This window comes from Rhizobium sp. A37_96, from assembly GCF_053521765.1.
This window is the reverse complement of record NZ_JBNWDS010000001.1, coordinates 449,708-672,909: the sequence shown is the minus strand read 5'-3', so window position 1 is coordinate 672,909 and position 223,202 is coordinate 449,708. Positions and strand designations below refer to the sequence as shown.

The 223,202-nt window shown below is 60.3% G+C and carries 221 protein-coding genes and 1 tRNA gene (2 of these 222 running past the window's edge); 113 read left to right on the top strand and 109 right to left on the bottom strand.

Annotated features, from left to right (window positions below; all coding sequences use genetic code 11):
- Nucleotides 1-687 carry the 3' portion of a peptide antibiotic transporter SbmA gene (sbmA, locus tag ACQZ6J_RS03250; RefSeq protein ID WP_449081908.1) on the top strand. 579 nt of this gene lie to the left of the window's left edge, so 687 of the gene's 1,266 nt are visible here — the last part of the coding sequence; its start codon lies off the left edge, out of view; its stop codon occupies nt 685-687.
- A gap of 87 nt (nt 688-774) precedes the next feature.
- Here the strand turns inward: sbmA and ACQZ6J_RS03245 are convergent, their stop codons facing one another.
- Nucleotides 775-1,755, bottom strand: a complete 981-nt coding sequence (locus ACQZ6J_RS03245) for a polysaccharide deacetylase (protein ID WP_449082758.1) — start codon at nt 1,753-1,755, stop codon at nt 775-777.
- Between the two features lie 177 nt (nt 1,756-1,932).
- Between ACQZ6J_RS03245 and ACQZ6J_RS03240 the strand changes: the two genes are divergently transcribed.
- The 3 genes from ACQZ6J_RS03240 to der all read left to right on the top strand — a co-directional run bounded on the left by ACQZ6J_RS03240 (nt 1,933) and on the right by der (nt 4,742).
- On the top strand, nt 1,933-2,514 hold the full coding sequence (locus tag ACQZ6J_RS03240; RefSeq protein ID WP_163987972.1) for an NnrU family protein: 582 nt from the start codon (nt 1,933-1,935) through the stop codon (nt 2,512-2,514).
- A gap of 101 nt (nt 2,515-2,615) precedes the next feature.
- Nucleotides 2,616-3,299, top strand: a complete 684-nt coding sequence (locus ACQZ6J_RS03235) for a tetratricopeptide repeat protein (RefSeq protein WP_449081906.1) — start codon at nt 2,616-2,618, stop codon at nt 3,297-3,299.
- Nucleotides 3,300-3,314: 15 nt separating this feature from the next.
- A complete protein-coding gene (gene der, locus ACQZ6J_RS03230) occupies nt 3,315-4,742 on the top strand; it encodes a ribosome biogenesis GTPase Der (RefSeq protein WP_163987970.1) in 1,428 nt (475 codons plus the stop codon).
- A gap of 40 nt (nt 4,743-4,782) precedes the next feature.
- On the opposite strand, the gene ACQZ6J_RS03225 is transcribed toward der, so the two are convergent.
- From ACQZ6J_RS03225 to ACQZ6J_RS03190, 8 genes are all read right to left on the bottom strand, one after another.
- Nucleotides 4,783-5,223, bottom strand: coding sequence for a MarR family winged helix-turn-helix transcriptional regulator (locus ACQZ6J_RS03225; protein ID WP_163987969.1), 441 nt, complete (start codon nt 5,221-5,223; stop codon nt 4,783-4,785).
- A gap of 268 nt (nt 5,224-5,491) precedes the next feature.
- Entirely contained in the window at nt 5,492-6,592 is a 1,101-nt protein-coding gene (locus tag ACQZ6J_RS03220) for a glycosyltransferase family 4 protein (RefSeq protein ID WP_449081903.1), read from the bottom strand.
- Between the two features lie 123 nt (nt 6,593-6,715).
- Nucleotides 6,716-7,633 (bottom strand): sugar kinase, encoded by a 918-nt coding sequence (locus ACQZ6J_RS03215; protein ID WP_449081901.1) that lies wholly within the window; start codon nt 7,631-7,633, stop codon nt 6,716-6,718.
- Nucleotides 7,634-7,725: 92 nt separating this feature from the next.
- A complete protein-coding gene (locus ACQZ6J_RS03210) occupies nt 7,726-8,712 on the bottom strand; it encodes an ABC transporter ATP-binding protein (protein WP_449081899.1) in 987 nt (328 codons plus the stop codon).
- Nucleotides 8,705-9,700, bottom strand: coding sequence for an ABC transporter ATP-binding protein (locus tag ACQZ6J_RS03205; RefSeq protein WP_449081897.1), 996 nt, complete (start codon nt 9,698-9,700; stop codon nt 8,705-8,707). The genes ACQZ6J_RS03210 and ACQZ6J_RS03205 overlap by 8 nt, the downstream gene beginning before the upstream one ends.
- Before the next feature lies 1 nt (nt 9,701).
- Nucleotides 9,702-10,619: an ABC transporter permease gene (locus ACQZ6J_RS03200; protein ID WP_163987964.1), complete on the bottom strand. Its 918-nt coding sequence runs from the start codon at nt 10,617-10,619 to the stop codon at nt 9,702-9,704.
- On the bottom strand, nt 10,616-11,539 hold the full coding sequence (locus ACQZ6J_RS03195) for an ABC transporter permease subunit (protein ID WP_163987963.1): 924 nt from the start codon (nt 11,537-11,539) through the stop codon (nt 10,616-10,618). The genes ACQZ6J_RS03200 and ACQZ6J_RS03195 overlap by 4 nt, the downstream gene beginning before the upstream one ends.
- A 50-nt stretch (nt 11,540-11,589) precedes the next feature.
- On the bottom strand, nt 11,590-13,170 hold the full coding sequence (locus ACQZ6J_RS03190) for a peptide ABC transporter substrate-binding protein (protein WP_163987962.1): 1,581 nt from the start codon (nt 13,168-13,170) through the stop codon (nt 11,590-11,592).
- 296 nt (nt 13,171-13,466) lie between these two features.
- Between ACQZ6J_RS03190 and bglA the strand changes: the two genes are divergently transcribed.
- Nucleotides 13,467-15,113: a beta-galactosidase BglA gene (gene bglA, locus ACQZ6J_RS03185; RefSeq protein ID WP_449081894.1), complete on the top strand. Its 1,647-nt coding sequence runs from the start codon at nt 13,467-13,469 to the stop codon at nt 15,111-15,113.
- Here the strand turns inward: bglA and ade are convergent, their stop codons facing one another.
- From ade to ACQZ6J_RS03145, 8 genes are all read right to left on the bottom strand, one after another.
- Nucleotides 15,114-16,811 (bottom strand): adenine deaminase, encoded by a 1,698-nt coding sequence (gene ade / locus ACQZ6J_RS03180; protein WP_204326639.1) that lies wholly within the window; start codon nt 16,809-16,811, stop codon nt 15,114-15,116.
- Between the two features lie 164 nt (nt 16,812-16,975).
- Entirely contained in the window at nt 16,976-17,380 is a 405-nt protein-coding gene (locus ACQZ6J_RS03175; protein WP_449081891.1) for an endonuclease domain-containing protein, read from the bottom strand.
- 120 nt (nt 17,381-17,500) lie between these two features.
- On the bottom strand, nt 17,501-18,829 hold the full coding sequence (gene aptA / locus ACQZ6J_RS03170; RefSeq protein WP_449081889.1) for an omega-aminotransferase AptA: 1,329 nt from the start codon (nt 18,827-18,829) through the stop codon (nt 17,501-17,503).
- A gap of 364 nt (nt 18,830-19,193) precedes the next feature.
- A complete protein-coding gene (locus tag ACQZ6J_RS03165; protein WP_004116664.1) occupies nt 19,194-19,511 on the bottom strand; it encodes an ArsR/SmtB family transcription factor in 318 nt (105 codons plus the stop codon).
- Between the two features lie 367 nt (nt 19,512-19,878).
- Complete coding sequence (locus tag ACQZ6J_RS03160; RefSeq protein WP_163987959.1) at nt 19,879-20,370, bottom strand: HugZ family pyridoxamine 5'-phosphate oxidase; 492 nt, start codon at nt 20,368-20,370, stop codon at nt 19,879-19,881.
- A 36-nt stretch (nt 20,371-20,406) separates the two neighbouring features.
- The gene (choV, locus tag ACQZ6J_RS03155; protein WP_449081886.1) at nt 20,407-21,456 is read right to left on the bottom strand and encodes a choline ABC transporter ATP-binding protein; all 1,050 of its coding nucleotides are present in this window, start codon (nt 21,454-21,456) and stop codon (nt 20,407-20,409) included.
- Nucleotides 21,453-22,298, bottom strand: coding sequence for a choline ABC transporter permease subunit (choW, locus tag ACQZ6J_RS03150; protein WP_348643482.1), 846 nt, complete (start codon nt 22,296-22,298; stop codon nt 21,453-21,455). The genes choV and choW overlap by 4 nt, the downstream gene beginning before the upstream one ends.
- A 181-nt stretch (nt 22,299-22,479) precedes the next feature.
- Nucleotides 22,480-23,436: a choline ABC transporter substrate-binding protein gene (locus ACQZ6J_RS03145; protein ID WP_163987956.1), complete on the bottom strand. Its 957-nt coding sequence runs from the start codon at nt 23,434-23,436 to the stop codon at nt 22,480-22,482.
- A gap of 235 nt (nt 23,437-23,671) precedes the next feature.
- Here ACQZ6J_RS03145 and ACQZ6J_RS03140 point away from each other — a divergent pair, with 235 nt between their 5' ends.
- From ACQZ6J_RS03140 to ACQZ6J_RS03125, 4 genes are all read left to right on the top strand, one after another.
- Nucleotides 23,672-24,253 carry a thymidine kinase gene (locus ACQZ6J_RS03140; RefSeq protein ID WP_449081883.1) on the top strand — a complete coding sequence of 194 codons (582 nt, stop codon included), beginning with the start codon at nt 23,672-23,674 and terminating at the stop codon, nt 24,251-24,253.
- Between the two features lie 90 nt (nt 24,254-24,343).
- Complete coding sequence (locus tag ACQZ6J_RS03135; protein WP_449081881.1) at nt 24,344-24,730, top strand: c-type cytochrome; 387 nt, start codon at nt 24,344-24,346, stop codon at nt 24,728-24,730.
- 72 nt (nt 24,731-24,802) lie between these two features.
- Entirely contained in the window at nt 24,803-25,825 is a 1,023-nt protein-coding gene (locus tag ACQZ6J_RS03130) for a hypothetical protein (RefSeq protein WP_449081879.1), read from the top strand.
- A 198-nt stretch (nt 25,826-26,023) separates the two neighbouring features.
- Nucleotides 26,024-27,160, top strand: a complete 1,137-nt coding sequence (locus tag ACQZ6J_RS03125) for a DUF2333 family protein (RefSeq protein ID WP_163987952.1) — start codon at nt 26,024-26,026, stop codon at nt 27,158-27,160.
- 94 nt (nt 27,161-27,254) lie between these two features.
- Here the strand turns inward: ACQZ6J_RS03125 and ACQZ6J_RS03120 are convergent, their stop codons facing one another.
- Nucleotides 27,255-27,986, bottom strand: a complete 732-nt coding sequence (locus ACQZ6J_RS03120; RefSeq protein WP_163987951.1) for a helix-turn-helix transcriptional regulator — start codon at nt 27,984-27,986, stop codon at nt 27,255-27,257.
- A 636-nt stretch (nt 27,987-28,622) separates the two neighbouring features.
- Between ACQZ6J_RS03120 and ACQZ6J_RS03115 the strand changes: the two genes are divergently transcribed.
- Nucleotides 28,623-29,516 (top strand): hypothetical protein, encoded by an 894-nt coding sequence (locus ACQZ6J_RS03115; protein WP_449081877.1) that lies wholly within the window; start codon nt 28,623-28,625, stop codon nt 29,514-29,516.
- 16 nt (nt 29,517-29,532) lie between these two features.
- Here the strand turns inward: ACQZ6J_RS03115 and ACQZ6J_RS03110 are convergent, their stop codons facing one another.
- Entirely contained in the window at nt 29,533-30,042 is a 510-nt protein-coding gene (locus ACQZ6J_RS03110; RefSeq protein ID WP_163987949.1) for a TIGR00645 family protein, read from the bottom strand.
- A 167-nt stretch (nt 30,043-30,209) separates the two neighbouring features.
- On the opposite strand from ACQZ6J_RS03110, the gene ACQZ6J_RS03105 reads away from it, so the two are divergent.
- Nucleotides 30,210-31,889 carry a formate--tetrahydrofolate ligase gene (locus ACQZ6J_RS03105; protein WP_449081874.1) on the top strand — a complete coding sequence of 560 codons (1,680 nt, stop codon included), beginning with the start codon at nt 30,210-30,212 and terminating at the stop codon, nt 31,887-31,889.
- 162 nt (nt 31,890-32,051) lie between these two features.
- Here ACQZ6J_RS03105 and ACQZ6J_RS03100 read toward each other — a convergent pair whose 3' ends face one another.
- Nucleotides 32,052-32,870, bottom strand: a complete 819-nt coding sequence (locus ACQZ6J_RS03100) for an extensin family protein (protein ID WP_449081872.1) — start codon at nt 32,868-32,870, stop codon at nt 32,052-32,054.
- A 277-nt stretch (nt 32,871-33,147) separates the two neighbouring features.
- Between ACQZ6J_RS03100 and ACQZ6J_RS03095 the strand changes: the two genes are divergently transcribed.
- Both ACQZ6J_RS03095 and ACQZ6J_RS03090 read left to right on the top strand, forming a co-directional pair.
- A complete protein-coding gene (locus ACQZ6J_RS03095; RefSeq protein WP_449081870.1) occupies nt 33,148-35,373 on the top strand; it encodes a TonB-dependent hemoglobin/transferrin/lactoferrin family receptor in 2,226 nt (741 codons plus the stop codon).
- A gap of 422 nt (nt 35,374-35,795) precedes the next feature.
- Nucleotides 35,796-37,319 carry an ABC-F family ATP-binding cassette domain-containing protein gene (locus tag ACQZ6J_RS03090; RefSeq protein ID WP_449081868.1) on the top strand — a complete coding sequence of 508 codons (1,524 nt, stop codon included), beginning with the start codon at nt 35,796-35,798 and terminating at the stop codon, nt 37,317-37,319.
- A gap of 51 nt (nt 37,320-37,370) precedes the next feature.
- Here the strand turns inward: ACQZ6J_RS03090 and ACQZ6J_RS03085 are convergent, their stop codons facing one another.
- The gene (locus tag ACQZ6J_RS03085) at nt 37,371-38,270 is read right to left on the bottom strand and encodes a LysR family transcriptional regulator (RefSeq protein WP_449081866.1); all 900 of its coding nucleotides are present in this window, start codon (nt 38,268-38,270) and stop codon (nt 37,371-37,373) included.
- Between the two features lie 125 nt (nt 38,271-38,395).
- Here ACQZ6J_RS03085 and ACQZ6J_RS03080 point away from each other — a divergent pair, with 125 nt between their 5' ends.
- The 4 genes from ACQZ6J_RS03080 (at nt 38,396) to ACQZ6J_RS03065 (ending at nt 42,812) form a co-directional block, all read left to right on the top strand.
- On the top strand, nt 38,396-38,761 hold the full coding sequence (locus tag ACQZ6J_RS03080) for an antibiotic biosynthesis monooxygenase (protein WP_449081864.1): 366 nt from the start codon (nt 38,396-38,398) through the stop codon (nt 38,759-38,761).
- A gap of 267 nt (nt 38,762-39,028) precedes the next feature.
- Entirely contained in the window at nt 39,029-41,218 is a 2,190-nt protein-coding gene (locus ACQZ6J_RS03075; protein WP_449081862.1) for an anthranilate synthase, read from the top strand.
- 128 nt (nt 41,219-41,346) lie between these two features.
- Nucleotides 41,347-42,057 (top strand): TIGR02117 family protein, encoded by a 711-nt coding sequence (locus ACQZ6J_RS03070; protein ID WP_449081860.1) that lies wholly within the window; start codon nt 41,347-41,349, stop codon nt 42,055-42,057.
- 119 nt (nt 42,058-42,176) lie between these two features.
- Nucleotides 42,177-42,812, top strand: a complete 636-nt coding sequence (locus tag ACQZ6J_RS03065) for a glyoxalase superfamily protein (RefSeq protein ID WP_449081858.1) — start codon at nt 42,177-42,179, stop codon at nt 42,810-42,812.
- 39 nt (nt 42,813-42,851) lie between these two features.
- Here the strand turns inward: ACQZ6J_RS03065 and bluB are convergent, their stop codons facing one another.
- Both bluB and ACQZ6J_RS03055 read right to left on the bottom strand, forming a co-directional pair.
- Nucleotides 42,852-43,598, bottom strand: a complete 747-nt coding sequence (gene bluB, locus ACQZ6J_RS03060; protein ID WP_449081856.1) for a 5,6-dimethylbenzimidazole synthase — start codon at nt 43,596-43,598, stop codon at nt 42,852-42,854.
- Entirely contained in the window at nt 43,585-43,839 is a 255-nt protein-coding gene (locus tag ACQZ6J_RS03055) for a hypothetical protein (RefSeq protein WP_449081854.1), read from the bottom strand. Before ACQZ6J_RS03055 ends, bluB begins: the two co-directional genes overlap by 14 nt.
- Before the next feature lie 154 nt (nt 43,840-43,993).
- Here ACQZ6J_RS03055 and ACQZ6J_RS03050 point away from each other — a divergent pair, with 154 nt between their 5' ends.
- On the top strand, nt 43,994-44,908 hold the full coding sequence (locus ACQZ6J_RS03050; RefSeq protein ID WP_163987939.1) for a cation diffusion facilitator family transporter: 915 nt from the start codon (nt 43,994-43,996) through the stop codon (nt 44,906-44,908).
- 1 nt (nt 44,909) lies between these two features.
- Nucleotides 44,910-45,374 carry a preQ(1) synthase gene (gene queF / locus ACQZ6J_RS03045; RefSeq protein WP_113502278.1) on the top strand — a complete coding sequence of 155 codons (465 nt, stop codon included), beginning with the start codon at nt 44,910-44,912 and terminating at the stop codon, nt 45,372-45,374.
- Nucleotides 45,375-45,433: 59 nt separating this feature from the next.
- Here queF and ACQZ6J_RS03040 read toward each other — a convergent pair whose 3' ends face one another.
- The gene (locus tag ACQZ6J_RS03040; RefSeq protein WP_163987938.1) at nt 45,434-46,240 is read right to left on the bottom strand and encodes a DUF2076 domain-containing protein; all 807 of its coding nucleotides are present in this window, start codon (nt 46,238-46,240) and stop codon (nt 45,434-45,436) included.
- 231 nt (nt 46,241-46,471) lie between these two features.
- Here ACQZ6J_RS03040 and ACQZ6J_RS03035 point away from each other — a divergent pair, with 231 nt between their 5' ends.
- Nucleotides 46,472-47,059, top strand: a complete 588-nt coding sequence (locus ACQZ6J_RS03035) for an ATP-dependent Clp protease proteolytic subunit (protein WP_163987937.1) — start codon at nt 46,472-46,474, stop codon at nt 47,057-47,059.
- A 283-nt stretch (nt 47,060-47,342) separates the two neighbouring features.
- Here ACQZ6J_RS03035 and ACQZ6J_RS03030 read toward each other — a convergent pair whose 3' ends face one another.
- The 3 genes from ACQZ6J_RS03030 to ACQZ6J_RS03020 are packed head-to-tail and all read right to left on the bottom strand — an operon-like array spanning nt 47,343 to nt 49,681.
- Nucleotides 47,343-47,726 (bottom strand): VOC family protein, encoded by a 384-nt coding sequence (locus ACQZ6J_RS03030; RefSeq protein WP_163987936.1) that lies wholly within the window; start codon nt 47,724-47,726, stop codon nt 47,343-47,345.
- Nucleotides 47,692-48,876 carry an MFS transporter gene (locus ACQZ6J_RS03025; RefSeq protein WP_449081850.1) on the bottom strand — a complete coding sequence of 395 codons (1,185 nt, stop codon included), beginning with the start codon at nt 48,874-48,876 and terminating at the stop codon, nt 47,692-47,694. The genes ACQZ6J_RS03030 and ACQZ6J_RS03025 overlap by 35 nt, the downstream gene beginning before the upstream one ends.
- A 22-nt stretch (nt 48,877-48,898) precedes the next feature.
- Complete coding sequence (locus ACQZ6J_RS03020; protein WP_449081848.1) at nt 48,899-49,681, bottom strand: DeoR/GlpR family DNA-binding transcription regulator; 783 nt, start codon at nt 49,679-49,681, stop codon at nt 48,899-48,901.
- Between the two features lie 191 nt (nt 49,682-49,872).
- Between ACQZ6J_RS03020 and ACQZ6J_RS03015 the strand changes: the two genes are divergently transcribed.
- Both ACQZ6J_RS03015 and leuA read left to right on the top strand, forming a co-directional pair.
- The gene (locus ACQZ6J_RS03015) at nt 49,873-51,057 is read left to right on the top strand and encodes a benzoate/H(+) symporter BenE family transporter (RefSeq protein ID WP_449082756.1); all 1,185 of its coding nucleotides are present in this window, start codon (nt 49,873-49,875) and stop codon (nt 51,055-51,057) included.
- Nucleotides 51,058-51,385: 328 nt separating this feature from the next.
- Complete coding sequence (gene leuA, locus ACQZ6J_RS03010) at nt 51,386-53,092, top strand: 2-isopropylmalate synthase (RefSeq protein ID WP_449081846.1); 1,707 nt, start codon at nt 51,386-51,388, stop codon at nt 53,090-53,092.
- 102 nt (nt 53,093-53,194) lie between these two features.
- Here the strand turns inward: leuA and ACQZ6J_RS03005 are convergent, their stop codons facing one another.
- From ACQZ6J_RS03005 to ACQZ6J_RS02985, 5 genes are all read right to left on the bottom strand, one after another.
- The gene (locus ACQZ6J_RS03005) at nt 53,195-53,656 is read right to left on the bottom strand and encodes an N-acetyltransferase family protein (RefSeq protein WP_449081844.1); all 462 of its coding nucleotides are present in this window, start codon (nt 53,654-53,656) and stop codon (nt 53,195-53,197) included.
- Between the two features lie 74 nt (nt 53,657-53,730).
- The gene (locus ACQZ6J_RS03000; protein ID WP_163987931.1) at nt 53,731-53,931 is read right to left on the bottom strand and encodes a hypothetical protein; all 201 of its coding nucleotides are present in this window, start codon (nt 53,929-53,931) and stop codon (nt 53,731-53,733) included.
- A gap of 100 nt (nt 53,932-54,031) precedes the next feature.
- On the bottom strand, nt 54,032-54,856 hold the full coding sequence (locus ACQZ6J_RS02995) for an anti-sigma factor family protein (RefSeq protein ID WP_449082754.1): 825 nt from the start codon (nt 54,854-54,856) through the stop codon (nt 54,032-54,034).
- Nucleotides 54,857-54,877: 21 nt separating this feature from the next.
- Nucleotides 54,878-55,390, bottom strand: a complete 513-nt coding sequence (locus tag ACQZ6J_RS02990; protein ID WP_163987930.1) for an RNA polymerase sigma factor — start codon at nt 55,388-55,390, stop codon at nt 54,878-54,880.
- Nucleotides 55,391-55,860: 470 nt separating this feature from the next.
- Nucleotides 55,861-56,799, bottom strand: a complete 939-nt coding sequence (locus tag ACQZ6J_RS02985; RefSeq protein WP_163987929.1) for a metallophosphoesterase family protein — start codon at nt 56,797-56,799, stop codon at nt 55,861-55,863.
- 50 nt (nt 56,800-56,849) lie between these two features.
- Between ACQZ6J_RS02985 and ACQZ6J_RS02980 the strand changes: the two genes are divergently transcribed.
- Nucleotides 56,850-57,341: an NUDIX domain-containing protein gene (locus ACQZ6J_RS02980; RefSeq protein ID WP_163987928.1), complete on the top strand. Its 492-nt coding sequence runs from the start codon at nt 56,850-56,852 to the stop codon at nt 57,339-57,341.
- A gap of 15 nt (nt 57,342-57,356) precedes the next feature.
- On the opposite strand, the gene ACQZ6J_RS02975 is transcribed toward ACQZ6J_RS02980, so the two are convergent.
- Nucleotides 57,357-58,346, bottom strand: a complete 990-nt coding sequence (locus tag ACQZ6J_RS02975) for a glutathione S-transferase family protein (protein WP_449081841.1) — start codon at nt 58,344-58,346, stop codon at nt 57,357-57,359.
- Nucleotides 58,347-58,697: 351 nt separating this feature from the next.
- Here ACQZ6J_RS02975 and ACQZ6J_RS02970 point away from each other — a divergent pair, with 351 nt between their 5' ends.
- Nucleotides 58,698-59,264 (top strand): GNAT family N-acetyltransferase, encoded by a 567-nt coding sequence (locus ACQZ6J_RS02970; RefSeq protein WP_449082752.1) that lies wholly within the window; start codon nt 58,698-58,700, stop codon nt 59,262-59,264.
- A 37-nt stretch (nt 59,265-59,301) separates the two neighbouring features.
- Here ACQZ6J_RS02970 and ACQZ6J_RS02965 read toward each other — a convergent pair whose 3' ends face one another.
- From ACQZ6J_RS02965 to ACQZ6J_RS02945, 5 genes are read right to left on the bottom strand one after another with little or no spacing between them, the layout of a single operon-like run.
- Nucleotides 59,302-59,727, bottom strand: a complete 426-nt coding sequence (locus ACQZ6J_RS02965) for a GNAT family N-acetyltransferase (protein WP_449081839.1) — start codon at nt 59,725-59,727, stop codon at nt 59,302-59,304.
- A 2-nt stretch (nt 59,728-59,729) separates the two neighbouring features.
- Nucleotides 59,730-61,802 carry a hypothetical protein gene (locus tag ACQZ6J_RS02960; protein WP_163987925.1) on the bottom strand — a complete coding sequence of 691 codons (2,073 nt, stop codon included), beginning with the start codon at nt 61,800-61,802 and terminating at the stop codon, nt 59,730-59,732.
- Between the two features lies 1 nt (nt 61,803).
- Nucleotides 61,804-64,629: a DUF4159 domain-containing protein gene (locus ACQZ6J_RS02955; protein ID WP_449081837.1), complete on the bottom strand. Its 2,826-nt coding sequence runs from the start codon at nt 64,627-64,629 to the stop codon at nt 61,804-61,806.
- Nucleotides 64,626-65,546 carry a DUF58 domain-containing protein gene (locus tag ACQZ6J_RS02950; RefSeq protein ID WP_449081835.1) on the bottom strand — a complete coding sequence of 307 codons (921 nt, stop codon included), beginning with the start codon at nt 65,544-65,546 and terminating at the stop codon, nt 64,626-64,628. The genes ACQZ6J_RS02955 and ACQZ6J_RS02950 overlap by 4 nt, the downstream gene beginning before the upstream one ends.
- A gap of 26 nt (nt 65,547-65,572) precedes the next feature.
- Entirely contained in the window at nt 65,573-66,586 is a 1,014-nt protein-coding gene (locus ACQZ6J_RS02945; protein ID WP_449081833.1) for an AAA family ATPase, read from the bottom strand.
- 168 nt (nt 66,587-66,754) lie between these two features.
- On the opposite strand from ACQZ6J_RS02945, the gene ACQZ6J_RS02940 reads away from it, so the two are divergent.
- From ACQZ6J_RS02940 to ACQZ6J_RS02930, 3 genes are read left to right on the top strand one after another with little or no spacing between them, the layout of a single operon-like run.
- A complete protein-coding gene (locus ACQZ6J_RS02940; RefSeq protein ID WP_449081831.1) occupies nt 66,755-67,378 on the top strand; it encodes a DUF1285 domain-containing protein in 624 nt (207 codons plus the stop codon).
- A complete protein-coding gene (locus tag ACQZ6J_RS02935) occupies nt 67,375-68,010 on the top strand; it encodes a CoA pyrophosphatase (protein WP_163987920.1) in 636 nt (211 codons plus the stop codon). The genes ACQZ6J_RS02940 and ACQZ6J_RS02935 overlap by 4 nt, the downstream gene beginning before the upstream one ends.
- Complete coding sequence (locus ACQZ6J_RS02930; protein WP_449081828.1) at nt 68,007-69,263, top strand: CCA tRNA nucleotidyltransferase; 1,257 nt, start codon at nt 68,007-68,009, stop codon at nt 69,261-69,263. Before ACQZ6J_RS02935 ends, ACQZ6J_RS02930 begins: the two co-directional genes overlap by 4 nt.
- Before the next feature lie 35 nt (nt 69,264-69,298).
- On the opposite strand, the gene ACQZ6J_RS02925 is transcribed toward ACQZ6J_RS02930, so the two are convergent.
- The 3 genes from ACQZ6J_RS02925 to hemF form a co-directional block, all read right to left on the bottom strand.
- On the bottom strand, nt 69,299-69,484 hold the full coding sequence (locus ACQZ6J_RS02925; RefSeq protein WP_163987918.1) for a DUF1059 domain-containing protein: 186 nt from the start codon (nt 69,482-69,484) through the stop codon (nt 69,299-69,301).
- A 131-nt stretch (nt 69,485-69,615) separates the two neighbouring features.
- A complete protein-coding gene (locus ACQZ6J_RS02920) occupies nt 69,616-69,894 on the bottom strand; it encodes a hypothetical protein (protein WP_163987917.1) in 279 nt (92 codons plus the stop codon).
- Nucleotides 69,895-70,088: 194 nt separating this feature from the next.
- Nucleotides 70,089-71,000 (bottom strand): oxygen-dependent coproporphyrinogen oxidase, encoded by a 912-nt coding sequence (hemF, locus tag ACQZ6J_RS02915; protein WP_449081826.1) that lies wholly within the window; start codon nt 70,998-71,000, stop codon nt 70,089-70,091.
- 169 nt (nt 71,001-71,169) lie between these two features.
- Here hemF and ACQZ6J_RS02910 point away from each other — a divergent pair, with 169 nt between their 5' ends.
- Nucleotides 71,170-71,430 carry a hypothetical protein gene (locus ACQZ6J_RS02910; protein ID WP_348643484.1) on the top strand — a complete coding sequence of 87 codons (261 nt, stop codon included), beginning with the start codon at nt 71,170-71,172 and terminating at the stop codon, nt 71,428-71,430.
- Nucleotides 71,431-71,518: 88 nt separating this feature from the next.
- Here ACQZ6J_RS02910 and ACQZ6J_RS02905 read toward each other — a convergent pair whose 3' ends face one another.
- Together ACQZ6J_RS02905 and ACQZ6J_RS02900 are read right to left on the bottom strand one after the other, a co-directional pair.
- Nucleotides 71,519-72,673: a hypothetical protein gene (locus ACQZ6J_RS02905; protein WP_449081824.1), complete on the bottom strand. Its 1,155-nt coding sequence runs from the start codon at nt 72,671-72,673 to the stop codon at nt 71,519-71,521.
- A 77-nt stretch (nt 72,674-72,750) separates the two neighbouring features.
- Nucleotides 72,751-73,248: a tRNA (cytidine(34)-2'-O)-methyltransferase gene (locus ACQZ6J_RS02900; protein ID WP_449081822.1), complete on the bottom strand. Its 498-nt coding sequence runs from the start codon at nt 73,246-73,248 to the stop codon at nt 72,751-72,753.
- Between the two features lie 394 nt (nt 73,249-73,642).
- Here ACQZ6J_RS02900 and ACQZ6J_RS02895 point away from each other — a divergent pair, with 394 nt between their 5' ends.
- Both ACQZ6J_RS02895 and ACQZ6J_RS02890 read left to right on the top strand, forming a co-directional pair.
- Nucleotides 73,643-75,496, top strand: a complete 1,854-nt coding sequence (locus ACQZ6J_RS02895; RefSeq protein WP_163987913.1) for an ABC transporter ATP-binding protein — start codon at nt 73,643-73,645, stop codon at nt 75,494-75,496.
- Nucleotides 75,497-75,639: 143 nt separating this feature from the next.
- Nucleotides 75,640-77,502 (top strand): ABC transporter ATP-binding protein, encoded by a 1,863-nt coding sequence (locus ACQZ6J_RS02890; RefSeq protein WP_449082750.1) that lies wholly within the window; start codon nt 75,640-75,642, stop codon nt 77,500-77,502.
- A 33-nt stretch (nt 77,503-77,535) separates the two neighbouring features.
- Here ACQZ6J_RS02890 and ACQZ6J_RS02885 read toward each other — a convergent pair whose 3' ends face one another.
- Nucleotides 77,536-78,483, bottom strand: a complete 948-nt coding sequence (locus tag ACQZ6J_RS02885; protein ID WP_163987912.1) for an endonuclease/exonuclease/phosphatase family protein — start codon at nt 78,481-78,483, stop codon at nt 77,536-77,538.
- A gap of 469 nt (nt 78,484-78,952) precedes the next feature.
- Between ACQZ6J_RS02885 and petA the strand changes: the two genes are divergently transcribed.
- The 4 genes from petA (at nt 78,953) to ACQZ6J_RS02865 (ending at nt 82,368) form a co-directional block, all read left to right on the top strand.
- On the top strand, nt 78,953-79,531 hold the full coding sequence (petA, locus tag ACQZ6J_RS02880) for a ubiquinol-cytochrome c reductase iron-sulfur subunit (RefSeq protein WP_163987911.1): 579 nt from the start codon (nt 78,953-78,955) through the stop codon (nt 79,529-79,531).
- 14 nt (nt 79,532-79,545) lie between these two features.
- Nucleotides 79,546-80,820 (top strand): cytochrome b, encoded by a 1,275-nt coding sequence (locus tag ACQZ6J_RS02875; protein WP_163987910.1) that lies wholly within the window; start codon nt 79,546-79,548, stop codon nt 80,818-80,820.
- 22 nt (nt 80,821-80,842) lie between these two features.
- A complete protein-coding gene (locus ACQZ6J_RS02870) occupies nt 80,843-81,709 on the top strand; it encodes a cytochrome c1 (RefSeq protein WP_163987909.1) in 867 nt (288 codons plus the stop codon).
- Between the two features lie 116 nt (nt 81,710-81,825).
- Entirely contained in the window at nt 81,826-82,368 is a 543-nt protein-coding gene (locus tag ACQZ6J_RS02865; protein ID WP_163987908.1) for an adenine phosphoribosyltransferase, read from the top strand.
- Between the two features lie 48 nt (nt 82,369-82,416).
- Here the strand turns inward: ACQZ6J_RS02865 and ACQZ6J_RS02860 are convergent, their stop codons facing one another.
- A complete protein-coding gene (locus tag ACQZ6J_RS02860; protein ID WP_163987907.1) occupies nt 82,417-82,884 on the bottom strand; it encodes a MaoC family dehydratase in 468 nt (155 codons plus the stop codon).
- A complete protein-coding gene (locus ACQZ6J_RS02855) occupies nt 82,881-83,345 on the bottom strand; it encodes a MaoC family dehydratase (protein ID WP_449081818.1) in 465 nt (154 codons plus the stop codon). Before ACQZ6J_RS02855 ends, ACQZ6J_RS02860 begins: the two co-directional genes overlap by 4 nt.
- 183 nt (nt 83,346-83,528) lie before the next feature.
- Here ACQZ6J_RS02855 and ACQZ6J_RS02850 point away from each other — a divergent pair, with 183 nt between their 5' ends.
- The gene (locus tag ACQZ6J_RS02850) at nt 83,529-84,653 is read left to right on the top strand and encodes a hypothetical protein (protein ID WP_449081816.1); all 1,125 of its coding nucleotides are present in this window, start codon (nt 83,529-83,531) and stop codon (nt 84,651-84,653) included.
- 21 nt (nt 84,654-84,674) lie between these two features.
- Here ACQZ6J_RS02850 and ychF read toward each other — a convergent pair whose 3' ends face one another.
- Nucleotides 84,675-85,778 carry a redox-regulated ATPase YchF gene (ychF, locus tag ACQZ6J_RS02845; protein WP_449081814.1) on the bottom strand — a complete coding sequence of 368 codons (1,104 nt, stop codon included), beginning with the start codon at nt 85,776-85,778 and terminating at the stop codon, nt 84,675-84,677.
- 228 nt (nt 85,779-86,006) lie between these two features.
- Between ychF and clpS the strand changes: the two genes are divergently transcribed.
- A complete protein-coding gene (gene clpS, locus ACQZ6J_RS02840; protein ID WP_449081812.1) occupies nt 86,007-86,318 on the top strand; it encodes an ATP-dependent Clp protease adapter ClpS in 312 nt (103 codons plus the stop codon).
- Between the two features lie 16 nt (nt 86,319-86,334).
- Here clpS and ACQZ6J_RS02835 read toward each other — a convergent pair whose 3' ends face one another.
- The 5 genes from ACQZ6J_RS02835 to ACQZ6J_RS02815 all read right to left on the bottom strand — a co-directional run bounded on the left by ACQZ6J_RS02835 (nt 86,335) and on the right by ACQZ6J_RS02815 (nt 91,578).
- Complete coding sequence (locus ACQZ6J_RS02835; protein ID WP_449081810.1) at nt 86,335-86,814, bottom strand: GNAT family N-acetyltransferase; 480 nt, start codon at nt 86,812-86,814, stop codon at nt 86,335-86,337.
- Between the two features lies 1 nt (nt 86,815).
- Complete coding sequence (gene pth / locus ACQZ6J_RS02830) at nt 86,816-87,532, bottom strand: aminoacyl-tRNA hydrolase (protein WP_449081808.1); 717 nt, start codon at nt 87,530-87,532, stop codon at nt 86,816-86,818.
- A gap of 73 nt (nt 87,533-87,605) precedes the next feature.
- Nucleotides 87,606-88,337: a substrate-binding periplasmic protein gene (locus tag ACQZ6J_RS02825; protein ID WP_449081806.1), complete on the bottom strand. Its 732-nt coding sequence runs from the start codon at nt 88,335-88,337 to the stop codon at nt 87,606-87,608.
- Between the two features lie 14 nt (nt 88,338-88,351).
- Nucleotides 88,352-90,718, bottom strand: coding sequence for an EAL domain-containing protein (locus ACQZ6J_RS02820; RefSeq protein WP_163987899.1), 2,367 nt, complete (start codon nt 90,716-90,718; stop codon nt 88,352-88,354).
- Nucleotides 90,719-90,963: 245 nt separating this feature from the next.
- Nucleotides 90,964-91,578 (bottom strand): 50S ribosomal protein L25/general stress protein Ctc, encoded by a 615-nt coding sequence (locus tag ACQZ6J_RS02815; protein ID WP_163987898.1) that lies wholly within the window; start codon nt 91,576-91,578, stop codon nt 90,964-90,966.
- A gap of 301 nt (nt 91,579-91,879) precedes the next feature.
- Between ACQZ6J_RS02815 and ACQZ6J_RS02810 the strand changes: the two genes are divergently transcribed.
- From ACQZ6J_RS02810 to ACQZ6J_RS02800, 3 genes are all read left to right on the top strand, one after another.
- Complete coding sequence (locus ACQZ6J_RS02810) at nt 91,880-93,322, top strand: hypothetical protein (RefSeq protein WP_449081803.1); 1,443 nt, start codon at nt 91,880-91,882, stop codon at nt 93,320-93,322.
- Between the two features lie 110 nt (nt 93,323-93,432).
- A complete protein-coding gene (locus ACQZ6J_RS02805) occupies nt 93,433-94,893 on the top strand; it encodes a hypothetical protein (protein ID WP_449081801.1) in 1,461 nt (486 codons plus the stop codon).
- 25 nt (nt 94,894-94,918) lie between these two features.
- The gene (locus tag ACQZ6J_RS02800; protein WP_449081799.1) at nt 94,919-96,154 is read left to right on the top strand and encodes an MFS transporter; all 1,236 of its coding nucleotides are present in this window, start codon (nt 94,919-94,921) and stop codon (nt 96,152-96,154) included.
- Nucleotides 96,155-96,226: 72 nt separating this feature from the next.
- Here the strand turns inward: ACQZ6J_RS02800 and ACQZ6J_RS02795 are convergent, their stop codons facing one another.
- The 6 genes from ACQZ6J_RS02795 to lgt all read right to left on the bottom strand — a co-directional run bounded on the left by ACQZ6J_RS02795 (nt 96,227) and on the right by lgt (nt 102,325).
- Nucleotides 96,227-97,159, bottom strand: a complete 933-nt coding sequence (locus ACQZ6J_RS02795) for a ribose-phosphate pyrophosphokinase (protein WP_163987894.1) — start codon at nt 97,157-97,159, stop codon at nt 96,227-96,229.
- 105 nt (nt 97,160-97,264) lie between these two features.
- Nucleotides 97,265-98,137, bottom strand: a complete 873-nt coding sequence (locus tag ACQZ6J_RS02790) for a hypothetical protein (RefSeq protein WP_449081796.1) — start codon at nt 98,135-98,137, stop codon at nt 97,265-97,267.
- Nucleotides 98,138-98,192: 55 nt separating this feature from the next.
- Complete coding sequence (locus ACQZ6J_RS02785) at nt 98,193-99,344, bottom strand: M24 family metallopeptidase (RefSeq protein ID WP_449081794.1); 1,152 nt, start codon at nt 99,342-99,344, stop codon at nt 98,193-98,195.
- Nucleotide 99,345: 1 nt separating this feature from the next.
- Entirely contained in the window at nt 99,346-100,128 is a 783-nt protein-coding gene (gene pgeF, locus ACQZ6J_RS02780) for a peptidoglycan editing factor PgeF (RefSeq protein WP_449081791.1), read from the bottom strand.
- 134 nt (nt 100,129-100,262) lie between these two features.
- On the bottom strand, nt 100,263-101,360 hold the full coding sequence (locus ACQZ6J_RS02775) for a class I SAM-dependent methyltransferase (RefSeq protein ID WP_449081789.1): 1,098 nt from the start codon (nt 101,358-101,360) through the stop codon (nt 100,263-100,265).
- A 77-nt stretch (nt 101,361-101,437) separates the two neighbouring features.
- Complete coding sequence (gene lgt / locus ACQZ6J_RS02770; RefSeq protein WP_449081787.1) at nt 101,438-102,325, bottom strand: prolipoprotein diacylglyceryl transferase; 888 nt, start codon at nt 102,323-102,325, stop codon at nt 101,438-101,440.
- 268 nt (nt 102,326-102,593) lie between these two features.
- On the opposite strand from lgt, the gene ACQZ6J_RS02765 reads away from it, so the two are divergent.
- From ACQZ6J_RS02765 to ACQZ6J_RS02750, 4 genes are all read left to right on the top strand, one after another.
- Nucleotides 102,594-102,854, top strand: coding sequence for an accessory factor UbiK family protein (locus tag ACQZ6J_RS02765; RefSeq protein ID WP_449081785.1), 261 nt, complete (start codon nt 102,594-102,596; stop codon nt 102,852-102,854).
- A gap of 388 nt (nt 102,855-103,242) precedes the next feature.
- Nucleotides 103,243-103,743 (top strand): type III secretion system chaperone family protein, encoded by a 501-nt coding sequence (locus ACQZ6J_RS02760; RefSeq protein WP_163987887.1) that lies wholly within the window; start codon nt 103,243-103,245, stop codon nt 103,741-103,743.
- Between the two features lie 2 nt (nt 103,744-103,745).
- Nucleotides 103,746-104,585, top strand: a complete 840-nt coding sequence (gene proC / locus ACQZ6J_RS02755; RefSeq protein WP_163987886.1) for a pyrroline-5-carboxylate reductase — start codon at nt 103,746-103,748, stop codon at nt 104,583-104,585.
- 21 nt (nt 104,586-104,606) lie between these two features.
- Nucleotides 104,607-104,948, top strand: a complete 342-nt coding sequence (locus tag ACQZ6J_RS02750) for a tRNA-binding protein (protein ID WP_449081782.1) — start codon at nt 104,607-104,609, stop codon at nt 104,946-104,948.
- A 428-nt stretch (nt 104,949-105,376) separates the two neighbouring features.
- On the opposite strand, the gene ACQZ6J_RS02745 is transcribed toward ACQZ6J_RS02750, so the two are convergent.
- From ACQZ6J_RS02745 to ACQZ6J_RS02715, 7 genes are all read right to left on the bottom strand, one after another.
- Nucleotides 105,377-105,970 (bottom strand): hypothetical protein, encoded by a 594-nt coding sequence (locus ACQZ6J_RS02745; protein WP_449081780.1) that lies wholly within the window; start codon nt 105,968-105,970, stop codon nt 105,377-105,379.
- A gap of 141 nt (nt 105,971-106,111) precedes the next feature.
- Nucleotides 106,112-106,693: a DUF1349 domain-containing protein gene (locus tag ACQZ6J_RS02740; RefSeq protein ID WP_449081778.1), complete on the bottom strand. Its 582-nt coding sequence runs from the start codon at nt 106,691-106,693 to the stop codon at nt 106,112-106,114.
- Between the two features lie 11 nt (nt 106,694-106,704).
- Nucleotides 106,705-108,087 (bottom strand): ATP-binding protein, encoded by a 1,383-nt coding sequence (locus ACQZ6J_RS02735; protein ID WP_449081776.1) that lies wholly within the window; start codon nt 108,085-108,087, stop codon nt 106,705-106,707.
- A 23-nt stretch (nt 108,088-108,110) separates the two neighbouring features.
- Nucleotides 108,111-108,812: a response regulator gene (locus tag ACQZ6J_RS02730; protein WP_112803826.1), complete on the bottom strand. Its 702-nt coding sequence runs from the start codon at nt 108,810-108,812 to the stop codon at nt 108,111-108,113.
- Nucleotides 108,813-108,887: 75 nt separating this feature from the next.
- Nucleotides 108,888-109,370: a MarR family transcriptional regulator gene (locus tag ACQZ6J_RS02725; RefSeq protein ID WP_163987882.1), complete on the bottom strand. Its 483-nt coding sequence runs from the start codon at nt 109,368-109,370 to the stop codon at nt 108,888-108,890.
- Nucleotides 109,371-109,841: 471 nt separating this feature from the next.
- Nucleotides 109,842-110,105 (bottom strand): hypothetical protein, encoded by a 264-nt coding sequence (locus tag ACQZ6J_RS02720; protein ID WP_163987881.1) that lies wholly within the window; start codon nt 110,103-110,105, stop codon nt 109,842-109,844.
- 245 nt (nt 110,106-110,350) lie between these two features.
- Nucleotides 110,351-110,989: a DUF1236 domain-containing protein gene (locus ACQZ6J_RS02715; RefSeq protein WP_449081773.1), complete on the bottom strand. Its 639-nt coding sequence runs from the start codon at nt 110,987-110,989 to the stop codon at nt 110,351-110,353.
- Nucleotides 110,990-111,238: 249 nt separating this feature from the next.
- Between ACQZ6J_RS02715 and ACQZ6J_RS02710 the strand changes: the two genes are divergently transcribed.
- Nucleotides 111,239-111,883 (top strand): MBL fold metallo-hydrolase, encoded by a 645-nt coding sequence (locus ACQZ6J_RS02710; protein ID WP_449081771.1) that lies wholly within the window; start codon nt 111,239-111,241, stop codon nt 111,881-111,883.
- Between the two features lie 65 nt (nt 111,884-111,948).
- Here the strand turns inward: ACQZ6J_RS02710 and ACQZ6J_RS02705 are convergent, their stop codons facing one another.
- The 4 genes from ACQZ6J_RS02705 to ACQZ6J_RS02690 all read right to left on the bottom strand — a co-directional run bounded on the left by ACQZ6J_RS02705 (nt 111,949) and on the right by ACQZ6J_RS02690 (nt 115,351).
- Nucleotides 111,949-112,386, bottom strand: a complete 438-nt coding sequence (locus ACQZ6J_RS02705; protein ID WP_163987878.1) for a BA14K family protein — start codon at nt 112,384-112,386, stop codon at nt 111,949-111,951.
- Between the two features lie 148 nt (nt 112,387-112,534).
- Nucleotides 112,535-112,750 (bottom strand): cold-shock protein, encoded by a 216-nt coding sequence (locus ACQZ6J_RS02700; protein WP_004116423.1) that lies wholly within the window; start codon nt 112,748-112,750, stop codon nt 112,535-112,537.
- Between the two features lie 499 nt (nt 112,751-113,249).
- The gene (locus ACQZ6J_RS02695; RefSeq protein ID WP_449081769.1) at nt 113,250-114,140 is read right to left on the bottom strand and encodes a DMT family transporter; all 891 of its coding nucleotides are present in this window, start codon (nt 114,138-114,140) and stop codon (nt 113,250-113,252) included.
- A 101-nt stretch (nt 114,141-114,241) separates the two neighbouring features.
- Nucleotides 114,242-115,351, bottom strand: a complete 1,110-nt coding sequence (locus tag ACQZ6J_RS02690; RefSeq protein WP_449082748.1) for a PQQ-dependent sugar dehydrogenase — start codon at nt 115,349-115,351, stop codon at nt 114,242-114,244.
- A 555-nt stretch (nt 115,352-115,906) separates the two neighbouring features.
- Between ACQZ6J_RS02690 and ACQZ6J_RS02685 the strand changes: the two genes are divergently transcribed.
- The gene (locus tag ACQZ6J_RS02685; RefSeq protein WP_163987875.1) at nt 115,907-117,109 is read left to right on the top strand and encodes a pyridoxal phosphate-dependent aminotransferase; all 1,203 of its coding nucleotides are present in this window, start codon (nt 115,907-115,909) and stop codon (nt 117,107-117,109) included.
- A gap of 141 nt (nt 117,110-117,250) precedes the next feature.
- Here ACQZ6J_RS02685 and ACQZ6J_RS02680 read toward each other — a convergent pair whose 3' ends face one another.
- Nucleotides 117,251-118,306, bottom strand: a complete 1,056-nt coding sequence (locus ACQZ6J_RS02680; RefSeq protein WP_449082746.1) for a calcium:proton antiporter — start codon at nt 118,304-118,306, stop codon at nt 117,251-117,253.
- Between the two features lie 274 nt (nt 118,307-118,580).
- Here ACQZ6J_RS02680 and ACQZ6J_RS02675 point away from each other — a divergent pair, with 274 nt between their 5' ends.
- Nucleotides 118,581-118,862, top strand: a complete 282-nt coding sequence (locus ACQZ6J_RS02675) for a DUF2188 domain-containing protein (RefSeq protein WP_163987873.1) — start codon at nt 118,581-118,583, stop codon at nt 118,860-118,862.
- On the opposite strand, the gene ACQZ6J_RS02670 is transcribed toward ACQZ6J_RS02675, so the two are convergent.
- Nucleotides 118,859-119,380, bottom strand: a complete 522-nt coding sequence (locus ACQZ6J_RS02670) for a GrpB family protein (protein ID WP_449081766.1) — start codon at nt 119,378-119,380, stop codon at nt 118,859-118,861. The genes ACQZ6J_RS02675 and ACQZ6J_RS02670 overlap by 4 nt on opposite strands.
- On the bottom strand, nt 119,377-120,291 hold the full coding sequence (locus ACQZ6J_RS02665; RefSeq protein ID WP_449081764.1) for a LysR family transcriptional regulator: 915 nt from the start codon (nt 120,289-120,291) through the stop codon (nt 119,377-119,379). Before ACQZ6J_RS02665 ends, ACQZ6J_RS02670 begins: the two co-directional genes overlap by 4 nt.
- Nucleotides 120,292-120,383: 92 nt before the next feature.
- Between ACQZ6J_RS02665 and ACQZ6J_RS02660 the strand changes: the two genes are divergently transcribed.
- Nucleotides 120,384-121,361 (top strand): SDR family oxidoreductase, encoded by a 978-nt coding sequence (locus ACQZ6J_RS02660; RefSeq protein WP_449081762.1) that lies wholly within the window; start codon nt 120,384-120,386, stop codon nt 121,359-121,361.
- 108 nt (nt 121,362-121,469) lie between these two features.
- Here ACQZ6J_RS02660 and ACQZ6J_RS02655 read toward each other — a convergent pair whose 3' ends face one another.
- The 5 genes from ACQZ6J_RS02655 to trxB all read right to left on the bottom strand — a co-directional run bounded on the left by ACQZ6J_RS02655 (nt 121,470) and on the right by trxB (nt 126,545).
- On the bottom strand, nt 121,470-122,582 hold the full coding sequence (locus ACQZ6J_RS02655; RefSeq protein ID WP_163987869.1) for an alkene reductase: 1,113 nt from the start codon (nt 122,580-122,582) through the stop codon (nt 121,470-121,472).
- Between the two features lie 42 nt (nt 122,583-122,624).
- The gene (locus tag ACQZ6J_RS02650) at nt 122,625-123,791 is read right to left on the bottom strand and encodes an MFS transporter (protein ID WP_449081760.1); all 1,167 of its coding nucleotides are present in this window, start codon (nt 123,789-123,791) and stop codon (nt 122,625-122,627) included.
- A 2-nt stretch (nt 123,792-123,793) separates the two neighbouring features.
- Nucleotides 123,794-124,087, bottom strand: a complete 294-nt coding sequence (locus tag ACQZ6J_RS02645; RefSeq protein ID WP_163988098.1) for an ArsR/SmtB family transcription factor — start codon at nt 124,085-124,087, stop codon at nt 123,794-123,796.
- Nucleotides 124,088-124,650: 563 nt separating this feature from the next.
- A complete protein-coding gene (locus ACQZ6J_RS02640) occupies nt 124,651-125,547 on the bottom strand; it encodes a LysR family transcriptional regulator VtlR (RefSeq protein WP_163987867.1) in 897 nt (298 codons plus the stop codon).
- A gap of 23 nt (nt 125,548-125,570) precedes the next feature.
- Entirely contained in the window at nt 125,571-126,545 is a 975-nt protein-coding gene (trxB, locus tag ACQZ6J_RS02635; RefSeq protein WP_449081757.1) for a thioredoxin-disulfide reductase, read from the bottom strand.
- A 239-nt stretch (nt 126,546-126,784) separates the two neighbouring features.
- Here trxB and ACQZ6J_RS02630 point away from each other — a divergent pair, with 239 nt between their 5' ends.
- The 3 genes from ACQZ6J_RS02630 (at nt 126,785) to ACQZ6J_RS02620 (ending at nt 129,140) form a co-directional block, all read left to right on the top strand.
- The gene (locus ACQZ6J_RS02630; RefSeq protein ID WP_015340578.1) at nt 126,785-127,252 is read left to right on the top strand and encodes an Lrp/AsnC family transcriptional regulator; all 468 of its coding nucleotides are present in this window, start codon (nt 126,785-126,787) and stop codon (nt 127,250-127,252) included.
- A 4-nt stretch (nt 127,253-127,256) separates the two neighbouring features.
- Nucleotides 127,257-128,159 (top strand): glycosyl transferase, encoded by a 903-nt coding sequence (locus ACQZ6J_RS02625; protein WP_449081755.1) that lies wholly within the window; start codon nt 127,257-127,259, stop codon nt 128,157-128,159.
- 66 nt (nt 128,160-128,225) lie between these two features.
- Nucleotides 128,226-129,140: a glycosyltransferase family 92 protein gene (locus ACQZ6J_RS02620; protein WP_449081753.1), complete on the top strand. Its 915-nt coding sequence runs from the start codon at nt 128,226-128,228 to the stop codon at nt 129,138-129,140.
- Between the two features lie 8 nt (nt 129,141-129,148).
- On the opposite strand, the gene ACQZ6J_RS02615 is transcribed toward ACQZ6J_RS02620, so the two are convergent.
- The 6 genes from ACQZ6J_RS02615 to ACQZ6J_RS02590 form a co-directional block, all read right to left on the bottom strand.
- A complete protein-coding gene (locus ACQZ6J_RS02615; protein WP_449081751.1) occupies nt 129,149-130,228 on the bottom strand; it encodes a glycosyltransferase family 4 protein in 1,080 nt (359 codons plus the stop codon).
- A 6-nt stretch (nt 130,229-130,234) separates the two neighbouring features.
- Nucleotides 130,235-130,711 carry a transcription elongation factor GreA gene (greA, locus tag ACQZ6J_RS02610; protein ID WP_163987862.1) on the bottom strand — a complete coding sequence of 159 codons (477 nt, stop codon included), beginning with the start codon at nt 130,709-130,711 and terminating at the stop codon, nt 130,235-130,237.
- A gap of 297 nt (nt 130,712-131,008) precedes the next feature.
- Nucleotides 131,009-134,494, bottom strand: coding sequence for a carbamoyl-phosphate synthase large subunit (gene carB, locus ACQZ6J_RS02605; protein ID WP_449081748.1), 3,486 nt, complete (start codon nt 134,492-134,494; stop codon nt 131,009-131,011).
- A 216-nt stretch (nt 134,495-134,710) separates the two neighbouring features.
- On the bottom strand, nt 134,711-135,883 hold the full coding sequence (locus ACQZ6J_RS02600; RefSeq protein ID WP_449081746.1) for a glutathionylspermidine synthase family protein: 1,173 nt from the start codon (nt 135,881-135,883) through the stop codon (nt 134,711-134,713).
- Nucleotides 135,884-135,894: 11 nt separating this feature from the next.
- A complete protein-coding gene (locus tag ACQZ6J_RS02595) occupies nt 135,895-136,473 on the bottom strand; it encodes a DUF1190 domain-containing protein (RefSeq protein ID WP_449081744.1) in 579 nt (192 codons plus the stop codon).
- A 365-nt stretch (nt 136,474-136,838) separates the two neighbouring features.
- A complete protein-coding gene (locus ACQZ6J_RS02590) occupies nt 136,839-137,663 on the bottom strand; it encodes a LytTR family transcriptional regulator DNA-binding domain-containing protein (protein ID WP_449081742.1) in 825 nt (274 codons plus the stop codon).
- 86 nt (nt 137,664-137,749) lie between these two features.
- On the opposite strand from ACQZ6J_RS02590, the gene ACQZ6J_RS02585 reads away from it, so the two are divergent.
- Nucleotides 137,750-138,241: a DUF2306 domain-containing protein gene (locus ACQZ6J_RS02585; RefSeq protein ID WP_449081740.1), complete on the top strand. Its 492-nt coding sequence runs from the start codon at nt 137,750-137,752 to the stop codon at nt 138,239-138,241.
- Between the two features lie 93 nt (nt 138,242-138,334).
- Nucleotides 138,335-139,255 (top strand): KPN_02809 family neutral zinc metallopeptidase, encoded by a 921-nt coding sequence (gene ypfJ / locus ACQZ6J_RS02580; RefSeq protein WP_163987858.1) that lies wholly within the window; start codon nt 138,335-138,337, stop codon nt 139,253-139,255.
- A 52-nt stretch (nt 139,256-139,307) separates the two neighbouring features.
- Here ypfJ and ACQZ6J_RS02575 read toward each other — a convergent pair whose 3' ends face one another.
- Nucleotides 139,308-140,300, bottom strand: coding sequence for an aldo/keto reductase (locus ACQZ6J_RS02575; protein WP_449081737.1), 993 nt, complete (start codon nt 140,298-140,300; stop codon nt 139,308-139,310).
- A gap of 122 nt (nt 140,301-140,422) precedes the next feature.
- Between ACQZ6J_RS02575 and ACQZ6J_RS02570 the strand changes: the two genes are divergently transcribed.
- From ACQZ6J_RS02570 to ACQZ6J_RS02555, 4 genes are all read left to right on the top strand, one after another.
- Nucleotides 140,423-141,379, top strand: coding sequence for a LysR family transcriptional regulator (locus tag ACQZ6J_RS02570; protein WP_449081735.1), 957 nt, complete (start codon nt 140,423-140,425; stop codon nt 141,377-141,379).
- Nucleotides 141,380-141,493: 114 nt separating this feature from the next.
- On the top strand, nt 141,494-142,750 hold the full coding sequence (locus ACQZ6J_RS02565; protein WP_449081733.1) for a TCR/Tet family MFS transporter: 1,257 nt from the start codon (nt 141,494-141,496) through the stop codon (nt 142,748-142,750).
- A 148-nt stretch (nt 142,751-142,898) separates the two neighbouring features.
- Entirely contained in the window at nt 142,899-144,296 is a 1,398-nt protein-coding gene (locus ACQZ6J_RS02560; protein ID WP_163987854.1) for an MATE family efflux transporter, read from the top strand.
- A 92-nt stretch (nt 144,297-144,388) separates the two neighbouring features.
- Nucleotides 144,389-144,961, top strand: coding sequence for an EVE domain-containing protein (locus tag ACQZ6J_RS02555; protein ID WP_449081730.1), 573 nt, complete (start codon nt 144,389-144,391; stop codon nt 144,959-144,961).
- 117 nt (nt 144,962-145,078) lie between these two features.
- Here the strand turns inward: ACQZ6J_RS02555 and carA are convergent, their stop codons facing one another.
- Nucleotides 145,079-146,287, bottom strand: a complete 1,209-nt coding sequence (gene carA / locus ACQZ6J_RS02550; RefSeq protein ID WP_449081728.1) for a glutamine-hydrolyzing carbamoyl-phosphate synthase small subunit — start codon at nt 146,285-146,287, stop codon at nt 145,079-145,081.
- A gap of 299 nt (nt 146,288-146,586) precedes the next feature.
- On the opposite strand from carA, the gene ACQZ6J_RS02545 reads away from it, so the two are divergent.
- Nucleotides 146,587-147,039 carry a GatB/YqeY domain-containing protein gene (locus ACQZ6J_RS02545; RefSeq protein ID WP_449081725.1) on the top strand — a complete coding sequence of 151 codons (453 nt, stop codon included), beginning with the start codon at nt 146,587-146,589 and terminating at the stop codon, nt 147,037-147,039.
- Here the strand turns inward: ACQZ6J_RS02545 and ACQZ6J_RS02540 are convergent.
- Together ACQZ6J_RS02540 and ACQZ6J_RS02535 are read right to left on the bottom strand one after the other, a co-directional pair.
- Nucleotides 147,014-147,922: a hypothetical protein gene (locus ACQZ6J_RS02540; RefSeq protein ID WP_449081723.1), complete on the bottom strand. Its 909-nt coding sequence runs from the start codon at nt 147,920-147,922 to the stop codon at nt 147,014-147,016. The genes ACQZ6J_RS02545 and ACQZ6J_RS02540 overlap by 26 nt on opposite strands.
- 349 nt (nt 147,923-148,271) lie before the next feature.
- Nucleotides 148,272-148,505, bottom strand: coding sequence for a hypothetical protein (locus tag ACQZ6J_RS02535; RefSeq protein ID WP_163987849.1), 234 nt, complete (start codon nt 148,503-148,505; stop codon nt 148,272-148,274).
- A gap of 570 nt (nt 148,506-149,075) precedes the next feature.
- Here ACQZ6J_RS02535 and dnaG point away from each other — a divergent pair.
- Both dnaG and recQ read left to right on the top strand, forming a co-directional pair.
- A complete protein-coding gene (gene dnaG / locus ACQZ6J_RS02530) occupies nt 149,076-151,064 on the top strand; it encodes a DNA primase (protein WP_449081721.1) in 1,989 nt (662 codons plus the stop codon).
- Nucleotides 151,065-151,071: 7 nt separating this feature from the next.
- The gene (gene recQ / locus ACQZ6J_RS02525) at nt 151,072-152,967 is read left to right on the top strand and encodes a DNA helicase RecQ (RefSeq protein WP_449081719.1); all 1,896 of its coding nucleotides are present in this window, start codon (nt 151,072-151,074) and stop codon (nt 152,965-152,967) included.
- A gap of 39 nt (nt 152,968-153,006) precedes the next feature.
- Here the strand turns inward: recQ and ACQZ6J_RS02520 are convergent, their stop codons facing one another.
- Complete coding sequence (locus ACQZ6J_RS02520; protein WP_449081717.1) at nt 153,007-153,777, bottom strand: SDR family oxidoreductase; 771 nt, start codon at nt 153,775-153,777, stop codon at nt 153,007-153,009.
- 264 nt (nt 153,778-154,041) lie between these two features.
- On the opposite strand from ACQZ6J_RS02520, the gene ACQZ6J_RS02515 reads away from it, so the two are divergent.
- Both ACQZ6J_RS02515 and tdh read left to right on the top strand, forming a co-directional pair.
- Nucleotides 154,042-155,229, top strand: a complete 1,188-nt coding sequence (locus tag ACQZ6J_RS02515) for a glycine C-acetyltransferase (RefSeq protein WP_449081715.1) — start codon at nt 154,042-154,044, stop codon at nt 155,227-155,229.
- Between the two features lie 21 nt (nt 155,230-155,250).
- Complete coding sequence (gene tdh / locus ACQZ6J_RS02510) at nt 155,251-156,288, top strand: L-threonine 3-dehydrogenase (protein ID WP_163987844.1); 1,038 nt, start codon at nt 155,251-155,253, stop codon at nt 156,286-156,288.
- A gap of 95 nt (nt 156,289-156,383) precedes the next feature.
- On the opposite strand, the gene ACQZ6J_RS02505 is transcribed toward tdh, so the two are convergent.
- Nucleotides 156,384-156,695, bottom strand: coding sequence for a hypothetical protein (locus ACQZ6J_RS02505; protein ID WP_163987843.1), 312 nt, complete (start codon nt 156,693-156,695; stop codon nt 156,384-156,386).
- A 42-nt stretch (nt 156,696-156,737) separates the two neighbouring features.
- On the opposite strand from ACQZ6J_RS02505, the gene rpoD reads away from it, so the two are divergent.
- The 6 genes from rpoD to ACQZ6J_RS02475 all read left to right on the top strand — a co-directional run bounded on the left by rpoD (nt 156,738) and on the right by ACQZ6J_RS02475 (nt 164,741).
- Nucleotides 156,738-158,798: an RNA polymerase sigma factor RpoD gene (gene rpoD, locus ACQZ6J_RS02500; protein ID WP_163987842.1), complete on the top strand. Its 2,061-nt coding sequence runs from the start codon at nt 156,738-156,740 to the stop codon at nt 158,796-158,798.
- A gap of 364 nt (nt 158,799-159,162) precedes the next feature.
- On the top strand, nt 159,163-160,575 hold the full coding sequence (locus ACQZ6J_RS02495) for a DUF930 domain-containing protein (protein WP_449081712.1): 1,413 nt from the start codon (nt 159,163-159,165) through the stop codon (nt 160,573-160,575).
- Between the two features lie 135 nt (nt 160,576-160,710).
- Complete coding sequence (locus ACQZ6J_RS02490) at nt 160,711-161,688, top strand: DMT family transporter (RefSeq protein ID WP_163987840.1); 978 nt, start codon at nt 160,711-160,713, stop codon at nt 161,686-161,688.
- A gap of 107 nt (nt 161,689-161,795) precedes the next feature.
- Nucleotides 161,796-162,602, top strand: coding sequence for an AraC family transcriptional regulator (locus ACQZ6J_RS02485; protein WP_449081710.1), 807 nt, complete (start codon nt 161,796-161,798; stop codon nt 162,600-162,602).
- Between the two features lie 81 nt (nt 162,603-162,683).
- Complete coding sequence (locus tag ACQZ6J_RS02480) at nt 162,684-163,415, top strand: B3/B4 domain-containing protein (RefSeq protein ID WP_449081708.1); 732 nt, start codon at nt 162,684-162,686, stop codon at nt 163,413-163,415.
- 96 nt (nt 163,416-163,511) lie between these two features.
- The gene (locus tag ACQZ6J_RS02475; protein ID WP_163987837.1) at nt 163,512-164,741 is read left to right on the top strand and encodes an MFS transporter; all 1,230 of its coding nucleotides are present in this window, start codon (nt 163,512-163,514) and stop codon (nt 164,739-164,741) included.
- A 90-nt stretch (nt 164,742-164,831) separates the two neighbouring features.
- Here ACQZ6J_RS02475 and ACQZ6J_RS02470 read toward each other — a convergent pair whose 3' ends face one another.
- Nucleotides 164,832-165,224 (bottom strand): GNAT family N-acetyltransferase, encoded by a 393-nt coding sequence (locus ACQZ6J_RS02470; RefSeq protein WP_449081705.1) that lies wholly within the window; start codon nt 165,222-165,224, stop codon nt 164,832-164,834.
- A gap of 145 nt (nt 165,225-165,369) precedes the next feature.
- Here ACQZ6J_RS02470 and ACQZ6J_RS02465 point away from each other — a divergent pair, with 145 nt between their 5' ends.
- The 4 genes from ACQZ6J_RS02465 to ACQZ6J_RS02450 all read left to right on the top strand — a co-directional run bounded on the left by ACQZ6J_RS02465 (nt 165,370) and on the right by ACQZ6J_RS02450 (nt 167,303).
- Complete coding sequence (locus ACQZ6J_RS02465; RefSeq protein ID WP_449081703.1) at nt 165,370-165,723, top strand: DUF1428 domain-containing protein; 354 nt, start codon at nt 165,370-165,372, stop codon at nt 165,721-165,723.
- A gap of 82 nt (nt 165,724-165,805) precedes the next feature.
- On the top strand, nt 165,806-166,231 hold the full coding sequence (locus tag ACQZ6J_RS02460) for a secondary thiamine-phosphate synthase enzyme YjbQ (RefSeq protein WP_449081701.1): 426 nt from the start codon (nt 165,806-165,808) through the stop codon (nt 166,229-166,231).
- A 168-nt stretch (nt 166,232-166,399) separates the two neighbouring features.
- Nucleotides 166,400-166,705: a hypothetical protein gene (locus tag ACQZ6J_RS02455; protein ID WP_163987832.1), complete on the top strand. Its 306-nt coding sequence runs from the start codon at nt 166,400-166,402 to the stop codon at nt 166,703-166,705.
- Nucleotides 166,706-166,961: 256 nt separating this feature from the next.
- Nucleotides 166,962-167,303 carry a hypothetical protein gene (locus ACQZ6J_RS02450; RefSeq protein ID WP_163987831.1) on the top strand — a complete coding sequence of 114 codons (342 nt, stop codon included), beginning with the start codon at nt 166,962-166,964 and terminating at the stop codon, nt 167,301-167,303.
- Between the two features lie 121 nt (nt 167,304-167,424).
- On the opposite strand, the gene ACQZ6J_RS02445 is transcribed toward ACQZ6J_RS02450, so the two are convergent.
- On the bottom strand, nt 167,425-168,168 hold the full coding sequence (locus ACQZ6J_RS02445) for an SIMPL domain-containing protein (RefSeq protein WP_449081698.1): 744 nt from the start codon (nt 168,166-168,168) through the stop codon (nt 167,425-167,427).
- A 161-nt stretch (nt 168,169-168,329) separates the two neighbouring features.
- Between ACQZ6J_RS02445 and ACQZ6J_RS02440 the strand changes: the two genes are divergently transcribed.
- A tRNA-Ile gene (locus ACQZ6J_RS02440) sits at nt 168,330-168,405 on the top strand.
- 14 nt (nt 168,406-168,419) lie between these two features.
- Here the strand turns inward: ACQZ6J_RS02440 and ACQZ6J_RS02435 are convergent.
- Nucleotides 168,420-168,896: a GNAT family N-acetyltransferase gene (locus tag ACQZ6J_RS02435; RefSeq protein WP_449082743.1), complete on the bottom strand. Its 477-nt coding sequence runs from the start codon at nt 168,894-168,896 to the stop codon at nt 168,420-168,422.
- A gap of 112 nt (nt 168,897-169,008) precedes the next feature.
- Nucleotides 169,009-170,934, bottom strand: coding sequence for a hypothetical protein (locus ACQZ6J_RS02430; protein WP_449081696.1), 1,926 nt, complete (start codon nt 170,932-170,934; stop codon nt 169,009-169,011).
- 715 nt (nt 170,935-171,649) lie between these two features.
- On the opposite strand from ACQZ6J_RS02430, the gene ACQZ6J_RS02425 reads away from it, so the two are divergent.
- From ACQZ6J_RS02425 to ACQZ6J_RS02415, 3 genes are all read left to right on the top strand, one after another.
- Entirely contained in the window at nt 171,650-171,880 is a 231-nt protein-coding gene (locus tag ACQZ6J_RS02425) for a hypothetical protein (RefSeq protein ID WP_449081694.1), read from the top strand.
- A gap of 96 nt (nt 171,881-171,976) precedes the next feature.
- A complete protein-coding gene (locus ACQZ6J_RS02420) occupies nt 171,977-173,737 on the top strand; it encodes an ABC transporter permease (protein ID WP_449081692.1) in 1,761 nt (586 codons plus the stop codon).
- Nucleotides 173,738-173,758: 21 nt separating this feature from the next.
- Nucleotides 173,759-175,090, top strand: a complete 1,332-nt coding sequence (locus ACQZ6J_RS02415) for an ABC transporter ATP-binding protein (RefSeq protein WP_449081690.1) — start codon at nt 173,759-173,761, stop codon at nt 175,088-175,090.
- A 242-nt stretch (nt 175,091-175,332) separates the two neighbouring features.
- Here ACQZ6J_RS02415 and ACQZ6J_RS02410 read toward each other — a convergent pair whose 3' ends face one another.
- On the bottom strand, nt 175,333-175,665 hold the full coding sequence (locus tag ACQZ6J_RS02410) for a hypothetical protein (protein ID WP_449081688.1): 333 nt from the start codon (nt 175,663-175,665) through the stop codon (nt 175,333-175,335).
- Nucleotides 175,666-175,791: 126 nt separating this feature from the next.
- Between ACQZ6J_RS02410 and ACQZ6J_RS02405 the strand changes: the two genes are divergently transcribed.
- Nucleotides 175,792-176,856 carry a sensor histidine kinase gene (locus tag ACQZ6J_RS02405; RefSeq protein ID WP_449081686.1) on the top strand — a complete coding sequence of 355 codons (1,065 nt, stop codon included), beginning with the start codon at nt 175,792-175,794 and terminating at the stop codon, nt 176,854-176,856.
- Nucleotides 176,857-176,859: 3 nt separating this feature from the next.
- The gene (locus ACQZ6J_RS02400; RefSeq protein WP_449081684.1) at nt 176,860-177,477 is read left to right on the top strand and encodes a response regulator transcription factor; all 618 of its coding nucleotides are present in this window, start codon (nt 176,860-176,862) and stop codon (nt 177,475-177,477) included.
- Nucleotides 177,478-177,574: 97 nt separating this feature from the next.
- On the opposite strand, the gene ACQZ6J_RS02395 is transcribed toward ACQZ6J_RS02400, so the two are convergent.
- The 3 genes from ACQZ6J_RS02395 to ACQZ6J_RS02385 all read right to left on the bottom strand — a co-directional run bounded on the left by ACQZ6J_RS02395 (nt 177,575) and on the right by ACQZ6J_RS02385 (nt 179,548).
- Nucleotides 177,575-177,997 (bottom strand): nuclear transport factor 2 family protein, encoded by a 423-nt coding sequence (locus tag ACQZ6J_RS02395; protein WP_449081682.1) that lies wholly within the window; start codon nt 177,995-177,997, stop codon nt 177,575-177,577.
- A 44-nt stretch (nt 177,998-178,041) separates the two neighbouring features.
- Entirely contained in the window at nt 178,042-178,425 is a 384-nt protein-coding gene (locus ACQZ6J_RS02390) for a hypothetical protein (RefSeq protein ID WP_449081680.1), read from the bottom strand.
- 334 nt (nt 178,426-178,759) lie between these two features.
- Entirely contained in the window at nt 178,760-179,548 is a 789-nt protein-coding gene (locus ACQZ6J_RS02385; RefSeq protein ID WP_163987821.1) for an XRE family transcriptional regulator, read from the bottom strand.
- A gap of 364 nt (nt 179,549-179,912) precedes the next feature.
- On the opposite strand from ACQZ6J_RS02385, the gene ACQZ6J_RS02380 reads away from it, so the two are divergent.
- The 4 genes from ACQZ6J_RS02380 to ACQZ6J_RS02365 all read left to right on the top strand — a co-directional run bounded on the left by ACQZ6J_RS02380 (nt 179,913) and on the right by ACQZ6J_RS02365 (nt 181,596).
- Nucleotides 179,913-180,131, top strand: coding sequence for a hypothetical protein (locus ACQZ6J_RS02380; protein WP_449081678.1), 219 nt, complete (start codon nt 179,913-179,915; stop codon nt 180,129-180,131).
- Between the two features lie 77 nt (nt 180,132-180,208).
- Nucleotides 180,209-180,493, top strand: a complete 285-nt coding sequence (locus ACQZ6J_RS02375; RefSeq protein ID WP_449081676.1) for a hypothetical protein — start codon at nt 180,209-180,211, stop codon at nt 180,491-180,493.
- Nucleotides 180,494-180,539: 46 nt separating this feature from the next.
- Nucleotides 180,540-180,956: a hypothetical protein gene (locus ACQZ6J_RS02370; protein WP_449081674.1), complete on the top strand. Its 417-nt coding sequence runs from the start codon at nt 180,540-180,542 to the stop codon at nt 180,954-180,956.
- Between the two features lie 34 nt (nt 180,957-180,990).
- Nucleotides 180,991-181,596 carry a DUF6362 family protein gene (locus ACQZ6J_RS02365; RefSeq protein ID WP_449081672.1) on the top strand — a complete coding sequence of 202 codons (606 nt, stop codon included), beginning with the start codon at nt 180,991-180,993 and terminating at the stop codon, nt 181,594-181,596.
- Between the two features lie 62 nt (nt 181,597-181,658).
- Here the strand turns inward: ACQZ6J_RS02365 and ACQZ6J_RS02360 are convergent, their stop codons facing one another.
- Together ACQZ6J_RS02360 and ACQZ6J_RS02355 are read right to left on the bottom strand one after the other, a co-directional pair.
- Nucleotides 181,659-182,351: a class I SAM-dependent methyltransferase gene (locus tag ACQZ6J_RS02360; RefSeq protein ID WP_449082741.1), complete on the bottom strand. Its 693-nt coding sequence runs from the start codon at nt 182,349-182,351 to the stop codon at nt 181,659-181,661.
- A 391-nt stretch (nt 182,352-182,742) separates the two neighbouring features.
- Nucleotides 182,743-182,910 carry a hypothetical protein gene (locus tag ACQZ6J_RS02355; protein ID WP_449081670.1) on the bottom strand — a complete coding sequence of 56 codons (168 nt, stop codon included), beginning with the start codon at nt 182,908-182,910 and terminating at the stop codon, nt 182,743-182,745.
- Between the two features lie 14 nt (nt 182,911-182,924).
- On the opposite strand from ACQZ6J_RS02355, the gene ACQZ6J_RS02350 reads away from it, so the two are divergent.
- From ACQZ6J_RS02350 to ACQZ6J_RS02285, 14 genes are all read left to right on the top strand, one after another.
- Nucleotides 182,925-183,272, top strand: coding sequence for a hypothetical protein (locus ACQZ6J_RS02350; protein ID WP_449081668.1), 348 nt, complete (start codon nt 182,925-182,927; stop codon nt 183,270-183,272).
- Nucleotides 183,229-184,713 (top strand): phage terminase large subunit, encoded by a 1,485-nt coding sequence (gene terL, locus ACQZ6J_RS02345; protein ID WP_449081666.1) that lies wholly within the window; start codon nt 183,229-183,231, stop codon nt 184,711-184,713. Before ACQZ6J_RS02350 ends, terL begins: the two co-directional genes overlap by 44 nt.
- A gap of 45 nt (nt 184,714-184,758) precedes the next feature.
- The gene (locus ACQZ6J_RS02340) at nt 184,759-186,120 is read left to right on the top strand and encodes a DUF1073 domain-containing protein (RefSeq protein ID WP_449081665.1); all 1,362 of its coding nucleotides are present in this window, start codon (nt 184,759-184,761) and stop codon (nt 186,118-186,120) included.
- 76 nt (nt 186,121-186,196) lie between these two features.
- Entirely contained in the window at nt 186,197-187,312 is a 1,116-nt protein-coding gene (locus ACQZ6J_RS02335) for a DUF2213 domain-containing protein (protein WP_449081663.1), read from the top strand.
- A gap of 27 nt (nt 187,313-187,339) precedes the next feature.
- Nucleotides 187,340-187,810 carry a structural cement protein Gp24 gene (locus ACQZ6J_RS02330; protein WP_449081661.1) on the top strand — a complete coding sequence of 157 codons (471 nt, stop codon included), beginning with the start codon at nt 187,340-187,342 and terminating at the stop codon, nt 187,808-187,810.
- Between the two features lie 3 nt (nt 187,811-187,813).
- Entirely contained in the window at nt 187,814-188,785 is a 972-nt protein-coding gene (locus ACQZ6J_RS02325; protein WP_449081659.1) for a DUF2184 domain-containing protein, read from the top strand.
- A gap of 70 nt (nt 188,786-188,855) precedes the next feature.
- On the top strand, nt 188,856-189,353 hold the full coding sequence (locus ACQZ6J_RS02320) for a DnaT-like ssDNA-binding protein (protein ID WP_449081657.1): 498 nt from the start codon (nt 188,856-188,858) through the stop codon (nt 189,351-189,353).
- Nucleotides 189,353-189,709: a hypothetical protein gene (locus ACQZ6J_RS02315; RefSeq protein WP_449081655.1), complete on the top strand. Its 357-nt coding sequence runs from the start codon at nt 189,353-189,355 to the stop codon at nt 189,707-189,709. The genes ACQZ6J_RS02320 and ACQZ6J_RS02315 overlap by 1 nt, the downstream gene beginning before the upstream one ends.
- Nucleotides 189,706-189,933 (top strand): hypothetical protein, encoded by a 228-nt coding sequence (locus ACQZ6J_RS02310; RefSeq protein WP_449081654.1) that lies wholly within the window; start codon nt 189,706-189,708, stop codon nt 189,931-189,933. The genes ACQZ6J_RS02315 and ACQZ6J_RS02310 overlap by 4 nt, the downstream gene beginning before the upstream one ends.
- 22 nt (nt 189,934-189,955) lie before the next feature.
- Nucleotides 189,956-190,348, top strand: a complete 393-nt coding sequence (locus ACQZ6J_RS02305) for an HK97 gp10 family phage protein (RefSeq protein ID WP_449081652.1) — start codon at nt 189,956-189,958, stop codon at nt 190,346-190,348.
- A gap of 37 nt (nt 190,349-190,385) precedes the next feature.
- Complete coding sequence (locus tag ACQZ6J_RS02300) at nt 190,386-190,817, top strand: phage tail terminator-like protein (RefSeq protein WP_449081650.1); 432 nt, start codon at nt 190,386-190,388, stop codon at nt 190,815-190,817.
- 3 nt (nt 190,818-190,820) lie between these two features.
- A complete protein-coding gene (locus ACQZ6J_RS02295; protein WP_449081648.1) occupies nt 190,821-191,306 on the top strand; it encodes a hypothetical protein in 486 nt (161 codons plus the stop codon).
- A gap of 83 nt (nt 191,307-191,389) precedes the next feature.
- Complete coding sequence (locus ACQZ6J_RS02290; protein WP_015340441.1) at nt 191,390-191,791, top strand: hypothetical protein; 402 nt, start codon at nt 191,390-191,392, stop codon at nt 191,789-191,791.
- A gap of 95 nt (nt 191,792-191,886) precedes the next feature.
- Nucleotides 191,887-192,120: a phage tail assembly chaperone gene (locus ACQZ6J_RS02285; RefSeq protein WP_449081646.1), complete on the top strand. Its 234-nt coding sequence runs from the start codon at nt 191,887-191,889 to the stop codon at nt 192,118-192,120.
- Between the two features lie 38 nt (nt 192,121-192,158).
- Here the strand turns inward: ACQZ6J_RS02285 and ACQZ6J_RS02280 are convergent, their stop codons facing one another.
- Nucleotides 192,159-192,530 carry a hypothetical protein gene (locus ACQZ6J_RS02280; RefSeq protein WP_174071704.1) on the bottom strand — a complete coding sequence of 124 codons (372 nt, stop codon included), beginning with the start codon at nt 192,528-192,530 and terminating at the stop codon, nt 192,159-192,161.
- Here ACQZ6J_RS02280 and ACQZ6J_RS02275 point away from each other — a divergent pair.
- Nucleotides 192,530-192,775, top strand: coding sequence for a hypothetical protein (locus ACQZ6J_RS02275; RefSeq protein WP_449081643.1), 246 nt, complete (start codon nt 192,530-192,532; stop codon nt 192,773-192,775). The two genes, ACQZ6J_RS02280 and ACQZ6J_RS02275, sit on opposite strands and share 1 nt — an antisense overlap.
- A gap of 63 nt (nt 192,776-192,838) precedes the next feature.
- Here ACQZ6J_RS02275 and ACQZ6J_RS02270 read toward each other — a convergent pair whose 3' ends face one another.
- The 3 genes from ACQZ6J_RS02270 to ACQZ6J_RS02260 form a co-directional block, all read right to left on the bottom strand.
- Nucleotides 192,839-193,441, bottom strand: a complete 603-nt coding sequence (locus ACQZ6J_RS02270) for a hypothetical protein (protein ID WP_449081641.1) — start codon at nt 193,439-193,441, stop codon at nt 192,839-192,841.
- 60 nt (nt 193,442-193,501) lie between these two features.
- Nucleotides 193,502-193,951, bottom strand: coding sequence for a hypothetical protein (locus ACQZ6J_RS02265; protein WP_449081639.1), 450 nt, complete (start codon nt 193,949-193,951; stop codon nt 193,502-193,504).
- A gap of 93 nt (nt 193,952-194,044) precedes the next feature.
- Entirely contained in the window at nt 194,045-194,458 is a 414-nt protein-coding gene (locus tag ACQZ6J_RS02260; RefSeq protein WP_174071701.1) for a hypothetical protein, read from the bottom strand.
- An 83-nt stretch (nt 194,459-194,541) separates the two neighbouring features.
- On the opposite strand from ACQZ6J_RS02260, the gene ACQZ6J_RS02255 reads away from it, so the two are divergent.
- The 13 genes from ACQZ6J_RS02255 to ACQZ6J_RS02195 all read left to right on the top strand — a co-directional run bounded on the left by ACQZ6J_RS02255 (nt 194,542) and on the right by ACQZ6J_RS02195 (nt 210,977).
- Nucleotides 194,542-197,073 carry a phage tail length tape measure family protein gene (locus ACQZ6J_RS02255; protein WP_449081637.1) on the top strand — a complete coding sequence of 844 codons (2,532 nt, stop codon included), beginning with the start codon at nt 194,542-194,544 and terminating at the stop codon, nt 197,071-197,073.
- Nucleotides 197,073-197,717, top strand: a complete 645-nt coding sequence (locus ACQZ6J_RS02250) for a hypothetical protein (protein ID WP_449081635.1) — start codon at nt 197,073-197,075, stop codon at nt 197,715-197,717. Before ACQZ6J_RS02255 ends, ACQZ6J_RS02250 begins: the two co-directional genes overlap by 1 nt.
- Nucleotides 197,718-197,720: 3 nt before the next feature.
- Nucleotides 197,721-198,341 (top strand): hypothetical protein, encoded by a 621-nt coding sequence (locus ACQZ6J_RS02245; RefSeq protein ID WP_449081633.1) that lies wholly within the window; start codon nt 197,721-197,723, stop codon nt 198,339-198,341.
- Nucleotides 198,338-198,766, top strand: coding sequence for a DUF6950 family protein (locus tag ACQZ6J_RS02240; RefSeq protein ID WP_449081631.1), 429 nt, complete (start codon nt 198,338-198,340; stop codon nt 198,764-198,766). Before ACQZ6J_RS02245 ends, ACQZ6J_RS02240 begins: the two co-directional genes overlap by 4 nt.
- Before the next feature lie 103 nt (nt 198,767-198,869).
- Nucleotides 198,870-206,690 carry a phage tail protein gene (locus ACQZ6J_RS02235; RefSeq protein ID WP_449081629.1) on the top strand — a complete coding sequence of 2,607 codons (7,821 nt, stop codon included), beginning with the start codon at nt 198,870-198,872 and terminating at the stop codon, nt 206,688-206,690.
- A 4-nt stretch (nt 206,691-206,694) separates the two neighbouring features.
- Nucleotides 206,695-207,117, top strand: a complete 423-nt coding sequence (locus tag ACQZ6J_RS02230; protein ID WP_449081627.1) for a hypothetical protein — start codon at nt 206,695-206,697, stop codon at nt 207,115-207,117.
- A complete protein-coding gene (locus ACQZ6J_RS02225) occupies nt 207,107-207,517 on the top strand; it encodes a hypothetical protein (protein WP_449081625.1) in 411 nt (136 codons plus the stop codon). Before ACQZ6J_RS02230 ends, ACQZ6J_RS02225 begins: the two co-directional genes overlap by 11 nt.
- Nucleotides 207,518-207,534: 17 nt before the next feature.
- The gene (locus ACQZ6J_RS02220) at nt 207,535-208,203 is read left to right on the top strand and encodes a DUF4376 domain-containing protein (RefSeq protein ID WP_449081623.1); all 669 of its coding nucleotides are present in this window, start codon (nt 207,535-207,537) and stop codon (nt 208,201-208,203) included.
- A 10-nt stretch (nt 208,204-208,213) separates the two neighbouring features.
- Nucleotides 208,214-208,423 (top strand): hypothetical protein, encoded by a 210-nt coding sequence (locus tag ACQZ6J_RS02215; protein ID WP_163987796.1) that lies wholly within the window; start codon nt 208,214-208,216, stop codon nt 208,421-208,423.
- 161 nt (nt 208,424-208,584) lie between these two features.
- Nucleotides 208,585-209,217 (top strand): hypothetical protein, encoded by a 633-nt coding sequence (locus ACQZ6J_RS02210; RefSeq protein ID WP_449081621.1) that lies wholly within the window; start codon nt 208,585-208,587, stop codon nt 209,215-209,217.
- Nucleotides 209,218-209,339: 122 nt separating this feature from the next.
- On the top strand, nt 209,340-209,591 hold the full coding sequence (locus tag ACQZ6J_RS02205) for a hypothetical protein (protein WP_163987794.1): 252 nt from the start codon (nt 209,340-209,342) through the stop codon (nt 209,589-209,591).
- Nucleotides 209,592-209,668: 77 nt separating this feature from the next.
- Nucleotides 209,669-209,998 carry a hypothetical protein gene (locus ACQZ6J_RS02200; RefSeq protein ID WP_163987793.1) on the top strand — a complete coding sequence of 110 codons (330 nt, stop codon included), beginning with the start codon at nt 209,669-209,671 and terminating at the stop codon, nt 209,996-209,998.
- Between the two features lie 133 nt (nt 209,999-210,131).
- Nucleotides 210,132-210,977 carry a sugar phosphate isomerase/epimerase family protein gene (locus ACQZ6J_RS02195; protein WP_449081619.1) on the top strand — a complete coding sequence of 282 codons (846 nt, stop codon included), beginning with the start codon at nt 210,132-210,134 and terminating at the stop codon, nt 210,975-210,977.
- A gap of 100 nt (nt 210,978-211,077) precedes the next feature.
- Here ACQZ6J_RS02195 and ACQZ6J_RS02190 read toward each other — a convergent pair whose 3' ends face one another.
- The 3 genes from ACQZ6J_RS02190 to ACQZ6J_RS02180 all read right to left on the bottom strand — a co-directional run bounded on the left by ACQZ6J_RS02190 (nt 211,078) and on the right by ACQZ6J_RS02180 (nt 212,977).
- On the bottom strand, nt 211,078-211,284 hold the full coding sequence (locus ACQZ6J_RS02190) for a hypothetical protein (protein ID WP_163987791.1): 207 nt from the start codon (nt 211,282-211,284) through the stop codon (nt 211,078-211,080).
- Between the two features lie 301 nt (nt 211,285-211,585).
- Complete coding sequence (locus ACQZ6J_RS02185) at nt 211,586-211,882, bottom strand: hypothetical protein (protein ID WP_163987790.1); 297 nt, start codon at nt 211,880-211,882, stop codon at nt 211,586-211,588.
- Between the two features lie 126 nt (nt 211,883-212,008).
- A complete protein-coding gene (locus tag ACQZ6J_RS02180; RefSeq protein WP_449081617.1) occupies nt 212,009-212,977 on the bottom strand; it encodes a polysaccharide lyase in 969 nt (322 codons plus the stop codon).
- A gap of 348 nt (nt 212,978-213,325) precedes the next feature.
- Between ACQZ6J_RS02180 and ACQZ6J_RS02175 the strand changes: the two genes are divergently transcribed.
- Nucleotides 213,326-214,465, top strand: a complete 1,140-nt coding sequence (locus tag ACQZ6J_RS02175) for a GumK N-terminal domain-containing glycosyltransferase (protein WP_449081616.1) — start codon at nt 213,326-213,328, stop codon at nt 214,463-214,465.
- 5 nt (nt 214,466-214,470) lie between these two features.
- Here ACQZ6J_RS02175 and ACQZ6J_RS02170 read toward each other — a convergent pair whose 3' ends face one another.
- Nucleotides 214,471-215,979, bottom strand: a complete 1,509-nt coding sequence (locus ACQZ6J_RS02170) for an oligosaccharide flippase family protein (protein WP_449081614.1) — start codon at nt 215,977-215,979, stop codon at nt 214,471-214,473.
- 93 nt (nt 215,980-216,072) lie between these two features.
- Between ACQZ6J_RS02170 and ACQZ6J_RS02165 the strand changes: the two genes are divergently transcribed.
- Together ACQZ6J_RS02165 and ACQZ6J_RS02160 are read left to right on the top strand one after the other, a co-directional pair.
- Nucleotides 216,073-217,011: an ATP-grasp fold amidoligase family protein gene (locus ACQZ6J_RS02165; protein WP_449081612.1), complete on the top strand. Its 939-nt coding sequence runs from the start codon at nt 216,073-216,075 to the stop codon at nt 217,009-217,011.
- A gap of 58 nt (nt 217,012-217,069) precedes the next feature.
- Complete coding sequence (locus ACQZ6J_RS02160; RefSeq protein WP_163987786.1) at nt 217,070-217,558, top strand: heme-degrading domain-containing protein; 489 nt, start codon at nt 217,070-217,072, stop codon at nt 217,556-217,558.
- Between the two features lie 57 nt (nt 217,559-217,615).
- On the opposite strand, the gene ACQZ6J_RS02155 is transcribed toward ACQZ6J_RS02160, so the two are convergent.
- Nucleotides 217,616-218,872 (bottom strand): AGE family epimerase/isomerase, encoded by a 1,257-nt coding sequence (locus ACQZ6J_RS02155; RefSeq protein ID WP_449081610.1) that lies wholly within the window; start codon nt 218,870-218,872, stop codon nt 217,616-217,618.
- A gap of 266 nt (nt 218,873-219,138) precedes the next feature.
- On the opposite strand from ACQZ6J_RS02155, the gene metH reads away from it, so the two are divergent.
- On the top strand, nt 219,139-222,915 hold the full coding sequence (metH, locus tag ACQZ6J_RS02150; RefSeq protein ID WP_449081608.1) for a methionine synthase: 3,777 nt from the start codon (nt 219,139-219,141) through the stop codon (nt 222,913-222,915).
- 130 nt (nt 222,916-223,045) lie between these two features.
- Here the strand turns inward: metH and ACQZ6J_RS02145 are convergent, their stop codons facing one another.
- Nucleotides 223,046-223,202, bottom strand: the 3' portion of a protein-coding gene (locus ACQZ6J_RS02145; protein WP_163987783.1) for a GntR family transcriptional regulator. Its footprint extends 608 nt past the window's final position; only the last 157 of its 765 coding nucleotides appear in the window; the start codon falls outside the window, past its right edge; the stop codon is at nt 223,046-223,048.

Here is a 223,202-nt window from a genome sequence, read left to right as displayed (position 1 = left end):
CGTGTCCAGGAGGACACCATGCGCTTTGCGACCAACCTCGAAGGGCTCGGCGTCAGCCTGATCGGCTCCGTCATGACGCTCATCGTCTTCCTGCCGATCCTGCTGGAACTGTCGAAATATGTGACCGATCTGCCGATTATCGGCGCCATCCCGTATTCGCTTGTTTGGCTTGCGCTGATCTGGTCGGTGTTCGGCACCTTCCTGCTTGCGCTCTTCGGGATCAAGCTGCCGGGATTGAACTTCCGCAATCAGCGCGTCGAGGCAGCCTACCGCAAGGAACTTGTCTACGGCGAGGATCGCGAGGATCGCGCACAGCCGCCCACAGTGAAGGAGCTCTTCTCCAACGTTCGGCGCAACTATTTCCGCATGTATTTTCACTACGCGTATTTCAACGTCGCGCGCTATTCATACGGCCAGATCGATGCGATCTTCCTGTATTTCGTGCTGGTGCCGACCTTCGTTGCCCACAAGATCACGCTCGGTATCTGGCAGCAGATCGCCACGGCGTTCGGCCAGGTCAGCAATTCCTTCCAGTATCTCGTCAGCTCCTGGACGACGATCATCGAACTGCTGTCGATCCACAAGCGCCTGAAAGCCTTCGAGGCTGCAATCGACGATGTGCCGCTGCCGAAGATCGACCAGACTTACCTGGAACGAGACACGTCCGTCGTTCACGTAGACGGCTGATGAAACAAGGCCCCGGAAACGGGGCCTTTTTCAATCAATGGACAGGAGGGAGAGGCAGCGCATGGTCGAGCTTGGCCCGACTGCTCCTCACCCCTGCTGGGGCTTGCCTCGGGAGGCTATCAACGGGATGGCTTCGGAATAGCTGACACAGGCGACATCCTGCTTGTGACAAACGTCGCTGACGAAGCGGTCGAGCGCGCGCCAGTAGGCGCCGTCATTCATTTCGACGAAGTGGAAGCCAAGCTGGAGCGGGATGCGCTCGCCGTCATATTGCTTGCTGAAGGCTGCTTCGAAGGCGTCGAAGGTGCGGTCCTCATAGGTCTTGGCGTTTGCCTTGTCCTCGGCGCCCTTGGAATGCCTGACATAGAGATTGTAGTCCATGCCGATGACCAGGCGATGCTCCGGCCCCTCGGGGATCAGCGGCAGGCCGAAGCGATAGATGCCGTCGACCACTTGCGGCAGGGCGGGGCCTTTGGTGACGAGGCTTGCGTCATACTCGAATCCCATCTCCTTTTCCGCCGGTACGAGGCCGTCGCTGGTGGAGAGATAGGGCGCGCGAAAACCCTTGACGTCATGCGTGGCGAAATCTTCCCAGCCCTGCGGCTCCTTGTCGGCCACGCCGACATTCTTCCAGGCATCGCGAAGAGCAAGGCGGGCGTTCATGAATTCCTGCTTCCAGTCGGCCGCACTCCAGCCCTTGCCGTCGAAATGGCCGCAGGCATGGCTGGAGATATCGTGGCCTTCCAGATGGGCGCCCCAGATGTTGGCGATGCGGGTGCGGACATCATCCTCGCTCTTGGCAAAGCCGACATTCGATTTGCCGACGCGCTGTTTCGGTCCCTGGTAGGCCTTGGCTTGCGCCTTGTTCATCAGGAAGGTGCAGGAAAGAAAGTAGGTGAAGTGCGCGCCGTTGCGTGACGCGATCTCGCGGCTCCTGGTCCAGAGCGCGTTGTCATGCGCGCCGTCGAAGGAAATCATGACCAGTTGCTTGGGCTTTCCATCGGCCTGGGCGACTGCGGGCAGGGCAAGGGAAAGCGCAAGGGAGAGGCAGGAGGCGAAACGAAACATGGGCACCGACGTTGCTTGATCGAGCATGGCTTGCCAAAGATCGCCCAGCGATTTTCGACGACATGCTCCGGGTGGCTTCCTTCCTTTCGCGCAAATACGGCAAAGCTGCGGTGATGCTGGCAATTTTTTGTGGCAGCCGATAAGGATGTGACTCCAAGACCATAGAGGATTTCATCCATGGCATTGCTTATTCTGGGTATTGTTCTTTTTCTCGGCCTGCATCTGATCCGCGTCGTCGTTCCGGGCCTGCGCGCCTCATTGATTGCAAGCCTCGGCGAGGCCGGCTGGAAGGTCGCCTATTCGGTCGCGAGCGTCATCGCGCTGATCGTGCTGATTTATGGCTTCGGCGAGGCACGCGACATGACGCCGGTCTGGTCGCCGCCGTTCTGGATGAGCCATATCACCATCCTGCTGATGCTGTTCGCGATGATCTGTCTTGTCGCCTCGCTGCTGCCGGCGGGGCATATCGCGGTGAGGACGAAGCACCCGATGGTGCTGTCGGTGAAAATCTGGGCGCTGGCGCACCTGTTGTCCAATGGCGATGGCGCCGCCATCCTGCTCTTTGCCGCCTTCCTCGCCTGGGGCGTGATCCTGCGCATTTCGCTGAAGCGGCGCGAGCGCGCCGGAGAAATCACCTTGCGTCCGTTCGTCTCGGCGAAATACGATCTCTATGCGATCGTCATCGGCGCTATCGTCTGGGCATTGATCATTTGGAAGCTTCATGCGTGGATTATCGGGGTCTCACCGCTCGTTATGTGACGATTTCTGCCATTCCCCCTTACATCAGCCGCAAAATGGAGTAGAAGGCCCCACTAACCCCTACGCTTTTTGCTACAATTTGGCCTGGGCCGGAGACGAGAATGGCATTCAATGACGATAGCTTCATCCGCGAGGTGAATGAGGAACTGCGTTCGGACCAGCTGCGGTTCGTGTGGCGCCGTTTCGGCAAGCTCATCATCGGCGGAGCCGTGCTCATCGTTCTCGGCACGGCAGCCTATAGCGGCTATCGCTATTGGGCAGGCAATCAGGCCGGCAGCGGCGGCGACCAGTTCGTCGCGGCCCTGACGCTGGCCGATCAGAACAAGACGGATGAGGCGCTCGCCGCATTTGCCGCCATCGAAAAGACCGGCCCCGGTTCCTATCCGTTGCTGGCACGCCTGCGTGCGGCGACGCTGCAGGCCCAGAAGGGCGACAAGGCTGGCGCCATCGCCACGTTCTCGGCGATCGGCAAGCAGACTGATATTCCGGTCGTCGTTCGCGATGCCGCCCGTTTGCGCGCAGCCTATCTGCTCGTCGACACCGGCACCTACGATCAGGTTGCCGCCGAAGCGCAGGAGCTTGCCGTACCGGCCGACGGTTTCCGTCATTCGGCGCGCGACGTTCTTGGCCTTGCCGCCTACAAGGCCGGCGATTTCGCCAAGGCCCGGCAGTGGTTCCAGGCGATCGTCGACGATCCGCAGAGCCCGCGTAACGTCGCCAACCGCGCTCAGATGCTGCTCGATCTCATCACCGCATCCGGCAAGGCTCCGGTCGCAAAAGGCTGAAGGATAAGTCGCTAAATGAGTTTCACGGTCGCGATCGTCGGTCGCCCGAATGTCGGAAAGTCCACCCTTTTCAACCGTCTGGTTGGCAAGAAGCTGGCGCTTGTCGACGATACGCCGGGCGTCACGCGTGACCGCCGCCCTGGCGACGCCAAGCTGATCGATCTCCGGTTTCGTATCGTCGATACCGCGGGCCTCGAGGAAGCCGACGAGGAGACGCTTGAAGGCCGCATGCGCGCGCAGACGGAAGCTGCGATCGATGAGGCCGACCTGACGCTCTTTGTCGTCGATGCCAAGATGGGCCTGACCCATGTCGACAAGACACTGGCGGAAATGCTGCGCAAGCGCGGCCGGCCCGTGGTGCTGGTCGCCAACAAATCCGAAGCGCGCGGCTCCGATAGCGGCTTCTACGACGCCTACACGCTCGGCCTTGGCGAACCTTGCCCGATTTCGGCCGAACACGGCCAGGGCATGATGGACCTGCGCGACGCGATCGTCGAGGCGCTCGGCCCTGAGCGCGCCTTTCCGGAGACGGACGACGAAGCGGAAACGAATGTCAGCATTCCGCGCTCCGCCGTCGGCGAGGATGGCGAGGAGATTGACGAAGAACCGGCCTATGACGAAACCAAGCCGTTGCGCGTTGCCATCGTCGGCCGCCCGAATGCGGGCAAATCGACGCTCATCAACCGCTTTCTCGGTGAAGATCGTCTGCTGACCGGTCCGGAAGCCGGCATCACCCGTGATTCCATCTCCGTCGACTGGAGCTGGCGCGGACGCACGGTGAAGATGTTCGATACCGCCGGCATGCGCCGCAAGGCGAGGGTCACGGAAAAGCTCGAGAAGCTTTCCGTCGCCGATGCGTTGCGCGCCATCCGCTTTGCCGAGACCGTTGTCATCGTCTTCGACGCGACCATTCCTTTCGAGAAGCAGGATCTGCAGATCGTCGATCTCGTCATCCGCGAAGGACGGGCCGCCGTGCTCGCCTTCAACAAGTGGGACATGATCGAGGATCGTCAGGCCGTGCTTGCCGACCTGCGCGAAAAGACCGACCGGCTGTTGCCGCAGGCGCGCGGTATTCGCGCCATACCGATTGCCGGCCAGACCGGCGAGGGGCTCGACCGCCTGATGCAGGCGATCGTCGATACCGACAAGGTCTGGAACAAGCGCATAGCCACCGCCAAGCTCAATCGCTGGCTGGAGACGCAGCAGGTTCAGCATCCGCCACCGGCTGTTTCCGGGCGTCGTATCAAGCTGAAGTACATGACGCAGGTCAAGGCTCGTCCGCCGGCCTTCATGATTTCCTGCACGCGCTCCGATGCGCTGCCGGAATCCTATGTGCGCTATCTGATCAACGGCTTGCGCGCGGATTTCGCCATGCCCGGCGTGCCGATCCGCATCCATTTCCGTACGTCGGAAAACCCTTACGAAAACAAGAAGAAGCGATAGTCCGACTGAGCGCCCCGCCGTCGGGCGAGGGCGCTTCGGATCAGGCCGCGTTCTTGCTGAGCGCCTCGCGCAGCGTGGTGATTTCCGCCTTCAGCCTCGTGAGCTCTTCGGCTGTTTGCTCCGTAGCATCCAGAATGCATGGGGGAACGTTTGCCGCCTTCTTTTTCAGCGCCTTGCCTTCGCTGGTCAAATGGATCAGCACCTGACGTTCGTCTTCCTTGCTGCGGATGCGATGAATGAAGCCGGCCGCTTCCAGCCGCTTCAGAAGCGGCGTCAGCGTGCTCGATTCGAGGAACAGCTTCTCGCCGATGCCGCCGACAGTCTGGCCGTCCTGCTCCCATAGCGTCACCATGACGAGATATTGCGGATAGGTGAGGTTAAGTGCGTCCAGCATGGGCTTGTAGAGCCGGTTCATTGCGTGGTTCGCCGAATAGAGGGCGAAGCAGATGAAGGTGTCCAGCTTTAACGGGTCGTCGGTCATCTCAAGTCCTCCCTGAGAGGTCTCATGTAAATCGTGCGATAAATAATTGTACACCCAAATTTACGGCGGTGCTACGGGTTTCTTCCGTTTTCGGAAAGCCCGCTCGTGTCGCGCCGTTCCCGGGCATGCCGCAGCGGCGAGCGCCGTTGATGTCGGGTGCAATGACGCGCTTCAGCCCGGACGATCGCGCTGACGGCCACGCACGGGCGCTATCAGCTATCTGGCGCAGGGTGTCAAGGAAATCAATATGAGTGAGCTCATCGAAAGCTCAATGCTGGTGAACGCGGCCCCGGCGGTTGGCAATCCGGACATTGCCGATGAACTGGGCCGTGGCGGCTTCCCAGGAATAGTTGAGCGCCAGCGAGCGGGCCGCCTCGCGCGAGCAGGAAAGAGCGGCCAGGCACGCGGTTGCCAGATCCGCGTCCACCACGCCGGCGGCTCTATCGCCGCTCAGGATGTCCGCCGGGCCGGTCACGGGATAGGCGGCAACCGGGACGCCGCTGGCGAGCGCTTCCAGGATGGCATTGCCGAAGGTGTCGGTCTTGGATGGGAAGACGAAGACGTCGGCCTGTGAATAAACATGCGCCAGCTCTTCGCCGAACTTGGCTCCCAGAAAATGCACATCCGGATAGAGCTTCTGCAGTTCGGCCCGTGCCGGGCCATCGCCCACCACCACTTTCGATCCCGGCAGGTCGAGATCGAGGAAAGCGGGCAGGTTCTTTTCAAGCGCCACGCGGCCAACGGTCATGAAGATCGGGCGAGGCAGGCCGAAGGGAGCGTCTTCCTGTGGCTGCGGCCGAAAGAGGGAGGAGTCGATGCCCCGGCTCCAGGGCAGCAGGTTGTGGATGCCGCGCTGCTTGAGTTCGCTCGCGAGGCTTGGCGTCGCCACCATGCAGCCGTAGCCGGCATTGTGGAACCATCTGACGAAGGCGTAGAGCCAGCTTTGCGGTATCGGCAGGCGGGCGGCGACATATTCGGGAAAGCGCGTGTGGTAGCTCGTGGAAAAGGGCATGCCGTTTCGCAGGCACCAGCGCCGCGTCGTCAATCCCAGCGGCCCTTCCGTGGCGATGTGAACATAGGTCGGCCGGAGCGCTTCTATTCTTGCGGCGACCTTGCGGTAGCTGGCGATCGACAGCCGGATTTCCGGATAGGTCGGGCAGGGGATGTTGCGAAAGCCGTCGGGCGTGATCATCGACACTTCGACGCCCATGCGTACCAGTTCGCGGTTGGTGTTCTCTATCGAACGGACGACGCCGTTGACCTGCGGATGCCAGGCATCGCTGACGATGAGCAGCCGCTCGGGTACCGCGACGGGTGTCGCCGCCTGCGTCCAGGTGGTGTGGTCGATGTCTGACAAGCGTTGCAACATGCCCAAAACAGTCCATCCGCACCGCATCCTCATGATGACGGTGCCAGCGATTGCGGTGCTTCAAACATGATTCCCGCGCCCACTCTATTGTGGGGGGTGTCCATGATGGAAATATTACAGCGCTTACCGGATGGCTTTCAGCTTCTCGGGAGAGACGAGCGCGCCATACTCCTGAATGACCTTTGCCGCGATTTTGGCGGCAAACGCGGCGGCTGCAACCGCGTCCCGGTGCTGGAGATAATGAGCCAGGAACGCGCCGTTGAAGCTGTCGCCGGCGCTGGTGGTATCGATGATCTTGCTGACCTTGACCGCCGGAACGAGCGTCTCATCGGTGCCGTTGCCGATGGTGGCGCCGTCGGCGCCGTTCTTGACGACGATCATGCTGGCTCCGTATTGCCGGTAGCGGCGGATGGTGGCGGCAATCGAATCGTCACCGAAATGCATGGCCTCGTCATCGAAGCTCGGCATGACGAGCGTTGAGGCGCGTCCGCCCTCCGCGATCATGGTATGCATGGCGTCCAGGCTCGACCAGAGGCGAGGGCGCAGATTGGGGTCGAAGGCGACCAGCTTGCCAATAGCCTTGGCGCGGCGCAGCTCGGCCAGGAGGGTGAAGGCGTCCTCGCGGGGCAGAATCGCCAGCGTAATGCCTGAAAAATAGAGTACATCGGATGCTTCTATGGCCGCACGCAGGGCATCGCCATCGGCCGCGAGCTGGCGGGCGGCGGAGCTGTCGCGCCAATAGCTGAAGGAGCGTTCGCCGTCCTTCAGATTGATCATGTAGAGGCCGGGCGTCTTGCCGCGAAGACGGCGGATGCTGGCCGTGCCGATGCCGGCGGCGCCGATGAAGGCGCTCATTTCGTCGGACATGGCGTCATCGCCGAGTGCGGTGAAATAGTCGATCGACCAGTCTGCGGGCAGGCAGGCGCGGGCATACCAGGCGGTGTTGAAGGTGTCGCCGGCAAAGCCCTTGCGCAGATGTCCGTCATCGGCCTGCGACAGTTCCACCATGCATTCGCCGATCGATAAGAAACGCCCGCCCAAGACTTCCTCCCGCATTTTGCCCTGGTGCTGCATACGCGCAAGCGGCGGCTTGGGCAAGGAGGACGGCGGCGACCGCCGTCCACCTTGCGGCCTCAGGGTCGGTCCATATGATAGCAGGCCGCCGTCTGGCCCGGGCGTACGTGCTCGGTCGGCGGCATCTTCGTGCGGCAGACATCCGTCGCCTTCCAGCAGCGGGGTGAGAAGACGCAGCCCGGCGGCGGGTTGAGCGGCGAGGGCGGGTCTCCCTGCAGGCGGATGCGCTCGCGGCCACGCGCCAGCTTCGGGTCGGGGATCGGGGCGGCGGAGAACAGTGCCTGCGTGTAGGGGTGGGCCGGATGGTCGAAGACCGTTGCGGCTTCGCCCGCCTCCACCACCTTGCCGAGATAGAGTACCAGCACGTCGTCCGAGATCAGGCGCACGACCGAGAGGTCGTGGCTGATGAAGATCAGGGTCAGCCCGAACTCCTTGCGCAGGCGGCGCAGGAGCGTGATGACCTGTCCCTGGATCGAGACGTCGAGGGCCGAGACCGGCTCGTCGCAGATGATCAGCTTCGGCCGGGTGATGACGGCGCGGGCAATGCCGATGCGCTGTGCCTGACCGCCCGAAAATTCGTGCGGATAGCGGTTGATCATTTCGGGGACGAGGCCGACCGCCGCCATGATCTCGCGGACGCGATCCTGGCGCTGTGCGCGGCTCAGCTTCGGCTCGAAGACGGTCAGCGGCTCGGCGATGATGTCGCCGACGGTCATGCGCGGATCGAGCGAGGCGATCGGGTCCTGGAAGATGATCTGCATGTCGCGGCGGGCGGCGCGCATCTCCTCTTCGCTGAGGTCGAGCAGGTTGCTGCCCTGCCAGAGGATGCGGCCCTTCTGCGCCTTGATCAGCCGCAGGATCGAGCGGCCGAGCGTGGACTTGCCGCAGCCCGACTCGCCGACGATGCCGAGCGTGCGGCCGGTCTTCAGCTCGAAGCTGACGTCGTTGACCGCCGTCAGTACCAGCGGCGGCTTGAAGAGGGATTTCGACGGCAGTTCGAATTCCGTGGTCAGGTGCTCGACCTTCAGAAGCGTTTGTTCAGCCATGGACGAGGCTCCGTTCCTGATCAGCCGAGAGGGGATGGAAGCAGGCAGCGCAGCGAAGCGGCGCGAGCTGGGCGAGCGGCGGCGCCGCATCCAGACAGTCGTCCTGCACATGGGCGCAACGCGGCGAGAAGGCACAGCCGCGCGGCAGGTGCATCAGGTTCGGCGGACGACCGGGGATGACCGCGAGATCGTCGACATCCTGGTCGGGCCGCGGGATCGAGGCGTGAAGTGCTGCCGTATAAGGGTGAGCCGGATTTTCGTATAGCTCCTCGACCGGCGCCTCCTCGACGATACGGCCCGCATACATGACGGCGACACGGTCGGCGAGGCCGGCGACGACGCCGAGGTCATGGGTAATCATCACAAGCGCCGTATGCATTTCCGCCGTCAACTCGTTGAAAAGATCGAGAATCTGCGCCTGGATCGTCACGTCGAGCGCTGTCGTCGGCTCGTCGGCAATCAGCAGCTTCGGCTTTGTGAGCAGCGCCATGGCGATGACGATGCGCTGGCGCATGCCGCCCGAAAGCTCGTGCGGATAGAGATTGAAGCGTCGGGTCGGGTCGGGGATTCCGACCCGCTTCAGCATGTCGAGCGCCGCAGCCGAGGCCGCGCGTGCCGTCAGGCCGCCGTGGACCTCCAGCTGCTCCGTCAACTGCCGCGAGATGCGCAGCGACGGATTGAGCGCGGTCATCGGGTCCTGGAAGACCATGGCCATGTCCTTGCCGCGCACATGGTCGAGTTCGCGCGGCTTCAGCGTCAGCAGGTCCTTGCCGTCGAGCAGCGCCTGGCCGCTGGTGCGGCCGTTCTTGGCGAGCAGGCCCATCAGGCCGAGGAAGGTCTGGCTCTTGCCGGAGCCGGATTCGCCGACGATGGCGACCCGTTCGCCACGGCCGATCTTGAGGTTCATCCTGGAGACGGCAGCCACCTCGCCTTCCGGCGTGCGGAAGGTGATGGAGTAGTCCTTGAGTTCGAGAAGCGTGTCTGTCATGTCAGCGATCCTTCGGATCGAAAGCGTCGCGCAGGCCGTCGCCGATGAAGAGCAGGCTCATCAGCAGCGCGATCAGGAATCCGGCCGGGAAGAACAGCAGCCAGGGCGTCGTCTCCATGCCGGCCGAGCCTTCGGCAATCAGCGTGCCGAGCGACGTCAGCGGCTCCTGGACGCCGAAGCCGAGATAGGAGAGGAAGCTTTCGGTCGCGATGATTTCCGGAATGGTGAGCGTCGCATAGATGACGACCGGACCGACGAGGTTCGGCACGATATGCTTGAGGATGATCTTGAACGACCGCTGCCCGGAGGCGCGGGCGGCTTCGATGAATTCCCGCTGCTTGATCGACAGGGTCTGGCCGCGGACGATGCGGGCCATGGTCAGCCATTCGAGCGCACCGATCGCCGCAAACAGCAGATAGACGTTGCGGCCGAAGATCACCATCAGCAGGATGACGAAGAGCACGTAGGGCAGGGCGTACATGATATCGACGAAGCGCATCATGATCGCATCGACGCGACCGCCGAAATAGCCGGAAACGGCGCCGTAGAGCACGCCGATGACGACCGAGACGAGGGTGGCGACGAGGGCGACGGTCAGCGAAACGCGCGTGCCGTAAAGCGTGCGCGCCAGCAGGTCGCGGCCATTGCCATCAGTGCCGAAATAGTGGCCTGCGGCGAAGTCCGGAGCGCCTCGGAAGGAGTTCCAGTCCGGATCTTCGTAGTTGAAGGGAAGGAAGCTCGGGCCGAAAATGGCGATGAGCACCAGCGCCGCCAGCACGATCAGCGAAAGCGCCGCCGCCTTGTTGCGCAGCAGGCGACGCATCGCATCGCCGGTGAGGGAGCGCCCCTTAGGTGCGAGCCCTTCAGCCGAAAGCAGTTCCGCTTCCAGCAATTCTCTCTTGGCGGAATTGAGGATCATCGCATTCTCACTTTCGGGTCGAGCCAGGCATAGGCGATGTCGACCAGGAGATTGAGGACAACGATCAGCACCATGTAGAAAATGACGGTGCCGAGGACCATGCCGTAATCGCGATTAAGCGCCGCTCCGACGAAGTAACGGCCGACGCCGGGCAGGCCGAAGATGCTTTCCACGACGAGCGAACCGGTGAGGAGGTAGCTGGCCGCCGGTCCCAGATAGGAGACGACGGGCATCATGGCCGGCTTCAATGCGTGCCGCATCACGGTCAGCCGCGGGCCGATGCCCTTGGCCTTGGCGGTGCGGATGAAGTTCTGGCTCATCACCTCGATCATCGAGCCGCGCATGAGGCGGGAGATGCGTGCCGCATGCGGCAACGTCAGGACGATGATAGGCAGGATCAGGAACCGGATCGAGCCGTCGCCCCAGCCGCCGACCGGCAGCCAGCCGAGCGTGTTGCCGAAGACGAGCTGAAGGATCGGGGCGATCAGGAAGCTCGGCATGACCAGGCCGACGAGGAGGCCGCCGCCCAGCCAGTAATCGGCCGCGCGGTTCTGATAGAGTGCGCCAAGACAGCCTATGAAGACGCCGACGACGGTTGCGAGCACGAAGGCCGCGCCGCCGATGGTCAGCGTGTAGGGAAAGCCGGACATGATCTGCTGGGTGACGGTGAAATCCTGATTGGCGAAGGACGGGCCAAGGTCGCCCTTCATGACGTCGCCGACATAGATCAGGTATTGCTCAACCAGGGGCTTGTCCAGATTGTAGTGGGCCGCAAGGTTGGCTTTGACTTCCGGCGGCAATGGCCTTTCGCCATCGAAGGGGCCGCCGGGAGCGAGGCGCAAAATGAAAAAACACACTGTCACGGCAATCCAAAGCACGGGGATTGTCGACAGCAGACGGCGGAGAGCATAGCCAAACATGTTTTTAAACGGCCCCCTCCCGGTTTATGCGGGAGAGGGCCTGTTCCCAATTATTCTTTGATCGACAGCCAGCGAGTGCGGTGGATGTCCTGAATATTATCCACGAAGCCCTCGACCTTCGGGGCGACGATGTTCTGGGAAACGTAGTAGTAGATCGGGATCGCGGCGCTGTCGTCGAGAGCCAGCTGCTCGGCCTTCTTGTATATCTCGGCGCGCTTCTTCAGGTCGGTTTCTTCGTTGCCCTGCTTGATCAGCGCGTCGTAATCCGGGTTGCTCCAGCGGCCGTAGTTCATTTCGACGCCGGTGGACAGCAGGTTGAGGAAGTTGATCGGGTCGTTGTAGTCGGCAAGCCAGCCGGCGCGGCCGATCTGCACCTCGCCACGCTGCATTTCATCGTAATGCACCTTGGTTTCGGTGTTGTAGAGCTCGATATCGACGCCGAGCGGCTTCCACATGGCGGCGATCGCGACGGCGATGCGCTTGTGGTTGTCGTTGGTGTTGTAGCGCAGCTGTGCCTTCAGCGGATGATCGGGTCCGAAGCCTGCGTCCTTCAGGAGCTTCTTGGCCTCTTCTACCTTCTGCTTGTAAGGCTCGTCCTTCCAGCTGACATAGGCAGGCTCGCCATAATTGGCCGTGCCCGGCGGAACCCAGGAATACATCGGCAGTTCGCCGGTGCCGAGGATCTTCGGGCCGATGACTTCGCGGTTGACGGCCATGGAGAGAGCCTGTCGGACGCGCTTGTCGTTGAAGGGCGGCTTGGTGGCGTTCACAACATAGTAATAGGTGCCGAGGAACGGCACCACATGCGCCTGGCCAGGAAGGTTCTTCTGGATCCACTCGTACTGATCGGCGGGGAACGAGGTGAGGATATCGAACTCGCCGGCGCGATAGCGCTTCAGAGCGGCGGCCTGATCCTCGAGGGTGTAGAAGTTCACCTTGTCGATCTTCACGTCCTTGGCGTCATAATACTGATCGTTCTTGACGTTGGAGACGTGCGAACCGGGCACCCATTCGACCGGCTTGTAGGGACCGTTGGTGACGATGTTCTCGATCTTGACCCATGCATCGCCCTTGGCTTCGACGACATGCTTCGGCAGCGGATAGGCCGTGTAGTGCATCAAGGCGTTGAGGAAGTAGGGCGTCGGGTTCTCGAGCGTGATTTCCAGCGTCTTGTCGTCGATCGCCTTGACGCCGAGCTGGGTCAGATCCTTGATCTCGCCCTTGTTGATCTTTTCCGCGTTCTTGATCGTGTATTGCAGATAGGCGTACTGGGCGGCGGTCTTCGGATCCATCAGGCGCTGGAAGGCGAAGACGAAGTCCTGAGCCGTTACCGGCTGGCCGTCGGACCACTTGATGCCGTCGCGCAGCTTGAAGGTATAGACCTTCTGGTCGGGCGAAACCGTCCAGCTTGCAGCCTGGCCGGGGATGGGATTGTCCTTGGGGTCCTCAGTCACCAGCCCTTCGAAAATATCGCCGTCGATGCGGTTTTCCCAATCGCCGGAAATTTTTTGCGGGTCGAGCGACGTGGGGTCGCCGCCGTTGTGGATATTGAGGGTCGCGGCGTGCGCGGAGAAGCTCAATACCGTGCTGACGAGAGCCGTCGCTAGAAATTTTCTGGTGAAATGAGTCATGCCTTTTCCCACCTTTCTGGAGTTATTGTCCCTGATTTTACAGGGGTATTTTTATTTCCACAGGTGACCTGTACGTGCAGGTCAATGCCGGAACCTATCCAAAGCGACGTCGCTTTCAAGCCCAAAAGAGTCGGAGGTGCTCAGCGCGTGGATTTCCATGTTGATAATTCTCTAAAATTGATACTGCGAATTTACGCGTCCTGATAGTAGCGATCTTTCCTTCTACCCTTTGGCGGCTTGCCGCCCGCGCGCGAGTGTGCAAACTGGGCAGCCTTGTGCGATATCGAGGCGGGTTGATGAAATCGACGAATAAGGCGGCGGGAGCCGATTGGTGGCGCGGGGCGGTGATCTATCAGGTCTACCCGCGGTCGTTTCAGGATACGGATGCCAACGGGCTCGGCGACATCAAGGGTATTACCCGACGTCTGCCTCACATTGCGGCACTCGGGGTCGATGCGATCTGGCTGGCGCCGTTCTTCACCTCGCCGATGGCCGATATGGGCTACGACGTCGCCGATTATTGCGATGTCGATCCGATTTTCGGCACGCTGGCCGATTTCGACGAGATGATGGCGGCGGCGCACGAGCTGGGGCTCAAGGTCATCATAGACCAGGTGATCTCGCACACCTCGGACCGGCACCCATGGTTCGTGGAAAGCCGGACAAGCCGCGACAATCCCAAGGCGGACTGGTATGTCTGGGCCGATCCGAAGCCGGATGGCACGGCACCGAACAACTGGCTGTCGATCTTCGGCGGCCCCGGCTGGGAATGGGACGGCGTGCGCCGGCAATATTACCAGCACAACTTCCTGACCTCGCAGCCGGACCTGAACTTCCACAATCCGAAGGTTCAGGACGCGGTGCTGGCGGCGGTAAAATTCTGGCTCGACCGCGGCGTGGACGGCTTCCGCCTGGATACGGTCAACTACTATTTCTGCGACAAGGAATTGCGCGACAATCCGCCGGCACTCGTTGCAACGGGCGGTCTCGATGCGCCCGAGAGCAACCCCTACGGGATGCAGAACCATCTCTATGACAAGACGCAACCGGAGAATATCGGCTTCCTGAAGCGGTTCCGGGCGTTGCTCGACCAGTATGAGGATCGCACGACCGTCGGTGAGGTGGGCGACGGCGCGCGCTCGCTGCAGACGGTCGCGGCCTATACCAGCGGCGGCGACAAACTGCATATGTGCTACACCTTCGATCTGCTAGGCCCTGATTTCACGCCGGCGCATTTCCGCCGCTGTGTCGGCGATTTCCAGGATAACGTCGTCGACGGCTGGGTCTGCTGGGCTTTCTCCAACCATGACGTCCAGCGCCATGTCAGCCGTTTTGCCGAGACGGAGGAAGAGCAGCCCCGCGTCGCGAAGCTGGCGATTTCGCTGCTGTCCACCCTGCGCGGCTCGATCTGCCTGTATCAGGGCGAAGAGCTCGGCCTGCCCGAGGCGGAGCTTGCCTTCGAGGATCTGCGCGATCCCTACGGCATTCGTTTCTGGCCGGCGTTCAAGGGACGTGACGGATGCCGCACGCCGATGCCCTGGGAGGCGAGCCGCGCCCATGCGGGTTTCACGACCGCGGACAAGTCATGGCTGCCGGTTCCCTACCAGCATGCGGCGCTCGCCGTCGACAAGCAGGAGGCGGACGGAGATTCGGTGCTGCACCACTATCGGCAGACACTGGCCTTCCGCGGGGAGCATGCGGCCTTGCGCGATGGCGACATGACCTTCTTAGATACCAAGGAGGATGTTCTCGCCTTCACGCGCTCCAAGGGCGGCGAAACATTGCTGTTCGTCTTCAATCTCTCCCGCAAGCCGGTAAAGGTTGCCCTGCCGAAGGGGATCAAGCTGGCCAAGACGATCGCCATGCCGGGTTTTGGAACGGCAGACGCCGGCGCGGCGGTGGTGCTTGCCGCGCTCGACGTCTATTGCGGCAAGCTCGCCTGATCAGCCGATCAGCATGAACTTGTCGACATCGACAAGGCCTCTGTCCGATATCTTCAGATGCGGAATGACGGGCAGGGGCAGGAAGGCGAGCTGCAGGAAAGGCTCTTCCAGCGTCGCGCCGAGCGCATAGGCCGCCTGGCGCAGATCGTGCAGCGTGTCGCGCACGCTTTCGTATGGTTCCAGGCTCATCAGGCCGGCGACGGGCAGGGCGATTTCGCCTGTCACGACGCCATCCTCGACGACGACGAAGCCGCCGTTGATATCGCTGAGGCGGTTGGCGGCGAGCGCCATGTCATCCTCGTTGACGCCGACGACGCAGATATTGTGGCTGTCATGGCCGACGGTCGAGGCGATCGCGCCCTTCTTCAGCCCGAACCCCTGGACGAAGCCGTTGGCGTGGTTGCCGTTCTTGCCGTGCCGCTCGATGACGGCGACCTTGATGACATCGTTGCCGAGGTCGATATCGGTCTGATTGCCCTTGGCGGGCAGCCGATAACGGCGGTGCTCGGTGATGATCTTGCCGGGCATCACGCCGATGACGGAGCTTTCGCCTTCGTTGAGCGGCACACCGAAATCGGCGGCATTGATCGGGCGGGCCTTAACGCTATCGAGGCCGACCGGGGCGATGGGCTTGCGGGTGGCGAAGAGCTCGGCCGTGACGCGGCGGCCTGCCGAGAAGACGATCTCGGCCTTGCAGTTCTCAAGGCTGTCGACGACGACGAGATCCGCACGCCAGCCGGGTGCCACCAGGCCTCGATCCCGCAGGCCGAAGGCGCGGGCGGCCGAAATGGAGGCCGCGCGATAGATTGCCAGCGGCTCGATGCCATGGGCGATTGCCGTGCGGATCATATAATCGAGATGGCCCTGTTCGGCGATGTCGAGCGGGTTGCGGTCGTCGGTACAGAGCGCGAGATAGGGCGACAGGCGCTCGGTGATGATCGGCATCAGCGCATGCAGGTCCTTGGAGACGGAGCCTTCACGCACCAGCACATGCATGCCCTTGCGGATCTTTTCCAGCGCTTCTTCGGCCGTCGTCGATTCATGTTCCGTGCGGATGCCGGCGGCGAGATATCCGTTGAGATCGTTGCCGCGCAGCAGAGGGGCGTGGCCGTCGATATGGCCGCCCTGGAAGGCTTCGAGCTTGGCCATGCAGACGGGATCCTTGTGGACCACGCCGGGGAAATTCATGAATTCGGCAAGGCCGATCACCTGCGGATGGTTGCGGAAGGGCAGGAGCGTTTCGATCGGCAGATCGGCGCCCGAGGTTTCCAGATGCGTGGCCGGCACGCAGGAGGAAAGCTGGACGCGAATATCCATGATCGTTTCCAGCGAGCAATCCAGGAAATAGCGGATGCCTTCGGTGCCGAGCACGTTGGCGATCTCATGCGGATCGCAGATGACCGTCGTGACGCCATAGGGCAGGACGCAGCGGTCGAATTCCAGCGGCGTCACCAGCGAGGATTCGATGTGGAGGTGGGTGTCGATGAAACCCGGCACGACGATGCGGCCGGAAATATCGATCTCCTGACGCCCTTGATAGTCGCCGCAGGTGCCGACGATGCGGTCGCCGCAAATGGCGATATCGGAAGCGACCAGCTCTCCCGTCACCAGATCGAAGAACCGGCCGTTTTTCAGCACGATGTCCGCAGGCTCCCGGCCGACGCCCTGGTCGATATAGCGTTCGAGTTTGGTGGTCATGGCTTTTCCTACACCTGCTTTGATTCCGTATTGCCCCTCAACCTAGCCCTCTCCCCGTCTTACGGGGAGAGGGGATCTGTCCGAATGTGTTGATAGGGCGGCGTTTTCGGCGAGAACGAGAGGCTCCCTCTCCCTGCTTGCGGGGAGAGGGCTGGGGTGAGGGGCTATTTCGGAGGTGCCGGCGGAAGAAACTTGAAGTCACGAGCCACCACAGCTTCGGTCAACCTGCCTTCACAGATGGTCACGATGGTTTCGAGAACAGATGGCATGGCTGAGAGCACGTCAACATTCCAAAAGCGCGCGACGGACCAGCCTTCACCGATCATGAAAGCATCGCGAATGGCGTCACGTCTGTTCTCGGCATGTTGGCTGCCATCGACTTCGATGACGAGGGTGCGTTCGCGACAGACGAAATCAGCGAAATAAGGACCGATTGGAAACTGACGGACGAATTTAAAGCCATTCAGTCGACGATTGCGAAGTTCCGACCAGAGTTTTGCCTCGGCATCGTTGTCCATCTGCCGGAGGTCGCGTGCGCGTTGTGTGATCTTAGGTTCCGGACCGCGCATCTGATCATCCCCGTGAACAGCCCCTCACCCTAACCCTCTCCCCGCGAGCGGGGAGAGGGGATGCCTTCGAATTCGCTGATACCACTTCGCCTCATTGAGACGAGATGGTGCGATTTCGCCTCAGATATTATTCTGCAAGATCTCGCGAAGCTTGCCGAACAGCTCGTCGATGTGATGCTTCTCGATGATGAGCGGCGGCGAGAGGGCGATGATGTCGCCGGTGGTGCGGATCAGCAGGCCCTTTTCGTATGCCTTCAGGAAGGCTGTGAAGGCGCGCTTGGTGGGTTCGCCGGCGATGGGGTCGAGCTCGATCGCGCCGATCAGGCCGGTGTTCCTGATGTCGATGACGTTCGGGCAGTCTTTCAGCGAATGCAAGGCATCGGCCCAGTAGTCGAAAAGTTCGGCTGCACGCGTGAGCAGGCCTTCTTCCTTGTAGGTGTCGAGCGTCGCAAGGGCCGCGGCGGAGGCGATCGGGTTGCCGGAATAGGTATAGCCGTGGAAGAACTCGATCATGTGCTCGGGTCCCTGCATGAAGGCGTCATGGATCTCCGAGGTGACGAAGACCGCGCCCATCGGGATGACGCCGTTGGTCAGGCCCTTGGCGGTGGTGATCATGTCCGGCTTCACGTCGTAATACTGAGCCGCGAACGGGGTGCCGAGGCGACCGAAGCCGGTGATGACCTCGTCGAAAATCAGCAGGATGCCGTGCTTGGTGCAGATTTCGCGTAGCTTCTGCAGGTAGCCCTTCGGCGGGATGAGCACGCCGGTGGAGCCGGCAACCGGCTCGACGATGACGGCTGCGATGGTCGAGGCGTCATGCAGCGTGACGATGCGCTCCAGTTCGCTGGCGATATCGCCGCCATGCTCGGGCTCGCCGCGCGTGAAGGCGTTCTTGCCGGGAACATGCGTGTGCGGCATGTGATCGACACCGGTCAGCAGCGTGCCGAACATCTTGCGGTTGGTGACGATACCACCGACGGAGATGCCGCCGAAATTGACGCCGTGATAGCCGCGTTCGCGGCCGATGAGGCGGAAGCGCGAACCGTTGCCCTTCACGCGGTGATAGGCGAGCGCGATCTTCAGGGCCGTCTCGACCGATTCCGAACCGGAGTTGGTATAGAGGACATGATCCAGGCCATCCGGGGCGATGTCCACCAGGCGGTTCGCCAATTCGAACGCCTTCGGGTGGCCGAGCTGGAAGGCGGGCGCATAGTCAAGCTCGCCGGCCTGCTGGGCAATGGCTTCGGTGATCTTGGGCCGGCAGTGTCCGGCGTTTACGCACCACAGTCCCGCAGTCCCGTCCAGTACCTGCCGACCGTCGTGGGTGGTGTAGTACATATCCTTGGCGCCGACGAAGAGGCGCGGCTCCTTCTTGAACTGGCGGTTGGCCGTAAACGGCATCCAGAAGGCGCGCAAATCGTTGGGGGTGGCATTCAAACGGTCCGACATGCTGTTCTCCAATGGCCATTCGGGGGCCATTTCCCGATCGCGGCGCTATGCGGCGCGATTATATTTTACTGCCTGGTCAAATTATCAGCAGGCCCTTTTGCGTCAAGGCAAAGATGGGCTGAAAGGGTGGAGCGCGGCTGCGGATCGGGGCGGAATCGACGAGCGTCGTCGGGTGCGCGGTTCAAGGCGGGGGCGCCTGCACGGATGCCGATCCTCGCCCGGGCAGACATGAAAAAACTGGCAAATCCAACGGACTTGCCAGTTAAAAATGATAAACACCTGGTAATGAAGTAAGTCGATCTTCAGGGTTTTAAGTGTCCCCCCACGGATCGTTCGTCAGCAGACCCAGAGCGATTGAAGGCTCTTAAGCAGCCGATCTACTTTTTTCCGGCTCACAATAAATGTCTTCCAGCGTTTCGAGAACCCGAATGACGGATTCCGATGTGCTGGAGTAGTAAATCGTTTGAGCATCGCGACGCGTCTTGACCAGTTTCTGAGCGCGCAGCTTCGAAAGATGCTGCGAAAGCGCCGACTGACTCAAGCCGACCTGATTGGCAAGAACGCCAACCGGAACCTCACCCTTAACAAGACTGCAAAGGATCAAAAGACGCTTCGGGTTTGCCATTGCTGATAGTAATGCTGCCGCAACATTAGAGTGTTCGGCCAAATTTCTTGTCTTCATCTGTTAAACTTCCCAATGCGGAGCGTACATCAGAAACTGTGCTATTTCTAAACCGGTACCAACCGATTTCTAACAATACCAAGACGCGTCGAAGATTGTATATACCTAAATTTAAGGTATCGAGTATGCTATTTTAGGTATGTATGTATGATGACCTCGCAATAATAGGAACGATGTCCTGCGTCCCGTTCAGGGGCTCAATTAGCCCAAAATAGGTCGATATTATCGTTTCCGGGTCACAAATATGCCAAATTCGGTCACAACCTGATTGCAACCTACCAATAATGGTCGTTGCCGCATTCAGCTGCCCGGCTACTAAATCTCGCACTATCGCGCGCTCCCCGCGCCGCCGAATTTTATTTTCGGCTTAAAGCATCATCAGGTCCCCGGCGGACAGAATGTAGGCCTTTCCGAAGCCGCCGTTCAGGCTGGCATCGAGCGGAACGAGGCGGAAAAAGCAGAAATCCGGAAAGTCGATATAGAGCTTGGACTTCGGGTGGCGTTCGAGGAAAAGCCCGCGAATGCGTTCGTGCGCTTCATCCTGCCGATCGATCCGCTCCGCGCTGCAACGCACGGTCAGGCGGGGATGGGCGAGGGGATCGCCCTTGCCGGGTTCGCCGAAAAGCACCGAAGCGCGCGGATCCTTCGTCAGGGCCTTGGTGTGCGAGGAGAGGCCGGAGACAAGAATGACGGGAGCGCCATCGGCATCGATGGCAATCAGCACGCGGCTGACGGAGGGAAAACCGGTTTCGGGGTCGATGACGGCAAGGGCCGCATGCGCGGCCTCATGCATGAGGCCGCGCGCCTGCTGGCGCGCATCCTCGTCCGTTTCCCTGATTACCGATGGTTTATCGTTCATTAACTGCTCCATGAATTGAGGAGCAGCCAGGAACGGCTACTCCCTTCGCCGATGGCTGGTCAGGCCGGCCACCACGTCTTGCGCCGAGATCGTTCCGATAATGGTGCCGTTGTCAACCACGCCGATGTTGCCCGGCTGGCGGGTGAGGGCGTCGAGGATATCGACAAGCGGCGTTGTCGCCGTTGCCGTGGCGGTGACGGAGCCGGCATTGGACGAGTGCCCGACGCCGTGCTGCATGACATCCCGCGCCGTCAGCATGCTGATCGGATTCATGTGCTGCACAAAATCGGCCACGTATTGATCGGCCGGGTTCTTGACGATCTCCTGCGGCGTTCCGCACTGGATGATGTGCCCGCTCTCCATGATGGCGATGCGGTTGCCGATGCGGAATGCCTCGTCCAGATCGTGGCTGACGAACAGGATCGTCCGCTTCAGCCGGCGCTGGAATTCGAGGAGTTCGTCCTGCAGGCGGGTGCGGATCAACGGATCGAGCGCGGAGAACGGCTCGTCCATGAGCAGGATCGGCGCACCGGTCGCGAAGGCGCGTGCCAGGCCGACACGCTGCTGCATGCCGCCCGACAGCTCGTTGACCTTGCGGTTGGCCCATTGCGTGAGATTGACGAGCTGGAGCTGTTCGTCGACGCGCTTCTTGCGCTCGGCCTCCGGAACGCCGGCAAGCTCGAGCCCGAAGCCGACATTGTCGGCGACGGTTCGCCAGGGCAGCAATGCGAACTGCTGGAACACCATGGAAACCGTGTGCATGCGCAGGTCGCGCAGGGCCTTCGGGCTGCAGGAATAGGGATTGACGGGGCCGCTCTTGCTGTTGACGACCACGTCGCCGCGCACGACCGGCGCGAGACCGTTGACGGCGCGCAGCAGCGTCGATTTGCCCGATCCGGAGAGCCCCATCAGCACGAGGATTTCGCCTTCCTCGATTTCCAGCGAGGCATTGGCGACGCCGAGCACCATCCCCGTTTCCTTGCCGATCTGATCGCGAGACTTTCCCGCATCGACGAGTTTCAGCGCGTTGTCGGGGCGATCGCCGAAGATGATGCTGACATTTTTGAAGCCGACAGCGACGGTCATGAGCGGTCTCCTTCGCCGGGGGCACGGAACATACGGTCGAGAATGATCGCCAGGATGACGATGCAGGCACCGGAATCGAAGCTCTTGGCGACATTGACGCTGTTCAGCGCGCGCAGAACCGGTACGCCGAGGCCGGGAGCGCCGACGAGAGCGGCGATGGACACCATGGATAGCGACAGCATGATCGTTTGCGTCAGGCCGGCCATGATCTGTGGCATGGCGAAGGGCAGTTCGACCTTGCGCAGCACCTGGCGTGGCGTCGCGCCGAAGGATTCAGCAGCCTCGACGAGGGAAGGTGGTGTGGAAATGATGCCAAGGCGCGTCATGCGGATGGGCGCGGGTATGGCGAAGACCACGGTGGCGACCAGGCCCGGCACCATGCCGAGACCGAGCAGGATCATGGCCGGCACCAGATAGACGAAGGTCGGGATGGTCTGCATCAGGTCGAGGATCGGCCGCATGAAGGCGAAGAGCCATGGGCGTCGGGCCGCAGCGATGCCGAGGGGCACGCCGACAAGCATGCTGACGAAGGTGGAGGCCAGCACCAGCGCCAGGGTCTCGGTCGTTTCCTTCCAGTAGCCCTGGTTGATGGTGATGAGCAGGCCGATGAAGGTGAGGGCCGTCACGCCGACGCTCCGGCGCATCCAGTAGGCAACGGCGGTGAACACGACGACGACGATCAGCGGATGCGGTGCCTGCAGAAGGAACAGCAGCGCGTTGATCACATGCGCGACCACGAAGGAGAGCCCGTCGAAAAACCATGTGACGTTGGTCGTCAGCCAGTCGACGATGGCTTTGGCCCATGGCCCGATGGGGATGCGGTAATCGGTTAACCAGTTCACGTCTTTGCCCACGATTGGGGGCGGCTGTTCCGATGGTCTTGTATGGTTCCGGAGGTGCCGCCGAAGAATAACGGTCTGTCACGTCCCGCAAGCCGTTGTCCGGGCGGTGACGGGACGCGAAAGGAAGCAGTCCATCCAAGGAAGAGAAAGGGGCGGTTTAGCCGCCCCTCCATCCGCCATGTTACAAGCCGAGCTTGGCCTTGACCGCTGCCAGGCCGTCGCCGCCATCCTTGGTGGTGACGCCTGCGAGCCACGGCGTAACCGCTGCCGGATTGGCCTTCAGCCATTCCGTTGCAGCCACTTCCGGATCCTTGCCGTCGTTCAGGATCTTGCCCATGATTTCGTTTTCCATCGGCAGGGTGAAGACGAGATTCTTGATGAAGGCGCCGACGTTCGGGCATTCCTGGAGGTAGCCGGCCCGGACGTTGGTATAGACGGTCGCGCCGCCGTAGTTCGGTCCGAAGATGTCGTCACCGCCGGACAGATAGGTCATCTTGTAGGTGCTGTTCATCGGGTGCGGCGCCCAGCCGAGGAATATGATCGGCTTGCCTTCCTTGTCGGCACGGGAAACCTGCGCGAGCATGCCCTGCTCGGAGGATTCGACCACTTCGAAGCCCTTCAGGTTGAAGGTGTTCTTGTCGACCATGTCGATGATCAGGCGGTTGCCGTCATTGCCCGGCTCGATGCCGTAGATCTTGCCGTCGAGATCGTCCTTGTGGGCGGCAATATCCTTGAAGTCCTTGATGCCGAGTTCCGCACCCTTTTCGTTGGTCGCCAGCGTGTACTTGGCGCCTTCGAGGTTGGGGCGGACGGTTTCGACCGACTTGTCCTCGGCGAACGGCTTGATGTTCTCGGCCATGGACGGCATCCAGTTGCCGAGGAAGACGTCGATGTCCTTGTTCTTGAGGGATTGATAGGTCACCGGAACGGCGAGCACCTTGACGTCGGTGTCGTAGCCGAGGGCCTTCAGAAGAATGGACGCGGTTGCCGTCGTGGAGGTGATGTCGGTCCAGCCCACATCGGCGAAATGTACGGTGCTACAGCTCGCCGCTTCGGCGGCCGATGCGGCGGTAGCGCCCAAGGTCAGTGTGGAGAGAGCTGAAGCGAAAGCGAATGCAGTAAGGGTCTTTTTTATCATTGCGTGACTCCCAATCTAACGTTCCCAAGCAACCATCAATAACTGACATTTTCAAGCGACCACAGTGTATTTGCGGCGGTTTGAGGGGGCTGATTGCGACGCCGGTCTTTTTCCATCCGAACGGCGCCAGGTGTTTGGCTCCCAAACGTGGCGCTCATCTGAATCCTGTGGTTTTCGCCGGGGATATCTTTTCTTCTCCTTCCACAGCACCCATGAAGCATTCAAGGAGAATGTCATGGCCAAGCTTTACTTCCATTATTCGACGATGAACGCCGGTAAGTCGACGATGCTGCTGCAGGCTGCCTACAATTATCAGGAGCGCGGCATGCGCACCGCAGCTTTCATCGCGGCTCTCGACGATCGCGCCGGGCGCGGTGTGATCTCCTCCCGCATCGGATTGTCGATGGATGCCATTCCCTTCGAGATCAGCGACGATCTCTACGCCATGGTCGATGACATGCATGCGAGCGAGCCGCTGGCATGCATTTTTGTCGATGAAGCGCAGTTCCTCACGCGCGAGCAGGTGTGGCAGCTTGCCCATATCGTCGACCGCCTCGGTCTGCCTGTTATGACTTACGGGTTGCGCACGGATTTCCATGGACGCCTTTTTCCGGGATCGCAGGAGCTGTTGACCATTGCCGACGAATTGCGCGAAGTGCGCACGATCTGCCATTGCGGACGCAAGGCGACGATGGTCGTGCGGCTGGATGCGGCCGGCGCAGTCGTGCGCGAGGGAGCGCAGATCGAGATCGGCGGCAGCGACAAGTACGTCTCGCTATGCCGCCATCATTGGGAAGAGGCGATCAGCTGCGAGTGAACCGGCGCAATTCCGCCATTTGAAACGCCATCGCGGCCGGTTGGGTCATGTGGCCGCCGGAAACGGGGCGAGTTCCGGTCGGGAGGAACGATGAAACTGCTTTCTCTGATACCGCTCGTCATCGCGCTTGCGTCGGCGTCTTCAGCGCTCGCGGATGGGGATGCGATTGCCGGAGCCGCTGTTTTCAAGAGATGCGGCGCTTGCCACACGGCGACGGCGCCCGAGAACCGCGTTGGTCCCTCGTTGATGGGAGTGGTGGGGCGGCCTGTCGCAAGCGTGCCGGACTATTCCTATTCGCCGGCGATGCGGGCTTTCGGGGCCGACGGCAAGGTTTGGGATGAAGCGCTGCTGCGGAAATATCTGCCGGCGCCGCAGTTTCTGGTCAAAGGCACCAGGATGACGTTTCCCGGTCTGAAGAGCGACAAGGACCTCGACAATGTGATCGCCTATCTGAAGAACCCGGCGGCTGCCCAATAGTCGTTTTCGAGCATTTCCTTCACCGGCGGAAGCGGCTAGTCTCGCCCCAGAGGTAGGGGAGAGAATGCTTTCATGGTCAAGCCTCATTCCTTCGATGGCATGCTCGACAAGGCGCGTACGACGCTGGATGATGCCATCAACGGCGCGAGTTCGGCCGTGGCGACGCTGGCTGTTCATGACAAGAGCGAAGCGCGTATCACAACTATCAATTTCCCTGTCGAGGAAACGCTGGTTCGCGAGGCGGTCGAATTGCTGGATCGCTGGAAATCGCTGGCGCTGACGCTGGTCAAGGAACAGGACCGTGCGACCGGGGAGGCGGATCTGCAGCATCGACGGTTGTTCGACGAGAAAGTCGGTCTGGAAAATGCCGGCCTTCTGGGCCGGCGGCTGGCGCGCAGTCCGATGAAGCCCGAGGCGATCATCGCTGAACTCGAGGCGGTTCTGGACGCCTCGGCCGAACTCGATCTCCTTTTCAAGCAGGCCCGCCCCGTGTTCTCCCGGTGCTTTCGCGATTGCGAGCTCCATCTCGAAGGCGTGATCGAGCGCCGGCGCAAACTCGATTTCGAGATCGAGCAGGTGCAGCGTCGGGCCGATGCCCAGACGGAAAAGCTGATGTACCAGCGGCGCAACCGTCCATCCTCGCGCCATGCCGACCTGCAGTCCGAGGTGGAGGCGGATTACCGCGAGCTGCTGGCCGAGCAGGACACCATCCGGCGGCAGGAAAAGGAGCTGCAGTCGGCGCGAATGGTGCGGCAGCGCCTCATCGATATCTATGAGCGGTTGGCGGCCGCCCTGAACGGTCAGATTGCCGCCGTCAGCGCCATGGCCGCCAAGCTGGCCGTCGATATCGAGCAGCGGATCGCCTTGCTCAAGGCATTGGAGACGGAAGCCGATCCCGCTTCGGCGACGGTCGTGCGAACGGCGGCGGTCGAGAGCCTGATCCGGGCTTTCGAGACGAATGTGCTGGCCGGGCAAGACCTGGCGGCGCGAAAGGCGCATGTCGATGCGGTGTTCACAAGACGGCTGGAGCCGCATCTGCTGCCCGTTCCCGCCGGCCTGGACAAGGCTGCCGACGAAGCACAACCAGAGGGTTGATTGTTCTCCGGTGCCGAAAATTCGACGCAGATGGTTGTTGTTTTTCCCAAGAAAACATATTTGCTGGAACGCGAGCGGCGATAAGGCCTTATGCCGCGAGAACTCTCCGGAGTGTTCGCAAGGGCCGTTGCGCAGGTTCGGTGTGGTGCGTCCGTCGCGTGTCGGCAGGATGCACGGTGCGGTTTAGGAGACGTGTCCATGCTTGACTCGATCACGGCATTCTTCAAGCGGATCTTGGCCGCCATCGGACGATGGCTGGGATTGGTTTTCGTCGGGCTCAGCTGGCCGTTTCTCGCGGCGCGCGGCTGGTATCGCCAGGGCAACTGGCTGCTCAAGCTGCCGGTCGTTGCGCTCGTTACGCTGCTGGCGCTGCTTTACATCTACTTCGTCTGGCAGACGCAGATCTGGACCGGGTTCAATCCGTCATATCCGGATGTCTACAAGTTTTCCGAACGCAAGTTTTCCGCCGGACAGGAATTGCCGGCGGCGGATGGGCAGCAGGCGGCCGCGACGCCGAATAGCTGCCAGACCTCGGGAATCGTCGACGTTGCTGCCGATCTGACGGACTTCAATGTCAACCAAAATGCCTGGATTTCCTCGATGCTGCTCTACAAGCTCGGTCTCTTCGGCATCTCATGGGACGATACGCCTTTTCTCGACAACAAGGCTTCCTTCCAGCGCGGGGTAAACCTGGTGGTTCGCCGTACCTCGGCGGAATTGGTCGACACGATCGGTCGCGTGCGGGGAACGTCCGGCATCAACGGCGACCTGCAGAAGGCGCGAGGCAACCTGCAGTTCGACGAATCCAGCTGGTATTTCGGGATGCATCCCTTTGGGCCGAAGACCCCGACGCCGAGCTACTATCGCGCTGCAATCACCAATCTGCGCAACTTCAACACCGACCTCGGCAACTGCAAGGCCATTTTCGACGGGCGTGCGGATAATCTGCTGCAGTTCATCGACCATGTGTCCAGCGACCTCGGCAACACAGCCAACATATTGGCGGACCGGTCCCAGAAATACAGCTACGGATGGTTCGACATGCGCGCGGACGATCGTTTCTGGTTTGCCTATGGTCAGCTTTACGCCAATTACGGCATCCTGACTGCGGCTGGCGCGGACTTCCAGCAGGTCATCGCCGAACGCAATGTCGGCAGGCTCTGGAACGACACTCTCGGAATGTTGCAGGCGGCGCTGCGCATTCAGCCGATGATCATCTCCAATGGGCCGGAAGACAGCTCCTTCATGCCAAGCCATCTCGCGACGATGGGGTTCCATCTCCTGCGCGTGCGTTCGAATCTCGTCGAAATCCGCACGGTTCTGGGTGGCCGTTGAACAATGGCGCCTGACGTTTGTTGAGTTCCTGTGGAGTATGTGTGCTTGTTTGCTCGAAGGCCCGGCGGCATACCGGGTCTGACGCCTGAAAAGATCAGCTGATAAGCTTGAGGCGGATGGCTTTTGCGACAAGCTGCGTGCGGTTGACGCAATCGAGCTTCTTGATCGCATTCATCATGTAGGCGTTGACCGTATGGTCGGAGAGAGACAGGATCTGGCCGATTTCGACCGAGGTCTTGCCCTGGGCCGTCCAGCGGACGACTTCAAGTTCGCGTGCGGAAAGCGAATGCGGTGCTGCGCCGTCGTTGCGCTTGAGGCAATTATAGGAATCGAGCGCCTGCAGCATGATCAGGGTAAGCTCGTTGATCTCGCTCTGACCGAGGCTATTGCGGTTGCCCATGAACCAGAAGAGCAGGCGCTGGCCATCCGGGGCATTGGCCGGGATGATGACGCTCATCGGGCAATTGTAGTTGATCAGCAGCGTATGAAGCTCGTGCGGAAGATCGGTGTCCTGCTCGACATCCTTCTCCAGCAAATGCCAGCTGCGCGGCATCACCGAGTCGCGCGTGCACAGCAGCATCGGACAACGGCGCGCAAGTTGATGACGATCGAATTCACGCACGAACTGCGCCGGCACCGTGCCTTCGATAAGCAGCGGCGTCATCAGCGTATCATCCGGAACCGGGGCGTTCATGAAAGCCATATGGCTGAAGCCGAATGCTGCTCCGGTCCGCTCCAGCGCCAGTACAAATGCTGTTTGCGTCCGAGCGGCAGCCAACTCGGCAGACAGCAACAATTGTCTCTCGGCAGTAATGATATAGGACATATGAGTTGAAGCGCCCACAGCGTGTTATCGTTATCAAATACCCGATTTATGAGTGAATGCTAGACGCAAAAATACCACAGGACCAGAAATAAATTCATTTTCATATATTTTAATATTTCTACGTGCGGATCTCATAAATCTTCGCCCAAAATGGGCATTAGACGTGAAAAATGTCTCTTCAACGCCCCTGTCGCGATAAAAACACCCGGTTGGCACCATTGGTCTTATGAAAAGCGCGCTGTGGTGAGACATGTGTGCGATGTCGATACGAGCCTCGATGGGAGGGCCTGCCGCGGTGTCGCCATAGCTGCTGAATGAGAAGGGGGCTTGATGTAAGCCCGTCTCGCGCCTAACCTGCGGAGTTAAGCTGTTTATGTGGTATGATGAGCAGCAAGTTACCTGTCGAGCATGATATATGATCGCGGGTTTACCCGGAGGCGCTCTCTTGTGGCGGCCTTCGGCGTCAGCGATCGCCAGTTTCGGCAAATGATGCCCCATCGCAAAGGCATGCCTTGCGAAGGTCCAAAGCGGTTGATATCGGTCTTGCCAAAGCAATCGCTTCCAGGCGTGTACCTCATGAATTTTCGCTTTCTCCCGCAGCTTGCGATGCGGTGGTGTCAAACGGTGCTGCGGTTCGTGACAGCCGTTTCACTTCTGCTTGCCGCGCCTGCCTTTGCCGATGCGGCCGGTGTGGCCGGCGGTACGCCGATGCGTTTCCTGCTCGTCCACGGCGAGATGGGCGAATGCCGCGCCGACAATACGTGCCCGGACTGGATCTCCGCTGAAGGGCAGATCATGGCCGACACGCCGAGAAAGCTGCAGAAATTTCTGAAGCGGCTGGGCAATCGGCAATTGCCGATCGTCGTCAGCTCGCCGGGCGGCGATGTCAAGGCGGCGATGGAGATGGCGCGCACCATTCGCAAGCAGAAGCTTTCCATCGCGGTTGGGCGGACGCGCTCGCGGGTATGCCCCTATGCGGAGCCGATCTGCCCGCCCGCCGTGGCCAAGGATGGCTCGATCAAGGGACAGGCCTTTTCCTGGGGCGCCATCTGCTTCTCGGCCTGCCCTTTGTTTTTTGCCGGCGGCGTCCAGCGCGTTTCCAGCCCGTTCGCATTGCTGGGCGTTCACCAGATCACCACGACCTATAGCGAGGTGCGTGTCCAATACCGCACCGAATACGAGATGGTGAACGGCAAGCGCAAGGTCCTGTCGAAGAAGGAAATCGGGCGCAAGTTCGTCGGCAAGTACGATACGACCAGGCTCGATAAGGCGCAGAGAGCACGGCTGGTCGGTTTCCTCGACAAGATGGGAGTAGACGAAGGTCTGGTCGCCGCGATGCTCGGAACCGAGCCGAGCGGAATCCACCTGATCTCTCAGGTGGAGGCGCTGAACCTGAAGCTGACGACGGAACTCTCCGATGCCGATGCGCTGGTTTCAGCCGCCAGCTGCAAGGACAAGCAATCGATCTCCGATTGCGAAGCGCCACCACCACCGCCGATCAACGCTGCATCGGCGGTGGCCGGCAAATAGGCGCGCCGCTGCAGCGTCAGCTATCCTTGGCCTTGGTTTTCGCCATGATCTTTTCCAGGAAGCCCAGCAGCAGCGCCGAGACGACGAAGGCAAGATGAATGATGGTGAACCACATCAGCTTGGCGTTGTCGTATTGAGTGGCGTTCAGGAAGATCTGCAGCAGGTGGATCGAGGAAATGGCGACGATCGAGGAGGCGACCTTGATCTTGAGGCTGCCTGAATCGAGCTTTCCAAGGAAGGAAACCTCGCCTTCGGCCTCATCGAAGCGGCTGACGAAATTCTCGTAGCCGGAAATCATCACCATGACGATCAGGCTTGCCACCAGGGCAGCGTCGATGAGGCCGAGGATGGCGAGGATCATGTCGGCTTCGTCATACTGGAAGACGTTGATGGTCACCTTGTAGAACTTGTAGGCGAACGAAACGGCGTAGACGGCGAGCGAGGCCGCAAGGCCGAGATAGAAGATCACCAGAAGCCAGCGACTGGAGAGGATGATGCGCTCGACCAGCAATTCCAGGGACTTCATGTGTTTTCCTTCGTTCCGGCTTTGCATCTGGATCCCGAAAATAGGCGCACCGGCGTTCCGCGACAAGACTGGGCGTTTCGCGGAAGACAGGGTGCAGCCGCTATTCACACTGCAAACATATTGGTTTATCCCGACAGGCAAATGACCGTGAGTTGGGGGCAAGTCTTATGGCGACGGTGGCATCCGATATCGAAATCGCTCGTGCGGCAAGGAAACTGCCGATCATCGAGATTGGCGCCAAGCTCGGCATCCCTGCGGGAGACCTTGCGCCCTACGGCTACGACAAGGCGAAGATCGGTGCCGAGTTCATCGCGGCGCAGGCCGACAAGAAGGACGGCAAGCTGATTCTCGTCACGGCGATCAATCCGACGCCGGCAGGCGAGGGCAAGACCACCACCACAGTCGGCCTCGGCGATGGCCTGAACCGCATCGGCAAGAAGGCGGTGGTCTGCGTGCGCGAGGCGTCGCTCGGTCCCTGCTTCGGCGTCAAGGGAGGGGCGGCCGGTGGCGGTTACGCGCAGGTCATTCCGATGGAAGACATCAATCTGCATTTTACCGGCGATTTTCATGCGATCACCTCCGCCCACAATCTGCTCGCCGCGCTGATCGACAATCACATCTATTGGGGCAACGAGCAGAATATCGACATCCGGCGCATCACCTGGCGCCGCGCGATGGATATGAACGATCGTGCACTGCGCGATATCGTGTCCTCGCTCGGCGGCGTTGCGAACGGCTTTCCGCGTGAAGGCGGCTTCGATATCACCGTCGCCTCGGAGGTCATGGCGATCCTTTGTCTGGCGTCGGACCTCAAGGATCTGGAAAAGCGGCTCGGCAACATCATCATCGGCTATCGCCGCGATCGCACGCCCGTCTATGCCCGCGATCTGAAGGCGGATGGCGCGATGGCGGTTCTGCTCAAGGACGCGATGCAGCCTAATCTCGTCCAAACGCTGGAAAACAATCCGGCGCTCGTGCATGGCGGCCCCTTCGCCAACATCGCCCACGGCTGCAATTCGGTGATCGCCACGCGCACGGCTCTGAAACTTGCCGACTACGTGGTGACGGAAGCCGGTTTCGGCGCCGACCTCGGGGCAGAGAAATTCTTCGACATCAAATGCCGCAAGGCCGGGCTGTCGCCGGATGCGGCCGTCATCGTCGCAACGGTGCGGGCATTGAAGATGAACGGCGGCGTGAAGAAGGACGATCTCGGCAGGGAGAATGTCGAGGCTCTCGTCAAGGGCTGCTCCAATCTCGGCCGGCATGTGGCCAATGTCCGCAAGTTCGGCGTGCCCGTCGTGGTCGCCATCAATCATTTCGTCTCGGATACCGAGGCGGAAATCGAGGCGCTGAAGGATTACGTCGCGCGCCTCGGCGCCGAGGCCATCCTCTGCCGGCACTGGGCGGAAGGCTCGGCTGGTATCGTCGATCTCGCGCATAAGGTGGTGGAGCTTGCCGAGTCCGGCCAGGCGAAATTCCAGCCGCTCTATCCCGACAATCTTCCGCTGCTGGAAAAGATCGAGATCGTCGCATCGAAAATCTACCATGCCGGCGAGGTCACGGCCGACAAGACCGTACGCGATCAGCTGCGGTCCTGGGAGGATCAGGGGTACGGGCACCTGCCTGTCTGCATGGCGAAGACCCAGTATTCCTTTTCGACCGATCCGAACGTTCGCGGTGCGCCGGAGGGGCATGTCGTGACTGTTCGCGAGGTACGGCTTTCCGCGGGCGCAGGCTTCGTCGTCGCCATCACCGGCGAGATCATGACCATGCCCGGCCTGCCGAAATCGCCGGCGGCCGAGAGGATTTTCCTCAACGATCATGGCTACATCGAAGGATTGTTTTAAGTTCAGAATCTGATTCAACGCGGCCGATCGAGCTTGCGCCAGCCCTCGATGCCGGCGACATTGGAAACACAAGCGAGCGTGGGTGTCGGCATCGGCGTATGATAGGCTCCGCCGCGATTTCGATGGAGCCGTATCATCGATCCTGTCGATGCTTGCCGGCGACTAGTGGCAATAGCGAAAGCCGCCATTCCTTTCGATCACGTCGAGATGGAAATGGGTCTCGTGCGCGGCGTCGCTTTCCGGGTCCAGGACGGTCGTGAAATAGAGGCATGCCGAGGCGCTTGCTGCGCGCTGGAACGCTCCGGTAAGCGTTGGGTCCTCGCGCCGGGGTTCGATGCCGATCGTCTTGCCGTTTTCGAAGGTGAAGCTGGCGATATCGATGGCGTTGCCGCGGGCGTGCTCGGAGATCTTGCCGGTGGTGGCGTTGTTGCGCAGGCGGCAGACATAGGTCGATGCCTGGTTGATCGTGACGATCTTGCCGTTGTCCAATGCGGCGGCGGACGGGATCACGCTTTCTTTCATCCATTGGGCCAGAGCAAGCGCGGCTTCGCAGCGCATTTTGCCTTCAGGCTTGAGTTCCATGCCCGGCAGCGGCGAGGCAAGCGCAATCGGCTTGTCGATACCGCAGCCATTGCCGTCGTCGATGCGGGCGGCCTCCTTGAAGGTCGCTCCCATCGCGGTCAGCTCCTTCAGGCAGGCTTGATGTTCTTCGTCTGATTCGGACGCGACGCTCAGGGGTGGGCGAGGGGGACCCTGCGTCTGACCGGTCGTTTGTTCCTCCGCCTGTCTGGCCGGCTTTTCCGCGGGAACGGCAGGTTTTTCGGAGGATGTAGCGGGTTTTTCCGCCGGGATCGGTGGTTCGACGCTTGGCTGAGCCTGTTCCTTTTCCGGCTTTTGCTCCGGTATCGGGCCCGTCCGTGGAAGCGAGGCGGCCATGAGCAGGATGGCGGTGGAGGCTAGTGAAACGATTTTGAACAGCATCAAGTAAATCAGCCACTTCTAATGATGATGTGGATAGAACGCTTGAAGCCGTCATTTCGTTGCAATTCAGCAACGTTCACGCCTCGTCTTAAAAGATGATAATTTTATTCATGATTATCGGCGGCCGATATATTGACAATAATAGTCATGTTTTTTATGCGGCAGAAAGAAGGCGGAAAATTTCCGTCTCGTCAACAAAACTAACCTAGCCAGCCCCTTGCCTGCTTTCGACGCAGCAACCAGCCAGCCCGGTGAAAGCAGTTCGAAAGGAATGGTTATGGTTGTCCGGCGCTCACGCTCGGCCCTATTGGCATGCACTGCGTTTCTGGCTCTCGGGCTGGCGACGACATCTTTTGCCCAAACGGCAACTCAGAACGAAGATGCGGCTGGCGAGGCTGCCAAGGGTGATCGCGTCACCAACCTCAAGCCGATCGTCGTAAAAAGCAAAGCCAAGGCATCCAAGGACGTTCTTGCCGACTCCCCGACCGCCAGCGAAACGACGGCGAAGGAAATCGACGACAACCAGATCACGCGCATCGAGGATCTCGGCCGCAGCACGGAAGTCGGTGTCGGCTTCAACCGCACCACCGGCGGCGTCAACATTCGCGGCCTTGGCGACGACCGCGTGTTGACCACGGTCGACGGCATCGAGATTCCCTTTATGCTCGACGTCGCGCGCGGAGCGGATGGCGGAGCGAACAGCTTCGACTTCAACGCGCTTTCGAGCGTCGATGTCGTTCGCGGCGCCGATTCCAGCCGTGCCGGCTCCGGCGCGCTCGGCGGGGCCTTCGTGCTGCGAACGCTGGAACCGGAAGATGTAATCGCGCCGGGCTCGACCTGGGGCGGCGTCTTCAAGTTCGGCTACAATGGCGATGATCGTAGCCTCGGCGGTTCGGCTGCCGTTGCCAAGCGCATCGACAACACGGCCGTTCTGTTCGAAGGCGGCTATACGCATGGTCATGAGCTCGAGAACAACGGCGATGTCGGCGGCTATTCGACCAAGCGCTCGAAGGCCGATCCCGCCGACTACAACCAGAGAAACGGCCTCTTCAAGATCCGCCAGTATACCGACATCGGTACGTTCGGCATCACGGCGGAGCATTTCAACAAAGATAAAGACATCGACGCGATGCACTCGCAAAGCCCGACCGGAAACTTCCGGCCCGGCAACTACGATACGACGGACAATACCGAGCGCAACCGCGTGTCGCTCGACTATAAGTACGATGCCGAAAGCGCCGACTCCCTGCTCGATACGGCCAATGCCGTCTTCTACTGGCAGAACCTCCTGCGCGAAGAAGGTGCCGAGGGCTATCGCTATACGTCCGTCATCGGCGACTACTGGCGCCGCAACGAGATGGAAGACCGCAGCATCGGCTTCAACGGCAACGGGTCGAAGGCCTTCGATACCGGCGACCTGCACCACAAGGTCACCTTCGGTCTCGATGTCGCGTTCAACAAGGTCCACCAATACTCGGCCGGCAAGGATAGTTGCGGTGATCCGCGCTGGGCCTTCTCCTGCTCGTTCCTGCACACCAACCAGTCCGATATGCCCGATGTCGACGGCAAGCGCGTCGGCGCCTTCGTCGACGACAAGATCGAGTTCGGCTCCAGCAATTTCTCTTTGACGCCGGGCCTGCGCTTCGACTGGTATGACTACTCGCCGAAGAATACGTCGGCCTATCGCGACAGCGCGAACTACGAAGGCCTGCCGTCCGGCCAGTCTGACAGCCGCTTCTCGCCGAAGCTGCGCGCGTCCTACCAGCCGCAGGACAATGTCGAGCTCTACGCGCAATGGGCCATGGCCTTCCGTGCGCCCAACGTCAGCGAGCTCTACGTGAACTACGGCGTGCCCGGCGGCTATGTCAGCTACGGCAATCCGGACCTGAAGCCGGAAACGAGCAACGGCATCGAAATCGGCACCAATCTCGGCGATGACGATTTCGGCGGCCATATCGGTGCCTTCTACAACAAGTACAAGAACTTCATCGACTCGGAAAACTCGGCTGATCCGACCGGCACCTATCCGCTCGGGATCACCGAATACTTCAACCGCGCCAACGTCCGTATGTTCGGCGTCGAAGTGAACGCGCACAAGAAGTTCGACAACGGCATCCACGTCAAGGGCGCGCTCGCCTACGTCAACGGCAAGGACTCCGATACCGGCGAATGGATCGATTCCGTTGCTCCGGCCAAGGCCGCCTTCACCCTCGGCTATGCGACCGAAGTGTGGGGAACGGACCTGACCTTCATCACCGCGACGAGCGAGCCGAAGAAGACCGGTGACAATTTCCGCACGCCTGGCTACGGCATCTTCGACCTGACCGGCTGGTGGGAGCCGGAACAGGTGAAAGGCCTGACGCTGCGGGCCGGTGTCTACAACATCTTCAACAAGACCTACTACGACTCGCTCAACGTCGCGTCGACGGGTCTTAGCCAACCTTCGGCCTACTATTCCGAGCCCGGCCGGACCTTCAAGCTGACGCTGACACAAAGGTTCTGAGCTGTTACATCCATGCGGCAAACTTGGGCGATGCTTCGGCATCGCCCTTTTTTTGCCCTCTTGCGTGGCATCGAGCCGCTCGTGCAATTGTAAATCGTAGCGTTCGGTGCTATTCGGGACGCGCAGTCTTTAACCGTCGAGAGAAAAGAGAGGAGGACCGTATGACCAAGATAGTCTGGCATATTCGCCAGTTCGGTCCGACTCGTGCCCTGCAGATGCGTTTGCAGGGCTGATCAGAGGCTGTCTTACTCAATCATTTCTTCTGGTCTGCCCTTTTGGGAGACGTAGGCTCGCGCTTTTCGCGGCCGCGTCATGACACGTTTTCGAGCATTGGCCTGTTTATGGCCGATGACATCGGCGTAGCGCAGCAAAAGGAGCTGCCGGCGATGTCTTGAGATGCTCGGTCGAGACCGGAAAAGACCATGACTCTGATCAACCTCCGCAATCTGGGCGTCACCATGAGTGCGCCGCTGTTTTCCAATCTCAACGTCACCGTGGATGCCGGTGATCGCGTCGGCATCGTGGCCGCGAACGGACGCGGAAAAACCACGCTGCTCAACTGCATAGCGGGCAGGCAAGAGCCGACGACGGGCGATATCACCCGCGCCCGCGGTCTTCGGGTCGGCTATGTCGAGCAGAATGTGCCGTCGAACCTGCTCGGTATCTCTTTCTACGATGCCGTTCTTCGCGCCTTGCCCAGGGAACAGGTGGCGAGCGAAAGCTGGCGTGTCGATGTCACCCTCGATTCGTTCGATGTGCCGGCGGCCATGCGGGAGAGGGCGCTTGCACAGCTCAGCGGTGGCTGGCAGCGGCTTGCCATGCTTGCCCGCGTCTGGGTCACCGAGCCCGACGTGCTGCTGCTCGACGAGCCGACCAACCATCTCGATCTCGTCAAGATCGCGCTCCTGGAGGATTGGCTGAATGCGTTGCCGCGTGACGTGGCTGTCCTGATCGCCAGCCACGATCGTGCTTTCCTAGATGCGGTTTCCAATCGAACCCTGTTCCTGCGTCAGGAGCAGTCGCTGACCTATGCGTTGCCATATGGCCGGGCGCGTGCGGCGCTGGACGAGGCCGATGCCTCCGATGAGCGCCGTTACCAGAAGGAGATGAAGACGGCGCAGCAACTGCGCAAGCAGGCGGCCAAGCTCTATAATCTCGGCGTCAACTCCGGCAGCGACCTTTTGACTGTCAAGACGAAGCAGCTGAAGGCGCGGGCGGAGAAGCTGGAGGACAGCGCGCGGCCGGGCTACCGTGAACGCTCGTCCGGTTCGATCCAGCTTGCCAATCGCGGCATCCAGGCCAAGGTGCTTCTGACGCTGGAAGATGCCGTCGTGACGACGCCGGACGGCACGCCGCTGTTCAGGACAGGCCAGCAGTGGATCTGCCAGGGAGATCGCATCGTGTTGCTGGGTCGGAACGGCGCCGGCAAGACGCGGTTCGTGGAGATGATCCGCAAGGCCATCGCCGATCTTTCGGTCGGCGGTGCGATCAAGCCGACGCCATCGCTCGTGCTCGGCTACAGCGATCAGGCGCTCTCCAATCTCGGCCTGAAGGACACGCCGCTCGGGATGATTGCGCGTCTGTTCGAGCTCGGCGAGCAACGCGCGCGTACATTGCTCGCCGGCATCGGTGTCGGCATCGACATGCAGGGGAAGGAAATCGGCCGGTTGTCGGGCGGACAGAAGGCGCGGCTTGCCATGCTGGCGCTGCGCCTGACCAATCCCAACTTCTACCTGCTCGACGAGCCGACCAACCATCTGGATATCGATGGCCAGGAGGCGCTGGAGGGTGAGCTGACGGCAAACGAGGCAAGCTGCCTTCTCGTTTCGCACGATCGAAGCTTCGTGCGATCGGTGGGTAACCGCTTCTGGTTGATCGACCGGAAACGGCTGGTCGAAGTGGATGGTCCGGAAGAGTTCTTCGAAGCGGCAAGAGGGCAGGAATAGGGAGGCGGGCCAGCCCTGTCAGGCTGCAGGCTCCCTATCTGCCGCGATCCTTCAGGCGGCCAACTGATCGGCAAACAGATTGGCCGCCATGAAGTCCACGAAGACACGTATCTTCGGAGACAGGTAGCGGCTCGTGGGCCACAATATGCGGAAGATGCCGGTCTTCGCGACATGGTCTTCGAGCAACGGCAGAAGCCGGCCATCGGCGATCTGCGTGCTCACGGCGAAAGGCGGCAGGCATGTGATGCCGAAGCTGTTTTCGGCGAGATGGATGAGCGGCTCGATGGTGCTGGCGATCGTGGTCGTCGGCAGGGCGAGCCGCAACTCCTCTCCATCCCGCACCAGCGGCCACGGCTCCAGCTTGCCCGTGCTCGGGTAGCGGTGATGCAGACATCTGTGCCTGAGCAGGTCTTCCGGTGTGAGCGGCATGCCTTGCGCCTTCAGATAATCGGGCGCGGCGACAATCTGAAAGCGGAATGTGCCGAGCTTGCGGCTCATCAGCCTGCTATCCCGGACGTCGCCCGTGCGGATGACCGCATCGAATCCCTCCTCGATCACATCCACCAGCCGGTCGGTAAAATCGAGATCCAGCGTGATGTCGGGGTAAGCGTGCATGAAGGCCGATACGGCCGGCATCAACAGCATCCCTGCCAGGGGAAGGCTGACGCGAAGATGGCCGCGAGGGGCCGCGTGCGATTTGGAAAGCTCCGCCTGCGCGGTATCAAGCTCGGAGATGATCCGCCGGCAGGTATCGAGAAAAAAGCTGCCTTCCTCGGTCAACGTCATGCTGCGGGTGGAGCGATGAAAGAGGCGAACTCCCATGTCCTGCTCCAGGCGGGCAATTGCCTTGCCGACGGCGGAGCTGGAGAGGCCCAGCCGTCTCGCGCCCGCAACGAAGCTGCCGCCTTCCGCCGTCTGCACGAAGATGCCGAGCGTTCCAAGTTTGTCCATCGCGAATCCTATTGCGGAATTTTGTTCCGGTCTTACGAGAATACCGGATCATTTATCCGCTATCCCGATCCCGATATCCAGGGCCGGTGCGGCGCATGATGCCGCTTTTCCAGAAAGGAACCGCAATGGATACGTCCTCCGCCCATTTCGTCGCCGCGCCGCAGCCGACCACCTTTATCGTCAATGTCATTCATGCTCATCCGGGCAAGCAGGAGGAGGCGTTCGGGTTGATCCAGGACGTCGTCCACTATGTTGCCGAACGAAAGGAAGGGTTCCTCTGGAGCAATCTCGCCAAGAGCACCGATGGCCTGACCGTGGTGAACATCGAAGCCATCAGAGGCGCCGGCAATGTCGACGAATTCTTCTCCGATCCGGCCTTTGTCGAGAAGTTCTGCAAGCTCGACGCTGTCTCGACGAGTGAATTCCATACCTATACCGTCGGCGATCTGGTTCTGCCGAAGCCGGGGCGTTCCGAAAACGCTCGCGTCTAGCCAGCCATAGCCGAGCGCAGGCGGATGCGGCCTTCCCGGAGCGATGAACTTTCCTCCCATCTTCCGCTTGCGCATCGCAGCATCTCAAGCTAACAATTCACGCCATGAACACGTCCTTGAACAACATTGCAGTTTGGTGGTGGGCACGCTGAGGCGGCCTCGACCAATCGTGTTCAAAGACGACGAGTGAGCCGCCCGAGATTTCGAGGCGGCTTTTTTGTTATATTGGCCGCCTGTCATCCGGGCCCGACAACGGAGTGAGGAACAATGGTAACGATCCTTCGGGACGATGGTGCGGAAATCTACGAGACGAAGGGCGGCATCACCGTCACCCGCCAGCGCCGGCCGACGCCCTATGCGGACGCGGTCTCGTCCTATATCGACAAGCTCGACGAGCGGCGCGGCGCGGTCTTCTCCTCCAACTATGAATATCCCGGCCGCTATACACGCTGGGACACCGCCATCGTCGATCCGCCGCTCGGTCTTTCCTGCAACGGACGCGATGTCTGGATCGAAGCCTATAACGAGCGCGGCGAAGTCATCCTCGGTTTCATCGCGGAGAAGCTGAAGACGGTTTCGGAAGTCGTTCTGGGCGCCTCGACGCCGCGCCGGCTGGATCTGACGGTCAAGGCGCCGGACCGGGTCTTTACCGAGGAAGAACGCTCGAAAATGCCGACGGTCTTCACCGTGCTGCGTGCGGTGACCGAGCTGTTCTATTCGCAGGCCGATGCCAGCATCGGTTTCTACGGCGCTTTCGGCTACGATCTGGCCTTCCAGTTCGACGCCATCAACCTGAAGCTCAAGCGTCCGGACGACCAGCGCGACATGGTGCTCTACCTGCCGGATGAAATCCTGGTGGTGGATAACTACTCCGCCAAGGCCTGGATCGATCGTTACGACTTCTCCAGGGATGGCGTATCGACGGAAGGCAAGTCCGGCGAAATCGCGCCCGAGCCGTTCCGCCACACCGACGCCATTCCGCCGAAGAGCGATCATCGTCCCGGCGAATATGCCGAACTGGTGGTCAAGGCAAAGGAGAGCTTCCGCAAGGGCGATCTCTTCGAAGTCGTGCCCGGCCAAAAATTCATGGAGCGCTGCGAAAGCAAGCCTTCGGATATTTCCAAGCGCCTGAAGGCGATCAATCCGTCGCCCTATTCCTTCTTCATCAATCTCGGCAACCAGGAATATCTTGTGGGAGCATCGCCGGAAATGTTCGTGCGCGTTTCCGGCCGCCGCATCGAGACCTGCCCGATCTCGGGCACCATCAAGCGCGGCGACGATCCGATTGCCGACAGCGAGCAGATCCTGAAGCTCCTGAATTCCAAGAAGGACGAATCCGAGCTGACCATGTGCTCCGACGTTGACCGCAACGACAAGAGCCGCGTCTGCGAACCCGGTTCGGTCAAGGTCATCGGCCGTCGGCAGATCGAGATGTATTCGCGCCTCATCCACACGGTCGACCATATCGAAGGCCGCCTGCGCGCCGACATGGACGCCTTTGACGGCTTCCTCAGCCACGCCTGGGCCGTTACCGTCACCGGTGCGCCCAAACTCTGGGCCATGCGCTTCATCGAGAGCCATGAAAAGAGCCCGCGCGCATGGTACGGCGGCGCGATCGGCATGGTCGGCTTCAACGGCGACATGAACACCGGCCTGACGCTGCGCACGGTTCGCATCAAGGACGGCATTGCCGAGGTGCGTGCCGGCGCGACGCTGCTCAACGATTCCATTCCCGAGGAAGAAGAAGCCGAAACCGAACTGAAGGCCTCCGCCATGCTTTCCGCCATCCGTGATGCCAAGACCGGCAATTCCGGCAAACAGCAACGTGACGTCGCCTCCGTCGGCAAGGGCGTGAAGATCCTGCTCGTCGACCACGAGGACAGCTTCGTCCATACGCTTGCCAATTATTTCCGCCAGACGGGCGCGACCGTTTCGACCGTGCGTACGCCGGTGCCGGAAGAGGTCTTCGACCGGCTCGATCCGGATCTCGTCGTGCTTTCGCCCGGTCCCGGCAATCCGAAGGATTTCGATTGCAAGGCGACGATCAAGAAGGCGAGGGCGCGCAACCTGCCGATTTTCGGTGTCTGCCTGGGTCTTCAGGCGCTTGCCGAGGCCTATGGCGGCGAGCTGCGCCATCTGGCGATCCCGATGCACGGCAAGCCCTCGCGCATCCGCGTGCTGGAACCCGGTCTGGTTTTCTCGGGTCTTGGCCGCGAAGTGACGGTCGGCCGCTATCATTCGATCTTTGCCGATCCGTCGAGCCTGCCGCGTGAATTCATGATTACCGCCGAAAGCGAAGACGGTACCATCATGGGCATTGAGCATGTGAAGGAGCCGATCGCGGCCGTGCAGTTCCACCCGGAATCGATCATGACGCTCGGCGGCGATGCCGGTATGCGGATGATCGAGAATGTGGTGGCGCATCTGGCGCGGCGGGCGAAGACGAAAGCCGCCTGACGCCGAATGCACTTGCGGATTTGAACTGACCGTCCCCATGCGCTCGGGAAAAGTGCATGGGGATATTTTTTGCCTTGAAAGAGCCGGCAAACACCTGAAGACATCTCTTGTCGGGCGGGGGGCTTCGGTTGTCGATAGCAAGGATAGTCAAGGGCATTCTGATCGCCGTGCTGGCGCTCGTCGCAATCGCCGGTCTCGGCATCGCCGTGCCGCGCCCACTGTGGCATGGCGAATCGGCACCGGCCGAGCCTTCGCAGCAAGTCCTTGTGCTCAGCAATCCCATCCACACGGATATCGCCATCCCCGTCGATGACGATCTGATCGCCCGTTTCGCATTCCTGCGGGCGGGCGGCCTTAATCTCGACAATCCGAACCTGCGCTATCTCGTTTTCGGCTGGGGTGGCCGGAGCTTCTATACGGAGACGCGGACATGGGCTGATTTGAAGACTGTTCCTGTCCTGAAGAGCTTCACGCTGGATCGCTCCGTCATCCATGCGGAACTGGCCGGGGATATTCCGCTGGATGCCCCCGCCGTCACGGCGATCAGCCTCGATGCCGAGGGGCTGGAGCGGCTCAAGCAATTCATTCTCGGCAGTTTCGAGCAAAAGAATAACCAGCCGAGCCCGCTGATCGGCAGCAATTACGGTGAGAACGATGCGTTCTTCGAGGCGCGCGGATATTTCAACGCGCTGATGGGATGCAATACCTGGACGGCCGCCGCTCTGAGACAGGCAGGCGTGACGTCCGGACTTTGGACGGCCTTGCCGTGGATGCTGCGCTTGTCGCTGCGCCTGCATAACGGGTACGCGCGTTTTGCGGCAGGTCAGGCGCTGCCGTGAGGCGGTTTGACTTGCCGCAGGTTGTAACCTAGTCTTTCACCCGTTCCTGTGGGGCACATCGGCATTGTGGCCGAAAGGGCTAGGCCTGCCCGCTGATTGTTCTCAGCAGGAGTCTGCCCATGCCAACCCTCGATACTTATCGCAAGCAAGCCAAGCTGCTGATGCGCTGGCATCGTGATCGCGACTATTCCATCGGCGGGAGAGTTCGCGTGCTCGACCGTTTCAAGGCGCTGACGGATCGCGAGATCCTGGCGATGAAGTTTCCTTTGACGCTGGCGCAGGAGATCGTTGCGGTCGAGGCGGGCCACAGGAACTGGGCCGCGTTGAAGGCCGTGGCAGTGGATGCGCCGAAGATGCCGGCGGCATCATCCGAACCTCCGGTTTTCAAGAGCGTCATACCGATCCTTTTCGTGCGGGATGTGACTGCCAGCGCGGCCTTCTTCCGGGAGAAGCTGGGTTTTGCGGCGGAGTTCCTGCATGGGGCGCCGCCGTTCTATGGAGCGGTGTCGCGCGACGGCATCTGGATCCACTTGCGGCTCGTCCAAGAACCCTATTTTGCCGTGGCTGCGGCGAAGGAGAAATCGCTCATCCTGGCTTCGATCGAGGTTTCGAATGTCCAGGCGTTGTTCGAGGAGTTCAAGGCCAGCGGCGTCGAGTTCGCCCAGCCGCTAACGAAGCAGGCATGGGGCGGCACTGATTTCCATGTGCGCGATCCGGATGGCAACGTGATTTCGTTTGTCGCGTTCAGATCTTGATGCCTGGAGCCGTCGAGGGTCGCGGGAAAGCGGCGGCCCTTACATCTCCTCGCAGTCCTGCCAGCCCTCTTCGAAAACAAGCTTGTCGAGCGGCAGGCGCTCGCGCCATCCCTTCACGGCGAGTTCCGGCATGTCGTAAAGCTCGTCGACATAGCCGACGCAGAGCCACGCGACGATCTTGACGTGCTCGGGTATGCCGAGAATCGCCTTGATGGCATCCTCGTGGAAGATGCTGACCCAGCCGACGCCGACGCCTTCGGCCCGCGCGGCAAGCCAGAGATTCTGGACGGCGCAGACGGTCGAATAGACGTCCGTCGCCGGATTGTGCGTGCGTCCGAGCACGACCGGGCCGCCGCGCGTGGTATCGCAGGTGATGCAGATGCTGAGCGGCGCCTTGCGGATGCCCTCGAGCTTCAGCCGCTGATATTGGGCGCGCCGATCGCCTTCGAACATCCGGCAGGCTTCCTCATTGGCTTGATGGAATGCCCGCCACACGCGCTCGCGCGTCTCTGCCTGGCGAATGAGGATGAAGTTCCAAGGCTGCATGAACCCGACCGACGGCGCGGCGTGCGCCGCTTCGAGCAAGCGCCTGACGAGAGCGTCGGGCAGGGGATCGGGCCGGAACTGGTCGCGCACGTCCCGCCGCGTCTCGATGGCGCGATAGACGGCGTTACGCTCTCCTTCCGGGAATGCGCCTGCGGCGACAAGGTGCTCCGATGGGCCGCCAGGGGCATCGGCGATGGAAAGTGCAACACCGGCACCGGTGGGATCGTCAAGAATGGACATAATCAACAATGGCTTTATAAAACGGCGGATCGATGTCGCCCACTATCGCACATCGGGCTGATGCGCAGCTTAGTGCGGGATCGCCGGGGAAATTACCAGCGAGATTTTCCACAGGCGAGTTCATGGCCGGCTTACAATGGTCGCGGAGCGCCGGCCAGTGAAATGGTCTCGTCACGTTCAGGCTGTCATGATCGGCGTCGGCTCCATCTGATTTCCGCTGCAGGGATGAATTGTGGTGCATTGGTCACCTCCTTCCTTTGACAAACATATCGTCCTAGCCCATATGGACGCCAATGAGCCGCCTGCGCGAATTTCGCGCGGGCGGTTTTGCATTTCAACGGCGCCTTTTTTGCAATTCATTCGCATGAGCAGGCGCAGGGACAGTGGAGAAGAGCATGAGTGCTCAGGGAAACGATACGATCAGGCGGCTTGCCCTTTGGGGCATTCCGCTGTCGCTCGGCGTCATGGGGCTGAAGATGCTGGCCTGGTGGCTGACAGGCTCGGTGGCGCTTTTGTCCGATGGGCTTGAATCCATCGTCAATGTCGTCGCCGCCTTCATAGCCTTTTTCGTCATCCGATATGCGCAAAAGCCGGCCGATCACGATCACCCTTTCGGCCACCACAAGGCGGAATATCTGTCCGCCGTCACCGAAGGCGTGATGATCGTCGTCGCGGCGCTGATGATCGTGCAGGAAGCGGTCGGGCATCTCGGCAATCCCCAGCCGATGCAGGCGCCGGTACTCGGTCTGGCGATCAACTTCGTCGCGGGCGTCATCAACGGCCTATGGGCGCTGACGCTGATCCGGGCCGGTAAAGCGCACCGCTCGCCGGCGCTGACGGCGGACGGGCAGCACATCATGTCCGACGTCTATACGTCGATCGGCGTGCTCATCGGCCTTTTGCTGGCGCTCGCAACGGGCTACCCGATCTTCGATCCCCTGCTTGCCATTCTCGTCGCCATCAACATCCTCTATCAGGGCTGGAAGGTCATCTCCGCCTCCATCGACGGACTGATGGACAAGGCCGTGCTGCCGGAGGAAGAGGCCGTCATCAAGGATGCGATCGCCAAGAATGCCGAGGGGTCGCTTGGCGTTCACGACCTGAAGACGCGCAGAGCCGGGGCCGTGACCTTCGTCGACTTCCATATGGTGGTGCCGGCCGCCATGCCGGTGCGTGACGCGCATCGCATCTGCGACCGCCTTGAAGACGCCATACGGGCGATCCATGCGGGTTCAGAAATAACCATTCATGTGGAGCCGGAGGGCGAAAAGGCCCATGGCATTCGCGTCAAAGTGATCAAGGAGACCTGAGATGCCTCAAACCGATGTGTCCGGCCTGTCGATGCTCGGCAGCCACACGGAAACGGCCGCAAATCCTGAAGCGGCCGTTCTGGAGAAAGTGCCGTCCGGCCACGCCGGCACCGATTACGTCGTGCGCTTCACCGCGCCGGAATTCACCTCGCTTTGCCCGATGACGGGACAGCCGGATTTCGCCCACATCGTCATCGACTACATCCCGAACGAATGGCTGGTGGAATCGAAGTCGCTGAAGCTCTTCCTGCATTCCTTCCGCAATCACGGCGCATTCCATGAGGATTGCTCGATCTATATCGCCAAGCGGCTGGTGGATCTGCTGCAGCCGAAATGGCTGCGCATCGGCGCCTATTGGTATCCGCGTGGCGGCATTCCGATCGATGTCTTCTGGCAGACCGGCAAGCCGCCGGAGGGCGTGTGGCTGCCGGATCAGGGCGTGCAACCCTATCGCGGCCGAGGCTGAATTAAAAAAGCCGCCATCCCGAGATGGCGGCTTTTTGTTAGGTTGGCAACGGCGCCGGCTCAGGCAAACGAGCTGTCGTCGCCGTTGTCGGCTGAATCGTCATAGTCGTCATCCTGCGCGTCCTGGGCAGCGTCCTGGGCGTAATCGGCCGCGCTCTGATCATTCTGATCGCTATTGTCGTCATTGCCGAAATAGTTGTTGTTGATGATCGTTTCCTGCACCGGTTGTTCGGCTGCATTGGCCGCCGTGCCCCCGAAGAGGCCGCTGCCGGAATTTCCGCCGAAGAGACCGCCGCCCGTGCCGCCCAGATGCGGGCTGAACAGGCTGGAGAGCGATTCCGCCAGCATCACGCCGCCGGCGACGCCGGCTGCCGTTCCGAGCGCGCCGCGCAGGAAGCCGCCGCCGGCCGATGGGCCGGCTGCCTGCTGGCTCCATGGGCCGGATGGCTGCGGCTGGCCGGACCAAGGACCAGACGACTGCGGTGCGTTGCGGGCATAATCGTCATAGAGGCGGCCCTGCTGCTGGGGATAGCCACCCTGCGGCGCGGCTGCGCGCTGCTGCTGGCCGCCGCCGAAAAGCGAGCCGATTCCGCCTAGGAAACCGCCGCTCTGACCCTGCTGATGGCTGTCGGCGCCCTGCTGCTCGAGCTCGTGCACGCGCGCCTCGAGTTGCTGGATGCGATCGGCCGCGGCCTTCATGCCCTGTTCCTGCATGATGACGGCCTGCGCCAGGAAATAAGGCGCATAAGGCTGGTCGCGGATCGACTGGTTGATGAAGTTCTCTGCGTCGGCGTCGCGCTGGGTATTGGATGCGCCGCGCACGCGATCGAAGAGAGAGGAGAGCAATTGACGTTCTTCAGGCGACATGATGGCCTCCTTGGCTATCTGTTGCTGTAAATTCGGGGCGCGATCCTTGCCGCGCTGACCTGACGTAGGATCCAATCTCGGCTTTTCAAAGCCATTCAAGTTACATTTCGGTAATCCGCAACCATAACACCATGTTCCCGAGCGCTATTCCCGCCTTGTCTTTTTCCGGCATTGTTTTACGCATTGAGTCGCACTATGTGCGGTGAACGACGCATCATGCTGGAGAGTTGAATGAACGACGAAGACGAACAGGAAGACAAGAAGACCGAGCAGCCCTTGGGCAAGGACGCGGAGGCGAATCTTTTCAAGTCGCGTTCGATCTTCATTTATGGCGGCATCACGCAGGAACTGGCGCAGAAGGTCTGCTCGCAGCTCGTGGCGCTCGCTGCCGCCAGCGATGACGACATCCGCATCTATGTGAACTCGCCCGGCGGCCATGTCGAATCCGGCGATTCCATTCACGACATGATCAAGTTCATCAAGCCGAAGGTTTGGGTGATCGGCACGGGTTGGGTCGCTTCCGCCGGTGCGCTGATCTATGTCGCCGCTCCGAAGGAGCGCCGCATTTGCCTGCCGAACACGCGCTTCCTGCTGCATCAACCGTCCGGCGGCACGCGCGGGATGGCTTCCGACATCGAGATCCAGGCACGCGAGATCATCAAGATGAACGAGCGCCTGAACAGGATCTTCGCGGAAGCCACCGGCCAGTCGATCGAAAAGATCGCCAAGGATACGGATCGCGACTACTGGCTCTCCGCCGAGGAAGCCAAGGCTTACGGGCTGGTCTCGCGCATCGTGACCTCGCAGGCTGATATCTGACCTGGAATTGCGTAAAAGCAAAGAGATAGAGCGGCTGCGCGATTCCATGAAATCGCTGAACCGCTCTACCGGATTTGCCTGATTGATTTGAGCGCCTCGCTTGCCGGAAGGCAGTCGGGGCGCTTTGCCGTTTGGGGAATGTGGATCGGTCCGCGCCGGAGGAAATGTGCTGGCGACGGAAGGATCCGTCGCCAGCTTTCGCCACTCGGGAGTTTGCAACGTTTCCGGGAGCAGCGAACTCGGAAGATTTGCGATGACAGGCAGGCCCGGTTTGCGCGACTTCCTACGTGGTAATCTCGACCGGCGTTCCGTCCGGCATGGTGATGACGGCCTCGTAGAAGCCATCCCCGGTGGTGCGGGGAGCGGATTTCAGGCAGCCATCCGCTCCGCATCGTTCGGCCAGGGCATCCACGGCTGCCTTGCTGCCGAGCGATACCGCTATATGATCCCAGCCGATGCGCTCATCGGGCGCTTCGGGAGAAAGCCATGGGCCGGTCATCAGCTCGATCTGGTCGCCGCCCTCGGGCAAATGGACGAAGCGGGAGACGAAGCCGGGGCGGCGCTTGCTTTCGTACGGCTCACCGACGGTCGCGCTGAAATAGCTCTCCCAGAATTTCGCCGCGGCATCGATATCAGACGTCCACAGAGCGGTATGAGCGATCCGCATTGGCCTCTCCCTGTTCCTGGTTGCGGGTGACGATGCCGGCGCAAAGGGGTGCGACGCAAAGCAACAGGGCGAGCAGCCAGAAGGCGCCTGGCAGGCCGAGATGGTCTGCCGCGAAACCGACGCCGGCGGGGCCGACCAGGACGCCCGCGTATCCCGTCATGGTGATCGCCGCGACGGCCAGGCCTGCCGGCATGACTTTCTGTGCGCCGCCCTTGCGGAACAGCACCGGGACAATGTTTGAGGCGCCGAGCCCGATCAGCAGGAAGCCGCTCATGGCAAGGATCGCGAAGGGGCTGAGCAGCACGATGGCGAAGCCCGCCAATGCGATGACACCACCCCACAGCATGATGGCCCTGTCTCCGAACCTTGCGGTGACGGCATCGCCGCCCAGCCGGCCCGCCGTCATCGCGATTGCGAACAGCATGTAGCCAAGACCGCCATGGCTCGCATCAACCCGGCCCTGGGTGGTGAGAAGCAGGGCGCTCCAATCGAGGATGGCGCCTTCGACGAGGAAGGTGATGGCTGCAAGGGCTGCAAGCAGCAGAACGAAGCCGCGCGGGACGACGAAGAGCGGCGCATCGTCCGATTGGACGGTGCGGAGCAGGCGCGGCCATGCTGCGATCATCGCGACGACCATCACGGCCGAACATAGCAGCGTGGCGACGAGGGGACCGGCCTTGACGGACAGAAGCAGGGTGACGAGCAGGGAGCCAATGAAGCCGCCGATGCTGAACAGGGCGTGGAAGCCGGACATCAGCGGCCTGTCGGCACCTTTCTCGACTTCGACGGCATGAATGTTCATGGCAACGTCGAGCGATCCGAGGCAGGCGCCGAAAGCCGCCAGCGCAATGCCGAGGGTAAACGGCGTGCCGGCCAAAGCCAGCGTCGGCAAGACAAGTGCGAGCCCGAGGCCGCCCGCAATGATGATCGGCTTGCTGCCATAGCGCGCGCTCAGCATGCCGGTCGCAAGCATCGCCGCCACCGAGCCCAGGCCCAGGCAAAGCAGCAGCATGCCCAGCACGCCGTCATCGACCCCGAGACGAGCTTTGGCGAAAGGAACCAGCGGTGCCCAGCAGGCGAGGGCAAAACCCGCAACCAGAAAGGCAAGTCGTGTTGCCAGCCGGGTTTCCGGCCGATCAGTGGATTGCATGGTCATTCCTTGTCTTTCGAGATCAGGAGGAGGCGACGTCGCCCGCCTTTACGAGCGAGAAGCCGGCTTCGACCGCGGCTGTCTCATCAGTCTCGGGCAGGTCGTTTTCGACGATCAGCCAATCGATGTCGGCGGCGGCGCCGATGCGGTGCGGCGCGCGTTCGTGAAATTTCTCCGACGTAATCAACGCGATGCGCGACGCGCTTCTTTCGAGGAGCATCCGTTTGAAGATCGCATCCGCATGTTCGTACACGCTGATGCCGCCTCCGGCCGAGATGGCGCAGACACCCAGGAAGCAGCGGTCGATGTTCATGGCTTCGATGGCCGCGACGGCGGAAGCATCGACACTGCCGCCGACGATTGGATTGACGGCTCCGCCGATCAGGACGAGCGGAATGTCGCCGCGCTTCATGACCGCGCTCGCTATGTCGATGGAATTCGTCGCGATCGTTACTTCCAGGTTCTTCGGCAGCAATTCGACCATCTCGAGATTGGTGCTGCCGCTGTCGAGAAAGAGGAATTCTCCAGGCTCGATCATCGCAACCGCCGCCCGCGCCAATACTCTCTTGCGACCGGCTTCCTGTCCGATCCGCGCGGATATGGGCTGCGAGGGCGTCAGCAACGGCAGCGCGCCGCCGTAGACGCGCCGGCATTTGCCTTCGGCAGCAAGGGCCCGCAGATCCCTGCGTACGGCATCCTCTGAAACATCGAACTCCGCCGCAAGCGAGGCAGCGATGATCTGCCGTCCTTCTGCGAGTCGCGCCTCTATGACATCCCGGCGGGAGAGTGGAAGTGAAGTGCTCATGAGTTTTCATTAACGTGCATAAACAAGAGAGTCAATTTGCACGTTTATACACGATTTGACGCAGTCCCGAAATATTGAGCGATTGCGACCTCGGTTCTTACCGTCATTTTGCCCGGAAACTGCACTTGCACGCCTGACGCTTGTAATGCTCCATGCGGGCTCAATCGTTCTTCGTCCGGGTCTTCATCGCCATGCTCAAAGATTTCTCCGTTCAAAGCCTGTTCATGGGATGTCTCACGGCTTTCGTCGGCTTTGCCAGTTCCTTCGCCGTCGTCTTCCATGGACTGCAGGCGGTGGGCGCCACGGATGCGCAGGCGGCCTCCGGCCTGATGGCGCTTTCGGTCGCCATGGGTCTATGCGCCATCGTTCTCAGTGTGGTGACGAGGCTTCCCATCAGCATCGCCTGGTCGACGCCGGGTGCGGCGTTGCTCGCAAGCGCGGGGGCGATAGACGGCGGCTTTTCGGCGGCGGTGGGTGCGTTCTTCATCTGTGGCATATTGATCGTCATTGCCGGGCTGTTCCGGCCCTTCGGCCGTGCCGTTGCGGCCATTCCGCCGCCGCTCGCCAATGCCATGCTGGCGGGCGTCCTGCTTGGCCTTTGCTTCGCCCCCGTGAAGGCGATCGCTTTCAATCCGGCCTTCGGCCTTCCGATCATTCTTGCCTGGATCGTCGTCGGCTCGTTCAAGCGGCTTTGGGCAGTGCCGGCCGCGCTTGCGGCCTTCGCCCTGGTTCTGGCGTTCGGCGTAAAGATACCGGACGGCGCGCTTGCCTCGCTCGAGCACTCGCTGCTGCCGACGGTCGAATTCGTCAAGCCGGTCTTCACGCTCGCCGGCATCGTTTCCATTGCACTGCCGCTGTTCATCGTGACGATGGCGTCGCAGAACATCCCCGGCATCGCCGTGCTGAAGGTGCATCACTACGATCCCAAGCCGGGTCCGCTGTTTGCCGTGACCGGCGTGTTTTCGCTGCTTGCCGTTCCGTTCGGCGGTCATGCCGTCAATCTCGCCGCCATCACGGCCGCCATGTGCGCCGGGCAGGATGCGCATGCCGATCCCAAGCGGCGCTATTGGGCGGCGATTATTGCCGGCATCGGCTATGTCATCCTCGGATTGCTGGCGAGTGCCGTGACGGCTTTCGTGGCGCTCGCGCCGCCGATTCTCATCGAGGCGGTCGCCGGTCTGGCGTTGGTCGGTGCGCTGTCGAACTCCGCGCTGAACGCTTTCCAGCAGCCGGAATCGCGCGAGGCCACGGCCATCACTTTTCTCGTCACGGCATCGGGTGTTTCCTTCGGCGGGATTTCAGGCGCCTTCTGGGGCTTGATCGCCGGCGGATTGATGCTGGCGCTGTCGCGTGGCGTGCAGATGCTGAAGAAGTGAGCAGGGGGTTGCTTCTTTCCGATCGGGCGGCTATAAGCGCGGCCATGAAGTTGACTGGCGCAAAGATTTCCGAACAGATTGCACGCGGGCGTGTTGCCTTGCGTGACAATACGCGCGCCCTTACCTCGCTTCTCCTCCTCGGCCTTACGCGCGGTTGCCGGGTCCTTTGAGGAGCGCCCGGCGGCCGAAAAGCCCGCTGGCCATCGCTCCTCGCGACTTACCGTAAAATCGACAGCTTACCCGCAAAGGGTCCGCATTTATCATCGCCAAGCCGCATCCGATCGGCTAAGACGCGGGATAAAATGACGGGAAAGGAAGAGACGAGACCATGGACGCGAACAGCCATTCCCCCAAAGGCATGCCCGACGCAGCGGTGAAATACCGCGCCTATCCCCAAATCAACATTTCCGACCGGACCTGGCCGTCCAAGATCATCACCAAGGCGCCGATCTGGTGTTCGGTCGATCTGCGCGACGGCAACCAGGCGCTTGTCGATCCTATGGGGCATGACCGCAAGGCGCGCATGTTCCAGTTGCTGCTGGATATGGGCTTCAAGGAAATCGAGATCGGCTTCCCCTCCGCTTCGCAGACCGACTTCGATTTTGCCCGCTGGTGCATCGAACAGGGTAACGTGCCCGCCGACGTGTCGCTGCAGGTTCTGGTCCAGTGCCGTCCGGAATTGATTACCCGCACCTTCGAGGCGCTGGAAGGCGCCAACAAGCCGATCGTGCATTTCTACAATTCCACCAGCGAATTGCAGCGCCGCGTGGTGTTTGCCAAGGATGTGCAGGGTATCAAGCAGATCGCCGTCGATGCGGCGAAGATGATTACCGACATGGCGTCAAAGGCCGGCGGCGGCTATCGCTTCGAATATTCCCCGGAAAGCTTCACCGGCACCGAGCTGGACGTGGCGCTGGAGATCTGCAACGCGGTCATCGACGTCGTAAAACCGACGCCGGACAACAAGCTGATCATCAACCTGCCGTCCACCGTGGAAATGGCAACGCCGAACATCTATGCCGACCAGATCGAATGGATGTGCCGCAACCTCGACAATCGCGAAAATCTGATCATCTCGCTGCACCCGCACAATGACCGCGGCACCGGCATCGCCGCTGCCGAACTGGCCCTGATGGCGGGCGCGGACCGCGTCGAGGGCACGCTGTTCGGCAATGGCGAGCGCACCGGCAATGTCGATGTCGTCACCATGGCGCTGAACATGTTCACGCAAGGGGTCGACCCCGAGCTGGATTGCTCGAACATCGAGCGCATGAAGGAAGTCTTCGAATATTCCAACCAGATGGCGATCGGCGAGCGCCACCCGTATGTTGGCGAACTGGTCTACACGGCCTTCTCCGGCTCGCATCAGGATGCGATCAACAAGGGCATGAAGGCGGCCAAAGTCGCCAACGATCCGGTCTGGGAAGTGCCCTATCTGCCGATCGACCCGCAGGATGTCGGCCGCACTTATGAGGCGATCATCCGCATCAACTCGCAGTCGGGCAAGGGCGGCATCGCCTACATCATGCAGCAGGACTACGGCTTGAACCTGCCGCGCAACCTCCAGGTGGAATATCGCGAGGAGATCCAGCGTATTACGGACGAGGAAGGCAAGGAATTGCCGTCCAAGCGCATCTACGAGCATTTCATCGAGCGTTACGTGACGCAGCCGGACGCGCGGCTTCGCTTCGTTGACCATCACACCTTTGCCGATCCCGAGCACAAGGGGCAGCGCATCGTCGCCGCAGAGATCACCGACAACGGCGAGGTGAAGCGCATCGAGGGCCGTGGCAACGGCCCGATCGACGGCTTCATCAACGCGCTCTCGATCTATCTCGGCATTTCGATGTCCGTCGAGGACTATTCCGAGCACTCGCTGCAGCACGGCTCCAACGCCGCGGCAATCTCTTATGTCGAGATTTCCTATCCGGGCGGCAAGCTCTTCGGCGCCGGCATCAACACCAACATCGTTGCCGCGTCTCTCGAGGCAATCGTGTCGGCCGCCAACCGCGTGCTCGATATCAAGGCGGCCTGAGGCCGAAACAATCCGCAGCTTTTCATGGAAATCCTCTCGGTTGCGCCGGGGGGATTTTTTGTTCAGCTGGTGGCGAGTATCGGGGCGGGCAGAGCCGTCATCTCAAAGTAATTTGCGGTAGACGACGAAGCCGGAGCGCTCGGCTATCTTGTCGTAAACGTGCATCGCCTTTGCGTTGGTTTCGTGTGTCTGCCAGTAGACGCGATGCGAGCCCGCCTGCCGGGCCTGCGCATAAACACCTTCGATCAATGCGGATCCGACGCCCGTTCCGCGCGCGGCCTCGTCGGTAAACAGATCCTGCAGATAGCAGCTTGGCTCGATGGCTGTCGTGCTGCGGTGAAAGAGATAATGCGCCAGCCCGAGCAGACGGCCATCCCTTTCGGCGACGAGGGCATGCACTGGTTCATAGGCATCGAAAAAGCGCTGCCATGTCATTTGCGTGATGGCGTCGGGAAGGGCCGTTGCGCCGGAGCGCCCGTAAAACCTGTTGTAGCCCTCCCACAGGATCAGCCACTGCTCATAGTCTTCCCGGGCCACAAATCGAATACGAATATCGTCAGCCATTTTCATGACCCGCTCAAGGAAGAACAGCAACTAGCAATGGAGCTGGCCATATCGACGACCCGCCGTCTCTGCATTCACGATTTCTGCGAGAGTGCGTCGCGTTGCTTCGTCAGGCGTTCGAGTTCCTCTTCCTGATCAGCGATCCGCTCCGATGTCCGTTCTTCGTCGGCTGCGCCGGAAAAGGCGGCTGCCTGTTCGATCAATTCACGAAGGTTTTCTCTTATCGCTGCGATACGCTTGTCGATTTCCGGAAGGGTCAGCAGAACGTCGGACATGTCGAAACTCCAGCAAAACTATTGGACTCTTGCGATTGCCGCAAATCATTATCCATCGGCCAGCTCGCAGCCGCAAGCTGCAAAACGAGCGGAAGCTCCATCAGATCTCTGAGGATACCCTGTTGGCGATCTGGTCGAGCATTGGATCCGAGGAGGGGCCCACGACGGCATAAACAGCGTCGTTGCGATGCCACGAGACGATGCTGATATCGTCCTTGATGGTTTCGTTGAAATCGTCGTCGTCGGCAGTGCCGTCGGCCTTGGTGAAACAGATGGCGACGACATCGCCATCGAGGTTCTTGTAGATCAGCTGGCCGACGGGCTTGCCGCCGGCGATGAACATCCGCCCACCCTGAAAGACGAGGCCTTCGGCGGCGAGATCCGGAAAGTTGAATTTGACGCCGACCGTGCTCACCAGCCACTTGGAGATCTCGTCGAGCTCGCTTGCCTGCATCTCGACCATGTGGCGCGGCTGGCGCGAATAGACGCGATGATAGGCCGCGATGTCATCCAGCCAGCTGCGCGCGGAAGCCTGAGCGGGGTTGGCCGGTGCAGCCGCCGGGACATCGGATGGCTGCATGCCGAAGAAATAGCCTATGCCGCCGCCAAGCGCGAACAGGATGAGGGCTGCTGCCAGCGACTGCCTGCCTGTCGGCGCCAGTTTCAGGGACGGCCGGGCGAGGCGGGGGGAAGTGTCGCGGGTTTTCGGAGGCTGCGTGCTCTTGATGGAGCGAACGAGTGCCAGCGGCACCGGCTCTTTCAGAACCTCGTCGAACGCCTTGCGGCCGACGTCGGAGCCATGTTTCAACTCATCGAAGATGCGGCGAGCGTCCGGGTCCGAAGCAAGGAGCTTTTCCAGCTCTTCCTTTTCTTCGCGACTCATCTCGCCATCCATGAAGGCGGACAGGCGGACTTCGAGCGGCATCTTCTTCATGTCTTGCAATTTTTAAAACCTTCGAGGCGAGCGGCTGTGACCCTGAGAGGCAAGGTAAAGGCGTGCGCTGGAGAGCCGCGACATCACTGCCGATAGCGGTATGCCGAGGATATCGGCTGCCTGCTTGTAGCTATGCCCTTCGACATCGACCAGCAGGAAGACACTCGCAAGCCCTTCGGGCAAAGATGTGACGAGACGGTGCGCTTCACTGGCTTCCACAGGATTTAAATGGATCCCCGATGCCGGTTCGCCCTGTTCCAGCGCATTGCCCTTGGCCGCCGGACGCAGCTTGTGACGCCGCGCCTCATCGACCCATTGATGCCGGGCCATGGTGTAGAGCCAGCTCTCCAGCTTGCTGCCGCTGTTCCAGAGATGGGACTTGGCGATGCCGCGCTGGCAGATGCTCTGGACAAGCTCATCCGCTTCGGCCAGATCGCCGGTCAGCGTCACCGCGAAGCGGCGGAGCTTCGGAAGAAGACCGACCAGATCCCGTCTGATATCGATGGCTGCTACCGGCGTTGGCATGGTCGTTCCAGCAAAGCGTTGGAGATTGTCGCACGGGCGATGCGCTTCCGCACGGAATGACCTTTCCTTTTGAAAGGGTCATATGCGCAATATGATCGTCCTGTATTGGTATGAACCATTTCTGTGCCGTTTCGCAAGTCTTCAAAAACACTCGCGCGCTGAACTGTCTTTCTTCGGGCGGCGATCCGACAGGGCACCGGCCCACACTGTTTCAATCGGCGTTCCCGGCCGTTGGCGATTGCATCGGCGATCGATGGGCCACGTCGTTTCTGCCGCCGCGGCCGCAGGTGCCGATGGGGAGCCGCGAGCAGGCGACGAGCGGAAAACCGGCAATGAAGACCGGCCCTGCAGTGCTCTTTGTCGCGGCATCAAAACCCATCGCAGCCTCCGGGATTCCGATGCTTCGATTGTAGCTCGGTATCTTAGAACGCGCTACCGAAACGATGCATGCGATGGTTTAAAAATGCCGATTACGTTGCCAGAATATCGATGCCTTTCGGGTCGATGCCGTTACCGTCGTCATTGAGGCTATAGCGTTCGGCATTGAGCTCCCAGGCGCCGGGGCGGCCGGCGATCGTGAAGAGGTTGTAGGCGGCGCGCGGCTTCAGGCCGCCGACCCCTTGTGACGCGGAGGCAATCCCGACGATCGGCACCGGACCCATCTGGCCGCGCAGCCAGTGCAGGGTGTTGAGGTGCGTATGGCCATGCAGGACAAGCTCGGCGCCCCCGGTCGAGAGGACGGCGCCAAAGCGGCGAATGCCGATCATGCGCTTATAGAAACTGGTCGCGCCCCGGATGGGTGGGTGATGGATCATGACGACGCGAAAGAGCCCGGCATCCCCGGTCGCCCGCAGAATGTTCACCGTCTCGCGCGCCTGGCGAGCGGAATAGAAGCCGCTTGCGGCAAAGGGCGGCGTGGCGACGGCGGTCGAACAGCCGATCAGCGCGACCTGCCCGCGGATGCGCAGGTAAGGGAAAATGTGCCGATCCTCCTGCCATTCCTCGGAAGCGCGGTCGCCTCTGACATAGGGATACCAGGCGCGCATGGCCCTTTCATAGGCGCCGGGCACATAGGCGTCGTGATTGCCGGGAACGACGGAGGTATCGAAAGGATTGCCGACGGTCTTCAGCCATGCGGCGGCGGTCTGGATCTCGATGCCGCTCGCGAGATTGACGAGATCTCCGGTCACCGCCAGATGATCGGTCTGCTTCGCCTTGATGTCGTCAAGAAGGAGGTCGAGCGTATCGCCAAAAAGATGCTTGCGCCGGTTTCGGTGCCAGTTCACAAATCCGGTAATGCGTTTGGAGGCGAGTTCTCTGATCGAAAGACGTGGAAGCGGACCAAGGTGAACATCGGAAATATGCGCGAGCTTGAACATGGGATGAGACATAGCCCACTCTATTGTCAAAACAAATACATCCCTGGTTCGATTGCAGATCGGGATGCCGGGGTTCGGGCATGAACGACGAGAACCGGCGGGACGAAAAGCAGGGTTTGGCGGTGCGGTTGTTCGGTCGCGCGCTGCATGTCTATTTCGCGCTGACCCGCAGCATGACGCTCGGCGTGCGCGCTGCCTGTTTCGATCAGGAAGGGCGGATCTTCCTCGTGCGGCACTCCTATATCGCCGGCTGGCACATGCCCGGCGGCGGCGTCGAGCGTCACGAGACGGTGGAGCAGGCGCTGGCCAAGGAATTGCGGGAGGAGGGCAATCTGGTGATCTCTGGAAGGCCGCAGCTCTTCCACGTCTATTTCAACAACCACACCAGCAAGCGCGACCACGTCGTTTTCTACCGGGTCGACGTCACGCAGAGCGCGCCGCGCAAGCCGGATCGCGAAATCGTCGAAAGCGGCTTCTTTCCGGTCGATGCGCTGCCGCCGCAGACGACCAAGGCAACCTATCGCAGGCTGAAGGAGCTGGAAGGAGCGGAGGCTCCCTCCAACTATTGGTAGCCGACGGCGTTCAGGTCAGGCGGCTTTAGCCAGCTGCTCGCGGCCATGCGGGCGGTCGAAGTCCAGTTCGGGGCCGATCGGCACGATGCCGGTCGGATTGATCGTCTTGTGGCTGCGATAATAGTGGTTCTTGATGTGCGCGATGTTCACCGTCTCGGCGACGCCTGCCACCTGGTAGAGATCGCGCAGATAGGCCGAAAGGTTCGCATAATCGGCAATGCGGCGGATGTTGCATTTGAAATGGCCGACATAGACGGGGTCGAAGCGGACGAGCGTCGTGAATAGCCGCCAGTCGGCCTCCGTCAGCAGATCTCCGAACAAATAGCGTTGCGCCGCCAGCCGCTGGTCGAGCATGTCGAGGGTTTCGAAAAGGCGGAGCGCATTTTCCTGATAGGCCTCCTGCGTTGTCGCGAAGCCGGCCTTGTAGACGCCGTTGTTGACCGTGTCGTAGATGCGCTCGTTCAGGGCATCGATATCGGCACGCAGATCGACGGGATAGAAATCCGTCCTGGAGCCTGTCAGACCATCGAAGGCGCTGTTGAACATGCGGATGATTTCGGCCGATTCGTTGTTGACGATCGTGCCGGTCTGCTTGTCCCAGAGAACGGGCACGGTGACCCGGCCGGAATAGTGCGGATCGGCCTTGACGTATACTTCCCAAAGCTTGCCGGCACCGAACAGATGGTCGACGGTTCCGCCGTCCTTCCCCTTGAATTCCCAACCGTTTTCCAGCATCAGCGGATCGACGACCGAGACCGGGATCAATTCCTCGAGCTTCTTCAGCTTGCGGAAGATCAGGGTTCTGTGCGCCCAGGGGCAGGCGAGCGAGACATAGAGATGATAGCGTCCGGCCTCGGCCTTGAAGCCGCCCGTACCTGTCGGGCCGGGGCTGCCATCCGCGGTCACCCAGTTGCGAAACTGCGACGCGGCGCGCTTGAAATGGCCCTTCGTCTCTTTGGTATCGTACCAGACGTCTTGCCAGACGCCGTCCACCAACATGCCCATAGCTCAATCCTTTCGGGGAAACTGCCGAAAACCTGCATCGAAGATACGGTATGTGCGCCGGATTTCGATACGGCAAATGATGAACACTGCGTTGCGGGTATTGCCGGCAGGTTTTTCGCATCGGCGATAGACATTGAAAAAACCGCGATGCCGGTACGATCTTGCATCAAGAGATGTCAGCGTGCATTTTGCATTGGACGCGCCGAATATTTCCTGCTATCCGGCTTTTCACACTTTAAGGACCCCTTGTCATGAAAGTCACCAGAAGCCTGCGACGACGCCGATGACCTTGAACGCTCCATGAGCGCATTCGAGAACAATATCGTCCGTCTATCTGGTTTCCTTGGTCTAATGTACAAGCACGATCTGGTCTACCTCACTGAGGATGCGTCGCACGACGCTGTCATCGAACTCATCAACGAAGAAGCGTTCGGCCCGGGCCGGTTTACGCGTGCCGCCGCGCGCATCCGCGAGCAGGGGCCGCATGATCGGTTGTTATCCTTCATCTGCGCCGACGACGGCGAGACGATCGCCTCCGTGCGCATGACGCCGGTGCTGGCCGGATCGGTCAAAGGGCATCTGCTTGGCCCGCTTGCCGTGCGCCCCTCGCACAAGAACAAGGGCATCGGCCGCGAGCTCGTGCGGATTGCCGTCGAGGCGGCCAAGCGCAAGGGATCGGAAGCCGTGATCCTTGTCGGCGATCCACCCTATTATGGGCCGCTCGGTTTCGAGAAGGTCGCCTATAACGCACTGACTTTCCCGGGCCCCGTCGATCCCAACCGGGTGCTGGTCGTGCCGATTGCCGCCGACACGCATGCGCGGCTGCATGGCGCGATTGCCTGGCGGGACGATTCCGTTTCAGCCGTCGAAACCGATGATCTGGACGATGTCGCGCCGCTCGCCAGGATCGCGGTCTGAGACGTTTATCCCCGCGAAAGGATCGCCCTGCCTGATATCAGCGGGGCGATAGTTTCTTCTGCAGGAAGAAGCGGCTGCGGCCAGCGGGGAAGTCTGGTAGTTCGCCGAAGATGGCATAGCCTTGCCGTTGATAGGCTTTCAACGCCTGCGGATTGAACGTATCGATCCACGCTCCGAAGCAGCCGCGCGCACTGGCCTCTTGTTCCGCCGCATCCAGCAGCTTCCCGGCCATGCCCTGGCCGCGCAGGGTTTCCGGCACGAAAAGCCATTGCGTGAACAGCCATCCCCAGGCGGTGTAGCCGGAGATGCCGCCAATGGTCTTGCCGGCATCGTCGCGGATCAGGACCGCCAGCGGCTGGCGGCCAGAGGGGCCGACGTCGATGACGTTGAACGCCGTCAATCCCTCGCTGATGGCCGCCAGTTCGCTTTCGGACGGGGTATCGGTTACGTCAATCTTCATCATATTCACCGTCCTTCACGCCACCATGTGGCTGAGAAGGCAAAGAGGAGGGCGGCAAGACCGGCAAAGCCTGCAAACAGGGGCAGGGTGTTGATCCCCTTCAAGACGGTTTCATCGGTCATGCGAATGGTCAGGCGCTGGCCGTCGGCGACGCGCACGGCGCCGCGCACCGGCAGGACTTGCGGCACGGTCACGCTGCCGTTGGCGCCGGCAATGCGGGTAACCAGACCCTTGGTCTTCTGCGCCAGCGGCTTCAGCGTCTCGGTGGTCGAGATCATCGCCTTGAACTCCGGGGCGTCGATGGCGCCGATATGGACCAGCGTCGACAGATTGCCGTTGGCGATCTGGTAAAGCCCGATTTCGTCCATGTGCTTCTCGGCCTGATAGAGACCGGGCTGCGTCTGCTTCAGGGGCAACGTCTCCGTCTTGCCGGACGGCAATTTGATCGTGGCCGGGCCGGGATCGTCGCCGATGGTCTGGCGCGTCACCTGCAGCGTGCGGCCGGCGGCATTGGCCGTCAGGGCTTCTTCTTCCAGCGCCGGCTCCTTCAGCAGCCAGTGGGCGATGCGGCGATAAAGCGACACATGCGGGCCGCCGCCTTCGAAGCCGCGTGCCCAGAGCCAGCCTTCATCGGAGAGAAGCATGGCGACACGCCCCTGGCCGACGCGATTGAGCACGAGCAGCGGGCTGTTGTCGGCGCCGACCATCACGGTCTGGCCCTGCGGCTTCTCGACATCGACGCTGCGGAACCAGCGGCCCCAATGCGGCGGCTCGGTGTCGGAGCCATCCAGGCCGCGCGTTACAGGATGCTTCCGGCCCTGATCCGACAGGCGCGGATAGAAGGCTTTTTCGATCATCTGGCCGGTCGGCTCGGCCGGCAGCACCGAGGCAAGCGGCGTCAGGGCGATCGAACTGCCGCCGGCATGCTCCGGACCGGCCGCGACCAGCAGTGCGCCGCCGTTTTCGACATATTGGGCCATGTAATCATAGTAGATCGTCGGCAGGACGTTCTGACGGTCCTGGTAGCGGTCGAAAATAATAAGGTCGAAAGAACTGATCTTGTCGACGAAAAGCTCGCGTGTCGGGAAGGCGATCAGCGACAGTTCGTTGATCGGCGTGCCGTCCTGCTTATCCGGCGGGCGCAGAATGGTGAAATGCACGAGATCGACTGAGGCGTCCGACTTCAGGAGATTGCGCCATGCGCGCTCGCCGGCATGCGGCTCGCCGGAGACGAGCAGGACACGCATGTTCTGGCGGATGCCTTCGATCAGCTGGACCGTGCGGTTGTTGATGTCGGTGACTTCGCCGGGCACCGTGGCCACGGCGAATTCGAGCACGTTGTTGCCGGCGCGCGGCACCTTGAAGCTGAAGGGTGTGTCCTGGCCCGGCGTTGCCTGCAGCGTGGCGATCTCGTCGCCGTTCATCTTGATCGTCACGGCGGCGGTGCCGCCCGGGCTCTTGCCATCGTCGACGACACGAAACACCAGCTGCTGTTCGTCATTGACGATGCCGAAGCGAGGCGCGCGCACGATTTCGATGCGGCGGTCGAACTCGTCCGGCTTGCCGGTGATCAGCCCGTGAATGGGCGCATCGAAGCCAAGTTGCTGGTTGATGCCGGGAATATCGTGAATCTGGCCGTCCGTCAGGAGGATCGCGCCGCCGATACGTGCGGGCGGCACGTCCGCGACCGCGGAGGAGAGGGCGGAGAAAAGCCGTGTCGACGGCGACGCCGATTCCGCCGGATCGCGCACCTCGACGATGCGGGGCTCAATGCGCGGGAATTGCGCCAGACGATCCTTGAGCATCGCCAGGGCATCATCCGTCATCTTCGTGCGTTCCGGCGTCTGCTGGCTGAGGCTGCGGTCGACGATGACGGGAACGATGGTCGTCAGCTGGTCGCGGTCCTCCTGCAGTAGTACCGGATTGGCGAGCGCCGCCAGCAGGGCGACACCCGCCAAAGCGCGAATCCAGCCGCCGCGCAGACGTCTGTAGATCGCAAGCGCCGCGATGGCGAGTGTCAGCACCGCCAGAGCGGCGAGGACAGGCCAGGGGAGGAAAGGGGCAAAACCGATATTCATATTATTGCCCCAAGCGCTGAAGGATATCCGGAACGTGAACCTGATCGGATTTATAGTTTCCGGTCAGCATGTACATCATGATGTTGACGCCCGTTCGGTAGGCATATTCCCGCTGGGTCTCGTCCGGGGGCACGGTCGGCAGCAGCGGAGATCCGTTATCGTCGACGGCCCAGGCGCCGGCAAAATCGTTGCCCGTAATCATGATCGGCGTCACCCCGTCGGAGGTGGCGACCGCATTTGCGTCGCGCCGCGCATCCTGCCGCGCCTCCACCCAGAGCGGGCTGTCGGCATAGCGGCCCGGGAAGCTCGAGAGCAGATAGAAGGATTTGGTCAACACATGACCAGCCGGCACCGGCTCCAGGGGAGGAATGTCGAGATTGGCGAGGATCTGCTGCAGCCGCTGGCCGTTCGGACTCGGCGTCGAAGTGTCGCCCATCGTGTCGATGGCATCGCGGGTATCGAACAGCACCGTGCCGCCATTGCGCATGTAGGCATCGATGCGGTTGATGGCGTCGTTGGACGGCATCGGCGCCGTCGACGAGATCGGCCAGTAGATCAGCGGGTAAAAGGCCAGTTCGTCCTTGGCAAGATCAAGGCCCACCGGCGCACCGGGCTCCAGCGTCGTGCGATAGGTGAGGTAGTCGGAAAGGCCGGCGAGCCCGCGCTCGGAAATGTGATCGACTTCGGATTCGCCTGTCACGACATAGGCCAGATGCGTCTTGTCCAGCCGCGAAAATATGGTGTCGTCGCCGGGTTTCGAGTCATCCGCAAACGCATTTGCCGGATGCAGGAAGATACCAACCGATAAGGCCAGCAACAGCACGGCCGCGCCACCCGCCATCGTTTTTGCCGACCTGCCCAGACGCGGGAAGGCACCGTTCATGAAGAGCACGATCAGGCTGTCGGTCAGCAGAATGAGGAATGCGAGCGTGAAGAGGATCGGTTTTGCCGACCAGGCTTCCCCGCCTATGAGGCCTTCTTGTGTGACCAGGCCGGACGCCGAGGCATCCAGAGGCTTGAGTTCCGTTCCCTGTGGCAGGGTATTGAGTGCGCTAAAGCCTTCTTCGGAACCGTAGAGGCCGGGCGGGTTGTCGAAACTTGCGACCGCCGCGCCCTTGTTGTTCGGCTCCAGCGGACGGGCGCTGCCGATCTCGCTGGTCAGCACGCCTTTCGCAGTCAGGAGCCGGTAGGGCGGCATCGCCTCTCCGGCCCTGGCCGCTGCGCTTTCAGCCGAGGCGACGCCGCCGGCGCGCGATAGCTGGACGATGCGACGCAGCATTTCGACGAAATCGCCTGAAATCGGCAAATCGGACCATTGCGGCTCGGCACTGACATGGAAGAGCACGATGCGGCCGGCCTGCATCTGCCTTTCGGTGACGAGCGGCGTGCCGTCGGCAAGGCTTGCCCAGGTGCGCTCGGCCAGATCCGGCGTCGGCTCGGCCAGAACCTGCCGTTTGATCAGCACATTGCTCGGCTTCGGCATGCCGGCGAAGGGGCCGAACGACGGGAAATCTGCAAGCGGCTGCGGCTCTGCCCAGGACAGCGCGCCGCCGAACGTGCGCTCGCCCTGCCGCAACGTGACGGGAACGAGGGGATCGTCGGCGGGGGCCGCGGCAAGGCGCGGGCCGGCGAAGCGAACGAGGGTGCCGCCGTTCTGGATCCATTGCTGCAGCGGCGCATAGCTTTCCTGCGGCAGGCGGCCGACATCGGCCATGATGATGACCGAAGGGTTGCCCGCGAGCAATTCGGGGATCGATTTGGCCAGATCGGCACTGTTGGGCTGTGTCAGGTCGGCATAGGGCTGGAGCGCGCGCTGAATGTAATAAAGCGGTGACAGGATCGGCTGGAATTCGTCGGCGGCCTGACCGGAGAGAAGCGCCACGCGGCGGCGGCGGAAACCGTCGTCAAGCAGATAAATGCTGCCGGCGCTTGCCTGTCGATCGATGCCGATGCGGGCGAAATCATTGCGCATTTCGAAAGGCGCGGCGATGGAGCCGGTGGCGACCGTCTGCCCGCCCGCGAAGTCAAGCGAACCGGCTGCGATGGGCCGCCCCTGATTGTCCTGCGCCGTCAGTCCGAGGCGCATCGGGCCGGTGCCGTTCAGCCGCGTCGCGGTGACGGTCATGTTGTTGGCGGTATTGGACGCGCCGGTAATGGCAACGATATTCTGGCCGTCGCCTTCTATGAGCCGCAGCTCGCTCGGCTGCAGGGCGGCGAGCCGGCTGACGATATCGTCCTTCGCCTTGCTTTCGATGCCATCGGAGAGGAAGGCGATGGTGCCGGGCTTGCGGCCATTGAGTGCCGCTTTCACGGCATCGGCGGCGCGCCCACGATCCGGCACCAGCGGCCGCGGGTTCATCGCATGCAGCTTGTCGCGCGCCGATGCCGCCGCGCCCGGCGTCGCATCGTTGCCCTGCTCGGCGGTAAAGACGATCGAAACGGGAATGCCTTTGGCGTCGGCATCGTCTATCAGCGCGTCGGCCGTCCGGACGCGGCGTTCCCAGTCGGATATGATCGCCCAGCTGTTGTCGATCATCAGCACCAGCGGGCCGCGGCTCGACAGCGTATTGCTGCGCGGATTGAACATGGGGTTGGCGATGGCGAGAATGACCAGAGCGGCGAGCAGCATCCGCAGCAACGTCAGCCACCACGGGCTGCGCGCCGGCGTTTCCTCACGCTTGAGGATGGTCGCCAGAATGCGCAGCGGCGGAAAGACCTCCGCGCGCGGCTGTGGCGGCGTCAGGCGCAGCAGCCACCAGATCGCAGGGAGCAGGATCAGGGCTCCGAGGATGGCGGGCGAAGCGAATGCGAAGGAGAGGCCGCTCATGGCTGCCCTCCGGAAGCTACCCTGGCGGGCATGCCGGAAAGATACATGTGCACGGCGACCAGCGCTTCGGAGGCAAGCCGGTCGGTGCGATGGCTGACGAAGGTCCAGCCGAGATGGCGTAGGGACTGGCCGAGGTTTTCCCGGCGGGCGAGGTAGGCGCGCTGATAGTCGTCGCGCAGGTTTTCCGCGCGGCCGGCAATCAGCTTCGAACCCGTTTCGGGATCGCTAAATTCTGTGCGCCCGCTATAGGGAAAAAGCTCTTCGGCGGGGTCGGCGACCTCGATCACATGACCGCGCAAGCCCCGGCGCGCCAGCGGCCCGATCCTGCCCATGACGCTATCGGCATCGTCGAGAAAATCGCCGATCAGCACGATGTCGCTCCAGCCGCGGATCATCGCCGTCTGCGGAAGACCGCCTTCGAGCGGCGTGTGCATCAGGGCCGCGGCCAGGCGCTCGGCGGCGTTGCGGCTCGATACCGGCTCCATGATGCCGGGGCAGCCGATGCGCTCGCCGGAGCGGGAGAGGATTTCCGCCAGCGCGAGCATGAGGACGAGCGCGCGGCCTTCCTTGGACACATGGCCATAGGTCGACTTGTACATCATGGACGGCGACAGATCCGCCCAGAGCCAGATCGTGTGCGCGGCTTCCCATTCATGATCGCGGATATAGGTGTGATCGTCACGGGCGGAGCGCCGCCAGTCGATACGCGAAAGGCTTTCGCCTTCGGTATAGGGACGGAACTGCCAGAAATTCTCGCCGATGCCGCGTTTGCGCCGGCCGTGCCATCCCGCGATGACCGTGTTGGCGATGCGCTTGGCTTCGACAAGGCAATCCGGCACGAGAGCGGCACGACTGCGGGCTCGGGAGAGGGCATCATTGCCTGATGTCGGTCTGACGGTCTGTCCGATGGATGCCACGCGCTATACTCTCCTCGACATCCGGGTCACGATCTCGACTGTTTCACCAGTCCTGCAATGACATCGCGCACGGACATGCCGTCGGCGCGGGCCGCAAAGGTCAGCGCCATGCGGTGTTCGAGCACGGGCTCGGCAAGGGCATCCACGTCGTCGATGGACGGCGCAAGCCTGCCTTCATAGAGCGCGCGGGCGCGGGCGCACAGCATCATGGCCTGGCCGGCGCGCGGGCCGGGACCCCAGGCGACATGCTTGTCCGTGGAGGCGTTGCCCTGGCCCGGGCGGGCGGAGCGCACCAGAGACAGGATGGCATCGACCACGCCGTCGCCGACGGGCATCTGGCGGATGAGCTGCTGGATTTCGAGCAGACGCTCGGCATCGATGACCGCCTGCGGCGTCGCTTCGCTCAAGCCCGTCGTTTCGAGCAGGATGCGGCGCTCGTCGGCAAGCTCGGGATAATCGACATCGACCTGCAGCAGGAAGCGGTCGAGCTGGGCTTCCGGCAGCGGATAGGTGCCTTCCTGTTCCAGCGGGTTCTGCGTCGCGAGAACGTGGAAGGGAGCGGGCAGATCGTAACGCTGGCCGGCGATGGTGACGTGATATTCCTGCATGGACTGCAGCAGCGCCGATTGCGTGCGTGGCGAGGCGCGGTTGATTTCGTCGGCCATCAGCAATTGCGCGAAGACCGGACCCTTGACGAAACGGAAGGAGCGGCGGCCGCTTTCATCCTGATCCATGACTTCCGAGCCGAGAATATCCGAAGGCATCAGGTCGGGAGTGAACTGCACGCGGCTGGAGGCAAGGCCGAGGACGGAGCCGAGCGTGGTCACGAGCTTGGTCTTGGCAAGGCCCGGCACGCCGACCAGAAGCGCATGACCGCCGGCGAGCACGGCAAGCAGCGTGTTTTCCACGACGCTTTCCTGGCCGAAAATGACCTTCGACACTTCCTGGCGAATGGTGGCGATATCGCCCAGCGCCTTTTCGGCTGACGCGACCATGGCCTGCTCGTCGAGGGTGGTTTCGGTCGATTTGATCATGCCCATTTGCGTCTCCAATGGCAGAAAAACGATACGCGCGATTCGCAGACGTTACACATTTGCCTCATAATCAATACAACTTATCGCCACCAAGATGGCTGACAAGCGCGTTTCAAATGACTATCTCGTGAGAAACTGTCGTATTTGTCACTAACGGCCAACCGGGACAGAAGAATGGCAACCGAGGAAATCAAGGCAACTGGCGATGCGGCAAGCCTGGCGGCGCTGATTTCGCGCGCGGCCGGCGATAGCGGCGGCCGAAAGAAGGGCCCGCCGCCCGTCGATCGCTGGAATCCGCCGTTCTGCGGCGATATCGACATGGAGATCCGTGCCGACGGCACCTGGTTTTATCTCGGCACGCCGATCGGCCGCGCGCCGCTGGTACGGCTTTTTTCCACGGTTCTGCGCAAGGACGAGGACGAAAAGACCTATCTCGTCACGCCTGTGGAAAAAGTCGGCATCCGGGTCGTCGATGCGCCGTTCGTGGCCGTCGAGATGAGCGTGACGGAACGCGACGGCAGGCGCGTGCTGACCTTCCGCACGAATGTCGGCGACGTCGTCGAGGCGGGCAGGGAGCACCCGATCCGCTTCGTCATCCGCGGCGAGAACGACGAGCTGAAGCCCTACCTGCATGTCCGCGGGCGCCTGGAGGCGCTGGTGACGCGCGCGGTCATGTACGATCTCGTCGAACTTGGCGAACCCGTCGAAATTGCCGGGCGCGATATGTTCTGCGTGCGCTCCGGCGGCTCGATCTTTCCGATCATGCCGCTGGCCGAACTGGATGCACTGACGCGATGAGCGAATTCCCCCTTTATTCAGCGGATGAGTTCCGGCGCCGCGCCCTGCATCAGAGCGGCGGGCCTATCGATCTCGCCTGGCGCGATCACGGCGATCATCGTCTCAACCCCGAGACCATCTCGCAGGTCGCGGACCTGAAGCTGAAGGATGCCGCCGTCCTCGTGCCCGTCGTTGAAAACGGAGACGACGCCAAGGTCATCTTCACGCTCAGGACCTCCACCCTGCGCAAGCATTCCGGCCAGATCGCCTTTCCGGGCGGGGCCATCGATCCGGAAGACGCATCGCCGGAGATGGCGGCCGTACGCGAGGCGGGCGAGGAAATCGGGCTTGCCGACATATTCATCGAACCCGTGGCACGGTTGCCGCATTATCTGGCGGCGACCGGCTTTCGCATCACGCCCATTCTCGCCGTGGTGAAGCCGGGTTTTCATCTGGACCTCAATCCGACCGAGGTCGAGGACGCCTTCGAGGTGCCGCTCTCGTTTCTGATGGATCCCAGCCACCATGCCACCGACACGATGCTCTGGCAGGGAACCGAGCGCCATTTCTACCGCATGCCCTATGGGCAGCGCATGATCTGGGGCATTACCGCGGGCATCGTCCGCACGCTTTATGAAAGGCTCTATACATGACGTCCGTTGCCGGTGAGGCCTGGTTTCGCGATAAGGCCCTGCAGCGGGTGCTGTCGTTGCTCGACGCCGACGGCGGCGAGGGACGCGTGGTCGGCGGAGCGGTGCGCAACAGCCTGATGGGGCTGCCGGTCGCCGATATCGACATAGCAACCACGCTCTTGCCCGAGACTGTCGTCGAAAGAGCCGAGGCAGCGGGCATCAAGGCCGTGCCGACAGGCATCGCGCACGGCACCGTCACACTGGTCATCGATGGAACGCCGTTCGAGATCACCACTTTGCGGCGCGATGTCGAAACGGATGGGCGCCGCGCCCGCGTCGCTTTCAGCCAGGACTGGCAGGCGGATGCGGAGCGGCGCGACCTGACGATCAATGCGCTTTATGCCTCCGCCAGTGGCGAGGTGGTGGATCTCGTCGGCGGCCTTGCCGATCTTGAGCGCCGCAACATTCGCTTCATCGGCGATGCGGCGACACGGATTGCCGAGGATCACTTGCGGATCCTGCGTTTCTTCCGCTTCTTCGCGTATTACGGCAGCGGTCGTCCGGATGCGGACGGGTTGCGCGCCTGTGCCGCTGCGAAGTCGAAGATCGCGACCCTCTCGGCCGAGCGCGTCTGGTCCGAAATGAAGAAGCTGCTGGCGGCGGACGATCCGGGCAGGGCGCTGCTTTGGATGCGCCAGATCGGCATACTGACCGAAGTGCTGCCGGAAACCGAGAAGTGGGGTATCGACGCCATTCCAGGCCTCATCGCCGCCGAACAGGCTCTCGGCTGGCCGGCGGAACCCTTGCTGCGGCTTGCCGCCATCGTGGCGCCGGATACGGCAAGGCTTGCCAAGCTTGCCGAGCGGCTGCGCCTTTCGAAAGCCGAAGGTGCCTATCTTCAGGCCTGGGCGAATGCGCCTGTCGTCAAGGACGATATCTCGGACGCGGCCTTCGACCGTCTGCTTTACCGCCATGACCCCTCCGGCGTCGCCGTGCGCCTGAAGCTGGCGCTGTCGGTCGCACGGGGCAAGGCGGAAGGCGATTTTGAAGAAATGGCCCGTGTTGCGCGGCTCGGCCGGCTGCTGGAGCGCGTGGCAAAGTGGAAGAAACCCGCTTTCCCGCTTAGCGGCGCGGATGCGCTTGCGGCAGGCGTCGGCCCCGGTCCTCGCGTCGGCGAGCTTCTCGCCAAGCTGGAGCAGGAATGGCTCGATGGCAATTTTTCATCGAACCGGGCGAAACTTCTCGCCCGACTTAAAGATTTGGCCAATGCCTGATATGCGGCCCTGACTTTCAGGCCCGATCCGCCCGATCAGGCCGCGTGGGCCTCATCGCGGATTCGTGCCTTGATGTTGTCGACCATGTTTTCCCGGATGATTGTTTCGCCATGCGCTTCACGCATGTGCTCGACGGCGCGACGAACCACTTCGGCATCATCCTGGGCGCGGGTATGCCAAGCGCAGCCGGGCACGAGCGTACCACATTCGAACAGTCGCATATCTTCCTCCTCATCTCTCCACGGTTCCGCATCCTTTCATGCCCACGGGCATGAAAGCTAAACGCAGCGGACGGAAAAAGGTTTCTGCCGTCCGGCAAGTCTCTCGCTTGCCGGCGGCGGTCTTCCGGACATCAGTCCGGCATGGCCCAAGACTTGAAGCAGTCGGATGACTGATATGTCGGAATGGGCATCTGCTTGGCCGAACGATCCGCCGCAAAACTGGCGACATCGCTCGGTGACTTGCCTGCCAATTGCATTCTGACCTGCTCGACAAAGCAGGACAGCGGCAGGTCGGACCCGCTGCGGGTCCGCATATCCTCGGCCAGTCGGACGATGAACTCCGGACTATCGACTGTGCGCGAAAGTTTCTGCTCTTTCGAAGCTTCCGTGACTTGTTTCTCTGCTGCCATTACAACCTCCTCCGATTGGAACGAGCATTAGGTCACTTAGGCATCCCTCCCGCTGATTTCAGGGCGTTGTCCGATCATTTTATGTTGAACGCCCGAAACGCTCGCGATCCCGCGGATTCGCTTGCCGCGCTTCGGGTCACTGGTTTTCGCATGCCGTTGCCGCAAGGCCGCCGCACAGCCTTGCGCGGCCTGCATCAGGGCCAACGCACCACCGGCGGCAGAGACGATAGGATCGACTCGACATTGCCGCCTGTCTTCAGCCCGAATATTGTACCCCTATCGTACAGCAAATTGAACTCCACATAGCGTCCGCGACGAATTAATTGCTCGTCGCGGTCCTCTTCCGTCCATGTCTCATTGAAATTGGAGCGGACGATCCGCGGGTAGACCATCGCAAAGGCCCGGCCGACGTCGCGGGTGAAGGCGAAGTCGGCGTTCCAGCCGCCGGCTTCCTCGGGCGAATGCAGCCAGTCGAAGAAGATGCCGCCGATACCGCGCGGCTCGTTGCGGTGCTTCAGGAAGAAGTATTCATCACACCAGTTCTTGTAGTGCTGGTGGTCGGCGACGGCATGGCGGTCGCAAACGATCTGCATGGCGCGATGGAAGAGGAGGCTGTCGGGATCTTCCTGGGTGCGGCGACGGTCAAGCATCGGCGTCAGGTCGGCGCCGCCGCCGAACCAATGGCTCGTGGTGACGACCATGCGGGTATTCATGTGTACGGTCGGCACATTCGGATTGACGGGGTGGGCAATCAGCGAGAGCCCGGAAGCCCAGAAACGGGGATCCTCCTCGGCGCCCGGAATCTGGCTGCGGAAGTCGGGAGAGAACTCGCCATGGACCGTCGACGTATGGACGCCGACCTTTTCGAAGACGCGGCCCTCCATCATGGACATGCGGCCGCCGCCGCCCTGACCCTTGTCCCTCTGCCAGTCCTTGGCGACGAAACGACCGGGCTCCTGGTCGGAAAGCGGACCGGCCAGCTCGTTCTCCAAATGCTCGAACTCGGTGCAGATCGTGTCGCGCAGGCCCTCGAACCAGGTGCGCGCAGCCTCTTTTTTCGCTTCAATATCCTCGGGTAATCCCTTGGGAAGATTGGGTCGTTCCATGCATGCTCTCCGAGAGTGCGAGCAGCCGGCGGCCCGCGATTCGCACCCTATGTATCGTGATTTTGAATATCAGCAACATTGCGGCGCAGCCAGTGCAGCCACGCTGCGGGAGAATCGACTCGCAAATTTCCGGGTGCGGTATTATGTTCCCTCCCGAAGGCGAGGTTTGATTATGAAGATACCTGGACCGCCGCCCCTGGATGGGTTGAGAAGCAGAATATTTCGTTACCGGCAGGAACACCCGGCGGGCGGAAAAAGCGAATTCGTTCGCGAGACCTTTTGTCTCAGCCGCCCCGATGCACGCGCAAAAGCGCGCGAGTGGTTCGATGAATTCCCGAAAGCCGCCTACTGGACCGAAGTCGAAAGCTGGCGTCAGGTCGATGGCGATCGCATCGAATTCACCATGCGGCGTTTGCCATCGGCGGATTGAGCCGAACGAAAAGGCCGCCCGCAGCGACGGGCGATGGAGCGCAAGCACATTCCCGTGACTTGCGGCGGGCTTTCAACTTGTGACCAGTTCAATGCGACGTGGGCGGTTGCAGATCATCCACCACACTGGATTCCACAGGCTGAACGGCAGGCAGGATGCCGGCAGAAAACGCCTTCCTGACCTTGTCGATCGTCGCCGTGGGCTTTCCGCCGAGAGGCGAAGGCAAGGGAACCTCCGCTTCCGGCTTTGTCGGCTCCGATACCGCGCCGAGCGCTGCGGTCTGCTCTTCCGCGAGTTTCGGGTTCTCGATGATCGGCGAAATTGCAAGGATTTCCCTGAGCGTGGTCGTCACCGGCAGATGGCCGCCCAGATCGGTGTTCGTGTGATGCCAGGCCTGCGGAATGCGTTGGTCGGCGTGGATGAACGGTCGGGAGTTGATCTCGCCGAACCAGTCCCATTCGCCCATGACATCGACGACATCGGTGAATACGGAGGGCATGGCGATGCGGGTGCCGATCGTCACGATCTTCGTATTTTGCGCCAGCTCCGAAACCCGGGCCTCATCCTGCTTCCAAAGATTATGCAATGCGGCCGAGAGCACGAGATTGCCCTTGGAATGGCCCGCCAGCAGACGGAAGGAGAGGCGAGGATCGGCAAGAAGAGCCTGGACGGTTCTGGTGTCGAGACTGGTGCGGGCAGCGGTTCCATCGCGGTATGCCCCGACCTTGGGGCGGCCGGCAAGATCATCCAGGCTTTCCAGCATCGGCCGCAGACCCTTCAGGTGGCCGAAGAAAAACAAGCCGCCGAAAGCCTCGGTGATGACATCGGCGATACCATAGCCGGAGACGACGACAGCCACGGGGGCATCGACAGCGTCGGCCACGTTGCGGGCGAAGGCGGCTGCGCCGAGCGCCGAGCCGCCGATGCCTGCGACGGCGAGAGCCCGGGCATCGGCACCGCCCCGCAGGATGAATTCATCGATCGTCTCGCAGAGAGTGAGTGCCCCACAGCCGCTGGGCGGAACGATCATGATTGCGCCTTCGGCGGCCAGAGAGTCGCTGATGTAGAAGGCTTCCTCCGGCGTGATCACGTTGACGTCGTAGAACAGTGCGTCAAGGGCGAGGTTCCGCTGACGAAGGCCTTCGAGGACGAGATTGCGGGCAGGGGAGCGCTGCAGCCGCTCCGGTAGGCTCAAAGTGCGCGCGAACTGCGTGAGGGAAAGCGTGAATGCCGTCTGGAACATGGGTCACCTCGCCAAGGTTGCCTGAGTTAGAGCATTCCAAGGCGAAGCTTCTCACACTTTATCCGGCGTGCCAACGCCTATTCGGGTGCGACATTTGGGCCGGACAGGGTGAGCGGCAGCCATTGCGTTTGCCGCAAGGCTTCGCCCGCGATCATGGCGGCCGACATCGCGACATTGATGGAGCGCTGGCCCTCGACCATCGGGATCAGAACGCGACCGTCCGCCCTTTCATGCACATGTTCGGGCACGCCGGCGCTCTCGCGGCCGAAGAGAAGAATATCGCCGTCGCGGTAGGGGAAGTCGGTATAGGGCCGGGCTGCCTTGGTGGAGGCGAGCACCAGCCGCCGGCCGCTCGCGAGGCGCCATGCCTCGAAACGCTCCCAGTTGACATGTCTCGTCAGGGCGACGGCCGCCAGGTAATCCATGCCGGCGCGCTTCAGGTTGCGATCCGATATGTCGAAACCTGCCGGCTCGATGATGTCGACGCCAAGGCCGAGGCAGGCGGCCAGCCGCAGGATCGTGCCGGTGTTGCCGGGAATGTCGGGTTGGTAGAGTGCGATGCGAAGCGTGGTCATGGGCTGCAACTAGCGAAATCGCCCGGATTTGTCTTCGATTTTCGTCGCTGTTCCGATCTTGTGATGCCTTCCATCAGCAGAATTGAAGGATTCAGCCCATTTTTCAGGCATATTTCGCTTTTCAAAGCGCAAAATGCGCGCTAAAAGACGGGCGCTCTACAACCAGCGAAATAGGAGGCTCAGATGGATATCTTGTTTGTGATGATGATGCGCCTCCGTGCCGTAAACCCACGGCTCTGATCAAGGCGCTTTACGGCGCGCTTTCGCGGTAATCCCCCTTTCGATTCATTTCGCGGCCAGTGTGGCCTCGTTCTTTCATCGCCCGGCCACCATATCAGTCCGCGACCTTTAGGCGCAGTGGTTGGTCAAAAGGTCGAGTCTTTGGAGCATTTCAATGTTTGGCTGGTTTGAACGCCGACTAAATCCATTTCCGAGCGAGATACCGGACGCTCCGCCGCGCGGTCTTGTTGCCTTCTGCTGGCATTACACCAAGCCGGCCGCGCCCTGGCTGATCGCCATGAGCATCCTCACCATGTCGATCGCGATCGGCGAGGTGGCGCTGTTCCAGTTCCTCGGCGATATCGTCGATTGGCTGACGAAGGCCGATAGGGCGACCTTCCTGCAAACGGAATGGCCCAAGCTTTTCTGGATGGGGGCGATGGTGCTTGTCGGCCTGCCGCTGGCGGCGGTGCTCGACAGCTTCATCATGCACCAGGTGCTGATCGGCAACTACCCGATGATCGCGCGCTGGCAGATGCACCGCTTCCTGCTGCGTCACAGCATGACCTTTTTTGCCAACGAGTTCGCGGGCCGCGTCGCCACCAAGGTGATGCAGACATCGCTTGCCGTGCGAGAAACCGTCATGAAGCTCCTCGACGTTTTCGTCTATGTGGTGACGTACTTCCTGTCGATGATCTTCGTCATCGCGATGGCGGACTGGCGACTGGTGATTCCGATCGTGATTTGGCTCGGTATTTACATCGGTATCGTCTCCTACTTCGTGCCGAAGCTGCGCAAGATCGCCGCGCAGCAGGCCGACGCACGTTCGACAATGACGGGACGTGTCGTCGACAGCTATACAAACATCGCGACGGTGAAGCTCTTTTCGCATGCGGGCCGCGAGGAGAGCTACGCCCGGGCCGGCATGGAGGAGTTCCTCGACACGGTGCACAAGCAGATGCGCAAGATAACGCTGTTCAACGCCGCTGTTTACACCAACAACTGTGCGGCGCTGTTCATCGTCTCGGCATTGTCGATCTGGTTCTGGCTCAATGGTTCGATCGCAGTCGGTTCGATTGCCATCGCCATCGGCCTTGCCATGCGCATCAACGGCATGTCGCAGTGGGTGATGTGGGAAGTCTCGGCGCTCTTCGAAAACATCGGCACCGTCTATGACGGCATGGAGATGATGACGAAGCCGCATGACATCATCGACCGGCCGGCGGCCTCGCCGATCGCGGCCAGGCAGGGCGCTATCCGCTTCGATCATATTCGCTTCCACTATGGCAAGGCGAAGGGCGTGATCGAGGATCTGACACTGGATATCCGCGCCGGTGAAAAGGTAGGCCTGGTCGGTCGCTCGGGCGCCGGCAAGACGACGCTGATGAACCTGCTGCTGCGCTTCTACGATCTGGAGAGCGGCCGCATCACCATCGACGGCCACGACATCGCCGGGGTGACGCAGGACAGCCTTCGTTCGATGATCGGCGTGGTGACGCAGGATACGTCGCTGCTGCACCGCTCGATCCGCGACAACATCGCCTACAGCCGGCCGGATGCGACCGACGAGGAGGTGATCCAGGCGGCCAAGCGCGCCAATGCCTGGGAATTCATCGAGGGCCTTGTCGACATGCAGGGCCGCACCGGGCTCGATGCGCAGGTTGGCGAGCGGGGCGTCAAGCTCTCCGGCGGCCAGCGGCAGCGTATCGCGATCGCCCGCGTCTTCCTGAAGGACGCGCCGATCCTGGTGCTCGACGAGGCGACCTCGGCGCTCGATTCCGAAGTGGAAGCGGCGATCCAGGAAAACCTCTTCGCGCTGATGCATGGCAAGACGGTGATCGCCATCGCGCACCGCCTGTCGACGCTGACCGAGATGGACCGCCTCGTCGTGCTCGACAAGGGCCGGATCATCGAGGTGGGCACTCATCAGGAACTGGTCCAGAACGGCGGTATCTATTCCGAGCTCTGGAGCCGCCAGTCGGGTGGCTTCCTCGCCGACCATGAAGAAGCCGAGGCGGCAGCGGAATGAGGATCAGGCAAGGGCGGCGAAAGCCGCCCTTGCTCTTTGCGGGGCCTGCGAGGCAGGCGTTCGCCTGAAACCTAACGAAAATATAACCTTTGCAACGGGGCCGTTTCCTTTGCGTGCCCGGCGAAATTGCCTATATCGCTCACATGTTCATCCGTTCCGTGTTCCGTCTGTTCGAGACGTGGATTGATCCCTACTATCGCGGCGGCGATCTTCGGCCGCCGCGGTCGCTCGGCGCTTTCATCTGGTACTATGTCGGCCAGGCCAAGGGACCTTTCCTGGCGATGGCGGCGCTCGGCGGCGCGGTCGCCATGCTCGAGGCGGCGCTGTTCTGGTTCGTCGGCCATCTGGTCGACATCCTCGACAAGGTGAAGCCGGGCGAGGGCTGGAGCGGGCTGCTCGCCGGCCATGGCGCGTCGCTGCTTGGCATGGTTTTCGTCGTGCTCGTCGTGCGTTTCGTGGTCGTCAGCCTCGGTGCGCTGGTCGAGGAGCAGGTGGTCGTTCCGGGCTTTCTCAATCTCGTGCGCTGGCAGGCATACCGGCATGTGGCGAGACAATCGGTCGAGTTCTTCCAGAACGATTTTTCCGGGCGCGTCGTCACCAAGGTCTGGTCGGCAGGGCAGGCGACGGGCGACCTCGTCGTGTCGCTGCTGCAGGTGGTCTGGTTCATCATCATCTATGCCGCCTCGACCATTGCGCTGGTCGGCGGGCTCGACTGGCGGCTGGCGCTGGTGATCGCGGTCTGGATCGGCGTCTTTTCCCTGCTCGCCCGCCATTTCGTGCCACGCATCCGGCGTCATGCCCGCAACGCGGCGGAGGCATCCTCGATGCTGAACGGGCGTATGGTCGATGCCTACGCCAATATCCAGACGCTGAAGCTCTTCGGTCGCGAGGAGCAGAACGACCACTATATCCGCAGCGGCTTCGATCGCTTCCAGGCCGCCGTCATGCCATTTACGCGGTTGCTGACCGGCGTACGTTCGTCGCTGGCGCTGCTGTCGGGCGTGATGATCACCAGCATCGGGGCGCTGGCCGTGCATCTCTGGCTATCGGGAGAGATTTCGACCGGCGGCGTTGCCTTCACGCTCAGCATGGTATTGCGGCTGAACATGCTCTTCGGCCGCATGATGGCGCAATTCAACGCCATCATGCGCAATCTCGGCACGATCCAGAATTCTGCCGAGATGATCTCCGAGCCTATCGGGCTGGTGGACCGGCCCGATGCGAAGGACCTGACGATCACCGGCCCGGAGATCCGCTTCGACAATGCCACGTTCCACTACGGGCGCGGCGGCGGCGTCATCGACAATTTCTCCCTCAGGGTGGCTGCCGGCGAGAAGGTGGGCATCGTCGGACGCTCTGGCGCAGGCAAGACGACCCTCGTCAATCTGTTGCTGCGCTTCTACGACCTTGAAGGCGGCCGTATCCTGATCGACGGGCAGGACATCGCCGCCGTGCGGCAGGAGTCGCTGCGCGGCGCCATCGGCATGGTGACGCAGGATACCGCGCTGCTCAATCGCTCCGTTCGCGACAACATCCTCTTCGGCCGCCCGGATGCCACCGACGAGCAGATGGTGGAAGCCGCAAGGCAGGCGGAGGCGGATGGTTTCATCACCACCCTGGAGGACCAGAAGGGGCGCAGCGCCTATGCCGCTCATGTCGGCGAGCGCGGCGTCAAGCTTTCCGGCGGCCAGCGCCAGCGCATCGCGATTGCGCGCGTCATGCTGAAGGATGCCCCGATCCTCGTGCTGGACGAGGCCACCTCGGCGCTGGATTCGGAGGCAGAGGCGGCACTGCAGTCCAACCTCGACACGCTGATGAAGGGCAAGACCGTTCTCGCGATCGCACATCGGCTGTCGACGATCGCCAAGCTTGATCGGCTGATTGTCGTCGACAGGGGCAAGATTATCGAAGAGGGCACGCACGACGAGCTGATCGCGCGTGGCGGTCTCTATTCCGAACTCTGGGCACGCCAGTCCGGCGGCTTTATCGCGGCGGACGCGGATTGATCGCGCCTTCCGATCGACCTCGAAGCCACGCGATCAGGGGTGCCGGGGCACGCTGAACTCCGTCATCAAGCCGAAATGGTTCGAGCCCATCGCATCGCGGATCTGCTTTACGGATACCAGCCGCAGCGGCGCGCGCGCGAAAACGTGATCGATGGTGATGCCATAGGCGCCTGCCGCGATCGGCCAGGTTGCGGGCTCGGGAAAGGCATGGCGCAGACCGGTTGCGGCGAGAAAGTCACGCATATCCGGAGCGATGACCGACGCGTTGAAATCTCCGGCGAGAATCAATGGCCCTTTCACGTCGTTGAGCGCTGGCGCGAGAAGGCCGAGCTCAATCTGGTGGAATGCGTCGAAATAGGGCTTGCTCAGATGAACCGAGGCAAAATTCACCGGCTGGCCGTCCATATCGATGGTGGCCAGAATGAAACGATTGTCCCAGAGGCTGCCGAGGCTGCGCATGAGCTGCGTCTGGAACGGCCTCTTCGACAGGAGCAGCGAGTCGCAATCGGTGGTCATCACGCCGCAACCGATGCGGTAAGGATAGACTTTCAAGATGCGGTCCATATCGGAAAAGATCGGGCCCGCTTCGAAAATCTCGACGACATCGGCTTTCGAAGCGACGATGAGATCGGCGATGCGGGTGCCGTTTTCGAAATTGCTGTCCTCGATGTTGAACGACAGGAGCCTGAAGTGGCCGCCGCTTGCCTCTGCCGAAGCGATGATCGAGGATGCGGCGTATTCCTGCAGCATGATGACCGAGTGAACCAGCAGCACCGTTCCGGCCGCCACCAGGACCATCGCATACCAGTGGCGCTTGAAGAAGAATGCGGTCAACGCGAGTATGATCGCAAACAGGCTTATGTGGGTCTGCAGGCTTTCGAAAAAAGCCAGCAACCAGGAATCGGCAACATAGCGCGCCGCAAGGATACCCAGCGCCAATGTAGCGAGAACGCATAGTACGCAATAAACCGTGTGTCTCATGACAAGTTCTCGTGCTTCATTTCTCGATGCTTCGAATGCGCAGGGCAAGGACCATAATCGTCCACAAATCGCACAGGAAATCCATTCGGTTTTAAGAGGTAAAGGTTAGTCCCTGCGACATGAGAAAAGTGCTGATATTGCCTTATTTTATGCAATGCAGCATTGAAATTGCTTTTCATTTTGCCTTGCAGCGCAACAAGGCCCCATGCGAATCCCCTGCTTTTTCATGCGTTTAACCGTTCGCCCTGGCGATAGGGGCCTTCAAGCTCCCGACTTGCGACGCAATAGCGCAGTTTTGCCGCGACATTGTGCCCTCTCCCCTTGCCAAGACTGGACATAATTTGCGATCAAGCTTAGAACGCAGCGGGTTACGGAGGAATCTATGGCGGAATTATGGTCGCGATGATTCGCCGTTAGTGAGGGGGTACCGCGGCTTCTGCCGTGGTTTTGCGGAAGAGGATGTGCAGCCTTGAGCGAGCATAGTACGACAGTTGAGTCCACCGGCGAGCCGACTCGTCGCGATTTCCTTTATTTGACGACAGGTATGGCCGGTGCGGTGGGCGCAGTTTCCGTCGCATGGCCGTTTATCGACCAGATGCGGCCTGACGCATCGACACTCGCTCTTGCATCCATTGAAGTCGATGTGTCGAGCCTTGAGCCCGGCATGTCTCTGACGGTGAAATGGCGTGGCAAACCCGTCTTCATCCGCAACCGCACGCAAAAGGAAATCGACGATGGCAAGGCCGCGCAGCTCTCGGACCTGAAGGATCCGGTTGCTCGCAATGCCAATCTCCCGGCCGACGCACAGGCAACCGATCTTGCCCGTTCGGCTGGCGATGGGAAGGAGAACTGGCTGGTCATGATCGGCGTCTGCACCCATCTCGGTTGCATCCCGCTCGGTCAGGCGGGTGAATATGGCGGGTGGTTCTGTCCCTGCCACGGTTCGGTCTACGATACTGCCGGTCGCATCCGCCATGGGCCTGCGCCGCAGAACCTCTTCATACCGCAATATGCGTTCACGTCGGAAAAGAAGATCAAGGTCGGTTGAGGGGGAGCTGAATCATGAGTGGTCATTCGTCTTACGAGCCATCCACAGGGCTCGAAAAATGGGTAGACGCGCGGCTTCCGCTGCCGCGTATGGTCTACGATAGTTTCATTGCCTATCCGGTCCCGCGCAACCTGAACTACGCCTATACGTTCGGCGCCATGCTGGCCGTGATGCTGGTCCTGCAGATCCTGACCGGCGTCGTCCTGGCCATGCATTACGCGGCCAATACGGCAATCGCCTTCAATTCGGTCGAAAAGATCGTCCGCGACGTCAATCACGGCTGGCTGCTGCGCTACATGCATGCCAACGGCGCGTCCTTCTTCTTCGTGGCCGTCTACCTGCACATTGCTCGCGGTCTGTACTACGGCTCCTACAAGGCGCCGCGCGAAATCCTCTGGATTCTCGGCGTGATCATCTACCTGCTGATGATGGCGACCGCGTTCATGGGCTATGTTCTGCCCTGGGGTCAGATGTCCTTCTGGGGCGCCACCGTCATCACCGGCTTCTTCTCGGCTTTCCCATGGGTCGGCGACTGGATCCAGACCTTCCTGCTCGGCGGTTTTGCCGTTGACGATCCGACGCTCAATCGCTTCTTCTCGTTGCACTATCTGCTGCCGTTCATGATCGCGGGCGTCGTCATCCTGCACATCTGGGCGCTGCATGTGACGGGCCAGACGAACCCGACCGGCGTCGAAGTCAAGCTGAAGACGGATACCGTGCCCTTCACGCCCTATGCGACGCTGAAGGATGCGCTCGGCGTTTCCATCTTCCTGCTGGTGTTCGCCTATTTCGTGTTCTATCTGCCGAACTTCCTCGGCCATGCCGACAACTACATTCCGGCAAACCCGCTGAAGACGCCGGCACACATCGTTCCGGAATGGTACTTCCTGCCGTTCTACGCGATGCTGCGTTCGATCACCTTCAACATCGGGCCTATCGACTCCAAGCTTGGCGGCGTCTTGACGATGTTCGGCGCCATCATCGTGCTGTTCTTCCTGCCGTGGCTCGATACGTCGAAGGTTCGTTCTGCCGTCTATCGTCCCTGGTTCAAGCTGTTCTTCTGGCTGTTCGTCGCCGATGCCGTCCTGCTCGGCTGGCTTGGTTCTCAGCCGGCAGAGGGGATCTACACCACGGCTGCGCAGTTCGCGACGCTGTTCTACTTCCTGTTCTTCCTCGTCGTCATGCCGGTGCTTGGCATAGTCGAGACACCGAAGCGCATTCCAAATTCCATTACGGAAGCGGTTCTTGAAAAACAGGGCGGTAAAGTTCCCGCTCCGGTTCAAGCGTAATCGGCGATAGAGGTAGAAAACGATGAAAAAGATTATTGTCGGGCTTCTGTCGCTTACGCTCTTCGGCGGCCTCACGACTGCTGCCGTCATCGCAGCGGAAACGAAGCCTGCCGCAGAAAGCGAGACGCCGCACTATCCGCTGAAGGAGCCGCGCGAGCAGCATTGGACCTTCGCCGGCCCGTTCGGCTATTACGATAAGGCGCAGCTTCAGCGTGGCCTGAAGGTCTATACGGAAGTCTGTTCCGCCTGCCATTCGATGAAGCTGGTGGCTTACCGTACGCTGGAAGACCTCGGTTATTCGGAAGCACAGGTGAAGGCCTTTGCCGCCAACTACGAAGTGCAGGACGGACCGAACCCTCAAGGTGAGATGTTCACCCGCAAGGCGCTTCCGTCTGATCATTTCAACTCGCCGTTCCCGAACGACGAGGCCGCCGCTGCCTCCAATAACGGGGCCGTGCCGCCTGACATGTCGCTGCTTGCCAAGGCACGCGAAGTCGAACGCGGCTTCCCGCAGTTCATCTTCGACATCTTCACGCAGTATCAGGAAGGCGGTCCGGATTATATCTACTCGCTGCTGACCGGGTATGAAGATGCGCCGGCGGGCTTCACCGTGCCGCAGAACTCGCACTACAACCCGTATTTCGATGCGGCGGCGACCTTTGCGATGCCGAAGCCGCTTTCGGATGGCCAGGTGACCTATGATGACGGTTCGCCGCAGACGGTGGACCAATATGCGCGCGACGTGGCTGCTTTCCTGATGTGGACGTCCGAGCCGCATCTCGAAGACCGCAAGCACACCGGCTTCATGGTCATGATCTTCCTGCTGATCTTCTCGGTATTGATCTACCTCACCAAGCGGTCGGTCTATGCGAAGGCAGGCGCGCACTGAGCCTTGCAACAATCAAGCGAAAGAGCGGCCCTTCGGGGCCGCTTTTTTGTTGGTATGGAGCCCCGGTCTTGGTAGGGTGCGGCCGGCCCTATTCATAGCCTGAGAGTACATATTTCATGAACACTGTTGCTTCGGAGCTCGCCGCCAGCATCCGTTCCATTCCGGACTATCCCAAGCCCGGCATCATCTTCCGTGATATTACGACGATGCTCGGCGACGCCAGGGCGTTCCGTCGCGCCATCGATGCGCTGGTGCAGCCCTATGCCGGCTCCAAGATCGACAAGATCGCCGGGATGGAAGCGCGGGGCTTCATTCTTGGGGGAGCGGTGGCACATCAGCTGTCGGCCGGTTTCGTGCCGATCCGCAAGAAGGGCAAGCTGCCGCACGATATCGTCCGCATCGCCTACAGCCTGGAATATGGCGTCGATGAGATGGAAATGCATCGGGACGCAGTCAATCCGGGCGAAAAGGTCATCCTTATCGACGATCTGATCGCAACGGGGGGCACAGCGGTCGGTGCGACGAAACTGTTGCGCCAGATCGGTGCCGAGGTCATTGCCGCGTGCTTCGTGATCGACCTGCCGGATCTCGGCGGCCGCAAGAAGCTCGAAGAGCTTGACGTGCCGGTTCACACGCTGGTGGAATTCGCCGGACACTGATCGGTTTCGGAAGGCTGGCGGGTCCGTCAGGGACGGCCCCGCAGGTCACTATTCAAAGGCCAGCACGGTGCTTTCGAAGCGCAAGGCCGGTGTGCCGTGCTGGTTTATTCCGTCGCAGGCGAGCGTATAGAGCGCCCAGCCGGGACGCGAGGCCAGCGGACGGCTGCCAAGGATCGCGACGCCATAGGTGATCGTGTCGCCGGCAAAGACCGGCCGCAGCCATTGCAGGTTCTTGAAGCCCGGCGAGGGACCGAGATTGGGAGGCGTCTTGCCTTCGGCGATCAGCCGCGCCGTTTCCGCCTTCCAGTAATCCACGAAGCTGCGCATCCACATCGAACAACTATGCCAGCCGGAGGCGCAGAGCCCGCCGAACAGCGATTGCTTGGCCGCTTCCGCATCCATGTGGAAGATCTGCGGATCGAAGCGCGACGCGAAGTGGATGATGCTTTCCGGAGTGAAGGTGTGGCTGCCGATCTCGACGCGTTCGCCGATGGCATAGAGTTCGCTCATCTTCATGCCGATACCTCCGCACCGGCGCGCAACCGGATCATCGTGGCGTTTTCCCCAAGGCAGACGAGCTCGCCGCGCTGGTTCTCGATCTCGTGGCGGAACTTGACGATGCCGATGCCGGGCCGGGAGCGCATGGGGCGCGCCTCGATGACGATGGATCGGCCGGACAGGGTATCGCCAGCCAGGACGGGCTTCTTCCACTCCATGAAATCGATGCCGGGGGCGCCCTGCGCATCGGTCGCGAGGAGGTAGGAGTCGCACATCATGCGCATGAACATGGCCGAGGTGTGCCAGCCGGAAGCGGCAAGGCCGCCGAGAATGCTTGCGCGGCCGGCGTCCTCATCGAGATGCATCGGCTGCGGATCGAATTCGCTGGCAAATTCGACGATCTCAGCCGCCGTCACATGTTTGGGGCCGAGCGGAAATTCCCGGCCCGGCTGGAAGTCTTCATAGACGAGTTTCGTCATATCCTCTGTCGTCCTCCACATCTTGCCCTTGGGCAATCGCATGGCCCGCAGTGCCGGCGCAAGCATTTTCATGACTATAGGGAGATGGGCTTGAAGGTGATTGCCTATTGGCGCACGACAGCTCTTGATTGTAGTGCGGCGATATGTTGAGGCTTGGTGACGGCGAGACGAAACGAGAGAAGAATGAGCGAACTCAAAATCGCACTGGAAGAAGCAGCCGGCGAGGGGATTATTTCCTCCAGCCAGGCGGAGCGATTGCTGCCCTATCTGAACGCGAAGAGCATCGGAGCGCTTCCGACCGGGCACGCTCTTTCGACGCCGCGTTTGCTTGATGATTCCAATCCGCTGGAGGATACGGAAGCGCCGCGTTTCGTTCGCGGCTTCCACGATGTGCTCATCACCATCGGCATCATCGTCCTGCTTGTCGGACTATGGGGCCTGGCGAACCGGTACGTATCCTTGCTGGCGATCGTCATTCTGGCGGAGATTCTGGTGCGCCGCCAGCGGCTCGCGCTTCCGGCCGTCGTCTTGACCATCGCGCTCATCGTCTGGCTGTTCCATACGGTGGTGAGCTATGTCGGCTCGACGCAGGGTTTGGTCGATAACGCCACCATCGGCGCGATCGTCATAGCCGCGCCATTCCCTCCGTTGCTGGCGTTGTTTTACTGGCGCTACCGGGTGCCGTTGGCGCTGGCGCTATTCCTGTTCTCATTGTTCGGCTTGTTGCTGGCTGCGGTCTTCTACGTCGTCGGCTCGGTGACGGGGTCTTCAAATGTGGCGATCGACTATCCGATCACGACGCTCTCGATATTTCTGATCGCGGCACTTGGCAGCTTTGCCCTGGCGATGCGTTTCGATCTCAGCGATCCGGGCAGGGTCACGCGCCGCTCCGACGTGGCGTTCTGGCTGCATCTGGTAACCGCTCCGGCGCTGCTTTATTCGACCGTCCTGCTAGCGTTGCGCCTGGAGCTTGCCAGCGGTGGCGCCGTCTTCACCAACCTTACCGACGCTCTCTTCGGGAGGTATACGCAGGCGGTGACGGTCCTGATTGCGGTCCTGGTGATGATGCTGATCGGCCTTGTCATCGATCGCCGTGCTTTCGTGACCGCCGGCCTCGTCTCGCTCGGCCTGGCGACCGCGGCCATTCTTCGGCACAACAATGCCGGTCTCGACAAGGTCGGCTTCCTGGTGCTGATGATCGTCGGTCTGGTCGTGCTGGTCATCGGCATCGGATGGGCCGACCTGCGTCGCATCGTCGTGCGGTGCTTGCCCGCCGGCATGCAGCGGAGATTGCCGGCGCTCAGATAGGCGCCGGCAGGAAAAAGCGGATCAGGTGTTGAAGCGGAAGTGGATCACGTCGCCGTCCTGGACGACGTATTCCTTGCCTTCGTCGCGCGCCTTGCCGGCTTCCTTGGCGCCGGTTTCGCCGTTGTAGGCGATGTAGTCGTCATAGGCGATCGTGTTGGCGCGGATGAAGCCGCGTTCGAAATCCGAATGGATGACGCCTGCGGCCTGTGGCGCCTTGGTGCCCTGTTCGATCGTCCAGGCGCGCGTTTCCTTCGGCCCTACCGTGAAGTAGGTGATGAGGTGCAGCAGCTTGTAGCCGGCGCGGATCAGGCGGTCGAGACCGGCTTCGTCGAGGCCGAGCGCGGAGAGGAATTCCGTCGCCTCCTCATCGGGCAGCTGCGCAACTTCAGCCTCGATCGCGGCGGAGATGATGACGACTTCCGAATTTTGCTCCTTGGCCATGGCGGCGACGGCTGCCGTATGCTCGTTGCCGGTCGAGGCATCGCCTTCGGCGACGTTGCAGACATAGAGTACGGGGTGCGACGTCAGAAGGTTCAGGCTCTTGAGGATGCGGATCTCTTCCGCGTCCAGCTTGGAAAGGAGCGTGCGAACCGGCTTGCCTTCCTGCAGCAATGCCAGAGAGGCGTCCATGATCGGCAGCATCGCCATGGACTCCTTGTCCTTGCCGGTGGCGCGCTTGCGTGTCTGCTCGGTGCGGCGCTCGAGGCTCTCAAGATCGGCGAGCATCAGCTCGGTCTCGATCGTTTCGGCATCGGCAACCGGGTTGATGCGGCCCTCGACATGGGTGATGTCGCTGTCTTCGAAGCAGCGCAGCACATGCACGATGGCGTCGACTTCGCGGATATTGGCGAGGAACTGGTTGCCGAGGCCTTCGCCCTTCGACGCGCCGCGCACGAGGCCGGCGATGTCGACGAAGGAGATACGCGTCGGGATGAGTTCCTTCGACTTGGCGATGTCGGCCAGCTTGCGCATGCGCGGATCAGGAACCGCGACTTCACCCGTGTTCGGTTCGATCGTGCAGAAGGGATAATTCGCCGCCTGCGCCGCCGCCGTCTTGGTCAGCGCGTTGAACAGAGTGGACTTGCCGACATTCGGCAGTCCGACGATACCGCATTTGAAACCCATGGCACCTTGTCCATATCTTGAAAATCTTTGCTGTGCCTATGGGGGATGGGCCGTTGCGGGTCAAGTCTTGGGCAAGCAAAGAGCCGCTTTTCTGCAGAAAGGAAGGGCTGAGATCGGATATCTGCCATATTGTCTCCCTGACATGAGCCTCCTTGAACGATGTAGTGCACTGCACTATAATGGGAGTATCAGCCAAAAGCCCTTTTCCTGTCGTCAACGGTGATGCCGATGAGTGACAATGATGTTGTCCTGAAACCAAAGACTAAAACCAAGCCGAAGCTCGATAGGCCGAAGCTCTACAAGATCATTCTCGTCAACGACGATTACACGCCGCGGGAATTCGTCATCATGGTGCTGAAGGCCGTCTTCCGCATGAGCGAGGAGGCCGGCTACCGTGTCATGATGACGGCGCACAAGCTTGGAACCTGCGTGGTGATGGTTTGCGCGCGGGATATCGCCGAGACGAAGGCCCAGGAGGCCGTCGATCTTGCCAAGAGCGCCGGCTTCCCGCTGATGTTCACGACCGAGCCGGAAGAATAGGAACGGTCGTCATCGGCTAAGCTGCCGTGGAGCGGCGGATCTGGAAGCCGGTCTTGTCCTGCGTGAAGCCGCAATTGGCGTAGAAGCGCAGCGTTGCAGGGTCTTTCGAGCCGGTCAGCAGCATGACCTTGTAGCAGCCCTTTTCCCAGGCGCTCGCAATTGCCTTGCGGATGACCTTGCCGGCAAGTCCCCGCTGGCGGTAATCGGCATGTGTCACCACGTTCTCGATCAGCGCATAGGGCGCGCCGCCACGCGTGAGATTGGGAATGACGACCAGCGTGACGGAAGAAACGGCCTGCGCCCCGGCAAAGGCCGCAAAGATCGTCATGCCCGGATGAATGAGGATTTCCGCAAAGCGGCTTTCCGCCAATCGCATATCCAGCGATGGGTCTTCGGTGTTCAGGTGCCGATAAAGCGCAAGCAGCGTCGCCAGATCCGCATTTGCGACCGGGCGGAGGACAATATCTGCGGCGCTTCCGTTCGACGCTTCCGGCATGTCAACTATCCTTCTTGCCGAACATCCTCTTCAGCATCTCAGCCATCGGCCCGGTTTCCGGGATCTTCGGCTGGTTGTGATTGCGCGCCTGATGGATGTGGGATTTGGCTGTCGCCTTCTTTTCCGGCTTCGGTGCGTCTTCCTCCGCCTTGCCGCCCAGCGCGAGGGCGATCTTGTTCATCAGCTGCGAATCTTCGCCCCGCACCAGCATGTCGGCATTGTCCGCAAGCGCGTCGAACAACGGCTCGAGCCAGCTGTGGTCGGCCTTGGCGAAATCGCCGAGAACATGATTGTGCACGAGTTCCTTGGCGCCCGGATGACCGATGCCGAGACGCAGGCGGCGATATTCCTTGCCGCAATGGGCGTCGATCGACTTGATGCCGTTGTGGCCGCCATGGCCGCCGCCGGTCTTCAGCCGCGCCTTGCCGGCCGGCAGGTCGAGTTCGTCGTAGATGACCACGAGGTCGGATGGCTGAAGCTTGTAGAAGCGCATGGCTTCGCCGACGGCCTCGCCCGAGAGGTTCATGAAGGTTTGCGGCTTGATGAGCAGCACCTTTTGCCCGCCGAGCTCGCCCTCCGCAATTTCCGCTTTGAATTTCTTCGACCAGGGCGAAAAGCTGTGGCGGCGGTAGATCGCATCCACGGCCATGAAGCCGATATTGTGGCGATTGCCCTGATATTTGGCGCCCGGATTGCCGAGGCCCGCGATGAGAAGCATGCGCTTCACCCCTTGGAAAATACCGATGCCCTTCACGACAGGGATTTGGCGACAAAGTCAAGGCGGGATGCGGTCAGTCGCCGAGGTGCAGGCCGTACTTCAGGAAAATCTGCTTCTGGGTTCCATTGGCGATCAGCGCATTCAGCGCCGTCTGCATTTTGTTCAGAAGGTCGGTGGGGAAATCTTTCTGACAGGCGATCCCCATGGGCTGCTGGGAAAGGACGGTCACCTTTTCCACTGCGTTGCCTTCCGCCTTCAGCTTGTCGAAATAGAATTCCGAGATCGGCATCAGGTCGATGCGGTCGCTCATCAGTTTCTTCAGGCTCGCCTTGAAGTCGCTGCCGATGTCGATGCGCGGGAAATTGTTCCGGCGCAATATCGTTTCCGTATAGTCCTCCCGCCATGTGCCGACGAGATATTTCCGGGCTTCGTCGATGGTCGAGGCGGTAACCGCCGAGCCGCCGTGCTTGATCAGGATGCTGCGATCGATGAGGAGCGGTTGCACCCATTTGAATAGTGCGTTGCGTTCTTCATTGTGCGCTGTGGCGAAGACGCAGGTCATGGGGTCCGCAAGCGCCTGATTGTAGGCCCGGGCCCAGGGCATGACGGTGATCGTATAATCGACCCCGATATCGGCCATCACCTTCTGCACCTGCTCGGTGGTCGCTCCGACCACCGTCTTGCCGTCGCGATAGTTGAAGGGCGGATATTCCTCGGTGGTGAAATGAACGGTGTCGGCGCGGGCTGGAGAGAAAAGAGTGAGCGAAAACAGGCTGGTTGCAATCACGAGCAGCGGCTTTCGCATGCGGTTCCTCATCGCTATGATGCTTGTGCAACAGGGGAAGGGTGGTCTTGCTGCAGGGCAGCCAATGTCTTCGACAGATTGTCCGGATGCTGAGGTCGATAGAACAGGTAGCCCTGGCCATAGTCGATGCCCATGGTGCGCAGGGTCGCGCATTCCTCCTCCGTCTCCACGCCCTCGGCTATGACCGTGCAGTTCATCTTGTGCGAGAGCGTGGTGATGCTTTCGACCAGCATGCGGCTTTTGGCGCTGACATCGGAGACGGTGTCGTTGATCGCTCGGATGAAGGACTGGTCGATCTTGATGATGTCGACGGGGAAACGATTGATATAGCTCAGCGATGAATAGCCCGTGCCGAAATCGTCGAGCGCGATGCGGCAGCCGTAGCGGCAGATCTCGTTGATGACCATGCGCGTCTCCGGATTGTCGTCCATGAGCACCGCTTCGGTGATTTCGACGACGATGCGCCGCGGAGAAATATCATGGCGCGAAAGCACCGCAGCCATCAGCATTGGCAACTCGGGCTCGAACTGCAGCGGAGAGAAGTTGATGGCGAGATAGGTGTCCTGCATGCCGTCAAGGCGCGAAAGGCGCGCGAAATGGGCGATCGCCTTTTCCATGATGCGGTTGCCGATGCGGATGATCGAGCCGGTCTCTTCCGCGACTTCGATGATGCGGGCCGGCGGCAGGATGCCTTTCTGTGGATGGTGAAGGCGCATCAGCGCCTCGAAACCGGCGATGGAGCGGTCGTCCATATTGACGACCGGCTGCAGATAGGCTTCGAACCAGTCCTCGCCGAGGCCCGTTTCGATATGGTTCTCCAGCTCGGCGCGGCGTCGCGAGTCGTCCAGCATGCCGTTGTCGAAGATCTGCGCGCCGTTCTTGCCGTCGCGCTTCTTGGCATACATCGCGATATCGGATTTCAGCAGCAGTTCCGCCGCATTGGCGGCGTGACGCGGATAGATGGCGATGCCGATGCTGGCGCTGAGACGGGCGTCGCCCACGAAGGGCGTTTCGAAGATTTCGGCAATCTGGCCTGCCATGTCGATGGCTCTCGCCTCGGCATCCTCCGCCAACAGCAGGATCGCGAATTCGTCGCCGCCCAGGCGGGCCGCGATGTCGCCCGATTTCAGGCATTTCTGCAGCCGGGATACGAGCTCGCGCAGGGCGGCGTCGCCGGCTGCATGGCCCATATTGTCGTTGATCCATTTGAAGCGGTCGAGGTCGATGAACAGACATGCGAGCTCGCGCTTGCGCAGATCGGCTTCATTGATCTTGGCGTCCAGTGCGGTCTCGAAGCCCTGGCGATTGAGGAGGCCGGTCAGGTGGTCGGTGATCGCCTGACGCAAATTCCGGTCTTCGGACTGCTTGAGTTCGGTGACGTCGGTCATGACGGAAAGCGACTGGCCGTCCTGGATCGCGGTTGTCTCCAGGATCAGAATGTCCATGACGCGGCCGTTCCGGCAAAGGAATTTGACCGTCACGGCAAGGCGCGCGGCGCTGCTTCGATTGCCGGTCTTGCGCTCGACATATTGCGCGCGCGATTCCGGCAGGACCAGACTTGCAAATTCGCGGCCGATCACCTCGGCACGGTCGTAGCCGGTTGCTGCGAGCCAGTAGTCGCTGACGGCGGCGATACAATCGTCCTTGTCGAGGGAGAAGAGCATGGCGGGCGTCAGATTGTAGGTGTCGGTGGCCCGTCGATGGGCAAGCTTGAGCTCGTTTTCCTCGCGCTGCAGTTTGCTCTGCATGTCGTTGAAGCTATTGGCGAGCCGTCCCATCTCATCGTTCGATTGCCAGTCGACATGGTGGCGCGAACCCAGCCGGCGCGTTGCCTCGATGGCATGGGTCAGCCGCATCAGGGGCTGAATGACAAAAATGCGGTTGCCGATCAGCGCCGCGCCGAAAACGGTCAGCACTGCGAAAATGAAAATGGAAATGAAGACGATTTCTTCGTTCTTCAGGCCGTCGAAGAGGCCAAGCTGCGGATAGTAGACCGTGATGACGCCAAGCTTCTTTGCTCCGTCCACGCCGTTGTAGACGATCGGCCGGGAAATGGACTCCAGATTGCCCTTGTAGGATTTCGGAATGGTCGATTGGGTGACGTCGAGCTGGCCGGAGAGATCACGGACGTTCACACGGACGATCGCGCCTTCCGCGACCGTCGTCGCGCTGATCTGGGTGACGCTATCCTCGTCCAGATCCCACAAGGGTTTGGCCAGCGCCTGAGCATTGGCGACGAGGAGAACGGTTATATGGTCCTTGATTTCCTTTTCGGCGCGTTCGGAGGACAGAAAAAGGAAAAGGACAAAGAGCGGCGCTACGAAGACCAGCAGCGCACCGCAAACGATCGCGAAAAACCTGTTTTCGACCGAATGGCTCATTATCTCGTTAGCTCCCCAGTCATAGGCTCGCGGATCTGGGGGTGCCGCTTCCTACAACTCTTTCGCGCAGATTTTCATGAATCCGTTAAATGTTGCTGAAATTCTGGGGTTAATGGATATCAATCGAAGTATAGAGCCCAAGTCATTTTTACTTTTACTTTTTCTAATATTGTCGAGCGGGCATGAAAAAACCCGCCATCCCCTTGGGGAAGGCGGGTTCGAATGCTTCAGGTTGAAGATGCCGATCAGGCGCTGGCTTCTTCGCCGCCTTCTGCTTCTTCCGTAAGGCCGGCTGCCGGGGCAACGATCGTTGCGATCGTGAAGTCACGGTCGGCGATAACCGGAGTGACGTTCTTCGGCAGCTTCACGCTCGAGATGTGGATGCTGTCGCCGCTCTTCAGGCCCGTCAGGTCGATGGTGAAGAATTCCGGGATGGCATCGGCCGGGCAATGGACTTCGACTTCGTGACGAACGATGTTCAGCACGCCGCCAGCCTTGAGGCCCGGGGACTTTTCATGGTTCTCGAAGTGAACCGGAATTTCGACGGTAACCGCGGTGTTGCCGGAAACGCGCAGGAAATCGACGTGAACCGTGAAGTCACGGACCGGATCGAGCTGGTAGTCCTTCGGCAGAACCTTGATCTTCTTGCCGCCGACGTCGATCGTTGCGATCGTCGTGAGGAAGCCGCCGGCGTGGATGCGCTTCGTCACCTCATTGGTGTTGATAGCGATGGAAATGGGGGCCTGCTTGTCACCATAGATGACAGCGGGGATCAAACCGTTGCGGCGAAGTTCACGGGCGGACCCCTTACCAACCCGTTCGCGCGCCTCGGCCTTGAGCTCGTAGCTTTCGTGGCTCATGGCTATTCCTTTCGAGGTTATTTGGAGAGTTCATCCGGTCGACCATATGCCGCCTCGGCTGAACTGGAGGAGGGCACGCCCTGCCTCATCCGCGTTGCCTCCAAGGGTGTCTACGCGGACGCGTGGCGTATAATACAAAGCGGCCCAAGGTGCAAGCACTCAGGGAACGAGAAGCTTTGTGGTGACATTGCAACTGCCGCGAACAAGCCTGCGATGCCATTTGTATCAACGACTTGACATATACCCCCGGCGCCATCAACAGTCGAATCCAATCGATCGGGATGAGAAGGAAGGGTCGGGCATGCGTTCCAGGGCAATCGCCGCCGCGGTTTTTTCCATGGGTCTCGCCGGCGCTTCGCAGGCAGCCGACGTCAACGAGCAAGGCGCCAGGGAACTTCGCGGTATCCTGACCCACTCGCTTTCGCAGGATCTCGCCCGCAGCGATTTCGTGACCGTCAAACCGGCGGGCGACCAGTATGAGATCGTCTACGATCTCGCGAAATTCTTCGACAAGATCAATTCCAGCGGGTTTTCCGTTACCGGCTTCAAGCCGCTTACTCTCTTCGCGCAGCCGGTCGAGCAGGAAAAGTGGCATCTGACGGGCGACAACAGCCTCGATATCGCCCTGCATTCGCCGACCTCGGACATCGGCTACTCGATCGCCTCCAGCTCGTTCGACGGCATTTTCGATCCTGCGATCGAAATGATGCGGTCGATGGGCATCAAGAGCAGCGGCGTGAAATTCTCCAGCGCCGGCAGCGGCCCGAGGAGCGGACGGAAGATCGACGCAACGATCGACAGCGCCTCCTTTGCGCATACGATCACCGACAGCAGCGAGGCGGGCAAGGTCGATCTGCAACTGCAGGGCACCCTCCAGGGTTTGAACGAACAGTTCACCGTGGGGCCCGATGCTTCGCCCATCACCTTCCGCGCCGACAGCGTCGATACGAACGTGACCGCGACCAGCCTGCCGGTGAAGGATCTGCGGGAGCTCATTCGCTTCTTCGTTCAGCACGTCAAGGCCAAGCAGCTTTCGCAAAGCGGCAGCGAGAAGTTCGAGCAGCTTGTGCATCGCGCCTTGCCGATTTTCGGATCGCTCGGCAAGACCGTGACCCTGAACAACGCCTCGTTGGCGACGGACAAGGGCAAGATCGGCATCAAGCGCATCGATTACAGTTTCAAGATGGACGGGCTGACCAAGGCATCCAACGTCAATCTGGAACTGAGGGCGGAGCAGTTCACGCCCGATGCAGACCTTATTCCGGCCGCCTATACGGCGTTCCTGCCGACGGCGCTCGATGTGCAGCTCGGTGTGCCGAACGTCAATTTCGAGGGCCTTGTCGATACCGCGCTCGATGCCATCGCCGCGCGGGCAACGCCGGTTTCGGGTGAAGCGTTGAAGCGGACGATGTTTCCGAGCGGCTACGGAACGCTGGAGTTTCCGAAGATCAGCGCGACATCCGGAGCCTACGACGTGGAAATTTCCGGCGAGCTGAAGGGCTCGACCAAGCCGCATTCCGGTTATTCGCTGCAGGCGACCATTCTGGCGCGCGATTTCGACAAGACGGTCGCTGCCATTCAGGAGGCGGCAAAGGCGAACCCGGGCCTGAACAATGTTTCCTTTGGCCTGCTGGCTGCCAAGGGTTTTGCCAAGACCGATCCCGACGGCCGCTTGCGCTGGGACGTCACCATGGATGAAGACCGGACAGTGACGGTCAACGGACAGGTGATGAAGAAGCCTTGAGTTTCGGGAGCAAGCCCATGTATCAGGGCGACCATAGGGTTCCACTCGAAAGGCCGATCTGGCTCTTTCGGATTTTCACGTTTCTTTTCCATCATATCTGGGGGTGAATTATGCGTTTCAAAGCGGTTGCTGCAGCGGCTTTCGTCGCTGCCGGCGTTATCGGCAGTGCGCAGGCGGCTGACGTCAGCGAGCAGGGTGCGAAGGATCTGTACGGCAATCTGACCTATTTCCTGCCCGACGATATCGCCAAGAGCGGCGTAATCTCGGTCAAGCCGGTCAGCGGGCGCTACGAGGTGACCTATGATCTGCAGAAGCTGCTCGAGACGCTGAACGCGAGCGGCTTCGACATCAGCGGCCTCAAGCCATTGACGATGCTGGCAACGCCGCTCGATGGCGGCCTCTGGGATATCGAGGGCAACAATGCCTTCGATGTATCGGCGCATTCCAAGCCGGGCAACAGTCCCGCCACCGAATTCCGCTATGCATTGGCCTCATCGACCGTAAAGGGCGTTTTCGATCCCGCGCTTCACTACCTGCGTTCCATGGATATGAAGGGGCAGGGGATCACCTTTGCCACCAAGACGACCGACGAAAACAACAGCGTCCAGAAGAACGACGCTACCGCCGACAGCGTCGCCTATACGCTGTCGTCCGCCGACAGCGGCGAGCCGGGCAGGCTCGACATCAAGATGAACGGCAGCCTGCAGTCGCTTTACGACAAGATCTCGTCCGATGACGCGACGCTCGGCGAAATCAAGGTCGGTGCGATCGATTTCAACATGGGCGCGACGAAGCTGCCCTTGAAGGCGGTGAATTCCTTCCTGCAGTTCGTCTCCGAGCACAAGGATGAGAAGAACCTTTCGGATGCGGACAGCCAGGCGCTCAAGGCGCTGCTGATGGATGCCATGCCGATCGTCGGCTCTTTCGACGAGTCCGTCGCCATAAAGGACATGGCGATCACGACGCCGTTCGGCAATGGCGGGCTGCAGAAGATGGGCTACTTCTTCAAGGTCGCGGGTCCGGCCAATGCCATGAATGCCGATTTCGGTTTGAATGCCGAAAAGCTCACTCTGGCTACTGGCCTGGTGCCTGACGACTATATCGCCTTCATTCCCGACGCGGCCGATGTCCAGGTGCAGGTGCCGAACCTGAACTTCTCCGCCATGATGGATGTCCTGAAGGAGACCGACTTCAAGAATCCGGACAGCAACACCGCCATCGATACCAAGCTGCAGCAGGCGATGTTCCCCGACGGTACGGTGACCATCAACTTCCCGAAAATCAGCGCCACCTCGGATCTCTACGATATCGAAGCTTCCGGCAGCATGCGCGGCTGGCTGAACGAGAAGGATCGCGTCTCCATGAAGATGACGGTTTTTGCCCGCGATCTCGACAAGACGATCGCGGCCATCCAGGAGGCTGCCAAGACGAAGACCGATCTCTCCCAACTCTCTTTCGGCCTGATGATGGCCAAGGGGTTCGCCAAGACGGATGCCGATGGGCGCTCGCGCTGGGATATCGATCTTTCCGACGACGGTCATGTGTCGGTCAACGGCCAGGTCATGAAGTAAGTCACTCCGAAACCAGAATGCGACCATGTTTGTCCTGAAGCCGTTGGGCCAGCGCTCGATCTCTCTCCTATGGGCCGGCCAGGTGCTGGCCGCGACGGGCTCCGAATTCTACATGGTCGCAGTCGTCTGGATCGCGGCCGATTTCATCGGCAACGATGCGGGGTATGTCTCCGCCTTGCAATCCGGAGCGCTGCTGTTCGGCAGCCTCTTTGGCGGCATTGTCACGGATCGCTGGCGTCACAGCGTAACGATGATCATGGCCGATCTGCTGCGCGCGGCTCTGTTGCTGACGCTCTCGCTTGCCGGGCTTCTGCATCTGATGAGCTTGCCGTTGCTGATGGTGCTTGCGGGATGCATCGCATTGCTGACATCGACGTTCGATCCCTCGCTGCAGGCGACGCTCCCGACGATCGCCGTCGATCCGGAGGTCCGGCACGCGACCAACGGCCTGTTCGATGCCACCCGCCGCATGGCGCGCATCCTGGGGCCGAGCCTGATCGCACTCGTGAACGGGCTCTTGCCGAAATCGCAGTTCTTCACCGTCACGGCAGCGACCTTTCTGCTGTCGGCGCTTGCCGTCTGGCTGGCGGTGGCAAAGCTCCCCTCTGCGCCGAGACGTCGCGATTTTTCCGGAATGGCGGCTGTCGTGGACGGCGTCCTCGGTGGGTGGCGCGCGGCGCGGGGGCATGCGGCGATCCTCTATGGCATGTTTACCAATTTGATGGGAAATATCGCCTGGGCGATGGGAATTCTGCTCGGAATGATCCTGCATCTGCGCGAGACCAGCGCCGATCCGCTGACCGACTACAGCCTGATGATGACTGCTTACGGCGTCGGCAACCTGACGACCAATCTCATTCTCAGCAGCGTCAAGCCGCGCCGGCCGGTGGTCTGGATCATCGCGGCGAAACTCATTTTCGGATCGGGGGTTTTCCTGCTGCCGCTGATGCATGACCGGATATGGCTGATGACCGTGGCATGCTTTGCGGCCATCAACGGTCCTTTCGAGAATCTCGCCATGCTGCATCTGATGCAGACGCGCAGCGAGCCGCATCGTCTGGCGCAGGTCTATCGTCTGCTGATGTGTGCGATCTTTACCGGCCTGCTTCTGGCCTACCTGATGTCGCCGAGCCTGTTTGCATGGTTCGGCATCGGGCCTTCGATCATGGGATCGGGCGCGGCCGTCTTCATCTCCGGGCTGATCGGGATCGGCCTGCTGGCATGGAAGCAGACGCATCCTGCCGGAGCGAAGGCGTTCTGAAACGCTGTTCGATCTCTTTGTTCTTACGCTATTCCGGATAGAAAACCGCCGCGCAATTTTCCTGGGATTGCTCTAGTCGAACAGGCTGGAAACCGATTCTTCCTGGCTGGTGCGGTTGATGGCTTCGCCGATGAGGCTTGCCGTCGTGATGACGCGGATATTCGGCGCCGATTGCACGGCCGTCGTCGGCTGGATGGAATCGGTGATGACCAGTTCCTTCAGCTTCGAATTCGCAATGCGGGTCACCGCACCGCCGGACAGAACGCCGTGGGTAATATAGGCTGTTACGCTCGTCGCGCCATTCTTCAGGAGCGCCTCGGCGGCATTGCAGAGCGTGCCGCCGGAATCGACGATATCGTCAATGAGGATGCAGTCCTTGCCGGTGACATCGCCGATGATGTTCATCACTTCGGACTCACCGGGGCGATCACGGCGCTTGTCCACGATCGCCAGTAGACAGTCGAGACGTTTGGCCAGCGCGCGGGCACGCACGACGCCGCCGACGTCCGGCGAAACCACCATGACGTTGCGGATATCGTAGTTCGCCATGATGTCGCGCGTCAGGATCGGCAGGGCGTAGAGATTGTCGGTGGGGATATCGAAGAAACCCTGGATCTGGCCGGCGTGCAGATCAAGCGTCAGCACGCGATCCGCTCCGGCCTCGGTGATGAGGTTTGCCACGAGCTTCGCCGAGATCGGCGTGCGCGGGCCGGCCTTGCGGTCCTGACGGGCATAGCCGAAATAGGGAAGGACAGCCGTGATGCGCCGCGCCGAGGAGCGCCGCATCGCATCGACCATGATCAACAGTTCCATGAGATGGTCATTGGCCGGAAACGACGTCGGCTGAACGACAAATACGTCCTCACCGCGCACGTTTTCCTGGATCTCAACAAAGATTTCCTGGTCCGCGAAACGTCGGACACTCGCCTTACCCAAAGGAAGATTGAGATAGTTGCAGATCGCTTCGGCGAGGTGCCGGTTCGAATTGCCTGCGAAAATCTTCATTTTGGCCCGCCTGTTACCAACCTGATAGCCGCGCTTTTAACCGCCTCGCTCTCGAATGCAAGGGGTAGAGGCGTGTTCGCTTTCATATTTCTGAAAAGCTTGTGGCTATCCACCGTTGGATTCGTGCCAGGAATTGAATTCCGACATGGTCTTGGTGGCGATTTTCTGCATGACGGCCGGAGGAACGGCCGCCCACGGGTCGCCGCGCTTCAGCGGCGAGCTTTCGGAGCCTTGTATCCGATGGACGCGGTTGCCGTTGCCGTCAAGCACGTCCCAGACATAGGTCACGGAAATTTGCGGGCCGTCCTGGAAGGCGGAAAGATAGCCCTTGAGGATATAGGCGGCGCTGGAATCACTCGAGCTTTTGATCGTCAGGCCAAGTGAGCGGGCATCCGAGCCGAGCTGGCGCGACAGCGGCGTGACGGCCTCGACGGGAGCGCCGATGATCGGCAGGAAGCGGATGCTGTTGCCGCCGGCTGACGCCGCGGGCGGCAGCGAGGCCTGCTGCTGTTCGGGCTGCTGGTCATCGTCCGCCTGTTGTTGCTGTTGCTGCTGTGGTTGCGGATCGTCCGACAGACGGCGATCGGCCTCGCTCTGCTCGTCGGCCTCGGAAACCTGATCGTTGGCCGGAGCGATGGAAGCGGTGCGGGAATTGTCCAGAGGGCGGGAGGCGTAGGGATTGGTGCCGTTCGATCTCAGCGCGGATGCCTGTTCATCGAGCGTGCCGGTCCCGCCGTAGCCTTGCTGCTGGTATGCCTGCTGGGAGGTCTGCTGCTGATAGCCGTAGCTGTCCTGCGTATCCTGATACACCTGGCGGCGTTGGGGCGCGGCTGCCATGCGCTCTACATCGCCTTGCGTGACGGGGCTGGAGCCGGCGTCGCCAATGGCTTCCGGTGGCGTAAGGGCGTCCGTGGTATTGCAGGCGGAGAGCGCGAGGCAAAAGCCGGCGACAGTCAACGTTATCCTGACCACTCCCATTGACGCGATCCTTTCTCCCGACGGTCTCACCGTCCAGGATCGGCATCTTACGCCCCTAACGGTTAAGAAATTCGAGAGGGTGGCGGGAGAGGGCTTTCGGGGCCTGTGATGTCGTCAGATAGGTCTGGCCGAGGGTCATGGCGGTGCCGCTGTCGGAATCCATGATGATCATGTGCACGAAGAGCGACATGTTCTCCTGAATCTCCTGCGGATTGCCCATATGAAACATCTCGTGCTCCATCCAGGAGGGCGAGAAGCGGGCGCCGAGCGAGTAGCCGCAGGCGTTCAGGCGGTGCCGGGCAAGGCCGCGCTCGTCCATGATCCTGGCATGCATGTCGAAGATGTCGCCAAAGGTGTGCCCTGGCATCAGGATCGTTTCGATCGCCTGCAGGGTTTCCAGGCAGGCGCTGTAGAGTTCGCGATGGCGATGGCTCGGATTTCCGACGACGACCGTACGCATCATGGCGGCATGATAGCGAGCGTCGACGCCTGCCCATTCGAGCGTCAATTGATCGTCGGCATCGAGCTTGCGGCGGCCGGACTTGTAGCGGCAGAGCAGCGCTTCCGCACCTGAGCCGATGATGAATTCGTTGGCGGGATAGTCGCCGCCGCCGGAAAAGACGGCGCCTTGCATGGCGGCGAGGATATCGGCCTCATCGGCGCCAGGTTGGACCAGGGAGAGCGCGGCGTCCAGGGCATCGTCGGCCAAGGCGGCGGCGCGTTCGACATTGGAGATTTCGGCGGGGCTCTTGGTCAGACGCAGGCGGCTGACAAGGTAGGACGCATCGACGATCTGGCCGAAACTCGCAAGTTGGTGGTCCAGCAGCCGGGCGATGCGGCCGGTCATGCCGTGGGTGTCGTATTCGACACCGATGCGGGCGCCGAGAAGGTCGAGATCGGACAGAAGGTCCTTGAGATCGAGAGTCGGATCGGCGTTGACGCGATCGACCCAGATACGGATATCCGTCACGACCGATGTTAGCTGCGCCTGGCGAAGGTCGGCCGAGCGCGTCAGAAGCGTCAGAGACCCGTCGGCCTTGACGACCAGCGTCTGGAAAAAGCAATAGCCGAACGTATCGTAGCCGGTCAGCCAATACATGCTCTCCTGCGCGAAGAGCAGCATGGCATCGAGCTTTTCCTCCTGCATTCTCGCCAGCAGCCGGGCCAGCCGCGCATCGAATTCACTGCGTTCGAAATGCAGGGCCATATCAAGCTGCCTCCCCGATGGCGATGGCGGAAATCTGCCGTCCGTAGTCCGGCTCCTTCGCATGCGTCGTGCGGCGGTAGGAGAAGAAACGCTCTGGGTCCGGATAGGTGCAGAGGTTCAGGCTCTCGGCCGCGACGCCTGCCTTGCGGAGGCGATCGACAGTCAGGGCCGGCAGATCGAACATGGCGTGGCCGGTCCGCTCGGACGGGGCGAAATATGCGGCGTAGCCGGGATCGTGGGCGAGAAAGCGCTCGACGAATTCGGGGCCGACCTCATAGCTTGCCTGGCTGATCGAGGGGCCGAGGCAGGCAATGATGGCCTCACGTCTTGCGCCAAGCGCCACCATCGCATCGATCGTGTTTTCCAGCACGCCGGTCAGGGCGCCCTTCCAGCCGGCATGGGCGGCACCGATGACCCGATTCTCCGGATCGGCGAAGAGGATGGGGCCGCAATCGGCGGCGAGCACGCCAAGGGCGACGCCCGGCGTCGCGGTTACCATTGCATCGGCCTGTGGCCGGCTGCCGTCATACTGCGCGCCGATGGTCACGACATCAGGCGAATGGATCTGGTGCACGGTCGCAAGCTGTTCCACGGGCAAGCCGAACCAGCCAGCAACGCGGCGGCGGTTTTCCTGCACATGGTCGCGATCGTCATTCGAGCCGAGGCCGACGTTCAAGCCGCGATAGAGACCTTCCGAAACGCCGCCGGCGCGGGTGAAGTAACCGTGGCGAATGCCGGCAGCCTCGGCGGCGCTCAGCAGCGTGCTTGCAAGTGGTGTCGGCAACGAAAGTATCCCTTGATATCTTGGTTGGCCTGTCGTGCGATGAATAACGCAGCAGCGGCGAAGCAGTTCGATCGAGCCGGGATGTTGGCCCAGCCCGACGCGCACTGTCAATCCGCAGGATCGGTGGTCAGTCTTCAGCCGACAGGGCGAAAGGGCAGGAGATCGATCGCCGGGCTCGAGATTGCCAATACCTTGAAAAGCTCTCCCATCTTGCCTTCACCGGCGCCTGCAAGCCTTTCCACGGCAACGCGAATGCTCTCTTGAGCCGCCGCATCCTGATCCCGGCCGAGGGCCGCCGCGCGCTCCAGCAGGCCGAGCCCGACAAGGAAATCGCCCTGGTGACAGCAGCCGTTGATATGCATGCCGGAGGCAAGCGCGGTTTGGGCCAGATGCTGGAAATCGACGTGGCTCGTGAGGTCGGCCTCGCCGGGATGCTCCAGCGGCGGGTCGTATTCGTGCATGCGCACGGCTTGCAGCGTGTCGCCGAAGCTTGTCGCCATGTGACCGTAGTCGATGGCAAGCGCCGTGCCGCCGTGGGCTGCCAGCCTGTCGCAGATCGTCGTCATGACGGCCTGGCGGGCAGGGGCGATCTCGAAAATCGTGCCGATCGGCGGTAGCCCGCCCTCGGGGAGAAGCGCCGGGTCGAGGCTGGCGACGCCTGTCGTGAAGGTCAGCTCGTCATTGACGTCGAGGCCGACCGCGCGCTCGCGGAACCCATTGGTGGTGCGAACGAACTGGCGGATGGGAATGGCATCGAAGAGCTCGTTGGCGGCAAGCAGGGTAAAGCCGGCAGGCACTTCGGCGAAATCCGTATGCCAGGAGACCTTTGCGCCATATGCTTCGAGGGTCTGACGCTGGAAGCCCTGTAGTCGTTCGCTCGTTTCGACGAGATGCACCGTCATGGCATCATAGAGCGGCGGCGCCAGCTTGCCGATGACGCGCAGCATGTCCGACATCATCGTGCCGCGGCCGGGGCCGATCTCGACGAGGCGCACATCGGCCGGCGTTCCATGCCGCTGCCAGGCATGCACCAAGAAAACGCCGATCATCTCGCCGAAGAGCTGGCTGATTTCCGGTGCGGTGACGAAATCTCCGGACTGGCCGAAGGGCTCACGCGTCTTGTAATAGCCATGCACCGGATCGGCGAGACACAGCGAAAAATAGTCCGTGATGCTCAATGGTCCGTTTGTGCGGATGATGGCTTTGATTTTTTCCCCGAGCGCCGTTGTCATTCTTTGCTTTCACTAATGCGTGATCCTGACGAACTGGGAGCGTCTTTTGGAAAGACCACGCGATATTGAACCCCACCTCAAGCTGTCTGTCTGGCGGACGCCTGCCGGGCACGGATGACCGCCCAAAGGCCGATGGCAACCATCGGAAGCGACAGCACCATGCCCATCGTCAGCCAGCCCGTGCCAAGCAGATAGCCAAGCTGTTCGTCAGGCTGACGGAAGAATTCGACAAAAATACGCGAGAAGGCATAGCCGATGACAAAAATACCGCTGACTGTGCCCGGTTTCTTCAAGGCGAACGCCCAACGGGTGAGGGCAAAGAGAACAAAGAAGAGAGCGATGCCTTCGATACCGGCCTCGTAGAGCTGGCTCGGGTGGCGCGGATCGGGGCCGGCAGGGCAGACGCCGTTATGGGCGGCGACCACATGCGGACTGCAGAAGACCATCGCCCAAGGGACATCCGTTACCCGGCCCCAGAGCTCGCCGTTGATGAAATTGGCGATGCGGCCGAAGAAGAGCCCGATCGGCGCAACGGCGGCAACGATATCGAACAGGCTCCATGCCGGGATCTTGTTGCGTCTTGCGAACAGGATCATGGCGATGGTCGTGCCGATCAATCCGCCATGGAAGGACATGCCGCCGTTCCAGACCTCGATGGCGCGGATCGGATTGGCGAGTACCGGATCGAGATCGTAGAACAGGATATAGCCGATGCGCCCGCCCAGAACGATGCCGAAGGCGACCCACAGGATGAAGTCGTCCAGATGCTGGCGCGTCATCGGAGCGGTATCGTTCAGCCAGAGCCTGCCATTGTCGACCAGCCGCCTGGCATAGAACCAGCCGAGCAGAATGCCCGCCACATAGGCAAGCCCATACCAATGGATCGAGAGCGGGCCGATGGAAACGGCGATCGGATCGATATCCGGAAACGGCAGAATGGCGGCGAGATTGGCGGATGTCAGCAAGATGGTCGGGCCCGTTGCAGCATGGATCCCGAACGTGACGCGCGTTTTCGGGATAAAGGCATGCTATATCCAAATGTGCGCGGAACATGGCGTTCGTCATCGAAACGGTCAAGTCGTTTGTTGCTCTCTCTATTGTCCGGGGCTGCGTTGTCCCGGCCTATCTCGATCTCAATTTGCTTGCATCGGCCCCTTGGAAATCCTACCTCAACACTATCTGGCCCATATCGATGCCTGACCGTTCAGGGCCGACGGCCGCAAGGAGATTGCTATGAGCACTGGACCGAACCGAATCCTGGATGAGTTCGCCAAGCTGATGACCGATGCCGCCGGTGCTGCCCAGGGCGTGCGTCGCGAGATAGAGACGGCTTTCAATGCCCATGCCGAGCGCTGGCTGAACAGCCTGGATATCGTCAAGCGCGAGGAATTCGAGGCCGTTCGCGAAATGGCGATCAAGGCGCGTGACGAAAACGACGCGTTGCTTGCGAGAATCGAAGCGCTCGAAGCCAAGCTTGCCACCAAGGGCGAATAAACGCATTTTCCGTCTGCGGACCCGTGCGGCGCCTGCTCGCCGCACCTTTTCCTCTGAAAATTTCCGTCTGCTTCTGCACCTGTGGACATAGGCAAAAAAGCCAATCGCCAGAGTCGGTTATGACTCCCTTCTGAATAGGCGTCAGAAGAGCTTTCCACAGCGCCTTTTCCAAAATCGCCGCTCAGGGGCTGGCATGCCGGGCATGCCATTATACACTGATTTTAAATGATGATTCGAAACGGACTTGGTAAGCCCCGGGCATGGTGGAAGCGTTAGTCTGGCAGCCGTTCAACATCATCCCGAGGATGTTTCCGGAGTAAGGCTGTTTGCGTTCTTTCAGTGTTGAGTCACGGGAAAGCTGCAACCGATCCGGTCAAGAAGGTGCTGCATGAGCCTTATGGAAATTGAAGCCGAACGACAATCGAATCCGGTCGACATGATCGAATTCGTTGCTGCCAACAACGACTGGTCGTTCGAACGGTCCGGCGAGGATGAGCTCGCCATGACCGTCGAAGGGCGATGGACCGACTATCATGTCTCGTTCTCCTGGATGGAAGAGTTCGAGGCACTGCACATAGCCTGCGCGTTCGATGTCAAGGTTCCGGATCCGCGCGTCAACGAGGTGATCAAGCTCCTGTCCTGCATCAACGGGCAGGTGCTGATGGGTCATTTCGATCTGTGGCGCCAGGAGGATATCGTCATCTTCCGGCAGTCGCTGCTGCTGTCCGGCGGGGCGGAGCCCACCAACCGGCAGGTGGAGGTGCTGCTTTCCAACGCGCTCGATACGTGCGAGGCTTATTATCAGGCTTTCCAATTCGTTGTGTGGTCGGGGCTCGATGCGAACCGCGCCATGGAAGCCGTCCTTTTCGAAACGGTGGGTGAAGCGTAATCATGACTGGTGAACAATCCGCCAATGCATTTGCATCCTCCGGGCCGATCCTGCTGATCGGCGCGGGCAACATGGGTGGTGCATTGCTGACAGGATGGCTGAAGAACGGCGTGCCTGGCTCGTCGGTCATCGTCGTCGATCCCAATCCCGCTGAGCCGATGCGGAAAATGATTGCGGATGCGGGTGCGCGCCATGTCACCGAAGTTCCTGCCGGCTTGACGGCGGGCGTCCTTTTCATCGCCGTCAAGCCCCAGCTTATCGATGCGGTTCTGCCGCCGCTCAAGTCCGCCGTGGGCGAGGGGACGGTCACCGTCTCCATCGCCGCCGGCAAGACGCTGTCCTCGCTGGAACAGCATCTGGGAGAGTCGGCGATGGTGCGCGCCATGCCGAACACGCCCGCCATGGTCGGGCGCGGCGTCACGGGCGCCTTTGCAAATGCGAGGGTGAGCGAACGTCAGCGGCAACTGGTTCAGAACCTGCTGAAAGTCTCCGGCCCGGTCGAATGGGTGCCGGGCGAAGCCGACATCGACTCGGTGACTGCCGTTTCGGGCAGCGGACCTGCCTATGTTTTCTATCTCGTCGAATGCATGGCGGAGGCGGGCCGGAAGCTTGGCCTGCAGGCGGACCTCGCCATGCGGCTCGCGCGGGAAACCGTCGCGGGGGCTGGTGAGTTGCTGCACCAGTCTCCCGACGACGCTTCGCGGCTGCGTCAGAACGTGACGTCTCCCGGCGGAACGACCGCTGCGGCGCTAGGCGTCCTGATGGCGGAGGATGGCATGCAGCCTCTGTTCGATGCGGCTATCGAGGCGGCGCGCAAGCGGGCGCAGGAACTGGCCGGCTGAATTTTCCATAAAGGGCAGGACATGACGGAAGAGATCACCTATGGCGATTTCGAGCGGGTTGATATCCGCGTCGGAACGATCATCGAAGCGGAGACTTTTCCGGAAGCGCGCAAGCCTGCCTACAAGCTGCGGATCGATTTCGGGCCGGAGATCGGCATCAAGCGTTCCTCCGCGCAGATCACCGTGCACTACACGCCGGACACTCTTGTCGGACGGCAGGTGCTCGCGGTGGTCAATTTTCCGCCGCGGCAGATCGGGCCGGTGCGCTCCGAGGTGCTGACCCTTGGTTTCGAAGACGAAACGGGTGCAATCGTGCTTGCCGCGGTGACTCAGCCAGTGCCGAATGGCAAGAAGCTGATGTAATTGAAGTAAACATTGTGCCTGATGTCGTGAGCTCTTTATGTACTCTTAGTCTAGTTGCCAAATTTTTGGTGCTCGTATACGTTGATTCAACGCAAGTTGAAAGGACGTGTAATGCCAGATGCGCAGGGGCGAACTACCGAGTTTGAAATTTCCGAGATAGTATTGGACGTGTTGTTTGACAATGGGGCTGGTAGAGCTACATTTCGATCGTTAATACGGGAAGTATCTCGAAGAATCGTACTGACCCACGCCGATTTAGAAGTCTCCCAAACGCGTCCTAATGAGCGTATTTGGGAACAGCGTGTGAGAAATATTTCTTCCCATAGAAGAGCTGAAGGCAATTTTGTATCTGAAGGTTTTCTTATTAAGATAAATGGCGGCCTACAGATAACCGAAGCCGGACGACGACGTGTATCTGGCCGTAGATCTTAAAAGGCCGATTTTTTGTAACCAGGCTTAAACCATCTGATCTCTGTGCGGTTGGGGGCATCTTTGTCCCATACGAACCATGCGTATGCTGTGGTGCCACTACCCTTTACGACAGCTCCAGCAGCATAAAACGTGATACGTTCGCTAAATATCCAGACGCGGCTCGGGGGAGTGTGCGAGAAAATCGTATTTGCACGATTGGCACCTTCTAAGAAGGCCAGACGGAGTAGCAACGCAAATTTCTTTTTTGATAGCTTCACCCCACTTGATACAAAAGCTTCTGCGCTATTGTATGGTGGGTTCGTAATAATATTGTCCCAATAAGTAGTGGACTTTGTAAAGTCTATCCCGTGATCGCCAAATCCTCGATTGTATAAGTCGGAACTATATACTCGATATCCATTTTCTTCCAATACCTTTGACATAGCGCCATTTCCGCAGGCGCACTCCCATATATCGCCCTCGAATTTCTCATTATCTATTAAGGCGTAGGTAGCCCACGCGGGTGTAGGGAAAAAATCTGGGCCATCAATATCCGCAGATCTCTTGGTTGTTGGTTTAAAGCCACCGTTTAGATTGTATGTAGCATCCATTATCGGGGCCATCCTCAAATCGAGATTCTTATGAAAGCAAATTCTAGGCTTACGCCCGTATTTCGATAACACGTTATGCTGGTATTGGTTAATTGCTGATTAACCATTGCATCAAAGATGATACGTTGCTCTCTGATCAGCTCAGTGAATATCCCTCGATACCGGGTCGGTCAGGCTGAAATCGAGGAATTCCGCCTCGAAGCCTTCTCGCTGCGGCGAGCAGAACGCCGGGCCGACCGATACTTCCTCCAGCGCAGGATCGAACCAGGCAAGCCTTGCCATGCGCCACCCGTCCATCCTGTCGGTGCGGTACTGGACGAAGAGGGCGTCGCCGTTGCGCGTCACCCGCGCGGACATGGCGTCGAACTCGTGATCCAGCCGGAAGGCCGACCAGTCGGAATTGCCGTTGGTGACGACGACGCTGAAATGCCTGGCGCCGTCGGTATATTCGATCCCGCATTTCATCCAGTGCCGGGCGTCATGCCGGACCATCAGTCCGGCCTGGTCATAAAGCTCCTGATAATGCCCGATGAAGGTCACTTCGGCGGTGAAATCGCCACGGCGCGGCATTCCGAGAAAGTGACCGTCGTCGCGATGGAAGCCATAATAGGTTTCCTGCCAGAAATCGGTCTTGCTGCCGGATTGGACGAACAGCCGACCCTGGTTTACCTCCCACATCGGCGGCGCGTTCAGCCAATGCATGCCATCGATGTCGATCGGCATTCGATGTCTCCTCAGGCCGGAATGCGGATGGTGGCACGCAGTCCGCCTTGCGGGCTGTCGCCGAGCGTGACGTTGCCGCCATGGCTGCGCGCGATGTCGCGGGCAATGGCGAGACCGAGGCCGGTGCCTGATTTGTCGAGGTTTCGAGCCTCATCCAGCCGGAAGAACGGTTTGAAGACATCCTCCCGCGCTTCGACGGGAATGCCGGGGCCATCGTCGTCAAAGACGATCGTCAGCCACTTGGCGCTGTGCCTGGCCTCTATGCGGAGCGTTTTGGCATAGCGGCGAGCATTGGTGGCGAGGTTAGTCACGAGACGGGTAAAGGCATTCGGGCGCACGGAGATTTCATTGTCGCCATCGATCGAGAAGCTCATGGATTTGCCATGCAGGGTGAAGTCCTGCTGGATCTTCTCGAGGATATCGCTGAGCTTGAACTGGCCGACGTCTTCCTCGGCTTCGCCGCGCGCGAAGGCCATGTATCCCTCGAGCATGCTCTGCATGTCCTCGACATCCTCGCTGAGGCCGACGAGATCGGGATTGTCTCCGACAAGGGCGAGCTGCAGCTTGAAGCGGGTGAGGACGGTGCGCAGGTCGTGGCTGACGCCGGACAGCATTGCCGTGCGCTGCTCCATCTGGCGTTCGATGCGCTCGCGCATGAGGATGAAGGCCAGGCCGGCGCGGCGTACTTCATCGGCCCCGCGTGGAGAGTAGTTTTCCAGCCTCTGGCCCTTGCCGAAACTCTCCGCAGCCCGGGCCAATGCCAGGATCGGGCGGATCTGGCCACGCAGGAACAGAACGGCGATGCCGATCAACACCAGCGAGGTGCCGACCATCCATAGAATGAAAATGTGGGTATTGGAGGCATAGGTCTGGCTGCGCTTGGCGAAGACGCGCAGAACCTTGTCGGGCAGCTTGACGCGGATTTCGACCAGGCTGGAGTTTCCGACCGTGTCGATCCAGAAGGGCAGATTGATCTGATCGCGGATCTCATCGCTCAAGATGCCGTCGAGGATCGAAAAGAACGGCTTTTCGCGCGGCGGCGGCAGTTCGCCTCCCGGTTCGATCGAAATGGCGAGGTCGAGCTTCTGCCTCGCGATCTGGGTGATCGCGGAATAATCGGCGTCCTGCGGATAGGTCTCGATGATGGTGATGATGGCGGCGATGTCGCGCGTGGTCGCCATCGACAGCCGCTGCGTCACCATCTGCCAATGGCGCTCCATGAAGACGACGGTGACGACCGCCTGCAGGATGATCATCGGCAGGATGAAGATCAGCAGCGAGCGCGCATAGAGGCCGGTCGGCAATATGTAGCGACGCATCCAGCGCGAAAGCCACCGCAATCCGTTGGATGGCGTGTGATCCTGGTCGCGCCTGATCGAATCGAATGTCACCATAACCTGGTCCCGCGGAGCCGATCTCAGTCTATGCTAAGGCGGTAGCCGATGCCACGCACCGTCTGCAGCCAGATAGGGTTGGCCGGATCGTCTTCAATCTTGCGACGCAGACGATTGATCTGCACGTCGATCGTGCGCTCGCCGACCTCGGCATCGTTGCCGATGAGTTCGTGACGCGGGATCGTCTCGCCGGCACGCTTGGCGAACAGCAGCATGATTTCCTGTTCGCGATCGGTGAGACGGATGAGCTCCGCCGCCTTCTTGAGTTCCTTGCGGGTGAGCGAGAACGTGTAGGGCCCGAACATCACAAGCTCGATCTTCGGGGAATCGGCGGGGGCGTTGCGCCGGAGGATGTTGTTGATGCGCAGCACCAGCTCGCGCGGGTCGAAGGGCTTCGGCAGATAATCGTCCGCGCCGGCCTCGAGGCCGGCTATGCGGGAATCGGCCTCTGCAAGCGCGGTCAGCATGATGACCGGAATGTTCTTGATCGCACGCAGGCTCGCTGTCAGCGAAATGCCGGATTCGCCGGGCATCATCACGTCCATGATGATGAGGTCGAAGTCGAGCCCTTCCAGCTTGCGGCGGGCCTCGGCGCCGTCCGCGGCGGCCGTTACCCGGAATCCCTTTTCCATCAGGTAACGATTGAGAAGGGCGCGAATACGGGTATCGTCGTCCACGACCAGAAGATGTGCGGCGTCATCCGAGATTGCTGTTTTTGTCGTCATTCGATCCGTCTCGATCCTGTCCTACCCATAGATTGAGATGACGCATACCAGGCCGGTTTCCGGCCTGAACTGCCATCACTTCTCGGTCTGCATTCCCCTCAGGAAACGTTTCACACTTTCGCGGGTCGCTTCCGACGCGCCTTCGAATGCCCGTTCAATGCGGCGCGATTGCGGCTCGGCCAGCGCCAGCGCCAGATCGCGGCCGGCCCGCGTCGGGTAAAGCTTCCGTTGTCGTCGGTCTTCCGGGCCTGCGACCTGCCGAATATAACCCGAATCGATCAATTGTTTGAGGACCCGCGCCAAACTCTGTTTGGTGATCTGCAATGTTTCCAGAAGGTCCGCAACCGTCATGCCGGGTTCGCGGTTAACGAAGTGAACGACGCGATGATGAGCGCGCCCGAAGCCGCTCTTGACGAGAATCTGGTCCGGATCCGAAACGAAGTCGCGGTAGGCGAAGAAAAGCAGCTCGATGACCTCGAAATCAATGATCCCCGCATTCTGCAGCGGTGTTTCCAGCAGCTCCGTCTTTGCCGCATTCTGGCTCGTCTGTCGTGGCACCCTGGCATTTCCTTTCCTATTTTGGAGCATTCGGGAAACTTACGCAAAAATATGTCAGCTTTATTGACGCATTTTTACGTTGCCAATCACGTTCGCACAATGCCGACAGCTCCAATGGCATTACAGGATTTAAGCGCAACCCTGCAAAACTCCAACATATCCTGCATTTCCCTCTGCTGCACCTCATGGATGGAGCGAGGGAGGAACAATCATCAATCCTGTGCTGCGAGGTGGAGGCGATCCCGGGAGACCATTCGGAAGGAGAGCGTGCCCTGACGGTGTCGGCTTCAAGGAGGCGAAGCCGGCACAGCTGCGTCCGCCCGTCTTCCCGTCATCCTCTCTCATGTTGAGAGGCCGATATGACACGGCATGGCAAACAGATCTCAGGATCGCGATTGCCAAACAAGATTTTGCATCGAAACCGCGCAAGCAGGGCGTGTTGCTCCGCCCGGCTTGCAGGGCTTTGAAAATTTACGACTTGCGGCCGAGAACCGCGCCGACGATTGCCGAAAGCACGCCACCCGCGATCAGCGAGGATATGCCTTGCGCGACGAGGCCGGTCAGAGCCTCGCTGCCGATCAGATTGAGGATCAGGCCGCCGCCGAGGCCGCCAATCGCACCGGCGATCGTTCTGGCGACGAGGTTGATCCCCTCCTGCTTCAAAACGGCGCTTGTGGCGTTGCCACCGATCGCGCCGGCTATCAATTGTGTGATGATAGGCCCTAGACTTTCCATGACTACCCTTCTCCCATTGCTCCGGAAGATGCTTCCGGATCCCCTCTCGTCGCGCCCCGGATTGCGGCCTGGGAGCGGCGATAATCCTTAGTGGTACTAGGATTACATCATGCGTGGAGCGCTGGAAATAGAAGGGCAACTCCAACGGGAGAATTCAGCGAAAATTCCGGGGGAAATCCAGCATGGGGGCACGCGGCCGGGCGGCCGCACGCGAATTTTGCCACTTTTCTCGGTTCTCGGGCGAATCAGCGATAGACGTAGACGATGCGGCGCGTTCCCGGATCGACCAGCACGGGTTGATGGTTCACTTCGACATAGCTGTACTGATAGTCCGGAATGCGGTGTACCTCCACGCTTTGCGGAACCGCGGCGCCGACCGCCACATCGCCGTTCAGCTGGACCGCATCGACCGGATTGTCGTCGATATAGGTTCGGATTTCTTCCGGTGGCGTGATTGCGACGACATCGCTGCCGTCCTGATCGACCGATCCCAGCAGCTGATCGTTCGGGCCGGGCTGCGGGGCCTGAACGCTGCCGGTCTTGAGCGGGTCGGTCTGCTCGTAGGTGACGGTGGAAACGCCGAGATCGTCGCGATGATCCTGAACGACGACCGATGCGCCATTCTGCTCGACGCTGAGATATTGCGCATAGACCCAGCCGCGCATGCCGTTGACATCGACACGGCACCAGCGGCTGCCTTCGATGCAGCCATCCAGGGTTGCCTCCGAGCCACGCGTCGCGACGCCGACCGTCGGAAATTCCGCGCCGGGGCCCGAGCGGACCTCGATGTCGGTGGCGGTGGTTGCGGACATGTCGGCCTGAGCCAGGCCCGCGCTGCCGGCGAGGATGACACCAGCCAGCAGCAGATTTCTCTTCAAGGACATTGGTTTTCTCCTTCTGGCCTTTAAAGACGTAACCTCAACGCGTCGGGTGCTTCAGTGTTCCGACTGGCATCGCCGGACAGCATTGCCGGTTTGCTCAATGGCAGCTAATCATATGAAATACCTACATATTTTATAGGGCATCAAGAAACGGCTGCTGGCGCTCGCGCCAGTTTGAAGCCGGCAGGGGCTGTTTTGCCGGAAGTTTGCGGCTATACCGGCAGCACGAAGATCAAACAGACGAGGCGCTTCATGGGCATGCTCCAGGCCGGCATCATTCCGGTGACCCCTTTCGAACAGAATTGCACCATCCTGTTCGATCCGGAGACGAAGGAGGGTGTCGTGGTCGATCCGGGCGGCGATGTCGATGTGATCCTTCAAACGGTGCGCGAAAACGGCATTACCCTGAAAGCCATCTGGCTGACACATGGCCATATCGATCATGCCGGCGGTGCCGATGAGGTTCGCGAGGCGCTCGGCATAGAGGTGATCGGCCCGCATGAGGACGATCGCTTCCTGCTCGAGGATATCGAGGCCAAGGGCAAGATGTTCAACATCAGCGGCGTGCGCAATGTCGTGCCGGACCGGTTCCTGACGGAGGGCGACAAGGTTTCCTTCGGCGAGCACGAGTTCGAGGTTTTCCACTGCCCGGGACATGCGCCGGGTCATGTCATCTATTTCAACCGCAAGCAGGGTTTCGCCCATCTCGGCGACGTGCTGTTCAACGGCTCCATCGGGAGAACGGATCTGCCGGGCGGCAGTCATCAGCAGCTGCTGAACTCGATCCGCGACAAGGTCTTCCCGCTCGGTGACGAGGTCGGCTTCATCTGCGGGCATGGACCGGGAAGCCGGATCGGCGACGAGCGTCGAACCAACCCCTTCCTGCGGGGATTATAAAGAAAGCGCCGCTCGAAAGCGGCGCTTCGGTTCCTCGTGTCATGCTGTGAGCAACTGCCCGTAAATCAGTCGGCCGTGCAGAAATGGCGCATTCCGTCATAACCGACAAAGGTGCCGGAGCGGCCGTCGAAGCTTCTGTAGCGGTCGTAGCAATAGCGCATCCAGGCGGACGACCAGGGGCGCAGGCCCGATACCGGCGGCGGTGCATAGTAGCTGGCATCCCGCTCGACATAGACGCGGCGCGGCGGCGGGCGATAGTAGTAGGGCGGGGGAGGCGCATCGTAGTCTGGATCGACATAGACCGGCGCCGGCTCGACATAACGCGGCTGGCTGGCAATGGCCGAGCCGACGATCAGGCCGGTGGCGAGCCCGGCAGCGCCGATCGCCCAGCCATCGCGGTCGCGATGACGCCAATATTCGTCTGCGGAGGCGGCGCTCATGGAAGTCAGCGTCAATGCCGCGGTCACGGCGGACATGACGAGCGTTTTGCCGAGTATGGTCATTAGCCTATCCTCTAACGGGAGCGGGACAACTGTTCCTCCCGCTCTTTGATGAGATGCAGACTACCGGCGGCAAAGTGAATACAGACTGAATGACAAAACCCGGCATCGCTGCCGGGCTTCAACTCGAATTTGATAGCCGTAAGGCGTTTCAGCCGGCAATCTGCAGATTGACAGCCTTCGGCCCTTTGCCGCGGCGATCCGGTTCCGTGTCGAAGCTTACCTTCTGGTTTTCCGACAATCCTGCCAGACCAGAAGCCTGAACTGCAGAAATGTGCACAAAGATGTCAGCTCCACCCTTGTCCGGTTTAATGAAACCAAAGCCCTTATCGGTATTGAAAAACTTTACAGTGCCAGTCTCGGCCATGCCTCAGGTCCTTTTCTCTCTGCCCACCATCCACACGGGCAGCATTACTTGTGTTGCCCTTGCGGGCGCTTACAGGCAGTTCTCGGAATTTGAAGGAAAAGGTCCCCTATACCTCGGCATGATCTCGATGCGATGTTTGCCACCCCGCTTCGCAATCAAGCTGACCGGAATATTAGCGTTCCCGGCGCGCAATTCTATTAGGACTTCCCATGCTCTAAAAATGCCCGAACACCCCTGAGAGTGCTGTGTTTATGGGAAATTGGCAAGCAAAAGTTTTTTAACGCGTCGGCTCCAGCACAATGCCGTAACGCTACTGTGTTAAAGCGATTCGCAAATTTTCCCACTTTGAAACAGGTTTCTAAGGTTTTTGCATCGTTCGCGATATAGTTTGAGCGTAATTTTGCCAAATCAGCCGGCGCGAGCGTCCATTTTTGATCGCGCGGAAAAATTTCGGCGAACCGTGCGCCAGGTCGCCAAAAGTGCGCGTTTCGGGGCTTTTTTAGGCTGCAGCACCGCGGCGGCGGGTCAATTCCGGCACCAGTTCGACGGCAAGCATCGCGACAAACATCAGGGCACAACCGACATAGCCGAGCGGGCCTATGGTCTCGCCCAGCAATAAGGCGCCAAGCGACGCTCCAAACAATGCTTCCGAGGAAAGGAAGATCGCCGCCTGCGGGGCGGTCGTGTAGCGCTGGCCGATGACCTGCAGCGCGAAAGCCAGCCCGGACGAAAAGATGCCGACATAGAGGATCTCGCCGAGCGCTGCGCGGATATCGGCAAGGCTGATCGGCTCGATGGTTGCGGCAACCGCCAGGGCAAGCACGGCACAGACGGCGAATTGCGTGGCGGAAATGCCAAGCGGCCGGCCGGTTTCGTTGACGGCGGTGCCTGCAAGGGTAATTTGCGCCGCCCAGAACAGCGCGCAGATTACGGTCAGGAAGTCGCCGGTCGTCAGGCGCGAGAAGGAGCCGCCCGACAGCAGATAGATGCCGCAGAGCGCCATCAGCGCGGCGGGCCAGATGATCCAATGCGGCGAGCGGCGCAGGAAGATGACGGCAATCAGCGGCACGAACACCACGTAGAGGCCGGTTATGAAGCTGGAATTCGTTACCGTCGTCGTCAAAAGACCCAGCTGCTGCGTTGCGGCTCCCCCGAAAAGGCTGAGGCCGATCAGCAGGAAGACGAGCCAGTTGCGCGATGTCAGCGGCTTTCGGGCCTTTCTCTTTTCCAGCCACACGAAGGGCAGCACGACCATGGTGGCCACGGCAAACCGCAGGCCGATGAACCAGAAGGGGCCGATCGATTTCATTGCAGTCGATTGCGCAACGAAGCCACCGCCCCAGATCGCGGCGGCAACCAACAACAACAAATTCGCCTGTATGCGAGACATCTGCATCCTGCGGGAGGGGAGAAAGGAGTGAGGCGACCGTTAGCAGTTGCTTTTGCGCCGGGCAAGGGCGAAAGGCGCCACAAGCGGCGCCCCAGCGGCCATTAGCTCGCGGCCCTTGAAACCCGAAGAAGGGCGCCGTCGTCTTCATCGGTCGTGATCAGCAGCGCGCCGTCGGGCGCAACCGTGATATCGCGCATGCGGCCGAATTCGCCGTCAAACATGCGCTCCTGTTCGGTGATCTTGCCTTTGCCGTCCTGGCTCAGCCGGGAGAGCAGCTGAAACTTCAGCGCGGTAACCAGGAGGTCGCCGTTCCATTCGGGAAACATCTCGCCGCGGTAGATGGCGATGGCGCCCGGGGCGATCGAAGGATCCCAATAGAAGCGAGGCTGCTCCATGCCCGGCTTTGCCGTGCCGATACCGATCTTGGTGCCGTTGTAGTTGACGCCGTAGGAGATAACGGGCCAGCCGTAATTCTTGCCGGCTTCCGGCGTATTGATCTCGTCGCCGCCCTTAGCGCCGTGCTCGGCGGTATAGAGCCTGTTCGTTTCGCTGTCGAACGTGATGCCCTGCGGATTGCGGTGGCCCTTCGACCAGATTTCGGCAAGCGCGTGCTTGCCATCCTTGAACGGATTGTCGGCGGGGATGCCTCCATCGGTCTCAATGTGGATGATGGAGCCGGCATCGTCGTGGAAATCCTGGGCGCGGTCCTGCTGGCCGCGATCGCCGAGGCTGACGAAGAGGCTGCCATCTCGGGCGATGGCGATGCGCGAGCCATATTGGATGTCGCCGCGCGACAGCTTGTTCATGAGGAAGATGCGCTTCACGTCGGTCAGCTGCTTTTCGTCCCGCGACAGTCCGGCGCGGAAGACGGCCGTGCCGCTTCCGCCATCGCCTGCCACCGAGGCGGTGAAATAAAGGGTGCGGTTGCTGGAGAATTTCGGGTCCAGCGCCACGTCCAGCAGCCCGCCTTGTCCGCGCGCATAGACCTCCGGCACTCCGACTATTGGAGCGGAGACCTTGCTGTCGCGGACAAGCCGCATGCGGCCAGGGCGCTCGGTAACGAGATAGGCGCCGTCCGGCAGCATTTCGGCCGCCCAGGGGTGATCGAGCCCCGTGGCTATCGTCTCGACCTTGACGGCTACCTTCTGCGTCTTAATCGTTTGCGCCGGTTCGGCGCGCGAAATTGTTGCCGACAGCAGGGCGCTGACCATCACGGCGATCGACAATCCCCGAGCACGCATCCTTGCGACCTCCCCATTTATTTCGGCGCTTTCCGCAAGGTGGGGCCATCGAGCCGGCATTCAAGGCTGGCGGTGGAGGCGATAACGCCTTTGTGTTCTTCTCCGCGAGCTATTAGGCTCTTGTTCGACGCCCTCGATCCGGACTGAGGTTGGGGTGCCCTTCTGCGATAAAGGTTGGAGATACGCGCGAGGAGATCGGGCAGTTGGGAAGTGTTTGTTCCAAATCGGAAATTTCGATGCTCTTCAGAAGTTGAATCAACTGCTTCGCGTATCGATTCAAGTTTGGGCCGGGCCGTCCGTATCGCGCTGTGATCGATCCCTTCCGGTTTTAGGGGGCTGTTCAACCCGTATTGCAGCGCTCCAACCGGGTAAAAGGGACGCATATGGGGCGCCCGGAAAGCCATGAAATAAAGCCACTGTGACGCCTTTATGCTTGAAACGTCGGCCCATATTCGACATAGAGCTTAGCGCAGAAAACTGGTCCGCAGGCTTTCTGCCAATTTCAACCGAATAGGACCGATCACCATGGCCTTTCTTGCCGACGCTCTTTCCCGTGTAAAGCCTTCTGCCACCATCGCCGTTTCCCAGAAAGCGCGCGAGCTGAAAGCAAAAGGACGCGACGTGATCGGCCTCGGCGCCGGTGAGCCGGATTTCGATACGCCAGACAATATCAAGAAGGCCGCCATCGACGCGATCAATCGCGGCGAGACGAAGTACACGCCGGTTTCCGGCATCCCGGAACTTCGCAAGGCAATCGCCGCCAAGTTCAAGCGCGAAAACAATCTGGACTATGCTCCCGAGCAGACCATCGTCGGCACGGGCGGCAAGCAGATTCTGTTCAACGCCTTCATGGCGACGCTGAACCCCGGCGACGAAGTCATCATTCCGACGCCTTACTGGGTTTCCTACCCGGAAATGGTGGCGCTGTGCGGCGGCACGCCGGTTTTCGTCGCGACGACGCAGGCCAACAGCTTCAAGCTGCAGCCCGCCGACCTCGAAAAGGCGATCACGCCGAAGACCAAGTGGTTCATGTTCAACTCGCCGTCCAACCCGTCGGGCGCTGCCTATACGCATGCCGAGCTGAAGGCGCTGACGGACGTGCTGGTCAAGCATCCGCATGTCTGGATCCTGACCGACGACATGTATGAGCACCTGACCTATGGCGAGTTCAAATTCGCCACGCCGGTCGAAGTCGAGCCGAGCCTCTATGATCGCACGTTGACGATGAACGGCGTCTCGAAAGCCTATGCGATGACTGGCTGGCGTATCGGCTACGCCGCCGGCCCGTTGCAGCTCATCAAGGCCATGGACATGATCCAGGGCCAGCAGACCTCGGGTGCGACCTCGATCGCGCAATGGGCTGCCGTTGAAGCGCTGAACGGTCCGCAGGATTTCATTCCGCAGAACAAGAAGATCTTCGAAGGTCGCCGCGACCTCGTCGTGTCGATGCTGAACCAGGCGAAGGGTCTTTCCTGCCCGGTTCCGGAAGGCGCCTTCTACGTCTATCCGTCCTGCGCCGGCCTGATCGGCAAGACGGCTCCGACCGGCAAGGTCATCGAGACGGATGAGGATTTCGTGTCCGAGTTGCTGGAATCGGAAGGCGTTGCCGTCGTTCACGGCTCGGCTTTCGGCCTTGGCCCGAACTTCCGCATCTCCTACGCGACCTCGGAAGAACTTCTCGAAGAAGCTTGCCGCCGCATCCAGCGCTTCTGCGCAGCCTGCAAGTAAGCTGCCGCCGATCTTTCAAGGAAAAGCCCGCCAGAAATGGCGGGCTTTTTCGTATTCAGGCCGCCGATTTCCGCTTCATCAATCGATTCAAGCGCCTCGCAATTTGATTCCGCCTGCCGGTGCAAGTGCTTGAAATCGGAATCAAAGGCCGAGCGCGGTCAGCATGATGAAGGTGGCGAAGAGAATGAAGTGGGTCATGCCTTCGATGGCATTGGTTTCGCCGTCGTTGAGATTGATGGCGGCGGCGATCAGGGTAATCATCACCATGACGGTCTGCACCGGCGACATGGCCATGATGAAGGGCTGGCCGGTGTAGAGCGCGATCCCCTCCATGACCGGCACCGTCAGGATGACGGTCGACAGCGAGGCGCCCATGGCGATGTTGACCGTCGCCTGCATGCGATTGCGTAGCGCCGCACGCAGGGCCGTCAGAATTTCCGGTGCCGCCGAAATGGCGGCGACGACGATTGCCGCGATGGCGGGTGGCGCGCCCGTGCCCCTGAGGCCAGTATCCATGAAGGCTGACATGAATTCGGCCAGCGCGCCGATCAGAACGACGCCGATCAGGATGGTGACGATCGAGGTGGTGGTGGATTCGTCATCGTGGTGCTCTTCGGGCACCGCCAGCTTCTTCTCCGTGCGCGGATAGCTGTAGCTGAAGAAGTAGCTGTGCTTGCCCACCTGCATGCGCAGGAAGAGCGCATAGAGCGCGATCATCGCGACGATGGTGAAGGCTGAGTAGTAGTGCCATTTCACATCGGGAATGAATTCCGGCACGATCATCGAAATGCCCATGGCCGTCAGGATCATCACGCCGTAGGTCTTGCTGGAATCGTCATTGTAGGGCTGCTCGCCGTGCTTCAGGCCGCCCAGAAGGGCAGCAAGCCCGAGAATGCCGTTGATGTCGAGCATGACGGCAGCATAGATCGTGTCGCGCACCAGCGTCGGTGAACTTTCCCCGCTCATCATGATGGCGAGGATGATGACTTCGACGGCCACGGCCGAGAGCGTCAGGATCATCGTGCCGTAGGGATCGCCGACCTTGACGGCGAGCGTCTCGGCATGATGTGCGACGCGCATGGACGCGAGCACAATCGTTGCGATCAATGCCGCTGCCGCCAGCATCGATGCCGTCTGTCCCATTTCGAGCACCGAATGCTCGCCAACATAGGCGATGACGGCGATTGCCAACGCCACGAAGAGCGCTTTTTCCTGCCTGAACCAGTTTGCTGTAAACACTTCCCCACCTCTGCGCCGATTCACGGTTGCACTCTAAATCAATGATTTCGCACATCAAGCTTGCAGCAGGAGGGTGCGATTTGCAGTCTGTGCCGTTTAATGGAATACTGAATGAATAGTGTCTGCCCAACCCACAAATGTCGCGGCATACTCGAAACCCGTCTCAGATGCACGCGGCCACGTCGGTAACGTCCGGATCCGAAGGTCTTGGCAGATGAGAAGGAGGAAATGAATGGTCAAGGTCGTATACGAAATCGTACCGCATGACGGTGGGTGGGCTTATCGTTTCCATGACGTTTATTCGGAAGCGTTTCCGACGCATTCCGAGGCTGTCGAGGCTGCCAGGATCGTGGCGGCCGAGCAGCAGGTCGGGGGCGACTCGGCTGAGATCAGCTGGCAGGACGAGAGCGGCAAGTGGCATGAGGAATATGCCGATGGCGGCGACCGCCCGGAAACGGAGGTCATTGACGGCCAGTCGCATTTCCCGCCCGTGGACACGGCGCCCGGCGCCTAGATCTTCCGCAGGCTGATCGCCTTTTCGACGATGGTGTCGATGAAGTGACGCTTCTCGGCGGTATAGCGGTCGCCGTCGTGCCGGTGGATTTCGGCAAGTTCCAGTTTCAGCGTGGCATAGGCCGCGGCATCTGCAGGGTTTGCCCGAAGATGGTCGCGAAATATCATTCGTCGCTCATGTGTCCGGTTGTGCGGCGGGCAGAGATAGACGCGTTCCGGCGGGCTGCCGTCGCGTCGCATGAACGCCCAGACCTCGTCATCATAGCGATTGCCGCGCGGTTCGTAGCCTTGCTCCAGAAGAATCCGCGTCGCCAGGGGGATGTCGGCGGAACCGCGCAGGACGATGTCGATATCGATGAGCGGCTTTGCGGCAAGGCCGGGAACCGATGTGCTGCCGATATGCTCGATCGTCGTGACGCAAGGCGTCAGCAATCGTTCGAGCTTGTCACGGATGCGTTCGAAATCCTCTGGCCAAGCCGGGTCGTATGGCACCAGCTCGACCGCCGTTCCCGCAATCATGACCGTCCCCCGGCATCGTTTTCCTTTACATAGTCCAGCAATCCGGCGACGAGAGCGTCGAAGGTCACGCGGCAGCGCGGCGATGTCTTCAGGTTTTCGTGCATCACGATCCAGGTTTCTATCGACAATTCGATCTCCGGCAGCAGGCGCACGAGGCTCACGTCGCGTCTTGCGAGCGGCGTCTGATAGAAGCCGATACCGATGCCTGCGCGCAACGCGTTATGCAGCGCCGTGCTGTGGTCGGAGCGAAAGCTGAAGGAGACGCCGTCGAGCATCGGATAGCGCTTCAGCATCGTGCGTATATAGGCCGTCTGGCGATCGAAGCCGATCATCTTGTGCCTGCGGCGCAATTCCTCGATCGTTTCGGGTTTGCCATGTCGTTCGATATAGCTGCGATGGGCGTAGAGGCCGAGCGAGATGGTGCCGATATGCCGGGCCAGCAGGGCTTCCTGCGCGGGCGCGACCATGCGCACGGCGATATCGGCCTCGCGCTGCAGCAGGTCTTCCACCGCGTCGGAGGGGGAAAGCTCCACGATGAGTTCGGGATATTGCGCCTGCAGCGTCGCGAGGATCTGCGGCAGCACTTCGGTTCCGATGACCTCGCTGGCACTGATGCGTACCGTGCCACTGACCTTGTCTCGCGAGCCGGACGCCGCGCGCAGCAGGGCGGCGGTCGTGCTGGCCAGCGTCTCCGCATAGGGTTTCAGGACGAGTGCGGCGTCTGTCGGCAACAGGCCCTGTTGCGATCGCGTAAATAGCTCGGCACCGACCGACTGTTCCAAGGCGTCGACATGACGGCCGACCGTTGGCTGCGTCAGCCCAAGGTCGCGGGCGGCGGCCGATAGCGAGCCGTGCTCCAGCACGGCAAGGAAGGTGCGATAGAAATCCCAGCTTGGCTCAGGTGTCGTCATACATTTATGTATATCATCTGCAGATTTTTCCGCAATTTCGTTTATTGTCGGCGCGGAGCATAGTCTGCCCATCGAAACCGATGGAGATGACCATGAGCAACCAGACAGACCATACGAAAGCCGCCCTGATACTCGGCGCAACCGGCGGCATTGGCGGCGCGGTCGCCGAGGGGCTCGCCCTTCGCGGCTGGCGCATCCGGGCGCTGAACCGCAACGCAGCCGAAGCCGCTCGCCGCCAGCCGGAATTCGACTGGCTTCAGGGCGATGCCATGCGGGCGGAAGATGTCCTCAAGGCGGCCGAAGGCGCCGATGTCATCGTGCACGCGGTCAACCCGCCCGGCTATCGCAACTGGGCGCAGGTCGTGTTGCCGATGCTGGACAATACGATCGCTGCGGCCAAGGCGGTCGGCGCGCGCATCGTGCTGCCGGGTACGGTCTATAATTTTGGCCCTGACGTATTCCCCAATGTCACCGAGGATAGCGCGCAAAAGCCGAAGACCCGTAAGGGGGCCATCCGCGTACAGATGGAGAGGCGTTTGAAAGCCGCCGCGGAGCAGGGCGACACCCCGGTCATCATCGTTCGTGCCGGCGATTTCTTCGGCGGGGCCCGTGCCAACAGCTGGTTTTCCCAGGCCATGGTGACGCCGGGCAAGCTGATCCGCTCGATGACCTATCCGGGCAAGCGGGGCCTCGGTCATCAATGGGCTTATCTGCCCGATGTTGCCGAGACGATGATCAGGCTGATCGAGAAAGGTGACGAGCTGCCGACCTTTGCCGTCTATCATATGCGCGGCCATTGGGATGGCGACGGCAGGCAGATGGTCGATGCCGTGCAGCGCGTGCTGGGGCATAAGGTAAAAGTGAAGGCATTTCCCTGGTGGATCGTGCCTCTCGCCGCTCCCTTCGTTCCGTTCATGCGGGAGCTACGCGAAATGAGCTATCTCTGGGACGTGCCGCTGCAGATGCGAAACGACAAGCTGCTGGCCGTGCTCGGCGAAGAGCCGCATACGCCGATCGATGTGGCCATCCGCGCAAGCCTGACGTCGATCGGCTGCCTGCAGGCCGCCTGATGCTGCATCCGGTGCCGCCCGCTTCGTGTCTAACGCCGCTATGCAACACCCTCGCAACATGGTTGCGAGGGTGTCTGTCGATATCAGAACCTTATGGGGAAGACCGGCTCAGGCTGCTTCGTCAAGCGTCGGATAGTCGGCATAGCCCTTGGGGCCGCCGCCATAGAGCGTTGCCTGATCGAACGGAGCAAGCGGCGCATTTTCCTTCAGGCGGCGGACCAGATCCGGATTGGAGATGAAGGGCTTGCCGAAGGCAACGACATCGGCCTTGCCGCTTTCGACGGCTTCGATCGCCATCTCGCGGGTGTAGGCATTGTTGACCATCCAGCCGGCCTTGCCGCCTGCGGCCTTATAGGCTGCGTGCAGGGCGTCATAATCGAAGGGCAGGAAGTCGCGCTTGCCGCCGGTCTGGCCTTCGACGACGTGGACATAGGCGAGGCCGTACTTCGCCAGGCCTTCGACGACATGGGTGAAGAGCGGCTGTGGAGCCGGGTCGCTAGCGTCGCCGGATGGCGTGACCGGCGAAATGCGGATCGCCGTGCGGCCGGCGCCGATTTCCTTGGTGACGGCATCGACCACTTCGAACAGGAAGCGGGCGCGATTCTCGATCGAGCCGCCATATTGGTCGGTGCGGTCGTTGATATTGCCACGCAGGAACTGGTCGATCAGATAGCCGTTGGCGCCATGGATCTCGACGCCATCGAAGCCGGCATCGATCGCGGCGCGGGCGGCCTTGCGATAATCTTCGATGATGCCCGGGATTTCCGAGGTTTCGAGCGCGCGGGGCTCGGAGACGTCGGCAAAACCGCCGGTGCCGTCACTATTGACCAGATAGGTCTTCGAATTTTCAGCGCGACGGGACGTCGAGGATACCGGCTTGCCACCGTTCGGCTGCAGGCTTGTGTGGGAGATGCGGCCGACATGCCACATCTGCACGACGATCTTGCCGCCATTGGCGTGGACGGCGTCCGTGACTTTCCTCCAGCCGTCGAGCGCTTCCTTGGTGTAAAGGCCGGGCACGTCGGCATAGCCCTGGCCCTGGTGGGTGATGGCGGTTGCTTCGGTGATGATGAGGCCGGCTGTCGCGCGCTGGGCGTAGTACTTGACGTTCAGCTCGTTCGGCACGGCATTCGGCGAGCGATTGCGCGTCAGCGGCGCCATGACGATGCGGTTGGCAAGGGAGATATCGCCAAGCTTCGTTGGTTCGAACAATTTGGTCATGGATGGTCCTTTCTATGGGGGAGACGGTGGAAGAGAGAAGGATCAGGACGAGGCGAGAGCCTCGCCCTTTGGGCGCATGGTGGAGAAGGTCAGCAAAACGGTCAGGAAACCCAGGATCGCCATGGCCGAGCCGGCGAGCGGCACCTGCGTCAGGGAGAAGCCTTCGTCGATGACAACGCCGCCGATCCAGGCACCGAGCGCATTGCCGGTGTTGAAGGCGCCGATGTTGATGGTCGAGACGAGGTTGGGTGCGTCCTTTCCGAAAGCAACGACGTTGATCTGCAGAGCCGGCACGGCGGCAAAAGCGGCGACGGCCCAGAGGAAAAGCGTGATTTCCGCACCGATGAAGGAATGAATGGTCACGCTGAAGATCGCCGATGTTACCGCGATCGCCAGGAAGACGCCGGCAAGCGTGGTGCCGAGCCGCCAGTCTGCCAGCTTGCCGCCGATCAGGTTGCCGATCGTCAGGCCGACGCCGATCGACAGCAGCGTCCAGGTCACGGCTTCAGGCGAGACACCCGTCACGTCGCGCAGCATGGGGGCGATGTAGGTGAAGAGCGCGAACATGGCGGCCGAGAAGAACACGGTCGTCAGCAGTGCCAGCCAGAGACTGAGGCCGCGCAGAGCCGCGATTTCGCGGCCGAGACTGCTCTGGCGAGCCTCCTCGCTCTTTGGCAGCACCGCGGCGAGGCCGGCGATCGAGGCGGCACCAAGAAGCGTGACGACCCAGAACGGCGCCCGCCAGCCGAAGGCCTGGCCGAATGCCGTGCCGAGGGGAACGCCGAGCACGTTTGCGAGCGTCAGGCCGGTAAACATCAGGGCGACGGCGCGTGCCTTGCGGTCTTCCGGCACCAGGCTCGCCGCGACGACCGAGCCGATGCCGAAGAAGGCGCCGTGGCAAAGTGCGGTGACGATACGGGCGATCATCAACACCCAGTAGTTCGGGGCAATGGCGCAAAGAAGATTGCCGAGAATGAAGAAGCCCATCAGCATGATGAGCGCCGAGCGGCGGCGCAAATGGGCGGTCGAGACAGCCATGATCGGTGCGCCGACCGCAACGGCCAGCGCATAGCCGGTGACCAGCCAGCCGGCTTGCGGAATGGTGGCGCCGAGATCGGAGGCGACTTCAGGCAGCAGCCCCATGATGACGAATTCGGTCGTGCCGATCGCGAAGGAGCTGAGAGCGAGAACGAGAAGCGCAAGAGGCATGTTCAGAGTTCCTTTTGCAGGGCGTCGAGGAATTCCGCGATGGTTTCCTCGTTGCGCTTGTAGAAGATCCATTGACCAAGGCGCCGCGTCGTCACCAGGCCGGCCCGGTGCAGCGTGCCCAGATGTGCCGAGACCGTGGATTGCGACAGGCCGCAGCGTTCGAACTGGCTGGCACAGACACCGAGCTCGAGCGGATGCTCCTGTGTCGGAAAATGAGCCTGGGGATCTTTGAGGTGGCTGAGTATCTCGAGCCTGCCTGGATGAGCCAGCGCCTTCAGTATCTCGTTCTTGTCCATGATGTTCACTGCGTCAATATCGAATAATTTCGATTTATGTATCGACGCGTCTCGATATATCAAGGGTGCTGCGAAAGATTATTTTTGCAAGGCAGCCAATGCGAATGCTTAGAAATTGGGCAAAAAAAGAGGGCCACCGGAATGAACCAGGGCCCTTATAGGTGTGAAGGTCAAAACCTCCAGAGGGGAACAGCCAATGCGGTGGAACTGGGAGGAAAAGCCACCGTGTGCATCAGCTGTGTGCGTTATGATGCTAATTTGTGCAGTGCGCAATGCTTTTTTGTGCATGGCAGTTATGCGTTTGCGACGCCGGCGTCAAAAAGGCAAAAAAAAGGGCCGCCGGAGTAAACCAGGGCCCTATAGGTATGAAGGTCAAAAACCTCCAGAGGGGAACAGCCAATGCGGTGGAACTGGGAGGAAAAGCCACCGTGTGCATCAGCTATGTGCGATATGGTAGTTAAATGTGCAGGCTTCAACTCTATTTTGTGCATATCAGCTATGCATAATACGCGCGGCTGATATATTAGTCGTAAAAAAGGTTCGTTATCAGTGACTTACGTTCGCTAGAAATTCCAGTTACGAGCTTTCGTCACGATAAAATCACGAAAAACCTTGAGCTTAGCTGCGTTTTTCATTTCGTCGGGATAGCAGAAATAGGTGTCGAAGGACGGGACGTCGGCATTGATCGCGAGCTGAATGAGGCCCGGGTCGCGGCCGACGATATAGTCCGGCAGCACCGCGATGCCGATGCCGAGCAGGCAGGCGCGCTTGATCGACGTCTGGCTGTTGATCTGCAGATGCGGCAGGCGCTTGTTATCGGAGGACCGGCCGGCGATTTCCAGCCAGTTGACGTCGAGCAGGTAGTTCGGTGCCGGTTCGCCAAAGCTGATGATGCGATGATTGTCCAGATCCTCCACCGACTGCGGCTCGCCGTAGCGGTTGATGTAGGAGGGGGCCGCATAGACGTGCATGTGCACGGTGAAAAGCTTGCGCTGGATCAGGTCCGACTGTTGCGGCTGGCGCAGACGGATGGCGCAATCGGCATGGCGCATGTTCACATCCAGCTCCTCGTTGTCGAGGATGAGCTGGATCTGCATATCGGGATAGAGCTGCAGGAACTCCTGGATCTTGTCGGTCAGCCAGCCCTGGCCGAGGCCGACCGTCGTCGTCACGCGCAGCTTGCCGCTCGGCTTGTCGGTCGTCTCGGTCAGTTGCATCTTGACCGTTTCGAGCTTCAGCAGAACGTCGTGTGCGGTGCGGTAGAGCAGCTCACCCTGTTCGGTCAGGATGAGGCCGCGCGCGTGGCGATGGAAGAGCTTTATCCCGACGTCCTGCTCAAGCGCGCTGACCTGTCGGCTGATTGCGGATTGGGACAGATGCAGTTTATCCGCCGCATGCGTGAACGAACCCGCTTCGGCAGCCGCGTGAAAAATACGCAGCTTGTCCCAATCCAATGGCATGCCGTTTCCCCTCATCGGCTGCATCACTCCGCAGCCACGGCGACGGGCATGTGCCCTGTCAAGTAGCGTTCCGCCTCAAGCGCCGCCATGCAGCCCATCCCCGCCGCCGTGATCGCCTGTCGGAACGTATCGTCGGTCACGTCACCGGCGGCATAGATGCCTTCGACGCTGGTCGCGGTCGAATCGGGAGCGGTCCAGAGATAGCCATTGTCCTTGAGTTTCAACTTGCCCTTGAAGAGTTCGGTCGCCGGAGCATGACCGATCGCGACGAATACGCCGTCGATCGTCGTTTCGGTGACGGCGCCGGTGCGCACATCGCGCAGGCGCGCGCCTGTCACGGACGGCGGCATCGGCGGCTTGGCCGACGCGCCGGTGATTTCGGCGACTTCGGTATTCCAGAGAATCTTGACGTTTGCCTTGGCGAAAAGGCGCTCCTGCAGGATTTTTTCGGCGCGGAAGGAATCGCGGCGATGAACGACCGTCACCGACTTGACGATGTTGGAGAGATAGAGCGCTTCCTCGACGGCGCTGTTGCCGCCGCCGACCACGATCACATCCTTGTTGCGATAGAAGAAGCCATCGCAGGTGGCGCAAGCGGATACGCCGAAGCCCTGGAAGTGCTGCTCGCTCTCGATGCCCAGCCATTTGGCCTTGGCGCCCGTGGCAATAATGAGGGTGTCGGCGGTCCATACCTGGCCGCTATCGGTGCGGGCGACGAAAGGACGCTGGCTGGTGTCGACCTCGGTTACGAGGTCGTTGACGATTTCGGCGCCGACATGCTGGGCCTGCAGCAGCATCTGCTCCATCAGCCACGGGCCCTGGATCGGATCGGCAAAGCCCGGATAATTCTCGACATCCGTCGTGATCATCAACTGGCCGCCCTGTTCCAGACCAGCGATCAGAACGGGCTGTAGCATCGCTCGCGCGGCATAAACCGCGGCGGTATAGCCGGCTGGGCCGGAGCCGATGATGAGCACCTTCGTGTGGCGGGCAGGCATAGTCAGTCCTTTCAATTTCGGCGATTGGGAAACCGCGGCTTCAAACGCGCAAAGCAGGCGATTTCGCGATCAGCCGCTTCATTTATGATTGCCTTATGCATTTATTCAAGGGCAGCCTTGCATTACCAACAGAGCAAATCTGCTTTGTGTAAGAATCGGTTACGCAGGAGAAACTTTCTTGCGTATTTCCGTGCCTTATATAGAAGCTGGCGAGGGGGAATTAAAGAAAGGCAATAAAAGTGCTTCGCGCTGAGCTCGATGCCATCGATATCAAGATTCTGCGGGAACTCCAGCGAGACGGACGGATGACCAACGTCGAGCTCGCGGACCGGGTGGGCATTTCCGCGCCGCCATGCCTGCGCCGGGTGCGCAAGCTGGAGGAGGCCGGCGTCATCGAAGGTTATCACGCCATGCTGAACAGCCCGAAGCTGGGCTTCGATCTCGTGGCGTTCTGCATGGTTGGCCTCAAGCATCAGTCCGAGGCCAATCTCAAGGCTTTCGCCAGTGCCACTTCTGCCTGGCCGTTGGTGCGGCAGGCGTGGATGGTCTCGGGCGACAGCGATTTCCTGCTGCACTGCGTTGCGGAAAATCTCACCCGCTTCCAGGATTTCGTCATCGAAGTTCTGACCGCGAACGAGCATGTCGACACCGTGCGCACCATGCTGACCATTCGACAGGTCAAGAAGCTCGGTCTGGTGGAGCTCTAGGCGGATGGCGGATCGCCCCTGGCACAGGTCGCTGATCAAATCCGGCGTGCGCCTTTTCCTGGGCGGTTCGCTGGCTCATGTACAGGACTGGTTCCCGGGGCTCAGCATCGTTCGCAGCCAGAATATCAGCGAGGTGCACTATCGCGGGGTCAAAGTCGCGAGTCTTGCCGGCATGGACCGGCTGCGGGAGCGCTCCGGCGACACGATCTATATCGTCGGCTCGGGGCCATCGATTCGCGATTGCGACCTGAGGGGGCTGGAACCCGGAAGCGCCATTCTCCTGAACGGTGCCATCGGAACGATCGGCAACCAGATCGACGAGCCGCTGGCCATCGCCATCGAGGACGAGCGCTTCGTCTGGCGGCATATCGGCATGATGCGCAAGAAGATCGGGCCCGGTTCGCTCTGCCTGTTCTCCATCTCGGTGCTGCGCGCGCTTTGCGAGATCGACAAGAGCTGGCTGGCGGACAAGACGATCATTCTGATCGACGACATTCGCAAGCCGTACGGCGCTCGCCGCCGTTCGCTCGACGATCTCAAAAAGCTGCAATATGTGCGTCTGGATGCCGAAGGGTCGGCTGGTTTTTCGCTCTCACCGGATCGTGGCGTTTTCCTGGGTGGATCCGTCGCCGTGTCGGCCCTGCAATTTGCCCTTTATTGCGCGCAGCGTGAGATCGGCTTTCTGGGGATCGATATTTCCAATGCCGGCGAGCCTCGCTTCTATGAGACCGGCGGCGATACCGCCTTTTCCGGCATTGCGCGAGCCGAGGGCCGCATCATCGAGCATCTTGTGCTTGCCCGTGAGATTGCCGCCGAGCGTGGCATCTCCTTCGTCAACTATTCTCCGGTCTCGGCGCTCTTGAAATATGATTTCGGCTATGACGACAGGTTCGCCGCGAAGGCGTGACGCTTGCCGGAGGGCGGCGGGGATCCGCGCCGGCAGGTTTGAAGTGAGGTTGCAGGAATGAAGCTCATGCGCTGGCTGAAACCGAAAGCGTCCGATGCCAAGAAACTGGCCATCGATCCGCCCGAGCCACGGGCAGGGCGCCACGGCATCGCCATTGCCGCCTGCGTCAAGAACGAGGCTCGCTACATCGAGGAATGGGTCCGCTTCCACCAGGCAGTCGGCATTCGTCACTTCTATATCTATGACAACGGCTCCTTGGACGAGACGTGCACAATTCTTCGCAGCCTGCTGAATGAAGACGCGCTGACGATCATTCCCTGGGCCGGGCGCATGCGCGACGCGGCGACATCGGCAATGCTGAACGGCCAGGTCATCACTTTCGCACATGCCATCCTGAACTTCGGCGGTGACTATCGGTGGATGGCGTTCATCGATGTCGACGAATTCCTGCTGCCGAAGGAAGCGGCGACCGTCGAGCAGGCGTTGGAAGCGGTCGGAGATTTTCCGAATGTGTCACTGCCCTGGCATATGTTCGCGACCGGCGGCCATGAGACGCCGCCTGATGGGCCCCTGACCCTGAACTATACGATGCGTGGCGCCGATCCGATGACAACAAAGGAAAGTGTCAGCAATTTCAAATGCATCGTCGATCCTTGCGAAGTGACCGAGGTCAGCGTGCATCAATTCCAGACGCGTGCTTACGGCGATCTCACCGCCAATGACGCCGGCAAGCGGTTTACGCGGCGGGCGCGGAAGTCCCCCGAATTCTACTCGAACCGTTTCCTGCAGCTCAACCACTATTATACGAAATCCCGGCAGGAGCTGATGGAGAAGCTGGCGCGGGGATGGGTCTACGATAGCAATGCGACGAAATATCGGGACAAGGTCCTGTCGGTCGTCAAGAGCATCGAGGAAGACATGGTCGACGATCGTTCGATGATCGATTTCATCGAACGCAATCATATCGACATCGGTCGCTGATCGGCCGCTTATTTGTTGGCGACGAGCAGGCGCTTGTAAACGTCGCCGATAGCGGTCGCTTCCTTTTCCAGCGCGAATTCGCTGCGCACATGGCGCACGCCATTCTCGCCATGGCGAAGCGCCTCCTCCGGATTGGCCAGATAGAAGGCGATTGCCTTGGTCAGAGCCTCGCCATCGCCCGCGGGCACGACGGCGCCGGTCTCGCCCAGAACGATCATCTCGGCATAAGCGCCGGCATCCGAGGCGACGACCGCCGTGCGGGAGGCCATGGCCTCAAGCGGCGTCAGGCCGAAGCCTTCGTTGCGGGAAGGGGCAACGTAGAGGGTGGCGCGGCGATACCAGGGCTTGATGTCATCGACTTCGCCCATGAAGCGGATGCGGTCGGCAAGGCCTGCGGCTGCCACCATCTTCTCCAACTCGTCACCGAAGCCGCGATGTTCGGCCGTGACGCGGCCGCAGACCACTGCCGTCCAGTCCGGATAGCGCGGCAGAAGCTCGATCATCGCCTTGACGAAAAGGTCGGTGCCCTTCTGGTGTCGGACGCGGCCGAAGCAGCCGATCAGATAGGTGCCGGGCAGTCCGGTCGCGGCCATGCGGTCGTCGGGCTTTTCGGGTGGATGAAAGCGGTTGAGATCGACGCCGTGCTGAATGACGGTGTGCGGCACCTGGAGAAAACTGCCCGAACGGGTGCTGGTCGCGATGATTGCATCCATGCGGCGGATGAGCCAGCGCGTATAGCCGGTGTGGCGGCGCTGGGCAGCCGAGGTGAAAACCAGCTTGAGAGGCATGCGCAGAATGGAGCGCAGCAACAGGCCCACAAGCATTTCGTTGTTGCGGCGGGCATGCCAGATGCGTACGCGATAGCGGCGCGGCCGCATCCAGAGGCCTGGCAGTCTGAGCCAGCCGAGCCTTGGCAGTTCCTCGGGCAGGCCGGGGCCGAGCGTGGCGACATGATAGCCCAGCTCGACCTGTTTGGGGATCAATTGCACGATCGTGGAGGTAACGCCGGAAAGCCGGCGTTTGAAATTCGTTGCTATGATTTCGATCTCAGCGAGATCGCTTGCATGCGCTGAATCGCGATCGCGCACGGGCGATCAGCCCCAGGTAATGGAGAGGATTTCGTAGCCCTTGGCGCCGCCGGGTGCATTGACCTCGATGGAATCGCCGACTTCCTTGCCGATCAGCGCACGGGCGATCGGCGAGGAGATGGAGATGCGGCCTGCCTTCACGTCGGCTTCCTGATCGCCGACGATCTGATAGACCTTCTCTTCCTCGGTGTCTTCATCGACGAGCTTCACCTTCGCGCCGAACTTGATCTTCGAGCCGGACATCTTGGTGAGGTCGATGACTTCCGCACGCGCGGTCAGATCTTCGAGTTCGCTGATACGGCCTTCGTTGTGGCTCTGTGCTTCCTTGGCAGCGTGGTACTCGGCATTTTCGGACAGATCGCCATGGGCGCGTGCTTCCGCAATTGCCTCGATGATTCGCGGGCGCTCTTCCTGCTGACGCCAGCGCAGTTCTTCCTGCAGCTTGACGAACCCGTTCTGTGTCATCGGTACCTTTTCAACCATTTGCCTTGTCCTTCACTCCCTGCGCTGCTCTTCCGCACACACAAAAGAAAACAGGTTCCGAAGCGGTACTTCGGAACCAGTAGAGCCATAACTTTTGCATCTATAGCAGATTGCGACAGCCGATTTCCAGAAAATTCGATGCTTTAAGGAATGCCGTTCCTGCCTCATCCATACCGAAGCCCATTCGCCGCGACCGGCGAAGAGGCGTCTTTTATCAACGTCACATCGGCCGGACGAAGCCGGGATGAATGTGAGCCGGCTATCGTTTCTCACATCCGTCCCGGCGAATTCCACCTGTCAGAAATAGCTCTGCAGCGGCTGGACCTCGAGGTTTCCGGCCTTCAGTGCCTTGATCGCCATGGCTGCGGCTTCGGCTCCGGCCATGGTGGTATAGTAGGGCACCTTCTGCATCAGCGTCGCGCGGCGAAGCGACTTGGAATCCGAGATCGCCTTGTTGCTGTCGGTCGTGTTGATAACGAGCTGGACCTGGCGGTTGCGGATGGCGTCCTCGATGTGCGGGCGGCCTTCCAGCACCTTGTTGATCTTGGTGGCCTCGATGCCGTTTTCGGCAAGGAAGCGCTGGGTTCCGCCGGTGGCGAGCACCTTGAAGCCCAATTCCACCAGCATGCGGATAGCAGGCAGGACGCGCGGCTTGTCGTCGTCGCGAACGGAGACGAAGACGGTCCCGTCACGCGGCAATTCGACGCCGGCGCCGAGCTGCGACTTGGCAAAGGCCAGCGCAAAATCCGTGTCCAGGCCGATGACTTCGCCCGTCGAGCGCATTTCCGGTCCGAGCAGGGTATCGACGCCGGGGAAGCGGGCGAAGGGGAAGACGGCTTCCTTGACGGCGATATGCTTCAGTTTGCGCGGATCGGGCTTTTCGCCATAGGCGGCAAAGGTCGCATCCAGCTTCTCGCCGGCCATGACGCGGGCGGCGATCTTGGCGATCGGCGCGCCGATGGTCTTGGCGACGAAGGGCACCGTGCGCGAGGCGCGCGGGTTGACTTCGAGCACGTAGACGGTGCCGTCCTTGATGGCGAACTGGACGTTCATCAGGCCGCCGACGTTCAATGCCTTGGCCATGGCCTTCGCCTGGCGCTCCAACTCGTCGATCATGGCAGGTGAGAGCGTGCGCGGCGGCAACGAGCAGGCCGAGTCGCCGGAATGGATGCCGGCCTCTTCGATATGCTCCATGATGCCGGCGACATAGACATCGGTGCCGTCGGACAGGCAATCGACGTCGACTTCGATGGCGTTCGCAAGATAGCTGTCGAACAGGAGCGGGTTCTTGCCGAGCAGCGTGTTGATCTGGCCGGTCTTGTCGTTCGGATAGCGCTGCTTGATGTCTTCCGGTACCAGTTCGGGAACGGTGTCGAGCAGGTAGGTCTGGAGCTGGCCTTCCGAATGCAGGATCTGCATGGCGCGGCCGCCGAGAACGTAGGACGGGCGCACGACCAGCGGGAAGCCGATTTCGGAGGCGACGAGGCGGGCCTGCTCGACCGAATAGGCGATGCCGTTGTTCGGCTGGTTCAGATCGAGCTTCATCAGTAGTTTCTGGAAGCGGTCGCGATCTTCGGCGAGATCGATCGCGTCCGGCGCTGTGCCAAGGATCGGAATGCCGTTCTTTTCGAGCGCTTCGGCAAGCTTCAGCGGTGTCTGGCCGCCGAACTGGACGATGACGCCGACGACTTCGCCGTTTGCCTGCTCGGCCTTGAGGATTTCAATGACGTCTTCGGCCGTCAGCGGTTCGAAGTAGAGACGATCCGACGTATCGTAGTCGGTCGAAACCGTTTCCGGGTTGCAGTTGATCATGATCGCTTCATAGCCGGCATCCTTCAGCGCGAAGGCGGCGTGGCAGCAGCAATAGTCGAACTCGATGCCCTGGCCGATGCGGTTCGGGCCGCCGCCGAGGATGACGACCTTCTTGCGGTCGGAAACCTGTGCTTCGGAGCGGGCGGCGCCGACGAAAGGGGTCTCGTAGGTCGAATACATATAGGCCGTCGGCGAGGCGAACTCGGCCGCGCAGGTGTCGATGCGCTTGAAGACCGGGCGAACGTTGAGGCTGTTGCGCAGCTCCGCCACTTCCTTCGGACGCTTGCCGGTCAAGGTCGCCAGACGCGCGTCGGAGAAGCCCATGGACTTCAGCATGCGCAGGTTGGCCTCATCCTGAGGCAGGCCATGCTCGCGGATGCGGGCTTCCATATCGACGATGTTCTTGAACTGCGCGATGAACCAGGGGTCGATCTTGCAGCCTTCGTGTACTTCTTCCGGCGTCAGGCCGAGGCGCAGTGCCTGGGCGACCATGCGCAGGCGGTCCGGCGTCGGGGTGCCGATGGCTGCGCGGATGGCGTTGCGGTTTCCTTCTCCCTCTTCTGTGCCGGGGATTTCGATCTCGTCGAGGCCCGTCAGGCCGGTTTCAAGACCGCGCAGCGCCTTCTGCAGCGATTCGGCAAAGGTGCGGCCGATCGCCATGACTTCGCCGACCGACTTCATGGCCGTGGTCAGAACCGGCGAGGCGCCGGGGAACTTCTCGAAGGCGAAGCGCGGGATCTTGGTGACGACATAGTCGATCGAAGGCTCGAACGAAGCGGGCGTCGCGCCGCCGGTGATGTCGTTTTCCAATTCGTCCAGCGTGTAGCCGACGGCGAGCTTGGCCGCGATCTTGGCGATCGGGAAGCCGGTCGCCTTCGATGCCAGAGCCGAGGAGCGCGAGACGCGCGGGTTCATTTCGATGACGACGAGACGGCCATCCTTCGGATTGACCGCGAACTGCACGTTCGAGCCGCCGGTTTCGACGCCGATCTCACGCAGGACCGCGATCGAGGCGTTACGCATGATCTGGTATTCTTTGTCCGTCAGCGTCAGGGCAGGGGCAACGGTGATCGAGTCGCCGGTATGGACGCCCATCGGGTCGATGTTTTCGATCGAGCAGATGATGATGCAGTTGTCCGCCGTGTCGCGGACGACTTCCATCTCGAATTCCTTCCAGCCGAGCACCGATTCTTCGACCAGCACTTCGGTCGTCGGCGAGGCATCGAGGCCGCCGCCGACGATTTCGAAGAATTCCGAGCGGTTGTAGGCGATGCCGCCGCCGGTGCCGCCGAGGGTAAAGGACGGGCGAATGATGGCAGGCAGGCCGACATGATCGATCGCCTGGGCGGCAATCGCCATGGCATGGCTCATATAACGCTGCTTGCGATCGCTTTCACCGAGGTTCCACTGGTTTTCCAGCGCGTCGAGGGCCTTGTCGAGTTCGGCGCCCGAAAGCTGGGCCTTCAGCTTGCTGCGTTCGGCCTCATGCGTCTTGCGGTCGGCATCCTTGATGTCGGTGGCGTTCGCCAGCATGGAGCGCGGCGTCTCGAGGCCGATGCGGGCCATGGCTTCGCGGAAGAGGGCCCGGTCTTCGGCCATGTCGATGGCAGCGGGCTTCGCGCCGATCATTTCGACATTATAACGGTCGAGCACACCCATGCGCTTCAGCGAAAGCGCGGTGTTGAGTGCGGTCTGGCCGCCCATGGTCGGCAACAGCGCGTCCGGGCGCTCCTTGGCGATGATCTTGGCGACGACCTCGGGCGTGATCGGCTCGACATAGGTCGCATCCGCCAAGCCCGGGTCGGTCATGATCGTTGCCGGATTGGAGTTGACGAGGATGACGCGGTAGCCTTCCTCCTTCAGCGCCTTGCAGGCCTGCGTGCCGGAATAGTCGAATTCGCATGCTTGCCCGATAACAATCGGTCCTGCACCGATAATGAGGATCGACTTGATATCTTGGCGCTTCGGCATGGGCTCTCATCCATTTTTTCGTTGCGCCAAAAACCGGCCAGGGTGGGAGATCACCGGCCGGGGCGCTATGGGCAATATTTTCAGGCTAGAAGCGGCTTATAGGCAAATGTATTTGCAAACGGAACCCCATAAATGGGGGAATCGACAGGAATTCGGTTTACGCTCTTCATGGCTCGATGAATTCGCCGAAAGTGAAGCTCACGTTACAGCTGGGAATTAATAGCCCTCTATATAATGGGGTACGAAACGCGAGGTATCTCGTGTGACGGGCGTATCGTCCTCGCGAATGCCTATACCCGCCGGCTGACCGGCGACGATCCAGGATCCGATGACCGTCCAATCGTCGCCGAAACGCGGGAGGAGGTGCAATGCCTGCCGCACATAACCTTCTTCGCCGTAGGGCCCTTCGACATGATACGTGCCGGCGCCAGCTTCGTGGTTGACGAGAGTCACGTTGGCGCCTTCCCGGGATAGCAAGGGTTTGCGAACATAGCGATCCCCAAGATCGCTGATGTTTGGATCGTCCTCGAAATAGGCGGGCAGTAGATTCTCGTGGCCGGGGAACATTTCCCATAGCACAGGCAGCAGTCCCTTATTGGATAGGGCCAGTTTCCAAAGTGGCTCGATTATTCGCGTCGGTGTCATCGGCAGATGGCGACCGAAGGGCTCGCGTACCATATCTTCAAGCGGATAAAGCTTGAATATGCAGTCGATCCGCTCGTCCTCGAGATCGATCAGCCAATGTTTGTCATCGACACCAATATCGGGCATGGCGATCAGCTTCGTCTTGCAGCCGGCCTGCACGGCGCAATCGACAAGATAGTTCAAAGTCACGAGGTCTTCCTCGGATTCCAACATGCCGGCGAAGTGGATGCGCTGCGACGGCCCGGCAAGGACTCGTATGGCATCCACCAGCCGCTCATGCACGGAATTGAACTGATCCGCCGAGGGCGGAAGCTCGCCTCGTTGCTTCATGTCTTCCAGCCAGCGCCATTGAAAGACTGCACTTTCGAACAGGCTGGTAGGGGTGTCGGCATTGAATTCGAGCAGCTTTGCCGGACCGTTTCCATCATAGGAGAGATCGAATCGGCCGTAGAGATCGTGCTCGCGGTTACGCCAGGAGCGCAATACGGCATCGTGATAGACCGGAGGAATTGCCATGCGACGCATCAGTTCGCCGTCCAAGGATATCCTTTCGACCGCCGCATAGCACATTTCCAGCAAGGCAGCGGTGGGATCTTCGAGTTTTGTCTCCACCTCCTCGAGGGTGAAGACGTAGGCGTTCCGCTCGTCCCAATAGCGTTGGCCGTACATGGAATGGATAGTGAAGCCGCAGCTCTCGGCATCGGCTTTCCAATCCGGTCGCTCGTTCATAACAACCCGTTTCATCTGCTTGCCCGCTAGCCCAAAAGATGGAAGCCGCGAAACCCCCAGCCGCCACGTTCTACAGCGCCGACCGAGCGCGTCGAACGCTCCGACGATGATCCCCATGAACCATGGGCGCCGCCACCGCCGCCGCCCGAAGATGACGCCTGTGTATCGTCATCTTTCTTCTTTGCGGCGTAGCTTGTCTTTCCAAGAAGCATCCCGTTTGCAAGGCTGCGCCCTGTCGCCGTTCGAAGGTCGCTGCTCCCACGCGGTTGGTAAAGCGCTTTCGTGTCAAGCGTTCTGGCGGCGCTGCCAACCAGATAGCCGGCCAGCAGCGGAATAAAGTGCCCCGTACCCGCTTGATGGGCAGCAGTTGTCGGTTGGCACTTGTCGGTACCATAATCCTTTTCACAGTTCGCGATCGTTTCATAGGCGGGTGCGTTCTGCTCGCGCTCCGTCTCGGCGGCGGCAAACTGGGATCGACATTCGTCGGCCGAAAATGCTTCGCCCGCGATGCAGGCGTCGACATCCTTGTATATTTGAACCGTATCCTCTCTCTGGTCGCAGCTCGCCAATGCCGCTGTTCCCATGAGCAGCAGCGACACACTCATCGATCGCTTCATAAAACCCCCTGCGCCTTACGCTTTCGCAGCCGGATATTTCGCACGTTGCCCGCACAAGTCTGCTCGCCGCAAAACAAGCAGGCGCGGTCGTTCACATGAGCAAAGATTGCAACGTAAAGAATATGGGCTCGACGAAATAATTAGATGTAAGTCGGCCGTATTTAAAGAACGTAGGCGTGCGTTCGCCGGATTTTTTTAGACCAATGGTTGCGACCGTAAAAAATCTCTTTCCTGTTTTCATAAGTTTTGGGGCACGACATGTCCGAGGGGAGGCGAACCTCTTGGCTCTCCAGGCATCGTGGCTGCCGGAAATGTGCGATATATCGCGAGAAGCCTCGGTAGCGCGAAAACTGTTAGCCGAAACGGCGTCGGACGGCTTCGGCATAGGAGCGGCTGACAGGCATCTCCACGCCGTCGCGCGCAATGACGAAAAGCTTGCCATTGTCGCGTTTCAGACCGGCGATGTGGTCTTTCGCGATCCAATGGGATCGATGCAGGCGCATGCCTTCGGTATTGCCGATTTCCATCAGCGCGTCGCCGAAACGCAGCAGGATGAGTTCACGGCCACGGCTCGTCACGACTTCGGTATAGTGATCGCGCACGGTGAGCCTTATCAGTGCTCCCCTGTTTTCCGGTTTCAGGCGCGATAGGATCGGCGGCTGCGGGGCCGGATTTCGGATCTCGGCTGTGGCGGGGGACGTGATTTTCGGCTCCTTCATGTCCGATGCCGCCGCCGCCATTGCGATCTGCCGATGCATGGTCAGATAGGATAGAACACAGAAGAGGGCGCAGAGCGGCGTCGCGCCGAGCGATTGGCGCAGGCTGTCGGCCACCGTGGACACGGTTCCGAAGAAGGCCAGGTCGACGAGCGTGATGCCAAAGCCTATCGGCAACGCGGCAACGATGGATCCGATCATCATCCGGACGAACATGCTCGCCACAAATCTGCGCAGCAGAATTTCGGCGACGACGGAGAAGACGATCGCGATCGACCAGGCCATGGCGTGGAGAACAAGCCAATATCCAAAACGGGCTCCCGGCGTCAGCCGGGCAAAGGTTCCATAAGGTCCGGTCAATGCGAAGATCAGGACGATCGTAACGAAGGTCGCCCAGAAGCGCGGTGAACGCTGGATGACCTGCAACTCACGAAGCGTGGATTGCAGAAAGGTGTGATCCACGAAGATTTCCCGTTCTTTCGCGCAATTTCAGTTGAGAGAACAACAGTATCGCGGAAAGGCTCGATAAACTCAACCGGATACAGGTCATGACTTTCGAGCCGCTTCTTGATGCCCCCATCGCGATCCAGATCCATGTCGCGGCGGTCATTCCCGCCGCCTTGCTCGGCGCCTATCTTCTTGCGAGGCCGAAGGGGACGCCGAGGCACCGCCTGCTGGGCAAGATATGGCTGGCCCTGATGGTCGTCACGGCGCTGTCGAGCTTCTTCATTCATCAGATCAACATGTTCTTCGGCTTCAGCCCGATCCATCTGCTTTCGATATTCGTTCTTTCCGGCTGCTGGGGAGCGATCGTCAACGCCCGCAAGCACAATATCGAGGCGCATAAGCGCATCGTGAGAAGTCTCTATTTCGGCGGCATCGTGGGCGCCGGCGCGTTTACGTTCTTTCCAGGCCGCATCATGAACAAGGTGGCGTTCGATGGCGATGACATTGCACCGCTTCTGGTCGCGGCATGTATAGCCGTCGCACTCTTATGGCTGATGTCCAAAGAAATATGGCGCCGCCGCCGTTTAACTTGATGTTCTGTCGATAGCGAACTGGCTTTGTCCCTCTTCCTGGATATATAAATGCTTCAAGGGACTTTGGTTTTGGGCATCGCCAGGAGGTGCACTATGGATTGGAAGGGGCGTCGGCAATCCGACAATATCGAGGACGAACGTGGCTCATCGCCCATGGGCGGCGGGAGCGGCGGCGGCTTCCGGTTCCCCGGCGGAGGAATTGGCGGCGGTGGCTTGAGCTTCCGCACCATTATCGTGCTTATCGTGATCTTCCTGATCCTGAGGGCCATGGGCGTCGATGTCATCGGCCTGCTGCAGCAGAGCGGCATGCTGGGCGGTGGCGGTTCCGGATACCAGCAGAGCACCTCCAGCGGCGACGGCAGCGGCCAGCCGGCCAATGACGAGATGAAGCAGTTCGTCGCAACCGTTCTCGCCGATACGGAAGACACCTGGACCGGCATCTTCAAGTCGATGGGCAAAACCTATACGGATCCCAAGCTGGTGCTATTCTCCGGCAGCTTCCCTTCGGCCTGCGGGCAGGCCTCCGCGGCCACCGGCCCCTTCTATTGCCCGAGCGACCAGAAGATCTATCTCGACATGGCCTTCTTCCAGCAGATGAAGGACCAGTTCGGCGCATCAGGCGATTTTGCGCAGGCCTATGTCGTCGCGCATGAGGTCGGCCACCATGTTCAGGACCTGCTCGGCATCCTGCCGAAGTTCAATCAGGCCCGCCGCAACATGAGCGAGGTGGATGCCAACAAGATGTCGGTGCGCATCGAGCTGCAGGCCGATTGCTTCGCGGGCATCTGGGGCAAGTTCACGCAGCAGAAGGGCATATTGCAGTCCGGCGATCTGGAGGAGGCGCTGAATGCCGCGCAGCAGATCGGCGACGATACGCTACAGAAGCGCACGCAGGGCTATGTCGTTCCCGACAGCTTCAACCACGGCACTTCCGCGCAGCGCGTGAAGTGGTTCAAGCAGGGCTTCGATTCCGGCAAGCTCAGCGATTGCGATACGCTGAACAATCCCGTCTGATTTGGCTTGCCCGCTGCCGGAGCGCCGTTGAGCGGGCAAGTTCCTTGGCCCACTATTTCTCGCTGTCGAGATGCGTCAGTTGCGCTTCCGGATAGCGGCCGCCGGCGGCGGCATCCTTCGGGATCGCGCGTTCGATCGCGGCCATATCCGCTTGCGACAATTCGACGGAGAGTGCGCCCAGGGCTTCCGTGAGGCGGTCGCGACGACGGGCGCCGATCACCGGGACGATCTCCTTGCCTTGGGCTGCGACCCAGGCGATGGCGATCTGGGCGACGCTTGCGCCCTTCGCCTCGGCGATCTGGCGCAGGGCTTCCACGAGCTCGAGGTTTCTTTCGACGTTTCCAGCCTGGAAGCGTGGGCTAAGAGTGCGGAAGTCGCCTTTCTGCGCATTGTCTTTCTGCCAATGGCCGCTGATGAGGCCACGCGAGAGAACGCCGTAGGCGGTGATGCCGATGCCGAGCTCGCGGCAGGTCGGAAGGATCTTGTCCTCGATGCCGCGCGAGATCAGCGAATATTCGATCTGCAGGTCGACGATCGGATGAACGGCGGCGGCGCGGCGGATGGTCTCCGCCCCGACCTCCGAAAGGCCGATATGCCTGACATAGCCTGCCTTGATGAGGTCCGATATCGCGCCGATCTGGTCTTCGATCGGCACATTCGGGTCGAGGCGGGCAGGGCGGTAGACATCGATGTGATCGACGCCGAGACGCTGCAGCGAATAGGCGACGAAATTTCTGATCGCTGCCGGCCGGGCATCGTAGCCGAGCCACGCTCCGGCAGGGTCACGCAGGGCGCCGAACTTGACGCTGAGCAGGAAGTCATCCCGCTTCAGGCCCTTGATGGCTTCGCCGATCAGCATCTCATTGTGGCCCATGCCGTAGAAATCGCCCGTATCCAGCAAATTGATGCCGGCATCGAGCGCGGCATGGATCGTGGCGATGCTCTCGGCGCGATCCGACGGGCCATACATGCCCGACATGCCCATGCAGCCGAGGCCCAGTGCCGATACCTGCGGCCCGGTCTTTCCCAATTGGTGCTTTTCCATCGTCGTTCTCCCTGGTCGGAGGCGCGTTCGCCTCTTGAGGTCGCTCTCGACAGGGTTTTACTCCATCGTGCTGTGTGCGATAATCCAGGGAAATCGAAACGGCTTGTTTGGAATTTTGCACAATGGATGATTTGCCGCTGGCCGATCTGGTTGCCTTTACCGCAGTCGCGCGCGAACGCAGCTTTCGCGAAGCGGCACGCAAACGCCGCGTTTCCGCCTCGTCCCTGAGCGAAGCGGTTCGCCGGTTGGAGGAGCGGCTGGCCGTTCGTCTACTCAATCGCACGACCAGAAGCGTGACGCCGACCGAGGCGGGTGAGCGCTTGATGGAACGCCTGACCCCCGCCATGAGCGAGATCGCCGGCGCGCTCGACGATATCAACAGCTTTCGCGACAGCGTCGGCGGCACTTTGCGGCTGAATGTGCCGACCGTTGCCGCCATGGTCGTCATGCCCGACATCATCAGCCGCTTCCTGAGGGAATATCCCGCGATATCAGTCGAAATCGTCGCCGAGGACAGTTTCATCGATGTGGTCGCAGCCGGCTATGACGCTGGGATCCGCTATGACGAAAGGCTGGAAAAGGATATGATCGCGGTGCCGATCGGCCCGCGGCAACAGCATTATGTGACTGCCGCCGCGCCAGCCTATCTCGCTGCAAACGGCACGCCGCAGCATCCGCGCGACATACTGGAGCATCGCTGCGTGCGTCACCGGTTTCTGAGCGGCTCGGTGCTGCCTTGGGAGTTCGAAAGGAAAGGGGAGACGATCTTCATCGCTCCGCCGATGGTCGTCGCGACGAACTCGATCGACATCGAGCGCAATGCGGCGGTAGCCGGGCTCGGCGTCATCAGAACCTTTCGGGAGTTTCTCGCACCGCAGATTGCCAGCGGAGAACTGGTGCCGATCCTGGAGGAATGGGACACGGCCTTTTCCGGTCCGTTTCTCTATTATGCCAGCCGCCGGCACATGCCGGCACCGCTCCGGGCCTTCGTCGACTTCCTCAATGGCGAACAACGGCGGCATCGCGAGAGATCGTCGTTTCATGCCGAGGATCAAAAAAACCGGGCAATAAATCAATAAGATTGAAGCGTTCACGGATTGTTTCCGCCAAAATCTTTATGTATGGGGAACGCTCCGGTTTTTCGTTCACGTTCTGTCTCTTTCATGGAGGCGGGGCCGCCAGAAGGCATCTCCATGATCGATCAGAAATTCGCCCGTCGAGGCTTGTTCCTCGTTTTCCTTATCCTCTTCCTCGACGTCATCGGCATCGCGATCATCATGCCGGTCATGCCGAAATATCTGGAAGAGTTGACGGGCGCGTCGGTCAGTTCGGCGGCAACGGAAGGCGGCTGGCTGCTGCTTGCCTATGCCGCCATGCAGTTCCTGTTTTCGCCGTTGATCGGCAATCTGAGCGACCGTTTCGGCCGCCGCCCGCTGTTGCTGGCATCGGTGCTGACATTTGCGATCGACAATTTCATCTGTGCGATCGCCGGTTCCTATTGGATGCTGTTCGTCGGGCGTATCCTGGCCGGCATCAGCGGCGCGAGCTTCTCGACCTGTTCGGCCTATATCGCCGATATCAGCAACGACGAGAACCGTGCGAAGAATTTCGGCCTGATCGGTATGGCCTTCGGTGTCGGCTTCGTGCTCGGCCCCGTCATCGGCGGCTTTCTTGGTGAGTTCGGTCCGCGCGTACCGTTTTACGGCGCGGCGGCGCTGGCGTTCCTGAATTTCGTCGGCGCCTATTTCCTGTTGCCGGAAACGCTGGATGCGAAGCATCGCCGCCCCTTCGAAATCGCGCGCGCCAATCCGTTCGGCGCGCTGAAGCAGATGCGACGGTATCAGGGCATCGGCTGGGTCTGCGTCGTCATGTTCCTGAACTGGCTGGCGCACGGTGTCTATCCGGCCGTCTGGTCCTTCGTGACCTCCTATCGCTATGACTGGAGCGAGGGGCAGATCGGCTTCTCGCTCGGCGCCTACGGCATTGGCGCCGCCATCGTCATGGGCTTGGTGCTGCCGCGGCTGGTGCCCGTGCTCGGCGAGTGGAAGACCGCGCTGCTCGGGCTGATGTTCTCCTGTCTCGGCCTCTTGGGCTACGCATTCGCATGGCAAGGATGGATGGTCTATGTGGTTGTCGTCCTGACGGTCATCGAGAACGTCGCGGATGCGCCCCTGCGTTCGATCGCCGCGAGCAAGGTGCCACCTTCCGCACAGGGCGAGTTGCAAGGCGCGCTCGGCAGCCTGACGAGCATTACCGCCATCATCGGCCCTCTGCTTTTCCCGTATCTGTTCCAGTATTATACGGCTCCGACCGCGCCTGTGGTCTTTGCCGGGGCACCCTTCATCATGGGTGCCATTCTGGTGGCCGCCGGACTTGTCGTGCTCCTGACAAAGGTCCGCAAGAGCGAGCCGAAAGTGGCTGTCCAGTCGCAGGCAGGCGAGGCGGCCTAAAAATTCATCAGATATTTTGATGTTCTGATGAATTCTTTAGCACCGTGGGCTTGTCTGCTGGCTTTTTGAGCTAAGTTGCGTTAATGCGGCAGGCTCGCGCACCCTTGGGTAGGGCGGCTCGCGCGTTTCTAAAGATCGAGTCTTCGTTATGGATATGCCGGTAACTGCGCGCCCGTTCGCGCACGACAATGACAATTCGTGGTCTGCTCATGTCCGCGCAACGCTTGCGCTGGGCATTCCGCTGATCGGCGCGCAATTGGCGCAGCTCGGGATCAACACCACGGACGTAATGATCGTCGGCCGGCTCGGTGCCGAGCAGCTGGCTGCGATGGTGCTCGCAGCTCAGTTCCTGTTTACGATCCTGATTTTCGGCTCGGGCTTTTCCATCGCCGTCGTGCCGCTGGTGGCGCAGGCCTACGGCAAGGGGGATGTGATCTCCGTGCGCCGCGCCTTGCGCATGGGTCTCTGGGTTGTCACCGCCTATTGGCTGGTGGCGCAGCCTGCCTTCTTCTATTCCGAGCAGATCCTGCTGGCGGCCGGGCAAAAGCCCGATGTGGCGAAGCTTGCCAGCGGCTATATCGACATCGGCCACTTCGCCGTGCTGCCGGGGCTGCTCTACAATGTCATTCGCGCGCTTGTCAGCGCCATTGGCCGCGCCGGCATCATCCTCAAGGTCACCATCGCCATGCTGGTGATGAATGCCGTGCTCGCCTACATCCTCGTGCTCGGCCATTTCGGCTTGCCTGCCATGGGCCTGCATGGTGCCGCTATTGTTTCCGTCGCGGTACAGACGGCCGGTTTCCTGTTCATCGTCGGTTATGTTCAGGCCCATCAGGAAACTCGTCGCTACGAGATTTTCGTCCGGTTCTGGAGGCCGGACTGGCATGCTCTGTGGGATGTCGTCCGGCTGGGTTTCCCGATCAGCGTCACGGTTCTTGCCGAAGTCAGCCTGTTCACCGCGGCATCGCTGCTGATGGGGCAGATCGGCACGATCGAGCTCGCAGCCCACGGCATTGCCCTGCAGTGGGCATCGATCGCCTTCATGATCCCGCTCGGACTCAGCCAGGCGGCGACGGTGCGCGTCGGTGTCGCGCACGGGCAGGGCGATCACCTCGGCCTGAAGCGGGCGTCGATCGTGGTGATCATCATTTCGAGCTGCATTTCGCTCTTTGGCAGCATCCTGTTCGCGACAATGCCATCGTGGTTGGGAAGCTGGTTCCTCGATGTCACCTCCGCCGATGCGTCGAAGGTGCTTGCCTATGCCGCGCCGCTGATCGTCGTGGCCGGCCTGTTCCAGCTCGTCGATGGGCTGCAGTCCATCGCCAGCGGCCTGCTGCGCGGACTGAAGGACGCGCGGGTGCCGATGATAATGGCGCTTGTCGCCTATTGGCCGATCGGCTTCTTCCTGGCGTGGCTGCTGGCGTTTCCGCTCGGTTTCGGCGGTATCGGCATATGGTTCGGCTTCCTGCTCGGACTGGGCTCCGCGGCGGCGATGCTTTGCGCGCGGTTCTACATTCTGGTGCGTTCCGAAACGACTTCCGCCTGAGGGCGGCAGGCGTCGCCATGGTGCGAGACTGCTGACAAAAATTGACAGCATGGTCGTCTATATTGGTTTCATACCAAGGACGGGAGACGACCATGATATTCAAGGCAAGCAATCGTAACGATGCCGCGCTTTTCCCGCGGGAAGTACAGATCGATCAGGGTGCGACGGTGCGCCTACTGCCGCACGCCAACGTGTCTCGCAGGCAATCCAAGCCGGTTGAAAAATCCTATTGGCTGGCGGTGGCCAGTGCCGAACATGTGCGCATAGGGCGCGAACATGGCTTCATGCAGGTAAACCACGGCAAGCGCGCTCCCTTGAAGCGCATCAAGCCGGGCGACGGCATCGTCTACTATTCCTCATCTGTCAAAATGGGCGATAGGGACGGTTTTCAGAGCTTCACCGCCATCGGCTACGTTCGTGAGGGCGAGCCTTATCTTGCCGAAATGGGTTGCGGAAAGGCCTATCGCAAGGATGTGGACTGGCTGGATGCGCCGGAACAGCCGCTCCGCCCGCTGCTGGGCTGGCTTGATTTCACCCAGGACAAGAACTGGGGCTACAAGCTGAGATTCGGCCTGGTGGAATTCGGGCAATCCGACTTCGAGTTCCTGGAGGAAATCCTCATGAGCGAGCTTGAGGAGGTCAAGCGCCGCCGCTTGCAGGCTTGAGCTTCAGCACGCGCGAAACGATGTGACGGATATGCCTCCCAAGCAGCCGCGCAAAGAGAAAGGCCCCGGATTGCTTGCCAATCCGGGGCCTTTTCGTGTCGTTCGGTCGCTGGCGGCTCAGGCGCGCTCGGCCAGTGCCGATTCGCCCTTCTTTTCGCGCACCAGATTGACGAAGCGGCGGAAAAGATAGTGGCTGTCCTGCGGGCCAGGAGAGGCTTCCGGGTGATGCTGCACCGAGAAGACCGGCTTGCCGGAGACGCGCAGGCCGCAATTGCTGCCGTCGAAAAGCGAAATGTGAGTCTCCTCAACGCCTTCCGGCAGCGAGTTCGAGTCGACCGCGAAGCCGTGGTTCATCGAAACGATCTCGACCTTGCCCGTCGTGTGGTCCTTGACCGGATGGTTGGCGCCGTGATGGCCCTGGTGCATCTTCGCGGTCGTGGCACCCAGCGCAAGGCCGAGCATCTGGTGGCCGAGGCAGATGCCGAACAGCGGGATCTCGGTCTTCAGCAGGTCCTTGATGACGGGAACGGCATATTCGCCGGTCGCGGCCGGATCGCCGGGGCCGTTGGAGAGGAAGATGCCGTCCGGGTTGAGGCCGAGGACTTCATCGGTCGAAGCGGTCGCCGGCAACACCGTGACCTTGCAATCGAGGCCGGCAAACAGGCGCAGGATGTTGCGCTTGACGCCGTAGTCGAGGCAGACGATGTGATACTTGGCGTCGGAGGCATTCAGTTCGCCGTAGCCTTCGTTCCAGATCCAGGGCGTCTGCGACCATTGCGACGACTGGCCGGAGGACGCGACCTTGGCAAGATCGAGACCTTCGAGGCCGCTCCAGGCCTTGGCGTCGGCCTTCAGCTGTTCGATGTCGAAGACGCCGTTCGGATCGTGCGCGATGACGCCGTTCGGCATGCCGTTTTCGCGGATCCAGGCGGTCAGGGCGCGGGTGTCGATGCCGCAAAGGCCGATGATGCCGCGCGCCTTCAGCCACTGGTCGAGATGCTTGGCGGCGCGGTAGTTCGACGGATCGGTGATATCGGCCTTGAAGATGACGCCGACCGCGCCGTGCCGGGCAGCGGGCGTCAGGTCTTCGATATCTTCGTCGTTCGTGCCGACATTGCCGATATGGGGGAACGTGAAGGTGACGATCTGGCCAAGATAGGAGGGATCGGTCAGGATCTCCTCGTAACCGGTCAGCGCCGTGTTGAAGCAGACTTCGGCCTGGACCTTGCCGGTCGCGCCGATGCCCTTGCCCTCGATCACGGTGCCATCGGCAAGAACGAGGAGGGCGGTCGGCTTTTCAGTGGTCCATGGGGCTGTGGCGGTCATAGTCATCCCGTTTCCGGCGTGGAGCGCGGCCTTGAAGAGACCGTCGGCTTCCGCCATGTTTGTAGCAAGGTACAGCCAGCGACGCTTGTCGCGGCTTGAGATCTTCCTATCGATCTTATGTGCAGGTGATGGACATAGCTAAACAAGGCCAGTCGGTCAATGCGCGCTTTGCTTTCCCGTCAAGGAATTCGGGCTCTCGGGCGCAATTGCATTGATCGACATAGTTGGTCTAAGAGACAGCGACATGACATAAGTGGCCGGGGCGATCGCCGCCGGCCTGCTTCAAGGAGTTTACAGACATGATCCGCGAAACCCTTTCCAACGCCCAGAAGGACGCCATGAAGGCCAAGGCTACGGCGAGGCTTTCCACCGTTCGTCTGATCCTTGCAGCCATCAAGGACAAGGACATCGCCAACCGCGGCTTGGGCAAGGAGCAGGCGAGCGAGGACGAAATCCTCCAGCTGCTCGCCAAGATGATCAAGCAGCGCGAGGAATCGGTAAAGATCTATATCGATGGCGGACGTCCCGAGCTGGCCGACAAGGAGCGCGAGGAAATCGCCGTCATCCAGGGTTTCATGCCTGAGCAGCTTTCCGAGGAGAAGGTGCGCGAGATCTGTGTCGCGGTCGTCGCCGAACTCGGCGCGCAGGGCCTGAAGGACATGGGCAAGTGCGTGGCCGCCCTGCGCGAGCGCTATGCAGGGCAGATGGATTTCGCCAAGGCCTCGGCTATCTTGAAGGAATTGTTGAAGTAAAGGCTTGCCTTGCCCTCGGCGTGCGGGTGTGCCGCAAGCCGAGGGTGTTTTCCCAGGCGGCGTCGATGATCGCGAACTTTTCCGCCTGATAGTTGCGGTATTCCTGGATGAAGTTGTTGGACAGCCACAGCTGGCTTCGCCCGGAAGATCCGGTCCACCCGACGCTCTCCATTTTCACCGCGCGGTTCATGAGCCGCTTCGCATGCGTTCTGGAAATCAGAAAGCGGCGGCAGATGTCGGTGAAGGCTACGCGCCCCACGATCGCCTGTTGTGTTGCCGGATTGATCATGCCGACGCGGGAGATCAGATAGTCCATGATGACGCCGCCGGAGTTTGCCCAGGTGAAGAGATCGAATGTCTCTCCTGGATGACGCAGGTCGTCGCTCTGGATGATGCCGACTGAAATCGCCGGCTGCAGCACGCCGATGAGCTCCGGTTGCCTGGCAAACAGGGCGTTGCGTTTGCCGCCATCCAAGTGATCCAGCGCGGAAAGATGAATGCTGAGCCATTTCGCAAGCTGCCTTGCGGCTTCTTCGGTCGGCTCCATCGGCCGGGCCCGCCGATCTGCCGCAACCGGCAGGTAGCGCAACAGGCCGAGCGTCAGCATGTCCTGAAGGAAGCTGAGGGCGGTGTTATGGCTGGCTATGTCGTGGTCGACGACGTAGTTGGCGAAGCGATTGGCGTGCATGCCGGGCGGCTCCCCGTCGATGCCGCCGCAATATAAAGCAACGCCGGCGAGCGCCATCAGCCAGCGTTGCTGCGAAGCAAAAACAGAGCATACGCTCTGGTTTTGATCGTAAGTGGATATGATCTCTCGAGTGTAGTTTAGGATTTCTGTGAAAAATTCAGGGTCTTGAGCAAGTTCCTTCGCGGATAAAGACATGCAGCCGTCTCCGATGAACTGAGCAAAATTCCAAATTGTCTGAAGAGATAATTACTAAGATCGCATATGCGTAGATAATAAAAGATATCCATCGGCGCCGTTGCGTCAAGATACTCGCGGCGATGGAGCGACGATGTTTCGCGGCATCATCCATTGCTTCCATGTCGTGAAATCGGAGAGGGGCTTAAAATTAGAGAAGGCAGGAGCTGGGGGAGCTCCTGCCTTCTTGCGCTTTGCAGGCGTTTGATGACGCAGGGTGGGGCCCAAAAATCAAACGTCTATTGCAAAGGCACTCAGGTGGGGCGGCGCCGGGGGTAGGGATGGTGCCCCACCTGAGTATCTCGGTAATCTATCTGAAAATCCTGACTTGCCGAGGCAAGGCCAACGCCTGCGACGGCAGTCCGGACATTTGAACTTTTACGCCTGCCGTAAGAGCAGGGACTTTCATATCCGCCGGCAGCTGATATCCTGCGCCAGCATAAAGCACGTTCTTGTCAGCACCGCTGCCATTCGTCGTAGCCGAGCTATAGGTTGCTGTCGCAAACATGGCCGCGGCGGCTAGCGGTACGATAAGAACACGCATTTCATCTCCTAAACTGAAAGCCCTGTACCTGGTGGCTTCCCGTTCGTCAGGGCGTCTCGGCATGTCGCGTCACGAAGGAATTTCTTCGCCGGCTTGTCTCGTCCTGTGAGAAGAACGCTATTGCGGCGCACATCAACAATCAAATTACAAAAAAATAATGTTTGGCTTACGGAGGGCGTCTCAAATGTGCCGCCAGATAGTGTCGTCCGGAAGCGGCTGCTTTGCAGCTCCTGATTGCCGGCGATGCGGATTTCGTTCGGCGGTATCGACTTCAGGCTGTGCAAGTCATTGCTTTTTCGCGGATTTTCTTAGACGAAGCAGTTACACCAATAGTCTTGAAGCGTTCGCCTGCTTCAAGCGGGAGGAGCACTCGATCCGCCTCCTACGGGCTGAAAGCGACGTTCGGGTAGGGTCCGGACAGGATCGAATTCGGCCGGAAGTTCACGGAGTTGTGATCGAAAGGACGCCGGTGCGGTCATTTGCAGAGGGCTGTGAATACCGGGGGAGGTTGCCAGCGCGTCGTGGTAAAGCCTCCCATTCCTGTTTATATGGGATGAGCCAGAGGTAGCCATGCGATTTTCCAATACGTTTCTCGACGAGATTCGCGACCGCGTTTTGATTTCGGACGTGATCGGCCGTCGTGTGACCTGGGATCGGCGCAAGACCAATGTCCCGCGCGGCGATTACTGGGCCTGCTGCCCCTTCCACGGCGAGAAGTCGCCGAGCTTTCACTGCGAGGACCGCAAGGGACGCTATCATTGCTTCGGCTGTGGCGTGACCGGCGACCATTTCCGCTTCCTCACCGAGCTGGAGGGCCTGAGCTTTCCCGAGGCGGTGCAGCAGATCGCCGACATGGCCGGCGTTCCCATGCCGGTCGCCGACCCGATGGAGGCCAAGCGCGAGAAGGAGCGTACGTCGCTGCTCGATGTCATGGAGATGGCGACTCAGTTCTTCCAGGATCAACTGCAGACTGCCAATGGCGCGCGGGCGCGGGCCTATCTGCGCGACCGTGGCCTGAGCGGTCGCACCATCGAGACCTTTCGCCTCGGATATTCGCCGGATAGCCGCAACGCGTTGAAGGAGCATCTCGCCGGCAAAGGCATATTGAAGGAGCAGATGGAAGCCTGCGGGCTCGTCGTGCACGAGAACGTGCCGGTCTCCTACGATCGCTTTCGCGACCGCATCATGTTTCCGATTCTCTCCTCCAGGGAAAAGGTGATCGCTTTCGGCGGACGCGCCATGTCGCCGGACGCGCCGGCGAAATACCTGAACTCCAATGAGACCGAGCTCTTTCACAAGGGCAACGTGCTCTACAATTTCACGCGCGCGCGCCGTGCCGCCCAAGGAGCCGATGGTGCCGGCACCATCATTGCGGTCGAAGGCTATATGGATGTCATCGCACTGCATCAGGCCGGTGTCGAAAACGCGGTAGCGCCGCTGGGCACGGCGCTGACGGAGAACCAGCTGGACCTCCTCTGGAAGATGACGCCGGAGCCGGTCCTCTGCTTCGATGGCGATGGCGCCGGCATCCGCGCCGCCAATCGTGCCGCCGATCTGGCTCTGCCGCATATCAAGCCGAGCCGCACGGTACGCTTCGCGCTGCTGCCCGACGGCAAGGACCCGGACGACCTCGTGCGGCAGGACGGGCGCGCGCCTTTCGACAAGGTGCTGGCGCAGGCAAAGCCTCTGGCCGATCTGATCTGGGCCAGGGAGGCGGGTGGCGGCTCCTTCGAGACGCCCGAGGCACGGGCGGAGCTGGAGGCACGGCTCAGGCGTATCGTGTCCGTGATAACGGACGAGGATGTCCGCCGTCATTATCAGCAGAATATGCGCGAGCGATTGAACGGGCTCTTTCAGCCGCAGTTCCAGCGGGGCGGCGGCCAGCAGGCGCGCGGCTTCTCTCGCGATGGCAACGGCCGCAATTTCGGCGGGCGCGGCGGGCAGGCGCGCGCGGGCGCAGCGGTAGCAACAACGGCGTCCGATCGTTTGGCACGTTCAGCCATGATCAAGGGCCATCAGGATGTTCCGAGCCTGCGCGAAAGCGTTCTGGCCTTGACCATCGTCAACCATCCGCCGTTGCTGCAGGACGAATATGACGAGATTGCCGCCATCGATTATGACAGCCGTGAACTGCAGCGCCTCTGGTCCGCGGTTCTCGGGGTTGCCGCAACCATGGTGGGGCCTCAGCTCGTCCGTGAGCGTTTGATCGAGCAATTGGAAGAGCAGGGTTTCGGCGCCTTGCTGAAGAATCTTGAGCAGCAGGTTCGTAACGCTCGCCTGTGGACGGCGACGGATGCGGCTGCCATGGAGGATGCGCGCGAGGGCTATCGCCAGGCACTCGCCCTGCATAAACGCTCGAAAGCGTTGCGCTGGCACAAGATCGAGCTGGAAGGCGCTATTGCCGAAGCGACCGAAGAGGGCGACGGTGACGCGATAGAGCCGTTGATTCGGGCGTTGCAGGAAGTGCAGCTCGAGGCGCTGCGGCTGGAAAATCAGGAGGCGATCATCGATGGCTTCGGCGTACTGTCCGGCCGCGTCAAGGGTGCCGCTGGAAAATAGGGAATAGATGCCTCAGCCTGAAAGACAAGAGCCGCGATTTTCCGCGGACGACGCATTGTTTGGCAAGCCTGCGTTCGGCAAGCGTATCGGTGCGCCGGCGCCGCTCGACGTCCTGAAGCGCGTCTATGGCTATTCCGCCTTTCGCGGCAAGCAGCAGCAGGTCGTGGATCACGTCGTTGCCGGCGGCGATGCCGTCGTGCTGTTTCCGACGGGTGCGGGAAAATCGCTGTGTTTCCAGATCCCCGCACTTTGCCGCGATGGCATCGGCATCGTCGTTTCTCCGCTGATCGCCCTGATGCGGGATCAGGTGGAGGCGATGAAGCAGCTCGGCATTCGAGCGGCTGCGCTGAATTCGTCGCTGTCGCGCGAGGAAGCCAGCGATGTGTATCGCGCCATTTCCGCAGGTGCGCTCGATCTGCTCTATGTGACGCCGGAACGCATTGCGACGGAGGGGTTCTGCCAGATGCTCGGCAGGGCCAAGATCTCGCTTTTTGCGATCGACGAAGCCCATTGCGTCTCTCAATGGGGCCACGACTTCAGGCCGGAATATCGCGATCTGGGCAAGCTCGCCGAACTTTTCCCCGGCGTGCCGCGTATCGCGCTGACGGCGACGGCCGATCCCCATACCCGCGAGGACATCATCGAGCGGCTGGCTCTCGACGATGCCGCGGTCTTCACCACCAGTTTCGATCGCCCCAACATCGCCTACGAGATTGTCGAGCGCGACCAGCCGCGACAGCAATTGCTGCGCTTTCTCGATGGCCATCGTGGCGATAGCGGCATCGTCTACTGCCTTTCGCGCGCCAAAGTCGAAGATACGGCCGAGTGGCTGAACGGGCAGGGCATTCGTGCGCTTCCCTATCATGCCGGCATGGATCGAGCGCTTCGCGACGCCAATCAGGATGCGTTCCTCAAGGAAGAAGACCTGTGCCTTGTTGCGACCGTCGCGTTCGGCATGGGCATCGACAAGCCGAATGTGCGCTATGTCGCCCATCTCGATCTGCCGGGTTCCGTGGAGGCTTATTATCAGGAGACGGGGCGTGCCGGGCGCGATGGCCTGCCCTCGAATGTCTGGATGGCCTACGGCATGGCCGACGTCATCCAGCGGCGGCGGATGATCGATGAAGGCGGTGCATCCGAAGAGATCAAGCGGGTCGAGCGGGCAAAGCTCAATGCCTTGCTTGCGATCTGTGAAACGGCCGGATGCCGGCGGCAGTCCATCCTCGCGCATTTCGGCGAGGCCCATGGCGGCGGCTGCGGCAACTGCGATACCTGCCTCAAGCCAGTGGAGACCTGGGATGGAACGGAAGCGGCGATCAAGGCGCTCGCGGCTGTCTATCGCACCGGCGAACGTTTCGGCACCGGCCATGTCATCGATGTGCTGATGGGTACGGTCAACGAGAAGACCGAGCGCTTCGGCCATGTCGACATGCCCGTTTTCGGCGCCGGGAAGGATATTCCCGCCCGCACATGGCAGTCGATTTTCCGGCAATTGCTTGCGAGCGGCTTTCTGAGCGTCGACCATACGGCTTTCGGCGCCATGAAGCTCGAGGAGGAGGCGCGATCGGTCTTCAAGCGCGATCGCCAGGTCTTTTTCCGCAAGGATCGCCCGGAGGCTGGGCGTCGCGGTAAGAAGATCGGGCGATCCGAGAAGCCGGCGCATGGACTTGCAGGCGAGGCGCAAGCCTTGTTCGATGCGCTGCGCGCCGAGCGGACCAGAATAGCCAAGGAGCTGGGCGTGCCGCCCTATGTCGTTTTCCCCGATACGACGCTGATCGCCTTTGCGACGGAGCAGCCGAAGAATCACAAGGCGCTTCTCGGGATTTCGGGCGTCGGCCAGTCGAAGCTCGAACGCTATGGGGACGCCTTCCTGGCCGTCATTTCGGATTTCGGCGGTCGTTGATAGTCGGCGACCGAGCGAGAAGGCGTGACGGTCCGCCGGTTACATGCGCACGGTCATGCCCCCATCGACGGTCAGGACATGGCCGTTGACGAAGGACGCCGCGTCGCTGGCCAGAAACAATGCGGCGCCGGCGATTTCGTCCGGCCGTCCCCAGCGCTGAACCGGGATGCGCTGGCGCACGAAAGGAAGCAGCTCTTCATTTGCAGCCATCGCGGCGTTCGTTTCCGTCGCGAACCAGCCCGGAGCAATGGCATTGCTGGTGATGCCATGCGGACCGAATTCCACCGCCATGCCTCGCATCAGGCCCGTCAGGCCTTGCTTGGCTGCGGGATAGACACAGTCGCCGGGCATGACGACGTGACCGCTGATCGACGTGACCGAGATCAGCCGTCCGTGATTGTGTCGCTTCATCAGTCGGGCGGCATCGCGGGACAGCATGATGGAGGCGGCCAGATCCGTATTGAGCAGGGCCAGGATCGCCTCGTCGTCGAAATCGACCAGGGCGCGTCTGTCACGGGCGCCGACATTGTTGATCAATATATCGAGCCGTCCGTGATGGTTCTCGATCTGCCCCATCGCCGCGCGTTGCGCGTCGCGGTCGGCAATATCGAAGGCTGCGGCTTCGGCCGAACCGCCACTGTCACGAATGGCCTCGACGGCCGTCTCCAGCGTTGCCGGGGTCCGTCCATTGACGATGACGTGAGCGCCGGCATCGGCAAGCGCCCGGGCCATTTCAAATCCGAGGCCGCGTCCGCCGCCGGTCACGAGGGCGATTCGCCCCTTCAATGAAAATCTCTCGAATATGCTCATGATACCCTCGACAAGCCCGCTGCCGCACCGGCACGCTCGCGACAATAATGGACTCAGTCAAGTAATTTTTGCAATAGCTGCAGCCCTGGATGCGCGCGAATGGTCTGTTTGGCGCGTCTCGACGATGATAAACGAACCGCAACGTGCCATATCGCGGCAGCGTCATAGCCTCATGTATTTTTGCCGCTGGTGAATGCGGCAGCTGTGCTAATGCTATGTTATCACTCGGCCTGTTTCCGCCATGACCAGTAATGGAATGCGACAATGACCTCTGAATTCCTATCGCACCTGCGCACAGAGCTTGCCGGCCTGAAAGAAGCCGGTCTTTACAAATCCGAGCGCGTCATCACCTCGAAGCAGGCCGGCGAAATCGCCGTTGCCGGCGGTGCGCGCGTCCTCAATTTCTGCGCCAACAACTATCTGGGCCTTGCAGACAATGAGGAGCTTGCCGAGGCAGGAAAGAAAGCCCTCGATCGCTATGGCTACGGCATGGCGTCGGTTCGCTTCATCTGCGGTACGCAGGAAGAGCACAAGCAGCTCGAAGCGCGGATCTCGGCCTTTCTCGGCATGGAGGATACGATTCTTTATTCCTCCTGCTTCGACGCGAATGGCGGCCTGTTCGAGACGCTGCTGTCGGAAGAAGACGCCATCATCTCGGATGCGCTCAATCACGCCTCTATCATCGACGGGGTGCGGCTCTCCAAGGCGAAGCGCTTCCGCTATGCCAACAATGACATGGCGGCGCTTGAAGAGGAGTTGAAGAAGGCCGAGGGCAGCCGCTTCAAGCTCATCGCGACCGACGGCGTGTTCTCCATGGACGGCATCATCGCCAATCTCGGCGGCGTCTGCGATCTGGCGGAAAAATACGGCGCCATGGTCATGGTCGACGACAGCCACGCGGTCGGCTTCGTCGGCGAGCATGGCCGGGGCTCGCCGGAGCATTGCGGCGTCGAAGGCCGGATCGACATCATCACCGGTACGCTCGGCAAGGCGCTCGGCGGTGCTTCGGGCGGCTATACGTCAGCCAGAGGCGAGATCGTTGAGTGGCTGCGGCAGCGTTCGCGCCCCTACCTCTTCTCCAATACATTGGCGCCCGTCATCGCCGCCGCGTCGCTGAAGGTGTTCGATCTGATCGACAATGGCGACGAATTACGTGCACGGCTCAAGAGCAATGCCGAGCTTTTCCGCAGCGAGATGACGAAGCTCGGCTTCACGCTGGCCGGCGCCGATCACCCGATCATTCCCGTCATGCTCGGCGATGCAAAGCTGGCGCAGGACATGGCGGCGCTGATGCTGAAGAAGGGCGTCTACGTCATCGGCTTTTCCTTCCCCGTCGTTCCCAAGGGCCAGGCGCGCATCCGCACGCAGATGTCGGCCGCCCATTCGAAGGCGGATGTCGAAAAGGCAATCGCAGCCTTCGCGGAAGCCGGAAGAGAACTCGGAATCATTTGAATTGGTTGGAGAGAACCGATCATGTCGAACATGATGAAAGCGCTGGTCAAAGCCAAGCCGGAAGTCGGGCTGTGGATGGAGCATGTCCCGGTGCCGGAAATCGGGCCGAACGATGTCCTGATACGGGTCAGGAAGTCGGCGATCTGCGGCACCGATGTCCACATCTGGAACTGGGACCAATGGGCGCAGAAGACCATTCCCGTGCCGATGGTTGTCGGCCATGAATTCTGCGGCGAGATTGCTGAGATCGGCTCGGCGGTGACGAAATATCACGTCGGCGAGCGCGTCTCCGGCGAAGGGCACATCGTCTGCGGCAAATGTCGCAACTGCCGGGCGGGCAGGGGGCATCTCTGCCGCAACACGCTCGGCGTCGGCGTCAACCGCCCCGGCTCCTTCGGCGAATTCGTCTGCATTCCCGAATCCAACGTCGTGCCGATCCCTGACGACATTCCAGACGAAATCGCCGCGATCTTCGATCCGTTCGGCAATGCGGTCCACACCGCGCTGTCCTTCGATCTGGTCGGCGAGGACGTGCTCGTCACCGGCGCAGGGCCGATCGGCATCATGGGCGCGATGGTCGCCAAGCGCTCCGGCGCGCGCAAGGTGGTCATCACCGATATCAACCCCACCCGGCTGGCGCTCGCTCGCAAGGTCGGCATCGATCACGTCGTCGATGCCTCAAAGGAGAACCTTGCCGATGTGATGAAATCCGTCGGCATGACGGAAGGCTTCGACGTAGGCCTGGAAATGTCGGGCGCCGCACCCGCCTTCCGCGACATGATCGACAAGATGAACAATGGCGGGAAGATCGCCATTCTCGGCATTGCGCCGGCCGGCTTCGAGATCGACTGGAACAAGGTCATCTTCAAGATGCTGAACCTGAAAGGCATCTACGGTCGCGAGATGTTCGAGACCTGGTACAAGATGATTGCCTTCGTGCAGGGCGGTCTCGATGTATCGCCCGTCATCACCCACCGTATCGGCATCGACGATTTCCGCGATGGCTTCGAAGCTATGCGTTCCGGCAATTCCGGCAAGGTCGTCATGGACTGGAATTGATGCCATTCGGACACACTTCCGGCGTCGATAATACCTGCCGATGCCGGAAATGTGAGGCTTTGTTTAGGATGCTCTTGTCATCGCGCGGGGACTTCCTAAATACGGGAAACAATTGATTGCGGCGCACCGAGCCTGTGGATAAGGCTTTTTCGTGCATTTAACGGGCTTTTTTGCTGGAAAAGCTTGACGAGAACTAAAATTCTGGGAATCACCGTTTGACTTCGGAAAGAACGGTAAACTGGATCAAGCGGATCACCTACTACCATGGCCGGAAATCCAAACGCAATCCAGCTTTGCACTCCGGTGGCGGTGATCGTGGTTAATCGGGCATTAAAGGTCATTCCGTTAGGTGTTTGTCGGTGAGTCGCGGCTGGTGCAGGGCGCGCCAGCCAGAATGAATGTTTCACCGCGTGTAAGTTTGCAGCGTCAGGGAAAGCGACGATATAGAGATGGCAACGAAGGTCAAAGAGAACGAAGAAGCTGAAGTCGAACGCGACGGCACCTCCGACGGCCCACTTCTCGATCTTTCCGATGACGCGGTCAAGAAGATGATCAAGGCCGCGAAGAAGCGCGGCTATGTGACGATGGACGAGCTCAACGCCGTCCTTCCGTCCGAAGAAGTGACGTCCGAGCAGATCGAAGATACGATGGCCATGCTTTCGGACATGGGCATCAACGTCATTGAAGATGAGGATGTCGAAGAGGCCGGCGCCGCGACAAGCGACGACGACGATGCCGGCGGCGACGAAGAGAGCGAAGGCGGCGAACTGGCCCCGACCAGCGGCTCCGCGCTTGCAACAGCCAAGAAGAAAGAGCCGACCGACCGCACGGACGACCCGGTGCGCATGTATCTGCGCGAAATGGGTTCCGTCGAACTCTTGTCGCGCGAAGGCGAAATCGCGATTGCCAAGCGCATCGAGGCTGGCCGCGAAACGATGATCGGCGGCCTCTGTGAGAGCCCGTTGACGTTCCAGGCGCTCATTATCTGGCGCGACGAACTCAACGAGGGCACGACGCTGCTGCGCGAGATCATCGATCTCGAAACCACCTATTCCGGTCCCGAGGCCAAGGCTGCGCCGCAGTTCCAGAGCCCCGAGAAGATCGAGGCCGACCGCAAGGCTGCCGAAGAGAAGGAAAAGGCACGTCGCGGCCGCTCTCCGTCCGGCGACGACGACATCACCAATGTCGGCGGCGAGGGCCTGCCGATCGAGGAGGAGGAAGAGGACGAGGACGAATCCAACCTCTCTCTCGCCGCGATGGAAGCCGAGCTCCGTCCGCAGGTCATGCTGACGCTCGACAACATTGCCGAAACCTACAAGAAGCTGCGCAAGCTGCAGGACCAGCAGGTGGAACAGCGCCTGTCTGCTTCCGGCACGCTGTCTTCGGCGCAGGAGCGCCGCTACAAGGAACTCAAGGATGAGCTGGTCAAGTCGGTCAAGTCTCTGTCGCTGAACCAGAACCGCATCGACGCCCTGGTCGAGCAGCTCTACGACATCAACAAGCGCCTCGTTCAGAACGAAGGCCGCCTGCTGCGTCTTGCCGAATCCTATGGCGTCAAGCGCGACAGCTTCCTGGAACAGTATCAGGGCGCCGAGCTCGATCCGAACTGGATGAAGTCGATCGGCAATCTGGCCGCCCGCGGCTGGAAGGAATTCGCCAAGAGCGAAAACACGACGATCCGCGATATCCGCCAGGAAATCCAGAATCTTGCGACCGAAACCGGCATTTCGATCTCTGAATTCCGTCGCATCGTTCACATGGTGCAGAAGGGCGAGCGCGAAGCGCGCATCGCCAAGAAGGAAATGGTCGAAGCCAACCTGCGCCTCGTCATTTCCATCGCCAAGAAGTACACGAACCGCGGCCTGCAGTTCCTCGACCTCATTCAGGAAGGCAATATCGGCCTGATGAAGGCGGTCGACAAGTTCGAGTATCGCCGTGGCTACAAGTTCTCGACCTACGCCACCTGGTGGATTCGTCAGGCGATCACCCGTTCGATCGCCGACCAGGCGCGGACGATCCGTATCCCGGTGCACATGATCGAAACGATCAACAAGATCGTTCGCACCTCGCGCCAGATGCTGCACGAAATCGGCCGCGAGCCGACGCCGGAAGAATTGGCCGAGAAGCTCGCCATGCCGCTCGAGAAAGTGCGCAAGGTGCTGAAGATCGCCAAGGAGCCGATCTCGCTCGAAACGCCTGTTGGTGACGAAGAGGATTCGCATCTCGGCGATTTCATCGAGGACAAGAACGCGCTTCTGCCGATCGACGCCGCCATCCAGGCGAACCTGCGCGAAACGACGACCCGCGTTCTGGCATCGCTGACGCCGCGTGAAGAACGCGTGCTGCGCATGCGATTCGGCATCGGCATGAACACCGACCACACGCTCGAAGAAGTGGGCCAGCAGTTCTCGGTTACGCGCGAACGTATCCGTCAGATCGAAGCCAAGGCGTTGCGCAAGCTCAAGCATCCGAGCCGCAGCCGCAAGCTCCGCAGCTTCCTCGACAGCTAAGCCGCTATTGGCGCTGTTACGACATCGAGCCCGGTTCGCGAGAGCGAGCCGGGCTTTTTAGTGACGATATCGGCTGCTGGACGAGTTCTTCTAACGGTGGATGCGCGGGTTTTCGCGCTATATGATCACGCAGGTTTGTTTTTGCGCCATTGCGGATCGGACGGATGCCTGACAAGTTCGATTTCGACAAATACCTCTTTCGAGGAGTGCTGTCGGATACCATATGTCTGCGGACCCAAGAGTCCTCTCGTCTGTTTGCCGGTAAGGATCGAATGAATCGATGCGCAATTTCCTCTTGATCGCTTTCTCCGCACGAGCCATCCGCTGAACGATGGAACGGGCTGAGGCAAAACGGGACAAGGAGATGAGGCCGGGCTTTGTCCTGTCGATCCTCCTGCACGTCCTGTTTGTCGCCATTTTTCTGCTGCCGCTGCTTCCGGCGCCGCCGCAGGCAAAGCCTGAGCAGAGCATCAACGTCGAGCTGGTGCCGCAGCAGGAGGAAAAGCAGGAGCTGGCGACCAAGGAAAACGAGAAGCCCGATCAGCCTCCGAAGCCGACACCAAAGCCGGATGAGAAGCCGCAGCAGCAGACGGCCGACGCCAAAGACGAGCCGCAGCAGCCTCAAGGAAAGAAGCCGGCCGAACAGCCGCCGAAGCAATCCGATCCACAAGGCAAGGAGGCATCGGAGAAGCCCCCAGCCAAACCTGATGAGACCAAGGCCGATCAGCCGGAAAAGCCTGACGATTCCAGTGCTGAGAAGCCTGTCGAGAAAGCGGAGCAGCAACCTTCCGCGACCGAGACACCCCTTCCGGATATGAAAGGCGATCAGAAGGACCCGACCACCACGCAGCAGGCCGAAGCTTCTGAGCAGCCGAGCGATACCCCTCCGACGCCGCCGAACGATGCGAAGGCTGAGCAGGAGCAGGAGGCTCAGGCCGCAGCGGCGGCTGCTGCCCAAGCCCAGGCTCAGGCCCAAGCAGAGGCGGCGCAACAGGCGCAGGAGGCCCAACAGCAAGCTGACGCCAAGGACCAGCAAGCCAATGCGGCGCAGCCGCCGGCAAGCGACTCGACCGAAAAAGCTTCCTCCACGGCCCCAGATGTGCTGGCGACCAATGAGCCTTCGGATTCGCAGGTGCAGCAGCCACAGGCCCCGTCGACCGATCAGAACGATCCGCAGGCGCAACAGGCCGCACAGGCGCCCTCAGGCGATCCGCAACAGCAATCTCCTGCCGGGCAGGCTAAGGATGAGGCGAAGGATCCGCCGCAGATCGTCGTTCCGGCGGTAAAGCCATCTCCGACGCAGCAAAGCTCTCAGAGCCAGTCTGCTTCGAGTAGTCAAGGCGGTCCGGCGAGCGGCACGGCCCTGGTCACCGAGCCGCAACCGCCTAGATCGGTGGCGCCGAAGAGAGCCATCCAGGCCAAAAAGCTCTACTCAGGCGCCGAGATGGCGCGCCTGTCGAAGAGTGAGTACGACGCTTGGAAGAAGTTGCCGCGGCGTCAGCGTGTGTCCTACCTCTGCAATTCCGAGGAAAAGCTTCAATATCGCAGCGATTTACGGGCCGTTGGTTATGTGAATTCCGCATTGTCGCAGGCAATGGTTTCCGATGTCAGTCTGTTTGGCGACGGCGTCGCCGTTCAGACCCCCAATGGCTGGCAGAAAGTGGCATTCACCTGCGAAGTGGATGGTGATGCTCTAAAGGTTACTGCCTTTTCCTACACGGTCAGGGGTCATGTTCCCGCGAGCCAGCTGGATAAATTGGGCTTCGTTGGAAATTGATCCGGAATAGTCGCTTCCGGCATCCACCTGAAACAATAGTTTATTGCCAGCCCAATCGAAATTCGGTTCATTTCATCATACAATTGGCTGTAACTACCTGATTCAGTGTCCTCCCATCGTTTCGTGACGTTTCCGATGTCCTCGATTACAGCCGATTCCAGCTCCGTGGCCGCGAGCCGCTCCGCCTTGCGCGGAGTCCTTGTTGCATTCGCGGCCTATGCCGTCTTCGCCTTCAGCGATGCGTCGATCAAGATCCTGCACGGCGTCGTTCCGTCCTATCAGGTCGCCTTCATCGGCGCGCTGTTCGGTTTTGCCGCCGTGCCGTTCCTGAAGCGGCGGGAGGACGGCTGGCTCGACATGGTGAAGACGTCGAGCCGCCCATTCTGGCTGTTGCGTTTCATCTGCGGCGCGACGGGCGCCATCTGCTCCGTCATCGCCTTCACCAAGCTGCCGATGGCGGAGGCTTTCGCGCTGCTCTTCCTGTTGCCGTCCTTCGTGACGATTCTTTCCGTCATTTTCCTCAAGGAGGACGTGCGCTGGCAGCGCTGGACAGCCGTCATCCTCGGTTTCGTCGGTGTGTTGATCGTCCTGCGCCCCGGTTTTCGCGAACTGTCTATCGGGCATCTCTGCGCAGCTATCGGCGGTCTTGCGGGCGCGATTTCCATCGTCATCAATCGCGCGCTCGGCTCGAAGGAAAAACGCATCTCGCTCTATGGGGCCGGCCTCTTTGGGACCATGATCGTCAGCGGCTTCCTCATGCTCTCCGAAGTCACGATGCCCACGCCGACGCAATGGATTTTCCTGGCGAGCTATGGCCTGCTTGGCGCTTTCGGCAACGTCCTGCTGTTGAATGCCGCTCATATGGCGCCGGCCAATCTGGTCGCTCCGCCGCAATATAGCCAGATGTTGTGGGCCATCGCCTTCGGCTACCTGCTGTTCAACGACAGCATCGACATGCCGATGGCCCTCGGCATCGTGCTTATCATCTTTTCCGGCCTGTTGACGCTGGCGCGGGAGCGCAGGCGTGGAACACCGCTGCCGGCTGCTGTCGCCGGCAATGCGCAGGCGCCGCTGGCGACGACGGCGGACATAAAGGCCCCGGCCGACGTCTGAGCTTGTGTTCCGATCGGAGATGCGCAAAACTGCCTGTCACAGGCGATGATCGGTTGTCATCGCGTCGTTTGGGACGGCAGAGTTGGCCGCATGGGAGGGCGATGCGGATGAGGTCCGGCCAGTTCACGATACTTCGCTCTAACGCCGCCGGTATCGAGGTGGTGAGGGCCGAGACGGGCCACAGCTTTCCCAAGCATACGCATGATCAATTCGGCATCGGCATCATCGAAGCCGGCGCACAGGCATCGCTCAGCGGGCGCGGGATGGTGCAGGCCGAAGCGGGCGATATCATCAGCGTCAACCCGAACGAGGTGCATGACGGCATGCCGGTCGGCGAGAGCCGGGCATGGTCCATGCTTTATTTCGATCCACGGCTCATCGGCGACCTGTTGCGTGACATCGCGGAAGGCCGGTGTGGAGCGATGGAGTTTCCATCGCCCGTCATGCGCAACAGCGATATGGCCGCGCGTTTCAAAACCCTGTTCCCGCTTCTGATCGAGGCGACGGCCCGGAATGCTCTTTTGCGGGACGGGCTGCTGCTATCGCTCGTTGCCGGCGTTATGCGCCAGGGCGGAGGCGGCTCGAGTGACAATGCCAGTCACGCGGTCGTCAGCCGGGCGCGGGATCGGATCGATGACGATCCGGCCGCTCCCTTGACCCTCGCCGAACTTGCCGAGCTCTGCGGGTTGAGCCACTTCCGCTTTCTGCGGGCGTTCAGCAAGGCGACGGGACTGACGCCCCATGCTTACCTCATGCAGCGTCGTATTCATGAGGCGCGGCGGCTGATCGCTGCGGGTACATCCTTGGCCGAGGCTGCCTTTGCCTGCGGCTTTGCCGATCAGAGCCACATGACCCGCCTCTTCGTGCGCAATTTCGGCGTCTCGCCCGGCGCCTATGCCGCGGCCATGAGCTGAGCCGTCTGCAATTTTGTTCAAGACCGGGAGACGGTGACGCGGTTTTCTGCTGCCGAAGCAGGATCAGCAGAAGGAGATTCCATGTTTTTCCGCCATTCGAACGAGATGTGGGCCGAGTTTCCCGAGCTGGTCGCCGGTACGCTGTTTGCCGAAGGGATCACCTCGACCGTCGATGCCGCCGCTCGTGTCGCCGGATATCATGCGGCCGCTGCGGAACGGCTGGCCCAAGGTCCCGAAAGCGAGATGCCTGAGATCCAGGCCTGGCGGCGCAGCTTCTCCAAAATGGGGTTGAAGCCGACGCAATATCGCTGCGCGTCCGAAGCGCTGCTTCGCCGCTTTCGCCAGGAAGGAGCGCTGCCGCGGCTGCATCCGCTCGTCGATCTCTGCAATGCGGTCTCGATCGCCTTCGCCATTCCCGTCGCCGTTTTCGATCTCTCGAAGATATCCGGCGATCTCGAGGTGCGTCATGCAGACGGCAGCGAATCCTACCTGACCTTTGCCGGCGAGATGGAGCATCCGGAGCCGAGAGAAGTGATCTTCGCCGATGCGGCGGGACAGGCCCATGCCCGACGCTGGACCAACCGGCAGAGTGGCCTATCCGCCGTGCGCGACGGCACGCGCTCGGTGCTCATTGTCGCGGAAGCGATGCACGACACGGCGGGCGACGACGTTCCGAAGCTGATCGGCGCGCTTGCCGCGGAGTTGGCTTCCATTTGGTCGATCGAGGGCAGACGGGGACGCCTTACGACTTCTTCACCGCGATTTGATCTGTCGCCCGCAATGAATTCGCAACTGCAGCAAAAACGAGATTGACAAGAGGTGCGTTCAGGCAGAGCAGGGGACTGTAGAATTTCAGCGGTTTGAAAAAGCATGTCTGCGAGCTTTCGTGCCGGCAGACGAAGAAGGCTCATGGATACCCTGCAGAACCTTGACCGGCCCAGCGTGCTCGGTCACCCCGGCTATCGTTCATTCGTTGCGTCGCGTGTCTTTTCCTCGATAGGCTTTCAGGCGGTCACGGTCGCCATGGGCTGGATGATCTACGATCAGACCCACAGCGCCTTCTACCTTGGCCTCGTCGGCTTCTGCCAGTTTCTTCCCATGGTCATCCTGACATTCGTCGTCGGTCATGTCGCCGATCGGTTCGATCGGCGTCGCATCGGCCTCGCCTGCCAATTGATCGAGGCGCTGACGGCCCTGGTATTGGCGGCCGCCGTCTGGCAGCATTGGATAGGGCCGGCCGGCATTCTGGCCGCCGTCGCCGTCATGGGCGCTGCGACGGCTTTCGAGCGTCCCACGATGGCGGCGCTGCTGCCGAATATCGTGCCGTCGTCGCTGCTGCAGGTTGCCATCGCCACCTCGACATCCATGATGCAGACCGCCTTCATCATCGGGCCATCGCTCGGCGGCCTGCTCTATGGCGTCAGCCCGGTCGTACCGTTTGCCGTTTCGGCCGTGCTGTACGTGATTGCGAGCTTCAACGTCATTTCGATCCGGCTCGAGCGGCTGCAGTCGCCTTCGCGCGAGCCGATGACCCTGAGTTCGGTCTTTGCCGGGGTTTCCTTCATCAGGAGCCGGCCCGTCATGCTCGGCACCATCTCTCTCGATCTCTTCGCCGTCTTGCTTGGCGGCGCGACGGCGCTGTTGCCGATGTTTGCGCGCGATATCCTGCATGCGGGCCCTTGGGGGCTCGGCCTTTTGCGCGGTGCGCCGGCAATCGGGGCCCTGGTCATGTCGATCTGGCTGGCGCGGCGGCCGCTGCAGACCGATGTCGGCAAGAAGATGCTGTTTGCGGTGCTTGTTTTCGGCGTGGCCACGATTGTCTTTGCATTGTCGAGCAACATCATCCTTTCGGTTGCCGCGCTCTTCGTCGTTGGTGCGTCCGATACCGTGAGCGTCGTCGTGCGCAGCTCGCTCGTCCAGCTCCTGACGCCGGATGCCATGCGCGGTCGCGTCAATGCCGTGAATTCGCTGTTCATCGGCACATCCAATCAGCTCGGCGAGTTCGAGTCGGGCATGCTTGCCAGTGCGCTTGGGCCGGTCCTGACCGGCATCGTCGGCGGCGTCGGCACCATCGTCGTGGTGCTGCTCTGGACGCGGCTTTTCCCGGATCTGACCAAGGTCAAGACGCTCAAGGGCTAGCGTTTTCCATCCTGCTGGCGCGTTTCGCAGCCCTGTTCCGCAACTGGCTGCTCTCGCAGACCCGGTCGGCAGCCCAGGGATAGCCGCGTATCAATCGCGCAGCCGGATCAGGCCAGCCTTCGTCGGAGCGAAGCCGAGCTTTCGATAGAAACCGGTCAGGTGCGGTTCGAAATCGACATGCAGCCATTCCGCGCCACGGTCGCGGGCCAGCATTTTCGCCTGCTCGACCAGTTCGCTCGCGATGCCCCTGCCGCGAAAGGCCGGATCGACGCATGTATCGAGAATGAAGGCGTGAATGCCGCCATCCCAGGCGACATTGACGAAGCCAATCAACGTCGAGCCTGAAAATGCGCCGACATGGGCGAGATTTCTGGAGAGGATCGGCTGGAAATCACGCGGCTGGGAGCTGCCCCATGCGGTCGTCCAGAGGGCATTGAGCGCCTCATTTTCAAGATTCGGATCGTGCCTGTATTCTATGTCCATTGGCATTCCCTTGGATGGATCGCTTGACGGATCCTTCGTGCTTGCGGCCCCGTGGCGGGAACGCGGCAAAATATGCGCGGCCCATGTCGGATCCGGCCGTCGTCGACCGTCCTTTGAGGGTGAGCATAGAACAAAGGAGGAAGAAATGTCCTATGTCGACGGTTTCATTGTCGCCGTGCCGAAAGACAAGATCGAGATCTACAAGGATTTGGCGCGCACGGCCGGAGAGGTCTGGCGGGAACATGGTGCGCTCAGCTATGTCGAAGCCATCGGCGACGATGTGCCTTATGGCGAGCGCACATCCTTCCCGCGTGCGGTGCAGGCGACGGAAGACGAGGTCGTGGTATTTTCGTGGATCACCTATGAATCGAGGCAGAGCCGCGACGCGGTATTGGCGAAGGTCATGGCTGACCCGCGCTTGAAGGAGCACATGGAAAACATGCCCTTCGACGGCGAGCGCATGATCTATGGCGGCTTCGACATCGCCATTGAGCTATAGGTTGTGGCAGTGCCCGGACTTGACATTCCGGTCACCGCGCCCGACTTCATGCGCATCGCCGTAACCACATTCTGGAAGCGCCATGCCGCAAACCGCCGTCACGCTCTCGACCTACGGTCAGGGCCTCTATGAATTCACCGACGAGGCAGCGGAATTCGTCCGGACAGCTGCTGCTGGCGGTGAGGGGCTTTTGACCGTCTTCGTGCGCCATACCTCCTGTTCCCTCCTGATTCAGGAAAATGCCGATCCCGATGTGAAGACCGATCTCAAAACCTTCTTCAGCCGCCTTGTGCCGCCATCCTCCGACCCTTCGATGCGCTGGGTCGTGCATACGATGGAGGGGCCGGACGATATGCCCGCGCATATAAAGTCCGCGCTGACGCAGGTTTCGATCGGCATTCCGGTGACGCATGGCCGGCTGGCGCTCGGCACCTGGCAGGGCATCTATCTCTTCGAGCATCGCGACCGGCCGCATCGGCGCGAAATCGTGCTGCATTTCTCCGCCTGAGCGGGCGCCATGATTTCGTCAACTGGTTGTTAACCGTCATGAATACAATCTGAACGGACAATTCGCGTTCGGTTCAGCTTGGCTGACCTAATGTGAGCCCAATCCCAAAGGCATCGGCCGACAACGGGATTGCAACGATCCGCAGCAAGGATTTGAAGGAGAAACACCATGACCAATCTGTTCGCCAAGGCAGGTATTGCAGCTCTCATCGCGCTCGGCGCCGTTTCTGCAACGGCCGTTACCGCATCGGCCAATGACTTCCATCCGGGTATCCAGCAGGTTCGCTACGATCACAACCGCGGTCGCTCGTGCTCGCCGGTTCTCGCCGTCCAGAAGGCGCGCGAAATGGGTCTGCGCCGCGCCCGTATCGACAATATCACACCGCGCCGTGTCGTGGTCGAAGGTTTCGGCCGCCGTGGTCCGGATCGGGTCGTGTTCGCCAACGCTCCGGGTTGCCCGCTGATCCGTCGTTGATCGCAGCGGCCGGGCTCGCTCAGGTTTTCCACATCTATTCGATGGATTCGAAGCCGCCTCCGAAAGGGAGGCGGCTTTATTTTTTACGCTGTGCTATTATCGACCATCTGGTGTCATTTTGGCGTTCATTGTACCTGAATAGCGGATGAATGGCTGATTCTGAGCTCGTTCAGTATCGCGCCGTTACCTCTTGGGCACTCGCTCGGTAAATCTTGCAGGTATGAGAGAGAAGCCTTTTCGCTTCATGGAGAACACAATGAAACAAATGCTGGCAAAGTTGGGGGTCGCCGTTGCCGTCGCAGTGACTGCGTTATCGGGCACGGCGGATTTTGCCTCCGCGCAGGGCGTGGATATTTATGTCGGTCCGGGCCGGCATCGCCCGCCACCGCCGGATTACGATCGTCCGCCACCGCCGCGCTTCGACCGTCGCGGCTGCGATCCGCGCCAGGCGATCGATGTTGCCCGCAGCTATGGTCTGCGCCGTGCCCGCGTCGTTGACGTGACGCCGCGCCGCGTCATCGTCGATGGCTTCGGCCGCCGCGGCCCCGATACGATGATGTTCGCCAACGTCCGCGGTTGCCCACTTCTGGGCCGCTGATAAGCATCGCGGGCGCACAAGGCGCCCGCTCTTTTTCTGACCTTTTTGCCTTTTGGCGGGGCCGCGAAACCGCCCTTTGTTCGATCCTTGCGGATCTGAGCGAAGGGCGGTTTTGTTTTGGTTACTGCTGGATCGCGTAGGTGATGCTCACCGATGCGTTGTATTCGTTCTCACCGTTCGCGACGGGAACGGCCTTGTCCATCGGCGCTGCGGCGGCCATGGCGCGCATGTAAGGCTGCGGCGGGGCAGCGATGCCGCCTTCGTGGATTGCGATGATGCGGCCGAGCTTCACGCCGGCGGCATCCGTCAGGGTCTTCGCCTTGGCCGCAGCATCGGCGACCGCGTTCTTGCGGGCTTCTTCAAGGACCGCATCCGTCTTGTCATTGGTGAACTGGATATCGCCACCCTGGTTGACGCCGAGCTTGACCGCTTGGTCGAGAAGGCCGCCGAGCTTGGAGAGATCACGTACGCGAACGGTCAGGCCGTTCGTCACCTGATAACCGGTCAGCACCGGCGGCTGTGTATGGCCGTCCTTGTCGTTCGAATAGGTGTATTGCGGCTGGATGGAAAAACCCGAGGTTTGCAGATCGCGCTCGGCGATGCCGCTTTCCTTCAGTGTCGCCAGCACGGCGCCCATGGCCTTGTTATTCTGGTCGAGCGCATCCTGAGCGGCTTTCGCCTGCTGGACGACCGACAGCGTCACGACGGCCATATCCGGCGCGACGGCCGCATGTCCCGCGCCGGCGACGGTGATGACGGCTTCTCGCGGCTTGGCATCTTCAGCGAAGGCCGCAGCCGCGGGCACGAAGAAAGTGGCGCTGACAAGAGCGGCAAGAGCAAAATCTCTGGTTTTCGTCAGTAGCATGGTTCGTTCCTTGGTTGATAATCCCTCAGGTTCGCTTTTGCTGATTGATTGTGAAGGTATTACGGCAGTCCCTTGTCGTAAAAGAGAAATTGGGTTAGAGCCAAGTCGGCTCCGGGGAACCATTGCTCCGGAGTCGCAAGCGCGAGGCCTTTTCTCGTGCCGGGCCTGTAGCTCAATGGTTAGAGCCGGCGGCTCATAACCGCTTGGTTGGGGGTTCGAGTCCCTCCGGGCCCACCATTTTTTTGTTTTGTTCAAGCATCGAACCCCGCGTGATAGGCAACCGCGCCGGTTGGCGGCGGTCCCTTGAATACGATCCGCTGAAAATATTCGGCCGGCACGTCGGCGTAGCGAAGGGTCGGGTCGCTCGTGAAGCCGAAGCGGGCGTAGTAGCCGGGGTCGCCAAGGACGACGCAGCCGTTGGCGCCGTTTTGTTTCAACTGGGCGAGTCCGCCCTCGATCAGCATCTTGCCGATACCATAGCCTTGTCGGTCGGGCCGGACAGAGACCGGGCCCAGACCGTACCATGCTTCAGCTCCGGATTCGATCGTGACGGGCGAGAAGGCGATATGGCCGACGATCTCTTCATTCTCCAGGGCGACGAGAGAAATGGTCAACGCGCCAGCATCACGCAAGGCATCGACGATCGCCGCTTCCGTGCCCGAACTGTGTTCCGTGTTCTGGAAGGCGGCGGTGGTGAGCTTGCTGATGGCGTCGATATCCTCGGGCATTTCCGCGCGTAGACGAGTCAACGATGTCGGCCTTCCATGTTGGCGGTTTCGGATCATCTCGCTTCTAGCACAGTTGCAAGCGTTCCGGGCAGGATGCCGCATATGGCGATGTTCAGAAACCGGCCTTCTTCAGCCCCTCGCGATAAAGATCCTTGTGCCATTGCTCCTTGCTCGGGACGAGGGACAGCCACCTGTCCACATCGAAATCGGGATTGGTCTCGCGGACCCGGCGCACCAGCATTCGGGCTTCGTCCTGATGGCCCAGCATTGCCCAGCTGGCAGCCGCGAGCCTGTCCGCAAGGCTGGGATCGGCCATTTGGCCGATGTAGTCGAGGGCGGTCTGGAACTGGCTGAGCGCATAGTTCGCTCCGGCTGCCGTCCACAAATATGAATCCGGGTTGATGGGGTTGAGCTCCATAGCATGCTGGATTTTTTCCAGGGCAAGGCCCGGCCGGGAGAAATGCACCAGCGTGTCCGCATGGTCGGCGATGACGTCCGCATGATGCGGGCTGAAGGATTCCGCCACTTCCAGCGCTTCGACGCTCTCGTCGATCGCTCCCCGGAAGAGCTTGACGACCCCAAGCTCGCGATAGCCGTCGGACAGGTCGTTGCGAATCGAGATGGCGCGTGTGGCAAAATCCTCTGCGGCTTTCAGCAGCCCGTCGTCACCGCGGGCAGTCAGCAGCCATTCCTTGGAATAGGTGCGGGCGACGGAGCTGAGCGCCGGTGCAAAATCGGCGCTTTGGCGCAGGGCGGCTTTCAGCTCCTTGCGCGCGCGGCGCATGTTTGGCAGGGTCAGGCGGTGAAGATACTGCTGCCCGACAAGATATTGATGGTAGGCGGCGGGGTTCTGCTCAAAGTACGCGCGCGTCATTTCATGGCGCTCGACCTCGGCGGCGACGGCGAGGACGATCTGCCGCGACATATCGTGTTTGTTGCGAGCCAGATCCAGCTTGCCGAAGTTGAAGCGCTCGGCCCAGACGACCTCGTTGCTCGGCAGGGATATGAGCTGCGCAAATAGCGAGAGGTCGCGATCGTGCCCGCTCAATCGGGTCTCCAGCACGTAGTTGATGTCGTAGCGCTCGAAAAGCGCGAGTTGATTTTCGCTTTGGCGGCTTATCTGAACGGCGGAATAGGGGGCGATCACTCTGACGCTGTGCAGGGCACAAAAGCCGAGGGTGATGTCTTCGACCAGCGAGGACGCGACCATGGTCGCGGCTATATCCGCGCTGTCGTTGCCGGGTGGCAGCAAGGCAAGACGCGGTATGCGCAGGATAGGCTGCGTGGCGATATCGTGCTGCAGCGTAGCGCCTGTTGAGGAAAGTGCCGATGCGGCGGATAGTTGCGGGCGTGGCACCGCCATCAAGGCCGCCAGCCAGGACGGGGCGAGATCCCTGCGCCGCGAGAACATGTGTTTGAGCTGTTCAAGACCGCCTTCGACGTCAAACGCCTTCAACAATATGCGGTGGGTCGTCTCGTCTTGTGGCTCCGCTTCGAAAAGAAGGAGCGCGGCCTCCTTGATGATCGCAGCATCGCCCTCCGTCGCACCCGGTTTTGCCACGGCATCAAGCGTTTCCTTCAGCATGGCGAGATGACGTTTCCTTTCGCCCTCTCTCCAGTCGAGGAAAGCTCGGGTTTGGCAGTTGGCTCCCTCCAGAAATTTTAAGTTGAGGCTTCTTGATAGGATGGCAATATTTTCTGCAGAATTCTCGGGCGCGCCGGTACGGAATGGCGTGGCGTCGCTCACGATCGAGCCGTGGACGAGGTGGATGTCCGTGTCGTCGAAGATCAGGAATTCCATCTTCAGGCCCGACTGCCTGCTTTTGATGCGAGAGATGAGCTTGCGCAGGGTTGTCAACGAGTTTGCAATGTCGCCATCTCCCCACAGAAAGCGCGCCATGCTTGTCCTGCTGGTGGATTTGCTGTCGCTCGCAAGCAGATAGGCAAGTATCAACAGTGCCTTCTTCGGGAATCCTATTTGGCGTTCGTCACCGTCCAGAAGAGCGATCTCTCCAAAAGTTCTGAGTGAAAATTCCATCGCGCCTTCTATATTGCTTCAGACATGTAACGACTGTGCTCTTCTGGAAAAACCGCGATTATAGGCCGGCTAAACGTCGATATCACAGTCGAATCGATCTTATATTTCTGCGGCACGGCATGAATATTTGCAACTCAACTATTGTCATGCCTCTACTTTGAAAGTTATTGTTGCGCAAAATCCCGTTTTCTGACGACCGGGCGCCAACGGCGGTTCTGCCCTGCGCGTCGCTCTACAGGGAGGGCCTTCTGCCCGGCACGAATGTCGCATTCGCCGTCCGGCTGCATGGTTTTATGGGCAGGCGGGATTGCTGAGATACGCCATTCACAGCGGGTCGGATCCCAGGTGCAACGAACCTTCCAACTCCTTTACCGGCCTCGGCTTTTATCGGTTGCCGCAGCGTGCATGGCCGGTGAAACGGGACGGCATATACCTTGGTATAAGGGCCATGCACCATCGCCTGATTGACCCTCCATGGCGGGTGTGACAATACCGCCTTGCCTGCACGACTGATGCGAAGGCTGACGAAACCAACAGATCAAGAAACCAATGGACAGCTACCCTAGTCGCTGTCCGGCTGCAGCTTCGCGCCGCATCCGGACGGTCATCGCAACAACCTGGACCGCTGCCGGCATCCGCCGGGCGAGCGTCGGTCGGGCCTAGCCTGTCCGGCTCGCCTCGGGATCTGCCGCCAGGCGGACCGAGGAGGTGAGCCATGAACAACATCGTTCTTTTCCGCGGACGGCCGTTCGCAACCCAATTTTCCGCATCGCACATTTTGCCCGTCAAGAATGGCGCCCGATCGATGGAACGGACTGTGTCCATACCGCGTCCGCGCCTGACGGCCGTGTGGCACATCAGCGCCCGCACCGGGAAGCTCGAGTGCTTCTGGACCACTGAAAACGGGCCTGTCCTTGATGAGGATGGCAGTTATCGGGCGGCCTGACCGTATTCCGTTGAACAAGTGCACCGCCGGCGTTGCGAATGCCACGCGAAACGGCCGTGTACAGACTGATAACATCCTATTTTCAAAGAGGCCTACATGGTTTTCCTTGCTAACGATCGACGCGAGCGCAGCGCCGTTGCCGCGTTGGCCGGCGCTCGCATTCTGCCGAACGGCTACGATCTTGCCGCGTTCGCTTTTATCGCCGCTGCGACCTATCTGGCGCTTCACGGCGTGGCGGAAATGCGTGCGCCGCTGAACGGTCTGTCCATGGCGCCCTTGTCGCTGGACCCGGCATATCTGCCCGAATACGCCCTGCGCACCACCTTGCGCATGATGGCGGCTATCGTCGCCTCCCTCGTCTTCACCTTCGTGATCGCGACGCTTGCCGCAAAGAGCCCCCGTGCCGGCAAGATCATCATTCCGGCGCTCGACATCCTGCAGTCCGTGCCGGTGCTCGGCTTCCTGACGTTCACCGTCACCTTCTTCATGGGGCTTTTCCCCGGAAGTCAGCTCGGGGCCGAATGCGCCTCGATCTTCGCGATCTTCACCAGCCAGGCCTGGAACATGGCCTTTTCCTTCTATCAGTCGCTGCGGACGGTGCCGCGCGATCTTGACGAGGTCAGCCGTGGCTTCGGCCTGTCGAGCTGGCAGCGCTTCTGGCGGCTGGAGGCACCTTTTGCCGCGCCCGGCCTGGTCTGGAATACGATGATGTCGATGTCCGGCGGCTGGTTCTTCGTGGTTGCGTCGGAGGCGATCACGGTGGGCGATACTACGGTGCAGCTTCCCGGGCTCGGCTCCTGGTTGGCGCTTGCCATCGACAAGCAGGATTTCGCTGCCGTGAGCTGGGCAGTGCTTGCCATGGGGGTGGTCATCCTCCTCTACGATCAGCTGCTCTTTCGTCCGATCGTTGCCTGGGCGGACAAGTTTCGCTTCGAACAGACCGCGGGACAGCAGAAGCCCCGTTCCTGGGTCTATTCGCTGATCCGCCGCACGCGCCTGCTGAAATATGTGACGACACCATTTTCGGCCGTATGGGGCTGGCTCATGCTCGTGCGATTTTCGCCCATGTCTCGTTCGGTTGCACGGGAACGGGGCGGGCGGCGCACCGTCAGCTGGGCGATCGACTTGGTCTGGTATGCCCTGATTGCCGTCGTCGGTGCCTGGAGCGTCTGGGATGGCGTATCCTATCTCAGCCAGACACTCTCCTGGGGCGATGTCTGGATCGCCTTTGCCGGAGGGTTTGTCACGCTCATTCGCGTGGCCGTTCTCATTGCCGTTGCCAGCGTCATCTGGGTTCCGATTGGCGTGTGGATCGGCCTTCGGCCGGCGGTTGCGGAGCGGGTACAGCCTTTGGCTCAGTTCCTGGCCGCGTTTCCGGCAAATGTGCTCTTTCCCGTTGCAGTGGTTGCGATCGTTGCGACGGGTGCCAGCCCGAATATCTGGCTGTCGCCGCTGATGGTGCTCGGCACGCAATGGTACATCCTGTTCAACGTCATCGCAGGCGCCAGCGCATTCCCCACCGATCTGCGCGAGGCATCCGCCGTCTACCAGCTCCGCTCGTGGACGTGGTGGCGGCGAGCGATACTGCCGGGAATATTCCCCTATTACGTGACGGGAGCGCTGACTGCCTCCGGCGGTTCCTGGAATGCCAGCATCGTCGCCGAACTGGCGAGCTGGGGTAACACGAAACTCGAAGCCTTCGGGCTTGGATCATACATCGCAAAGGCGACGGAAGCTGGCGATTTTCCACGGGTCATCCTCGGCATCGTCGTCATGTCGATCTTCGTCACACTCTTCAACAGAACGCTCTGGCGGCCGCTTTACGTCTTTGCTGAACGCCGCCTGCGTCTCGACTAACTCCAGATCGGAGAACTGAACATGGAAAATGCTGTCATCTCCCAGAAGATCGACATCACCCGGAACTCGCCTCTCGTCCAGGCCAGGCAGGTATGCCAGACCTATGACAAGGGGGCTTCCGGCTCGCTTGTCGTGCTCGAAAATGTCGACCTTCAGCTCTATCCCAATGAAATTGTCGGCTTGCTCGGCCGTTCCGGCTCCGGCAAGTCCACGCTGCTGCGCGCTATCGCCGGCCTGATCCGGCCGAGCAAGGGTGACATCACGTTCAATGGGCGGCCGGTCGTCGGCCCCAACTCCGATGTTGCGGTGGTCTTTCAGAGTTTTGCTCTGTTTCCCTGGCTGACCGTGCTGCAGAACGTCGAACTCGGCCTGGAGGCTCAGGGCGTTGCGTCATCAGAACGGCGCAAGCGTGCCCTCGCTGCCATCGACCTCATCGGCCTCGATGGTTTCGAGAGCGCCTATCCGAAGGAATTGTCGGGCGGCATGCGCCAGCGTGTCGGCCTCGCCCGAGCGCTTGTCGTCCGTCCCAAGGTTCTGCTGATGGACGAGCCGTTTTCGGCGCTCGACGTGCTGACGGCCGAAACGCTGCGCACGGATCTGCTCGATCTGTGGTGCGAAGGCCGGATGCCGATCGAGTCGGTACTGATGGTGACCCACAATATCGAAGAGGCGGTGCTGATGTGCGACCGTATCTTGATCTTCGGATCGAATCCCGGTCGTGTGATTGCCGAGATGAAGGTCGATCTGCCGCAACCTCGCAATCGGCTCGATCCGGCATTCCGCACGCTGGTCGAAGATATTTATGCCCGGATGACGGTGAAGACCGGTGCGCCAACCCGCGACGGGCTTTTCCCGGGCACGGGCATTGCCATGGAGCTGCCGCGCGTGTCGACCAACCTGATGTCCGGTCTCATCGAGACAGTCGCCGCCGAGCCCTATCGCGGCCAGGCCGACCTGCCGCCGCTGGCTGCCCATCTGCATCTCGGCATCAATGACTTGTTCCCTGTTGCGGAAACATTGCAGCTTCTGCGTTTCGCGGATCTGGAAGGAGGCGACATCAAGCTGACCGCACCCGGGCTGCGTTTCTCCGACAGCGATGTCGACGAGCGCAAGAAGCTCTTCGAGCAGCATCTCGCGACCTATGTGCCGCTTGCCGCACATATTCGCCGCGTGCTCGACGAGCGGCCGACGCATCGTGCGCCCGCACGGCGCTTCCGGGACGAACTGGAGGATTACATGTCGGAAGACTATGCCGACACGACCCTCAAGGCCGTCACGAACTGGGCTCGCTATGCGGAATATTTCGCTTACGACGAAAATGCCGATCTCTTCACGCTGGAGGACCCGAGTTGAGATCCACGGCGGCAACAGACGCGACAAGGTCGCCGCCGGCTAAGGCGGCGACCGGCCTCATAACATCTCAAAACTTGATAGGCCGCCAAGGCAGGATTTAGCGCATGAGATCCAGCAGCTCGCCAGTATCGGCGGTCTGCGCTCGCGCGGCCTGTCCGGCTGCGGGATGGATCGACATGCCCAGAGACAACGAAGAGCTCGGCCGCTTCCTGGAAGCGCTCAACAGAAACAGGCCAGACAGGTCAGGCAATGGAAAGCGGCCATCTTCCCACATCCGAAGGAATCTCGGTGCGCGACTGGTGCGTCTGAAGGACCGTACCGGCTTGATATGCATGCTGGCACTTCTCTGGGGCGCGCATTGGCTCATGCATTGTGCTACCCGCCTGTTTTTCCGCGGTTTTTTGCCTGCGCGCCAGATGCGCATGTTGCTTGGCTGGGCCGCAAGCCTCAACAGGGCGAGCCTCGTCATTCTCCGGCGTCGCCAACGCCGCCGTCTGTTCAATCATCATGCGGGAAACGACAACGATGACCGTCGTACTTGACCAAGTCACCCTCAATCCGGGCACGGTGTTCATAGAGTGAAATCAATGCCGTATGGAAGCGATATCGATCAGCGTTACCGTTGTCTTGGAGCTTCAGGTCAGGCAACGTTCTCCCTGTGCACGCGATGCCGTGGGAATGCTGGTGCGGGGATGCAGGAAATGAGGCGCGAGTTCCTGAAATATCTTTTGGAAATGCCTTTGCTGTGGCTCGGCATTACGATCCTGGCCGGTCTCATTTTCATCGGTGATACGATTACGGATCTGGAGATTGCATTTGCCGTCCTCTATGTCTCGGTGATCCTTCTGTCGGTTTACTCCGGTCGCACCGAAGCGATCGCAATCGTCGGCGCCGTTTGCGCCGGCCTCACCATCGCAAGCTACTTTTTGACACGCCATGGTGCCTGGCAGGCGGGTATCGTGAACAGCGCACTCAGCCTGGTGGCTATCGGCGCAACGACCTATCTTGCCATAAGGATCGAGAGGCTCGACGCAAGAACAAGGCAGGCGCAATCGGAGCTTGCGCGGATGTCGCGCCTCATGATCGTTGGCGAGCTTGGCACTTCCATAGCCCACGAGGTCAGCCAGCCGATTACGGCGATTGCCGCCAACGGCAATGCGGCATTGCGGTGGCTTTCGGCAACGCCAGCCGATCAGGACGAGGCCCGCCGGGCCATTGAGAGGATCGTGGCGGATGCCGGCAGAGCGGGCGATGTTATCGGCCGCGTTCGCGGACTTGTGGCGCGCTCATCGCCCTCACGTGATAGGATCGATCTGGTCGAGGCTATTGCTGACGTGCTGGAATTGGTGCGCGGTGAAATCCGCGGCAATCAGATACATTTCAGCGCCGAGTTGGCGAGCGATCTGCCGCTGGTGACCGGTGATCGTGTCCAGCTTCAGCAGGTGATCCTCAATCTTGTCATGAACGCGATCGAGGCCCTGGCGGAGGTTGATGCGGAGACACGCGAGCTGCTCGTCAGCGCCGCGGCGGATGAACGGAAAGTTACCGTCAGCGTGCGCGATACCGGCAGCGGCATGTCGGCCGAGATGCTGGACAGAATATTCGAAGCTTTCTACACCACGAAGCCGCATGGCATGGGAATGGGCTTGGCAATCTGCCGGTCGATCATCGAGGCGCATGGTGGCACCATCTACGCCGCGCCAAACTTTCCGCATGGGACCGTATTCGGCTTCACCTTGCCGTTGGATGGAAAGGCAAAGGGGTAGAGCATGCAGCAGGAGCAGCAACCGACCGTTTACGTGATCGACGACGATCCGTCCGTGCGTGACGGGCTGGACAGCCTCTTGCGGTCTGTCGGCTATGATACGCGCGGTTTTGCATCGCCGCGGGATTTTCTGGCCTATCCACGTTCGGAAGGGCCGGCCTGCATCGTGCTCGACGTCAGGATGCCGGATGCGAGCGGCCTCGATTTTCAGGACGAGCTTGCGAAGAAGGGATATCCGACACCCATTGTCTTCCTGACCGGGCACGGCGATGTGCCTATGTCCGTCAGGGCGATGAAGGCGGGCGCAGTGGAGTTTCTTCTGAAGCCATTCCGGGAGCAGGATCTTCTCGATGCCATCCGGCAGGCACTTGAAATCGATCGCACCCGGCTCCGGAAGCAGGCGGCGGCGGCCGATCTCCACGAGCGCTTTGCGACGCTTTCGCCACGCGAACGCGAAGTGATGGCGCTAGTTGCGCGGGGGCTGCTGAACAAGCAGATCGCGGCGGATATCGGCCTGAGCGAGATCACCGTAAAGGTGCATCGCGGCCATGTCATGCGGAAGATGCGGGCAGATTCCGTCGCCGATCTTATTCGAATGGCCGATAGCCTGGAGATGGGATAAGCCACGGGTGACGGCAAGGCGAACAGCATCGCATCTCGGCCGCGTTAGCCCATTCCCTGTTTGGCAATATACCGGGCGATGCCGAAGGAGATCGGCGCTACACCATTCGATCATCCGGTGTCGTCGGCGTGCCCTGATGAAATATCATCTGCCACCGACCGTCGATGCGTCGCCAGATTGAACTTCGCAGGACGTGCCGGGCGGGCCTGTCTTCTGCCGCCGGCCGGATGCTCCGATATGTGACGAGGACAGCGTCCGGTGAAATCGACTGGAAGGCATAGTCTCGGGCTATGATCGGCGGGGAAGGGGTTTCGGACTTCTCCGCGGCGAGGCTCGCGATAAGCGAATTCCTGTCGTCGTAGATCGTTCCCGAACTGCCGAATTCGACAAACTCCTCCGCAAGGAGGTTTCCCGTGGCTTCCGGAGACTGCCGGATCTCCGGAAGATGGAGCTTTTCCTCCAGCCGGCGGATCGCCTCGAATTCCCTTTGCGGAACCTCCATCCCAACTATGGCCTCCATTTTGTCTCGCTACGCTAGTCACGCGTTTTCAGGTCGGGAACATATTACATCATCGGTTCCAGTATCCGTTCCTGTTCAATCTTGCGGACCTGATCATGGTCGGCTTGCCTGCATTGCTCCAGCTCATTGGCAAAGAGTTCGGCGGCATGGCGGCCGATATGTGTCCTATCGTCTTCGATAACAGCGGCTATCCGGCGAAATAACTCGATCTCGAAATTGCCGGCAGCATTGAAAAGACTGGGCCTTGCCAATCTTGCCCCGCCATCCAGGCGGATTGCTGAAACGTAGAATTCATCGGCATAATCGTCGCCGGCTGATGTCAACTCGGCACGCCCGTATAGCAGCAGCCCGGTTTCCCAGCGATCGCAGAGGCGGATACTAAGCTCATCGAACGCGTATTCGCAGGAAAAGGCACCGTCGATTGGCATGATTACCCCTCCATACCGGCAGTTGGCGCGAAGGATTTGTTCGCTATTTCAAGGCTCGTGACTCTCGATATGTCCCGCAATCTTGGCGCTGTGGTATTCGGCGCTCTGGGCATGAACGAAGTCTCCTTTTGGCATTCTTCCAGGTCGACGATCGATATCCGCGGCTGTCCGGTTTCGCTGACTTCGTGCAAGGTTATGTCTTGCGCGGGCTCATTCCTTTCAGTGCCGACGGCTCTTGATGGGAATATTGGCATTCAACATGAAAACTGTCAACATTATTTGTGTTGATTCGTGTCGACGAATGAGGCGGTGTGTTCATTGCCGACATGGGTGCTTATTTGCGGGCGATATGTCCGCAGATACGGCCGATGATCGTCAATCGCCCGAGCTCGACCGTAAATGTTTCCAATGCCGGGTTGTCCGAAATGATTTTGACTTGGCTTGGCTGCGTGAAAGGCACGCGCTGGAGACGCTTGATTTGCGGTTCGGAATAACCGTCGCTGATGGCATAGACGGTATCGGTCGTCATCTGGTTTTGAGAAAGGTCGACGATGACGCGATCGCCCGGCATATAGGTCGGCTGCATCGAGTCGCCGACAACTTCCATGATGATGGTGTGGCTTGGTGAGGCTTTGGCCTCGTTCCGCAAATAGCCCATCGGAATAAGCCATTCCGCGACGATTTTATGGCCGGCAACATTACCGGAGCCGACGGGAAGGTTGATAACCTCGCCAACGATGCCGCTTCCGGCCCCCAGCTTGACATCCACCTCCGGAGTCGCGCCCGCGATCTGCGGCGTCCAATGCTCGCGGCTATAGCTGTGCTCCTCGCCATTTTCGGCAAAACCGTCCTGGTCTTGCTCGTCGGGATCGAAGGAGGTGACGATGGTCGGCGCCAAGCGCGCTGCCGTGCGCGCTCCTTCTCCCGTCAGAAGATAGCCGGCCGTCGTGCCGAATTTCTTGGCATATCGATTGGCAATCTCGGCATTGAACTCGTTCTGCCCGTTCTCATGTGCTCGATAGGTGGACAGGCTCACGCCAAGCGCTTCCGCTGCTTTCGTGGCCGATGGATAATTTGCGGCTTCGCGCGCCGCCCTCAGTCGTTCGCCCATGGATTTCTGCATCTCTCGACCTTTGCAAAATTTTCGACATAAATAATGTTGACACGAACATTATTATCAACATAATTTGTGTCTATCAAGATGCCTGCGACGCAATTCGACGTGGGCGGTGACGCAGGCCGAACTGCGGGCTTTGGGCGAGTGTTGCTGGAGGTAATGGCATGGGCGCAGGCGGAGGGGACGGAAAGACTTCGAAGCGCGCGAGATATTTCGACCGCTTCTGGGTTTGCCCCGACTGTCGGCGAACCCTGTCGATCGCGGAAGTCATCGAGCGACACTGCGAGGGCTGCGACACGAGTGTCCAGCCTGGCGAGATGATCGATGGTGAGCCGGCAGTCGAAATATCCGAGATGCGGAGGAGCCTGCCGTGAGCGAATTGTTTCAAGGCTTTCTGGCCTGCGTCGGTGCGGCCCTGTTTTTCGGTACCATGCTGGTCGCGGTGAAATCGATCTTCTGTGGATCGTCGTCCGGATACGAAGATGATGGGAATTGTGGTGCGCCGGAGGGAGATCAGATGCACTTCCGAAGGTCCGACGACCAAATTGCTGGCGCCGAGAGATCGGAACACCTCATCGGAACCCGCTGACGGCTACTGCCGCTCTCCCTCACATACCAATGAAAAACTCAACGAACGGATCCGGCTCAGGGCCGGAGGAGGCTGCCATGAATAAATTTCAAATCGGAAGCGAAGCCGTAGCCGGCGGTCATCACGGCTGGATTCGCAAGGTGCATCGAGCAACCAACGAGATCCTCAGGGATAGCCGGGGCGAGCCGATCATCTTCGCCACGCAAGATGCGGCAAAGGCCGCCGCGGGCGAGGCGATGGTCGCCTATCTCAACACGCCGATGCTGCGGGATGGGGCGAGGGTTGAGGCGATCCATAAGGCGGAAGCCTTCTTCAAACCGAAATCCGCGAGCGTGACGGCGGTGACGGAAAGCTTGGCATAGGGCAACGCGAACATTGCAAATTCAATGCGAAAGGAGTCGAGCGGCTATGACCAAAGGTAGACTGGATCTTCTTCTCGATGGTCTCGGCATAAAGCTGGTTCCTGTCCATCGTCGGCGCGCACCGGCGGAAAGCCACGCGCGAGGGACTATGCAGGAAATCCGGGGACGCTACGGCGACGGTCATCTGGTTTTCGTTCTGCGCTGCATCCGGCAGACCGGCAAGAATCGTGACGAACTCTGGTCTGATACCATCGGGGCCGTTTCCGATGTTCTCGTGCAGCGTCAGGATTGGGCGCTGCAGCGCCCGAGTGACCTGCTGGGCGCCTTCGACGATATCCCGCTCGGTTCGTTGCGCACCGATGCGGTAGCGCGACGGCCCTGGCCCGTGCGCGCGACGTTGCGCACGCTGATCTATCATGAATTGGAGATACGCCTTGATGCATCGTCCCGCCTTGCAGTTTGATGATCTTTCCCAACGTGCGGCAGAGATCGCGGATTTGAGCATTATCGTGCGCGCGCGCTTCGTCGAGGCTGCCGATACGATGGTTCATCTCGATGTGCGCGGCGTTCGCCCCGACAGAATGCGCACGCTCTGGCCGGAGGTTCTGCCCGAGCCACTGGATCACGCCGAAATCCGTGTCCGCTATCGTCCGAGCGCCGCGGCGATCAGTCGGGCGGAGGAAGTCTTGCAGGAATGGCTGCGCGTTCATGTCAAGGACGAGGAGCGGCGCATTCTGCTGTCGCGATGGTCCGTCTGCCTCGCCGCGCCTTACGTGGCGGGGTCCTTCCGCGACTTCTGCTCTCGAACAGGGCGCGTGCGCCGCACGGCGGAACGGCGCATCCAGAATGAATTTCAGAGCCTTGCAGGGGTGTTGCTTGCTACCTCGCCGATGCTGCAGGAGCCCGACTGGTCGCGCATTTCGCCGATGATGCCGAACTCGCCGAGTGGTGTCGAGCGGATAAAGCCGCCGGCACCCAAACACGAAACGCACTGGCTGCCGGATGACGCACGGCCCGTCTTCGATGCGGCAAGTCCCGAGCTTGCCGAACTGGCCAAGCGGCTGGAGCGCGAAAACCGCCGGCGCGCCAAGATGAGGGCTTAAGCACAAGCGGCAATTGCGGTCTGAACCCGCATTGCCGTTGCATTCATCTTTATAATTATCACCTATCGGTGACTTTTGCTCTCAAGCGTGAAAACGCCACTTCGCCGCATGCTTCCAATGTCCTCCCCGAAGTCCGTTACGGCATATTCCGCCAGAAGCCGCAGTCGTGATGTCGGCAGATGGGCGCGCCATGGGTCACCGATCAGAACTGCAATACCCTGGCCCAGGCAGCGATCGAGAAATGCGGTTACGCGTTTGGCAAGTGCCGCCTCGTAGAAAAGATCGCCGACGCAGATGACGTCGACGTCAGGTGGTTCGCCTTTCGTCAGGTCGGCGAGGATAGGCTGAACTGAGACGTTGTTGGCGGCTGCATTCAGCTCTATGGCTACCATCGCATAGGGATCAACATCGGCGGCCCATACTTCCGCTGCGCCCGACTTTGCCGCTGCGATACTCACGATTCCCGAACCGGCGCCGAGGTCGAGCACGCGACGACCGACGACACTTTCCGGTCTGTCGAGAAGATAGCGCGCCAACACCAGGCCACCACCCCAATAATGCGCCCAGTAGGGCGAGCCGAATTGCGGATCGCGCTTGGCGAGACGCCGCAAGCCGCTTTGCGGACCTGCCTTGTGCAGGCGAATTTCAGGGATATCCGGAACAGGCAGAACCGGAAGATTCGCGGCGATAAATCGTCGTATCCAATCATGATCGTCAGCACTGTCTGCATCTCGAGCGGATATCCTGCTTTGCATTCGCCCCGCGCGAGTTCCTATCAGCCGCTCGGCTGCATGCGTGCAACGCTCGATGAGAGCCGGCGAGTTCGGCAGGGCCATGTCATCGGTCGCGATCTGCAGGAGATGAGCGGCGATCATATCCGCGGTTGCTTTCGCCTGCGAGAGAGCGGCCAGAATGTCTTCCACGTAGCTGTCATATTCATCCTGTGCTTCGGGCACATCCCCGATGCCGATGGGATCCCATACCCGCAAAAGTATGATGCGAACTTGATTGAGGTCATCCTTCGGCTGATTTCGATCGTGCATCGCGGGCATTTCTTGAAGCGGGTTGGTACGAACTGCGGGTATTCTCCTTCAGTTCGTCGGACCGCAGGTTGCGATATTTGCAAGTCATTTCAAATTGTTATTTTCAGTTTGCGTCAAAGCCGTCATTCCTTGCAGGACGCTGGACCTTCAAGGGTGTCGCCAACAGCACCGAAATGGGGTATTCATTTTGGCATGATGAGAACAGTTGCAGCGACGCACTGTTGGCCGCAAGCGATGTTTTGAAGCGCTTGTTTTCCTTCAAAAAATCCATCGGAAATCTCAAGCATGTCCAATGCCGACAAGCCGGTCGTGCCGCGCAAGCCGCGTGCGCGCCGTCGCAAGGCCGTTCCCGCCGACGATACGCCGCTCGACTACATGTTGAAAGTGATGCGCGACGACGAGGCGGATCAGAAGCGACGCGATGAAATGGCGAAGATTGCAGCCTCCTATGTTCATCAGAAGCCGAGCGAGCGTTCGGGAGGCGGAGCGAAGGGAGGCCGCGGTTTCACAGTCGACTTAACCAATGCCACGGATGAGCAGCTTGCGATACTCGAATCCCTTTTCGGTCCGCTTGCCGGATCCGGCGACGATGATGGCAGCGATCCGGGAGGAGAAGGCGAGGCGCACAGCTGAGCGCGAACAAGCCGAACATGCCGGCCAGATTGCGATGGATGCGGAGCGGGTTCGTGCGAATTGCCAGGCGCTGGCCGGGTTCGTTCGAGAAGCCTGGCATGTCGTCGAGCCCTCGGTCGACTATGTTCACGGGTGGCATATCGATGCGATCTGCCAGCACCTCGAAGCGGTGACCTCCGGTGACATTATCCGGCTGCTGATCAATGTGCCGCCGGGCACGATGAAGTCGCTGCTTTGTGGCGTCTTCTGGCCGGCCTGGGAATGGGGGCCGAAGGGCAAGCCGCAGCTGCGCTATCTGGGCGCCTCCTATTCGGAACATTACGCCAAGCGCGACAACAGGCGCATGCGCGACCTCGTCGCCTCCGAATGGTATCAGGCGCTCTGGGGTGATCAGGTCAGGTTGACGAGAACCGGCGAGATGGCTTTCGCCAATACCCGCATGGGCTCACGTCAGGGTGTACCGTTCTCAAGGTTGACCGGCGGTCGTGGCGATCGCGTCATCATTGACGATCCGCATTCGGTCGATGGAGCTGAATCGGAGGCGGAGCGCCTTTCGACGGTTCGCACATTTCGCGAATCCGTGCCGACGCGCCTCAACGATCCCCAACGCTCGGCGATCGTCGTCGTGATGCAGCGGCTGCACGAGGCGGATGTATCCGGCACGATCATGGCGCTTGGGCTCGGCTACGAACACCTGATGCTGCCGATGGAGTTCGAGCCGGAGCGTCGCTGCCGGACGTCGATCGGATTTGCCGATCCGAGGACGGAAGAGGGGGAACTGCTTTTTCCGCAGCGCTTTCCGCGGGCCGTGGTCGAGCGGGACAAGATACCGCTTGGTTCCTACGCGGTGGCCGGTCAGTTTCAGCAGCGGCCTGCGCCCCGGTCAGGCGGGCTGTTCCAGCGCGGCGACTTCGAAATCGTCGAGGCCATGCCGGCCGGGGCAAAACGCTGTCGCGCCTGGGATTTCGCCGCTTCGAAAGCGCGCCCCGGTCGCAAGCCGGACTGGACCGTGGGCTTGCGCATGGCGTTGGCTGATGGTGTTTTCTATGTCGAAACCATTGCGCGTGGCCGCTGGTCACCTGCGGAGGTGGAGCGCAATCTCAAGAATGCCGCATCCCAGGACGGACCGACAGTGACGATCCGGATGCCTCAGGATCCGGGTGCAGCCGGCAAGGCTGATGCGGAAACGAAGATCAAATTGCTCGCGGGCTTTCCCGTAAAGGTCATATCTCCAACCGGTGATAAGGCGACGCGCGCCAAACCGGCATCGGCCCAGGCCGAGGCGGGGAACGTCAAGCTTTTGCGTGGGGATTGGAACGAAGCATTTCTCGACGAGATCTGCGCCTTTCCCAATGGTCAATTCGACGATCAGGTCGATGCTTTCGCCGACGCCTTGAACGAGCTCGCGCTGAGCTCTTCTTTCAGCTTCAGCAATTTCTAGGCTCGCCGGCGCGAGCCTCCATCACACGATATCAAAGGACAATCCATGGGGCAGGTATTCTCGATGGTTCGCGACGGATTGATGAGCCTTGCATCCCGCATGGGCACCGAGCGCGACAAGGCGGCGTCGGTTTTCTATACACAACCGATGCTGACGGATGAGCAGATCATTGCCGCCTATCGCGGTTCCTGGCTGCCGCGCAAGATCGTCGACATTCCGGCGCTGGACAGCTGCCGGAAGTGGCGAAACTGGCAGGCTGCGAGCGATCAGATCGGATTGATCGATGCGGAGGAACGCCGGCTCAATCTGCGCGGCAAAGTGCTGGAAGCGTCGACGAAGGCACGCCTTTTCGGCGGAGCTGCCTTGTTCATCGGATCTGGGGATGCCGATCCGGCGCTGCCGCTGGAGATGGAACTTGTCGGAAAGGGCGGCCTCAAGCATCTCACGGTGCTGACACGGCGGCAGCTCGCCGCCGGCGACATCGACAGCGATCCAACCTCGGAATGGTATGGCAAGCCAAAGCTCTACACCCTGACCGGCGCCAACGGCCTGCAGGTGCGCATCCATCAGTCCCGGCTTGTCATCTTCAAAGGGGCGATGACACCATCTGAAGAGTTTTGCGGGATGGGCAATCAGGCCTGGGGCGAAAGCGTGCTTGCCGCGACATTCGACGCGATCAAGAACGCCGACAGCACGGCAGCCAATATCGCCAGCCTCGTCTTCGAGGCGAAAATCGATATCATCAAGGTCCCGCAGTTTTCCGCCAATATCGGCAACCAGGCCTACGAGGATGCCGTGTTGCGCCGTTATGCGCTTGCCAACACCATCAAGGGGGTCAACGGGACTCTGATCCTCGACGCAGAGGAGGAATATGACAGCAAGAGCGCACCGCTCTCCGGCCTCACGGATATTCTGCTGGCCTTCCTGCAAATCGTTGCCGGTGCGGCCGATATTCCGGTCACCCGTTTGCTCGGCCAATCGCCCGCCGGCTTGAACGCGACCGGTACGGCCGACATGAAGAACTATCACGACCGCATTCAGGCCATTCAGGAGCTCGATTACACGCCGGCGATGTCGCGGCTCGACGAGTGTCTCATTCGATCCGCCACGGGTGTCCGCGATCCCGCGATCTACTCGACCTGGGCGCCGTTGGAGCAGATGAGCGAGAAGGAGAAGGCCGATATCTTCAAGACAAAGGCAGAGGCGGCACGGGTCCTGTTCGGCTCAGCCTCGGGGGAGGAGATCATCGCACGGCAGGCGCTCTCGGAAGCGCTGGTGAATGCCTTTATCGAAGATGGATCGCTGCCGGGCTTGGAGGCGGCGATAAAGACATCCGATCAAGCGGATACGAAGCAATCCAAAGCAGTTGCCGAGGTCACAGAACGACCCGAGGCGACGCCCGTGTAGCCGCTGAAAGGCCCGTTTCGTTCAAGGCAACAGCTTTCACGACGAACCAAGTGGCTCCGACAGGAGAAATCTCAAGATGAACTTCACAGACATTGTAACCGTCGCGGGAACGCGCCGGACCGGGGACGGCTATCTTGTTGCCGATGCCCGCATCGCCCGCACGGGCATTCAGGCCTATGCCGGCGCCGAAATCGGCAGACCTGAGATGCCCACCGTACGGATCTATCGGCCTGGAGCCGAAGTCTTTTCCGAGGACACACTCAAGAGTGCCGCTCACCGGCCGGTGACAAATGAGCATCCACCCGAAATGGTTACCTCGGAAAACTGGAAGAAATACGCCGTCGGCCAGACCGGCGACGAGATCGTCGGTGAGGGCATATTTCTGCGTGTGCCGCTGATGGTCAGCGACGAAGAGGCCATTCGGGACATAGAAGGCGGCAAGCAGGAACTGTCGGCCGGCTATGTCTGCGACGTCGATTTTACGGCAGGCGTCACGCCTGCGGGCGAAGCCTATGACGCCGTGCAGTACAACATTCGCATCAACCATATCGCCATTGTGCGCCGTGGCCGGGCGGGCTCGAAGGTCCGCATCGGCGACGCAGCCGCACCGTGGGGCTGCTCTCCTCTCGCAGCCCCACGCCCCCTTTCCAATCATCACCAAAGCAAGGAAGGAATGATGCCCACGAAGACGATCATGATCGACGGCATCGAGATCGAAGTCTGCGATCAGACTGCAGAGATCATCACGACATTGCGGCAGCGCCTTGCCGACGCCGAGACGGCCTATCAGAAGACCATTGCCATCCGGGATGCCGAACTGGATGCGCTGAAGGCAGCTGTTCTCGACGAGGCGGAGATCGAGCGCCGTGCCGAGGCGCGCGCCGAACTGATCGGCCTCGCCAGGGCGATTGCCGGAGACATCAAGACATTGGGTCTTTCCGATGCTGCGATCCGCAAGGCTGTCGTTATCGCCAAGGCGGGCGAGGGGGCGGTGCAGGGCCGATCGGACGCTTACGTCGATGCGCGTTTCGATATGCTGGCCGAAGGGCTGCGCAGGAAGCCGGATCTTTTTGCTGATGCCGTCAGGGACGGCATCAGCTCGACGCAGCCATCCACATCGTCCGCTTTTGCCGCCTATGCCGCCATGGTCCGCGACCTCGAGCGCGCGCATCTGGCCGCCAATCCCACTTAACCAGGTCAACGAAAAGGAGACGCTTTAATGGCGACTTATCAGACCACCTATGGAAACGCTCCTCGGAAGGGCCTGCACGGGCAGATCGCTTCTGAGGAAAAGGCCAACAAGATCAGCCGCACGGTTGAAAACGCCGCCGGCATCAAGTTTGGACAGCCTGCCCAGCGCGGGCTTGCCGATCATGGCGTTGCGCCCTTTGCCGCCGGCGGCAAGTTCATCGGTATCGCCGTGCTGACGCCGAACGTGCTGCCCGACGTGGCGCCGGCTGGCGGCTATGCGCAGTTCGTCACGGGTGCGTTTCTGACCACAGGTCAGATCTATGTGCGGGCCGGCGGCGCCGTCTCGGATGGCGATGCCGTCTACTACAACCCGACGACCGACGCCTACGTCAATGCAGCTGGCGCCGGAATTGTCGGCCCCATTCCCGATTGTTTCTTCGATACGAGCGGCGGCACCGGCGACATCGTCGAGATCTCGCTCAAGCACAGGAGCGCCTAATTCATGAACCAGTTCGTTCGACAGCAGTTCGCCGACGCCCAGGCCGCCTATTCCTTCGTCATTGCGCAAGGTCGCAATATCGAGACCCGCATCTACCAGCGCCGCTATCCGACCTTCAACTATGGCCTCCATGTTCCGGTCGTCACCGAAGGCAACGAATGGGCTTCGGGCACGACCTTCTTCACCGTCGACAGCGCCGGCGAGGCGAAGTTCCTCTCCGCCGCCGGCACCGACATGCCCTTCAATCAGTCGACCCGCGACAGTGCCAGCCACGACTTCGCGATGATCGGCTCCGGCTGGGAATGGAATCTCGAAGAAGTCAATCAGGCCGCGCTCTACAATCTCGATCTCAACGCTTCCAACGCCATTTTCGCCGCCGATAAGATCGAACGCCTGCTCAATTCCGTCGCCATGACCGGCTCGACGGAGAAGGGCTGGACCGGTTTCGTCAACGATCCGAAGGTGTCGCGCGTCGATGTCGCTGCCGATGGTACGGGCAGCTCGACCCAATGGTCCGCCAAGACGGCCGACCAGATCCTGCGCGACGTCAACGATCTTATCGGCGGCGTGCGGCAGCGGACCGGCGAGGTCGAGTGGATCGATAGCCTGCGCCTGCCGCCCGAGGCCTTCCGCCTGATCGCCACGAAACGGCTTGCCGATGGCGACGGCTACATCACCGTGCTGGAATTCCTACGGCGCGGCAATGTCTACACGGCCGAGACCGGCCAGCCGCTCGATATTCAGCCGCTGCGCGAGCTTGCGACGGCCTCGCAGGATGGCGGCGGCCGCATGGTGGTCTATCGCCGCGATCCGGAGGTGCTGCGCTTCCATCTGCCGATGCCGCGCCGCGTGCTGCAGCCGCGCCAGAAGTCGATCATGAGTTTCGAGACCGGCATCATCGCCCGCACAGGCGGCACTGAAGTGCGCCTGCCTGCGGCCATGGCCTATGGCGACGAAATCACGGCTGCATCCTGAGCCTGATTTCCCTCTCTCCGCTCGCGCGGGGAGAGGGGATTTTTCCTTCCAACGATCGACCGGAGCTTTCATGTCCGCATCCTTCTACGGCACGCTCGCCGCTGCCGATGCCTATTTCGCTGACCGGGCCAATGCCGCCTGGGCAGAGGCCAGCGATGGTGATCGCCTGGCGGCGCTGGTGCGCGGATCACAGGCGGTCGACAGCCTCTATGAGCCCAGATTCACCGGGCGACGGACTGGCGGTTACGATCAGGCGCTGTCATGGCCTCGCAGAGAGGCGACGACGGTCAATGGTGAGGCGATCGCAGACGACGCGCTGCCGGTGGCCGTGACCTGCGCAGCCTATGAGGCGGCGGCGCTCGAGCTTTCCGAGCCGGGCAGCCTGATGCCGGTGATCGTTGCAGCCCGCACAGTGAAACGGGAGAGGGTGGGGCCGCTGGAGACGGAATATGCCGTTGCCGACAGCAGCGACGACATGATCGCCGCCGCAAGGCCGGTGCTGACCATGCTCGATGGGCTTCTCTATCCTCTTCTGCGTCCGGTGCTTCCGGGCATTCTGGTGGTGTGATGGCTGGCTTCGATTATGACAGGACGCGCACGACCGCCGAGCGGCTGATCGCCAAATTCGGGCAAAAGGCCAGTCTGCGGCGCATCGCCAGTTCCGGTCCCGATTACGATCCGGTTCAGACGAGCGAGGACTTTGCGTGTTCGCTTGTCGATCTCGATCAGAGCCAGGCGCACATCGCCGAGACGCTGATCCAGCGCGGCGACCGCATGGTCTATCTTTCGACCGAGGGGCTTTCGATCACGCCGACGCTCGCCGACAAGATGCTGATCGGCAGCGCCGAACACGCGATCGTCGATGTCCAGCCGCTGTCGCCGGGTGGGACTGTCGTCTTCTGGCAGCTGCAGGTGCGGCGATGACGGCGCTGGTACGTTTCAAAACGATCCTGACGCTTTGGCTGCTGTCGCGCGTCATCCTGCTGCTCAATCGGGTTTCACCATTGCCGGGGATAGAGCGAAGTGGCGGGGCGAAGGGCGAATCCCGAACCGCCAGATCTGCGGTTCGTGCCCGTTACGGCCACCTCACACTTTTGAATTTCGAGCGGCCTGGCTCGTCACCGGGCGATGCCGCCGATGACGCATAATCATATCAAAGGGGTATCCGACATGGCTTCCTCAAGTTTCTCTACCGACATCGCCGCATGGGCCGAACGGACCAAGAAGCGCATGGAAGAGGTGGTGAACCTCTCCACGCAGCGGCTGGCCGAGGCGATGGTCGAGGCAACGCCAGCGGTATCGGGCGAGCTTGTCAATTCCTTCCAGATTTCCGCTTCGCCGCTGCAAAGCGGGGATGCTGAGGGTGCAGATGAGGGCCAGCCGGTCGATCTGGCCGGCCTTGGCGTGCCGCGGGGTGGCCTGATCCATATGGGTTTCACCGCCCCTCATGCCGCCACCGTTGAATATGGCAATGATGGCCAATCGGGGCAGGGCATGGTGCGGCTCGCGGCACAGGCATGGCCCGACATCGTCGCGAGCGCTGCGCGCGACTCGGCGGACTAATCCCTCGAAATTTCAACATCATAGATATGGGTGACGCATGGCGACGGCGACGGACGCTCTCATTCTGGCTGCGCTGCTGGATCATCTGGCGGCGCTCCAATTCCAGCCGCCATTGCCGGTGGCGCAGCCGGGCATTGTCTTTCCGCCGGCGGGACAAAATAAGCCGGATAACTATCTGGCCGTCAGCTTCCTGCCCAACCGCCCCCGGCAGGTGACGCTCGGCGACGATCCGCAACAGAAGCTCGGGCTTCTGCAGGTTTCCGTCTATTGGAAGGCCGGCGGCGGGCTGATCAAGCCACTCGATGCCGCCGGCCTGGTCATCGACCATTTCAACAACAAGACGCTGTTCGCCTCTGGCGTGAAGATCACGATCAGCGGCGAGCCGTGGGCCGCAGGCCCGATCCAAGAGGATGACCGGGTGCAGATACCGGTCACCATTCCCTACACCGCCTTTGAACCGGAGACATGATCCATGGCGAACAAAAGCACGAAAAAGGGCTCGAAAGTCTACGTATGCGAGACGCCCCAGAATACCGACCTGACGGCCACGGCCTATGCCGCGCTGATCTGGGTGCAGGTGGGCAAGGTGGGCAAGGTCGGCGATTTCGGCTCGGAATCCACCATCAACAACTACAATACGCTGGATGAGCCGGTGCAGCAGAAGCAGAAGGGCGTCTCCAACGCCGGCGATCCGGAGCTCGAAGTCGCCTCCATCGCCGACGATCCCGGCCAGGACATTCTGCGCACCTTCGGCGATCCGCTTAACATCAACAACATGGCGATCAAGGTCGAGCGCAACGACGCGCCGCAGGGCAAGACCAACACGGTGTTCTATTCGCGCGGCGTCGTTTCCGGCCCGCTCTATCCCGGCGGCGGCTCCGACGATTTCGATCTGGAGAAGTTCAAGGTCGGCCTCAACCAGCTGCCGATCCGCGTCGACCCCGTCACCACGCCGTAAGCGCGATCTTTCGGAACCTTGCGCGCGTCGCTCTCCTGCGGCGCGCGGCCACTCGAATATGTCCCAACCGATAAGGTGTTTCCTTGGATATCTCCAGTCTCGTCAATTCCGAAGATCTCTTCGAGCTGCAGCTCCTGCATCCGGCCACCGAGGAGCCGCTCGGCATCTCCTTCATGATCCGCTCGGCCGAGAGCAACGAGGTGAAGAAGATCGTTCGCCAGCATAGCGACCGCTTCCTCGCCAGCCGCAAGAAGAAGCTGACCACCAGCAAGGTCGAGGCCGAATATCTCGACAAGGCCGCCGCCGCCATCGCTTCCTGGAGCTGGGGCGAGCAGCAGTGGAAGGGCGAGCAGCCGGTCCTCTCCTTCGAGAAGGCCCGCGAAGTCGTCGAGGACGCCGGCTGGATCTACGATCAGGTGGCTGGCGCCTCGGAGGACCGCGCAAATTTTATGAAGAGCTTGCCGAAGGGCTTTCAGAAGCCGTAGGGATCGTCGCACGCTATGATTGCGTTCGCGATACTAACGGCGAGACCCGGCGCGAACGCAACGAGGCCTTTGAGCTTTTAAGCCCGGAGGCCGAGGTGCCGGAGGCAGGCCACGCGCTCTGGGACTGGTTCTGGGACCTGCGCTCGGCGCAGGCCCCCGGCTTTTCCGGCCCGGCGCCGCTCTCCCATCAGGAGGTGCTGGCCTGGCTGCACCTGACCGGCAACCTTCTGCGCCGCGAGGACATTGCCGTGCTGAAGGCGATGGACGGGCGCTATTGCCAGGCGGTGGAGGAGGAGACGGAGGCGATCAGGGCGCGAGAGGCGGGGTAGAACGAGTTCTGACAATAAAAGCGAAACAACAAGAGTTGTTACTGCAGAAACTGAACTAAAGCTGCTTTGAGTTTCTCAAGTCGTCCCTTTAGCAAAACCTTACATTTGTCGACTGAAATGTTAGGGTTTTGATAACCTGCGTTCTTTTGGAATTCGCCTTCCCATTTTGCCAGAATTTTTTGAGTGAGGTCCGCGTCCTTGGTAAACTTCAGTATCGTCGCTTCCACTGTGCTACGCGCTGTCAAGTATATGTCTACGCCCGCAACGTTTCGGCATAGATAGGTGGCACCTAAATTGTCATAGAGGGCTTTGACCAGCGCGTCCGCGCTAGCATCGCTATTTTTGGTGCTGCCGGCAAAAGCGCTACCGCCCATTAAGTACAGGCATATTACTGCGATAAATCCGCGCATTGTCCATCCTCGCTCTAAATGATATCGGCGCCAAAGCGACATACGAAGAAATACAAGTACTGCGCGAATTTTGGTTCGCAAATATGTGGTCGGTTTTGATTACGGTGACAGCGCACCCATTTTTCAATGATGATCTTGGCTTTAGCGTAAAAGAGGGCTTGCACCCGCCCGTTGCGGCGCTGGCCGATTTGATGTGGAGTATCAGGGACGACGATACGAGCGAGGCGGGCCATTGTTTGAGCTAAATGGAATGGGTGCTTTTAGTTGAGTGCACTATCATCGTAATTCTCTACGTTGTTTAGTATGATTCAATGGATGAGCCATCTGAAAATATCGCGAAACCAACCCTGATAAGGTGCAATTGGTCTCAGGGATATTTGCTTCTTCTCAGGAGAAAGGGCTACTTCAGACTGAACGATGCGGTATAAATCGGAGGAATCTGCCTTAAGTAGAGATATGTCTCCTGCTCTCATATCAGATGTTTTTCCGTCGTTAGAGTAATATTCGCATTCTAATAACGTATTTAATGGTTTATTTTCATCGTCTGCCGCGTTGAATTTTATAATTGCACCATAGATCGTCGGGTTTAAGGAGCCATTGTCGAAAGCTTTAAGAGATTCAAGCTGAAAACTCTTAATATTCTGCTTTATGTTGGCAAGTCTATCGGCACTTAAATTTTTGAAGTCATAATCAAGACGAGAATACGTGCGGGCGTAGCGATCCTCAAGTTCAGATCTGGTCAGCGGCTTTTCTGATAGAATGTAGCCGTCGCGCTTATAACTCGATGGCCTTATGAGATAGTTTTTCAGATTTGCCTCACAAGCCTTTACGATTGGCGGATCAAAGACGCCAAAGCTGTAGAGTAACAACAACGCGGCAAGCACTGCAATCACGCTAGAAATCAGCTTCATTAAAACTCCTGCAGGCGGCTCAGGTTAATTCCGTAGGTTCCGGAAATGGAGGGCTCGTCACTATCTCAGGGCACTCTCCACCATCCATTCCGCTCCGGTTTTACCGTTGATTTTGACCGAAAATCTGCTGGAGTCAGAGCCATCTCCTGTAAGGCTTATATCCTCACACACTGCCGAATTTCGGATTGCTACCCCAAAGCTATTGGGCGCGTCATATTTGATGAAAATATTGATTTGCGCGGGCTTCACTTTGCCGGCGTCGAAATCTCTCATGTCCCTTTGAATGATCGCAGGGGAAAGTTTCAAATCCTGGAGGCTGGCAAGATATTCCGCTCCATTAAGAACCTTCGTGGACCGGCTGATCTCGATCCTCTTGTAGTCGGCAGGTGAGAGCAATCGCTCCTTTAGAGCGGCTTCGCAAGTGCTGACGATCTTCGCGTCGAAGAAATCGCAACCGCCTAAAAGCGGCAGCAAAAACGACATGGCCACAACATTTGAAATTAGCTTCATGGAATCCCCCGAGTACCCCCAACGGTTGATTTCTGCCATCTACTCAAAAGGTATGCCAGTGACCCATGCTGCAACTTTCGATTTATTCTCATATTAACGCTGCTTGTTCCGCCATTCCATCTCGGTATCGCCATCGATACTCACGACGAACTCATTAACCGTCGAATCGCCCCCAAATGCACTTGCGTATTCGCACCTGGAGACGCCACGAATTGGTGTACCGTAGGCGTTTGGTGCGTCGTAACTTATCTGAAGAATATACCGCATAGGCTTTGCCGCACCGCTGTCAAAATCGTCCATCGTGACTGCCTGGAGCGCAGGAGAACCTTTGCTGCCGAAGAGGTGTTTGTACTCTGCGCGGCCAATCACTTCTTCGGACCGTGTGATTTCGATCCGTTTGTATTCCGACGGTGACCGAAGCCTACCCTTGAGGACGCTTTCACACGCTGTGACGATTTTGGCGTCGAAAAGATCACAACCACTCAACAACGATAGCAAAAGAGCCACGCCGGCCAATCTCCACAATCTGTCCACGAAATCCCCCGATCAAAATTTGGGTTGTATTTCGCATTTTTTGAAAAGGTACGCCAGTGACGGATATTGCTACTTTGGGTATAAAATTCACGATTGTTGGCGCCGATCAGGTCGCCATAGGGATGAATCGTGTTGCCGTTGCGGCCGACAAAGTGGAGTCGGCAGCAGGGGCATCGGCTCGCGCGATTGGTACGCTAAGTGGCAAGGCGGTTGCAAGCGCAGGAGCCATCGGTAAGGCGACGGCTAGCATGATAAAATGGCAGAACAGCTGTTCTTCTACAGCTGGAGCTGTTGACAAGGTTGCGGGTTCACTCACTGGTATGAATGCGCAAAGCCAGAGCAACCAGAATTCAATCGAAGCGGTGAGCATAAAGGCGAAAGACTTGAAGGATGTCCTCATTGAAATGGGCACCCGAATGGCAAGTGGCGACTCCCCATTTGTGATCGGCCTTCAACAAGGCGGAAAATTGGGCGAAATGCTCAGTGGAGCGGGGGGGCTTACTGGTATCGTTAGTGGATTGGGCAAAGCATTTTTATCAATGCTCGATCCCGTAAGCCTTGTGGCCCAGGTTTTAACCACTGCTGCGGCGGTGGGCATACAGTATTTCATGAATACAGGACGCGATATAAAAAGCGTAAACGATATTCTTAAACAGCACGCCGATCATATCTCGTCACTCGGCCCTGCATACCAACAGGCTATTGATAAACAAAAGAAATATGCCGAAAAAAGTTTAGCCCTCTCGAATGAGGAAATGGCGGATGATAAAGATGCCGCTCAAAAGAGGATTATGGCCGAATCCAAAAAAGCATACGATAATCTGAGTTACGAGGCCTACATTGACTATATGACGAGACCAATGAGCTTCGACGGCACTATGCAGGCAGGGGCATTTGATCCTGCCAGAAAGGCCATAGAAGAGCTTGGTGACTCCATCAAAGCCCAATCACCTAAATTTGTCGAATTTAATGAGAAGATTGCGCAGCTTGCGCAATCCGGTCAGCTAACGAGGGATGCTTCAGTGCGATTACGAGCACTGATTATTGACGCTGTGAATGCTGAGCAAAGCTTGGGCGGAGTTAGCGGCAAGACCGATTTAGTCGCAAGATCGTTCTCGAAAATGCAAGATAAGATCAACGAGGTCAACCCTTTTGGAGCAAGCAAGCTGCAGAGTACGCAGCAAGCCCTCGATGATTTGCGCCGAAACATGCAAGCCGGCCAGACCTCGGCTGACGAATTGAAGAAAGCAATTCTTGAGCTGAGCCAAGCTCATCCGGATCTTTCACCGCTTTTGTCTGAAATTGGTCGCCTTGGTTTGGCAGCACTCACCACGAAGGCTAAACTACAAGAGATGCAGAATGCTGTCGTTCTGAAATCTAGCCGCAATCCGCCTCCGCCCGCGCCAAAGACTCTTAGCAACGAGGAGATGTTGCAAGCAAATAACTGGAGGGCTCGTTTTGGTTACGACGATGATCTTGCCGCTAATTTGAAGAAGCAAAGAGAGCAGTATGGAATGCCGGTCGTTTCGAGTAATTTTGCCAACGGCAACAATACGAGCGGTGGCGGAGCGAGTTACAGAGCCGAAGCAGCCAAGTCCGCTACTTTTGGCGATATTGTCGCCGACGCCAACAAGCGCATTGCCTCGCTCAAACAGGAACAAGCAGCGCTTGGCATGACGGAACAGGCCGCAGCAAAAATGCGCTATGAAACCGAGTTGTTGAACAAGGCTCAGGAGAAGAACATCGCGCTCACACCTGAGCAGAAGACGGAGCTCGGTGGTCTGGCGGCAGAGATGGCGTCTGTCGAGGCGGCAACAAAGAGCGCGAGAGAGGCGATGGACTTTGCCAAGGATCTCACAAAGGGCTTTATCTCCGATCTCAAAAGCGGCTTGAAGAATGGCGAATCCTTCTGGAAGTCTTTCAGCACGGCTGCTGTGAACGCGCTGAACAAGATTGCGGATAAGCTCCTTAATGATGTTCTGGATAGCCTGTTCAAGCTCAACAGTGCGGCGAGCGGTGGCGGTGGAGGCGGCGGTTTCCTCAGTGGGCTTCTTGGGATATTCGGGTTTGGCGGCGGGAGCAGTGGCGGCAAGTTCGATCTGGCGACGGGTGCGAATGCCCCGATCCCGATCCCACGTCCCACATTTGCAAACGGCGGCTATACCGGCCCTGGGGGCGTCTATGATCCGGCTGGTTTGGTTCATGCCGGCGAGGTCGTCTGGAGCCAGAAGGATATTGCCCGGGCGGGCGGCGTCGGCGTCGTCGAGGCGATGCGGCTTGGGCGGCGTGGTTATGCCGATGGCGGCGTGGTCGGCGAGGGCGGGCCGCAATTGGTGCGTGCGCAGCCGGATGCTGCCGCTCCCGTCCGTCGCCTCAGGGCCGATAACCAGAACGACGCCTCCGGCTCCGCTTCCGGCGTGCATGTCACGGTCGGCGTTTCCGTCGATGAGGACGGCAATCTGAAGGCCTATGTGAAAAATGTCGCGCAATCGGAAGCGCAGAGTTCGACGCGGCAGGGGCTGAATGATTTCAATCAGCAGCTTCCCGATCGCGTCGCGCAGATCAACCGCAATCCCCGGAGGCGCTGATGGCCGTTTCCTATCCCTACGGCCTGCCGGCCTTTGCCGATCTTCTGAAGATCTCCAGCATCGTCTGGGACATTCAGCGCAATGACGAGCTTTCCGGCTCCGGTGACGGCCGGGTCTGGCAGGCGGAGCTGGCGCCGCCGCTTTGGACCGGCACGGTGACGCTCTCCGACATGTACAATGCGGAGGCGAAACAGATCGCCGCCCGCATCCGCAAGCTACACGGCGCCCAGGAGGCGCTTTTTCTTTATGATCCGCTGTCGAAATATCCGCAGGCCGACCCCGACGGAACGAAGCTCGGGAGCGCTGCGGTCAGTGTCGCGGCGCTTGGGGCCGACAATGCCTCGCTCAGCCTCAAGGGCCTGCCGGCGGGCTATCGGCTGACGGTCGGTGACAAGATGCAGGTCGGCTATGGCGGCCGCTACGCCTTTCTCGAAGTCTCGGAAACGGTTGGTGCCAGCGGGCAGGGGATCACGCCCGTCTTCGGCGTCTTCCCGCATCTGCCGGCCGGCTTTGCAGCCGGCCTCGGCGTGACGCTGCTGCTGCCGGCCTGTAAATGCCTGGTCATGCCGGGCAGCCACAATCCCGGCACAGCGAGCGGCCCGATCACCTCGGGCGCCACCTTCAAGATCATCCAGAAGAAATAGACGATGAAAAACATCACCTCCGCCTTCTTCGCGGCGCTGACCGGCGCGCGCGACAAGGGGCTCGTGCCCCGTCGTTTCGTCTGGATCACCGGCAAGGGTCTCGCCAGCGGCGCGCCGGCCTCGATCGGTCTCTGGACCGGCGATGACGACATCAACATCACCGTCACCTCCGGCGTCACCGGTCTGCCGGAGGCGCGGACCTATTATGGCGGCCTCAATTTGCAGGTGAGCCCGATCCCACGCACGGCGGATCTGACGATCCAGACCGTGACCATCACCATCGGCCAGATCGCGCCCGCCGTGCAGCAGCTCGTGCGCGGCTACGATCTGCGGCTGGCGCCGATCGAAATCCACGACATGACCTTCGATACCGACACGCGCCTGCCGAGTGCGGCCCCGGAAATCGCCTTTCTCGGCATTGCCGACGGCGCGCCGGTGAAGACGCCGGCCGTGGGGCAGGATGGCGATATCGAGATCTCCGCCATCTCTGCCGCCATCGCCATGCTGGAGCGCACCAACCCGGCCAAATCCTCCTACGAAGGCCAGAAGCGCCGCAGCGGCGATGAATTCGGCCTTTATTCCAGCACCGTAGCCAATTGGCAGATCCCTTGGGGGCAGAAATGAACAGCGATCTTGTCAGGGTCAAGAACTGGCGTGCCCGCTTCGTCGCCGAGGTCGATCGGTTGAAGCGCACGCCCTTTGCCTGGGGCAGCCATGATTGCGGGCCGGGGCTTGCCGGCAATCTGGTGCTGGCAATCACCGGCGTCGATTGCGCCGCTCAGTTTCGCGGCGAATATTCGACCGCCGCCGGCGCTCTGAAGATGATGAAGGCGGCGGGTTTCGACAATCTCGCCGATCTCGTCGGAAGCATGTTGCCCGAGATCCATCCGAGCGAAGCTGGCATCGGCGATATCGCCGCCATTCCGCACGAAGGCCCCTTTGGCTATGCCCTCGGTGTCGTCAATGGCGAACGCATCTTCGTGCTGCGCGAGACCGGGCTCGGCACGGTCGATCTGCTCGACGCCAAGCGAGCCTTCAAGGTCGGCTAATCCGGCGATACGCCATCAATCTATTTATCCCTGGCCGGTGACATTTCGGCGCGGCTTTGCCGCGACGACCCTTTCCCATGCGCCAATCGAGGTCGTCCGATCCATGAAATATCTCATCCTGCTTCTGAACGTCCTCGGCTTCTGGCTGATGGCGGATGCGGCCCATGCCGGCCCTCTGGTTGCTGCCATCGGCGTGATCGCGCAGCTTCTACCAATCGGCGCCATCGGCAAACTGTTTCTGACTGTTGCTCTCAATATCGGCCTGTCGCTGATCGAGAAGGCGCTGGCGAAGAAGGACCAGCCGCAGCCGGCCGGAACCAAGCTCGAGATCAGTATGGGGGACGATCATGCGATGTCCTTCATTATCGGCAGCTACGCGACCGCCGGCAAACGCAAATATGCCGGCACCTGGGGAGACGACGGCAAGACGCCGAATGCCTATTTCACCGATGTCATCGAGATCGGCAGCCTGCCCAATCGCGCCGGCGAGCGCGGCCTGACCAGCGTCTGGATCGACGACCAGAAGGTCGGCGTCCTCTGGGAGGAGCCGCATCCCGACGGCCGCGGCTTTCCGGTGCTGCAATATCGCGCCAACGGCAAAGACTATCTCTGGATCAAGTTCCTCGACGGCACGCAAACGAGCCCCGATCCCTTCCTGATCGCCAAATTCGGCAGCCATGCCGAACGTCCCTGGAAATCGACCATGATCGGCCGCGGCTGCCAGGTCGTCATTCTTACCTCGCGCTACAACACCGATCTGTTCTCCGGTGTGCCCTCCGGCCTTTTCGAGCCGCATCCGCTGCCGCTGTACGACGTCCGCAAGGATTCCTCGGTTGGCGGCAACGGCGCGCAGCGCTGGGCCGATCCGTCGACATGGCAGCCCAGCACCAACCCGGCGGTCATGATCTACAACCTTGCCAGAGGCGTCTATTACGGATCGGAATGGGTCTATGGTGGCCAGAACATCGGCGCCTTCTGCCTGCCGGCAACGAACTGGATCGCGGCGGCCAATGCCTGCAACGCATCCGTCCAGCTCGGCGACGGCACCAGCGAACCGGCGTTCCGGGCCGGTTATGACGTTCAGTGCGACCAGGAGCCGCTCGATGCCGTTTCGGAACTGTTGAAAGGCTGCAACGGCCGCATGGCCGAAGTCGGCGGTATCTTCAAGATGCTGGTGGGTACGCCGGGCGCGGCGGTCTATTCCTTCTCGGATGACGACATCGTCGTCACTGAAGAGCAGAGTTTTCAACCGTTTCCCTCGCTGTCTGCGACCTACAACGCCATCGAGGCCACATATCCCGAGCCGGCCGAAAAGTGGGCGACCAAGGATGCGCCCGGCCGCTACAACGCCGATCTTGAAGTGCAGGATGGCAATCGACGCCTGCCGGCGCAGATCCAGTTGCTGGCCGTCCCTTTCGCCAATCAGGTGCAGCGCGTCGGCCTGGCGATGATCCAGGATTATCGCCGCTTTCGCGTGCACCAGGTATCGCTGCCGCCGGACGCTTATCCGCTGGAGCCGAACGATGTCGTTTCCTGGTCTTCGGTTCGCAACGGCTATGACGAGAAGAAATTCCTTGTCGTGAAAGTGGAGCCGCAGCCCAATTTCCTCATCGTCGTCACGCTGAAGGAGGTCGATCCGGCTGACTACGACTGGCATCCAGATATGCAGTTGCCGACCGCTATCGGCTGGCTCGGCCCGATCACGCCCCCGTCGCAGCCGATGATCGGCTGGACCGTGGAGCCCGCGACGATCAAGGACTCCGGCGGCATCGACCGCCGTCCGGCGATCAAGATCAGCTGTGCGCCGGATCTCGACGACGTGAGAGGCGTTTGGGTGCAGGTGCGTCTCAGGGATACCGGCGACGTTGTTTTCGACAGTGACAGCAATCCCTATGCCTCTCCCTATTCGTGGGTGCTGTCCGGTCAATGGACTTTGGCCAATACCAATTATGAAGCGCGCGGTCGCTATCTCGCTAGATCCCATCGGGCAACGGATTGGTCGGCGTGGTTGACCGTCAAGACACCGAATGTTCTCATTCAGGCGGGCGACGTGCTCGACGGCGCAATCATCGCTTCCAAGATTGCCGATGCTGCCGTGACGGCCGCGAAGATCATGGATGACGCCGTCACCAATCTGAAGCTTGCCGACCAGGCCGTTTCAACCGCCAAGCTCGAGGTGGCGGCCGTTACGGCCGATGTGCTGGCTGGTGGCGCGGTGATCTCCGCCAAGTTGGCCGATGGTGCCGTCACGGCCACGAAACTCGCCCAGGGTGCCGTGGACGCCACCAGCCTCGCAAGCAGCATCAAGGCCGTCGAAATCGTCTCCGCTCTACCGGCGACCGCCAACGTCGAAGGCCGGCAGGTTTATCTCACAACGGATGGCAAGCTTTACCGCTATCACAATGGCGCATGGACGGCGACTGTTGCCTCGGTCGATATCAACGGCACGCTGACCGACGCCCAGATTGATGCTGTTGCCGCCACCAAGGTCACCGGCACGCTGGTTTCCTCGCAGATCGCGGACGCCGCGATCACGTCGGCGAAAGTTGCTGCGGCCGCTATCGATGCGACCAAGTTCGCCTCCGGTATCCGGCCCGTTGAAATCGTGTCGTCGCTGCCGACGACCGGAAATAGCGAAGGTCGCACCGTCTATCTCACGACTGACGACAAGCTCTATCGGTATACCGGAAGCGCCTGGATCTCGACCACTGCGGCGGCCGATGTGACCGGGCAGATGACGGATGCCCAAATCGCGGCCGTCGCCGCCGCCAAGGTCACCGGGACACTGGTCTCGTCTCAGATTGAGGATGCGGCGATTACCACAGCGAAATTCGCTTCCGGCATCCGGCCGGTCGAGATCGTCGCCACGCTGCCGACGACGGGCAACGTCGAAGGGCGGATGGTCTACCTGACCACCGACGACAAGCTCTATCGCTATACCGGCAGCGCCTGGACGTCGGCCACGCCTTCGACCGACATCACCGGTCAGTTGACGGATGCGCAGATCGCGGCCGTCGCCGCTGCGAAGGTCACTGGCACGCTGGTCTCCTCGCAGATTGCCGACGCGGCCATCACGAATTCGAAGCTCGCCGCGTTAGCGGTGGATGCCACCAAGCTTGCCGACGCCTCGGTCACGGCGGCGAAGATCGCCGATGCGGCCGTGTCGACCACGAAATTCGCCAGCGGCATCCGGCCGATCGAGATCGTTGCCGCGCTGCCAACGACGGGCAACGTCGAGGGGCGCACCGTCTACCTGACCACGGACGACAAGCTCTATCGGTACACCGGCGCTGCCTGGACGTCGGCCACGCCTGCGACCGACATCACCGGTCAGCTAACCGACGCGCAGATTGGTGCGATCGCAGCCGCCAAGGTCACCGGCCAAATCACCAGCACGCAAATCACGGATGGCGCGATCTCGACGCCGAAGCTCGCGGCTGGCGCTGTCACCGCGAACGAACTGGCCGCCAATTCCGTCATTGCCGCCAAGATCGCGGCCGGCGCCGTTGTTGCGGTGGCGATCTCGGCTGGGGCAGTCACCACGAACGCCATCGCTGCGGGTGCCGTCACGGCAACGCAGATTGCTGCGAATACGATCACGGCCGGTCAGATTGCTGCCGGCGCGATCGGCGCGACACAGATCGCGGCTGGTGCTGTTACAACGGCGAAGCTCTCTGCCGGCGCGGTCACCGCCAATGAACTTGCTGCGAGTGCCGTCACGGCTGGGAAGATCGCGGCCAACGCCGTTGTCGCCACGAATATCGCGGCGGGTGCGGTCACTGCGAAGAGCCTTCTGCTGCAGGATTTCGAGAACCTCGTCCCCAACGGGCGCTGGGAAGATACCGTCACCGCACTGTCGGCCTATTGGGCATTTAGCGGAACAGGATCTATCTCGCTTGTAAGCGATCCAGCGACTGCATTGACCGGAGCGAACTACATGCGGCTCTCCAAGGCCGCAGCTGGCGCCACTTCGGTCAACGTCCAGATGATCGACTATATGCCGGTGGTCGCAGGAGAAAGTCTCTATTGCGAGACTGCTTGGAGATCGGACGCCGCCGCGACGGCCGGCTTCTACTTCCGTGTGGGTTGGTATGACGGCAACAAGGTCGCTCTCGCGTCTCCTCAATCTATAGACGTTCGAGGCAACGTCGCGATGGGTACAGACTGGACTACCTGCTCGACCAAGATTGCTATTCCGGCAGGGGCCGATTTCTGCCGTGTCCAGTTCTATAATCACAACACTCAGACCACGGCGCTTTATGTCGATATCGACCGTGTTGTGCTGCGTCGGGCGAATGCGGCCAGCCTGATTGTTGATGGCGGCATCACCGCCAACTCCCTGGCTGCGAATTCTGTGACAACGGTCGCCCTCGCTGCTGGAGCTGTGACCGCGAACGAGATCGCCGCCAATGCGATCACCACCGGCAAAATCGCGGCCGGCTCTGTAACCGCAGCACAGATTGCCGCAAACACCATTACGGCCGGTCAGATCGCAGCAGGGGCCATCGGTGCCACCCAGATCGCTGCGAACACCATCACCGCCGACAAGATGGTTTTGGCCGACTTCACGAACCGGTGCGAGAATCCGAACTTTGGTGAGGGTAACGGTTCTTGGACTATAACGGCGGCTTCCTCCATCGTTAACGATCCGGCAAGCGCCTACGTCGGGAATTGCTATCTCAATGTGGGTGCCGGCATTAACGGCATCGTCTCGCGAAATATCAATATCTTCCCAGTCATTGCGGGCGAGCAATACTTTTTGCAGGCTTTCGCGAAAGTGACAGGTGCTCCGAATGTGGCGATCTCGCTCCGCATCCGTTACACGCAAGCGGATAAATCGACGTTGGTCGGAACGGGTGCTGTTACCATCCCGGCTAACGGTGCTGCGACCTACGCAGAGTATAATGTCAGTTCGTCGGTCCCTGCAGGTGCGGTCTATGCCTGGGTCGATTTCGCGACGAACAGCAGCGCGATCACAACCGGCAGCTACCAGATCGGTTTCGTCTCCTGCCAGCGGCGCAACGCGGGCAGCCTCATTGTCGATGGCGCTATCGCCGCCGCCAAGATCGCGGCGAATGCCGTCACCGCTGCTTCCATCGCTGCAGGTGCAATCACCACTGACGCTCTCGCTGCCAATGCGGTCACGACGGCGAAGATTGCGGCCGGCGCGGTCACGGCTTCGCAAATCGCCGCGAACACCATCACGGCCGGGCAGATCGCGGCGGGGGCCATTTCCGCCACCCAGCTCGCCGCTGGCGCTGTCACGGCGAAGAGCCTGGTCATCCAGGATTGGGAGAACTTGTTTCCCGACAACCAGATGCAGAGCGCCGCGTCCTGGTCGACGCTGAACAATAGTGTGATCAACCCCGCAACAGCCCAGGCATTCACGTCGAAGGGATCGTTAGATTATACCTACGTCGCTGGGGCCAGCTGGGTCCAGATCGCGACCGGAACATCTTTCGCCGTCGTGTCGGATCAGCAATACTTTGCGTCCTTCCAAGTGGTTCGCACCTCCGGAACGCAGTTTGGCCTTTGGTTCCGAGTTCATTGGCTCGACGCTTACGGCAGCCTGCTGAACCCTGACACCTATGCGACGGTCTACACAACCACCGTTGCGACGGCGAATGTGGTGGACGGCGTGCAGACCCTATCCGCCACGATCACGCCTCCGGCGAACGCCTTCGGCGCACTGCTCAAGATTTATGCCAACCGTGATTACACGGATGGCAACTTCTCCGTTGGAAGCATCAGCTTCCTGCGCAGGGCGACGGCCAACCTGATCGTCGACGGCACCATCACGGGCACAAAGATCGCTGCCACCACGATCACGGCCGCTCAGATCTCTGCAAGTGCCATCACCGCAACCCAGCTGGCGGCCGGTGCTGTGACCACCGCCAAGCTTGCTGCCGGCGCAGTCACCGCAAACGAATTGGCCGCGAATGCCGTCACGGCCGGCACGATTGCAGCCGGCGCGGTATCGGCCTCGCAGATCGCAGCCGGTGCCATCACGGCTGATAAGCTCGCCTCCAATGCGGTGACGACGAATGCTCTGGCGGTTGGCTCGGGCAAGAACCTGCTGCAGAACGCCAATTTCGCTTCAGGTACCGATTGCTGGGCTTACACTCTTGGCGGCGGCTCTACCGCCGTCACATTCGCACTTCGCCAGCCTCCCGCTACATGGTCTGGCGCGGCGCAGCCTACGCTCATGGTGGACAAGGAAAGCGGGCCGGATACAGGAACGACCTATGTCGATGTCCGCTGGAAGCGGCCGGATGAGGCATCTCTTGCCGTCGTCAACCTCAAATATGGGGTTCCTTGCACGGCAGGAGAGTCGTTCGAGGCCACCTCTTATATTGCCGCTCATCGGTGCATTTGCGAACTGCGCATCGAATGGAGAGATGCGACCGGGGCTACCCTTGGCTATTCCTCCGTTGATACCAACAATGCCATTGCGTCGAGTTCAACGGACCCCGATACATGGCCGCGTTTGCGGACAGTCGGTGTCGCTCCGGCTGGTGCCGTCTGCGCCGGCATTCATATGCGCAAACGAGATACCAACGCGGGCCAGACGAACAGCTACATGTTCGTCAACAAGCCGATGCTGTGCCGCATCCCGGCCGGGGCGACCGAGCCGACGCCCTGGAGTGATGCCGGCGTCGTCCTGATCACCCCGAACGGTATCGTCGCGAATGCGGTGACGGCTGACGATATTGCTGCGAATGCCGTGACGGCCGGCAAGATCGCCGCCAATGCTGTGACTGCTGGCACGATTGCGGCCGGGGCGGTCACTGCGACGACGATCGCGGGCGGCACGATCACCGGTGATAAGCTCGCCGCCAACACCATCGGCGCAGATCAGATTGCCGCAAATGCCATCACCGCCAAGCAGCTTGTCCTCACCGACTTCTCCAACATGGCGGACAACGGCTGGCAGACAGGGACGCTCGACGGCTGGACCATACAGAACGTCCAGAGCTTTGCTAACGACGCCACCGCTGGAGATGCTGCAGGCTACGTTCTGCAGTCGCTCGGCCGAGATTGCGCCCGCTCGAACTTCGTCGCGGTCACACCGGGGGATGTCTACGCCTTCGACGTCTGGGTGAAGAATGCCGACGCGAACACGGCTCAGGTCACGGCGATAACGATGACGCCGAGCGGGACTGTCGGCTATGCGGCAGTGACGAGCACGACGACGAAGAACGGCTGGGTGCGGCTGCAGGGGCGATACACTGTTGCGAGCGGCGTCTCAAAGCTCGCCATGCTCCTTCAGGTGGTCAAGACCGCTGGCACCGGCAGTTCCTGCTACTGGTCGAATCCGGTCATGCGTCGTGCCGTCTCGGCCGAGCTGATCGTGGATGGTTCGATCACCGCCAGCGCGATCGCCGCGAATGCGATCACGGCCGCGCAGATCGCCACGGGCGCGATTACCACCGACAAGCTGATCCTGGGCGGCGTCACCTACGACAAGATTGCCACTGGCGCTGTCACGGCCATGACCGCTGGCCGAAACGCGGCGGGGCAGACCATCGGAGCAAACCAGCGTGTCTCTGTAGCAGCGACGGGAATCACCGTTGCCGGTGATGGTCGCGTCATGATCAGCGCGATGACGATCGGTCAGTACAATCAGAACGGAAGCAGCACCAGCGCGCAGGCCATCGGTTGCGACATCATCCGTGATGGCGTGGCGATCTTTAGCCAGACCTACTATCTCGGCGTCGTTCAGACCGTCGTGACGAGCAGTGGCGGCGGTGGCGGCAGTGGTTCCACAACGCAGACCACTTACACGGCGGGTCTCGTTTCCGTACCCGCCCTCTACGATGCGCCGGGCGACGGGTACCACACCTACACCATGAACATCTACTGCCCAGGCAACACGATTGTCTGGAATGAAAGCAACGTTATCGCAATTGCGTTCAAGAGGTGACGCCATGCCATCGACAATCGTCCACTACATCATCTTCGCCACCGACGGCCGTATCCGCCAAAGCGGGCATTGTGACCGTGAGGCCCTTCCCAAGCTGGTTACCCTGTTCGGCGACGGTTACGCGGTCATGGAGGTGCCCGAGGCGCAGTATCGGCTGGATATCGACGCAACTTCCTACGTGCTCGATGGCGTCATTACCCCTAAGGCGGTCGCGCTCGATATCACTGAATTCACCGTCCAGGCTGATGGCGTGAAGAAGGTGCGCTTTGCCGTGCCGGCCGGCACTTCGGTCGTTCATGCCGGTGCGATCGTCGCCATCGAAGACAACCTCTTCGAGTTTTCGACCGACGTTCCCGGCGATCACCGGGTTCCCTTCATCGCTCCGGCTCCATTCCGCCATTTCGAGGTGACCATTCATGCAGTTTAACGTGCTCGCCGATCCCACCCGGGAACGCATCCAGGCGCAGGCCGACATAGACCATCAGGTCAGCCAGGCCCGCGCTCTCTTCATCACGCTCACGCCGGGTCAGGAAGCGGTCTATGCCGTGAAGCTTGCCGAGGCGCAGCGGATTGCAGCCGACTACCACAATGTGCCGGAGGGCGAGACGCCTCACATCGCGGCCGAGGCAGCCGAAGATGGCGTTAGCCGTTTCGAGAAAGCGGCCGAAATTCTAACGCGCGACCAGCATTGGAAAGTCGGCTCGCAGATGATCGAAGCGATCCGCCGATCGGCGAATGCCGCCCTTGCCGCCGCCAAAACCGCCCCCGAAATCCGCGCCGTCACCGTCATCGATTGGCGGGCCGTGCGTACTTTTGCCCAAGCCTAACGAAGGAAAGGACTACCATGTATCGCATAGACAGCATGTATGAACCGATGGTCGAGGCGCTGCTTGCGGCTCGCTCGGAGAACAAGGCCGATCGCTGGATGGCCTGCGCCGCCTTCTGGCTCGGCCGACAGCAGATCTACAATGTGCCGGACTTCTGGCTTGCGCTCGCCGCCAAGATCACGTCCGGACTGGATGCTGCCGACAAGGAGGCCATCCTTGATCAGCTCAGCAACAAGGAAGCGGCCCTGGTCAGCTCGGCCGGGGATTGGCCGGAAACGCCGGAAAGCCTTCTGGCCGTCGTCGCCGGCTGGTCTCCGGAACCGGCTCCGGTCGATCTCTATGCCTATGTCGCATCCAAGCGCTATGTCGTCGAGACGGGTGGCATCGTCATCAATGGCATGTCCGTCATGACCGATCGGGGAAGCCAATCGCTGATCACCGGAGCCTACAACTATGTGCAGGCGAACCCGGAGGTGACGGTGAAGTTCAAGACTGCGGCCGGCTTTGTCGAGCTGACGGCCGCACAGATGACCGCGATCGCCAATGCGGTCGGCGCGCATGTCCAGGCGGCTTTCGCCGCCGAGGGCGAAGTCAACAGCCGGATCGTCGCCGACACCATCACCACCACGGCCGAAATCGACGCCTTCGCCTGGCCGTCCGGCGATGCGATGGCATCTACTGTTTAAGGAGCCATGAATGTCTACCTATGCGAATTCTCTCAAGAAGCAGGTCGAGTTACTCCAAGGCGAAGTCGAGGTTTACGCCAAGGCGGTTGATCGCCTTGCCGAACAACTTGCCGAGAAGGAGGCCCAATTGCGCGCGGTTGCATCCCCCGGCAAGGTCGATGAATCAGAAACGCCTCGAGCAGACGACTCGGAGCAACAGGTGAGTGAGTCGGTTCGATAGGCCTGGGCCCCGGCGCCGCTCTTCACCTGGGCGGAGGCCAATGTGAAAGCCAAATCGGGCTTGGTCATGAGGGCAGCCGGCTTCAACGGATGATGTTTGCGCTAAGCGTCCCATCCGCGTTCTGCAGTATAAATTCTATCATTGGAATCGGAATAAAGGACATGGACCACGCGAAATTCTTCGCGACGGTGCGCCCGTCATTATTTGGCGGGCGCCTGTCGACAAAGCAGGTCAACGGTATGGAGGTAATCCTTGCCGGATGGGAGATGACCTCCTTCGATCCTCGCTGGCTGGCTTACATGTTGGCGACTGTCTATCACGAGACGGACAATACCATGTGTGCCGTCTCGGAAAATTTGAACTATTCGGCGGCCGGCCTGCGAGCAACATTCGGAAAGTATTTCAATATCGAGCAGGCTGCTGCTTATTCTCGCCAGCCGCAGCGGATTGCCAACCGCGCCTATGCAAACCGTATGGGAAACGGCGATGAAGCCAGCGGTGACGGTTGGCGCTATCGTGGTCGTGGTCTTGTGCAGATAACCGGGCGAGACAATTACGCCAAATACGGCATCGTCGATGATCCAGATATGGCTTTTGATCCGCGCAAAGCGATCGACATCCTTTTCGATGGCATGATCAACGGCCGCTTTACCGGCAAAAAGCTTGTCGACTACTTCAGTGCTATCGGTTCCGACTGGATTGGCGCGCGTCGCATTATCAATAGCACGGATCGCGCCGTCGATATCGCCGGCTTTGCCAAAAAGTTTGCGGCAGCGATCGAGCACGCCCGATAGATTTGCCTGGGGTCGGACTACCGAAGATACAGCCGATACCCAGCGCGCCCAGATCCCAAGAACTCAGAGTTTCGGCGGCATCGTGTCGGCGGATAGCTTAATTCAACTTAAAAGGGAAATCTATGTTCAATACAAACACCCTGCACAATATGTTGAATGTTCTGATCGCCCTATCGGCGCTAATGATTGCGGTCCTTCTCGCAACGGGTTGCACACAACTTGCCGACGGCTCGCTGGAATGTTCGCAATCTTTTATCGGCCCAGGCTATGCCGCCGCCGGCGTTGCAGTTCTGAGTACGATAAAAATCGTCGTCAACATCATGCGCGATGGTGTCGCTGGTTTGATAAAGCCACAGCCGCCCGTAGACCGATGAGACCATTTTACCGGCTGCAAGCCTAGGTAAATCGGGCCGCAGCATTTCAAAATCCGAGACATTGATCGAGTAAAACGATGACGATACACGAATTTCTGGATGCATTGGGCATCAAAGTCGGAGTCGTCATCGCTGGCCTCTCCGGCGGGATTTTACGCGGCCTTTCCAGGCGCCGATATACGATGCGCGAGATCGTTGCATCGCCGATCTGTGGCGCGCTTGCTGCAACTTACCTGACCGAGCCCGCGCTCTTTTACCTGCGAGCCGTCAACTGGCCTCTACCGCAGAAGGATGTGGCCGCCATGAACGCGACGGCTTTCGTTGTAGGAGTGTGCGCAATGTGGATTGCCGATCTGGTCTTCGATGCCATCTCCAGATGGGTCAAAGGCGGCCATGAAATGCCATGACGGCTTATCACTTGAATGCGCTGATCGGAATACGACCAAGAGATGCAATCCATTGGATGTTTTCGGTTGATCTCGCCGTAAGCGAGCCTATGTCTTGGTTATCTTTTGCGGCCAGTAAGAATAGGAAAGCCCTATGGTTGATCTATCGGATCGTTTTGCGGTTTCAACGTGGTCATTGCATCGCGCGCTCGGCTCCACCTATCCTTATAAGCCCGGCGATCGTTCGCATCCCGCCCGTCAACCGACTTACGGTGAGGGCACAATCGAACTGATCGACGTGCCGCGGCAATGTGCCGATCATGGCGTGTTTCGGCTCGAGATCTGCTCCTTTCATTTGCCGAGTCTCCTTCCGGATTATCTTGCCGATTTTCGCAAGGCTGCTGAAAAAGCTGGCGTGAAAGTTCAGGCGCTGCTGGTCGAAGACGGTGATCTCAGCAATCCTGAAACGGGCCAGCGCGATGCCGAATGGATGGCCAGCTGGATCGATGTTGCCGTGGCTCTTGGAGCGGAAAACATGCGCGTGATAGCCGGGAAAGCTCGGCCAACAGATGCTGCTTTGACCTTGGCGGAGGATCATCTGCGCCGGCTGGCCGAATTTGCCGCTGAGGCAGGGATCCGTCTCGTCATAGAAAACTGGTTTGCCCTCTTGCCGGGACCAGCAGAGGTTCATCGAATTCTGGATGCATTGGATGGCAAAGTCGGTCTCAACGGGGACTTTGGCAATTGGGAGGGCGCCGACAAATACGACGACCTCGCAAAGATCATGGGTCGCGCCGAGCTTTGCCATGCAAAGGGGCATTATTCAGTGACCGGTCTCGACGCAGAGGACTATACCCGTTGCGTCGTGCTTTCCAGGGCAGCCGGCTATGGCGGCCCTTTCACCCTGATTTATGACTCGACATACCATCAGGACGAATGGTCCGGCATACTTGAAGAGCGGGACTGCATCGCGAATGTTCTAAGGGATGTGGCGCCATAGTCAGAGCGTTCCATAACAACAACAACCGAAGCCGCGCTTCGGTTGGCAGAGTGGTGCTATGGTTTTACGAATCCGGAAATGAGCTGCCTAGCCTTGATCCTCAATGAGATTCATAGGCATGCAAAGCGCCCAGAAGCTGATCTTGTGTTTGATAGCCGGCATCGTAGAGATCGATAGCCACGTTGGCCGCCGACAGGCCTTCCTGACTGTGCAATCTTATGCTGCGCTCGGCGCACCAGGCGAAAAGAGCGCCTGCGAGGACATCAATGTCATCGGGATAAAGCGGCGCGTTGACCATCATAGACATTCGCTACACCATTCATTGTTGGAGCTGACCCGGGTGGGTTAAAGCGAACACTGCTTTGGTTTTGGAAATTTGCAACCGCGTTCATCGCGGGACGTTAACGTCGCCTGACAGGGAGTGGGTGCCTGTATCTTAATGTAACAGCAGTTCGTTTCGGCACATCACTGCAGGACTCGATGCTTCTCGATCTGAGCCGGATGTGTGAAGCCGTCTTTTCTGTCGTGCGGGTCAACAAACAGCAGGGCGCCGAGCATAATTGCCAGCGCCACCAGAAGGGATAAGGCGAGCCTTAGCCCAGAAGGCATCATTGGTGAACGGGAAGAGACGCCTTGACCGCGGCCTCAATCAGCTCCTCGGCATATGAAAGTGCCGACGCCGTGTCTTCTCCGTCGAGCTTCAGCTCCCTGCACTTGTGATGCATCGCGCGACGAATCTGTGCCAGCAGAACCGTGTCGATGTCGACTTCACCTTCATCGAAGACGTGCGTCAGCGCAGATTGAGCTACGATCTCCAGAACGGCAACTCGGCCCTCGATCTCACCGAGTGACGGTATTGCATTTCTCTTCACATGCTGTTTGCAATCGCGATGGGTCGTAAGCATTTCGGTCGCCTCCTTCACGAAAAAGGATAACTATTGAGACGGAAAAAAGTTCAGTCTCACTGTAAAAAAATGCTCGCAGACTTGCCTCTTACTCTATTGGCAGCGATGGCCTGGTCTGGTTGCCTCTTATTTCATTGGGCAAAGGGTGGGATCCGACAACACATCGGCACAATAGGGCGAGCGACGAAAATCGTCATAGTATAGCGTCCATATCGTGGTATCGGCTGCGCGATAGGGGCCGAATTTGAAATATTGATTCTTTCCTAGTCCGCTGTCTGCGTGTCCAATGTGGCCGCTTACGGTAACAATCCATTTATTGTTGGCGAATATTTCAATATGACCTGACCCATCCGGGCCGGGCTTGCTGTAGATGGCAAAATCTATCCATCCCGATGCTGGCGTCGGCAGCTTGTTGCCGCGATCGACTACTTTTATTGCATCCGTGCATCCGGTAAATTCTTCGCCGTCGCTTTCAGTCCAATTGCCATCTGTGGCGACCAATGCACGCATTTGATTGGTGTCCTGACGGAACCAGACCGGCGTTTCGCCGTCGTGGCAGGCCTTGTTGTCGCTTCCAGCCTCTTGTTTCTTGATGGGCGCAACATAGTTGGTTTCAACCGTTGCGAAGAGCTTACCGTTGTTGAGTCTCAGTGCCAGGAAGGGACTGAAGTCGCCTTTTGCGTTCGGCCCGATCTCCCGTTTCCACTGTGCAATGAGATAGCGGTGATCGCCGGAAGGAATGGGATCGGCGAACTTCACGGCAAAGCCGTACCAAACTCCCTGATCGTAAGGCACGCGATATTTGGTGCGCTCCCAGATTTCTGCTCTCTCGCTGCAGTTTGCTTTACCCGGCGGGCAGAATGGCTTGACGCTCAGCTTCAGCGCTCCGGTACCAGTGCGCTTTACTTTCGATTGAAATTCGACCGTCCCTGCCTTTTGCTCAAAGTTGTCTCGATAGTAGAGGTGCCCGGATGGTGCAAAATCCGTACCATCGAAGCCGTCCCTCAGTACCAGTTGCGCCGGATTGTCCGCCAGAGTTGGTGTTGCTGCGCAGGTGCAGGCCAAAATGGCGGGCAGTGCGTATTTTGCGTTCATGCTGAGCATTCCTCTGGCGGGACATTATAGAGCCCTATCAATGACCTGTTCGCTTCATCTAAGCAAGCGGAGGCAACGTGGCCCAAGCCACATCGATGGCCCTCACGTCGATCCCGGTCAAATCCAATGAGTGCAACCTAATAATGTGCTGATTGATGCTGCAACTTTAACCGCATGTTAGACGCTCTGTGGTTCTTATCCTCGAAGATCGGGCTTTGGTTGCGGCGATTAGCGCCCCGGACATGATTGTCCGCTGCCGCGACCGCATCGACGTTCTGATGTCGGTCATGAATTGAACCGACCGAGGGTTGCTGTTGGGGACTGCGTTTGGCAAACGGGAAATCGGAGTTGGCCACAAGTGGCATCGAGCGACCGCGAAAGATCGTTATTCTGACCTCGCATGCATTTCTGCGCGGCTATCGCAAAGCGTCGATCCACTTCATCGCATCCCGTTGGGCCGAGCAGGGACATGAAGTCGATTTTGTCACCATAGGGCACAGTTGGCTGACCTTGCTCAAGGATCGTCCACGCTTTCGTGCCTTGTACCAAGATCAAGGGAACCGGTTCCAGACCGTAGCGACCAACCTGAGAGCGGGTGCCTACCTCCCGCCATTGCATGCGTTCAGTTCCGGCAATCGCTTTCTGAATGCAGCAAATGCGATGCTCTTTCGGCTTTATGGCAGCTATCTTCCGCATTTTGCGCGACGCGCCGTTGCTGGCGCAGATCTGGTACTGATTGAGAGCGGCTCCGCGCTCGCCTTCTTCAACAAGGTCAAAAAGCTGAATTCGGCGGCACGCACTTTGTATTTTTGCCGTGACCTGCTGCGCAGCATAGGGGCCGCACCCGTGCTCCAGCATATTCAAGCCGACCAGATAGGACGTTTCGATGCCGTCTGCGTTCCTTCGAAACGGTTGGGTGCGCTGCTCCCACCGGGAGGACGTGTTCGGGTCATTCCTCAAGGCGTTGACGCCGCGTTATTTGATCGCGAGCAGCCGTCGCCATATCGATCCGGCAGTCGCAATGCTGTTTCCATCGGCAACATGCTCTTTGATCAGGCTTCGGTCGCCGCCATGGCGACGGCTGCTCCGGACGTAAATTTCCACGTTTTCGGGGCCGCATGGAATGGTTGGGCGCAGCCAAACGTGACGATCTATGGTGAACGGGACTTCGAAAGCATCGTTCCTTATCTGCAACATGCGGACTTCGGTATTGCTCCCTATCGCCTCACGGCAGAAGAGGTCTATCTCGCGGAATCGAGTTTGAAGCTTGCGCAATACAGCTATTGTGGCCTGCCGATCCTGTTGCCTGATCTCGTTCCCTTTGCCCGAGCCAACGGCATTGCTTATCGCCTTGACGGAGAGACTGCGTGGCGAGAAAAGATCGATGCGGCTTTGGCGATGCGGCGTTCTGCGGCTTTCCGGGATGGGATAATGACGTGGGATGCGGTTGCGCGCCAAACCTTGGCGGCCGCCTTCGAAACGCAGTGACCCGCTCAGCCCGGCGCTAGAAAGTTCAGCAACCGATTGGCGATCGGACGTGATGCTCCGGGCAGCTTCTGTCCGGCCGTATCCATCAGGATCCGAATATCCTCGGGCGTGACCAGGCGCAGAAAGCGGATTGCCAGGATATAGGCGATTGCTCCGGCCGGGATGGCGCTTGCAAGCGCGGCCGGTCCATCGAGACTATAGACCGCGATGCCTGCGGCGCCGGCGCAAAGAAGTGCGGCAAGCATCGTTTTTGCCAAGACTGCGATGGGGACCAGCACTCGGACATGTCTTCGGGCCATCCAGCCCAGTAAGATGAACGTGAGCGTGACGATCGTTGCCCGAGCTAGAGCGGCGCCTTCGAGGCCGAGCAGGGGAACGAAGATGGTCAGCAGGAATATTGTCGATACGCCGCTTGCGATTTGTACCCGAAGCAAAACAGCGCTTCGTCCCGAAGCGCCGATTATACCCCATGGGATCACAGAGAGACCTGCGAGCCAGACAAAGGCAAGCAGCGTGGCCGCAGCAGGAACGGCAGGCTCGAAAATATCGCCGAAAATCAGCGGCAAAAGCTCGGGCATAATGGTTGCTCCACCCAGGCTGATCGGCAGCATGACCAAGGCGACTATGCGGATAACGCGGGCATAGGCTGCATCAAGCGCCTGCTGATCATTTCGTGTGTGTGCCTCGGTGAAGCCGACAATCAATGCCGGCGAGATCTGGAGCATGATCTGTTCGATGAGACCGGCCAGACCCAGGCCCGCGGCGAAGTAACCGATGCTGGTCGGAGAGAGAAAAACACCGAGAAAGAGAAATTCGATACGGGAAAGGACAAGAATCTCGATGAGGTCGCTGAACCACATGTAACGGCCGTAGCGCAGCATTTCCGGCGTCAGAGTGCCTTGCGAGCGTTTTGTCGTCGGATCGATATAGCTGCGCAATTTCAGTGCTTGCGGTAAGTAGCGGGCGACGTAGCCGACCAATGCCCCTGTCGGGCCCAGCAACCATGCTCCGGCGAAGACAAGCGGAACTTGCATCGCGCCGCCCAGAAGGGTGGTGCGAGCCGTTTGACCGAATTGATTTCTTCCGCGAGCCACGGCCGTCGAGAAAACGTAGAACGCATAGCTCAGGAAGAGAACCCCGGTAACCAGCCAGAACCAGGCATGGCGTGCGTCGCGGTGAGCGTAAGTGATGGCGGCAAAGAGAACAATGGCCGCACCCACCATGCAGACCGAAATGAAAAAGCTGCGCAATGCGCTGCCGACGAGTGCTTTCCATGCATTGCCGTCGCCCGAGAGGCTGCCTGCATTGCGCAGCAAGGTCTGAGGTAGGCCCATGTCCGCCAGTGCGGCGGCTGATGTTGCAACCCATAGTGCATAAGCGACCTTGCCAGAACCTGCTGGACCCAGCAGACGAGCCGCAATGATGCTGCTCGCGAAGCCTGCGGCCAGAGATATGAATGTCGCTGCCATGCTGATCAGCGAGCTTTTGAGAAGATTGGATACGGACGCGCTCATGGCCATCTATCTTGAAGGTTGACGCATAACCTTGTGTTAAAAGCCGGCTGATAGTTTTCACTTGCGTTATGGTTGAAATTCGAGATGGCCGCTATGACAGACCGAGCTGCTGAGCGGGATGGATTTCTCATTCCGGGATATCTGAAGAAGGGACTGCGCGAGCGGATGCGCAATCTTTTGTGGCGCTTTATGTCACCTTTGCCGGATGGCCCCTATTGTGCTTTGAAGTATCGTACCATTCGCGGCAGGTTCCCCAATCTGACCTCACCTCAGACCTTCACCGAAAAGGTGCAGGCGCGAAAACTATACGATCACAATCCTCTCTTTCCGCGTCTTGTGGACAAGGCCGATGCGAAAGCGCTGATCGCAGAAAAGGTCGGCGGTCAGTATGTCATCCCCACGCTTTGGGTGGGGACCGACTTGGCTTCGGTCGATTGGTCGGCGATCGCCTTGCCGGCGGTCGTCAAGCCGACCCATGCGAGCGGCGTGGGACGATTTCTCTACGGAGAGGCCGATGTCGATCGGCTCCTCAGGAGCGATCCCTCCGCCGAATGGCTGGCGATCGATCATGCCTCCTATAATCGAGAGTGGGCTTACAGCCAGCTGAAGCCGCGCATTCTTATAGAAAGCATGCTGCTCGTCGATGGCCGAGTTCCCTGGGACTACCGGCTCTTTACGTTTAACGGCAAGGTTTCTCATATCGAGATCGACATACGTGAGAATGGCAGAGGCTATTCCTGCAACTATACGCCCGACTGGCAGAAGTTGCCGTTCTACGACCGGGACTATCTCGGCCTTTATCCGGGCGAAGCGGTGCGTCCGCCACGGCTCGATGAAATGATCCATGTGGCGGAAACGGTCGCTCGCGATATCGATTTCGTCCGCGTCGATCTCTATGCATCGGCGGAGTGGGTTCGGGTGGGCGAATTGACCTTCTATCCCGGAGGTGGGTTCGAAGCGTTCGAGCCCGATGAGTACGACCTCTCGATCGGTCGGAAGTGGCAGCTTGGTTTCGAAATACCGAAGAGATAGATGGACAAATCACTCTCCCGGCGTTTGATAGGCTGATCCATTTCTAGGGAAAGTTTCCATGACGATCGACCAGGACCTCACACGTATCGCACTGCAGGAAGAGACGCTGCGTTTCGACGCTTTCGACGTTTCAACCGCCTGGGTGCTCGGCAAGCTGCTGCGTGACTTGGCTAGCGAGCGCAACCTCGGCGTCGCAATAGACATCACACTCCATTCGATGCCGGTTTTCTATATAGCCTTGCCCGGTTCGACGCCCGACAATTCAAACTGGATACGCCGGAAACGCAACATGGTGTTGCGCTATTTCCGCAGCAGCTATGCCAGTACATTGCGTTTGCAGCAGCAGGAAAAAACGATCGAGGACAATGGGCTTTCAAGCGCCGATTACGCCGCATCCGGCGGCAGCTTCCCGATTTTTGTCAATGGCACGGGCTGTATTGGTGCCGTGACAGTTTCGGGCCTTCCTCAGCGCGAAGATCACAACCTTGTTGTTGAAGCTCTGGCGCTGACACTCGGCCACGAACTTCGCAGTCTCAGCCTCGCGTGAGAGAATCGTGGGGGGGGGGGGGGGGGGGGGCGGCGCCCCCCCCCCCCCACCACGATTTCAGATTTTTCCGCCGGCTTCGGCGATGACCTTGGTCAGGCTGCCAGTTGCCGGGAAGAGGGGGATCAAGCATGCTTGCAAGGCATGATAGATGTCGCCCTTTCCTGGGAACAGCGTATGGGCCGGAATGAGGTCTTCCGTCAGTTCCTCATGCCAGCCGCCATTGGCGCGATCTATGAAAGATCGGCCGATCACGCTCCAAATCTTGCGATAGCTTTCTTCATGGAAATCGCTGGCATCATGCTCGTTCAGGTAATGAGCGGCGCCGGCGCCCTCGCAGGCTGGCCACCACAGCTTGTTGCGCTTTGCGGGAACGTCTTCCCAGTCAAGCGTGTAGAAGAAGCCGCTCTTCTCATTGTCCCATCCCAGTGACATGGATTGCGAGAAGAGGCCCTTGGCCGCTTCCGGCATCCAATCGTGCCGCTTTTCTCCCAGCGACCAAAGCTGCAGGATGAGACGCGCCCATTCCAGCCAGTGCCCCGGTGTCGTACCGGATGGGCGGAACATTTCGTTGCCGCGGTAATTCTTGTCCAGCACCCAATCGGCGTTGAAATGCTCGGCGACACGCCAGCCGACGGATCCGGCCGACCGGCGAATGACGAGATCGGCGATGCTTTCAGCTTTTTCCAGATAGGCTTTTTCGCCGGTGGCCTCGAAGGCAGCCATCAGCGCTTCCGTCAGGTGCATGTTGGAGTTCTGGCCGCGATAGGTGCCGCCATCGATCAGCGACCAATCCTGATTGAACTCCTCGGCGATTGCCCCGTGCTTTGCTTCCCAGAACTTCGTATTCAGAATTTCCGTCACATCGGCGAGCATGCCATCGGCCAGCGGGTGTCCGATCGTTTTGGCGGAAGACGCCGCGAGCAGCACGAATGCATGGCCATAGCCCTGCTTGCTGGAATCAACGGGTCCATCATTGTTCAGCGACCAGACGTAACCGCCGTACTTCGTATCGCGATGACGGTTCCACAGATAATTCATTCCGTGGTCGACAATCTCGTTTGCGCCGGGACGACCGAGCAGCGAGCCAATCGAGAAGCAATGCACCATGCGGGCCGTCGAGTGGATACCGCGCACGGGATTGACCGCATCCAGCGGCTTGCCGGCATCGTCCATATCATAGAATCCGCCTTGAGGATTGACGGCTTGATATTGGAAGAAATCGAAAAGGGCGTCCGCCTGGTCGAGCAGCCAGCGCCGATGATAAGCGCGCGTGCTCCAGTTTCCGAGCGTTGCCGGTTCAACCTGTATATTCATGCCGTCCTCCTTGGATTCTTTCCTGATGCCTATAGCGCTGCCCGTGGTCGCTGTCATGGCGTAATGGGATCAAACTGTGTCGCCGGCGTTGCATTGTCCATGATCGGATCGGCAATTGGCGAACCTGCTCTTGTTTTTCGTGAAGAGCTCGAACCAAGGAAGCATCGTTCTTGCCATAGAGGCAACTAAAGCGTAGATATGTTGACATAAAGATATCTTTATGTGATCTGAATGCGGAGTCGCAATCAGGCCAGAGGAATTCGCTTATGTTTGACAATCTTTTTGGTTCCGAAACAGCGAAGCGCGACGGCAGCGAAGTATTCGAGGCCTTGCGAAAGGCGGCGAGCGAGCGAATTCTCGTGCTGGATGGCGCCATGGGCACACAGATCCAGGGCCTTGGATTTGACGAGGATCAGTTTCGGGGTCATCGGTTCATAGGCTGTGCCTGCCACCAGAAGGGCAATAACGACCTCCTCATTCTGACCCAGCCCGATGCGATCGAAGAGATCCATTATCGCTACGCCAAGGCCGGTGCCGATATCCTGGAGACCAACACCTTCTCGTCCACCAGCATCGCGCAGGCGGACTACCAGATGGAGGGCGCGGTCTATGACCTCAACAAGCAAGGCGCAGAGATCGTGCGCCGCGCTGCGATCCGCGCGGAGCGGGAAGATGGGAAGCGCCGTTTTGTTGCCGGAGCGATCGGTCCGACCAATCGCACTGCATCCATTTCGCCGGATGTCAACAACCCTGGCTATCGCGCTGTCACGTTCGATGACCTGCGTCTGGCCTACGGCGAACAGATCGACGGTCTGATCGATGGCGGCGCTGACATCATCCTGATCGAAACGATCTTCGACACGCTGAACGCCAAGGCGGCGATCTTTGCCTGCGAGGAGCGTTTCGACGCCAAGGGCATACATCTGCCGGTCATGATTTCAGGCACGATCACGGACCTTTCCGGCCGCACGCTGTCCGGCCAGACGCCGTCGGCGTTCTGGAATTCCGTCCGTCATGCCAGTCCCTTCACAATCGGCCTCAACTGTGCCCTTGGGGCGAACGCCATGCGGCCGCATTTGCAGGAGCTCTCCGCTGCTGCGGATACTTTCATCTGTGCCTATCCCAATGCCGGTCTGCCGAACGAATTTGGTCAGTACGATGAAACGCCCGAGATGATGGCGGCGCAGGTCGAAGAGTTTGCGCGCGAGGGTCTCGTCAACATCGTAGGCGGCTGCTGCGGTTCCACGCCGGAGCATATCGCTGCGATCGCTGAAACGGTTTCGAAATATCCGCCTCGCAAGCTTGCCGAGCATCGCCCCTTCATGTCCCTTTCCGGCCTGGAGCCGTTTGAGCTCACCAAGGACATTCCCTTCGTCAACGTTGGCGAGCGCACGAACGTCACCGGCTCGGCGAAGTTTCGCAAGCTGATCACCAATGCCGATTATACGGCCGCTCTCGCCGTCGCTCGCGATCAGGTGGAAAACGGCGCGCAGGTTATCGACATCAACATGGATGAGGGCCTGATCGATTCCGAAAAGGCCATGGTCGAGTTCCTGAACCTCATCGCCGCCGAGCCGGATATCGCTCGCGTTCCCGTGATGATCGACAGTTCGAAGTTTTCGATCATAGAGGCCGGCCTGAAGTGCGTTCAAGGTAAGCCGATCGTCAATTCCATCTCCCTGAAAGAGGGCGAAGAGAACTTCCTCAAGCAGGCGCGATTGATGCGCATGTACGGCGCGGCCGTCGTCGTCATGGCCTTCGATGAGAAGGGGCAGGCAGACAGCTACGAGCGCAAGGTCGAGATCTGCTCGCGCGCCTACAAGCTGCTGACGGAGGTGGCGGGTCTGTCGCCGGAAGATATCATCTTCGATCCGAACATCTTTGCAGTCGCGACGGGTATCGAAGAGCATAATAATTACGGTGTCGACTTCATCGAGGCGACGCGGACGATCCGTAAGATCATGCCGCTGGTCCATATCTCCGGCGGTGTTTCGAATCTGTCCTTCTCATTCCGTGGCAATGAACCCGTCCGCGAGGCTATGCATGCCGTGTTCCTCTACCACGCCATCCAGGCGGGAATGGACATGGGTATCGTCAACGCCGGTCAGCTTGCGGTGTATGACAATATCGACCTGGAATTGCGGGAAGCGTGCGAAGACGTTGTGCTCAATCGCCGGCCTGACGGCACGGAACGCCTTTTGGAGATCGCGGAGCGTTTTCGTGGTGCTGGCGCAAAGGAAGCCAAGGCGCAGGATCTTTCCTGGCGTGAGTGGCCGGTGGCAAAGCGGCTCGAACATGCGTTGGTCAACGGCATCACCGAATACATCGAAGCCGATACCGAGGAGGCTCGTCTGGCTGCCGCGCGGCCACTGCATGTCATCGAAGGCCCTCTGATGGCCGGGATGAATGTCGTTGGCGACCTCTTCGGCTCCGGCAAGATGTTCCTGCCGCAAGTGGTGAAGTCCGCCCGTGTCATGAAGCAGGCAGTTGCCGTGCTGCTGCCTTATATGGAAGCCGAGAAGCTTGCGAATGGTGGCGACGGACAACGACAGTCGGCCGGTAAGGTGTTGATGGCAACCGTCAAGGGCGACGTGCACGATATCGGCAAGAATATCGTCGGCGTCGTGCTTGCCTGCAACAACTACGAGATCATCGATCTCGGCGTCATGGTTCCGGCAACGAAGATTCTGGAGACGGCGATAGCCGAAAAAGTCGATATCATTGGCCTTTCAGGGCTGATCACCCCGTCGCTCGACGAAATGGTGCATGTCGCTTCCGAAATGGAGCGACAGGGTTTCGATATTCCCTTGCTGATCGGCGGCGCTACCACCAGCCGTGTTCATACGGCGGTGAAGATCCATCCCGGCTATCATCGTGGTCAGACGGTCTACGTCACGGATGCCAGCCGCGCCGTCGGCGTCGTGTCCGCGTTGCTGTCGCCCGAAGCGCGCCAGGGCTATATCGATACCGTCCGGGCCGAATATTCCAAGGTCGCTGCCGCGCATGCCCGCAGCGAGGCTGAGAAGGTGCGTCTGCCGATCGCAAGAGCGCGTGGGAATGCCGAGAAAGTGGACTGGTCGAGCTACACACCCGTCAAGCCCCAGTTCTTCGGGACCAAGGTGTTCGAAAGCTATGATCTTGCTGAGCTCGCGAAATATATCGACTGGACGCCTTTCTTCCAGACGTGGGAGCTGAAGGGGCGTTTCCCGGCGATTCTCGAGGACGAGAAGCAGGGAGCCGCGGCGCGGCAGCTCTATAGCGATGCGCAGGCGATGCTGGAGAAGATTATAGCGGAAAACTGGTTCCGCCCGCGCGCGGTTATCGGCTTCTGGCCGGCAGGTGCGGTCGGCGACGATATCCGGCTGTTCAAGGATGAAAGCCGCAGTGAGGAGATCGCTACGTTCTTCACGCTACGCCAGCAATTGTCGAAGCGTGACGGCCGGCCGAATGTTGCCCTGTCTGACTTCGTGGCGCCGGTTTCCAGCGGTGTGGGTGACTATGTGGGCGGCTTCGTCGTCACGGCCGGCATCGAGGAGGTGGCCATCGCCGAGCGCTTCGAGCGCGCCAACGACGACTATTCGTCGATCCTCGTCAAGGCGCTTGCCGACCGCTTTGCCGAAGCTTTTGCGGAGCGTATGCATGAGCGGGTGAGGCGGGAGTTCTGGGGATATGCCGCGGACGAGAATTTCTCGAGCGAAGAGCTCCTTTCGGAGGCCTATGCCGGCATTCGCCCGGCACCGGGCTATCCCGCGCAGCCGGATCATACTGAAAAGGACACGCTTTTCCGCTTGCTCGATGCTGAAGCTGCGGCCGGCGTCAAGCTCACGGAAAGCTATGCTATGTGGCCGGGCTCATCCGTCTCGGGCATCTATATCGCTCATCCGTCCTCATATTATTTCGGCGTCGCCAAGGTCGAGCGCGACCAGGTCGAAGACTATGCCGTGCGTAAGGGGATGCCTGTGATCGAGGTGGAGCGCTGGCTGGGGCCGGTTCTCAATTATGTACCCGAGAAGCGTGACGCCGCAGTGGATGATGCGGCCTGATCGTGAGTCGATTCAAGGGCTTGCGGCATTTTGCGTAGACTTTGATTCCGCATGCAAACGCCACCCCGGCTGAAACAGCCGGGGTGGCGTTTTTTTGATTCCTGAGCATTTTCTGCTTCGCGGATTGGGGTCAGTTCGCCCCTATCGTCAGCTCGGCGACGAAATCATAGGCATCTCCGCGATAAAGCGATCGGGTGAATTCCACCGCCCGGCCGGAGGCGAGATAGGAGATGCGTTCGATCGAAAGGCCGGCGGCTCCCACGGAAACGCCGAGCAGCGCTGCGTCG

Coding starts and splice junctions, on each gene's coding strand:
- ACQZ6J_RS02710 (WP_449081771.1), top strand. CDS start 111,239: ATGGGCATGCTCCAGGCCGGCATCATTCCGGTGACCCCTTTCGAACAG.
- ACQZ6J_RS02730 (WP_112803826.1), bottom strand. CDS start 108,812: ATGACGACAAAAACAGCAATCTCGGATGACGCCGCACATCTTCTGGTC.
- ACQZ6J_RS02685 (WP_163987875.1), top strand. CDS start 115,907: ATGGCCTTTCTTGCCGACGCTCTTTCCCGTGTAAAGCCTTCTGCCACC.
- ACQZ6J_RS02795 (WP_163987894.1), bottom strand. CDS start 97,159: ATGAAGATTTTCGCAGGCAATTCGAACCGGCACCTCGCCGAAGCGATC.
- ACQZ6J_RS02850 (WP_449081816.1), top strand. CDS start 83,529: ATGAGCGAACTCAAAATCGCACTGGAAGAAGCAGCCGGCGAGGGGATT.
- ACQZ6J_RS02535 (WP_163987849.1), bottom strand. CDS start 148,505: ATGCGTGTTCTTATCGTACCGCTAGCCGCCGCGGCCATGTTTGCGACA.
- ACQZ6J_RS02855 (WP_449081818.1), bottom strand. CDS start 83,345: ATGACGAAACTCGTCTATGAAGACTTCCAGCCGGGCCGGGAATTTCCG.
- ACQZ6J_RS02240 (WP_449081631.1), top strand. CDS start 198,338: ATGAACAGCGATCTTGTCAGGGTCAAGAACTGGCGTGCCCGCTTCGTC.
- ACQZ6J_RS02360 (WP_449082741.1), bottom strand. CDS start 182,351: ATGCAAAGCAGGATATCCGCTCGAGATGCAGACAGTGCTGACGATCAT.
- pth (WP_449081808.1), bottom strand. CDS start 87,532: ATGCTTCTCATCGCGGGCCTCGGCAATCCGGGCGCCAAATATCAGGGC.
- hemF (WP_449081826.1), bottom strand. CDS start 71,000: ATGGAACGACCCAATCTTCCCAAGGGATTACCCGAGGATATTGAAGCG.
- ACQZ6J_RS02805 (WP_449081801.1), top strand. CDS start 93,433: ATGCGTTTCAAAGCGGTTGCTGCAGCGGCTTTCGTCGCTGCCGGCGTT.
- greA (WP_163987862.1), bottom strand. CDS start 130,711: ATGGTTGAAAAGGTACCGATGACACAGAACGGGTTCGTCAAGCTGCAG.
- bluB (WP_449081856.1), bottom strand. CDS start 43,598: ATGTCCATTCTTGACGATCCCACCGGTGCCGGTGTTGCACTTTCCATC.
- ACQZ6J_RS02745 (WP_449081780.1), bottom strand. CDS start 105,970: ATGGATGCTACATACAATCTAAACGGTGGCTTTAAACCAACAACCAAG.
- ACQZ6J_RS02190 (WP_163987791.1), bottom strand. CDS start 211,284: ATGTCTATGATGGTCAACGCGCCGCTTTATCCCGATGACATTGATGTC.
- trxB (WP_449081757.1), bottom strand. CDS start 126,545: ATGCCTGCCCGCCACACGAAGGTGCTCATCATCGGCTCCGGCCCAGCC.
- ACQZ6J_RS02810 (WP_449081803.1), top strand. CDS start 91,880: ATGCGTTCCAGGGCAATCGCCGCCGCGGTTTTTTCCATGGGTCTCGCC.
- ACQZ6J_RS03100 (WP_449081872.1), bottom strand. CDS start 32,870: ATGCTGTTCAAAATCGTTTCACTAGCCTCCACCGCCATCCTGCTCATG.
- ACQZ6J_RS02715 (WP_449081773.1), bottom strand. CDS start 110,989: ATGTCCTTGAAGAGAAATCTGCTGCTGGCTGGTGTCATCCTCGCCGGC.
- ACQZ6J_RS03090 (WP_449081868.1), top strand. CDS start 35,796: ATGACTCTGATCAACCTCCGCAATCTGGGCGTCACCATGAGTGCGCCG.
- ACQZ6J_RS02955 (WP_449081837.1), bottom strand. CDS start 64,629: ATGAGCGGCCTCTCCTTCGCATTCGCTTCGCCCGCCATCCTCGGAGCC.
- ACQZ6J_RS03035 (WP_163987937.1), top strand. CDS start 46,472: ATGAACGACGAAGACGAACAGGAAGACAAGAAGACCGAGCAGCCCTTG.
- ACQZ6J_RS02570 (WP_449081735.1), top strand. CDS start 140,423: ATGGATGATTTGCCGCTGGCCGATCTGGTTGCCTTTACCGCAGTCGCG.
- ACQZ6J_RS02905 (WP_449081824.1), bottom strand. CDS start 72,673: ATGTTCCAGACGGCATTCACGCTTTCCCTCACGCAGTTCGCGCGCACT.
- ACQZ6J_RS02230 (WP_449081627.1), top strand. CDS start 206,695: ATGCCATCGACAATCGTCCACTACATCATCTTCGCCACCGACGGCCGT.
- ACQZ6J_RS02560 (WP_163987854.1), top strand. CDS start 142,899: ATGGATATGCCGGTAACTGCGCGCCCGTTCGCGCACGACAATGACAAT.
- ACQZ6J_RS02250 (WP_449081635.1), top strand. CDS start 197,073: ATGGCCGTTTCCTATCCCTACGGCCTGCCGGCCTTTGCCGATCTTCTG.
- ACQZ6J_RS02835 (WP_449081810.1), bottom strand. CDS start 86,814: ATGCCGGAAGCGTCGAACGGAAGCGCCGCAGATATTGTCCTCCGCCCG.
- ACQZ6J_RS02340 (WP_449081665.1), top strand. CDS start 184,759: ATGGGGCAGGTATTCTCGATGGTTCGCGACGGATTGATGAGCCTTGCA.
- ACQZ6J_RS02520 (WP_449081717.1), bottom strand. CDS start 153,777: ATGAGCATATTCGAGAGATTTTCATTGAAGGGGCGAATCGCCCTCGTG.
- ACQZ6J_RS03225 (WP_163987969.1), bottom strand. CDS start 5,223: ATGACCGACGACCCGTTAAAGCTGGACACCTTCATCTGCTTCGCCCTC.
- ACQZ6J_RS03240 (WP_163987972.1), top strand. CDS start 1,933: ATGGCATTGCTTATTCTGGGTATTGTTCTTTTTCTCGGCCTGCATCTG.
- recQ (WP_449081719.1), top strand. CDS start 151,072: ATGCCTCAGCCTGAAAGACAAGAGCCGCGATTTTCCGCGGACGACGCA.
- ACQZ6J_RS03245 (WP_449082758.1), bottom strand. CDS start 1,755: ATGTTTCGTTTCGCCTCCTGCCTCTCCCTTGCGCTTTCCCTTGCCCTG.
- ACQZ6J_RS02540 (WP_449081723.1), bottom strand. CDS start 147,922: ATGTCTTTATCCGCGAAGGAACTTGCTCAAGACCCTGAATTTTTCACA.
- ACQZ6J_RS02310 (WP_449081654.1), top strand. CDS start 189,706: ATGACGGCGCTGGTACGTTTCAAAACGATCCTGACGCTTTGGCTGCTG.
- ACQZ6J_RS02785 (WP_449081794.1), bottom strand. CDS start 99,344: ATGGCCCTGCATTTCGAACGCAGTGAATTCGATGCGCGGCTGGCCCGG.
- ACQZ6J_RS03040 (WP_163987938.1), bottom strand. CDS start 46,240: ATGTCGCCTGAAGAACGTCAATTGCTCTCCTCTCTCTTCGATCGCGTG.
- ypfJ (WP_163987858.1), top strand. CDS start 138,335: ATGGATTGGAAGGGGCGTCGGCAATCCGACAATATCGAGGACGAACGT.
- ACQZ6J_RS03050 (WP_163987939.1), top strand. CDS start 43,994: ATGAGTGCTCAGGGAAACGATACGATCAGGCGGCTTGCCCTTTGGGGC.
- ACQZ6J_RS02775 (WP_449081789.1), bottom strand. CDS start 101,360: ATGACAACGGCGCTCGGGGAAAAAATCAAAGCCATCATCCGCACAAAC.
- ACQZ6J_RS02885 (WP_163987912.1), bottom strand. CDS start 78,483: ATGAGACACACGGTTTATTGCGTACTATGCGTTCTCGCTACATTGGCG.
- ACQZ6J_RS02575 (WP_449081737.1), bottom strand. CDS start 140,300: ATGGAAAAGCACCAATTGGGAAAGACCGGGCCGCAGGTATCGGCACTG.
- ychF (WP_449081814.1), bottom strand. CDS start 85,778: ATGGGTTTCAAATGCGGTATCGTCGGACTGCCGAATGTCGGCAAGTCC.
- ACQZ6J_RS02155 (WP_449081610.1), bottom strand. CDS start 218,872: ATGAATATACAGGTTGAACCGGCAACGCTCGGAAACTGGAGCACGCGC.
- ACQZ6J_RS02455 (WP_163987832.1), top strand. CDS start 166,400: ATGACCAATCTGTTCGCCAAGGCAGGTATTGCAGCTCTCATCGCGCTC.
- ACQZ6J_RS02415 (WP_449081690.1), top strand. CDS start 173,759: ATGGAAAATGCTGTCATCTCCCAGAAGATCGACATCACCCGGAACTCG.
- ACQZ6J_RS02890 (WP_449082750.1), top strand. CDS start 75,640: ATGTTCATCCGTTCCGTGTTCCGTCTGTTCGAGACGTGGATTGATCCC.
- ACQZ6J_RS03235 (WP_449081906.1), top strand. CDS start 2,616: ATGGCATTCAATGACGATAGCTTCATCCGCGAGGTGAATGAGGAACTG.
- ade (WP_204326639.1), bottom strand. CDS start 16,811: ATGACCACCAAACTCGAACGCTATATCGACCAGGGCGTCGGCCGGGAG.
- ACQZ6J_RS02205 (WP_163987794.1), top strand. CDS start 209,340: ATGTTCAATACAAACACCCTGCACAATATGTTGAATGTTCTGATCGCC.
- ACQZ6J_RS02460 (WP_449081701.1), top strand. CDS start 165,806: ATGCCGCAAACCGCCGTCACGCTCTCGACCTACGGTCAGGGCCTCTAT.
- ACQZ6J_RS03175 (WP_449081891.1), bottom strand. CDS start 17,380: ATGCGCGGTCCGGAACCTAAGATCACACAACGCGCACGCGACCTCCGG.
- ACQZ6J_RS02410 (WP_449081688.1), bottom strand. CDS start 175,665: ATGAACACCGTGCCCGGATTGAGGGTGACTTGGTCAAGTACGACGGTC.
- ACQZ6J_RS02690 (WP_449082748.1), bottom strand. CDS start 115,351: ATGGTCAGCGCCCTGCTGTCGGCAACAATTTCGCGCGCCGAACCGGCG.
- ACQZ6J_RS02475 (WP_163987837.1), top strand. CDS start 163,512: ATGGATACCCTGCAGAACCTTGACCGGCCCAGCGTGCTCGGTCACCCC.
- ACQZ6J_RS02940 (WP_449081831.1), top strand. CDS start 66,755: ATGGCAACCGAGGAAATCAAGGCAACTGGCGATGCGGCAAGCCTGGCG.
- ACQZ6J_RS02300 (WP_449081650.1), top strand. CDS start 190,386: ATGGCGACGGCGACGGACGCTCTCATTCTGGCTGCGCTGCTGGATCAT.
- ACQZ6J_RS02760 (WP_163987887.1), top strand. CDS start 103,243: ATGAGCCTTATGGAAATTGAAGCCGAACGACAATCGAATCCGGTCGAC.
- ACQZ6J_RS03065 (WP_449081858.1), top strand. CDS start 42,177: ATGCCAACCCTCGATACTTATCGCAAGCAAGCCAAGCTGCTGATGCGC.
- ACQZ6J_RS02600 (WP_449081746.1), bottom strand. CDS start 135,883: ATGAAACGGGTTGTTATGAACGAGCGACCGGATTGGAAAGCCGATGCC.
- leuA (WP_449081846.1), top strand. CDS start 51,386: ATGGACGCGAACAGCCATTCCCCCAAAGGCATGCCCGACGCAGCGGTG.
- ACQZ6J_RS02920 (WP_163987917.1), bottom strand. CDS start 69,894: ATGGCAGCAGAGAAACAAGTCACGGAAGCTTCGAAAGAGCAGAAACTT.
- ACQZ6J_RS03105 (WP_449081874.1), top strand. CDS start 30,210: ATGGCGACGGTGGCATCCGATATCGAAATCGCTCGTGCGGCAAGGAAA.
- ACQZ6J_RS02215 (WP_163987796.1), top strand. CDS start 208,214: ATGTCTACCTATGCGAATTCTCTCAAGAAGCAGGTCGAGTTACTCCAA.
- ACQZ6J_RS02815 (WP_163987898.1), bottom strand. CDS start 91,578: ATGAGCCACGAAAGCTACGAGCTCAAGGCCGAGGCGCGCGAACGGGTT.
- ACQZ6J_RS02820 (WP_163987899.1), bottom strand. CDS start 90,718: ATGAGCCATTCGGTCGAAAACAGGTTTTTCGCGATCGTTTGCGGTGCG.
- ACQZ6J_RS03190 (WP_163987962.1), bottom strand. CDS start 13,170: ATGACTCATTTCACCAGAAAATTTCTAGCGACGGCTCTCGTCAGCACG.
- ACQZ6J_RS03025 (WP_449081850.1), bottom strand. CDS start 48,876: ATGCAATCCACTGATCGGCCGGAAACCCGGCTGGCAACACGACTTGCC.
- ACQZ6J_RS02995 (WP_449082754.1), bottom strand. CDS start 54,856: ATGCCGCTCGAAGTCCGCCTGTCCGCCTTCATGGATGGCGAGATGAGT.
- ACQZ6J_RS02860 (WP_163987907.1), bottom strand. CDS start 82,884: ATGAAGATGAGCGAACTCTATGCCATCGGCGAACGCGTCGAGATCGGC.
- ACQZ6J_RS02245 (WP_449081633.1), top strand. CDS start 197,721: ATGAAAAACATCACCTCCGCCTTCTTCGCGGCGCTGACCGGCGCGCGC.
- ACQZ6J_RS02625 (WP_449081755.1), top strand. CDS start 127,257: ATGGCGGATCGCCCCTGGCACAGGTCGCTGATCAAATCCGGCGTGCGC.
- metH (WP_449081608.1), top strand. CDS start 219,139: ATGTTTGACAATCTTTTTGGTTCCGAAACAGCGAAGCGCGACGGCAGC.
- ACQZ6J_RS02585 (WP_449081740.1), top strand. CDS start 137,750: ATGACTTTCGAGCCGCTTCTTGATGCCCCCATCGCGATCCAGATCCAT.
- ACQZ6J_RS02555 (WP_449081730.1), top strand. CDS start 144,389: ATGATATTCAAGGCAAGCAATCGTAACGATGCCGCGCTTTTCCCGCGG.
- ACQZ6J_RS03005 (WP_449081844.1), bottom strand. CDS start 53,656: ATGGCTGACGATATTCGTATTCGATTTGTGGCCCGGGAAGACTATGAG.
- ACQZ6J_RS02450 (WP_163987831.1), top strand. CDS start 166,962: ATGAAACAAATGCTGGCAAAGTTGGGGGTCGCCGTTGCCGTCGCAGTG.
- ACQZ6J_RS02210 (WP_449081621.1), top strand. CDS start 208,585: ATGGACCACGCGAAATTCTTCGCGACGGTGCGCCCGTCATTATTTGGC.
- ACQZ6J_RS03200 (WP_163987964.1), bottom strand. CDS start 10,619: ATGATCCTCAATTCCGCCAAGAGAGAATTGCTGGAAGCGGAACTGCTT.
- ACQZ6J_RS02425 (WP_449081694.1), top strand. CDS start 171,650: ATGAACAACATCGTTCTTTTCCGCGGACGGCCGTTCGCAACCCAATTT.
- ACQZ6J_RS02160 (WP_163987786.1), top strand. CDS start 217,070: ATGACGATCGACCAGGACCTCACACGTATCGCACTGCAGGAAGAGACG.
- ACQZ6J_RS02935 (WP_163987920.1), top strand. CDS start 67,375: ATGAGCGAATTCCCCCTTTATTCAGCGGATGAGTTCCGGCGCCGCGCC.
- ACQZ6J_RS03080 (WP_449081864.1), top strand. CDS start 38,396: ATGGATACGTCCTCCGCCCATTTCGTCGCCGCGCCGCAGCCGACCACC.
- tdh (WP_163987844.1), top strand. CDS start 155,251: ATGTCGAACATGATGAAAGCGCTGGTCAAAGCCAAGCCGGAAGTCGGG.
- ACQZ6J_RS02675 (WP_163987873.1), top strand. CDS start 118,581: ATGGTCAAGGTCGTATACGAAATCGTACCGCATGACGGTGGGTGGGCT.
- ACQZ6J_RS02270 (WP_449081641.1), bottom strand. CDS start 193,441: ATGAAGCTGATTTCTAGCGTGATTGCAGTGCTTGCCGCGTTGTTGTTA.
- ACQZ6J_RS02405 (WP_449081686.1), top strand. CDS start 175,792: ATGAGGCGCGAGTTCCTGAAATATCTTTTGGAAATGCCTTTGCTGTGG.
- ACQZ6J_RS02430 (WP_449081696.1), bottom strand. CDS start 170,934: ATGGAATTTTCACTCAGAACTTTTGGAGAGATCGCTCTTCTGGACGGT.
- ACQZ6J_RS02825 (WP_449081806.1), bottom strand. CDS start 88,337: ATGCGAAAGCCGCTGCTCGTGATTGCAACCAGCCTGTTTTCGCTCACT.
- ACQZ6J_RS02490 (WP_163987840.1), top strand. CDS start 160,711: ATGTCCTCGATTACAGCCGATTCCAGCTCCGTGGCCGCGAGCCGCTCC.
- ACQZ6J_RS02320 (WP_449081657.1), top strand. CDS start 188,856: ATGTCCGCATCCTTCTACGGCACGCTCGCCGCTGCCGATGCCTATTTC.
- queF (WP_113502278.1), top strand. CDS start 44,910: ATGCCTCAAACCGATGTGTCCGGCCTGTCGATGCTCGGCAGCCACACG.
- ACQZ6J_RS02515 (WP_449081715.1), top strand. CDS start 154,042: ATGACCTCTGAATTCCTATCGCACCTGCGCACAGAGCTTGCCGGCCTG.
- ACQZ6J_RS03140 (WP_449081883.1), top strand. CDS start 23,672: ATGGCCAAGCTTTACTTCCATTATTCGACGATGAACGCCGGTAAGTCG.
- ACQZ6J_RS03220 (WP_449081903.1), bottom strand. CDS start 6,592: ATGTTGCAACGCTTGTCAGACATCGACCACACCACCTGGACGCAGGCG.
- ACQZ6J_RS02370 (WP_449081674.1), top strand. CDS start 180,540: ATGACCAAAGGTAGACTGGATCTTCTTCTCGATGGTCTCGGCATAAAG.
- ACQZ6J_RS02870 (WP_163987909.1), top strand. CDS start 80,843: ATGAAAAAGATTATTGTCGGGCTTCTGTCGCTTACGCTCTTCGGCGGC.
- carB (WP_449081748.1), bottom strand. CDS start 134,494: ATGCCGAAGCGCCAAGATATCAAGTCGATCCTCATTATCGGTGCAGGA.
- ACQZ6J_RS02695 (WP_449081769.1), bottom strand. CDS start 114,140: ATGTCTCGCATACAGGCGAATTTGTTGTTGTTGGTTGCCGCCGCGATC.
- rpoD (WP_163987842.1), top strand. CDS start 156,738: ATGGCAACGAAGGTCAAAGAGAACGAAGAAGCTGAAGTCGAACGCGAC.
- ACQZ6J_RS02265 (WP_449081639.1), bottom strand. CDS start 193,951: ATGAAGCTAATTTCAAATGTTGTGGCCATGTCGTTTTTGCTGCCGCTT.
- ACQZ6J_RS02990 (WP_163987930.1), bottom strand. CDS start 55,390: ATGCCAACGCCGGTAGCAGCCATCGATATCAGACGGGATCTGGTCGGT.
- ACQZ6J_RS02945 (WP_449081833.1), bottom strand. CDS start 66,586: ATGGGCATGATCAAATCGACCGAAACCACCCTCGACGAGCAGGCCATG.
- dnaG (WP_449081721.1), top strand. CDS start 149,076: ATGCGATTTTCCAATACGTTTCTCGACGAGATTCGCGACCGCGTTTTG.
- ACQZ6J_RS03055 (WP_449081854.1), bottom strand. CDS start 43,839: ATGCACCACAATTCATCCCTGCAGCGGAAATCAGATGGAGCCGACGCC.
- ACQZ6J_RS03110 (WP_163987949.1), bottom strand. CDS start 30,042: ATGAAGTCCCTGGAATTGCTGGTCGAGCGCATCATCCTCTCCAGTCGC.
- ACQZ6J_RS02665 (WP_449081764.1), bottom strand. CDS start 120,291: ATGACGACACCTGAGCCAAGCTGGGATTTCTATCGCACCTTCCTTGCC.
- ACQZ6J_RS02705 (WP_163987878.1), bottom strand. CDS start 112,386: ATGACCATACTCGGCAAAACGCTCGTCATGTCCGCCGTGACCGCGGCA.
- ACQZ6J_RS02295 (WP_449081648.1), top strand. CDS start 190,821: ATGGCGAACAAAAGCACGAAAAAGGGCTCGAAAGTCTACGTATGCGAG.
- ACQZ6J_RS02220 (WP_449081623.1), top strand. CDS start 207,535: ATGTATCGCATAGACAGCATGTATGAACCGATGGTCGAGGCGCTGCTT.
- ACQZ6J_RS03210 (WP_449081899.1), bottom strand. CDS start 8,712: ATGGCTGAACAAACGCTTCTGAAGGTCGAGCACCTGACCACGGAATTC.
- ACQZ6J_RS02390 (WP_449081680.1), bottom strand. CDS start 178,425: ATGCCAATCGACGGTGCCTTTTCCTGCGAATACGCGTTCGATGAGCTT.
- ACQZ6J_RS02765 (WP_449081785.1), top strand. CDS start 102,594: ATGAGCACTGGACCGAACCGAATCCTGGATGAGTTCGCCAAGCTGATG.
- ACQZ6J_RS02645 (WP_163988098.1), bottom strand. CDS start 124,087: ATGGACAAGAACGAGATACTGAAGGCGCTGGCTCATCCAGGCAGGCTC.
- bglA (WP_449081894.1), top strand. CDS start 13,467: ATGAAATCGACGAATAAGGCGGCGGGAGCCGATTGGTGGCGCGGGGCG.
- ACQZ6J_RS03015 (WP_449082756.1), top strand. CDS start 49,873: ATGCTCAAAGATTTCTCCGTTCAAAGCCTGTTCATGGGATGTCTCACG.
- ACQZ6J_RS02325 (WP_449081659.1), top strand. CDS start 187,814: ATGAACCAGTTCGTTCGACAGCAGTTCGCCGACGCCCAGGCCGCCTAT.
- ACQZ6J_RS02335 (WP_449081663.1), top strand. CDS start 186,197: ATGAACTTCACAGACATTGTAACCGTCGCGGGAACGCGCCGGACCGGG.
- ACQZ6J_RS02565 (WP_449081733.1), top strand. CDS start 141,494: ATGATCGATCAGAAATTCGCCCGTCGAGGCTTGTTCCTCGTTTTCCTT.
- ACQZ6J_RS02350 (WP_449081668.1), top strand. CDS start 182,925: ATGTCCAATGCCGACAAGCCGGTCGTGCCGCGCAAGCCGCGTGCGCGC.
- ACQZ6J_RS03085 (WP_449081866.1), bottom strand. CDS start 38,270: ATGGACAAACTTGGAACGCTCGGCATCTTCGTGCAGACGGCGGAAGGC.
- ACQZ6J_RS02895 (WP_163987913.1), top strand. CDS start 73,643: ATGTTTGGCTGGTTTGAACGCCGACTAAATCCATTTCCGAGCGAGATA.
- ACQZ6J_RS02355 (WP_449081670.1), bottom strand. CDS start 182,910: ATGGATTTTTTGAAGGAAAACAAGCGCTTCAAAACATCGCTTGCGGCC.
- ACQZ6J_RS02930 (WP_449081828.1), top strand. CDS start 68,007: ATGACGTCCGTTGCCGGTGAGGCCTGGTTTCGCGATAAGGCCCTGCAG.
- ACQZ6J_RS02595 (WP_449081744.1), bottom strand. CDS start 136,473: ATGAGTGTGTCGCTGCTGCTCATGGGAACAGCGGCATTGGCGAGCTGC.
- ACQZ6J_RS03020 (WP_449081848.1), bottom strand. CDS start 49,681: ATGAGCACTTCACTTCCACTCTCCCGCCGGGATGTCATAGAGGCGCGA.
- ACQZ6J_RS02470 (WP_449081705.1), bottom strand. CDS start 165,224: ATGGACATAGAATACAGGCACGATCCGAATCTTGAAAATGAGGCGCTC.
- ACQZ6J_RS02975 (WP_449081841.1), bottom strand. CDS start 58,346: ATGGGCATGTTGGTGGACGGCGTCTGGCAAGACGTCTGGTACGATACC.
- ACQZ6J_RS02620 (WP_449081753.1), top strand. CDS start 128,226: ATGCGCTGGCTGAAACCGAAAGCGTCCGATGCCAAGAAACTGGCCATC.
- ACQZ6J_RS02790 (WP_449081796.1), bottom strand. CDS start 98,137: ATGGGAGTGGTCAGGATAACGTTGACTGTCGCCGGCTTTTGCCTCGCG.
- ACQZ6J_RS02650 (WP_449081760.1), bottom strand. CDS start 123,791: ATGCCTCTTGCGCTTCTCGTTCTCGCTCTCAGCTCCTTCGCGATCGGC.
- ACQZ6J_RS03160 (WP_163987959.1), bottom strand. CDS start 20,370: ATGAACGATAAACCATCGGTAATCAGGGAAACGGACGAGGATGCGCGC.
- ACQZ6J_RS03145 (WP_163987956.1), bottom strand. CDS start 23,436: ATGATAAAAAAGACCCTTACTGCATTCGCTTTCGCTTCAGCTCTCTCC.
- ACQZ6J_RS02485 (WP_449081710.1), top strand. CDS start 161,796: ATGAGGTCCGGCCAGTTCACGATACTTCGCTCTAACGCCGCCGGTATC.
- ACQZ6J_RS03095 (WP_449081870.1), top strand. CDS start 33,148: ATGGTTGTCCGGCGCTCACGCTCGGCCCTATTGGCATGCACTGCGTTT.
- ACQZ6J_RS02545 (WP_449081725.1), top strand. CDS start 146,587: ATGATCCGCGAAACCCTTTCCAACGCCCAGAAGGACGCCATGAAGGCC.
- ACQZ6J_RS02235 (WP_449081629.1), top strand. CDS start 198,870: ATGAAATATCTCATCCTGCTTCTGAACGTCCTCGGCTTCTGGCTGATG.
- ACQZ6J_RS02225 (WP_449081625.1), top strand. CDS start 207,107: ATGCAGTTTAACGTGCTCGCCGATCCCACCCGGGAACGCATCCAGGCG.
- ACQZ6J_RS02700 (WP_004116423.1), bottom strand. CDS start 112,750: ATGGCCGAGACTGGCACTGTAAAGTTTTTCAATACCGATAAGGGCTTT.
- choV (WP_449081886.1), bottom strand. CDS start 21,456: ATGACCGTCGCTGTCGGCTTCAAAAATGTCAGCATCATCTTCGGCGAT.
- ACQZ6J_RS02720 (WP_163987881.1), bottom strand. CDS start 110,105: ATGGAAAGTCTAGGGCCTATCATCACACAATTGATAGCCGGCGCGATC.
- ACQZ6J_RS02330 (WP_449081661.1), top strand. CDS start 187,340: ATGGCGACTTATCAGACCACCTATGGAAACGCTCCTCGGAAGGGCCTG.
- ACQZ6J_RS02170 (WP_449081614.1), bottom strand. CDS start 215,979: ATGAGCGCGTCCGTATCCAATCTTCTCAAAAGCTCGCTGATCAGCATG.
- ACQZ6J_RS02980 (WP_163987928.1), top strand. CDS start 56,850: ATGAACGACGAGAACCGGCGGGACGAAAAGCAGGGTTTGGCGGTGCGG.
- ACQZ6J_RS02865 (WP_163987908.1), top strand. CDS start 81,826: ATGAACACTGTTGCTTCGGAGCTCGCCGCCAGCATCCGTTCCATTCCG.
- ACQZ6J_RS02280 (WP_174071704.1), bottom strand. CDS start 192,530: ATGCGCGGATTTATCGCAGTAATATGCCTGTACTTAATGGGCGGTAGC.
- ACQZ6J_RS02735 (WP_449081776.1), bottom strand. CDS start 108,087: ATGGTGACATTCGATTCGATCAGGCGCGACCAGGATCACACGCCATCC.
- ACQZ6J_RS02740 (WP_449081778.1), bottom strand. CDS start 106,693: ATGCCGATCGACATCGATGGCATGCATTGGCTGAACGCGCCGCCGATG.
- ACQZ6J_RS03030 (WP_163987936.1), bottom strand. CDS start 47,726: ATGCGGATCGCTCATACCGCTCTGTGGACGTCTGATATCGATGCCGCG.
- carA (WP_449081728.1), bottom strand. CDS start 146,287: ATGACCGCCACAGCCCCATGGACCACTGAAAAGCCGACCGCCCTCCTC.
- ACQZ6J_RS02165 (WP_449081612.1), top strand. CDS start 216,073: ATGACAGACCGAGCTGCTGAGCGGGATGGATTTCTCATTCCGGGATAT.
- ACQZ6J_RS02800 (WP_449081799.1), top strand. CDS start 94,919: ATGTTTGTCCTGAAGCCGTTGGGCCAGCGCTCGATCTCTCTCCTATGG.
- ACQZ6J_RS02480 (WP_449081708.1), top strand. CDS start 162,684: ATGTTTTTCCGCCATTCGAACGAGATGTGGGCCGAGTTTCCCGAGCTG.
- ACQZ6J_RS02180 (WP_449081617.1), bottom strand. CDS start 212,977: ATGAACGCAAAATACGCACTGCCCGCCATTTTGGCCTGCACCTGCGCA.
- ACQZ6J_RS03195 (WP_163987963.1), bottom strand. CDS start 11,539: ATGTTTGGCTATGCTCTCCGCCGTCTGCTGTCGACAATCCCCGTGCTT.
- ACQZ6J_RS02315 (WP_449081655.1), top strand. CDS start 189,353: ATGGCTGGCTTCGATTATGACAGGACGCGCACGACCGCCGAGCGGCTG.
- terL (WP_449081666.1), top strand. CDS start 183,229: ATGATGGCAGCGATCCGGGAGGAGAAGGCGAGGCGCACAGCTGAGCGC.
- ACQZ6J_RS02400 (WP_449081684.1), top strand. CDS start 176,860: ATGCAGCAGGAGCAGCAACCGACCGTTTACGTGATCGACGACGATCCG.
- ACQZ6J_RS02385 (WP_163987821.1), bottom strand. CDS start 179,548: ATGCAGAAATCCATGGGCGAACGACTGAGGGCGGCGCGCGAAGCCGCA.
- ACQZ6J_RS03075 (WP_449081862.1), top strand. CDS start 39,029: ATGGTAACGATCCTTCGGGACGATGGTGCGGAAATCTACGAGACGAAG.
- ACQZ6J_RS02900 (WP_449081822.1), bottom strand. CDS start 73,248: ATGACCACGCTTCGCATCGCACTCTACCAACCCGACATTCCCGGCAAC.
- ACQZ6J_RS02970 (WP_449082752.1), top strand. CDS start 58,698: ATGTACAAGCACGATCTGGTCTACCTCACTGAGGATGCGTCGCACGAC.
- ACQZ6J_RS02305 (WP_449081652.1), top strand. CDS start 189,956: ATGGCTTCCTCAAGTTTCTCTACCGACATCGCCGCATGGGCCGAACGG.
- ACQZ6J_RS02655 (WP_163987869.1), bottom strand. CDS start 122,582: ATGACCAAATTGTTCGAACCAACGAAGCTTGGCGATATCTCCCTTGCC.
- ACQZ6J_RS02925 (WP_163987918.1), bottom strand. CDS start 69,484: ATGCGACTGTTCGAATGTGGTACGCTCGTGCCCGGCTGCGCTTGGCAT.
- ACQZ6J_RS02640 (WP_163987867.1), bottom strand. CDS start 125,547: ATGCCATTGGATTGGGACAAGCTGCGTATTTTTCACGCGGCTGCCGAA.
- proC (WP_163987886.1), top strand. CDS start 103,746: ATGACTGGTGAACAATCCGCCAATGCATTTGCATCCTCCGGGCCGATC.
- ACQZ6J_RS02495 (WP_449081712.1), top strand. CDS start 159,163: ATGAGGCCGGGCTTTGTCCTGTCGATCCTCCTGCACGTCCTGTTTGTC.
- ACQZ6J_RS02660 (WP_449081762.1), top strand. CDS start 120,384: ATGAGCAACCAGACAGACCATACGAAAGCCGCCCTGATACTCGGCGCA.
- ACQZ6J_RS02435 (WP_449082743.1), bottom strand. CDS start 168,896: ATGCCCGAGGATATCGACGCCATCAGCAAGCTCACCACCGCCGCCTTC.
- aptA (WP_449081889.1), bottom strand. CDS start 18,829: ATGTCGGACCGTTTGAATGCCACCCCCAACGATTTGCGCGCCTTCTGG.
- ACQZ6J_RS02420 (WP_449081692.1), top strand. CDS start 171,977: ATGGTTTTCCTTGCTAACGATCGACGCGAGCGCAGCGCCGTTGCCGCG.
- der (WP_163987970.1), top strand. CDS start 3,315: ATGAGTTTCACGGTCGCGATCGTCGGTCGCCCGAATGTCGGAAAGTCC.
- ACQZ6J_RS03165 (WP_004116664.1), bottom strand. CDS start 19,511: ATGAAGACAAGAAATTTGGCCGAACACTCTAATGTTGCGGCAGCATTA.
- ACQZ6J_RS02375 (WP_449081676.1), top strand. CDS start 180,209: ATGAATAAATTTCAAATCGGAAGCGAAGCCGTAGCCGGCGGTCATCAC.
- ACQZ6J_RS03000 (WP_163987931.1), bottom strand. CDS start 53,931: ATGTCCGACGTTCTGCTGACCCTTCCGGAAATCGACAAGCGTATCGCA.
- ACQZ6J_RS02395 (WP_449081682.1), bottom strand. CDS start 177,997: ATGGAGGCCATAGTTGGGATGGAGGTTCCGCAAAGGGAATTCGAGGCG.
- ACQZ6J_RS02195 (WP_449081619.1), top strand. CDS start 210,132: ATGGTTGATCTATCGGATCGTTTTGCGGTTTCAACGTGGTCATTGCAT.
- ACQZ6J_RS02875 (WP_163987910.1), top strand. CDS start 79,546: ATGAGTGGTCATTCGTCTTACGAGCCATCCACAGGGCTCGAAAAATGG.
- ACQZ6J_RS03135 (WP_449081881.1), top strand. CDS start 24,344: ATGAAACTGCTTTCTCTGATACCGCTCGTCATCGCGCTTGCGTCGGCG.
- ACQZ6J_RS02185 (WP_163987790.1), bottom strand. CDS start 211,882: ATGCTTACGACCCATCGCGATTGCAAACAGCATGTGAAGAGAAATGCA.
- ACQZ6J_RS02200 (WP_163987793.1), top strand. CDS start 209,669: ATGACGATACACGAATTTCTGGATGCATTGGGCATCAAAGTCGGAGTC.
- ACQZ6J_RS03130 (WP_449081879.1), top strand. CDS start 24,803: ATGGTCAAGCCTCATTCCTTCGATGGCATGCTCGACAAGGCGCGTACG.
- ACQZ6J_RS03205 (WP_449081897.1), bottom strand. CDS start 9,700: ATGACAGACACGCTTCTCGAACTCAAGGACTACTCCATCACCTTCCGC.
- ACQZ6J_RS03125 (WP_163987952.1), top strand. CDS start 26,024: ATGCTTGACTCGATCACGGCATTCTTCAAGCGGATCTTGGCCGCCATC.
- clpS (WP_449081812.1), top strand. CDS start 86,007: ATGAGTGACAATGATGTTGTCCTGAAACCAAAGACTAAAACCAAGCCG.
- ACQZ6J_RS02445 (WP_449081698.1), bottom strand. CDS start 168,168: ATGCTACTGACGAAAACCAGAGATTTTGCTCTTGCCGCTCTTGTCAGC.
- ACQZ6J_RS02965 (WP_449081839.1), bottom strand. CDS start 59,727: ATGATGAAGATTGACGTAACCGATACCCCGTCCGAAAGCGAACTGGCG.
- ACQZ6J_RS02670 (WP_449081766.1), bottom strand. CDS start 119,380: ATGATTGCGGGAACGGCGGTCGAGCTGGTGCCATACGACCCGGCTTGG.
- ACQZ6J_RS02960 (WP_163987925.1), bottom strand. CDS start 61,802: ATGAATATCGGTTTTGCCCCTTTCCTCCCCTGGCCTGTCCTCGCCGCT.
- ACQZ6J_RS03120 (WP_163987951.1), bottom strand. CDS start 27,986: ATGTCCTATATCATTACTGCCGAGAGACAATTGTTGCTGTCTGCCGAG.
- ACQZ6J_RS02465 (WP_449081703.1), top strand. CDS start 165,370: ATGTCCTATGTCGACGGTTTCATTGTCGCCGTGCCGAAAGACAAGATC.
- ACQZ6J_RS02750 (WP_449081782.1), top strand. CDS start 104,607: ATGACGGAAGAGATCACCTATGGCGATTTCGAGCGGGTTGATATCCGC.